193 protein-coding genes, 2 tRNA genes and 5 pseudogenes (2 of these 200 cut by a window edge) are annotated in these 230686 nt (G+C 70.8%); 90 read left to right on the forward strand and 110 right to left on the reverse strand.

All coding sequences use genetic code 11. The features are described from left to right. The 4 genes from proC to OG210_RS11850 form a co-directional block, all read right to left on the reverse strand. Positions 1–552 carry the 5' portion of a pyrroline-5-carboxylate reductase gene (proC, locus tag OG210_RS11835; RefSeq protein ID WP_328329792.1) on the reverse strand. 258 nt of this gene lie to the left of the window's left edge, so the window shows 552 of its 810 coding nt (coding positions 1–552); it begins with the start codon at positions 550–552; the stop codon falls past the left edge of the window. A 246-nt stretch (positions 553–798) separates the two neighbouring features. Next, positions 799–1536: an ABC transporter permease gene (locus OG210_RS11840; protein ID WP_328329790.1), complete on the reverse strand. Its 738-nt coding sequence runs from the start codon at positions 1534–1536 to the stop codon at positions 799–801. Then, positions 1533–2363: an ABC transporter ATP-binding protein gene (locus tag OG210_RS11845; RefSeq protein WP_328329788.1), complete on the reverse strand. Its 831-nt coding sequence runs from the start codon at positions 2361–2363 to the stop codon at positions 1533–1535. The genes OG210_RS11840 and OG210_RS11845 overlap by 4 nt, the downstream gene beginning before the upstream one ends. Before the next feature lie 67 nt (positions 2364–2430). Beyond that, entirely contained in the window at positions 2431–3183 is a 753-nt protein-coding gene (locus tag OG210_RS11850) for a class I SAM-dependent methyltransferase (protein WP_328329786.1), read from the reverse strand. A 103-nt stretch (positions 3184–3286) separates the two neighbouring features. On the opposite strand from OG210_RS11850, the gene OG210_RS11855 reads away from it, so the two are divergent. Continuing rightward, the gene (locus OG210_RS11855; protein WP_328329784.1) at positions 3287–3757 is read left to right on the forward strand and encodes a hypothetical protein; all 471 of its coding nucleotides are present in this window, start codon (positions 3287–3289) and stop codon (positions 3755–3757) included. Positions 3758–3842: 85 nt separating this feature from the next. On the opposite strand, the gene OG210_RS11860 is transcribed toward OG210_RS11855, so the two are convergent. From OG210_RS11860 to OG210_RS11890, 7 genes are all read right to left on the reverse strand, one after another. Further along, positions 3843–4616 (reverse strand): class I SAM-dependent methyltransferase, encoded by a 774-nt coding sequence (locus OG210_RS11860; protein ID WP_328329781.1) that lies wholly within the window; start codon positions 4614–4616, stop codon positions 3843–3845. A gap of 107 nt (positions 4617–4723) precedes the next feature. After that, the gene (locus OG210_RS11865) at positions 4724–5308 is read right to left on the reverse strand and encodes a hypothetical protein (RefSeq protein ID WP_371536240.1); all 585 of its coding nucleotides are present in this window, start codon (positions 5306–5308) and stop codon (positions 4724–4726) included. A 118-nt stretch (positions 5309–5426) separates the two neighbouring features. After that, the gene (locus OG210_RS11870; RefSeq protein ID WP_328329779.1) at positions 5427–5963 is read right to left on the reverse strand and encodes a hypothetical protein; all 537 of its coding nucleotides are present in this window, start codon (positions 5961–5963) and stop codon (positions 5427–5429) included. Between the two features lie 143 nt (positions 5964–6106). After that, positions 6107–7957 carry a dihydroxy-acid dehydratase gene (gene ilvD / locus OG210_RS11875; RefSeq protein ID WP_328329777.1) on the reverse strand — a complete coding sequence of 617 codons (1851 nt, stop codon included), beginning with the start codon at positions 7955–7957 and terminating at the stop codon, positions 6107–6109. Between the two features lie 209 nt (positions 7958–8166). Further along, positions 8167–8829, reverse strand: a complete 663-nt coding sequence (locus tag OG210_RS11880; protein ID WP_328335558.1) for a TetR family transcriptional regulator — start codon at positions 8827–8829, stop codon at positions 8167–8169. A 5-nt stretch (positions 8830–8834) separates the two neighbouring features. Continuing rightward, entirely contained in the window at positions 8835–9653 is an 819-nt protein-coding gene (locus tag OG210_RS11885) for a sugar phosphate isomerase/epimerase (protein WP_328329776.1), read from the reverse strand. A 67-nt stretch (positions 9654–9720) separates the two neighbouring features. Continuing rightward, positions 9721–10653 (reverse strand): Ppx/GppA family phosphatase, encoded by a 933-nt coding sequence (locus tag OG210_RS11890; protein ID WP_371536244.1) that lies wholly within the window; start codon positions 10651–10653, stop codon positions 9721–9723. Between the two features lie 77 nt (positions 10654–10730). Between OG210_RS11890 and OG210_RS11895 the strand changes: the two genes are divergently transcribed. Beyond that, on the forward strand, positions 10731–11561 hold the full coding sequence (locus OG210_RS11895; RefSeq protein WP_328329771.1) for a hypothetical protein: 831 nt from the start codon (positions 10731–10733) through the stop codon (positions 11559–11561). Between the two features lie 63 nt (positions 11562–11624). On the opposite strand, the gene OG210_RS11900 is transcribed toward OG210_RS11895, so the two are convergent. Beyond that, complete coding sequence (locus OG210_RS11900) at positions 11625–13331, reverse strand: hypothetical protein (RefSeq protein WP_328329769.1); 1707 nt, start codon at positions 13329–13331, stop codon at positions 11625–11627. 182 nt (positions 13332–13513) lie between these two features. On the opposite strand from OG210_RS11900, the gene radA reads away from it, so the two are divergent. Both radA and disA read left to right on the forward strand, forming a co-directional pair. Then, positions 13514–14911 (forward strand): DNA repair protein RadA, encoded by a 1398-nt coding sequence (gene radA, locus OG210_RS11905; RefSeq protein ID WP_328329767.1) that lies wholly within the window; start codon positions 13514–13516, stop codon positions 14909–14911. Between the two features lie 56 nt (positions 14912–14967). After that, complete coding sequence (gene disA / locus OG210_RS11910; RefSeq protein WP_328329764.1) at positions 14968–16092, forward strand: DNA integrity scanning diadenylate cyclase DisA; 1125 nt, start codon at positions 14968–14970, stop codon at positions 16090–16092. A 103-nt stretch (positions 16093–16195) separates the two neighbouring features. On the opposite strand, the gene OG210_RS11915 is transcribed toward disA, so the two are convergent. Beyond that, complete coding sequence (locus OG210_RS11915; protein WP_328335557.1) at positions 16196–17044, reverse strand: hypothetical protein; 849 nt, start codon at positions 17042–17044, stop codon at positions 16196–16198. A gap of 183 nt (positions 17045–17227) precedes the next feature. On the opposite strand from OG210_RS11915, the gene OG210_RS11920 reads away from it, so the two are divergent. From OG210_RS11920 to cseC, 6 genes are all read left to right on the forward strand, one after another. Beyond that, positions 17228–17836, forward strand: coding sequence for a phosphatase PAP2 family protein (locus OG210_RS11920; RefSeq protein WP_328329762.1), 609 nt, complete (start codon positions 17228–17230; stop codon positions 17834–17836). A 16-nt stretch (positions 17837–17852) separates the two neighbouring features. Beyond that, the gene (locus OG210_RS11925) at positions 17853–18908 is read left to right on the forward strand and encodes an A/G-specific adenine glycosylase (RefSeq protein ID WP_371536249.1); all 1056 of its coding nucleotides are present in this window, start codon (positions 17853–17855) and stop codon (positions 18906–18908) included. 175 nt (positions 18909–19083) lie between these two features. Further along, positions 19084–19635 (forward strand): SigE family RNA polymerase sigma factor, encoded by a 552-nt coding sequence (locus OG210_RS11930; RefSeq protein ID WP_266854649.1) that lies wholly within the window; start codon positions 19084–19086, stop codon positions 19633–19635. 116 nt (positions 19636–19751) lie between these two features. Continuing rightward, complete coding sequence (locus OG210_RS11935) at positions 19752–20375, forward strand: hypothetical protein (protein WP_328329757.1); 624 nt, start codon at positions 19752–19754, stop codon at positions 20373–20375. Between the two features lie 12 nt (positions 20376–20387). Further along, entirely contained in the window at positions 20388–21086 is a 699-nt protein-coding gene (gene cseB / locus OG210_RS11940) for a two-component system response regulator CseB (RefSeq protein WP_328329755.1), read from the forward strand. Next, positions 21083–22396 (forward strand): two-component system sensor histidine kinase CseC, encoded by a 1314-nt coding sequence (gene cseC / locus OG210_RS11945; RefSeq protein WP_328329753.1) that lies wholly within the window; start codon positions 21083–21085, stop codon positions 22394–22396. Before cseB ends, cseC begins: the two co-directional genes overlap by 4 nt. 96 nt (positions 22397–22492) lie before the next feature. Here cseC and OG210_RS11950 read toward each other — a convergent pair whose 3' ends face one another. Then, positions 22493–24043 (reverse strand): MDR family MFS transporter, encoded by a 1551-nt coding sequence (locus tag OG210_RS11950; protein WP_328329751.1) that lies wholly within the window; start codon positions 24041–24043, stop codon positions 22493–22495. A gap of 130 nt (positions 24044–24173) precedes the next feature. Here OG210_RS11950 and OG210_RS11955 point away from each other — a divergent pair, with 130 nt between their 5' ends. After that, positions 24174–24773 (forward strand): helix-turn-helix domain-containing protein, encoded by a 600-nt coding sequence (locus tag OG210_RS11955; protein WP_328329749.1) that lies wholly within the window; start codon positions 24174–24176, stop codon positions 24771–24773. Here the strand turns inward: OG210_RS11955 and OG210_RS11960 are convergent. Continuing rightward, entirely contained in the window at positions 24763–25455 is a 693-nt protein-coding gene (locus tag OG210_RS11960; RefSeq protein ID WP_328329747.1) for a M23 family metallopeptidase, read from the reverse strand. The genes OG210_RS11955 and OG210_RS11960 overlap by 11 nt on opposite strands. A gap of 494 nt (positions 25456–25949) precedes the next feature. On the opposite strand from OG210_RS11960, the gene OG210_RS11965 reads away from it, so the two are divergent. Beyond that, entirely contained in the window at positions 25950–26798 is an 849-nt protein-coding gene (locus OG210_RS11965; protein WP_328329745.1) for an alpha/beta hydrolase, read from the forward strand. 123 nt (positions 26799–26921) lie between these two features. Here OG210_RS11965 and OG210_RS11970 read toward each other — a convergent pair whose 3' ends face one another. After that, positions 26922–29447 (reverse strand): ATP-dependent Clp protease ATP-binding subunit, encoded by a 2526-nt coding sequence (locus OG210_RS11970; protein ID WP_328335556.1) that lies wholly within the window; start codon positions 29445–29447, stop codon positions 26922–26924. A 429-nt stretch (positions 29448–29876) separates the two neighbouring features. On the opposite strand from OG210_RS11970, the gene OG210_RS11975 reads away from it, so the two are divergent. Then, positions 29877–30545: an SCO3374 family protein gene (locus tag OG210_RS11975; RefSeq protein WP_328329743.1), complete on the forward strand. Its 669-nt coding sequence runs from the start codon at positions 29877–29879 to the stop codon at positions 30543–30545. Here OG210_RS11975 and OG210_RS11980 read toward each other — a convergent pair. From OG210_RS11980 to OG210_RS12025, 10 genes are all read right to left on the reverse strand, one after another. Next, positions 30524–30859: an Lsr2 family protein gene (locus OG210_RS11980; RefSeq protein ID WP_328329742.1), complete on the reverse strand. Its 336-nt coding sequence runs from the start codon at positions 30857–30859 to the stop codon at positions 30524–30526. The genes OG210_RS11975 and OG210_RS11980 overlap by 22 nt on opposite strands. Before the next feature lie 145 nt (positions 30860–31004). Further along, positions 31005–31526, reverse strand: a complete 522-nt coding sequence (locus OG210_RS11985; protein WP_327296071.1) for an amino-acid N-acetyltransferase — start codon at positions 31524–31526, stop codon at positions 31005–31007. Between the two features lie 10 nt (positions 31527–31536). Then, the gene (locus OG210_RS11990; RefSeq protein ID WP_266854666.1) at positions 31537–31935 is read right to left on the reverse strand and encodes a BlaI/MecI/CopY family transcriptional regulator; all 399 of its coding nucleotides are present in this window, start codon (positions 31933–31935) and stop codon (positions 31537–31539) included. 126 nt (positions 31936–32061) lie between these two features. After that, a complete protein-coding gene (locus OG210_RS11995; RefSeq protein ID WP_328329741.1) occupies positions 32062–32241 on the reverse strand; it encodes a hypothetical protein in 180 nt (59 codons plus the stop codon). A gap of 13 nt (positions 32242–32254) precedes the next feature. Further along, complete coding sequence (locus tag OG210_RS12000) at positions 32255–32821, reverse strand: hypothetical protein (RefSeq protein WP_328335555.1); 567 nt, start codon at positions 32819–32821, stop codon at positions 32255–32257. 204 nt (positions 32822–33025) lie between these two features. Next, positions 33026–33823 (reverse strand): type III pantothenate kinase, encoded by a 798-nt coding sequence (locus OG210_RS12005; RefSeq protein WP_328329739.1) that lies wholly within the window; start codon positions 33821–33823, stop codon positions 33026–33028. Between the two features lie 3 nt (positions 33824–33826). Further along, positions 33827–34837 (reverse strand): carboxylating nicotinate-nucleotide diphosphorylase, encoded by a 1011-nt coding sequence (nadC, locus tag OG210_RS12010; RefSeq protein ID WP_328329736.1) that lies wholly within the window; start codon positions 34835–34837, stop codon positions 33827–33829. Between the two features lie 2 nt (positions 34838–34839). Next, positions 34840–36630, reverse strand: a complete 1791-nt coding sequence (locus tag OG210_RS12015; protein WP_328329734.1) for an L-aspartate oxidase — start codon at positions 36628–36630, stop codon at positions 34840–34842. Then, a complete protein-coding gene (gene panC, locus OG210_RS12020; protein ID WP_328329732.1) occupies positions 36627–37502 on the reverse strand; it encodes a pantoate--beta-alanine ligase in 876 nt (291 codons plus the stop codon). Before panC ends, OG210_RS12015 begins: the two co-directional genes overlap by 4 nt. Further along, entirely contained in the window at positions 37499–38398 is a 900-nt protein-coding gene (locus OG210_RS12025) for a DUF2520 domain-containing protein (protein WP_328329730.1), read from the reverse strand. Before OG210_RS12025 ends, panC begins: the two co-directional genes overlap by 4 nt. 118 nt (positions 38399–38516) lie before the next feature. On the opposite strand from OG210_RS12025, the gene OG210_RS12030 reads away from it, so the two are divergent. Continuing rightward, positions 38517–39794, forward strand: coding sequence for a low specificity L-threonine aldolase (locus tag OG210_RS12030; protein ID WP_371536258.1), 1278 nt, complete (start codon positions 38517–38519; stop codon positions 39792–39794). Positions 39795–40099: 305 nt separating this feature from the next. Next, positions 40100–41212 carry a DUF5937 family protein gene (locus OG210_RS12035; protein ID WP_328335553.1) on the forward strand — a complete coding sequence of 371 codons (1113 nt, stop codon included), beginning with the start codon at positions 40100–40102 and terminating at the stop codon, positions 41210–41212. A gap of 130 nt (positions 41213–41342) precedes the next feature. On the opposite strand, the gene OG210_RS12040 is transcribed toward OG210_RS12035, so the two are convergent. Together OG210_RS12040 and OG210_RS12045 are read right to left on the reverse strand one after the other, a co-directional pair. Beyond that, positions 41343–42020, reverse strand: a complete 678-nt coding sequence (locus OG210_RS12040) for a response regulator transcription factor (RefSeq protein ID WP_328329728.1) — start codon at positions 42018–42020, stop codon at positions 41343–41345. Between the two features lie 87 nt (positions 42021–42107). After that, positions 42108–43307 carry a sensor histidine kinase gene (locus OG210_RS12045; RefSeq protein WP_328329726.1) on the reverse strand — a complete coding sequence of 400 codons (1200 nt, stop codon included), beginning with the start codon at positions 43305–43307 and terminating at the stop codon, positions 42108–42110. Between the two features lie 96 nt (positions 43308–43403). On the opposite strand from OG210_RS12045, the gene OG210_RS12050 reads away from it, so the two are divergent. After that, positions 43404–44363 carry an SAM-dependent methyltransferase gene (locus OG210_RS12050; RefSeq protein WP_328329724.1) on the forward strand — a complete coding sequence of 320 codons (960 nt, stop codon included), beginning with the start codon at positions 43404–43406 and terminating at the stop codon, positions 44361–44363. A gap of 69 nt (positions 44364–44432) precedes the next feature. After that, on the forward strand, positions 44433–45575 hold the full coding sequence (locus OG210_RS12055; RefSeq protein WP_328329722.1) for an NADH-quinone oxidoreductase subunit D: 1143 nt from the start codon (positions 44433–44435) through the stop codon (positions 45573–45575). A 146-nt stretch (positions 45576–45721) separates the two neighbouring features. Here the strand turns inward: OG210_RS12055 and OG210_RS12060 are convergent, their stop codons facing one another. The 4 genes from OG210_RS12060 to OG210_RS12075 form a co-directional block, all read right to left on the reverse strand. Next, on the reverse strand, positions 45722–46807 hold the full coding sequence (locus tag OG210_RS12060) for a hypothetical protein (RefSeq protein WP_328329720.1): 1086 nt from the start codon (positions 46805–46807) through the stop codon (positions 45722–45724). A 113-nt stretch (positions 46808–46920) separates the two neighbouring features. After that, positions 46921–47907 carry an ABC transporter substrate-binding protein gene (locus tag OG210_RS12065; protein WP_328329718.1) on the reverse strand — a complete coding sequence of 329 codons (987 nt, stop codon included), beginning with the start codon at positions 47905–47907 and terminating at the stop codon, positions 46921–46923. Positions 47908–48040: 133 nt separating this feature from the next. After that, complete coding sequence (locus tag OG210_RS12070; RefSeq protein WP_328329716.1) at positions 48041–48709, reverse strand: ABC transporter permease; 669 nt, start codon at positions 48707–48709, stop codon at positions 48041–48043. A 2-nt stretch (positions 48710–48711) separates the two neighbouring features. Beyond that, a complete protein-coding gene (locus OG210_RS12075; RefSeq protein ID WP_328329714.1) occupies positions 48712–49413 on the reverse strand; it encodes an ABC transporter permease in 702 nt (233 codons plus the stop codon). Positions 49414–49628: 215 nt separating this feature from the next. Here OG210_RS12075 and OG210_RS12080 point away from each other — a divergent pair, with 215 nt between their 5' ends. Next, a complete protein-coding gene (locus OG210_RS12080; protein WP_328329712.1) occupies positions 49629–50774 on the forward strand; it encodes an ATP-binding cassette domain-containing protein in 1146 nt (381 codons plus the stop codon). On the opposite strand, the gene OG210_RS12085 is transcribed toward OG210_RS12080, so the two are convergent. Continuing rightward, positions 50761–51873, reverse strand: a complete 1113-nt coding sequence (locus tag OG210_RS12085) for an alpha/beta hydrolase-fold protein (RefSeq protein ID WP_328329710.1) — start codon at positions 51871–51873, stop codon at positions 50761–50763. The genes OG210_RS12080 and OG210_RS12085 overlap by 14 nt on opposite strands. 150 nt (positions 51874–52023) lie before the next feature. On the opposite strand from OG210_RS12085, the gene OG210_RS12090 reads away from it, so the two are divergent. The 6 genes from OG210_RS12090 to OG210_RS12115 all read left to right on the forward strand — a co-directional run bounded on the left by OG210_RS12090 (position 52024) and on the right by OG210_RS12115 (position 57061). Further along, on the forward strand, positions 52024–53856 hold the full coding sequence (locus OG210_RS12090) for a phosphatidylglycerol lysyltransferase domain-containing protein (protein ID WP_328329708.1): 1833 nt from the start codon (positions 52024–52026) through the stop codon (positions 53854–53856). 137 nt (positions 53857–53993) lie between these two features. Then, complete coding sequence (gene folP / locus OG210_RS12095; RefSeq protein WP_328329706.1) at positions 53994–54854, forward strand: dihydropteroate synthase; 861 nt, start codon at positions 53994–53996, stop codon at positions 54852–54854. Beyond that, a complete protein-coding gene (locus OG210_RS12100) occupies positions 54851–55321 on the forward strand; it encodes a nuclear transport factor 2 family protein (protein ID WP_328329704.1) in 471 nt (156 codons plus the stop codon). The genes folP and OG210_RS12100 overlap by 4 nt, the downstream gene beginning before the upstream one ends. Before the next feature lie 189 nt (positions 55322–55510). After that, positions 55511–55870, forward strand: a complete 360-nt coding sequence (gene folB, locus OG210_RS12105; RefSeq protein ID WP_328318893.1) for a dihydroneopterin aldolase — start codon at positions 55511–55513, stop codon at positions 55868–55870. Beyond that, on the forward strand, positions 55867–56478 hold the full coding sequence (gene folK, locus OG210_RS12110; RefSeq protein WP_328329703.1) for a 2-amino-4-hydroxy-6-hydroxymethyldihydropteridine diphosphokinase: 612 nt from the start codon (positions 55867–55869) through the stop codon (positions 56476–56478). The genes folB and folK overlap by 4 nt, the downstream gene beginning before the upstream one ends. A gap of 100 nt (positions 56479–56578) precedes the next feature. Beyond that, complete coding sequence (locus OG210_RS12115; RefSeq protein ID WP_328329701.1) at positions 56579–57061, forward strand: DUF3180 domain-containing protein; 483 nt, start codon at positions 56579–56581, stop codon at positions 57059–57061. A gap of 39 nt (positions 57062–57100) precedes the next feature. Here OG210_RS12115 and folE read toward each other — a convergent pair whose 3' ends face one another. From folE to dacB, 6 genes are all read right to left on the reverse strand, one after another. Beyond that, positions 57101–57706, reverse strand: a complete 606-nt coding sequence (gene folE, locus OG210_RS12120) for a GTP cyclohydrolase I FolE (RefSeq protein WP_328329698.1) — start codon at positions 57704–57706, stop codon at positions 57101–57103. 98 nt (positions 57707–57804) lie between these two features. After that, positions 57805–59847, reverse strand: a complete 2043-nt coding sequence (gene ftsH, locus OG210_RS12125) for an ATP-dependent zinc metalloprotease FtsH (protein ID WP_328329696.1) — start codon at positions 59845–59847, stop codon at positions 57805–57807. Between the two features lie 218 nt (positions 59848–60065). After that, positions 60066–60605 carry a hypoxanthine phosphoribosyltransferase gene (gene hpt, locus OG210_RS12130; protein WP_250305594.1) on the reverse strand — a complete coding sequence of 180 codons (540 nt, stop codon included), beginning with the start codon at positions 60603–60605 and terminating at the stop codon, positions 60066–60068. 64 nt (positions 60606–60669) lie between these two features. Further along, positions 60670–61767 carry a tRNA lysidine(34) synthetase TilS gene (tilS, locus tag OG210_RS12135; RefSeq protein WP_328329694.1) on the reverse strand — a complete coding sequence of 366 codons (1098 nt, stop codon included), beginning with the start codon at positions 61765–61767 and terminating at the stop codon, positions 60670–60672. A 173-nt stretch (positions 61768–61940) separates the two neighbouring features. Continuing rightward, positions 61941–63077, reverse strand: a complete 1137-nt coding sequence (locus tag OG210_RS12140) for a zinc-dependent metalloprotease (protein ID WP_328329692.1) — start codon at positions 63075–63077, stop codon at positions 61941–61943. A 105-nt stretch (positions 63078–63182) separates the two neighbouring features. Continuing rightward, complete coding sequence (gene dacB, locus OG210_RS12145) at positions 63183–64670, reverse strand: D-alanyl-D-alanine carboxypeptidase/D-alanyl-D-alanine-endopeptidase (protein ID WP_328329690.1); 1488 nt, start codon at positions 64668–64670, stop codon at positions 63183–63185. Positions 64671–64778: 108 nt separating this feature from the next. Between dacB and OG210_RS12150 the strand changes: the two genes are divergently transcribed. Beyond that, the gene (locus OG210_RS12150; RefSeq protein WP_164264904.1) at positions 64779–65273 is read left to right on the forward strand and encodes an inorganic diphosphatase; all 495 of its coding nucleotides are present in this window, start codon (positions 64779–64781) and stop codon (positions 65271–65273) included. A gap of 142 nt (positions 65274–65415) precedes the next feature. Next, entirely contained in the window at positions 65416–67107 is a 1692-nt protein-coding gene (locus OG210_RS12155) for a threonine/serine exporter family protein (RefSeq protein WP_328335552.1), read from the forward strand. A gap of 93 nt (positions 67108–67200) precedes the next feature. Here OG210_RS12155 and OG210_RS12160 read toward each other — a convergent pair whose 3' ends face one another. After that, on the reverse strand, positions 67201–67899 hold the full coding sequence (locus OG210_RS12160; RefSeq protein ID WP_371536269.1) for a DedA family protein: 699 nt from the start codon (positions 67897–67899) through the stop codon (positions 67201–67203). Positions 67900–68057: 158 nt separating this feature from the next. On the opposite strand from OG210_RS12160, the gene OG210_RS12165 reads away from it, so the two are divergent. Together OG210_RS12165 and OG210_RS12170 are read left to right on the forward strand one after the other, a co-directional pair. After that, positions 68058–68423, forward strand: a complete 366-nt coding sequence (locus OG210_RS12165; RefSeq protein WP_328329685.1) for a YbjQ family protein — start codon at positions 68058–68060, stop codon at positions 68421–68423. A 186-nt stretch (positions 68424–68609) separates the two neighbouring features. Beyond that, a complete protein-coding gene (locus OG210_RS12170) occupies positions 68610–70031 on the forward strand; it encodes a glutamate decarboxylase (protein ID WP_328329683.1) in 1422 nt (473 codons plus the stop codon). Between the two features lie 33 nt (positions 70032–70064). On the opposite strand, the gene OG210_RS12175 is transcribed toward OG210_RS12170, so the two are convergent. From OG210_RS12175 to OG210_RS12185, 3 genes are all read right to left on the reverse strand, one after another. Next, entirely contained in the window at positions 70065–70706 is a 642-nt protein-coding gene (locus OG210_RS12175; RefSeq protein WP_371536271.1) for a PadR family transcriptional regulator, read from the reverse strand. Between the two features lie 52 nt (positions 70707–70758). Continuing rightward, positions 70759–72216 carry an aldehyde dehydrogenase family protein gene (locus OG210_RS12180; protein ID WP_328329679.1) on the reverse strand — a complete coding sequence of 486 codons (1458 nt, stop codon included), beginning with the start codon at positions 72214–72216 and terminating at the stop codon, positions 70759–70761. A 79-nt stretch (positions 72217–72295) separates the two neighbouring features. Next, positions 72296–73189: a helix-turn-helix domain-containing protein gene (locus OG210_RS12185; RefSeq protein ID WP_371536275.1), complete on the reverse strand. Its 894-nt coding sequence runs from the start codon at positions 73187–73189 to the stop codon at positions 72296–72298. A gap of 280 nt (positions 73190–73469) precedes the next feature. On the opposite strand from OG210_RS12185, the gene OG210_RS12190 reads away from it, so the two are divergent. Then, a complete protein-coding gene (locus tag OG210_RS12190) occupies positions 73470–73967 on the forward strand; it encodes an ATP-binding protein (RefSeq protein WP_328329675.1) in 498 nt (165 codons plus the stop codon). A gap of 32 nt (positions 73968–73999) precedes the next feature. Here the strand turns inward: OG210_RS12190 and OG210_RS12195 are convergent. After that, positions 74000–74162, reverse strand: a pseudogene (locus OG210_RS12195) (GNAT family N-acetyltransferase); the annotation flags it as partial. 26 nt (positions 74163–74188) lie between these two features. Next, a complete protein-coding gene (locus OG210_RS12200) occupies positions 74189–74434 on the reverse strand; it encodes a DUF397 domain-containing protein (protein WP_328329673.1) in 246 nt (81 codons plus the stop codon). Between the two features lie 248 nt (positions 74435–74682). Between OG210_RS12200 and OG210_RS12205 the strand changes: the two genes are divergently transcribed. Then, positions 74683–75165: a hypothetical protein gene (locus OG210_RS12205; RefSeq protein ID WP_328329671.1), complete on the forward strand. Its 483-nt coding sequence runs from the start codon at positions 74683–74685 to the stop codon at positions 75163–75165. A gap of 30 nt (positions 75166–75195) precedes the next feature. Here the strand turns inward: OG210_RS12205 and OG210_RS12210 are convergent, their stop codons facing one another. Then, entirely contained in the window at positions 75196–77319 is a 2124-nt protein-coding gene (locus OG210_RS12210) for an FUSC family protein (protein WP_328329669.1), read from the reverse strand. Between the two features lie 209 nt (positions 77320–77528). Continuing rightward, the gene (locus tag OG210_RS12215) at positions 77529–78695 is read right to left on the reverse strand and encodes a DUF2786 domain-containing protein (RefSeq protein ID WP_371536279.1); all 1167 of its coding nucleotides are present in this window, start codon (positions 78693–78695) and stop codon (positions 77529–77531) included. A gap of 402 nt (positions 78696–79097) precedes the next feature. Here OG210_RS12215 and OG210_RS12220 point away from each other — a divergent pair, with 402 nt between their 5' ends. Both OG210_RS12220 and OG210_RS12225 read left to right on the forward strand, forming a co-directional pair. Further along, the gene (locus OG210_RS12220) at positions 79098–80789 is read left to right on the forward strand and encodes a bifunctional 3'-5' exonuclease/DNA polymerase (protein ID WP_371536283.1); all 1692 of its coding nucleotides are present in this window, start codon (positions 79098–79100) and stop codon (positions 80787–80789) included. 94 nt (positions 80790–80883) lie between these two features. Then, positions 80884–81357 carry a DNA starvation/stationary phase protection protein gene (locus OG210_RS12225; RefSeq protein ID WP_328329663.1) on the forward strand — a complete coding sequence of 158 codons (474 nt, stop codon included), beginning with the start codon at positions 80884–80886 and terminating at the stop codon, positions 81355–81357. A gap of 59 nt (positions 81358–81416) precedes the next feature. Here the strand turns inward: OG210_RS12225 and OG210_RS12230 are convergent, their stop codons facing one another. Further along, entirely contained in the window at positions 81417–83135 is a 1719-nt protein-coding gene (locus OG210_RS12230; RefSeq protein WP_371536287.1) for a SpoIIE family protein phosphatase, read from the reverse strand. 145 nt (positions 83136–83280) lie between these two features. Here OG210_RS12230 and OG210_RS12235 point away from each other — a divergent pair. Next, a pseudogene (locus OG210_RS12235) lies at positions 83281–83451 on the forward strand (aldo/keto reductase); the annotation flags it as partial. 516 nt (positions 83452–83967) lie between these two features. Here OG210_RS12235 and OG210_RS12240 read toward each other — a convergent pair. Further along, on the reverse strand, positions 83968–87117 hold the full coding sequence (locus OG210_RS12240; protein ID WP_371536290.1) for a tetratricopeptide repeat protein: 3150 nt from the start codon (positions 87115–87117) through the stop codon (positions 83968–83970). 249 nt (positions 87118–87366) lie between these two features. Here OG210_RS12240 and OG210_RS12245 point away from each other — a divergent pair, with 249 nt between their 5' ends. Beyond that, positions 87367–89898, forward strand: a complete 2532-nt coding sequence (locus tag OG210_RS12245) for a tetratricopeptide repeat protein (protein ID WP_371536293.1) — start codon at positions 87367–87369, stop codon at positions 89896–89898. 82 nt (positions 89899–89980) lie between these two features. Here the strand turns inward: OG210_RS12245 and OG210_RS12250 are convergent, their stop codons facing one another. From OG210_RS12250 to OG210_RS12260, 3 genes are all read right to left on the reverse strand, one after another. Next, positions 89981–90565, reverse strand: coding sequence for a hypothetical protein (locus OG210_RS12250; RefSeq protein ID WP_371536296.1), 585 nt, complete (start codon positions 90563–90565; stop codon positions 89981–89983). Positions 90566–90624: 59 nt separating this feature from the next. Beyond that, on the reverse strand, positions 90625–91866 hold the full coding sequence (locus OG210_RS12255; RefSeq protein WP_371536299.1) for a hypothetical protein: 1242 nt from the start codon (positions 91864–91866) through the stop codon (positions 90625–90627). A gap of 107 nt (positions 91867–91973) precedes the next feature. Continuing rightward, entirely contained in the window at positions 91974–93908 is a 1935-nt protein-coding gene (locus OG210_RS12260; protein WP_371536301.1) for a glycoside hydrolase family 2 protein, read from the reverse strand. Positions 93909–93997: 89 nt separating this feature from the next. Between OG210_RS12260 and OG210_RS12265 the strand changes: the two genes are divergently transcribed. From OG210_RS12265 to OG210_RS12280, 4 genes are all read left to right on the forward strand, one after another. Further along, positions 93998–95122, forward strand: a complete 1125-nt coding sequence (locus OG210_RS12265; RefSeq protein WP_371536305.1) for a LacI family DNA-binding transcriptional regulator — start codon at positions 93998–94000, stop codon at positions 95120–95122. Between the two features lie 135 nt (positions 95123–95257). Then, positions 95258–96598, forward strand: coding sequence for an extracellular solute-binding protein (locus OG210_RS12270; RefSeq protein ID WP_371536307.1), 1341 nt, complete (start codon positions 95258–95260; stop codon positions 96596–96598). An 11-nt stretch (positions 96599–96609) separates the two neighbouring features. Next, complete coding sequence (locus tag OG210_RS12275; RefSeq protein WP_371536310.1) at positions 96610–97590, forward strand: carbohydrate ABC transporter permease; 981 nt, start codon at positions 96610–96612, stop codon at positions 97588–97590. Next, the gene (locus OG210_RS12280; protein ID WP_371536312.1) at positions 97587–98486 is read left to right on the forward strand and encodes a carbohydrate ABC transporter permease; all 900 of its coding nucleotides are present in this window, start codon (positions 97587–97589) and stop codon (positions 98484–98486) included. The genes OG210_RS12275 and OG210_RS12280 overlap by 4 nt, the downstream gene beginning before the upstream one ends. A gap of 60 nt (positions 98487–98546) precedes the next feature. Here the strand turns inward: OG210_RS12280 and OG210_RS12285 are convergent, their stop codons facing one another. From OG210_RS12285 to OG210_RS12310, 6 genes are all read right to left on the reverse strand, one after another. Further along, entirely contained in the window at positions 98547–102104 is a 3558-nt protein-coding gene (locus tag OG210_RS12285) for an SAV_2336 N-terminal domain-related protein (protein ID WP_371536314.1), read from the reverse strand. Then, positions 102101–103075: a MoxR family ATPase gene (locus tag OG210_RS12290; RefSeq protein ID WP_328329643.1), complete on the reverse strand. Its 975-nt coding sequence runs from the start codon at positions 103073–103075 to the stop codon at positions 102101–102103. Before OG210_RS12290 ends, OG210_RS12285 begins: the two co-directional genes overlap by 4 nt. Beyond that, positions 103072–105213: a trypsin-like peptidase domain-containing protein gene (locus OG210_RS12295; protein ID WP_371536318.1), complete on the reverse strand. Its 2142-nt coding sequence runs from the start codon at positions 105211–105213 to the stop codon at positions 103072–103074. Before OG210_RS12295 ends, OG210_RS12290 begins: the two co-directional genes overlap by 4 nt. Before the next feature lie 2 nt (positions 105214–105215). Further along, positions 105216–105707, reverse strand: coding sequence for a CU044_2847 family protein (locus OG210_RS12300; RefSeq protein WP_328329639.1), 492 nt, complete (start codon positions 105705–105707; stop codon positions 105216–105218). 102 nt (positions 105708–105809) lie between these two features. Continuing rightward, positions 105810–106559 (reverse strand): hypothetical protein, encoded by a 750-nt coding sequence (locus tag OG210_RS12305; protein ID WP_371536321.1) that lies wholly within the window; start codon positions 106557–106559, stop codon positions 105810–105812. Between the two features lie 229 nt (positions 106560–106788). Continuing rightward, on the reverse strand, positions 106789–107241 hold the full coding sequence (locus OG210_RS12310) for a helix-turn-helix transcriptional regulator (protein ID WP_328329635.1): 453 nt from the start codon (positions 107239–107241) through the stop codon (positions 106789–106791). Positions 107242–107583: 342 nt separating this feature from the next. On the opposite strand from OG210_RS12310, the gene OG210_RS12315 reads away from it, so the two are divergent. The 3 genes and pseudogenes from OG210_RS12315 to OG210_RS12325 form a co-directional block, all read left to right on the forward strand. Further along, positions 107584–107853: a WhiB family transcriptional regulator gene (locus tag OG210_RS12315; protein WP_328329633.1), complete on the forward strand. Its 270-nt coding sequence runs from the start codon at positions 107584–107586 to the stop codon at positions 107851–107853. Positions 107854–108193: 340 nt separating this feature from the next. Continuing rightward, positions 108194–108832, forward strand: coding sequence for a hypothetical protein (locus tag OG210_RS12320; protein ID WP_328329631.1), 639 nt, complete (start codon positions 108194–108196; stop codon positions 108830–108832). Next, a pseudogene (locus tag OG210_RS12325) lies at positions 108829–109032 on the forward strand (hypothetical protein); the annotation flags it as partial. The gene OG210_RS12320 and the pseudogene OG210_RS12325, both read left to right, overlap by 4 nt. A 179-nt stretch (positions 109033–109211) precedes the next feature. Here the strand turns inward: OG210_RS12325 and OG210_RS12330 are convergent. After that, a complete protein-coding gene (locus tag OG210_RS12330; protein ID WP_371536325.1) occupies positions 109212–109478 on the reverse strand; it encodes a hypothetical protein in 267 nt (88 codons plus the stop codon). Between the two features lie 359 nt (positions 109479–109837). Here OG210_RS12330 and OG210_RS12335 point away from each other — a divergent pair, with 359 nt between their 5' ends. The 4 genes from OG210_RS12335 to OG210_RS12350 all read left to right on the forward strand — a co-directional run bounded on the left by OG210_RS12335 (position 109838) and on the right by OG210_RS12350 (position 112064). Then, positions 109838–110248, forward strand: a complete 411-nt coding sequence (locus OG210_RS12335; RefSeq protein ID WP_328329627.1) for a hypothetical protein — start codon at positions 109838–109840, stop codon at positions 110246–110248. Between the two features lie 324 nt (positions 110249–110572). Further along, positions 110573–111175 (forward strand): phage tail protein, encoded by a 603-nt coding sequence (locus OG210_RS12340; RefSeq protein ID WP_328329625.1) that lies wholly within the window; start codon positions 110573–110575, stop codon positions 111173–111175. A gap of 182 nt (positions 111176–111357) precedes the next feature. Next, complete coding sequence (locus OG210_RS12345) at positions 111358–111648, forward strand: hypothetical protein (protein ID WP_328329623.1); 291 nt, start codon at positions 111358–111360, stop codon at positions 111646–111648. A 65-nt stretch (positions 111649–111713) separates the two neighbouring features. Then, a complete protein-coding gene (locus OG210_RS12350; RefSeq protein ID WP_328329621.1) occupies positions 111714–112064 on the forward strand; it encodes a hypothetical protein in 351 nt (116 codons plus the stop codon). A 358-nt stretch (positions 112065–112422) separates the two neighbouring features. On the opposite strand, the gene OG210_RS12355 is transcribed toward OG210_RS12350, so the two are convergent. Beyond that, entirely contained in the window at positions 112423–112812 is a 390-nt protein-coding gene (locus OG210_RS12355; protein ID WP_328329619.1) for a DUF3592 domain-containing protein, read from the reverse strand. Between the two features lie 138 nt (positions 112813–112950). Between OG210_RS12355 and OG210_RS12360 the strand changes: the two genes are divergently transcribed. From OG210_RS12360 to OG210_RS12415, 12 genes are all read left to right on the forward strand, one after another. After that, positions 112951–113457, forward strand: coding sequence for a hypothetical protein (locus tag OG210_RS12360; RefSeq protein WP_328329617.1), 507 nt, complete (start codon positions 112951–112953; stop codon positions 113455–113457). Positions 113458–113541: 84 nt separating this feature from the next. Beyond that, positions 113542–114735 (forward strand): phage tail protein, encoded by a 1194-nt coding sequence (locus OG210_RS12365; RefSeq protein ID WP_371536330.1) that lies wholly within the window; start codon positions 113542–113544, stop codon positions 114733–114735. Beyond that, a complete protein-coding gene (locus tag OG210_RS12370) occupies positions 114732–116015 on the forward strand; it encodes a hypothetical protein (protein ID WP_328329613.1) in 1284 nt (427 codons plus the stop codon). The genes OG210_RS12365 and OG210_RS12370 overlap by 4 nt, the downstream gene beginning before the upstream one ends. Positions 116016–116209: 194 nt before the next feature. Then, positions 116210–117163 (forward strand): phage tail protein, encoded by a 954-nt coding sequence (locus tag OG210_RS12375; protein ID WP_371536333.1) that lies wholly within the window; start codon positions 116210–116212, stop codon positions 117161–117163. Between the two features lie 75 nt (positions 117164–117238). Beyond that, complete coding sequence (locus OG210_RS12380; RefSeq protein WP_328329609.1) at positions 117239–118444, forward strand: hypothetical protein; 1206 nt, start codon at positions 117239–117241, stop codon at positions 118442–118444. A gap of 10 nt (positions 118445–118454) precedes the next feature. Then, positions 118455–119579, forward strand: a complete 1125-nt coding sequence (locus OG210_RS12385) for a hypothetical protein (RefSeq protein WP_328329607.1) — start codon at positions 118455–118457, stop codon at positions 119577–119579. A 3-nt stretch (positions 119580–119582) separates the two neighbouring features. Beyond that, positions 119583–120326, forward strand: a complete 744-nt coding sequence (locus OG210_RS12390; protein ID WP_328329605.1) for a hypothetical protein — start codon at positions 119583–119585, stop codon at positions 120324–120326. A 193-nt stretch (positions 120327–120519) separates the two neighbouring features. Continuing rightward, positions 120520–121968, forward strand: a complete 1449-nt coding sequence (locus OG210_RS12395; protein WP_371536337.1) for a phage tail protein — start codon at positions 120520–120522, stop codon at positions 121966–121968. Positions 121969–122032: 64 nt separating this feature from the next. Next, entirely contained in the window at positions 122033–122896 is an 864-nt protein-coding gene (locus OG210_RS12400; RefSeq protein ID WP_371536340.1) for a peptidoglycan-binding protein, read from the forward strand. A gap of 188 nt (positions 122897–123084) precedes the next feature. Continuing rightward, the gene (locus OG210_RS12405) at positions 123085–123420 is read left to right on the forward strand and encodes a hypothetical protein (RefSeq protein ID WP_371536342.1); all 336 of its coding nucleotides are present in this window, start codon (positions 123085–123087) and stop codon (positions 123418–123420) included. After that, entirely contained in the window at positions 123407–123670 is a 264-nt protein-coding gene (locus OG210_RS12410) for a hypothetical protein (protein WP_328329599.1), read from the forward strand. Before OG210_RS12405 ends, OG210_RS12410 begins: the two co-directional genes overlap by 14 nt. Before the next feature lie 97 nt (positions 123671–123767). Further along, positions 123768–124661 carry a peptidoglycan-binding protein gene (locus OG210_RS12415; RefSeq protein ID WP_328329597.1) on the forward strand — a complete coding sequence of 298 codons (894 nt, stop codon included), beginning with the start codon at positions 123768–123770 and terminating at the stop codon, positions 124659–124661. Between the two features lie 158 nt (positions 124662–124819). On the opposite strand, the gene OG210_RS12420 is transcribed toward OG210_RS12415, so the two are convergent. From OG210_RS12420 to OG210_RS12470, 11 genes are all read right to left on the reverse strand, one after another. After that, positions 124820–124893 (reverse strand) — tRNA-Thr (locus OG210_RS12420). Positions 124894–124990: 97 nt separating this feature from the next. Then, positions 124991–126559 carry an alpha/beta hydrolase gene (locus tag OG210_RS12425; RefSeq protein WP_328329595.1) on the reverse strand — a complete coding sequence of 523 codons (1569 nt, stop codon included), beginning with the start codon at positions 126557–126559 and terminating at the stop codon, positions 124991–124993. A gap of 89 nt (positions 126560–126648) precedes the next feature. Then, positions 126649–127860 (reverse strand): DNA polymerase III subunit delta', encoded by a 1212-nt coding sequence (locus OG210_RS12430; protein WP_371536345.1) that lies wholly within the window; start codon positions 127858–127860, stop codon positions 126649–126651. 255 nt (positions 127861–128115) lie between these two features. Further along, the gene (gene tmk / locus OG210_RS12435; RefSeq protein WP_328329591.1) at positions 128116–131442 is read right to left on the reverse strand and encodes a dTMP kinase; all 3327 of its coding nucleotides are present in this window, start codon (positions 131440–131442) and stop codon (positions 128116–128118) included. 206 nt (positions 131443–131648) lie between these two features. Next, the gene (topA, locus tag OG210_RS12440; protein ID WP_328329589.1) at positions 131649–134501 is read right to left on the reverse strand and encodes a type I DNA topoisomerase; all 2853 of its coding nucleotides are present in this window, start codon (positions 134499–134501) and stop codon (positions 131649–131651) included. 367 nt (positions 134502–134868) lie between these two features. Then, a complete protein-coding gene (locus OG210_RS12445) occupies positions 134869–135066 on the reverse strand; it encodes a hypothetical protein (protein WP_328329587.1) in 198 nt (65 codons plus the stop codon). A gap of 171 nt (positions 135067–135237) precedes the next feature. After that, positions 135238–136749: a methyltransferase gene (locus OG210_RS12450; protein WP_371536349.1), complete on the reverse strand. Its 1512-nt coding sequence runs from the start codon at positions 136747–136749 to the stop codon at positions 135238–135240. Between the two features lie 149 nt (positions 136750–136898). Next, complete coding sequence (locus OG210_RS12455; RefSeq protein WP_371536352.1) at positions 136899–137468, reverse strand: small secreted protein; 570 nt, start codon at positions 137466–137468, stop codon at positions 136899–136901. Positions 137469–137759: 291 nt separating this feature from the next. Then, positions 137760–140165, reverse strand: a complete 2406-nt coding sequence (locus OG210_RS12460) for a sodium-translocating pyrophosphatase (RefSeq protein WP_328329581.1) — start codon at positions 140163–140165, stop codon at positions 137760–137762. Positions 140166–140549: 384 nt separating this feature from the next. After that, positions 140550–141014 (reverse strand): ATP-binding protein, encoded by a 465-nt coding sequence (locus OG210_RS12465; protein WP_328329579.1) that lies wholly within the window; start codon positions 141012–141014, stop codon positions 140550–140552. Positions 141015–141098: 84 nt separating this feature from the next. Next, positions 141099–141452 carry an STAS domain-containing protein gene (locus tag OG210_RS12470; RefSeq protein ID WP_003967428.1) on the reverse strand — a complete coding sequence of 118 codons (354 nt, stop codon included), beginning with the start codon at positions 141450–141452 and terminating at the stop codon, positions 141099–141101. Positions 141453–141531: 79 nt separating this feature from the next. Between OG210_RS12470 and OG210_RS12475 the strand changes: the two genes are divergently transcribed. Further along, on the forward strand, positions 141532–144051 hold the full coding sequence (locus tag OG210_RS12475) for a DEAD/DEAH box helicase (RefSeq protein ID WP_328329577.1): 2520 nt from the start codon (positions 141532–141534) through the stop codon (positions 144049–144051). Here the strand turns inward: OG210_RS12475 and OG210_RS12480 are convergent. From OG210_RS12480 to ssd, 7 genes are all read right to left on the reverse strand, one after another. Next, the gene (locus OG210_RS12480; RefSeq protein WP_328329575.1) at positions 143951–144460 is read right to left on the reverse strand and encodes an Rv3654c family TadE-like protein; all 510 of its coding nucleotides are present in this window, start codon (positions 144458–144460) and stop codon (positions 143951–143953) included. The two genes, OG210_RS12475 and OG210_RS12480, sit on opposite strands and share 101 nt — an antisense overlap. Next, on the reverse strand, positions 144457–144942 hold the full coding sequence (locus OG210_RS12485) for a TadE family type IV pilus minor pilin (protein WP_371536364.1): 486 nt from the start codon (positions 144940–144942) through the stop codon (positions 144457–144459). The genes OG210_RS12480 and OG210_RS12485 overlap by 4 nt, the downstream gene beginning before the upstream one ends. Before the next feature lie 49 nt (positions 144943–144991). Further along, positions 144992–145180, reverse strand: a complete 189-nt coding sequence (locus OG210_RS12490) for a DUF4244 domain-containing protein (RefSeq protein ID WP_328329571.1) — start codon at positions 145178–145180, stop codon at positions 144992–144994. 311 nt (positions 145181–145491) lie between these two features. Next, complete coding sequence (locus OG210_RS12495) at positions 145492–146268, reverse strand: type II secretion system F family protein (RefSeq protein WP_371536367.1); 777 nt, start codon at positions 146266–146268, stop codon at positions 145492–145494. 23 nt (positions 146269–146291) lie between these two features. After that, positions 146292–147173 carry a type II secretion system F family protein gene (locus tag OG210_RS12500; protein ID WP_328329566.1) on the reverse strand — a complete coding sequence of 294 codons (882 nt, stop codon included), beginning with the start codon at positions 147171–147173 and terminating at the stop codon, positions 146292–146294. Beyond that, positions 147134–148279, reverse strand: coding sequence for a TadA family conjugal transfer-associated ATPase (locus OG210_RS12505; RefSeq protein WP_328335549.1), 1146 nt, complete (start codon positions 148277–148279; stop codon positions 147134–147136). Before OG210_RS12505 ends, OG210_RS12500 begins: the two co-directional genes overlap by 40 nt. A 41-nt stretch (positions 148280–148320) precedes the next feature. After that, the gene (ssd, locus tag OG210_RS12510) at positions 148321–149424 is read right to left on the reverse strand and encodes a septum site-determining protein Ssd (RefSeq protein WP_328329564.1); all 1104 of its coding nucleotides are present in this window, start codon (positions 149422–149424) and stop codon (positions 148321–148323) included. Positions 149425–149909: 485 nt separating this feature from the next. On the opposite strand from ssd, the gene OG210_RS12515 reads away from it, so the two are divergent. Further along, positions 149910–150767, forward strand: coding sequence for an HAD-IB family hydrolase (locus tag OG210_RS12515; RefSeq protein ID WP_328329561.1), 858 nt, complete (start codon positions 149910–149912; stop codon positions 150765–150767). A 430-nt stretch (positions 150768–151197) separates the two neighbouring features. On the opposite strand, the gene OG210_RS12520 is transcribed toward OG210_RS12515, so the two are convergent. Continuing rightward, a complete protein-coding gene (locus OG210_RS12520) occupies positions 151198–152058 on the reverse strand; it encodes an oxidoreductase (protein WP_328329559.1) in 861 nt (286 codons plus the stop codon). Positions 152059–152160: 102 nt separating this feature from the next. Between OG210_RS12520 and OG210_RS12525 the strand changes: the two genes are divergently transcribed. From OG210_RS12525 to OG210_RS12550, 6 genes are all read left to right on the forward strand, one after another. Further along, positions 152161–153150 carry an ATP-binding protein gene (locus tag OG210_RS12525; protein WP_328329557.1) on the forward strand — a complete coding sequence of 330 codons (990 nt, stop codon included), beginning with the start codon at positions 152161–152163 and terminating at the stop codon, positions 153148–153150. Between the two features lie 946 nt (positions 153151–154096). Continuing rightward, positions 154097–156061: an acetate--CoA ligase gene (acs, locus tag OG210_RS12530; RefSeq protein ID WP_328329552.1), complete on the forward strand. Its 1965-nt coding sequence runs from the start codon at positions 154097–154099 to the stop codon at positions 156059–156061. A 493-nt stretch (positions 156062–156554) separates the two neighbouring features. Continuing rightward, positions 156555–157919, forward strand: a complete 1365-nt coding sequence (nhaA, locus tag OG210_RS12535; RefSeq protein ID WP_328335548.1) for a Na+/H+ antiporter NhaA — start codon at positions 156555–156557, stop codon at positions 157917–157919. Positions 157920–158096: 177 nt separating this feature from the next. Then, on the forward strand, positions 158097–158615 hold the full coding sequence (locus OG210_RS12540) for a phage holin family protein (protein WP_328329550.1): 519 nt from the start codon (positions 158097–158099) through the stop codon (positions 158613–158615). Further along, positions 158612–159538, forward strand: coding sequence for an alpha/beta hydrolase (locus OG210_RS12545; RefSeq protein WP_328329548.1), 927 nt, complete (start codon positions 158612–158614; stop codon positions 159536–159538). The genes OG210_RS12540 and OG210_RS12545 overlap by 4 nt, the downstream gene beginning before the upstream one ends. 192 nt (positions 159539–159730) lie before the next feature. After that, positions 159731–159913: a hypothetical protein gene (locus OG210_RS12550; protein WP_328329546.1), complete on the forward strand. Its 183-nt coding sequence runs from the start codon at positions 159731–159733 to the stop codon at positions 159911–159913. 69 nt (positions 159914–159982) lie between these two features. Here OG210_RS12550 and OG210_RS12555 read toward each other — a convergent pair whose 3' ends face one another. The 4 genes from OG210_RS12555 to nth all read right to left on the reverse strand — a co-directional run bounded on the left by OG210_RS12555 (position 159983) and on the right by nth (position 164763). Further along, positions 159983–161455, reverse strand: coding sequence for a 6-phospho-beta-glucosidase (locus tag OG210_RS12555; protein WP_328329544.1), 1473 nt, complete (start codon positions 161453–161455; stop codon positions 159983–159985). Positions 161456–161620: 165 nt separating this feature from the next. Further along, complete coding sequence (locus OG210_RS12560) at positions 161621–162826, reverse strand: MarP family serine protease (protein ID WP_328329542.1); 1206 nt, start codon at positions 162824–162826, stop codon at positions 161621–161623. A gap of 117 nt (positions 162827–162943) precedes the next feature. Next, the gene (locus tag OG210_RS12565) at positions 162944–163654 is read right to left on the reverse strand and encodes a CoA pyrophosphatase (RefSeq protein ID WP_328335547.1); all 711 of its coding nucleotides are present in this window, start codon (positions 163652–163654) and stop codon (positions 162944–162946) included. Positions 163655–163812: 158 nt separating this feature from the next. Beyond that, positions 163813–164763 (reverse strand): endonuclease III, encoded by a 951-nt coding sequence (gene nth / locus OG210_RS12570; RefSeq protein ID WP_371540266.1) that lies wholly within the window; start codon positions 164761–164763, stop codon positions 163813–163815. A 591-nt stretch (positions 164764–165354) separates the two neighbouring features. On the opposite strand from nth, the gene OG210_RS12575 reads away from it, so the two are divergent. Continuing rightward, positions 165355–166029: a Crp/Fnr family transcriptional regulator gene (locus OG210_RS12575; RefSeq protein WP_164258843.1), complete on the forward strand. Its 675-nt coding sequence runs from the start codon at positions 165355–165357 to the stop codon at positions 166027–166029. 181 nt (positions 166030–166210) lie between these two features. Here OG210_RS12575 and OG210_RS12580 read toward each other — a convergent pair whose 3' ends face one another. The 4 genes from OG210_RS12580 to OG210_RS12595 all read right to left on the reverse strand — a co-directional run bounded on the left by OG210_RS12580 (position 166211) and on the right by OG210_RS12595 (position 168685). Continuing rightward, the gene (locus OG210_RS12580) at positions 166211–167041 is read right to left on the reverse strand and encodes an MBL fold metallo-hydrolase (RefSeq protein WP_328329540.1); all 831 of its coding nucleotides are present in this window, start codon (positions 167039–167041) and stop codon (positions 166211–166213) included. A gap of 82 nt (positions 167042–167123) precedes the next feature. Further along, complete coding sequence (locus tag OG210_RS12585) at positions 167124–167993, reverse strand: NUDIX hydrolase (RefSeq protein WP_371536376.1); 870 nt, start codon at positions 167991–167993, stop codon at positions 167124–167126. 66 nt (positions 167994–168059) lie between these two features. Beyond that, positions 168060–168527: a RidA family protein gene (locus OG210_RS12590; protein ID WP_328329536.1), complete on the reverse strand. Its 468-nt coding sequence runs from the start codon at positions 168525–168527 to the stop codon at positions 168060–168062. Further along, on the reverse strand, positions 168524–168685 hold the full coding sequence (locus tag OG210_RS12595; RefSeq protein WP_164258849.1) for a DUF4177 domain-containing protein: 162 nt from the start codon (positions 168683–168685) through the stop codon (positions 168524–168526). The genes OG210_RS12590 and OG210_RS12595 overlap by 4 nt, the downstream gene beginning before the upstream one ends. A gap of 71 nt (positions 168686–168756) precedes the next feature. On the opposite strand from OG210_RS12595, the gene OG210_RS12600 reads away from it, so the two are divergent. After that, positions 168757–169716, forward strand: a complete 960-nt coding sequence (locus tag OG210_RS12600; protein ID WP_328329534.1) for an ArsA-related P-loop ATPase — start codon at positions 168757–168759, stop codon at positions 169714–169716. Then, a complete protein-coding gene (locus OG210_RS12605) occupies positions 169713–171149 on the forward strand; it encodes an ArsA family ATPase (RefSeq protein WP_328329532.1) in 1437 nt (478 codons plus the stop codon). The genes OG210_RS12600 and OG210_RS12605 overlap by 4 nt, the downstream gene beginning before the upstream one ends. Positions 171150–171293: 144 nt before the next feature. On the opposite strand, the gene OG210_RS12610 is transcribed toward OG210_RS12605, so the two are convergent. Next, positions 171294–171641, reverse strand: a complete 348-nt coding sequence (locus OG210_RS12610; RefSeq protein ID WP_164258855.1) for a WhiB family transcriptional regulator — start codon at positions 171639–171641, stop codon at positions 171294–171296. A 412-nt stretch (positions 171642–172053) separates the two neighbouring features. Between OG210_RS12610 and OG210_RS12615 the strand changes: the two genes are divergently transcribed. Further along, the gene (locus OG210_RS12615; protein WP_371536381.1) at positions 172054–174330 is read left to right on the forward strand and encodes a transglycosylase domain-containing protein; all 2277 of its coding nucleotides are present in this window, start codon (positions 172054–172056) and stop codon (positions 174328–174330) included. Between the two features lie 243 nt (positions 174331–174573). Here OG210_RS12615 and OG210_RS12620 read toward each other — a convergent pair whose 3' ends face one another. Beyond that, on the reverse strand, positions 174574–175038 hold the full coding sequence (locus OG210_RS12620) for a GatB/YqeY domain-containing protein (RefSeq protein ID WP_328329528.1): 465 nt from the start codon (positions 175036–175038) through the stop codon (positions 174574–174576). Positions 175039–175115: 77 nt separating this feature from the next. Here OG210_RS12620 and OG210_RS12625 point away from each other — a divergent pair, with 77 nt between their 5' ends. The 3 genes from OG210_RS12625 to OG210_RS12635 all read left to right on the forward strand — a co-directional run bounded on the left by OG210_RS12625 (position 175116) and on the right by OG210_RS12635 (position 178107). Further along, positions 175116–176054 (forward strand): metallophosphoesterase, encoded by a 939-nt coding sequence (locus OG210_RS12625; RefSeq protein ID WP_328329526.1) that lies wholly within the window; start codon positions 175116–175118, stop codon positions 176052–176054. Between the two features lie 113 nt (positions 176055–176167). Continuing rightward, positions 176168–176241: transfer RNA gene (locus OG210_RS12630), tRNA-Pro, on the forward strand. Positions 176242–176466: 225 nt separating this feature from the next. Further along, positions 176467–178107 (forward strand): PE-PGRS family protein, encoded by a 1641-nt coding sequence (locus tag OG210_RS12635; RefSeq protein WP_371536385.1) that lies wholly within the window; start codon positions 176467–176469, stop codon positions 178105–178107. Here OG210_RS12635 and OG210_RS12640 read toward each other — a convergent pair. The 3 genes and pseudogenes from OG210_RS12640 to OG210_RS12650 form a co-directional block, all read right to left on the reverse strand. Next, positions 178037–178879: a PE-PGRS family protein gene (locus OG210_RS12640; protein WP_371536387.1), complete on the reverse strand. Its 843-nt coding sequence runs from the start codon at positions 178877–178879 to the stop codon at positions 178037–178039. The genes OG210_RS12635 and OG210_RS12640 overlap by 71 nt on opposite strands. Positions 178880–178978: 99 nt before the next feature. Continuing rightward, complete coding sequence (locus tag OG210_RS12645) at positions 178979–179197, reverse strand: hypothetical protein (protein WP_328329521.1); 219 nt, start codon at positions 179195–179197, stop codon at positions 178979–178981. A gap of 848 nt (positions 179198–180045) precedes the next feature. Next, positions 180046–180578, reverse strand: a pseudogene (locus OG210_RS12650) (hypothetical protein); the annotation flags it as partial. A 303-nt stretch (positions 180579–180881) separates the two neighbouring features. Between OG210_RS12650 and OG210_RS12655 the strand changes: the two are divergent. The 3 genes from OG210_RS12655 to OG210_RS12665 all read left to right on the forward strand — a co-directional run bounded on the left by OG210_RS12655 (position 180882) and on the right by OG210_RS12665 (position 186582). After that, positions 180882–181319 (forward strand): hypothetical protein, encoded by a 438-nt coding sequence (locus tag OG210_RS12655; protein WP_328329519.1) that lies wholly within the window; start codon positions 180882–180884, stop codon positions 181317–181319. Beyond that, positions 181316–185086 carry an AAA domain-containing protein gene (locus tag OG210_RS12660; protein ID WP_371536390.1) on the forward strand — a complete coding sequence of 1257 codons (3771 nt, stop codon included), beginning with the start codon at positions 181316–181318 and terminating at the stop codon, positions 185084–185086. Before OG210_RS12655 ends, OG210_RS12660 begins: the two co-directional genes overlap by 4 nt. A gap of 233 nt (positions 185087–185319) precedes the next feature. Beyond that, positions 185320–186582, forward strand: a complete 1263-nt coding sequence (locus OG210_RS12665) for a TIGR02679 family protein (protein WP_371536392.1) — start codon at positions 185320–185322, stop codon at positions 186580–186582. A gap of 51 nt (positions 186583–186633) precedes the next feature. Here OG210_RS12665 and OG210_RS12670 read toward each other — a convergent pair whose 3' ends face one another. Continuing rightward, entirely contained in the window at positions 186634–187569 is a 936-nt protein-coding gene (locus OG210_RS12670; RefSeq protein WP_371536395.1) for an NADP-dependent oxidoreductase, read from the reverse strand. 109 nt (positions 187570–187678) lie between these two features. On the opposite strand from OG210_RS12670, the gene OG210_RS12675 reads away from it, so the two are divergent. From OG210_RS12675 to OG210_RS12695, 5 genes are all read left to right on the forward strand, one after another. After that, on the forward strand, positions 187679–188314 hold the full coding sequence (locus tag OG210_RS12675; RefSeq protein WP_371536397.1) for a TetR/AcrR family transcriptional regulator: 636 nt from the start codon (positions 187679–187681) through the stop codon (positions 188312–188314). A gap of 584 nt (positions 188315–188898) precedes the next feature. Continuing rightward, positions 188899–193020, forward strand: a complete 4122-nt coding sequence (locus OG210_RS12680) for an AAA family ATPase (protein WP_371536400.1) — start codon at positions 188899–188901, stop codon at positions 193018–193020. Between the two features lie 521 nt (positions 193021–193541). Further along, positions 193542–194330, forward strand: a complete 789-nt coding sequence (locus OG210_RS12685; RefSeq protein WP_371536403.1) for a GntR family transcriptional regulator — start codon at positions 193542–193544, stop codon at positions 194328–194330. 3 nt (positions 194331–194333) lie between these two features. After that, entirely contained in the window at positions 194334–195101 is a 768-nt protein-coding gene (locus OG210_RS12690; protein WP_328329504.1) for a glycosyltransferase family 2 protein, read from the forward strand. A 177-nt stretch (positions 195102–195278) separates the two neighbouring features. Continuing rightward, positions 195279–196175, forward strand: coding sequence for an FkbM family methyltransferase (locus OG210_RS12695; RefSeq protein ID WP_371540268.1), 897 nt, complete (start codon positions 195279–195281; stop codon positions 196173–196175). A gap of 117 nt (positions 196176–196292) precedes the next feature. Here the strand turns inward: OG210_RS12695 and OG210_RS12700 are convergent, their stop codons facing one another. After that, complete coding sequence (locus tag OG210_RS12700) at positions 196293–197519, reverse strand: amidohydrolase family protein (protein ID WP_328329500.1); 1227 nt, start codon at positions 197517–197519, stop codon at positions 196293–196295. 209 nt (positions 197520–197728) lie between these two features. Here OG210_RS12700 and OG210_RS12705 point away from each other — a divergent pair, with 209 nt between their 5' ends. Then, positions 197729–198178: a DoxX family protein gene (locus OG210_RS12705; RefSeq protein WP_328329498.1), complete on the forward strand. Its 450-nt coding sequence runs from the start codon at positions 197729–197731 to the stop codon at positions 198176–198178. Positions 198179–198296: 118 nt separating this feature from the next. After that, the gene (locus OG210_RS12710) at positions 198297–198851 is read left to right on the forward strand and encodes a hypothetical protein (RefSeq protein WP_328329496.1); all 555 of its coding nucleotides are present in this window, start codon (positions 198297–198299) and stop codon (positions 198849–198851) included. Positions 198852–199013: 162 nt separating this feature from the next. On the opposite strand, the gene OG210_RS12715 is transcribed toward OG210_RS12710, so the two are convergent. Both OG210_RS12715 and OG210_RS12720 read right to left on the reverse strand, forming a co-directional pair. Continuing rightward, positions 199014–199967: a nucleoside hydrolase gene (locus OG210_RS12715; RefSeq protein ID WP_328329493.1), complete on the reverse strand. Its 954-nt coding sequence runs from the start codon at positions 199965–199967 to the stop codon at positions 199014–199016. 177 nt (positions 199968–200144) lie between these two features. Continuing rightward, on the reverse strand, positions 200145–201467 hold the full coding sequence (locus OG210_RS12720; protein ID WP_328329491.1) for an MFS transporter: 1323 nt from the start codon (positions 201465–201467) through the stop codon (positions 200145–200147). A 253-nt stretch (positions 201468–201720) separates the two neighbouring features. Between OG210_RS12720 and OG210_RS12725 the strand changes: the two genes are divergently transcribed. Together OG210_RS12725 and OG210_RS12730 are read left to right on the forward strand one after the other, a co-directional pair. Then, positions 201721–202548, forward strand: coding sequence for a GntR family transcriptional regulator (locus OG210_RS12725; RefSeq protein ID WP_371536409.1), 828 nt, complete (start codon positions 201721–201723; stop codon positions 202546–202548). Positions 202549–202598: 50 nt separating this feature from the next. After that, a pseudogene (locus OG210_RS12730) lies at positions 202599–202793 on the forward strand (2Fe-2S iron-sulfur cluster-binding protein); the annotation flags it as partial. A gap of 41 nt (positions 202794–202834) precedes the next feature. On the opposite strand, the gene OG210_RS12735 reads toward OG210_RS12730, so the two are convergent. Then, on the reverse strand, positions 202835–204346 hold the full coding sequence (locus OG210_RS12735; RefSeq protein WP_371536413.1) for an FAD-dependent monooxygenase: 1512 nt from the start codon (positions 204344–204346) through the stop codon (positions 202835–202837). Positions 204347–204411: 65 nt separating this feature from the next. On the opposite strand from OG210_RS12735, the gene OG210_RS12740 reads away from it, so the two are divergent. Further along, positions 204412–205038, forward strand: a complete 627-nt coding sequence (locus OG210_RS12740; RefSeq protein WP_371536417.1) for a TetR/AcrR family transcriptional regulator C-terminal domain-containing protein — start codon at positions 204412–204414, stop codon at positions 205036–205038. Positions 205039–205065: 27 nt separating this feature from the next. On the opposite strand, the gene OG210_RS12745 is transcribed toward OG210_RS12740, so the two are convergent. From OG210_RS12745 to OG210_RS12765, 5 genes are all read right to left on the reverse strand, one after another. After that, the gene (locus OG210_RS12745; protein WP_328329483.1) at positions 205066–207195 is read right to left on the reverse strand and encodes a glycoside hydrolase family 3 C-terminal domain-containing protein; all 2130 of its coding nucleotides are present in this window, start codon (positions 207193–207195) and stop codon (positions 205066–205068) included. A gap of 389 nt (positions 207196–207584) precedes the next feature. After that, the gene (locus OG210_RS12750; RefSeq protein WP_371536420.1) at positions 207585–207962 is read right to left on the reverse strand and encodes a chaplin; all 378 of its coding nucleotides are present in this window, start codon (positions 207960–207962) and stop codon (positions 207585–207587) included. A gap of 184 nt (positions 207963–208146) precedes the next feature. Continuing rightward, entirely contained in the window at positions 208147–213039 is a 4893-nt protein-coding gene (locus tag OG210_RS12755; RefSeq protein ID WP_371536423.1) for a DNA repair ATPase, read from the reverse strand. 170 nt (positions 213040–213209) lie between these two features. Continuing rightward, on the reverse strand, positions 213210–215279 hold the full coding sequence (locus OG210_RS12760; RefSeq protein ID WP_328329479.1) for a flotillin family protein: 2070 nt from the start codon (positions 215277–215279) through the stop codon (positions 213210–213212). A gap of 112 nt (positions 215280–215391) precedes the next feature. Continuing rightward, a complete protein-coding gene (locus tag OG210_RS12765) occupies positions 215392–216027 on the reverse strand; it encodes a hypothetical protein (protein WP_328329477.1) in 636 nt (211 codons plus the stop codon). A 387-nt stretch (positions 216028–216414) separates the two neighbouring features. Between OG210_RS12765 and OG210_RS12770 the strand changes: the two genes are divergently transcribed. The 4 genes from OG210_RS12770 to OG210_RS12785 all read left to right on the forward strand — a co-directional run bounded on the left by OG210_RS12770 (position 216415) and on the right by OG210_RS12785 (position 221842). After that, complete coding sequence (locus OG210_RS12770; RefSeq protein ID WP_328335545.1) at positions 216415–217446, forward strand: helix-turn-helix domain-containing protein; 1032 nt, start codon at positions 216415–216417, stop codon at positions 217444–217446. Positions 217447–217736: 290 nt separating this feature from the next. Beyond that, a complete protein-coding gene (locus OG210_RS12775; protein ID WP_328329474.1) occupies positions 217737–219035 on the forward strand; it encodes an ArsB/NhaD family transporter in 1299 nt (432 codons plus the stop codon). Between the two features lie 79 nt (positions 219036–219114). Further along, a complete protein-coding gene (locus OG210_RS12780) occupies positions 219115–220917 on the forward strand; it encodes a prolyl oligopeptidase family serine peptidase (RefSeq protein ID WP_371536428.1) in 1803 nt (600 codons plus the stop codon). Between the two features lie 82 nt (positions 220918–220999). Beyond that, entirely contained in the window at positions 221000–221842 is an 843-nt protein-coding gene (locus tag OG210_RS12785; protein WP_328329470.1) for an SURF1 family protein, read from the forward strand. Positions 221843–221924: 82 nt separating this feature from the next. Here OG210_RS12785 and OG210_RS12790 read toward each other — a convergent pair whose 3' ends face one another. The 6 genes from OG210_RS12790 to OG210_RS12815 all read right to left on the reverse strand — a co-directional run bounded on the left by OG210_RS12790 (position 221925) and on the right by OG210_RS12815 (position 228027). Beyond that, positions 221925–223196: a hypothetical protein gene (locus OG210_RS12790; protein ID WP_371536431.1), complete on the reverse strand. Its 1272-nt coding sequence runs from the start codon at positions 223194–223196 to the stop codon at positions 221925–221927. Next, a complete protein-coding gene (locus OG210_RS12795; protein ID WP_371536434.1) occupies positions 223193–223855 on the reverse strand; it encodes a SigE family RNA polymerase sigma factor in 663 nt (220 codons plus the stop codon). Before OG210_RS12795 ends, OG210_RS12790 begins: the two co-directional genes overlap by 4 nt. Before the next feature lie 345 nt (positions 223856–224200). Next, positions 224201–225289: an aspartate-semialdehyde dehydrogenase gene (locus OG210_RS12800; protein ID WP_328329466.1), complete on the reverse strand. Its 1089-nt coding sequence runs from the start codon at positions 225287–225289 to the stop codon at positions 224201–224203. Beyond that, entirely contained in the window at positions 225286–226569 is a 1284-nt protein-coding gene (locus OG210_RS12805; RefSeq protein ID WP_328329464.1) for an aspartate kinase, read from the reverse strand. The genes OG210_RS12800 and OG210_RS12805 overlap by 4 nt, the downstream gene beginning before the upstream one ends. Before the next feature lie 303 nt (positions 226570–226872). After that, positions 226873–227577 (reverse strand): class F sortase, encoded by a 705-nt coding sequence (locus OG210_RS12810; protein ID WP_371536437.1) that lies wholly within the window; start codon positions 227575–227577, stop codon positions 226873–226875. A gap of 168 nt (positions 227578–227745) precedes the next feature. Continuing rightward, a complete protein-coding gene (locus OG210_RS12815; RefSeq protein WP_371536439.1) occupies positions 227746–228027 on the reverse strand; it encodes a hypothetical protein in 282 nt (93 codons plus the stop codon). 21 nt (positions 228028–228048) lie between these two features. Here OG210_RS12815 and OG210_RS12820 point away from each other — a divergent pair, with 21 nt between their 5' ends. Further along, on the forward strand, positions 228049–228969 hold the full coding sequence (locus tag OG210_RS12820; RefSeq protein ID WP_371536441.1) for a hypothetical protein: 921 nt from the start codon (positions 228049–228051) through the stop codon (positions 228967–228969). An 886-nt stretch (positions 228970–229855) separates the two neighbouring features. On the opposite strand, the gene OG210_RS12825 is transcribed toward OG210_RS12820, so the two are convergent. Next, a complete protein-coding gene (locus OG210_RS12825; protein WP_328329456.1) occupies positions 229856–230512 on the reverse strand; it encodes a DUF5063 domain-containing protein in 657 nt (218 codons plus the stop codon). Further along, positions 230505–230686, reverse strand: partial view of a recombination mediator RecR gene (gene recR / locus OG210_RS12830; RefSeq protein ID WP_327296233.1) — the end only. The gene runs 418 nt beyond the window's last position; only the last 182 of its 600 coding nucleotides appear in the window; the start codon falls outside the window, past its right edge — the gene reads right to left on this strand; it ends in the stop codon at positions 230505–230507. The genes OG210_RS12825 and recR overlap by 8 nt, the downstream gene beginning before the upstream one ends.

The following is a 230686-nucleotide window of genomic DNA, read 5'->3' on the forward strand; positions in this document are numbered from 1 at the left end:
CATCGCCTCGACCAGGTAGTAGAAGTACGCCGGGCCGGAGCCGGAGAGCGCGGTGGCCGCGTCCTGCTGGGTCTCGGGGACGCGGAGGGTCTTGCCCACGCCGCCGAAGATCTCGTCGGCGTGGGCCAGGTGTGCCTCCGTCGCGTGGCTGCCGGGCGAGATGACGGACATCGCCTCGTCCACCAGGGCGGGGGTGTTCGTCATGACCCGGACGACCGGGGTGCCTGCGGCGAGGCGCTCCTCGAAGAAGGCGGTGGGGATGCCGGCGGCTCCGCTGATGACCAGGCGGTCCGCGGGGACGTGGGGGGCGAGTTCGTCGAGGAGCGTGCCCATGTCCTGCGGCTTCACCGTGAGGATGAGGATGTCGGCCCGCTCGGCCGCCTCCTGGTTGGTGACCGGTTCCACGGCGTAGCGGGTGCGGAGCTCTTCCGCCCGGGCGGGGCGGCGGGTGGTGACGAGGAGGTTGGCGGGGGGCCAGCCTGCGCGGAGCATTCCGCTCAGGAGGGCTTCGCCGATCTTGCCTGTGCCTAGGACTGCGACTGTCTGGGCCATGGCTCTGTTCACCTCGCCGGTTGGAGCTTGCTTCTGTCTGGCTGTGCGGCTGTGGGGCCGGCTGCCTGGTGCCTGGCCGGCCGGCTGCGTGCCTGTTCGGCACTCGGGCCATCCTTGCATCGGGGCGGGGGTGGGTGTGGGGGGTGTCCGACCGGTGGTACGTGGGGACCTGCGCGGTGGGGTGGGCACGGGAAGGGCTGATTTCGCGGGTCCCGGCAGTGGAGGGACCGGGCGCCGAATCCTCGGTTACGTCGTCCGGCGGCGCAGTGTTGCCGCGCCCAGGGCCAGGACCAGGAGCGCGCAGCCTCCTACGATCCCTACGTCGCGTACGAACGTCGTCGTCATGGCGCCGTGTTGCAGTACCTGGTTCATCGCGTCCACCGCGTACGACATCGGCAGCACATTGGAGAGGTCCTCCAGGAGCGGCTGCATCTGGCCTCGTGGGGTGAACAGGCCGCAGAGCAGCAGCTGGGGGAAGATCACCGCCGGCATGAACTGGACTGCCTGGAACTCCGAGGCCGCGAACGCCGAGACGAACAGGCCCAGCGCCGTTCCCAGCAGTGCGTCGAGGAGGGCCACCAGGAGCAGGAGCCAGGGGGAGCCCGTGACGTTCAGGTCCAGGAGCCAGACCGAGAGCGCCGTGGCCAGGGCGGACTGGACGATCGCCAGGAGGCCGAAGGCCAGTGCGTACCCGGCGATGATGTCGGCCTTGCCGATCGGGAGGGACAGCAGGCGCTCCAGGGTGCCCGACGTGCGTTCGCGCAGGGTCGCGATCGAGGTCACCAGGAACATCGTGATCAGCGGGAAGACACCCAGGAGCGATGCGCCGATCGCGTCGAACGTCTGCGGGGACGCGTCGAACACGTACCGCAGCAGCGTGATCATGGCTGCCGGGATCAGCAGCAGGAGGGCGATCGTGCGGGGGTCGTGGCGCAGTTGGCGCAGGACCCGGCTGGTGGTGGCGAGGGTGTGGGTGAGGTTCATCGGGGCGTCTCCCGTGCCGCGTCGACCAGGTGGAGGAAGGCCGCCTCGACGGTCGGGGCCTGGATGCGGGTGCGCAGTTCGTCCGGGGTGCCCTCGGCCAGGATCTCGCCCTCGCGCATGAGGAGCAGGCGGTGGCAGCGTTCCGCCTCGTCCATGACGTGGGAGGACACGAGCAGGGTGGTGCCGGCGTCGGCCAGGGTGTGGAAGAGGTTCCAGAGGTCTCTGCGCAGCACCGGGTCCAGTCCTACGGTCGGCTCGTCCAGGACCAGGAGTTCCGGGGTGCCGAGCAGGGCCGCGGCCAGCGAGACGCGGCTGCGCTGGCCGCCGGAGAGGTTGCCCGCCAGGGCTTTCGCGTGCGCGGTCAGGTCGACCTGTTCGATGACGTGCCGGACGTTGGCGCGGGCGCCCAGGATCGAGGCGAAGTAGTCCAGGTTCTGGTGGACCGTGAGGTCGTCGTAGATGGACGGGGCCTGGGTCACGTAGCCGATACGGCGGCGCAGCGGGGCGTCGCCCGCCGGGTGGTCCAGCACGGTGAGGGTGCCGGTGACCTTGGCCTGGGTGCCTACGACCGCCCGCATCAGGGTGGACTTCCCGCAGCCGGACGGGCCGAGCAGACCGGTGATCCGGCCGGCGGGGACGGTGAAGTCCAGGTCGCGCAGGACGGGTCGGGAGCCTCTGACCACGGACAGGCCCCGGGCCTCGATGGCTTGTGGGGCCTGGGTGGGTTGCGGCGCGCCTGTTCCTGGTGCGGTGCTGTCGGATCGGGGCGAGCGGTGTGGTGGCGGTGTCGCCGGGTGGTCCGGTGCACCGCTCGTAGAATTCATCATGCGATGAATAATTCTCCCGGCAGTCGGTTCCGTCAAGGGAGCCCGCCTGCCGGGTGCGCTGTCGCCGTCAGCGGATCGCCACGCAGAGGTCGACCGCGTACTCCTCACGGACCATGCCCTGTGGGAAGAGGTCCCGCAGGACGGTGCGCTCCTGGTCGGTGAAGTCTCTGGTCGCTTTCTCCCCCGCGACCAGGAACACGGAGTGGCTGGCCAGATTGGCGAGGTGGGCGTCGATGGAGACCTCGCGGGTCCAGAGGACTGTGCGGTCGGTGAAGTCCAGGCCGCCGGCCTGGAGCGTCCGCCCGGCCGTGCCGTGTGCGCCGAACACGATGTCGGAGCCGCCGAGGAAGCGCCCGATCCTGTTCTTCTGGTCGGCGATCCACTGCACCCCGTGGTCCGCGACGTTCCACCAGAGGGCGAGCGCACCGCCGGGCCGCAGGACCCGCATCGCCTCGGGTGCCGAGCGGTCCGGGTCCGTCCAGTGCCAGGCCTGGGCGTACGTGATGAAGTCCGCCGACGCGTCGGCGAGCGGGAGGTTGTTCCCGTCGCCGCGCACCACCGGGACGCCGGGCAGCGTGCGGCGGAACTGTTCCGCCATGCCGTCGCCCGGCTCGACCGCGACGACTTGGGCGCCGCGTTCGTGGAGGAGGGCGGTGGCTATGCCGGTGCCCGCGCCGACGTCGGCGACCCGGGCGCCGGCCAGCGGGCGCCCCGCGAGTTCTTCCACGGCGTCGAGGAGGGCGGGCGGATAGGACGGCCGGTTCGCCGCGTAGGCGGCTGCCGCCGCGTTGAAGGAGTGGGCGCGCGAGGTGGTTGTCATAGCGCCAACCCTGCCCGAGTCTCAGGGTTTTGGCCTTCACGTCGGGGGTGCGTCAGGGGCATCCCCGATAGCCTTCGGCAGGTCGGCGGCGGACTGTGGAGGCATGACGCAGAACCTTGGAAAGTCCGGGCAGGAGATGTCCAGATCCGAGCAGCGCAGCCTGGCCGTCGCCTCAGCGACGCTCGGGCCGTGGCGGTCCGCCGCGGCCGTCGGCGCGATGGGCGGCGCGGTCTCGTTCGGGATCTCGGCGCTCGCCGAGGGGGTGGGGGCGCACTCCGTGACCACCGCGATCTCGGTCGCGCTCTCCCTGTTCTTCATCGTGGGCGGCGCGGGGGCCGCGCTCGGCCGGCGGCAGGCGGCGCGGGTCGATCAGCGGATCAGGCGGTGGTCCGCCGAGCACCCCTGGCGGGTCGCGGCCGTGCCCGCGGTACTGATGGCTGTCAGTGACCTGGTGGTGCGCCAACTGCTCGGATCGGAAAGCTTTTTCAGCAGTTTGGGGGACGCGGTGTGGCGCGGGGTTGTCGTCGGTGGAGTCGTCGGGCTGGTGAGGAGGTTCGGGGGACGGCGGGGCTGACAGCGGGTCCGGGTCGGGGGTGACGGTGCCTCCGGTGCTGCCTGGTGCTGCCTCCGGTGTTCCCTGACGGTGCCTTCGGGGAAGGCTAGTTCGCCGGTTTCCGTACGGCCGTGAGGTTGATGACGTACTCCTCCCGCACCCTGCCGTCCGGGAAGATCCGCAGCAGTTCCGCCCGCTCGTCCGCCAGGGCCGGGGCCGCCTCCTTCTCCGGCGCGGCCGCCACGTACGAACGGCTGCTCAGCTGGGCGATGTGGGTGTCGATGTGCACCTCGCGCGACCACTGCAGGCGGCGGAAGGCCGGGGTCAGGCCGTCGTACAGCGTCTTGATGATCACGGGGGCCCTGGGCGCCGTGCCGTAGCGGTAGTACTCGGGGAGCCGCTTCTGCAGCCGCGCCTCCTGGTCCGCGGCCCAGCGGACGGACAGGTCCGGGACGTTCCACCAGAGGGCCAGCACCCCGCGCGGCTTCAGGACCCGCAGGGCTTCGGGGACCGAGCGGGTCGGTTCCGTCCAGTGCCAGGCCTGCGCGTACGTGACGAAGTCGGCGCAGCCCGATGCGAGTGGGAGAGCGTCGCCCACGCCCTGCACCAGCGGCACGCCGGGGAGGGCGGAGCGCAGCTGTGCGGCCATGCCAGGGCCCGGTTCGACCGCGACCACCTCGGCGCCGCGGTCCCGCAGCAGTCCGGTGGCTATGCCCGTGCCCGCGCCGACGTCGACCACGTACGCGCCCTTGAGCGGTCGGTGCGCCATCGCTTCCACGGCGTCGAAGAGCTCGGGCGGATATCCGGGGCGCGCTGCGGCGTACTGAGCCGCGACCCGGTCCGATGACAGTGCGAGTTCCGTCATGTCTGACATCTTCATGTCCGACATCTTCGTGGTGGACGAGCGCCGGGAACAGAGGCAGGGAAGGGTGGGCAGGGGGCTCCACGCCGGGGGTGCCGGGCTGCCCGGTGGTCTGCGTACGGCGCTCAGCCGCGCTTGGACTTCGGCTTCCTGCGGGCTGCCGGGTTCCCGGCGCGGGCTCCCCGGCGCTTCTCGTACGCCGCTGCGGCCGTCTCGTACTCGGTGCGGCGCAGTCGCTCGCCGGGGGCCTCGGTCAGGGAACGGATGAAGTACGCGAGGAGCGAGCCGATGAAGCCGATCGCCTTCAGGCTGCGCAGGGATTCCTCGCGGGCCGGATCGGCGGGGCGGCGGCGGAAGCCGTCCCAGGTGCGGGCGAAGGCGACAGCGCTGCAGACGGCGAATACGGCCACGAAGAGGACGGACGCGAAGCTGCCGATGTCGGCGGTCTCCACACCCTGGTAGGCGAGCCGCATCACGAAGCACGCGGCGACCGTCGTGACCAGTGCGCCGGCGGCGACCGCCGCGCGCCGCAGCCCGTATCCGCCGTCGTGGCCGACCCAGGTCGTACCGAAGAAGCGGATGGTCTCGGGCTGCGGCCCGCCGGGCGTACGGTCCTGGCCGGCCTGGCCGGTCCTGCCGGCCTTGCCGCCCGGAGTGGCGGTCTTCGCGGTGCCGTCGCCGTTGTCGCCGTTCTCGCCGTTGTCGCTCACGGGCCCGATTATCCCCCGCTGCCGGGCGGCGGACGGCCGCCGGGGGTCAGCGGGTGGACTTCAGGCCGGTGGACTTCAGGCCGGTGAGGGCCAGGCGGCGCGGTTCAGGCGGTGCGGTTCAGCCGCAGTGGGTCCATGGGCTCGTGTAGGTGTACGTGCCGACGCCGGCCTCGATCATGCCGCCCCACCGCACGCAGGAGTGGGCGGCCTTGAGCCGCACCGGGCCCGCGTACGAGGAGAACCTGCCCTGGTCCTTGGCCTGGCCGTCGCCCTGGACGTCGAGCCAGGCCCCCGTGGGCATGGTCATACCCGCGGTGGCGCGGCTGTGGTCGGTGACGACGCAGTTGTAGCCGGTCTTCGAGTTGTAGAGGAGATGGACGCGGGCGAATTCGACCCGCCCGTTGGTGAAGGTGTGGGAATCGATCTCCCGGTAGCCGGAGCCGCAGAGGCCCGCCGGCGTGGCCGCGGGTGCCGCGGCGGGAGCGGCCGCCGGTGCGGCGGCGGGAGCCGCGGTCGCCGGGACGATCCCGGTCAACGCGAAGCCTCCGACGGCTGCCGCGATGACGGTCGGCCTCTGGATGAACTGACGCATGAGCCGGCGGATCGACTGACGTGCGGGCCGGCGGATGGACTCACGGCGGATGGACTGAAGCATGGGCTGACGCGTGGGCTGACGCAAAGTGCCCCCAATGTTGATCATGCCAGGGAAGGGAAGGGGGTAGCGTAACGCACCGGCCCGGACACACACAGTGATGAAAGTGTGTGGATCCGGGCCGGTTGTGCAGGCGGGTGCGGTGGTCAGCCGAGCTTCGAGACGTCCCTGACGGCGCCGCGGTCGGCGCTGGTCGCCATGGCCGCGTATGCCTTCAGTGCCTGCGAGACCTTGCGTTCGCGGTTCTTCGGGGCGTACACGCCATTCAGCGCGGCGCGACGGGTCGCCAGTTCCTCGTCGGAGACCAGAAGCTCGATCGAGCGGTCCGGGATGGCGATGCGGATGCGGTCGCCGTCCTCGACGAGCGCGATGGTGCCGCCCGCCGCCGCCTCGGGCGACGCGTGCCCGATCGACAGGCCCGACGTACCGCCGGAGAAGCGGCCGTCGGTGACCAGGGCGCAGACCTTGCCGAGGCCGCGGCCCTTGAGGAAGGACGTCGGGTAGAGCATCTCCTGCATACCGGGGCCGCCCTTGGGGCCCTCGTAGCGGATGACGACGACGTCGCCCGCGGTGATCTCCTTGCGGAGGATCTTGTCGACGGCCTCCTCCTGGGACTCGCAGACCACGGCGGGACCCTCGAAGGTCCAGATCGACTCGTCGACGCCTGCCGTCTTCACGACGCAGCCGTCCACGGCGAGGTTGCCCTTGAGGACCGCGAGGCCGCCGTCCTTGGAGTACGCGTGCTCGGCGTCGCGGATGCAGCCGCCCGCCGCATCCGTGTCGAGGGTGTCCCAGCGCTCGGACTGCGAGAACGCCTCGGCGGAGCGGACACAGCCGGGGGCCGCGTGCCACAGCTCGACCGCCTCGGCCGACGGGGATCCGCCGCGCACGTCCCAGGTCTTCAGCCAGTCGGCCAGCGACGGCGAGTGGACCGAGTGCACGTCCTCGTTGAGCATGCCGCCCCGGTACAGCTCACCGAGGATGGCGGGGATACCGCCGGCCCGGTGCACGTCCTCCATGTAGTACGTGCCGCCGGGGGCGACGTTCGGCGCGACCTTGGACAGGCACGGGACGCGGCGCGAGACCTCGTCCATGTCGGCCAGACCGTACGGGAGTCCGGCCTCCTGCGCGGCTGCCAGCAGGTGCAGGATCGTGTTGGTCGAGCCGCCCATGGAGATGTCGAGCGCCATCGCGTTGTCGAAGGCGGCGCGGCTGGCGATGGCCCGCGGCAGAACGCTCTCGTCGTCCTGCTCGTAGTGGCGCTTGGTGATCTCCACGACCGTGCGGCCCGCGTTCTCGTACAGCGCCTTGCGGGCGGTGTGGGTGGCGAGCACCGAGCCGTTGCCGGGGAGCGCCAGGCCGAGGGCCTCGGTCAGGCAGTTCATCGAGTTGGCCGTGAACATGCCCGAGCAGCTGCCGCAGGTGGGGCAGGCGTTCTCCTCGATACGGAGGATGTCCTCGTCCGAGACGCTCTCGTCGACCGCGTCGCTGATGGCGTTGACCAGGTCGAGCTTGCGGACCGTGCCGTCGACCAGGGTCGCCTTGCCGGCCTCCATCGGGCCGCCGGAGACGAAGACCGTGGGGATGTTGAGGCGCAGCGCGGCCATCAGCATGCCCGGGGTGATCTTGTCGCAGTTGGAGATGCAGATCAGGGCGTCCGCGCAGTGCGCCTCGACCATGTACTCGACGCTGTCCGCGATCAGGTCGCGCGAGGGGAGGCTGTAGAGCATCCCGCCGTGGCCCATCGCGATGCCGTCGTCCACGGCGATGGTGTTGAACTCGCGGGGCACCGCGCCCGCCGCCTTGATCGCCTCGGAGACGATCCGGCCGACCGGCTGGAGGTGGGTGTGGCCCGGCACGAACTCGGTGAACGAGTTGGCGACCGCGATGATCGGCTTGCCGATGTCCTCGCTCGCTACGCCCGAGGCTCGCATGAGGGCACGGGCGCCCGCCATGTTGCGGCCGTGGGTGACTGTGCGGGACCTCAGCTCGGGCATCGTGGCTCGCTCCTTAGGCAGATGTGACTGCCGTCGAGCCTACGCCTGCCCTCCAAGATCCGGACGCCTCGTCCGGATTACGGGACGGATGCCGGGACGGATACCGGGATGGACCGGGGGAGGTTACGTGGCAGGTCGCGGGAGGCCGAGGGGCGGATCGCGGGGCGGTCACGGGTGCGGGAGCCCGCCCCGCCGGGCCGTCCGCGGCCTCACTCCGTCAGGTACCTCTGCAGCGTCGGGGCGACCATTTCCACGATGTCGTCCACCTCGGCCGACGCCATCGGCTCCATCTTGATCACGTACCGCATCATCGCGATACCGACCATGTGCGAGGCCGCCAGCTCGGCCCGGAACTGCGGGTCCGGTACGTCGAGATCCGCCGCCACCCGTTCGAGTACGCGCTGGAACACGAAGCCGCGCAGCACCTTCCCCGCCGCCTCGTGCGTCAGTGCCGAGCGGACGATCGCCAGCAGCGGGGTGCGGGTCGCCGGGTTCTCCCAGACGCCGAGGAAGTAGCGGGCCAGCCGCTCGCCGATGCGCTCGGGGCCCGCCGCGAGCAGCGAGGTGACGAGCTGCCCGGGCTCCATCGTGACCTCGATCGCCGCCTCGAAGACCTCGTCCTTCGTACCGAAGTAGTGGTGGACGAGCGCCGCGTCGACCCCGGCCGCCTTCGCGATGGCGCGTACGGAGGTCTTGTCGTACCCCCGCTCGGAGAACTCCCTGCGGGCCGACTCCAGGATCCGGCTCCGCGCACCGCCGCCCTCGGCCGCCCGGTCGCGCGGCGGGCGGCCCCTGCGGCGGGCGGGGGCGGGACCGGGGGCGGACCCGGCGCCGGTGGGGGCGCCGCTGTCGTCGCCGGCCGGGCCGGGCATGGGTGTCATGGGTGGTGCACCCGGGTCGCCAGGTGGAGGCGGGTGAAGGCGAGGGCCTCCGCCAGGTCCGCCTCACGTTCCGCGGTGGACATCGCGCGGCGGGTGTTGACCTCGATGACGACATGGCCGTCGAAGCCGCTGCCCGCGAGCCCTTCGAGCAGTTCCGCGCAGGGCTGGGTGCCGCGGCCGGGCACCAGGTGCTCGTCCTTGCCGGAACCGCGGCCGTCCGCGAGGTGCACATGGGCCAGCCGCGAGCCCATCCGGCCGATCATCGCCATCGCGTCGGTACGGGCGGTCGCCGTGTGCGAGAGGTCCGCCGTGAAGTGGCGGTAGTCGTCGCTGGTGACGTCCCAGTCGGGGGCGTACGCGAGCATCTCGCGGTCCCGGTAGCGCCACGGGTACATGTTCTCCACGGCGAACCGCACATCGGTCTCGTCCGCCATCCGCCAGATCCCGTCGACGAAGTCACGGGCGTACGAGCGCTGCCAGCGGAAGGGCGGGTGGACGACGACGGTGGAGGCGCCGAGCCGCTCGGCGGCCGACTTGGCGCGCTGGAGCTTGGTCCAGGGGTCGGTGGACCAGACCCGCTGGGTGATCAGCAGACACGGCGCGTGTACGGCGAGGACCGGAATCCGGTGGTGGTCGGAGAGTCTGCGCAGCGCCTCGATGTCCTGGCTGACGGGATCCGTCCACACCATGACCTCGACGCCGTCGTAGCCGAGGCGCGCGGCGATCTCGAAGGCCGTCGCCGTCGACTCCGGATACACGGACGCCGTGGACAGCGCGACCTTCGCATCCGGGATGCGCACCACTGGTTCTGCCACGGAGACAGCGTACGGGCCCGCGCCCGGGGTCTTCCGTCCGGATCGGGTCCGACCCGGACAGGAGGCCCTACCTGACGGGCAGGTGGTCGAGGCGGCGCAGGATGACGCCCTCGCGCAGCGCCCAGGGGCAGACCTCCAGCTCCTCGACCCCGAGCAGGTCCATCGCACCCTCCGCGACCAGCGCTCCCGCGAGGAGCTGGGAGGCGCGGTCGGCGGAGACTCCGGGCAGCCGGGCGCGCTCGGCCGAGGTCATCGCGGCGAGCCTGGGGACCCACTCCTCAAGTGACTTACGACTCAGTCCGCGTGGGACGTACGGGCCGTCGCCGGAGCGCGCGGCGCCCGCGATGCGCGACAGCTGCTTGAAGGTCTTGGAGGTCGCGACCACCCGGTCCGGTCTGCCGAAGCGGGTGAACTCCCCCACGGTCCTGGCGATCTCCGTGCGGACATGGCGGCGCAGCGCCCTGACGTCCTGCGGGTCGGGGGAATCGCCCGGCAGCCAGGCGTGGGTCAGCCGGCCGGCGCCGAGCGGCAGGGAGACGGCCGCGTCGGGGTCCTCGTCGATGCCGTACGCGATCTCCAGCGATCCGCCGCCGATGTCGAGCAGCAGCAGCCGGCCGGCGGACCAGCCGAACCAGCGGCGGGCCGCGAGGAAGGTGAGCCGGGCCTCGTCGGCGCCGGTGAGGACTTGGAGGTCGACGCCGGTCTCGTCGCGCACCCGGGTCAGGACGTGGTCGGCGTTGGTGGCCTCGCGCACGGCGGACGTCGCGAACGACAGGACGCTCTCCGCGCCCTTGTCCTCGGCGGCCTGGAGGGCGTCGTTGACGGTGGCGACCAGCCGGTCTATGCCCTCGGGGCCGATCGCGCCTTCGCTGTCGAGCAGTTCGGCCAGGCGCAGCCCCACCTTGTGCGAGTGCGCGGGCAGCGGGCGGGCGCCGGGGTGGGCGTCGACCACCAGCAGGTGGACCGTGTTCGAACCGACGTCGAGGACTCCGAGTCTCATGGACGGAACGCTACTGGGCGGTGGCAAGCGGGTGGCCGTCCGGGCTGAGAGGGGTGGTGTCCCCGTACGCTGGGTGCGTGCCAAAGACGAAAAAGGCGAAGCAGGACAAAGCCGCCAAGCAGCCGAAGACGAAGAGTGACCAGCGCGGTAGTGACGCGCGCGGTAGTGACGAGCAGGGTCTGGACTTCGCCCGCGCCTGGGTCGAGTTCCCGGACCCCGCCGACGACGAACAGGTCTTCCGCTGCGACCTGACCTGGCTCACCTCGCGGTGGACCTGCATCTTCGGCAGCGGCTGCCAGGGCATCGAGGCGGGCCGCGCCGACGACGGCTGCTGCACGCTGGGGGCGCACTTCTCGGACGAGGACGACGAGCAGCGGGTGGCCGGCCATGTGGAACGGCTCACGCCGGACCTCTGGCAGTTCCACGACGTCGGTACGGAGACGGGGTGGGTCCAGCTCGACGAGGACGGGGAGCGCCAGACGCGGCGCTGGGAGGGTTCCTGCATCTTCCAGAACCGGCCCGGGTTCGCGGGCGGCGCGGGGTGCTCGCTGCACATCCTGGCACTGCGGGAGGGCAAGGAGCCGCTGGAGACGAAGCCGGACGTCTGCTGGCAGCTGCCGGTCCGCCGGACGTACGACTGGATCGAGCGGCCGGACGATTCGCGGGTGCTGCAGATCTCCATCGGCGAGTACGACCGGCGCGGCTGGGGTCCCGGCGGCCACGACCTGCACTGGTGGTGCACGTCGGCGACGTCCGCGCACGGCGCCGGCGACCCGGTCTATGTGACGTACCGGCCGGAGCTGGTCGAGCTGATGGGCGCGCCGGCTTACGACCGGCTGGTGGAGCTGTGCGAGGAGCGGGTCGCCGCGCTGCTCCCGATGGCCCCGCACCCGGCCGACCCGCGGTAGGCAGGGCCGGGGCGGCTGCTGGCTGCCGACTACTGCCGCTGGTTTCTCGTTACGGCTTTCCCGTTACGACGGTGAGGGTGTGCCCGGGGTCGACGGCGGTGATGTCGTCGGGGAGTCCGAGACGGTCGGGGTGGGGCTGGGCGTCGGGGCCGACGAGGTCGGTGTCGGCGTGGGCGTCGGGCGGCCCGAAGGGGCCGGTCCCGTGGTCGGACCGTTCGACGGGGTCGGGTTGCCGTGGCCGTGGTGACCGTGTCCGTGTCCGCGGCGGTGGCTTCCATCGCCCCGGCCGTACCCGTGGATCGAGACGACGGCGCCCGACGGATCGATGGCGATCTGGGCCGACCAGGCGCCCGACGGTTCGCCGCGGTGGTCCACGTACACCTGGATCGTGATCGAGCCGCCCGGCGACAGGACGCCCGACGCGCTGCTGAGGTAGAGCCACGGCGCACTTCTGGTGGCCGACCAGGAGAGCGGGCGGTCTCCGCCGTTGGTCAGGGTGATCGAGGTACGGCCGCCGGACGCGCGGGCCGCGACGGTGAGGCCGGCGGCGGCCGGCGAGCCGTCGCCCGCCTTCTTGTTCCCCGCGTCCGGGCTGATGACCTCGACGGACACGTCCGGCGAACTGCCGTCGTCGGCGAACGGGGTGTGCTGGGTACGGGCGTTGCCCGCGTTCTCGTAGTGCTCGTACGGGCTCGCGCCGTTGCCGCCCGGCCCGTCGGCCTCGCTCGACGTCACCGAACCGCCGTGCCCCTCTCCGGTGGAGGGCGCGTGGCGGTACGCCACCCACAGGGCCAGCACCGGAGCGGCGACGACCGTCGCGACGACGGTGGTCGTCACGGCGCGCGAGCGCAGCCGGTCGCGGCGGGCGGCCCGGTCCTTCGGGTCCAGCGGGAAGCCCGTGCGGCCGAAGCGCGGGGCGTGGCCACGGGGTGCGTGCAGCATCGCCGTGTACGCGGCGGATCGTTCCGCCACGACGAGCGGCAGGGCCGCGGGGGTGGCCGGTGTGACGCTGGAGCCGGGCCAGGGGCCCGCGGCTCCGGCGCGCTCGGCGACCCGGCGGCAGCGCGGGCAGTCGTCCACGTGCCGGACGAGTTCGCGGCGGAGCGCCGTGGAGAGCAGGACCCGGTTGTCGCCGGTGAGCCGGGCGACGCTCGGGCAGTTGCCGGTCTCGACGACGGCGAGGGCCGCGCGGGTCCGCTCGACCTCGCAGGCTCCGGCGGCCAGCAGTTCGCGGGCGGCCGCGTGCTCCAGGCCGAGTACGGCGGCGACTTCGCGCGGGCCGAGGCCATGGCGCACCGCGAGCTCCAGCGCCTCGCGCTGCTCGGGGGTGGTGCCGGCGGCCTCGGGCCAGGCCAGGGTGGCGAGATCGCGGCGCTGCCGCTCGGCGGCCTCGGCAGCGCCTGGCTGCTCGGGCTCGGATGCAGGCGCGGGCTCCGGCGTGCGGCCGGTGTGCGCGCCGGGGCGCAGCCTCTTCTGCTCGGCGAGCTTGCGCAGACAGGCCCAGCGCGCGAGGGCGTACAGCCAGGCCCGGCGGCTCCGCTCGCCCGAGGGACAGCGGCTGAACTGGCGTTCCGAGACGGCGAGCACCTCGCCGAGTACGGCGGTGGCCTCCGTGTGGTCGCACAGAACGGAGAGGCAGTAGGTGAAAAGACCGTCCAGATATGCCTCGTAACGGACCGGCGGCCGCTGTTCCGTCGGGCGGGGGGCGCGCCGGTGCGCCCGGTGTGCGCCGGTGGTGTGTGTGGGGTTCTCCAGCCTGCTGCTCGTCACCCGGCGACGGTAGGCCGGTAATAGCCGCCTTCTAGCACCTCTTGAGGGCATTTAATCCTTACGGGTGAACGTATCCCTCAAAAGGGGACAGGAATCCCGAATTCCGGCCGCCGTCCGCCCCTTGCCCTGCTGCCCGCCCCGGCCGTGGCACCACTGTCGGTGCGGCCGGTTACGGTGGCGCCATGGCCACCCGTGCGAAGACCAGAGAACGGCCGTCCTACCGCTGCACCGAATGCGGGTACACGACGGCCAAGTGGCTGGGCCGCTGCCCCGAGTGCCAGACGTGGGGGACGGTCGAGGAGCAGGGCGGCGGGCCCGCCGTGCGGACGACCGCGGCCGGTCCGGTCAGCAGCGCCGCCGTCCCCATCGGCCAGGTCGACAGCCGGACGGCGACAGCGCGTTCGACTGGGGTCACCGAGCTGGACCGGGTGCTCGGCGGCGGTCTCGTGCCGGGCGCCGTGGTGCTGCTCGCCGGTGAGCCGGGCGTCGGCAAGTCCACGCTGCTGCTCGATGTCGCGGCGAAGGCGGCGGGCTCCGACCACCGCACGCTCTATGTGACGGCCGAGGAGTCCGCGAGCCAGGTCAGGCTGCGCGCCGACCGGATCCACGCGATCAACGACCACCTGTATCTGGCCGCCGAGACGGATCTCGCAGCGGTGCTCGGCCACCTCGACGCGGTGAAGCCGTCCCTGCTGGTCCTGGACTCCGTGCAGACGGTGGCCTCACCCGAACTGGACGGTGCGCCGGGCGGCATGGCGCAGGTGCGCGAGGTCGCGGGCGCGCTGATCCGCGCCTCCAAGGAGCGCGGGATGGCCACGCTGCTCGTCGGGCACGTCACGAAGGACGGCGCCATCGCCGGGCCCCGGCTTCTTGAGCACCTGGTGGACGTCGTGCTGTCCTTCGAGGGCGACCGGCACGCCCGGCTGCGGCTGGTCCGCGGCGTCAAGAACAGATACGGGGCGACCGACGAGGTCGGCTGCTTCGAGCTGCACGACGAGGGCATCACCGGGCTCGCCGACCCGAGCGGGCTGTTCCTGACGCGCCGTGACGAACCGGTGCCCGGGACGTGTCTGACGGTCACCCTGGAGGGCAAGCGCCCCCTGGTCGCCGAGGTCCAGGCGCTCACGGTCGACTCGCAGATCCCCTCACCCCGGCGCACCACCTCCGGCCTGGAGACCTCCCGGGTGTCGATGATGCTCGCCGTCCTCGAACAGCGCGGCAGGATCAGCGCGCTCGGCAAGCGCGACATCTACACGGCGACGGTCGGCGGCGTGAAGCTCACCGAACCGGCCGCCGACCTGGCCGTCGCGCTCGCCCTGGCCTCCGCCGCCAGCGACATCCCGCTCCCGAAGAACCTGGTGGCGATCGGCGAAGTGGGTCTCGCGGGCGAGGTCAGAAGAGTCACCGGCGTCCAGCGCAGGCTCGCCGAGGCACACCGTCTCGGCTTCACCCACGCCCTCGTACCGACCGACCCGGGGAAGGTCCCCGCAGGGATGAAGGTCATCGAAGTGGCGGACATGGGAGACGCGCTGCGGGCCCTTCCGCGCCGTTCAAGGGCCCGCGCGCCCCAGGACGAGTGAGTGCGCCGGTAGACTTTGCCCTGGTCTCGCCTGTCCGTACGAGCCGGAGGAGTGCAGTGGCAGCCAATGACCGAGCAGCACCCGGGAGATCCGGCGGGAGCTCGTCCGGCAATGAAGCGCTGATGCGTGCCACGCTGAGCGCTGTCGCGCCCGGTACCGCGCTGCGCGACGGCCTGGAGCGGATCCTCCGCGGGAACACCGGCGGCCTCATCGTCCTGGGCATGGACAAGAGCGTCGAAGCGATGTGCACCGGCGGTTTCGTCATGGACGTGGAGTTCGCCGCGACCCGCCTGCGGGAGCTGTGCAAGCTCGACGGCGCGCTGATCCTCGACAAGGATCTGACCAAGATTCTCCGGGCCGGCGTCCAGCTGGTCCCGGACGCGTCGATCCCCACCGAGGAGACCGGCACCCGCCACCGCACGGCGGACCGGGTCTCCAAGCAGTGCGGCTTCCCCGTCGTCTCCGTATCGCAGTCGATGCACCTGATCGCGCTGTACGTGGACGGGGAGCGCCGGGTCCTGGAGGAGTCGGCGGCGATCCTGTCCCGCGCCAACCAGGCGCTGGCCACGCTGGAGCGGTACAAGCTCCGGCTGGACGAGGTGGCGGGCACGCTGTCCGCGCTGGAGATCGAGGACCTGGTGACGGTCCGCGACGTGACGGCGGTCGCGCAGCGTCTTGAGATGGTCCGGCGGATCGCCACCGAGATCGCCGAGTACGTGGTGGAGCTGGGCACCGACGGCCGGCTGCTCTCCCTCCAGCTGGACGAGCTGATCGCCGGGGTCGAGCCCGAGCGGGAGCTGGTGGTCAGAGACTATGTGCCGGAGCCGACGGCGAAGCGTTCGCGCACGGTCACCGAGGCACTGGTCGACCTCAACACGCTCAGCCACACGGAGCTGCTCGAACTTCCCGTGGTGGCAAGGGCGTTGGGATACAGCGGCTCCCCGGAGACGCTCGACTCGGCGGTGTCGCCGCGCGGGTACCGGCTGCTGGCCAAGGTGCCGAGGCTGCCCGGGGCGATCATCGAGCGGCTGGTCGAGCACTTCGGCGGGCTGCAGAAGCTGCTCGCTGCGAGCGTGGACGATCTGCAGGCGGTGGACGGGGTCGGGGAGGCGCGGGCCCGCAGCGTCCGGGAGGGGCTTTCGCGGCTCGCGGAGTCGTCGATCCTGGAGCGGTACGTCTAGGCGGTGGCCTTCGGGTGTGGGGGCAGAGGTGTGGGGCTCGGGCCTTCCGGGGCTCCGCCCCGGACCCCGCTCCGCAGTCTCCCCCGCCGGCTTTCCCGGTCCGTCAGTCCTTCGTCAGGACCACCGAAGTCTGCTTCACCGGCATTCCCGGGGCCTTGGCCTCGACCAGGTAGGTGCCGGCCCCCGCCGTCTGCGGGCCCGGCTTCGTGCACTTCGGGGCCGACTTCTTGCGGTCCCATTCCACCGTGTGCTTGATGGTGCTGTTGGCCGGTACCTGGAGGAGCAGGGAACCGCCGTCCACCGGGCAGTCCTTGGACGACCAGACGGCATGGTCGTCCGTGGTCGACGTGATCGTGAGCACTGTGGCCTTCGGGCCGAAGTCGACCTTGCAGGCCGTCCCCGAGGTGTTCTTGGCGATCAGGTCGAACTTCAGCTTCTCGCCCGGGGGGTAGCTGTTCTTGGGGTTGTGCAGCGTCAACTGGACCGCGCCGGCAGTGCAGTCGGGGAGGCTGGAGCCCGCAGGGACCCGCCGGCCGTCGCCGACGCCCGCGGCGTCCGCCCCCGAACCACCGCTCCCGCCCGTGCCGTTGGCTCCGGACCCGCTGCCCGAGTCCGTACCGCCGGACCCACTGCCCGCGCCGTCGGAACCGCCCGATCCGGAACCCGAGCCGGAACCCGCGTCCGAACCGGAGGACGAGCCCGATCCGCCTGAACTGCCCGAACCGCCGGTCCCGCCCGGGGCTTGACTGATCGCGGGGCCCGATCCGGAAGGGCCGGGGGTGATCGACGGGGCGGGACCGGCCCCCTTCGCGCCCGAACTGCCGTGCTTTCCGCCGCCGCCCGATGTCACCATCCACACGACGAGAAGGGCGAGCAGCGCAACCAGAGTCGCCGCTACTGCCCTCCGTCGCCAGTAGATGGAGGAGGGAAGCGGCCCGACCGGATTGCGCATAGATCCCACGGCGCAAACTGTACGAGAGATCAGACCCAACTCAGGCCCCACCCGCCGCCGTCCGTGCAACTTTTACGGATCATCATTCCGCAGACCACGCCCGATGCCCCCCGCACGGGCCGCACAGGGCAGGCAAGATCGCTCGTGGTCACCGCTCCGGGATGATCCATACTGTCCGTCACCATGGACAGTTCTTCCGAGCTCTACCGAAACATCGTCGAATTCGCGCACTCCACGCCCTCCTGGGTGCAGCAGCTGATGGAGCTGTGGACCGAGGGCGGACTGCTGCTCTTCGCCGTGCTGTTCGTCTTCGTGTGGTGGCGGGCGCGTACGGCGTCCGCGCAGGCGATGGCTCTGGCGCTGATCGCCCCGCTGGGGACCGCCATCGCGTACGTCCTCAGTGAAGTGCTCAAGTCGGTGATCCACGAGGAGCGCCCGTGCCGGGCCGTGGCCGGGGCGATGAAACCGCTGATCGACTGCCCGGCGCCCGGCGACTGGTCCTTCCCCAGCAATCACTCGATCATCGCGGCCGCCGCGGCGGTCGGCCTCTCCATCGCCATGGTGCGGCTGGTCTGGCTGACCGTGCCGGTCGCGGTGCTGATGGCCTTCTCACGGGTCTTCGTCGGTGTGCACTATCCGCATGACGTGATCGTCGGGCTGCTGCTCGGCGCGCTGATCGGGCTGCTCGTCATCGAGGGGCTGACCCGGCCCGTACGGTCGCTGGTGGAGACGGTGCGGTCGAGCGACATCAGCGCGGCGGCATGGTTCGTGGGGCCGGGTGCCCCTAACTGAGAGGATCGGATGTGCCATGACTGCAACCACTGATACTTCGACGTCTCCGACGACTCCGACGACTCCGACGACTCCGACGCCTTCTACGGCTTCTACGGCTTCTACGGCTTCTACGCCTCCGGTATCCGCTCCCGCCGCCGCGTCCCCGGCCCCCGCCGCGTCCGCTGCGGACTCCGCCGGTCTGCCGGACCCGGGCGCCGCCGCCGGCCTGCACTCCTCCGTCATCACCTGGTTCGGCGCGAACGCCCGCGATCTGCCCTGGCGCCGCCCCGAGGCGGGCGCCTGGGGGGTCATGGTCAGCGAGTTCATGCTCCAGCAGACCCCTGTCGTACGGGTGCTGCCGGTGTACGAACAGTGGCTGGCCCGCTGGCCGCGCCCGGCCGATCTGGCGGCCGAGGCCCCCGGTGAGGCGGTCCGTGCCTGGGGCAGGCTCGGATATCCGCGCCGCGCCCTGCGTCTGCACGGAGCGGCCCAGGCCATCACGGAGCGGCACGGCGGCGAGGTGCCGTCCGAGCACGGGCAGCTGATCTCGCTGCCGGGTATCGGCGAGTACACGGCGGCGGCCGTCGCGTCCTTCGCGTACGGGCGGCGCCACGCGGTCCTGGACACCAATGTGCGGCGGGTCTTCGCCCGTGCGGTCAGCGGTGTCGAGTACCCGCCGAACGCCACCACGGCCGCCGAGCGCAAGCTCGCCCGCGCCCTGCTCCCCGACGACGAGACCACCGCGGCGCGCTGGGCCGCGGCCTCCATGGAGCTGGGCGCTCTGGTCTGCACGGCCAAGAGCCCCGAGTGCGGGCGCTGCCCCATCGCCGGGCAGTGCGCCTGGCGGCTGGCCGGCAAACCGGCGCACACGGGTGCGGCGCGGCGCGGCCAGACGTACGCCGGTACGGACCGCCAGGTGCGCGGCAAGCTGCTCGCGGTGCTGCGGGACACCTCGGCTCCCGTACCGCAGTCGCAGCTCGACGCGGTGTGGCACGAGCCCGTACAGCGGGCCAGGGCGCTGGACGGGCTGGTCGCCGACGGGCTGGTCGAGCCGCTGGCGGGCGGGGTCTACCGGCTCCCGCTGACCTGATCCGCTCACCCGGATCCGCCTGTTCCCGTTTTAAACCTCATCGCCGTTACACAATCGATGGGCAGCCGTGCGGATGCCGACGGCTGGTACGCACAGCTCCGTGACAACGCCTCCGTAGCTTCGTGGACAGACCACAGAGCAGCTTGAACACGGGGAACGACGGAGGCGGTTGGGTATGGCGCACGGTGAGGTGCTCGAATTCGAGGAGTACGTACGCACCAGGCAGGACGCCCTGCTGCGGAGCGCCCGCCGGCTGGTGCCCGACCCTGTCGACGCCCAGGACCTGCTGCAGACCGCCCTGGCGCGCACCTACCGCCGCTGGGAGGGCATCGCCGACAAGTCGCTGGCCGACGCCTACCTCCGCCGCGTCATGATCAACACCCGTACGGAGTGGTGGCGCGCCCGCAGGCTGGAGGAGGTCCCCACCGAGCAGCTGCCCGACGCGAGCGTCGAGGACGGCACGGAGCAGCACGCCGACCGGGCGCTGCTGATGGACATCCTGAAGGTGCTCGCTCCCAAGCAGCGCAGTGTGGTCGTCCTGCGACACTGGGAGCAGATGAGCACCGAGGAGACGGCTGCCGCACTCGGCATGTCGGCCGGTACGGTGAAGAGCACACTGCACCGGGCCCTTGCGCGGCTCCGGCAGGAACTGGAGAGCCGCGACATCGACGCGCGTGCGCTGATCCGTGGGGAACAAGAGATGGGGCGGGAGCGGTGCGCGGCCTGACAGAGGACCCGGAGGACGGTCCCGGAGGCCCCGGGTACGGGGACGGCCCGGGCCCGGTGGCCGGGTCAGGTTCGGCCCGAACCAGAAGGGGCACTCTGGCGGCGAGCGTCACGGCGGTGGCCGGGCTCGCCGTCGTCGGCCTGTTCGTGGCGGGCTGCGACTCGGGCGGTACGGGTACACGTGACGAAGGGGCGGCCCATTCGGTCCCCGCGGTCGAGCCCACGAAGGATCCCGGTTCGGCGGCCGCGACCAAGCCGGGCGAGCGGGTGGACCCGGTGGCGCTCCTGAAGCAGGACCCGAAGGTCAGCTCGGCGGTCAAGCGCGACCTGAAGCCGTGCTCGGGCAGCGACTACCCGGTCGACGTCTCGTACGCGCGGCTGACCAACGGTGACGTCGCCGATGTCGTGGTGAACGTGATGACGTGCCGCAGTGCGGTGGGGGTCGCCACGTACGTCTACCGCGCGAAGGGCGGCTCGTACAAGAACGTCTTCGCTTCGGAGGCCGCGCCCGTCTACTCCGAGGTCGACCGGGGCGATCTCGTCGTGACGAAGCAGCAGTACGCGAAGGGCGACTCGATGTCGTACGCGTCGAGCGAGGACGTCATCACCTACCACTGGACGAACGACAAGTTCGCGCAGACCGACGCCGTGCACACCGACTTCAGCCGGGCGGTCGGTGACGGGGACACTGACGGCGACACCGGCGGGGACCCCGCCACCACCAGCCCCACCGGCAACTGAGAGAGCAGCGGGATGGCCGAGACCCATGTCCTCTTCGTCGAGGACGACGACGTGATCCGCGAAGCGACGCAGCTCGCGCTGGAACGGGACGGTTTCCGTGTCACCGCGATGCCGGACGGGCTCTCCGGGCTCGAAGCGTTCCGGACCAACCAGCCCGACATCGCCCTGCTCGACGTCATGCTGCCGGGGCTCGACGGGGTCTCCCTGTGCCGCCGGATCCGTGACCAGTCGACCGTCCCGGTGATCATGCTGTCGGCCCGCGCCGACTCGATCGATGTGGTGCTGGGGCTGGAGGCGGGGGCCGACGACTACGTGACGAAGCCGTTCGACGGTGCGGTCCTGGTGGCCCGTATCCGGGCCGTTCTCCGCCGGTTCGGACATGCCAGCGGCGCCGGTACGGACAGCGGCGCCGAGCCGGACGAGCGCGGGGTGCTGGCCTTCGGTGACATCGAGGTCGACACGGAGGGCATGGAGGTGCGCAGGGACGGCACCCATGTGGCGCTGACCCCGACCGAGATGCGGCTGCTCCTGGAGTTCTCGTCGGCGCCGGGCACCGTGCTCTCCCGCGACAAGCTGCTGGAGCGGGTCTGGGACTACGGCTGGGGCGGTGACACCCGGGTCGTGGACGTCCATGTGCAGCGGCTGCGGACAAAGATCGGACAGGACCGGATCGAAACGGTCCGCGGCTTCGGATACAAGCTGAAGGCATGAAGCACCTAGCCCTGCGCACCGGCGTCCGGTGGAAGATCAGCATCGCCATCGCCGGGGTCGGCGCGCTCATCGCTGTCGCGCTCAGCCTCGTCGTCCACAACGCGGCCCGTGTCTCCATGCTCGACAACGCACGGGACACCCAGGTCGTCCGGCTCCAGTTCGCCCTGCGGCTCGTCGAGTCGAAGAAGCAACAGCAGCAGCAGCCGCAGCTCGGCTCCAAGATCAACGACCCGAGCCTGCCCAGGGAGCTGCTGCACCGGGCCGCCGAGAACCGGATCTCCACCCTGGTCGTCGAGCACGCCAACGGGATCCCCGACGTCTGGGCGGCCGCCCCGCTCGCCGACGGCGACGTGCTCTCACTGCACAGCCGTTACAGCAGCAGCGCCTCCGTACTGCAGGACCTCGACCGGGCGCTGATCATCGGCTCGGTCTCGGTGGTGCTCGGGGGCAGCGCGCTGGGTGTGCTGATCGGCGGCCAGCTCTCGCGGCGGCTGCGCAAGGCGGCCGCGGCCGCGACCAAGGTGGCGCAGGGTGGCACGGACGTCCGGGTGCGGGCCGCCATCGGCGGTTTCGTACGGGACGAGACGGACGAGCTGGCCCGCGCCGTGGACGCGATGACCGACACCCTGCAGGAGCGGGTGGAGGCCGAGCGCCGGGTCACCGCCGATATCGCGCACGAGCTGCGTACGCCGGTGACCGGGCTGCTGACGGCCGCGGAGCTGCTGCCGCCCGGCCGGCCGACCGAGCTGGTACGCAACCGGGCGCAGGCGCTGCGGACCCTGGTCGAGGACGTACTGGAGGTGGCCAGGCTGGACAGCGCGTCCGAGCGGGCCGAGCTCCAGGAGATCGCGCTGGGCGAGTTCGTCAGCCGCCGGGTGACGATCATGGCGCCGGACGCGCAGGTCCGGGTGGTGCACGAGTCGTGGGTCAACACCGATCCGCGGCGCCTGGAGCGGATCCTCGGCAATCTCCTCGGCAACGCGGCCAAGCACGGCGGTACGCCGGTGGAGGTCACGGTCGAGGGCCGGGTGGTGCGGGTGCGCGACCACGGGCCCGGGTTCCCGGACACACTGCTGCGGGACGGGCCGAGCCGCTTCCGTACGGGCAGCAGCGACCGGGCGGGCGTCGGGCACGGTCTGGGGCTGACGATCGCGGCCGGGCAGGCCAAGGTGCTCGGGGCGCGGCTGACGTTCCGCAACGCGGCACCGGAGGGGGCGAAGGAGACGGGCGGCGCCATCGCGGTGCTCTGGCTCCCGGAACACGCGCCGACCGTCACCGGAAGCTTCCGCGCCCTGACCCGGCCCTCGTAACCCCGTAGCGGCGGCTGCGGCCGTGCCTGTCCGCGTACGGAGTGGGCCCCGGACGCATCGCGCGTCCGGGGCCCACTCGTACACACCGCGCCCGTCCTACGGCTCCTGCACCGGGACGGCGTCGGCCGGGCCGCCGCGCAGGGCCACTTCCTTGACGAAGACCGCAGCGGCGATGACCGCGAGTCCGGCGACGGCGCCCAGCAGGAATCCGCCGTGGGTACCGGCGGCGACCGCGTACTGGTACGCGTCCCGGGCCTTCTCCGGCAGCTTCGCCAGGCTCGCCGCGTCCAGCTGCGCCGAGGGGAGCGAGGCGCCCTTGCCCATCCGCGCGGTCATCTCGTCCTGCACCTTGCTGGTGAACAGCGCGCCCATGATCGAGACGCCGAAGGAGGAGCCGAGCGTACGGAAGAGGGTGGTCGAGGACGAGGCGACGCCCATGTCCTTCATCTCCACGCTGTTCTGCGCGACCAGCATGGTGATCTGCATCAGGAAGCCCATGCCGGCGCCGACCACGGCCATGTAGATGCCGGTCGTCAGCCGGGTGGTGTGGACGTCCATCGTGGACAGCAGGTACAGCCCGACGACCATCAGGGCGCCGCCCGCGATCGGGAAGACCTTGTACTTGCCGGTGTTGGTGGTGACCCGGCCGGCGACGAGCGAGACGGCCATCATCGCCAGCAGCATGGGCATCAGCAGCAGACCGGAGTTGGTCGCGGACGCGCCCTGCACCGACTGCTGGAACAGCGGCAGGAAGAGCATCGCGCCGAACATCACGAAGCCGGTCAGGAAGCCGATGACGGACATCAGCGTGAAGTTGCGGCTGCGGAAGATGTGCAGCGGCACGATCGGTTCGGCGGCCTTGGTCTCCCAGAAGACGAAGCCGATCAGGGCGGCGATGCCGATGAAGATGAGCTCCATGACGACGGCCGAGCCCCAGGCGTACTGCGTACCGCCCCAGGTGGTGACCAGCACGATCGAGACGATGCCGATGGTGAGCAGCGCCGTACCGAGATAGTCGATCCGCCCCCGGGACCGCTTCTTGGGCAGGTGCAGCACGGTCGTGACCATGGCGAGCGCGACCGCGCCCAGCGGGAGGTTGATGTAGAAGGTCCAGCGCCAGCCGAGGTGGTCGGTGATGGCACCGCCGACGAGCGGACCGCCGATCATCGCGACGGCCATGACGCCGGCCATCATGCCCTGGTACTTGCCGCGCTCACGCGGCGGAATCAGGTCGCCGATGATCGCCATGACGCCGACCATCAGACCGCCGGCGCCGAGGCCCTGGATCGCCCGGAAACCGATGAGCTGGCTCATGTCCTGTGCCATACCGCTCAGCGCGGAGCCGATCAGGAAGATCACGATGGAGGCGAGGAAGGCGCCCTTGCGCCCGTACATGTCGCCGACCTTGCCCCAGATGGGCGTGGACGCCGCAGTCGCCAGCGTGTACGCCGTCACCACCCAGGACAGGTGTGCCAGTCCGCCCAGCTCGCCGACGATGGTCGGCATCGCGGTGTTCACGATCATGTTGTCGAGCATCGCGAGCAGCATCGCGATCATCAGCGCGAACAGCACCACCCGGACACTGCGCGGCTGGGGCTCGGTTCTGCCCCCCGATTCCGATCTCGTCAGTTCTGCGGTTTCCGACACGTACCCCACCACTCCCCTGAACCTGCCGGGCCCGGTCCGAAACTTACTTGCCGCCCGGCTAGTTTGATTACACCGGGAGAAGGTAGCCTTGTACTAGCCGGGCGTCAAGTAAGTATCGCGGGAGAGCACCATGGGCAGCAGAGGAAACACCCGCCAGCGGATCCAGGATGTCGCGCTGGAGCTCTTCGTCGAGCAGGGATACGAGAAGACCTCGCTCCGGGAGATCGCCGAGAAGCTCGATGTCACCAAGGCGGCGCTCTACTACCACTTCAAGACCAAGGAAGACATCCTCATCAGTCTCTTCCACGACCTCGCGACACCCATCGACGAGGTCATCGCGTGGGGCCAGAACCAGCCCCGCAGCCTGGAGACGAAGAAGGAGGTCCTGCGCCGCTACAGCGAAGCGCTCAGCGGCGCGGCCCCGCTCTTCCGCTTCATGCAGGAGAACCAGGGGACGGTACGGGAGCTGAGCGTCGGCGAGAACTTCAAGGACCGGATGCTGGTCCTGCTCGACCTGGTCAGAGCGCCCGACGCGTCACTGACCGACCAGGTCCGCTGCTTCAGCGCGCTGTTCACCATGCACGCGGGATCGTTCGCGCTGCGGGACGCCGAAGGCGACCCCGAGGAGAAGCGCAAGGCTGTCCTCGAGGTCGCCACCGAACTCATGACCCAGGCCCATCTGGATGGGGCCGTGGGGCGTCAGGCTCCGACCGGGCCGGTCAGAACTTGATGCCGTGGGCCTTCAGGAACGGCATCGGGTTGTAGCCCGAGCCGTAGTTCGGGCCCGTGCGGATCTCGAAGTGCAGGTGCGGCCCGGTCACGTTGCCGGTCGCACCGGACTTGGCGATGACCTCACCGGTCTTCACGGTCTGGCCTATCTGGACGTCGATCTGCGACAGGTGCGCGTACTGCGAGTACGTGTTGTCGCTGTGCTTGATCTCGATCGCGTTGCCGTAGGCCGGACCGTCGCCGCCGCCGTTGGGGCCGGCCTTCACGACGGTGCCGCCGTGCACGGCCATGACCGGCGTGCCGGTCGGGACGACGAAGTCCTGGCCCGAGTGCTTGTGGGACCACATGTGGCCGGCCTCGCCGAAGGGCTCACCGATCACGGGGTGCGCGACGGGCGAGACCCACGCGTTGGCGGCCTTCTTCGCCTGGGCGGCCTTGTCGGCCTTGGTCACCTTCGCCGTCTTGGCGGTGTGCTCCGCGGCCTTCGCCTGGGCACTTGCCTGGTGGGCGAGGGCGGTCGCGACGTTCGGGGTGCCTGCGGAGGCGGTGGCCGGGTGTGCGTCGGCAGCGACCGCGACCCCGGCTCCCAGCGCGACCGACACTCCGAGCCCGGCGGCTACGACCGCAGCGCGGGTGCGAAGCGGGGACCGGCGGGACACGTGGGACGTGGTGTGCTTCTGCATACGTGGGACTCCGTACGTAAGTGGACCCAACCGAACAGGTCGGGCGGACCACTCATTGGTAACCCATTCCGCGTAGCACCCAAAACGCCCATCTACGACATTGTGTCGTAGGGAAAGCGCGGGAAAAGTCCCTCCGGATCAGGCGGCCCGGCCCCCGCGCGTCCAGGCGTTTCGCTCCCTGTGGAGACGTTTGAGCCCAGTTCGGCGGGGCAGGGATCGGCCCCGCGCAGGCCGTGCGCACCGGGGGCCGAAAGTCCCGGACAGCCCGGTCCGGAAGACCCGGCGGCCGTCGGCGCCGCATCCCCTATGCCTGCTAGTAGGCCAGAACACCCCTGTGGCCCATGTCACCGGCGAGGTACCAACGCCTGTCCGTTTCGGGACCTTCGGCGGCGGTCCCGGCAGCCATTACCTCCGGCGTAATCGCCCCGGAGCGGCGCCTCCGGCAGGCTCATGGCGCAAGCACCGCAGCCCGGACCCACAGGGGGAGGCACCCGATGCCGTACTTCACCACCACCACCGATGGCACCCGGCTCCACTACACCGACTACGGGGACCGAGAGGCGCACCGGACCGTCGTCTTCATCAACAGCGCGTACTTCGGTACGGAGATGTGGGAACGCCAGATGCTCCCGCTGGCCGCCGACGGCTACCGCTGCGTCGGCCTCGACCGGCGCGGACACGGCCGGTCCGACGACGTGTGGGGCGGGTTCGATCTCGACACGCTCGCCGACGACGTCGGATCGCTCCTGGACCATCTCGGTCTGACGGACGTCACTCTCGTCGGGCACTCGCTCGGCGCGGCCGAGGCCATCCGGTATCTGACCCGGCACGGCAGCGGGCGGGTGGCACGGCTGGCGCTGGTGGCGGGACTGGCGCCGGGGCTCGTGCGTACCGCCAACCATCCCGACGGGGTGGACCCGGCGGCCGTGGAGAGAGGCAACGAGGCGATCCGCCGGGACCGGTACGCGTTCATCGCGGACGGGATGAACGCCTTCTTCGCTCTGCAGCTCTCCGAGAACCAGCGTCCGGAGAGCCGCCTCTCCGACGCGTACATGAACCATCTGGCAGCCCGCTGCGCCGGAGCGACCCTGCGCGCCACGGCTGCCATGTGCGACCTCGTCGTCACGCTGGACCTCGTCCCGGAGATGTCCGCGCTCGACGTCCCGGCGCTGGTGGTCCACGGGACGCACGACGCCTCGACGCCGATCGGCCTCACCGGGCACCGCTCGGCCGCACTGATCCCGGAGTGCGAACTGCGGATCTACGAGAACGGCGGGCACGGCCTGTACGCCACTCACGCGGACCGGCTCACCGCGGATCTGCGGGAGTTCATGAAGGCGTGAGCCGCGGGCGGCAACGGCCCGGGCACGTGCGGGGCCGACGGTGACGCGGAAAGGGCGGCCCCGGAACCGGTCATCGGTTCCGGGGCCGCCCTTTCGCTGCTCGGGCCGCTCAACGCATCAGCGTCAGACGTCCTTCGTCATGTTCGGGCCGGAGCCACCGGCCGCCTGCTCGATCGGCGGGGCGTCGGGCAGAGCCGACTTCTCCTCGCCGCGGAAGGTGAACTTCTTCTCCTCACCCTCGCCCTCGACACCGACGACCACGATGTGACCGGGGCGCAGCTCACCGAAGAGGATCTTCTCGGAGAGGATGTCCTCGATCTCGCGCTGGATCGTGCGCCGCAGCGGACGCGCGCCCATGACCGGGTCGTAGCCGTGCTTGGCGAGGAGCGCCTTGGCGTCCGGGCTGAGCTCCAGGCCCATGTCCCGGTCGCGCAGCCGCTCGTCGACCTTCTCGATCATGAGGTCGACGATCTGGATGATGTCTTCCTCGGTCAGCTGGTGGAAGACCACCGTGTCGTCGACACGGTTCAGGAACTCGGGGCGGAAGTGCTGCTTCAGCTCCTCGTTGACCTTGGCCTTCATCCGGTCGTATCCGGTCTTGACGTCGCCCTGGGCCGCGAAGCCCAGGTTGAAGCCCTTGGAGATGTCCCGGGTCCCGAGGTTGGTCGTCATGATGATGACCGTGTTCTTGAAGTCCACGACCCGGCCCTGGGAGTCGGTCAGCCGACCGTCTTCCAGAATCTGGAGCAGGGAATTGAAGATATCGGGGTGGGCCTTCTCGACCTCGTCGAAGAGAACGACCGAGAACGGCTTCCTGCGCACCTTCTCGGTGAGCTGGCCGCCCTCTTCGTAACCCACGTATCCGGGGGGAGAACCGAAGAGACGGGAAACCGTGTGCTTCTCGCTGAACTCCGACATGTCGAGGGAGATCAGTGCGTCCTCGTCGCCGAAGAGGAATTCGGCGAGCGTCTTGGAGAGCTCGGTCTTACCGACACCGGACGGGCCGGCGAAGATGAACGAGCCACCGGGGCGCTTCGGGTCCTTCAGGCCGGCACGCGTACGGCGGATCGCCTGCGACAGGGCCTTGATGGCGTCCTTCTGCCCGATGACGCGCTTGTGGAGCTCGTCCTCCATGCGCAGCAGCCGCGAGGACTCCTCCTCGGTGAGCTTGAAGACCGGGATGCCGGTGGCCGTGGCCAGGACCTCGGCGATCAGCTCGCCGTCGACCTCGGCGACGACATCCATGTCGCCGGCCTTCCACTCCTTCTCCCGCTTGGTCTTCGCGGCCAGCAGCTGCTTCTCCTTGTCGCGGAGCGAAGCTGCCTTCTCGAAGTCCTGGGAGTCGATGGCCGACTCCTTGTCGCGGCGGACGTTCGCGATCTTCTCGTCGAACTCGCGGAGGTCCGGCGGCGCGGTCATCCGGCGGATACGCATCCGGGAGCCGGCCTCGTCGATCAGGTCGATCGCCTTGTCCGGCAGGAAGCGGTCCGAGATGTACCGGTCGGCCAGGGTGGCGGCCTGGACCAGGGCCTCGTCCGTGATGGAGACACGGTGGTGGGCCTCGTAGCGGTCCCGGAGTCCCTTGAGGATCTCGATGGTGTGCGGGAGGGAGGGCTCCGCCACCTGGATCGGCTGGAAGCGGCGCTCGAGGGCCGCGTCCTTCTCCAGGTGCTTGCGGTACTCGTCGAGCGTGGTGGCACCGATGGTCTGGAGCTCTCCACGGGCGAGCATCGGCTTCAGGATCGAAGCCGCGTCGATCGCGCCCTCGGCGGCGCCCGCACCCACCAGGGTGTGGAGCTCGTCGATGAACAGGATGATGTCGCCGCGGGTGCGGATCTCCTTGAGGACCTTCTTCAGCCGCTCCTCGAAGTCACCGCGGTAGCGGGAACCGGCGACGAGCGCGCCGAGGTCGAGGGTGTAGAGGTGCTTGTCCTTGAGGGTCTCGGGCACCTCGCCCTTGACGATGGCCTGCGCCAGTCCTTCGACGACCGCCGTCTTTCCGACACCGGGCTCGCCGATGAGGACCGGGTTGTTCTTGGTGCGGCGGGACAGCACCTGCATGACCCGCTCGATCTCCTTCTCGCGCCCGATGACCGGGTCGAGCTTGGATTCGCGGGCGGCCTGGGTGAGGTTGCGGCCGAACTGGTCCAGGACGAGCGAGGTCGAGGGCGTGCCCTCGGCGGGACCGCCTGCGGCGGCGGTCTCCTTGCCCTGGTAGCCGGAGAGCAGCTGGATGACCTGCTGCCGTACCCGGTTCAGATCGGCGCCCAGCTTCACGAGGACCTGGGCTGCGACGCCCTCGCCCTCGCGGATCAGGCCGAGCAGGATGTGCTCCGTACCGATGTAGTTGTGGCCGAGCTGAAGAGCCTCCCGGAGCGACAGCTCCAGGACCTTCTTGGCACGAGGGGTGAAGGGGATGTGCCCGGACGGGGCCTGCTGCCCCTGGCCGATGATCTCCTCCACCTGCTGGCGGACCGCCTCGAGCGAAATCCCGAGGCTCTCCAGGGCCTTAGCGGCGACACCCTCACCCTCATGGATAAGGCCCAGGAGGATGTGCTCGGTGCCGATGTAGTTGTGGTTGAGCATCCGGGCTTCTTCCTGAGCCAGGACGACAACCCGCCGCGCGCGGTCGGTGAACCTCTCGAACATCGTTAATCGCTCCTCAGAGCGGTCGGGCAGCGAGGGGTCGGTCCCCTCCCAGTCCTTCCGCATGCTAGTCCCGCGGGGCGGGACAGCTCATTCCAACTGCCGACACCCGTCCATGGCCTCCGGCCCGAACAGCCGACAACTGCTCCAACCCGATGGTGCGAGACGATGTTCCCGCAGGCCAGGCAGATACCCCTGTCTCCAGTACGCCGATGGCGAACGTGAGACCGCCTGAACCGCGTGTCGCCCCTCCCCACTAGGTATGTCTTACCCGCAGACACTGACACTCCATGCGGCGCGCGACGGTTCCCCTCAGCTACGGGCGAACATCCGGGCGCCCCTGAACACGTCCGCACGCCCCTTGTCCATCAACAGAACGCAATCAAACAGCGGCGTTCCGTAACCCCGGCGTGCTCCGGGAGTTGCTCAGACATGGCCTGCACCGTTCCGTCCCCCCGCGCACCGGCCGACAGCACGCGCGCCGGCACCGGAAGCGCCATCACCGGAAGTCCCGGCACCGACAGCACCCTGCGCTGGTACGAGTCCCGGCTGGGCTGGGCCGCGCTGGCGGGGCCGCCGGTCCGGCTGCTGACCGGGCTGCGTTTCGACGTACTCGACCTGCCGTCCGACGCCGGGTTCGCGCTGCTGCGCAGGACGCCCGTCACGGGACCGGTGGCGCTGGACGGCTCCCGGGTGCGGCTGCTGGTGGCGGCGGGCAGCGCCGACGAGCTGCCGGGGCTGCTCGACTGGCTGGAGTGGGGCGGGATCGCACTGGATCTGACCGCCGTCGGCGCGGGCGGCCTGATCGGGGCTCCCGTGCCTCCAGGACTGCGCGGCGCGCAGGGGGCCGCTCGCTGGTTGCGACCCCCCGGGCCGGGGCGCGATGTGGAGCAGGCCCTGCCGGTGTTCAGCCGGTTCGGGAAGCGGGGCGGCGCTCCCGACCTGGTGCGGCTCGTGGACGCGGCGGCGACGGAATGTCACCGGGCCCGGATGGTGCGTATCGCTGCGGCTTTCCGGGGGGCGCCCCCCGGGGCCGGGACTGCGGTTGTCCGGGGTGCGAACCCCGGACCTCCCGGAAATCAGCCGTTGGCCTTCTCGTAGGCCTCACGGATGTCCGCGGGCACACGGCCGCGGTCATTCACGTTGTAACCGTTCTCCTTGGCCCACTTACGGATCTCGGCGGTGTCCTTGTTGCCGCCGACAGCGATACGGGCCTTGCCGCGGCCGCCCGCGCCACGGCCACCGGTGCGCCGGCCGCCCTTGGCGTACGGCTCCAGCAGCGTACGGAGCTTGTCCGCGTTGGCGGTGGTGAGGTCGATCTCGTAAGACTTGCCATCCAGAGCGAACGTCACGGTCTCGTCCGCCTCGCCGCCGTCGAGGTCATCGACAAGAAGGACCTGAACCTTCTGTGCCACTGGATTTCCTTTCATCGAAAAATTCAGTACGCGGAAAGGAAACCGCTTTTCCCTGGAAAACACAAACCCCCGGCAGAGGTTCAGGAGTGCAAGAACACGGGAAACATGCGCGATTCGGACATAGGGTTCCGATCAGAAGTGACCCTCACAGGTGCAGAAGCATCCGACTGTTGCCCAAGGTGTTCGGCTTCACCCGTTCGAGACCCAGGAACTCGGCGACTCCCTCGTCATAGGAACGCAGCAGCTCGCTGTAGACATCTCCGTCGACAGGAGTCTCACCGATCTCGGTGAAGCCGTGCTTCGCGAAGAAGTCGACTTCGAAGGTGAGGCAGAATACCCGGCGCACCCCGATCCACCGCGCCGTCTGCAACAGCTTGTCGAGGACCTGGTGGCCTACTCCGGCGCCCTTGAACTCGCGGTCCACCGCGAGAGTGCGCACTTCTGCGAGGTCTTCCCACATCACATGGAGTGCGCCGCAGCCGACGACCTTCGCGTCGTCGTCGCGTTCCGCGACCCAGAACTCCTGGATGGACTCGTAAAGCGTCACCGTCGCTTTGTCGAGCAGGATCCGCTCGCGCACGTACGCATCCAGGAGTCCGCGCACCGCCGGCACATCGCTGGTCCTGGCTCTGCGGACGGTGAGGGCTTTTGCTCGCGTACCTGGCATGTGCAAGACGTTATCGCCCTGCGTCTCCCTCACGGTCATCGCGGTCCGCATCCCCCTGAACGATGCGCAAAGCATCACGGAGTGCATCGCGCTGCTCGGAGGACATCATGCCGAAGAAGGCGACAAGGGCGGCCGCGGAGTTGTCACTCGTGGACCAGGCTTCGTTCATCAGTGCGGCCGAGTAGGCGGCGCGGGTGGAGACCGCCGTATATCGATAGGCGCGGCCGTCCACTTCCCGGCGCACCCAGCCCTTCTGATGGAGATTGTCCAATACGGTCATCACGGTGGTGTAGGCGATGGTCCGGTCGCGTTCGAGGTCTTCCAGGACTTCCCTGACAGTGACCGGGCGGTTCCACTCCCAGACCCGTGACATCACGGCGTCTTCCAGCTCTCCCAATTGACGGGGCACATCTGCACCATAGTGCGAGATGTCACGAATAGCTGGTTATTTGCACAGAAACCTCAGAAAACGCAGAAAAGGGTGTACGGCATGAAATGCCGTACACCCTCCGAGCACAGACGAGCACAGACACGGTCAGGCGGTGCTGCCGCCCGTCGGCTGGACCGCGGCCTCGGCGCGGGCGAGCGCCGCGTCCACGGCCGCGTCTTCCTTGGCCTTGTTCGGGCCGCCCTGGGTCTTCACGATCGTTCTCACGACGATCGTGAAGAACACGGCCATCACCACGGGGGGCACAAGCGCGGAAACGTAGTCCATACGGACAGAGTAGCTAGCCGGTCAGCGAGTGCTGAGACGGGGGCGCCGCGGGCTTCCGGCGTGGCGGGAAGACCTCGGACGGCTTGGGGGCCGGGCGGGGCCTGACCGGCTCCTTGACCGGGGCCGGGCGCTTCGGCTGGTCCGGGTCGTTCGACGTACGGCCGCCGGGCAGCGCGAGCAGCCGGGTGCGCGGGCCGGGGGTGACGGCGCGGCCCGCGAGCCGGGCGCGTACCGACTGCTCGGCCAGTGCCCGGCAGCGCCTCAGCAGGGCGTCGCCGGACGGTGCGCCGCGCAGGGCGCGCAGGGCGGCGAGGTCCTCGGGGCGGGGGTCGTAGCCGGCGGCCAGGGCGTCCTGGAGCAGCTCCGTGTAGCTGACGGCCGCACCGGGGAGTGCGTCGCGGTAGCGGGCGAGGTCGGCGAGGAGGAAGGCGCGCAGCCTGCCCGCCTCGGCGATGGTCTCGTCCACGGACTCGGCGAGACGCAGACAGTCCTGGACGTCCTCTTCTGCGACGGGGGTCGGGTTGAGGGCGATGGCAAGGGCGCGTCGGAGCACACGCAGCTCATCCGCGCTGAAGGCCATGCCGCCTCGGGATCCGTAGGGCGTGGGCATGGAACGACGATACGTACTAAAGGGACAATATCCGCTTAATGGACTGGTGGCGGCGCGGCGGGGTGCGGGTACGGCGGGGGTACGTCGCCCCCGCCGCGCCGCACGGTCGGCACGGTCACCCCGCCGTACCGCCCCCGCGCCATGGACCGGTGGCGGCTCCGTGCGGCTACCGGGTCACAGCCGGGCGACGTTCCGCTCGTACACCAGACGCAGCCCGACCAGCGTCAGCCACGGCTCGTGCTCGTCGATGACCGTGGCCTCGCTGAGCACCATCGGGGCGAGACCGCCGGTGGCGATGACCGTGACGTCCGCCGGGTCGTCGGCGAGTTCGCGGGCCATCCGGTTCACCACCCCGTCGACCTGGCCTGCGAAGCCGTAGATGATGCCGGACTGCATCGCCTCCACGGTGTTCTTGCCGATCACGCTGCGCGGGCGGGCCAGCTCGATCTTGCGGAGCTGGGCGCCCTTCACGCCGAGCGCCTCGACCGAGATCTCGATGCCGGGGGCGATGACACCGCCCGTGTACTCGCCGCGCGCCGACACCGCGTCGAAGGTCGTCGCCGTACCGAAGTCGACGACGACGGCGGGGCCGCCGTAGAGCTCGACGGCGGCGACCGCGTTGATGATGCGGTCCGCGCCGACCTCCTTCGGGTTGTCCACCAGGATCGGGACGCCCGTCCTGATGCCGGGCTCGACCAGGACGGCCGGGACGTCGCCGTAGTAGCGGCGGGTCACCTCGCGCAGTTCGTGCAGGACGGAGGGGACGGTCGAGCAGACCGCGATCCCCTCGATGCCGTCGCCGAGTCCGCGGCCCAGCAGCGGGTGCATCCCCATCAGGCCCTGGAGGAGTACGGCGAGTTCGTCGGCGGTGCGGCGGGCGTCGGTGGAGATGCGCCAGTGCTCCACGATCTCCTCGCCGTCGAACAGGCCGAGGACGGTGTGGGTGTTGCCGACGTCGATGGTGAGCAGCATGGGTTACTCCGCCTCGCGCAGGTCGAGACCGATGTCGAGGATCGGCGACGAGTGCGTGAGCCCGCCGACCGCGAGGTAGTCGACGCCCGTCTCCGCGTAGGCGCGGGCCGAATCCAGGGTGAGCCGGCCCGAGGACTCCAGGAGGGCACGGCCGCCGACGAGTGCGACGGCCTCCGCGGTCTGCTCCGGCGTGAAGTTGTCCAGCAGGATCAGGTCGGCGCCCGCGTCCAGGACCTCGGTGACCTGGGCGAGGGTGTCCACCTCGACCTCGATGGCGAGGTCGGGGAATTCGGCGCGTACGAGCTTGAACGCCTCGGCGACGCCGCCGGCCGCGACCACGTGGTTGTCCTTGACCAGGGCCGCGTCGGAGAGGGACATCCGGTGGTTGACCCCGTCGCCGCAGCGCACCGCGTACTTCTCCAGGGCGCGCAGCCCCGGTGTGGTCTTACGGGTGTCGCGGACCCTGGCGCCGGTGCCTTCGAGTACGTCGGCCCACGCGCGGGTGGCGGTCGCGATGCCGGAGAGGCGGCACAGCAGGTTCAGGGCGCTGCGCTCGGCGGTCAGCAGGTCGCGGGTGCGGGTGGTGACCGAGAGCAGCTTCTGGCCGGCGGCGACGCGCGCGCCGTCCTCGACGTGCCGCTCGACCTCGAAGGCCTCGGTGCAGACGATGGAGAGCACCGCTTCGGCGACCCGCAGGCCCGCGACCGTACCGGCCTCGCGCGCGGTGAAGTCACCGGTGGCGACGGCGCCGGCGGGGACGGTCGCGACGCTCGTCACGTCCACGCCCCCGTCGAGGTCCTCGTCGATGGCGAGGTGCGCGATGTCCTCGACCAGCACCGGGTCGAGCCCCGAAGCGGCCAGCAGCCCGGCGAGCGCGGGGTCGAGACCGCACTCCATCGGGTCGGAGTCGTCGTAGCCGTCGCCGCAGGCGCACGCGTCGCCGCAGCCGCCCGCCGGCTCGGCGCTCACGGCATCGTCGCCGATCTGGTGGAGGGGGAGGTCTGGGGTGGTCACGGTCACTGCTCCTGGGGACGCTGAGGGAGGGTCGGGGGGAAGTCGGCGCTGTCCGTGGTGTGCACGGCGAGCGAACGGTCGGGGCGCAGCCGTACGACGAGATGGCGGCGCCAGCCGGTGTCGTCGCGGTCCGCGTGGTCCTCGCGCCAGTGGCAGCCGCGGGTCTCCTCGCGGCGCTGCGCCGCTGCGGTGAGGACGCGGGCGACGCAGAGGAGGTTGGTCGCCTCCCATGCCTCGACGCCCGGTTCGGCGGGCTTCAGGGCGACGGCGGGCAGGGCTTCCGGGGCTCCCGCCGCTGCCGCGTCCATGGCGGCGCCTGCCGCCGCCACGGCCACGGCCTCGGCCGCCGCCTGTGCCTCCGCTTCGGCGCGGATCGCCTCAAGCTGACCGGCCGCGCCGGCGAGGCTCTCCGCGGAGCGGATGACCCCGGCGCCCGCCGTCATGATGCGCTGGATACGGAGCCGGGCCTCGGGCGGGAGCAGCGGGAGCGTGCCGGGCTCCTGCTCATTCCGGGGTACGGCCGCCGCGGCGCGCACGCCGGCGCCCGCTGTGACGATGTCGTCGGCGATGCGCTCGGCGAAGACCAGGCCCTCCAGGAGGGAGTTGGACGCGAGCCGGTTCGCGCCGTGCACGCCGGTGCAGGCGACCTCACCGCAGGCGTACAGGCCGGGGACGGTCGTACGGCCGTGCAGGTCGGTGCGGACACCGCCGGACGCGTAGTGCGCGGCCGGCGCGACCGGGACCGGCTCGGTCACCGGGTCGATGCCGTGGCTGCGGCAGGCGGCGAGGATCGTCGGGAAGCGCTGCTCCCACATCTCGGCGCCGAAGTGCCGGGCGTCCAGATACATGTGCTCGGTGCCGTGCTCCTGCATCCGGCGGGTGATGGCCTTCGCCACGATGTCGCGGGGGGCCAGCTCGGCCAGCTCGTGCTGGCCGGTCATGAAGCGGACCCCGTCGGCGTCGACGAGATGGGCGCCCTCGCCCCGTACCGCCTCGGAGACCAGCGGCTGCTGGCCCTCGGCGCCCGCGCCGAGGAAGAGCACCGTGGGGTGGAACTGGACGAACTCCAGGTCGGAGACCTCGGCGCCCGCCCGGAGTGCCAGGGCCACGCCGTCGCCGGTGGAGACGGCCGGGTTGGTGGTCGCCGAGAAGATCTGGCCCATGCCGCCGGTGGCGAGCACCACCGCGGGTGCGCGGACCGCGCCGACGCCGTCGTGCCGGCCCTCCCCCATGACGTGCAGGGTGACACCCGCCGTACGGCCTTCGGCGTCGGTGATCAGGTCGAGGACCAGGGCGTTCTCCACGGTGCGCAGCGCGGCCGCGCGGACCGCGTCGACCAGGGCGCGGGAGATCTCGGCGCCGGTGGCGTCGCCGCCCGCGTGCGCGATGCGGCGGCGGTGGTGGCCGCCCTCCCGGGTGAGCGCGATCCCGCCGGTCTCGTCGGTGTCGAACCGCGCGCCGGTCGCGATGAGCCTGCGTACGGCGTCGGGGCCCTCCGTCACCAGGGTGCGGACCGCCGCCTCGTCGCAGAGCCCGGCCCCCGCGACCAGCGTGTCGTCGAGGTGCTGCCCGGGGGTGTCGCCCTCGCCGAGCGCCGCCGCGATGCCGCCCTGGGCCCAGCGGGTCGAGCCGTCGTCGAGGCGGGCCTTGGTCACGACGACGGTGCGCAGCCCTGCCGTGGTGCAGCGCAGCGCGGTGGTCAGTCCGGCCACTCCGGATCCGACGATCACGACGTCCGCGTCGATCTCCCAGCCGGGGGCGGGGGCGTGCAGGCGTATTCCGGTTCCGGTCACTGTGGTTCCCCGAAGGTCAGCGGGATGTTGTCGATCAGACGCGTCGTACCCACCCGGGCGGCGACCGCGAGTACGGCTTCGCCCCGGTGGCCTTCGGTGGCCTCGGTGAAGTCGGACGGGTCGATCAGGGACAGGTAGTCCGGGGAGAGCGCCGCCCCGTCGAGGACGGCCCGCGCTGCGGCGCGCACGGCCGCGGGGGTGGCGGGGGCAGCGGGTCCTGCGCCGGTGAGGGCGTCACGGCCCGCGAACAGGGCGCGGGACAGGGCCAGCGCGGTGGCTCGGTCCGCGGTGGAGAGGAAGCGGTTGCGGCTGGACATCGCCAGCCCGTCCGGCTCCCGCACCGTAGGTACGCCGACGATCCCGACCGGGAAGTTGAGATCGCGCGCCATCCGCCGTACCAGGGCGAGCTGTTGGGCGTCCTTCTGCCCGAACAGCGCGACATCGGGGCGGGTCAGGTGCAGGAGTTTGGCGACGACGGTGAGCATCCCGTCGAAGTGGCCGGGGCGCGCCGCGCCTTCGAAGCGCTCCCCCATCGGGCCCGCCGCGATCCGGACCTGGGGCTCACCGCCCGGGTAGACCTCGTCGGCCGAGGGCGCGAAGACGGCGTCCGCGCCCGCCAGTTCGGCGATGGCGAGATCCGCTTCGAGGGTGCGCGGGTAGCGGTCGAGGTCTTCACCCGCGCCGAACTGCAGCGGGTTGACGAAGACCGTCACGACGACCTGCCCGGCCTCGCCCACCTGCTCCCTGGCTGCCCGGACGAGGGTGGCGTGGCCCTCGTGCAGGGCGCCCATGGTCATGACGACGGCGCGGGGTGCGTCACCGGGAGGGGCGTGCAGTCCGGCGGCCGTGTGCAGCAGCGCGGTCGTGGTCATCGCGTCTCTCCGTCCGCGAGGACTCCCAGCAGGTCCTCGGCCAGTTCCGGCTTGAGCAGTCCGTGCGCGAGAGCGCGGTCCGCCGTCGTACGAGCCATCGCGAGATAGCCGGCGACGGCCTGCGGTGCGTGCTTGCGCAACTCCTCGACGTGCGCCGCGACCGTACCCGCGTCGCCCCGGGCGACCGGCCCGGTCAGCGCGGCGTCGCCGGACCTGAGGGCGTTGTCGAGGGCGGCGCCGAGGAGCGGCCCGAGCATCCGGTCGGGGGCCGAGACCCCCGCCGTACGCAGCAGCTCCATCGACTGGGCGACCAGGGTGACCAGGTGGTTGGCACCGAGGGCAAGCGCCGCGTGGTAGAGCGGACGGGACTCCTCCGAGATCCACTCGGGCTCGCCGCCCATCTCGATGACCAGCGCTTCGGCGGCGAGCCGCAGCTCGTCGGGGGCGGTCACGCCGAAGGAGCAGCCGGCCAGCCGCTGGACGTCCACGGAGGTTCCGGTGAAGGTCATCGCCGGGTGCAGCGCGAGGGGCAGGGCTCCGGCGCGCAGGGCGGGATCGAGCACTCCGGTGCCGAACCGGCCCGACGTATGGACCAGGAGCTGTCCCGGCCGGACCGCGCCGGTCTCGGCCAGGCCCTCCACCAGCGCGGGCAACGCGTCGTCCGGCACGGTCAGCAGGACCAGCTCGGCGCGGGCCAGCACCTCGGCCGGGGTGACCAGGGGGACGTCGGGGAGCAGGACGGCGGCCCTGCGGACGGATGCGTCGGAGACACCGGACGCGGCGACCGGGCGGTGCCCGGCGAGCTGGAGCGCGGCGGCGAGCGCGGGGCCCACCCGGCCCGCTCCGACCACGCCGACGGTGAGCCGCGCGGGGCGGGATTCTGCTGATGCGTTCACGTGGGACGGCCTTCCGTTCCAGTCCGCGAGGGGTACCGGACGATTTCCCCGTCATGCTACGCCCAGGATTCGGGGTAACTCGTTGGACTGTCCACAGGCCGCGGACGAGGATCGGTCCATGACGAACGAGGCGGACACCACCGGGACCGACGGCTCCGGACAGCACGGCGGGACCGGGCACGACAGCGGAAAGGAGCAGGCCGGCAGGGGCGGGCAGGCCCAGCAGTCCGAACGGATCGAGCAGGCCGGGCAGGCCAAGCAGCCCCAGCAGGACGCGGCGCAGCGCAGGATCGCCGCGATGCGTGGCGCGAAGCGGGTGCTGTCGAGGCCGCACGCGGCCGTCACCCTGGGCGACCAGCTGACCGCACTGGCGGCGGACGCGGGCACGGTGTACGACCTGGACGAGCCGGTGGACATATACGGCGGCGGGGTCGTCGCCGAGCTGGAGCGCCGGGTGGCCGGGCTGCTCGGTTTCCCGGCCGCCGCCTTCTTCCCCACCGGCACGATGGCGCAGCAGGTCGCGCTGCGGTGCTGGGCGGGACGTACCGGTGATCCGGTGGTCGCGCTCCATCCGATGGCCCACCCCGAACTGCACGAGCGGGGCGCTTTCGGAGCCGTGAGCGGGCTGCGTACCGTCCACCCGACGTCCGCGCCCCGGCTCCCCACGGCCGCGGAGGTACGCGACTTCGAGGAGCCCTTCGGCACCCTGATGCTGGAACTCCCCCTGCGCGACGCCGGTTTCGTACTCCCGGCCTGGGACGAACTGGTGGCCGTCGTCGCGGCCGCCAGGGAACGTGATGCGGTGGTGCATATCGACGGCGCGCGGCTCTGGGAGTGCGCCCCGCACTTCGGCCGCGGCCTGGAGGAGATCGCGGGGCTCGCGGACAGTGTGTACGTCTCCCTCTACAAGTCCCTCGACGGCCTCTCGGGCGCCGTGCTCGCGGGACCGGCTTCACTGATCGACCAGGCCAGGACCTGGCGCCACCGGTACGGGGGCACGCTCTTCCAGCAGTACCCGGCCGCGCTGTCGGGCCTGCTGGGCCTGGAGCGGGAGCTGCCCCGGCTGGCCTCGTACGTCGCGCACGCGAAGGTCGTCGCCGCGGGGCTCACGGACGGGTTCCGGGCGGCGGGTGTGCCCTGGTTCCGGGTCAACCCCGAGGTGCCGCACACCCACCAGTTCCAGGTGTGGCTGCCGTACGAGGCGGATGTGCTGTCGGAGGCGGCGGTCGCGCAGGCGGAGGAGACGGGGGTGGCGCTGTTCCACCAGTTCTATCCGGCGCCGGGCGGGGTGCCGGGGGTGTCGCTGACCGAGGTGACGGTGGCGGCGCCGGGGCTGTCGTGGAGCGCGGCGGATGTGACGGGGGCGGTTGAGGAGTTCGTACGCCGGGTGAGGTGACGCAGGGGGGCGCGAAGGGCGGACCACCACTTCCGGGGCCGCTCCTTCCGTCTCCGTCCCGCGTCCGGCCGCCCCGTGCGCAGATGGTCACGGATCTCGCCGATGGCCTCCCAGTCGTGCCGGCCCGGCAAGGGTGGCGCCGTCTCTCCCCGCTGGGCCGCACGGTAGGCGTCGAGCATGTGCTGCTGGTTCGCGTTCATGGCCCCACCCTGGGCACCCGCAGGGGCCCCGGGCTCTCCGTTTGACGAGCGCAGTCAATCGACGGCCGGACGGTCAGTGGGGGCAGGCACCATGGGTCCATGAGCGTGGACATCGACATCACGGGGCTGCCGCCCGGGGGGATCACTTTCGAGCTGTCCCCCCTGGCGGAGCTCGGCAATGCCCTGCATGTGCTGTCAGAACCGGGACACCATCCGGGTCTGCACGGCTGGGCCACGGCGACGGCCGCCGCGCTGGAGCCGGACCTCGCCGACCGGCTGCACCAAGCGGACTTCCTGTGGCGCTCCACGTTCTCGGACATCTTCATGCCGTTCGCGGGCGCCCGGCACGGCGGCGGCAGGCCCGGGGCGACCCTCGCCGAGGACCTGGATCTGCTCGACCTGCTGTCCGACGACGAATTCGTCACGGTCGCGCTGGAGTTCACCTGCTCCGTCAGGTACGACCTCGGCGGCCCCTCGCCGCTCACGGACGCGGGGGTCCGCAACCGCGCACTGGATCTCGCGGCGGCCCGCGGGCCCCGGCAGCTCGACTTCACCGGGCACCTGCTGAACGACCCGGTCACCGTGCGGGCCTGGATCCGGCGGCTCTTCGAGGACTGCGAGCAGGCGTTCTTCGGCGACACCTGGCGCCGCATACGGATCCAGCTGGCCGCCGACGCCCGGCACAAGACCGAGATGCTGCGGCACAAGGGCCTGGCCGACGCGATGACCGCGGTCTCCGCCGCCCTGTCACTGGACAGCACGGGGACCAGGATCAGCGTCGACAAGCTCGCGGAGGGCCGTTCGGCCGCGGTGGGCGCACCCGCCGGGGACGGGCTCACCTTCATACCGACCAGTTTCGGCTGGCCCCATCTGCTGGTGCTGCACCGCCCGGACTGGCGTCCGGCGATCCAGTACCCGGTCGCCGCACCCGAGTTGCCGTCCCCCGCGTCGGTCGAGCTGCTGAAGCTGCGGCTGGAGGCGCTGGCCCACCCGATGCGGATGCGGATGTGCCGGGGGCTCGCCCGCTCCCCGCGCACCACGGGCGAACTGGCCGACACACACGGCATATCCGCGCCGGAGATCTCCCGCCATCTGGCGGTCCTGAAGCGGGCCGGCCTGATCACCACCAAGCGGCGCGGGCGGTACGTCCTGCACCAGCTGGACCTCACCGTGGTGGCCAGGCTCGGCAGCGACTTCCTGGAGGGGGTGCTGCGCTGACAACCGGCTTCCCGGCGGTGGACAGCTGAACCCGCCCGTGTCAGTGCTCCTCCGTGTCAGCGCGCGCGTCTCGGTGCTCCCGGTCTCAGCGCGCCCCGCCTCAGCGCTCCTCCGTCTCAGCGCGCCCGGCTCAGCGCGCCCCGGAGCCCCCGGCACGGACCAGACCCGTCTCGTACGCCATCACGACCACCTGTACCCGGTCCCGCAGTTCCAGCTTGGTGAGGATGCGGCCCACATGCGTCTTCACCGTGGCTTCCGACAGCACCAGCCGCGCCGCGATCTCGCCGTTCGACAGTCCCTGCGCGACCAGCAGCATCACCTCGCGCTCCCGGTCCGTGAGCCGCGCGATCTCCTTGTGCTGCGGATCCGCGACCGTGCTCGGCAGCATCGGTGAGAACCGGTCGAGCAGCCGCCGCGTGGTCGACGGCGCGACCACCGCGTCACCGCTGTGCACGGACCGGATCGCCGCGAGCAGCTCGGCCGGGGGCACGTCCTTGAGCATGAATCCGCTGGCGCCCGCCTTCAGCCCGGAGAAGGCGTACTCGTCCAGGTCGAAGGTGGTCAGGATCAGCACCTTCGGCGCATCCGGCTGCGCACAGATCTGCCGGGTCGCCTCGACACCGTCCAGCTTCGGCATCCGGACGTCCATCAGCACCACGTCGACCGCCGTCGACTTGAGAACGCTGATCGCCTCCGCGCCGTCGCCCGCTTCCGCGACGACCTCCATGTCCGGCTGGGCGGCAAGCACCATCCGGAAGCCGGTGCGCAGCAGCACCTGGTCGTCGACGAGCATCACGCGGATCGCCATCTCGCAGGAATCCCTTCAATACAGCTGGTGGGCGGGCAATACAGCTAGCAATAGCGCTGGCAATGCAGCTAGTGGCGGGCAATACAGCTAATGGCCGGGCTTGAGCGGCAGCAGCGCGCTGATCCGGAAGCCGCCGCCCGGCCGCGGGCCCGCGTCCAGCGTGCCCCCGACCATGCCGATGCGCTCCCGCATACCGATCAGACCGTGCCCCTGACCGTCCGCTCCACCGTCCACGTACATCTCGTGCGCCGCGCCCCGGCCGTCGTCCTCGACCAGCAGGCCGAGCCCGTCGTCGAAGTAGACGAGACGCACACTGGCGCCCACGTCCGGTCCGCCGTGCTTGCGGGTGTTGGTGAGCGCTTCCTGCACAATGCGGTAAGCGGTCAGCTCCACGCCACTGGGCAGCGGCCTCGGCGTCCCCTCGATACGGAAGTCCACCGTCAGCCCGGCGACCCTGACCTGCTCGACCAGGTCCTCGATCTGCTGCACATCCGGCTGCGGGACGTACTCACCGCTCTCCGGCGCGTCACCGGTCCGCAGCACCCCCAGCAGTCTGCGCATCTCGGCGAGCGCCTGGCGGCCGGTGGACGAGATCGTCTCCAGCGCCTGTTTGGCCTGGTCGGGCGAGGCGTCCAGGACATAGGCGGCGCCGTCGGCCTGGACCACCATCACCGAGACGTTGTGCGCGACGACATCGTGCAGCTCGCGGGCGATCCGGGCCCGCTCACCTGCGACCGCCACCTTCGACTGCGCCTCGCGCTCCCGCTCCAGACGGGCGGCCCGCTCCTCCAGCTGCGCGAAGTAGGCGCGCCGGGTCCGCACCGAGTCGCCCATCACCCAGGCCAGGACGAACGGAACCGTCGCCACGACCGTGAAGACCGCCTGCTGCACCCAGCTGGTGACCGCCGCCTCCTGCCAGCGCAGCTGCGCGAGCGTCCCCGCGCACAGGCCGCCGATCAGACCGAGCCGGGAGGCCCAGCGCTCCCCGTCGGCGGCGACGGTGTAGATCAGCACCAGCATGGCCAGGTCGGCGGGCCCCGTTCGGACGTCGAAGACCAGCTGCGCCACCCCCAGCACCGTCACGAGCAGCAGCATCTTCTCGGGCGCCCGGCGGCGCAGGGCGACGGCCGTGCAGAGGCCCAGGAAGACCGGGACGGCCTTGAAGCCCCACCCGTGCTGCGTCCGGGACATCTCCCACTGCATCGCGGAGAGCCCGAGGAGGAGGACGGCCCAGAAGCCGTCGACCAGAGTCGGGTGTCTGCGGATGAAGGCGTAGAGACGCTGCACGTAACCCAGCGTAGGTATGCCGGACAGGTGCAAGGGTCAACCGGAGGACCGATCCGGTCGCCCGGGGAGTACTCCCCAAGGTGGAGACTTGACGCCGTGACTGATGAGTGGCGCGGGTGGCGTGAGGCGGCGGAGGCCGCGCTGTACGGGGCGAACGGCTTCTATCTGCGGCCGGAGAGCGGCCCCGCGGCCCACTTCCGCACCTCGGTGCACGCCTCCCCCCTGTTCGCGTCGGCCGTCGCCCGGCTGCTGACGGGGCTGGGCATCGCGGAACCGGCCCTGGTCGACATGGGCGCGGGCCGCGGTGAGCTGGTGACGGGGGTCCTGGCCGCGCTGCCGGCCGGCTTCCCGGTACGGGCGTACGCCGTCGAGCGCGCGCCCCGTCCGGCCGGGCTCGACGAGCGCGTCGTCTGGTGCGCCGAGCCGCCGCCCGGGGTGCGCGGGCTGCTCTTCGCGAACGAGTGGCTGGACAATGTGCCGGTCGACGTCGCGGAGGTGGACCCGGCCGGGACACCGCGCTATGTGCAGGTCAGGACAGAGGACGGCGCCGAGCGGCTGGGCGAGCCGGTGACCGGGGCCGACGCGGAGTGGCTGGACCGCTGGTGGCCGCCGGACGGGCCGGGCGCGCGCGCCGAGATCGGCCGCCCGCGCGACGAGGCATGGGCGGCGGCGGCCGGAACGCTGGAGGCGGGTCTCGCGGTGGCCGTCGACTACGCACACACGCGCACGGCCCGCCCGCCCTTCGGCACGCTCACCGGCTACCGGGAGGGCCGCGAGGTGCGGCCGGTACCGGACGGGAGCTGCGACCTCACCGCCCATGTGGCGCTGGACGCGTGCGCGCTGCCGGGTGCGGAGCTGCGGACCCAGCGGGAGGCCCTGCGCGCCCTGGGGGTCAGCGGTGAACGCCCGCCCCTGGCGCTGGCGTCGACGGACCCCGCGGCGTACGTCAGACGCCTGGCGACGGCGGGCGAGGCCGCGGAACTGGTGGCGCTGGGCGGGCTGGGGGACTTCGGGTGGCTGACCCAGCGGGTGGGCGAGGGGGCCGGGGCCGGGTAGGGGCGCGGGCAGCCGGCTGCGTGCGGGCCCCGGTGAGGCCGCAGCCGCCTGCCGGGGATACTGGCCCGTATGACGGAGACGACGGTCGGCATCGGCGGCGCCGCGGAGAGCACCGACATGGTGCTCAACATCGGCCCCCAGCACCCTTCCACCCACGGAGTGCTCCGCCTCCGCCTGATCCTGGACGGCGAACGCATCCAGCAGGCCGAGCCGGTCATCGGCTATATGCACCGGGGCGCCGAGAAGCTCTTCGAGGCCCGCGACTACCGCCAGATCATCATGCTCGCCAACCGCCACGACTGGCTCTCCGCCTTCTCCAACGAGCTGGGCGTCGTGATGGCCGTCGAGCGGATGCTCGGCATGGAGGTCCCCGAGCGCGCGGTCTGGACCCGTACGCTCCTCGCCGAGCTGAACCGGGTGCTCAACCATCTGATGTTCCTCGGCTCGTACCCCCTCGAACTGGGCGGCATCACCCCGGTGTTCCACGCCTTCCGGGAGCGCGAGGTGATCCAGGCGGTCATGGAGGAGGTCTCCGGCGGCCGGATGCACTACATGTTCAACCGGGTCGGCGGCCTCAAGGAGGACCTTCCGGCGGGCTGGCTCGGCCGGGCGCGGGACGCCATCGCCGATGTGCGCTCACGCATGGACGTGTACGACGACCTCGTGCTCGGCAACGAGATCTTCCGGGGCCGCACCCGGGGCGTGGGGGTGCTCTCCGCCGCCGCCGTGCACGCGTACGGGGTGAGCGGCCCGATCGCCCGCGCCTCGGGTGTCGACTTCGACCTGCGCCGCGACGAGCCGTATCTCGCGTACGGCGGTCTCCAGGACACCCTGGAGGTCGTCACCCGCGAGGAGGGCGACTGCCTGGCGCGCTTCGAGGTGCTGCTGGGCCAGACGCACAACGCGCTGGACCTGGCCGACGCCTGTCTTGACCGGCTGGCCGCGCTGGCGCCCGGGCCGGTCAACCAGCGGCTCCCGAAGGTGCTGAAGGCCCCGGAGGGCGAGACGTACGCCTGGACCGAGAACCCGCTCGGCATCAACGGCTACTACCTGGTGTCCAAGGGCGAGAAGACCCCGTACCGGCTCAAGCTCCGCTCGGCGTCGTTCAACAACATCCAGGCGCTGACCGAGCTGCTGCCCGGCACCCTGGTCGCCGACATGGTGGCGATCCTGGGCTCGCTCTTCTTCGTGGTCGGCGACATCGACAAGTAGATCGACACGTAGCAAGCGACAAGTAGCAAGCGGGCGGTGCGCCGCCGGGCCCGGACGCGGAGCGGCCCGGACCCCCGCCAGGGGTCCGGGCCGCAGACGACCGGTCAGCCGCAGACGACCGGTCAGCCGCTACGACTGGCCGGCCGCTACGAGATCGCGGTGCGCAGCACACCCACGTCGATCTGCTCCGTCTCGTCGTGCTCGGTCAGGTCGATGACCTGGCCGACCCCGCGGTCGGTGCCCAGGCTGTCGTCCGTGCTGTCGTCCGCGCTGTCCTCCGGGCCCAAGCCGGCTGCGGAGACCGCCGCCTCGGCGCGGTGCGCCGCGATGGCCTCCGCACCCACCACGTCCGCCAGGTCCTCGTTCTGCACCGAGGCCAGCTGCGCGGGCTCCAGGGCCGCTGCGGACGTCTTCTCCTTCTGCGTGTTCTGCATTCCGAAGAAGTCGAAGCCGCCCACGGGCCGGGGCACGCGGCCCTGCTGGGTGTACGGGGCGATGGCGGTCGCCGGAACGCGACGCGGAGCAGGGAGAGCCGACGGCGGGCGCGTGTGCTCGGCGGCGGCCGCCGCAGACTTCCCCTCCGGCTCGGCCGCCTCCCGCTGTTCGCGCTGCTGCCGCTGCTCGCTGTGCTCGCGCTGCTGGTTGTGATCGCGCTGCTCGCGCTGTGCCGCCGCGTTACGGCTCAGCGCGCCGAGTGCCTGGGCGGCCTTCGCGTACGCGGCCGGAGTGGGAGTGGAGCGGGCGGCCGGCAGCGCGGCCCGGGCCGCGGGGGGCGCCGCGGCCTCGATCGCCAGGAGCCTGCGGCCCTCCAGCGCACCGGCCCGCGCGGTCTCGGCGGTCGCGTACCGGCGCAGCAGCGCGGCGTGCTCCCCGCGCAGCCCGGCCAGTTCGGCCCGCTTGGCCCGCAGCTTCGTCTCCAGCTTGACGCGCAGGGCGCGCGACTCCTCCAGATCGCCTTCCAGTTCGGCGGTGCGCTCCTCGGCCCGCCACTCCTCGGCGGCCCGTGACCGGGTCAGTTCGGCGACTCTGCGACCGGCCACCCGGTCCCAGCTGCGCATCAGGACCGCACCGGCCACCGCGGCGGCCGCCGCGGCCGCGGCCAGGCAGCGGAGCACCAGGGGATCCGCGAACAGCCAGGCACCGGCGGCGAAGAGGAGCGAAGCACCGGCGACGGCCGAAGGCTGGAGAAGCCGGTGCAGGGGTGGGGAATGGCGGTGGCGTCCACGTGGCATGGCTCGAAATTTACCGTGCGTGTGAGCCGAATGGATGACCGCACCGGGATTTGTTCCCCAGCGGTTACCTCGAACGGTTACCCCGGTGCGCCCCGCCATTCCCCGGGAACCGGCTAGTTGATCAAGCTCTTCGACTTCAGATAGTCCTTCGCGACATCGTCGGGCTTCGCACGCTCGGAGTCGACCTTGCGGTTCAGCTGGACCAGATCGGCGGTCGTCAGCGCCGAGGTGAGCTTGGCGAGAGCGGCCGCGATGTCCGGGCTGCCCGCGTCCTTGGCATTCACGACCGGCAGGACATTGTCCGCGTTCTGGAGCTTCTTGTCGTCCTGGAGCAGGACAAGCCCGTAGGTGTCCAGCGTCGCGTCCGTCGTGGTGGTCAGCACCAGTTGGTCGGTGCCGTCCTTGACCGCCTGCTTGGACTGCGGGGTGCCGACGCCCTTGGGGTCGATGCCGGTGACATCAATGCCGTACTTCGACTTCAGGCCCGGTGCGCAGAACGGCCGTACCGTGCATTCGTCACCCGCGGCGATCTTGACCTTCGCCTTCGACTTCCCCAGATCCGAAAGGGTCTTGAGCTTGTTCTTGGCGGCGAATTCCTTGGTCACGGCGAAGGCGTTCTGATCGACCGCCGCACCTGCCGGAAGCACCTTCAGCCCGCGCGGGCCCGCCAGCTTCTTCAGGGCTGCCACGGTCGACGCGACATCACCGGAGGCGACGGGCTTCTTCTCGGCCTGCTTGGCACCGTTCGCCTTGGCGTTGAGGAATTCGGCGAGGGTGGCCGCGTATTCCGGTACGACGTCGATCTGGCCCTTCTCCAGCGAGGGTTCGTACAGTTCGCGGTTGTTCACCGAGGTGACCGAGGTCTTGTATCCGGCGTTGGCCAGCACCTGGCTGTACAGCGCGGCAAGCACCTTCGACTCGGTGAAGCCGGCCGCGCCGATGACGAGCGAGCCCTTCTTGCCCGAACCGGCCGCGGCACCCGACCCGCCGCCGTCCTTGCTCTTCTCCAGGCTGTCGCCACCGCCGCCGCACGCCGCGAGGGAGCCCGTCAGAGCCACCACGCCGAGCACCGCGCCCGCTATTCGCGAGGTCTTGATCATGAGATCCACTCCAAGTGACAGGTGATTGAAGAACGTTCGAGAGATTCACAGAGAAAGCAGAAGCGGCAGAGAGGGGCAGCACGGTGCGCGGCCGTGTCTGCCGGTGCCCGGTGCGGCCGGTGGCCGGCCACCCTCAGGCCGCCCTGCGCCGCGGGTCGAGCAGCCGGTCCGCCACCACCAGCACGCCCTCGACGACGAGGGCCAGCGCGGCGACGAGCAGCGCGCCCGCCACCACCTGCGCGGTGTCGTACGTGTTGAACCCGGCGGTGATGATCCGGCCGAGACCCCCGCCGCCGGTCATCGCGGCCAGTGTCGCCGTGGCGATCACCTGGACCGCGGCCGACCTGAGCCCGGTCATGATCAGTGGATAGGCGAGCGGAAGCTCGACCCGCAGGAACAGCTGGCGCCCCGACATCCCCATCCCCCGGGCCGCCTCCACCACCGACCGGTCCACCTCGCGCATCCCGGTGTACGCGTTGGTCAGCAGCGGCGGCACCGCGAACAGCACCAGGGCAATCACGGTCGGCAGATCGCCGTGCGAGCGCAACGGGGTCAGCAGCAGCAGCGCGAGCACCGCGAACGTCGGTATCGCGCGCCCCGCGTTGGAGATGTTCACGGCCAGTGCGCCGCCCCGGCCGATGTGCCCCAGCCGGAGCGCGACCGGCAGCGCGATGAGGCACGCCAGCGCGAACGCGATCCCGCTGACCGTCAGATGCTCGGCGAGCCGGTGCTCCGCACCGCTCTCCCCCGACCAGTTGGACCCCGTCGTCAGCCAGGTCCAGGCATCGGTCAACTCGCCCATGATCAGCCCGCCTCAGCCGTACGGACCGCTCGCGGCGTCCGTATTCGGGTCCAGGGCGTGAGCAGCCGCTGCACGCCGAGCAGTATCAGATCGGCCAGGACGGCCAGCAGTACGCAGAGCGCGGACGCGGTCAGCACCTGCGCCTTGAACAGGGTCGGCAGCGCGTCCGAGATGAGATTGCCGAGCCCGCCCTTGCCGACGATCGAGCCGACCGTCGTCAGCGCGACCGTGGAGACCGTGGCGATCCGCACCCCGGCGAACAACGCGGGCAGCGCCAGCGGCAGTTCGACCTCCCAGAGCAGCCTGGCCGGTCCGTACCCCATCCCCCGCGCCGCCTCCCGGGCGTCCTCGGGGACCGCGGCGAGACCGGCCATGATGTTCCGTACGAGGATGGTCAGCGAGTAGAGCACCAGGCCGGTGACCACCAGGGCGGCCGACAGGCCGAACCACGGCAGCAGCAGCGAGAACATCGCGAGCGACGGCACCGTGTAGAGCACGGTCGTCAGCCCGAGCACCGGCCCCGCGAACACCCGTCCGCGGCGGGCGATGAGCGCCAGCGGCAAGGCCACCACCAGCCCGATGGCCACCGACACCGCGGTGATCCAGATGTGCTGGACGGTCGCGTCGGTCAGCTCCTGGCTGCGGGATGTGACGTAGTCCCAGCAGAGCCAGTCGTTCCTCGCCATGCAGTTCTGCCCGCTCATCGCGCCCCGCTTCCCGGCCCCCGCCGCGCTCCGGCCCCGAATGGCCCGTTGTCCGGTCCCGATGAACCGCTGTCCGGTCCCGGAGGACCCGTTGTCCGGTTCCCCATCGGTTTCCTCAACTCAGTGGCGACCCTATCCCCGGCCACTGACAATGCCGGGATCCGTCGTACTGCAGCAACATGGCCTTCACAACCGGCCCGTCACAATGGGGAATCATGATCCGATTCGAAAACGTCACCAAGCGGTACGCCGACGGCACGACCGCCGTCGACAACCTCTCCTTCGAGGTCGCCGAAGGTGAACTGGTCACGCTCGTCGGCCCGTCCGGCTGCGGGAAGACCACCACGATGAAGATGGTCAACCGGCTCATCGAGCCGACCGGCGGCCGCATATTCGTCGGCGGGGACGACATATCCGCCACCAACCCCGTCGAACTCCGCCGCCGCATCGGCTATGTGATCCAGCAGGTCGGCCTCTTCCCGCACAAGACGGTGCTGGACAACACCGCGACGGTCCCGCACCTGCTGGGCGTCAAGCGCTCCGCCGCCCGCGCCAGGGCCGCCGAACTCCTCGACCTGGTGGGTCTCGACCCGTCCGTCCACGGCGCCCGCTACCCCGAGCAGCTCTCCGGCGGCCAGCGCCAGCGGGTGGGCGTGGCACGGGCGTTGGCGGCCGACCCGCCCGTACTGCTGATGGACGAGCCGTTCGGCGCGGTCGACCCGGTCGTGCGCGAACACCTCCAGAACGAGTTCCTCGCGCTCCAGAAATCCGTCCGCAAGACGGTCCTCTTCGTCACCCACGACATCGAGGAGGCGGTACGGCTCGGCGACCGCATCGCGGTGTACGGGCAGGGCACGATCGAGCAGTTCGACGCCCCGGCCGCCGTGCTCGGCGCCCCCGCCACCCCCTACGTGGCGGACTTCGTCGGCGCCGACCGCGGCCTCAAGCGGCTCTCCGTCACCCCGGTCGAGCCCGGCGACCTGGAACAGCCCCCGGTGGTGCACCTCGACGACCCGCTGCCCGCCACGCTCCCGGGCTGGGCGGTCGTCCTGGACCGGGACGAGAATCTGCACGGCTGGATCTCCGCCGGGCAGGCCGCCGTGGCCAAGGGGACGGTGCGCGAACACGCCCGCCGCATGGAGGCCCGGCTGCCCGTCGGGGCCTCGCTCAAGCAGGCGTTCGCCACCATGCTCCAGCACGACGCCGGGTGGATCGCGGTGACCGACGAGGACGACGCCGGCCGCTTCCTGGGCGTGCTGACCCCGGCCCGGCTGCACGAGGCGCTGCGCCGCTCCACCGCGGCCGACGCCCGGGACATCCCGCGCGACGAAGTGGAGCTGGAGACCGTCAGCGGCCGGTGAGCCGCTGGCTCAGCCACACCATGCCTGCGGGGATCTCGCGGCGCCAGGTGTTGAAGTTGTGCCCACCGCTGGTCAGGGTGATCGACGACAGCCGGGTGGGCGGCTTCACCTTGCCCATGAACCGCATCGTGCTGCGGTAGTTCCCCTCACCCTTCTTGCTGGTGGTCACCAGGAGCGAGGTGGGCGGGGCGGGCCGGTGCTCCAGGCTCCACGTCAGATCCGCGCGGTGCCGCTCCAGACCGTTGCCCTGGAAGAGATCGCCCGTCGTCGGGTCCTCGGCCGCCCGGTAGTACGCGGAGAGGCCGGCCCCCGCCCCGTACACACCCGGGTGGTGGACCGCCAGTTTCAGCGCGCAGTATCCGCCCGTCGAGTCCCCGATGGAGCCCCAGTTCCGGGGACCGGGCCCGACGCGGTACGCGGTCCGGACGGCCCCGGGCAGGTCCTTCGCGAAGAAAGTCTCGCTCTGCGGTCCGCCCTTTATGTCCACGCACTCGGTGTCACGCGGCGGGGCGACCGTCGGCCGCAGCATCACCAGCACCATCGGCCGCATCTTCCCGGCCTTCAGCTGGTCGAACTCCGTCCTGGGGTAGTGCAGACCGCCGATCAGGTTCTCCGCGGTGCCCGGGTATCCGGTGAGCACAACAGCCGCCGGGAAAGTTCGCTTCATATACGCCGGCTGGAAATACTGCGGCGGCAGATAAACGTACGCGGGGCTGGCTATCTTCGACGTGCGGCCCTGGATCACGACCTTCTGTATCTGCCCGGCGAGCTCCGGTTTGGTGCCGCCGGGGACGTCCAGGCCCTTCCTCGACACGATCCGGACGTCATCACTGCCCGCGTTGTGATCGACGACCACCCCCGGCGTCTGCTCCTGGCCGAAGAGGTCGGCCCACGACCCGTAGAAGAGGAAGGAGTTGTTGGCCATGAGCCCGACCGTGACGAAGACCGCCACCTGGGTGGCGAGGAACAGGCCGATCCGTCCGGCCACCGCGCGGCCGCTGCGCCGCGCGAGCCGCGGCCAGAGCCAGATCGTCGCGGCGAACAGGGCGATGGCCAGCAGTGCGGCGAGCGCCAGAACCTTGTGGCTGGTGAGACCCATGGGAAGCCGAGCTTTCTGCGGAGAGATTTTCCGGGTGACGGATGAACCCGCGCCCCGTATTAGCCGTCCTAGAGGACACAAAATGTCCGGATGCTGCGCCGAATTCGGCGATCAGCGGACACAGAACCTCTTGTGGAGCCGTGGGAAGCGATGTCTGTGCCGGTAGATGGGGAAAAGTCGGTAATGGTTCCGAAGAATGTCCGACGGATCTTCCGGGGCCCCCGCCCCGAGACCGTCCCCTCCCTGGTCGGGACGGCCTGTGCGGTCGTCGGCCTGCTCGACATCGCCGGCGGGGCGTTCCCCCGGTTCCGGCACAGCCGGATGCATACGGTCGCCGAGGTGCTGCCCGGTGCGCTGGGGCCGTTCACCGCGGCTCTCGCGATCTGTGTGGGGGTGCTCCTGCTCCTGCTCGCCCATGGCCTCAAACGCCGTAAACGCAGGGCCTGGCGGGCCGCCGTGGTGCTGCTTCCCATCGGCGCCGTGGCGGAGTTCGGCTACCGGCACTCAATCGTCGGGGTGCTGATCTCGCTGGTGCTGCTGACCCTGGTCGTACGCCACCGCACCGAGTTCGAGGCGCTGCCCGACCCGCGCAGCCGGTGGAAGGCGCTCGCCAACTTCGTGCTGCTCGGCGCGGGATCCCTGGGCCTCGGCCTGGTCATCGTCAGCGTCCACCCCGGCCGGGTCGTCGGCAGCCCCAGCATCGCCGACCGCCTCCAGCACGTGCTGTTCGGTCTTTTCGGCTTCGAGGGCCCGGTCGAGTACCAGGGCAACACCTCCTGGACCGTCGCCTACTCGCTCGGCTCACTGGGGCTGCTCACCGCCGTCACCACCATCTATCTGGCCTTCCGGCCCGAACACCCGGCGGCGCGCCTCACCGACGAGGACGAGAAGCAGCTGCGGGCCCTGCTGGCGAAGCACGGCGGACGCGACTCGCTCGGCCACTTCGCGCTCCGCCGCGACAAGGGCGTCGTCTTCTCCCCCAGCGGCAAGGCGGCCGTCTGCTACCGGGTCGTCTCCGGGGTGATGCTCGCCAGTGGTGACCCCATCGGCGACGTAGAGGCATGGCCCGGCGCGATCGAACGCTTCATGGACGAGGCCAAGCTGCACTCCTGGACCCCTGCGGTGATGGGGTGCAGCGAGACCGGCGGCGAGGTCTGGACCCGTGAGACCGGCCTTGACGCGCTGGAACTCGGGGACGAGGCGGTGGTGGATGTCGTGGATTTCTCCCTCGCCGGACGGGCGATGCGCAACGTACGCCAGATGGTGAAGCGCATCGAGCGCGGTGGCTACGAGACGCGGGTCCGGCGCGTCCGTGACGTGGGCGAACCCGAGCTGGAGCGGATCAGGGCGGCCGCGGCGGCCTGGCGCGGTACGGACACCGAGCGCGGCTTCTCGATGGCGCTCGGCCGGATCGGCGACCCGGGTGACGGGGACTGCGTCATCGCCACCGCCCACAAGGCGGATGGGCCCGAGTCCCCGTTCGGCGACCTGAAGGCGATCATCCACTTCGTGCCGTGGGGCAAGGACGGCATGTCCCTCGAACTGATGCGCCGCGACCGCGCCGCCGACCCCGGCATGAACGAGCTGCTGATCGTCGCGGCCCTTGAGGCGTCCCCCGGGCTCGGCGTCGAGCGGGTCTCCCTCAACTTCGCGATGTTCCGCTCGGCGCTGGCCCGCGGCGAGAAGATCGGTGCGGGTCCGGTCCTGCGGGGCTGGCGGGGGCTGCTGGTCTTCCTCTCCCGCTGGTTCCAGATCGAGTCGCTGTACAAGTTCAACGCGAAGTTCCAGCCCCGCTGGGAGCCGCGCTTCGTGGTCTTCCGCAACACCGGCGACCTGCCGCGCATCGGCTTCGCGGCGATGCAGGCGGAGGGCTTCGTCAATCTGGGCCTGCCGTGGCCGTTCGCACGGCGCGAGCGGGTGGCGGACCGTCCGTGCACCCACCTCAAGGGCGCGAACGGCGAGAGCGGGGCACGGGCGGCGTAACGCGGCCGCGGCCACCCTTTGATCACCCACCCGGAGGCCTACGGCCCGGCCCCGGTCCCGCGGTCCGCGTCTCCGCCCGTACGGCATCCGGCGCCGAGGCCAGGCGTGAGCCGTAAAAAAGGCCCTAGGCTGGGGGTATGAGTACGTTGCACGGGCGGGGCCGGGTGGCAGGGCTGCCGGAGTGGGACCGCTGCGCGGTCATGGGGGTCGTCAATGTGACGCCCGACTCCTTCTCCGACGGTGGTCGCTGGTTCGACACCAACGCCGCCGTCAAGCACGGCCTCGACCTGGTGGCGCAGGGCGCCGACCTGGTCGACGTGGGCGGTGAGTCCACCCGCCCCGGCGCCAGCCGTGTCGACGCCGACGAAGAGCTGCGCCGGGTCGTCCCGGTCGTACGGGGGCTGGTCTCCGAGGGCGTCACCGTCTCCGTCGACACCATGCGCGCCGCCGTCGCCGAGCAGGCGGTCGAGGCCGGTGCGGTCCTGGTCAACGACGTCAGCGGCGGGCTCGCCGACCCCGCCATGGTCCCTGTGGTCGCCGCGGCCGGAGCCCCGTTCGTGGTCATGCACTGGCGCGGGTTCAGCGAGTCGATGGCCGGACGCGCGGTCTACACGGACGTGGTCGCCGAGGTCGTCGCCGAGGTGCGTGCCCGGGTGGAAGCAGCGGTCGCCGGAGGCATCGCGCCCGAGCGGATCGTCGTCGACCCCGGCCTCGGTTTCGCCAAGGACGCCGAGCACGACCTGACGCTCGTGGCCCACCTGGCGGAACTGCGCGCGCTCGGCCACCCGCTGCTGGTCGCCGCATCCCGCAAACGTTTCCTCGGCCGGGTGCTGGCCCGGGAGGGCTCCGCCCCGCCGCCCGCCCGCGAGCGGGACGCCGCCACCGCTGCGGTGTCCGCGCTCGCCGCCCACGCGGGTGCCTGGGCCGTCCGGGTCCACGAGGTACGGGCCACGGCCGACGCGGTCCGCGTGGCCCGCGCCGTCGAGGGTGCCGCATGACGGCCGCCACCGACGTGGAAGAGGTCGAGCTCGCCAACACGGCCTTCTACGAGACGATGGAGCGGGGCGACTTCGACGTCCTGTCCACGCTCTGGCTGGAGGACGAGATCTCCTGCGTGCACCCCGGCTGGCCGGTGCTCACGGGGCGCGGCGACGTACTCAGGTCGTACGCGCTGATCATGGCGAACACCGAGTACATCCAGTTCTTCCTGACCGATGTGGTGGTCAACGTCGCCGACGACACCGCCCTGGTCACCTGCACCGAGAACATCCTCAGCGGCGGTCCCGCCGAGGAGGCCGGTGAGCTGGGCCCGCTGGTCGGACAGCTCGTGGTCGCCACCAACACCTTCCGCAGGACGCCCGAGGGCTGGAAGCTCTGGTCCCACCACGGCTCGCCGGTGCTCGCCGAGACGGGCGAGGGCGAAGGCGGCGAGGGTGCGTCCGAGGGCGACGAGGCACCCGCCTGAGTGGGTTGTGCCCTCCGCAGGGTTCATCTCCCCGGTCCGGGGTAGGGGCGAATATCACCCACCCGGAACCATGGCCACAGCCCCCGTGACGGGGTGCTGTCGGTGGCCGCAGGTAGATTCGAATATGTGGGCAGCGCCGACCGCATTCGGCGCGGGCCCGCCTACCGACGAACAGCAGGAGTGATTCGCGTGGATCGTGTCGCGCTGCGCGGCCTCAAGGCCCGTGGGAACCATGGCGTCTTCCCGAAGGAACGCGCGGAGGGCCAGACCTTCATCGTGGATCTGGTGCTCGGCCTCGACACCCGCCCCGCGGCGGCCGACGACGACCTGACGAAGACCGTGCACTACGGCGTGGTCGCGGAGGAGGTCGTCGACGTGGTCCGGGGCGAACCGGTCGATCTGATCGAGACCCTGGCGGAGCGGATCGCCCAGCAGTGCCTCAAGCACGAAGGCGTCGAGGAGGTCGAGGTGGTCGTGCACAAGCCGGATGCCCCGATCACCGTCCCCTTCGACGACGTGACCATCACCATCATCCGGAGCCGAGTATGACCGTGTATCCCACCGACCCGCAGAGCGACCCGACCGTACAGCCGGTGCCGGCCTCCGTGGTCGCGCAGGTCGACGCGGCCGATGTGACGCTGTCCAATCCGAAACGGGCCGTGATCTCCCTCGGCGCCAACCTCGGCAACCGCCTGGAGACCCTGCAGGGCGCCATCGACGCCCTGGAGGACACCCCCGGTCTGCGGGTCAAGGCCGTCTCCCCGGTGTACGAGACGGAGCCCTGGGGCGTCGACCCCGGCTCGCAGCCCTCGTACTTCAACGCGGTGGTCGTCGTGAAGACGACGCTGCCCCCCGACTCGCTCCTGGAGCGCGGCCAGGCCATCGAGGAGGCCTTCGACCGGGTGCGCGACGAGCGCTGGGGCCCCCGCACCATCGACGTGGACATCCTGTCGTACGCGGATGTGGTCTCCGACGACCCGGTGCTGACGCTCCCGCACCCCCGCGCGCACCAGCGGGCCTTCGTCCTGGTGCCGTGGCACGACGTGGACCCGGCGGCCGAGGTGCCGGGCCGCGGTCCGGTCGCCGAGCTGCTGGCGGCGGTCGGCAGCGAAGGTGTGCTGCCCCGCGCCGATCTGGAACTCTGCCTGCCCGAGTAGCCGTTAGCCTCTGGGGGACCGCACCGGACGTCCGGTGCGGCAGAGGGACGGGCCCGCGGGCAGGGCAGACAAGGAACAGCAGAGTGAAGAGCAGAATCACGTGAAGCAACTACGGCTCGGGGTACTGGCCGGCCTGTTCGTCGTCGCCGGAGTGCTCTCCTGGGCGGGCGCCCGGCTCTGGAACGCGGTGGGCACCCTGCCGAGCGTGCCGCTCGCCGCGCCCATCGTGCTGGCCGCCATCGCGGTGATCCTGCTCGCCACGGCGCTCTCGCTCCGTGCCCGGCTGCGGGCCCAGCGGGAGCGCCGCCCCGGCGCGAAGGGCGTCGACCCGCTGATGGCCGCCCGCGCGGTGGTCTTCGCGCAGGCCAGTGCGCTGGTGGCATCGCTGGTCTGCGGGATGTACGGCGGCACGGGCGTCTATCTGCTCAGCCACCTCGACGACCCGGCCCGCCGGGATCAGGCGATCTACGCCGGGTTCTCGCTGGTGGCGGGGGCCGGGGTGGTCGCGGCTGCGTTCTTCCTGGAGCGGGTGTGCAAGCTCCCGGACGACGAGGACCACAACAGCCAGGGCTCAGCCGTCTGAGCCACGGCGCTGCCGCCCGTGCCAGGGCTCTGCTCCGGCTCAGCGGGCCATGATCAGGCTCATCGCCTCGGCCCGGGTCGCCGCGTCGCGCAGCTGGCCGCGGACTGCCGACGTGATCGTCTTCGCTCCCGGCTTCCGGACCCCGCGCATCGTCATGCACATGTGCTCGCACTCGATGACCACGATCACCCCGCGCGGCTCCAGTATCTCCATGAGCGACTCCGCCACCTGCGTGGTCAGCCGCTCCTGGACCTGGGGGCGCCGGGCGAAGACGTCGACGAGCCGGGCGAGCTTCGACAGACCCGTGATCTTCCCGTCGGATGACGGGATATAGCCGACGTGGGCGACCCCGGTGAACGGCACCAGGTGGTGCTCGCAGTGGCTCTGCACCTCGATGTCCTTGACCAGGACCATCTCGTCGTGGCCGAGATCGAACGTCGTCGTCAGTACGTCCTCCGGCCGCTGCCTCAGACCGGCGAAGATCTCCTTGTACGCGCGCGCCACCCGGGCCGGCGTCTCAAGCAGCCCCTCGCGGTCCGGGTCCTCCCCGACCGCGATGAGCAGTTCCCGAACGGCGTCCTCGGCCCGCTTCTCGTCGAACTCGCGGATCTGGCTCGCGCCGTCCAGCGTTATCGGGTCGGTCATCTGTTCCTCGTTCCTCAAAGAAAACGCCGCGCCCCCCAGGCTAGAACCTGGGGGACGCGGCATGCATTCCGGGGCTACCAGTACGGAAGGGCTCCGGGTCAGCTCTCCGGCCGGTCCTCGGGGACGGACTCGACGCCGCCGCCCTCCGAGGGGGTCGTGCCGTTGGCACCCGCGGTGACCGCACCGACGGCGCCGTTGGTGAGCGCCAGCTCCCTCGGGGAGAGCACCGGCGGGCGCGTCGAGGGCGTACGCCGGTTGGAGCCAGTCCACGCGGGGCGGGCCGGACGCTTCACAATGCCGGAGAAGACCTCAGCGATCTGCTCCTTGTTCAGCGTCTCCTTCTCAAGGAGCTGGAGGACCAGGTTGTCGAGAACGTCGCGGTTCTCGACCAGGATCTCCCAGGCCTCGTTGTGCGCGGTCTCGATGAGCTTCTTGACCTCTTCGTCGACCAGCGCCGCGACCTCTTCCGAGTAGTCGCGCTGATGCCCCATCTCCCGGCCGACGAACGGCTCGGTGTTGTCGCCACCGAACTTGATCGCGCCCAGGCGCTCGGTCATGCCGTACTGCGTGACCATCGCGCGAGCGGTGGCCGTGGCCTTCTCGATGTCGTTCGCCGCGCCCGTGGTCGGGTCGTGGAAAACGAGCTCCTCGGCCGCGCGCCCGCCCAGCATGTACGCCAGCTGGTCGAGCATCTCGTTGCGCGTGGTCGAGTACTTGTCCTCGTCGGGCAGGACCATCGTGTAGCCGAGAGCACGGCCCCTGGAGAGGATCGTGATCTTGTGGACCGGGTCCGAGTTGGGAGAAGCAGCCGCGACCAGGGCGTGTCCGCCCTCGTGGTACGCGGTGATCTTCTTCTCCTTGTCGGACATGATCCGGGTCCGCTTCTGCGGGCCCGCCACGACACGGTCGATCGCCTCGTCCAGCGCCTCGTTGTCCACGAGCTTCTGGTTGCCGCGCGCCGTGAGGAGCGCCGCTTCGTTCAGCACGTTGGCCAGGTCGGCACCGGTGAAGCCGGGCGTACGACGGGCGACGGCGCCCAGATCGACGTCCGGGGCGACCGGCTTGCCCTTCTGGTGAACCTTGAGGATCTCGAACCGGCCCTGCATGTCCGGACGGTCGACCGCGATCTGCCGGTCGAAACGGCCGGGACGCAGCAGCGCCGGGTCCAGGATGTCCGGCCGGTTGGTGGCGGCGATCAGGATGACCCCGCCCTTCACGTCGAAGCCGTCCATCTCGACGAGCAGCTGGTTCAGCGTCTGCTCGCGCTCGTCGTGGCCACCGCCGAGGCCCGCACCGCGGTGCCGGCCGACGGCGTCGATCTCGTCGACGAAGACGATCGCCGGGGCGTTCGCCTTGGCCTGCTCGAAGAGGTCACGCACTCGGGAGGCACCGACACCGACGAACATCTCGACGAAGTCGGAACCGGAGATCGAGTAGAACGGCACGCCCGCCTCGCCCGCGACGGCGCGCGCGAGCAGCGTCTTGCCCGTTCCGGGCGGCCCGTACAGCAGGACGCCCTTGGGGATCTTGGCGCCGACGGCCTGGAACTTCGCCGGCTCCTGCAGAAACTCCTTGATCTCATGGAGCTCTTCGACAGCCTCGTCGGACCCCGCCACATCGGAGAAGGTCGTCTTGGGGGTGTCCTTGGTGATCAGCTTGGCCTTTGACTTGCCGAACTGCATGACCTTGGAGCCGCCGCCCTGCATCTGATTCATCAGAAACAGGAAGACCACGACGATGAGTACGAAGGGCAGCAGCGAGAGCAGGATCCCGACGAAGGGGTTCTGCTTCGACGGCGAGACCGTGTAGCCCTTCGCGATGTCGCCGCTGTCGACCTTGCTCTGCAGCTTGGCGGCCAGGGCGGTGCCCTGTGCGTCGCCGATGTAGTTCGCCTGGAACTTGCCGCCCGACTCGCCGCTTAGCTTCTGGCCGTTCTTCAGCTCGATCTTGATGACGTTCTCGTCACCAGTCGTGACCTTGGCCTGCTCGACCTGGTTCTTGTCGATCGCCTGGACGACCTTCGAGGTGTCCACTGACTTGTAGCCGCCCGACGAGCCGACGACCTGCATCAACACGACCACGGCGAGGACGGCCAGCACGATCCACATGACCGGCCCACGGAAGTATCGCTTCACGTCCATCCATACGGGGCGGAACTACGCCCCGTCCCTCCTGCCCGTAGGTAAATGCTGCTGTGAGTAAAGAGTGTTCTTCGGACGGTACCCCAGCATTGCCGCCCGCGACCTCACGGGAGTGCCGACGAACCTGCCTTCCCCTGCTCCAACGCCGGGAAATAGGTGAGGGTTCCCGTTCGGCTCACGGCTGAATGCCGGGCCGCCCGGCAGAGCCGGACGGGGAGTCAGCCGCCGTACACGTGCGGAGCCAGTGTGCCGACAAAGGGGAGGTTGCGGTACTTCTCCGCGTAGTCGAGTCCGTATCCGACGACGAACTCATTCGGGATATCGAACCCGGCCCACTTCACATCGAGCGAGACCTTGGCCGCATCCGGCTTACGGAGCAGCGTGCAGACCTCCAGCGAGGCGGGCTCGCGGGATCCGAGGTTCGACAGCAGCCAGGAGAGAGTCAGACCCGAGTCGATGATGTCCTCGACGATCAGGACGTGCTTGCCCTTGATGTCGGTGTCCAGGTCCTTGAGGATCCGGACGACGCCCGACGACTGCGTGCCGGCGCCGTACGACGACACCGCCATCCAGTCCATCGTGACCGATGTGGACAGCGCACGGGCCAGGTCGGCCATCACCATCACAGCGCCCTTGAGGACACCGACGAGCAGCAGATCCTTGCCCGCGTACTCCGCGTCGATCTTCGCTGCCAGCTCCGCGAGCTTGGCGTCGATCTCTTCCTTGGTGATGAGCACCGACGCGAGGTCGGTGCCCATGTCTTTCTCGTTCACCCGGGCCACTTTCAGTTGCTTGTGCTTCGGCTTGCGGCGCAGCTCTGCGTCAGCCTTGCCGGATAACCAGTCTGCCACCCTGCCGCTGAGCCTCGACGCGGCCCGGGAGGTTGATGGCACCCTGCCCGCGCCAGCCGGTGATCAGCCGGTCGATCTCCTCGATGTGGCGGGCGAAGAGGGAGCCGGCGGGCGAGCCTGCGGCGATGGCGGAGCGGCGCAGCACCCGGCTGCGGACGGCGGGCGGCAGGGCGTAGAGCTTGGCGCACTCCAGCTGCCCGGCCTCGTCCCTGGACGCCTCCTCGGCGTTCGCGGCCCAGGCGTCCAGGGCGTCGGCGTCGTCGCGGGAGAGGCGTGCGGTGCGGGCCAGCGCCTCCACGACCCCTTTGCCGAGTGACTTCTCCAGGGCGGGCAGCCCTTCGTGGCGCAGCCGGGAGCGGGTGTACGAGGGGTCCGCGTTGTGCGGGTCGTCCCAGACCGGGAGGTGCTGGACGAGACAGGCCTTGCGGGCCGTCTGGCGGTCGAGCTGGAGGAAGGGCCTCCGGTACCGGCCGGCCGCCCCCGAGACGGCCGCCATACCGGACAGTGAGCGGATGCCGGAGCCCCGGGCGAGGCCGAGGAGGACGGTCTCCGCCTGGTCGTCCCTGGTGTGGCCGAGGAGGACGGCCGCGGCGCCGCGGCGCTCCGCCACGGCGTCGAGCGCGGCGTACCGGGCGTCCCTTGCCGCGGCCTCGGGCCCGCCGGCCCGGCCGACGGTCACGGCGACGGAGTCCACGGGGTCGAGCCCGAGAGCGGTGAGCCGGGAGACGACCTCGGCGGCTCGGGAGTCCGAGCCGTCCTGGAGGCCGTGGTCGATGGTGACGCCGCCTGCGCGGATGTCGAGTTTGCGGGCCTCGAAGGCCAGAGCCGATGCGAGCGCCATGGAGTCGGCGCCACCGGAGCAAGCGACCAGCACCAGCGGCCGGTGCTGCTCGGACGGGGTGCCTCCGGGGCGCGCGCCCGGGGAGTGCGGGGCCGCCGGGTGTCCGGCCGGGGTTCCGTCGGTGGCCGTCTGATCGTCGAGGTCGATGGCCGTCTGTTCGTTGAGTACGTCGTGGAGTACGCGGCGGACCGCCAGGCGTATCGCTGCGACCGCAGGATGGGGACCCATATCCGGTGCCCTTCGGTGGAGTTGAGGGGGGGGTGCCTCGGAGGACGGCTGCGTCACACAGAGTGCATAGATGGTGACAGAACCAGGCCGATACCCGAGCATCGCACGCCAACTCCTCGCCGACGGTCCCTCGGATGGGTGATTACCACGGCGTACTTCTGCCGTGGGCCGCGTCAGAGCGCCGTTTCGCCCTTACCGTGCACCCGCGCGATCCAGTCCGCCGGTTTGGCGATCTCCGCCTTGGTGGGCAGCGTGTTCGGCGAGGTCCAGACGCGGTTGAAGCCGTCCATGCCGACCGCCTCGACCACGGCCCGTACGAAGCGCTCGCCGTCGCGGTACTGGCGGAGCTTGGCGTCCAGGCCGAGCAGTTTGCGAAGGGCCTGGTCGAGGCGGCCCGCGCCCTGTGCCCTGCGCTTCTGGAACTTCGCGCGGATCTCGTCGACCGACGGCACGACCTGCGGGCCGACGCCGTCCATCACGAAGTCCGCGTGTCCTTCGAGGAGCGACATCACCGCGGTGAGCCGGCCCAGGATGTCCCGCTGGGCGGGCGTCTGGACCAGTTCGACCAGTGAGCTGCCGCCGTCGTCCTCACCGGCCGGGCGGCCGCCCGCCAGCGTCTGGGCGGCCTCGCGCAGCCGTTCGAGGACGGTCATCGGGTCGACCTCGGTCTCCGCGAGAAACGACTGGATTTCGCCCTCCAGATGGTCGCGCAGCCAGGGCACACCGGTGAACTGGGTGCGGTGGGTCTCCTCGTGCAGGCAGACCCAGAGCCGGAAGTCGTGCGGGTCGACCTCCAGCTCGCGCTCCACATGGACGATGTTCGGCGCGACCAGGAGGAGACGGCCGCCGCTGCTGCCGGCCGCCGCGGGCAGGTCACGTCCCGCGGGGGCGAACGTCTCGTACTGCCCGAGCACCCGCGAGGAGAGGAACGACAGCAGCATGCCCAGCTCGACGCCGGTGACCTTTCCGCCCACCGCGCCCAGCACCGCCCCGCCCGGCAGGCTGCCGCGCCGGTCCTGCATCTTCTCCAGCAGGGGCTTCAGGACCTCACGGAACCCGGCGACGTTGGCCTTGACCCACCCCGCGCGGTCCACCACGAGGACCGGGGTGTCCTCCAGGTCCGTGCCCTCGGGAATCATCCGGGTGAAGGCGCGGACGTGCTCCTCGGCGGACTTGGCGTGCCTGCGCAGCTCCGCCACCACCGCTCGGGCCTCGTCCCTGCTGACGTCAGGACCCTGCTTCGCGAAGCGGGTCGCAGTCGCCGTGGCGAGGTTCCAGTCGACCATCTCGGCACCACCGATGCGCGTCATGCGTCAACCGTACGTTCTCGGATCGGCGGACGGTGAGGTGTTGCACCGGCTGCTCACGGCTCCGGGAGCGGTCCGGGAACGCTCCGGGACGCCTCCGGAACGGCTTCAGCCCGTGCAGCCGCAGGCCGCCACGGCCGTGCCCAGGCGGTCGAGCGCCGACTGGGCCGCCGCCGGGGACGCGGTGTCCGACGCCATGAACGCGAAGGCCAGCAGCCTGCCCCGGGCGTCCACCACCGTCCCGGCCAGGGTGTTCACGCCGGTCAGGGTGCCGGTCTTGGCGTGGATGAGACCGCCCGCGCCGGACGGGTCCGTGTAGCGCTCGTCGAGTGTGCCGGTGAATCCGGCGATCGGCAGTCCGGTGAGGATCGGGCGCAGTTCGGGGTGGGCCGGATCGCCCGCCCGGGCGAGCAGGGTGGCGAGCAGCGTCGGGGTGACCTTGTCCTGCCTGTTCAGCCCGCTGCCGTCGGCGAAGTGGGCCCCGTCCAGCGGCAGGCCGAGCTTCTTCAGCCCGTCCCGGACCGCCCGGCCCGCCCCCGCGAAGCTCGCGGGTTCGTGTGCGGCGAGCGCGGTCTGCCGGGCGACGGCCTCGGCGATGTCGTTGTCGCTGTTGGTGAGGGCCCGCTCGACCAGTGCCGAGAGCGGCGCCGAGTACGTCGTGGCCACCGTCTTCGCGCCCTTGGGGGACTTGCCGGGCGACGGCGCGCCCTTGCTGTGTACGGACCGGTCGGCCAGCATCGCGGCGAACGTACGGGCGGTGCCGCCCGCCGGGTCGCCGGTACGCGGAGCCGGTCCGTGGTCCCCCTCCTCCGGGGAGCCGGCCGAGCCGCCGGAGCCGCTGGAGTCACCGGAGCCGCCGCCCAGCCGCCCCTCGTCCGTCATGAGGGCGCTGACCGGGGCGAGGTTGTCGTTGGGGCCGATGGGGTGCAGCAAGGGACCCGAGTACACCGAGGTGTCGTACGAGATACGGACGGAGCTGACGCCCCGGCCGCGCAGCGCCTTGGCCGCCGCGTCGGCGAGCGCCCGCAGGCCGTCCCGGTCCAGGGTCGGATCGCCGCCGCCCCGGAGGGTCAGCCGCTTCCCGTCGGGGGTCGCGGTGACGGTGGTGGCGATGCGGTGGCCGGGGCCGAGCGCGGAGAGCCCGGCGGCCATCGTCGCGAGCTTCACCGTGGAGGCGGGGGTCATGGGCCGGCCGGCGTGTGATCCGTACAGCGTCCGGCCGGTGGCGGCGTCGATCACCACGCCGCCCGCGGTGGGGCCGAGCGCCGGGTCGTCCATCAGGTGGCCGAGCGCCCTGCCCAGCCCCTTGCCGGTCGGTGCGGCGCTGCTGCCGAGTGCGGGCAGTACGCCGGGCGCGCTGGGCGCGGGCGCCGGGCCGGCCGCGTGCCCGGGGCTCCCGTGATGTGCGCCACCTGTCCGGTCCCGGGCAGCGGCCCAGTCCCGCTCGGCCTTACGCTGACCTGAGTCCCAGGGTCCGGACGCCGCGATCAGCCCGGCCGCGAGCGCGAGACCGATCACGGCGGAGCCCGCCGAGAGTTGCCACGTCGTCACCTTCGGCACCGGCACCTCGGAGCAGCCCCTTTCGCGATCACACATCGTCGTGGGGGACACTTAACCACTGCGTTTGCCGTACGCACGGCATCCGGCCGGTCCGGCAGGACGCAGCACCACCCGAAGTTCGTGTTGATCATGGAGGAGCCACCCGTGGAGTTCGACGTCACCATCGAGATTCCGAAGGGTTCGCGGAACAAGTACGAGGTGGACCACGAGACCGGCCGGATCCGTCTGGACCGTCGGCTCTTCACCTCGACCAGCTACCCCGCGGACTACGGATTCGTCGAGAACACCCTCGGCGAGGACGGCGACCCGCTGGACGCCCTTGTCCTGCTGGACGAGCCGACCTTCCCCGGCTGTGTCATCAAGTGCCGCGCGATCGGCATGTTCCGGATGACCGACGAGGCGGGCGGCGACGACAAGCTGCTCTGCGTCCCGGCCTCCGACCCCCGGGTGGAGCACCTGCGCGACATCCACCACGTGTCGGAGTTCGACCGCCTGGAGATCCAGCACTTCTTCGAGGTCTACAAGGACCTGGAGCCCGGCAAGTCCGTCGAGGGCGCCGACTGGGTCGGCCGTGCCGACGCCGAGGCCGAGGTCGAGAACTCGTACAAGCGCCTCCAGGCGCAGGGCGGGTCGCACTGATCCACAGCTGATGCGGTGCCGGTCGCGCTGACGCCGGCCGGCCCGCGCCGAGACTGCTCCTGCGGGCGGTGCGTCCCTCCGGGGTGCACCGCCCGCAGTGCGTCCGGAGGCGGTGCAGGCGGTATCCGTGCGCATACTGGGCATGCGCTGGTCAGGTACGGGAGAGGTGGGAGCGGAGCGAGTGGCTGAGACCGACGGTCCCGAGGACCGCAAGCCGCAGTCGGACGAGGTACGGAGCGCATTCGTACCGCCGACGGGTACGGGGACCCCTGCCCCCGAGGACTCCTCCACCACCTCGGAATTCGCCGTTCCGGCCGGGCTGGCCGCCGAGACGCCCTCCGAACCCGAAGGTTCCGCCTTCACTCCCCCGGAGACGTACAGCGCCCAGAACTCGCCGTCCGCCTTCACCCCGGCCCATGGCTTCCCCATGATCAAGCTGGCCAAGGAGGCGCCCTGGCAGGACCGGATGCGCACGATGCTGCGGATGCCGGTCCATGAACGGCCGACGGTGGAAGCGGCGCAGAAGCATGACGAGGAGTCGGGTCCCGCCGTACCGCGCGTGCTCGACCTGACGCTGCGTATCGGCGAGCTGCTGCTCGCGGGCGGCGAGGGCGCCGAGGACGTCGAGGCGGCGATGTTCGGCGTCACCCAGGCGTACGGGCTCGAACGCTGCGAGCCGACCGTCACGTTCACCCTGCTGTCGATCTCGCACCAGCCCTCGCTGGTGGACGACCCGGTGACCGCGAGCCGTACCGTACGCCGCCGCGGCACCGACTACACCCGTCTGGCGGCCGTCTACCACCTCATCGACGACATCACGTCCGAGGACGTCGACGTCTCGCTGGAGGAGGCGTACCGCGGCCTCGCCGGGATCCGCCGTAACCGCCACCCCTATCCGGGCTGGGCGCTGACGACCGCCAACGGGCTGCTGGCCGGCGCGGCCTCCGTGCTTGTCGGCGGTGGCGCGCTGGTCTTCGTCGCGGCGATGGTGGGCGCGATGCTCGGCGACCGGCTGGCCTGGTTCCTCGCCGGGCGCGGGCTGCCGGAGTTCTACCAGTTCTCGGTGGCCGCGATGCCGCCGGCCGCGGTGGGGGTGGCGCTCACCCTCGCGAACGTGCCCGACCTGCGCGCCTCAGCGGTGATCACCGGTGGGCTCTTCGCCCTGCTGCCGGGACGGGCGCTCGTCGCGGGCGTCCAGGACGGTCTGACCGGTTACTACATCACCGCGTCCGCGCGGCTCCTCGAAGTCGTCTACTTCTTCATCTCGATCGTCATCGGCGTGCTGATCGTGATCTCGCTGGGGCTCCAGCTCGGCGCCAACCAGCTCAACGCGGAGGCGGCGCTGCTGGGGGTCAACAGGCCCGTCGTCCAGACCCTCGCCGCGATGCTGCTGACCTTCTCCTTCGCGATCCTGCTCCAGCAGGACCGCTCGACGGTGCTGATGGTGACGCTGAACGGCGGGGTGGCCTGGATCGTCTACGGGGCGCTGCACTACCCGGGAGGCTTCTCGGCGGTACCGTCCACCGCCATCGCGGCCGGGCTCGTGGGTCTGTTCGGGCAGTTGTTCTCGCGCTACCGGTACGCGTCGGCGCTGCCGTACGTCACGGCGGCGATCGGGCCGCTGCTGCCCGGTTCCGCGACGTACTTCGGGATGCTGTTCATCGCACACAGCGACGTGAACAAGGGGCTGGCCTCACTGACCAAGGCCGCCGCCCTGGCACTGGCCATCGCGGTCGGGGTGAACCTCGGCGGTGAGATCTCCCGGCTCTTCATGCGGGCGCCCGGCGTGGTCGGCGGCCAGCGCCGGGCGGCGAAGCGGACGCGCGGGTTCTAAGCGGGTTCCAAGCGGGTGCCAGACGGGCGCCAGGCAGGTACCAGGCGGGGTTCTAAGCAGGTGCCAGGCGGTCCAGATCCAAACCGCGAGGGCCTACCGCTTGGCGTGCCGGCGGCGCTGGGTGCCGGGGCCCTGGTCATCCGGTGCGTCGCCGCCCGGCGCGCCCTCCCGGCCGGCCTTTCCGCGCGCGCGCAGGTACTCGATGGCGATCGGCACCACCGACACCAGCACGATCGCGACGAGGATCAGCTCGATGTGCTTGTTGACGAACGCGACCTTGCCGAGCCCCGCGCCGAGCAGGGTGACACCCACGCCCCAGAGCGTGCCGCCGATGACGTTGAAGGTCACGAACGAGCGGTAGTTCATCCGGCTCACGCCCGCGATGATCGGCGTGAACGTCCGCACGATGGGCACGAAGCGGGCCAGGACCAGGGACTTCGGGCCGTACTTCTCGAAGAAGTCGTGCGCCTTCTCGACGTTCTCCTGCTTGAAGAGCTTGGAGTCGGGGCGCCGGAAGAGCGAGGGTCCGACCTTGCGGCCGAACAGATAGCCCACCTGGTCGCCCACGATGGCGGCGAGCGCCACCAGCACGCAGAGCAGCCAGAGCGGAGTACCGAGCTTGCCGGTGGTGACGAGCAGACCGCTGGTGAACAGCAGGGAGTCGCCCGGCAGGAAGAACCCGATCAGCAGCCCGGACTCGGCGAAGACGACCACCAGCAGGCCGACCACCCCGAAGGTGCTGATCAGGTAGTCCGGGTCCATCCAGCTCGGTCCGAGCGCGAGAGTAGTCACGGGTTCCGGGCTCCTGGGGTCAGTCGGCATGGGTGCCATGCGGGTAATGGCTGGCCAAAGTTATCAACGCCCGCGTGGGGTTACTGGTTCCATCGCCTCGGCACGGGTGCGAGGTGCACGGGTTTTCGGGCAAGGTGATCACCAGGAGGTGGTGCCGGATGAGCATCGAGGATTACGGCGGCGGCCAGTCGCCCCAGGCCGACGTACTGGTCGTCACGACGAACGACGTCCCCGGATACGCGGTTCAGCAGGTGGTCGGCGAGGTGTTCGGGCTCACAGTCCGCTCCCGCCATCTGGGGAGCCAGATCGGTGCCGGTCTGAAGTCCATGATCGGCGGCGAGCTCAAGGGGCTGACGAAGACCCTGGTGGAGACCCGCAACCAGGCGATGGAGCGGCTGATCGAGCAGGCCCGCGCGCGGGGCGCCAACGGGGTGCTCGCGATGCGGTTCGATGTCACCGAGGCGGCCGACATCGGCACCGAGGTGTGCGCGTACGGCACGGCGGTCGTCATCGCCAAGCAGTGACGGCGGTGCGGTACGGGTACGGGCTGCTCAGCCCCGCATCCGTACCGCCTCCCCCACCTGCCCGCCTGCCCCACCTGCCCCACCTGCCCCACCTCGCACCCCGGCACTGTCCGGCGCACCACCCGCACCATTTGTCCGCATCGTCGCGACAGGAGAGCGCGGCTCAGAGGAAGGCGAACGCGAACCATGCCACTGCACCGAGGCGCGAACGGATCCGACGGCTCCGGGAAACCGCCCACCATCGCCGTCAACCCCTTCTTCGGCGAGGCGAATCCCGTCGGCGGCATGGACACGGCCCCGCCCAAGCACCGGCTCCCCGACAGCCCGCTGCCGCCGATGAGCGCGTACCAGCTGGTCCATGACGAGCTGATGCTGGACGGCAACTCCCGGCTCAATCTGGCCACGTTCGTCACGACGTGGATGGAGCCGCAGGCCGGGGTACTCCTGGCGGAGTGCCGTGACAAGAACATGATCGACAAGGACGAGTACCCGCGCACCGCCGAGCTGGAGCGGCGCTGTGTGGCGATGCTCGCCGATCTGTGGAACGCGCCGGATCCCACGACCGCCGTGGGCTGCTCGACGACCGGTTCCAGCGAGGCGTGCATGCTCGCGGGCATGGCGTTCAAGCGGCGCTGGACGAAGCGGAACGCGGACCGCTATCCGGCCACCGCGCGGCCGAACCTGGTCATGGGCGTCAATGTCCAGGTCTGCTGGGAGAAGTTCTGCAACTTCTGGGAGGTCGAGGCGCGGCTGGTCCCCATGGAGGGCGACCGCTACCACCTGGACCCGCAGGCCGCCGCCGACCTCTGCGACGAGAACACCATCGGGGTGGTGGGGGTGCTCGGCTCCACCTTCGACGGGTCGTACGAGCCGATCGCCGAGCTCTGCGCGGCCCTGGACGCCCTCCAGGAGCGCACCGGCCTGGACATCCCCGTCCATGTCGACGGGGCGTCGGGCGCGATGGTCGCCCCCTTCCTCGACGAGGAGCTGGTCTGGGACTTCCGGCTCCCCCGGGTCTCGTCCATCAACACCTCGGGCCACAAGTACGGCCTGGTCTACCCGGGTGTCGGCTGGGCGCTGTGGCGCTCCCCCGAGGAACTGCCCGAGGAGCTGGTCTTCCGGGTCAACTACCTGGGCGGCGACATGCCGACCTTCGCCCTCAACTTCTCCCGGCCGGGTGCGCAGGTGGTGGCGCAGTACTACACGTTCCTGCGGCTGGGCAAGGAGGGGTACCGCGCCGTCCAGCAGGCAACACGCGACGTGGCGCGGGGACTTGCCGGCCGGATCGAGGCGCTGGGCGACTTCCGGCTGCTGACCCGGGGCAATGAGCTGCCGGTCTTCGCCTTCACGACGACGGATGACACCACGAGCTTCGACGTGTTCGACGTGTCGCGGCGGCTGCGCGAGCGGGGGTGGCTGGTGCCCGCGTACACCTTCCCCGAGAACCGGCAGGACCTCTCGGTACTGCGGGTGGTCTGCCGCAACGGGTTCTCCGAGGACCTGTCCGGTCTGCTGATGGACGACCTGCAGTCACTGCTGCCCGAACTGCGGCGCCAGTCGGGGCCGTTGGAGGGGAGCAAGGCGCAGGCCACGGGGTTCCACCACTAGCCTCCTGCGTTCGGACCAGGCCGGCCGCACCCGTCAGGCGGTGTCCCCCGGGTGCGGCTCGCCGGTCGCGTACGGGTTCTCCTCGCCCTCGGTGAGGACGCCCGTGAACGGCTCGCCCTCACCGGCGAAGACATACGCGCCGCCCTCGATCCGCTCGATCAGGCCGCGTGTCCACTCGGCGCCGCCGTCCGCCGTGTGGACCCAGAGGTTCATGATCTCCCCGATGTGGCCGAGCTGCTGCGGGCCGTCCTCGGGGATGTAGTGCTCGGTGACCGCGGCCCGCCAGGTCTCCATCGCCCGGACGCGTTCCTTCAGGAGCGCGACGGCCTCGGCCCGCTCCAGGTCGACGATGCAGCCGAGCGCGGCCGACATGACGTCCATCTTCTGGTCGTAGGTGACGAGTGCCTCGCGGAGCAGCCTGAGGTACTCGTCCCGGCCCGCCGCCGTCATCTCGTACTCGGTACGCGGCGGGCCGCCCGCCGTGCTCGGAGCGGTCTCGTGCGCCAGCAGCTTGCCCTGCTTCGCCAGTTGCTTCAGGGCGTGGTAGATCGACCCCGGCTTGGCGTTGGACCACTCGTGGGCGCCCCAGTACTCCAGGTCGTTGCGCACCTGGTAGCCGTGTGCGCGCCCGTGCTGGCGGACCGCTCCGAGTACGAGCAGACGGATCGCTGACATGGGGCCAGCCTAGATCCTGCTCACGGAGCCGCACCGCCGCAGCCCCGCGGCCTCAGAACGGGAAGCGGCTGCGCCCGTGCTGGATCGAGATCCACTGCTGTGTGGTGAACGCGTCGACCATGGACTCGCCGTTCAGCCGCCCGAGCCCGGAGCGCTTCTCGCCGCCGAACGGGACGATCGGCTCGTCGTGCACGGTGCCGTCGTTGATGTGGATCATTCCGGTACGGACCCGCCGAGCGAGGCGGACACCGCGCTCCACGTCGCCGGTGTGCACCGCGCCGCTCAGCCCGTACGGGGTGTCGTTGGCGATACGGACCGCCTCGTCCTCCCCGTCGAACGGGACGAGCAGCGCCACCGGGCCGAAGATCTCCTGCTGGAGGGCCGGCGAGTCGGGGGCCAGACCGGTCAGGACCGAAGGCGAGACCAGGGTGCCCTCGGCGCGCCCGTGCACCAGCGCCGTCGCTCCGGCGGCCACCGCCTGCTCGACGACCGCTGTGACGGCCTCGGCCTGCCTGGCGTTGATGAGCGGGCCGATGTGGGTGGCCGGGTCGGCCGGGTCGCCGGTCCTGAGCGTCCGTACCTTGGCGACGAACTTCTCGGTGAACTCCTGCTCCACACCGCGGTCCACCAGGATGCGGTTGGCGGCCATGCAGACCTGGCCCTGGTGCACGTACCGGCTGAAGACCGCCGCGTCGACCGCGTAGTCGATGTCGGCGTCGTCCAGCACGATCAGCGCACTGTTGCCGCCGAGCTCCAGGACGGCGTGCTTGAAGTGCGCGGCGCAGACCGTGGCGACGTGCTGGCCGACCTTGTCGGAGCCGGTGAAGGAGATGACCTTGGGCACCGGGTGGGTGAGCAGCGCGTCGCCGATCTCGGCGATGTCGGTGACCACCACGTTCAGCAGGCCCGCGGGCAGTCCCGCCTCCTCGAACACCTTCGCCACCAGGGTGCCGCCGCAGACCGGGGTGTTCTGGTGCGGCTTGAGCACCACGGCGTTGCCGAGCGCCAGCGCCGGGGCGACCGACTTCATGGAGAGCAGGAAGGGGAAGTTGAACGGGCTGATGACGCCCACGACGCCGACCGGGACGCGGTAGACGCGGTTCTCCTTGCCGTCGGCCGGCGAGGCGATGATGCGGCCCTCGGGGCGCAGTGCCAGCTGTACGGCCTCGCGCAGGAACTCCTTGGTGAGGTGCAGCTCGAAGGCGGCCTTCAGCCGGGTGCCGCCCAGCTCGGTGACGATCGCCTCGGCTATCTCGTCCTCGCGCTCCTCGATGATGCGCAGGGTGCGTTCGAAGACGGCGCGGCGGGTGTAGGGGTTCGTCGTGGCCCAGGCCTCCTGGGCGCGTTCAGCGGCGCGGTACGCCTGGTCCACCTCGGCGGCCGTTGCCACCGTGACGGAGGCCAGCTTCGTCTCGTCGTACGGGTTGAAGTCGATGATGTCCCAGGAGCCGCTGCCCGGCTTCCACTCACCGTCGATGTACTGAAGAGCAAGCTCGCTGAAGAAGGACATGGAATCCCTAACTGCCGCTGCCGCGCGCGCAGATGCTCATGACGCCTGAGGCCTTATGGCATCTCATCGTACGTGCGATTCAGGCGGTGCGGAGGATGTCCCTGATGATGGACCGGGTGTCTTCCGGCGGCGGGCTGTCCTGCTGGAGCTGGCTCATCGCCCGGTCGTACTGGGCGACTTCCTCACTCTTGTCGAGGTAGAGGGAACCGGTCAGCTGCTCCAGATAGACGAGGTCCGACAGGTCGGACTCGGGGAAGCGCAGCATCGCGAACGATCCGCTCTCGCCTGCGTGGCCGCCGAAGCTGAACGGCATCACCTGGAGCGTGACGTTCGCCATCTCGGAGATCTCGATGAGGTGCTCCAACTGGGCCCGCATCACGTCCCGTTTACCGTACGGACGGCGCAGGGCGGACTCGTCGAGCACGGCGTGGAACTGCGGCGCGTGCTCGGCGACCAGGACCTTCTGGCGCTCCAGGCGCAGCGCGACCCGGCGGTCGATGTCGGCAGCCGACGCCTCGGAGTTGCCCCGGGTGACGACCGCGTGGGCGTACGCCTCGGTCTGCAACAGGCCGTGCACGAACTGCACTTCGTACGCGCGGATCAGTGAAGCGGCGCCTTCGAGACCGATGTACGTCTGGAACCAGCCCGGCAGCACATCGCCGTAACTGTGCCACCACCCGGCGAGGTTGGCCTCCTTGGCCAGACCCAGCAGGGCTTCGCGCTCGGTCGCGTCGAGGACTCCGTAGAGCGTGAGGAGGTCCTCGACGTCTCTGGACTTGAAGCTCACCCGTCCCAACTCCATGCGGCTGATCTTGGATTCCGAGGCGCGGATCGAGTATCCGGCGGCCTCCCGGGTGATCCCGAGTGAATCGCGCAGCCGTCTGAGCTGTGAGCCCAGGAGGATGCGCCGCACGACGGACCCACCTCCGGTGCTCAGCGTCTGGGAAGACCCCCAGGACTCGCCTGCTGACACTTTCCAACCCTCCCCGGTCGTGATGTGGGGGGCAGTCTGCCACTAAAACGCTCCGCCCTGTACTCGATCGATTACAGAAAGAGCAAAGCCCGGCAGGCGACCGGCAAGAAGAGTGCGAGAAGAAATGCGCAAGAACCGTCACGGGGCCGCTCAAGTCCGGCGCGTGCACGTGCATCTGCCCTTGCATCTGCTGTGCGCATTCGGAACCATGGGCCCCGCGCACCTGCGTTCTCGTACCACCGCACGCTGGCTACGGCCGCGAAACCGGGGAGTGCCTCGCATGGGGACGAATGGATCGACCATGCTCAAGCCGTTAAGGCAGGGGCTTCCTCCGATCGACCCCGCCACCGTGTCGAGCTCCGCCTCCTGCGCGCTGCCGCCGAAGTTCGAGGCGGTACGGGGAGCACGGCACTTCACCAAGTCGACGCTCACGTCGTGGGGCCTGTGCGAGCGGTTCGACGATGTGGCGCTGGTCGTGTCGGAACTCGTCACCAACGCCCTGCGCCACGCCCTGCCGTCCGACGCCCCGCGCGAAGAGGACGCCCCGGTGCGGCTGCACCTGATGCGGTGGACCTCCCGCCTGGTGTGCGCGGTACGCGACCCGAGCGACAGCGCCCCCGCGGCCCGCCCGACGGACGACTTCGCGGCGGAGTCGGGCCGGGGCCTCTTCCTGGTCGACTCCTTCGCCGACAGCTGGGGCTGGCACCCGCTGGCGGGAACAGCGCACGGGAAGGTCGTCTGGGCGCTGTTCCGGCTGCAGGGGGAGCAGGGGAGTTAGGGCCTTTCGTTCGGATCACGCCGTGCTCGGATCAGGAAGGCCCCGGCGGCCTTCTCCCTCCGCGGCCCAGTAGCCACGGGTACTACCGATGCACGGACAGTCGTGGAGGAGCCGCGGCAGGACCCGCGCCCGGATCGCCTCGCGGCTGGTCGGCCGGCCGCCGTTGATGAAACGCATGACGTCCGGGCCGTTTTCTTCGTGCCCCTCAAGTTCCCTGCCGGTCAGACCTGTTCGGCGACCAGGTGGTCGAACTCCCCCGCCTTCGCGCCGTGCAGCATCGCCGCTATCTCCGCCGGGGTGTAGACGAGAGCCGGGCCTTCGGGGTGGCGGGAGTTGCGTACCGCCACCTCTCCGCCGGGCAGCCTGGCGAACTCCACGCACGAGCCCTGCGAGTTGCTCAGCTCGCTCTTCTGCCAGATGACTCCGTGAAGCGCTGTTGACGCCATGCCGTTGTACGCGTGGTGCACAGGTCGCTCCCGGGTAGTGCAGAAGTACGGAGTACCGGAGTACGGACGTACGGAATTACAGGTCTCAACTCTCCAGGATCATAGCTGTGTTCACTTGCAGATGCATGAGCAGATGCACGTGCACACGGGGTGGTCGCTCCACTACAGCTTTGCCGGAGAAACGTTCCTCATGCACGGGGACGCCCGGTCCCCCGATCCGGCTCCCTGGTAGCTTGGCGCGTTCCGTCATCCACACCAGGGGGAAAGAAGTGAACAGGTTCGTACGTACCGCCGGCATCGCGGCCACCGGGCTTGCGGCGGCACTCGTGATCAGCGGGTGTTCGAGCAGTGACAGCAAGAGCTCCGACGCGTCGAAGGACCAGGGCAAGGGCTCGAACACCGCCGCCCCCGCATCCAGTGGCGGCAGCGGCTCCGATGGTGCGGGCGCGAAGGCCGCGGACATCGAGGGCAGCTGGCTCGCCATGACCGGCGGCAAGTCCACGGCGCTGGTGATCCAGGGCAAGCAGGCCGCCATCGCGGGGCAGCACGTCTGCACCGGCGTGGTCGCCGCCATGGGCAAGCAGATGCTGACCCTCAAGTGCCCCGACGGCAACAACGACCGCACCATGGGGACGATCGAGTCCGCCGACGGCAAGACCATGACGGTGTCGTGGGAGGCCGGGATCAAGGACACCTTCAAGAAGACCGACGGGGCGAAGCTCCCGGACGGACTGAAGATGCCCAAGTCCTAGGGTTTCAGGGCTTTTAGGGTTCCCGGGGTTCTAGGGGTCCCAGGGCTTCCCGGATGGGCCGGGCCGGGCCCGCGGGGCCTGGTCCGATCCGGTCCGGGGCCGGGTGGCCTCCTGGTCCAGGGCCGCGGTGAGTTCGTCGAGGGTGTCGAGGAGCAGCCCCGCCCCGCTGCGTACGACCTGGTCGGGTACGCCTTCGCCGTCCCACGCGGCGAGGTTCTCGCGCACCTCGTCCCAGTGCGGCACGCGTCGGTGCCGGATGTCCTTGGCGCCCCGCTCGACCGCGTGGAGCAGCGCCTCCGCGACGTCATGCGCCGCCGGTACGGGGGTGGTGGAGCGGCTGGGCAGATGGGCCTCCATCAGCATGGCCGCCCGGCCCAGCTGCGCCATCGCCTCCTCCGCGTCGGCGGCTGCCGACCTGGACAGGCCCCGGTGGCGCACCGGTTCGTGGGTGGCCCGCTCCAGGGCCTCCTGCCAGGTGATCCTGGCGGTGCGCGCGGCCAGCACCGCGTCCCGGACATCGGTCCTGCGGGCGCCGGCCGGATCGGCGTAGTGCGCGACGACCGCCGCCGCGTAACGGCCGTCGGCGAGCAGCCAGTCGGCGAGCCGGTTGCGCAGCCTGGGCGTCTCCCAGGCCGGATAGACGGCGTACGCGACCATGGCGAGCAGCCCGCCGATCAGGGTGAGCAGCACCCGGTCCCGGACGGTCTGGCCGACGTCGAGTCCGCTCATTTCGAGGAGGAAGACGACGTAGGCGGAGACGCAGGCCGAGCCGGCCGCGTACCCCGTGCGCATCAGGAGGAACATCAGCCCCGCGCAGACCACCGCGAGCGCTCCGGACGGGTACGGCCCGGGATGCGCCACCTGGACAACGGCGGTGGCGACCGACACCCCGACGAGCGTGCCGCCGAAGCGCGCGACGGCGCGGCCGTACGTCTGGGAGAAGGCCGGGCGCATCACCATCACGGAGGCCAGCGGCACCCAGTAGCCGTGCCCGAGCGGCAGGGTGAAGCCGATGAGATAGCCGACCGCGGCGACCACCGCGGTGCGGATCGCGTGGCGCAGGACGGGTGAGTCGTGGCTGTGCAGTTCCTTGCGCATGGTCCGCAGCACGACCGGGGCCATCCGCACCAGCGTGGGCCGCAGCAGCGGCTCGGTGTCGGGCGTGGTGCCCTCGCCCTGCGCCGTCTCGACGACGTCGCGGAGCAGGGTCGCCAGCCGGGCGGCGGCGCGGCGGGCGGGTCCGGTGAGCACGTCGGAGTTGTCGGGGGCCTCCAGTACGGCGAGGGCCGGGGCGGAGATGACCACGGGTTCGCCGTGCCGGACGGCGCGGGCCGCGGTGTCCAGTACGGAGCCGGCGGCGGACAGCAGTTCCCGTACCCGTGTGCGCTCAGGTCCCTCCGCCGCGGCGCCGACGGCCGGGTCGGCGAGGGAGGCGAGCACGGGCCTGATCCGCTCGGCGAGGCCGCGGGTGCCGTGCAGTTCGGCGGGGCGTCTGCGGGCCTGCCGCCGGGTGACGGCGGCGGCGCTGCGGGCCGTCACGAACGGCTCCGGGTCGAAGGAGGCCACCGGGTCGTGGCGCAGCCTGCGGGCGTAGTCGGCCTCGGCGGCCAGCGCATCGGCGAGGGCGTCGCGCTGGGCTCCCCACCGGCGGATGGGGAAGAGGACGATCAGGCCGGCCTGGACGACCGCGCCGCAGGCGATGATCGCGGCGTGGCCGGCGGCGGCCGGCACCGAGGTGGGGAGGGTGACGGTCACCAGCATCATCGCGACGTTGGACGCGGCGATGATGCCCGCGGTGGGCCCGACGGCCCAGGCCAGTCCCGCCACGAACGCCCAGATCGCGATCAGCGTCATGAACAGGGCGGTGTGCACGCCGAAGAGGTAGCCGAGGAAGGTCGACACGGCCAGCGTCCCGCCCGAGAACAGTGCCAGGACCGGCCGGGCGCGCCAGCTGCGCTGGAAACTGGCGATGGCGGCCTGGTAGGCGCCGAAGGCGGAACTCGCCGCGACAGCGGGGCCGAAGATGTCGAGGCTGAGCAGGACGACGAGGGCGAGGCCGGCGGCGCCGCGGAGGGCGATGAGCGGTTCCAGGCGCCGCCGTTCGATCGTCAGCCCGGAGCGGGCGGTCGCGTACAGGGCCCGGAGCCAGGTCATGGGTCTGAGAGTAGCGGGATAGTGGGATAGCGGGGCATATCGGGCGCATGGACGTCATGCTGAGGGCGCTGGGGGGCTGTTAGTGGTGGGGGCTGTGGGTGGTGGGGGGCTTGGGCGCTGGGGGCCGCCCAGTACCCAAGCCCAGGTCCTTGCCGTCAGGTCCCAGCCCAGGCCCCCGCTGTCAGACCCCAGCCGTCAGGCCCCCGCCGTCAGGCCCCCGGCCCCAACCGGGCCTTCGACCCCTTCGGCCCGTTCGGCCCGTTCGGCCCGTTCGGTCCCAGCCCCGCCGCGTCCGCCGCCGCCGTGCCGTCCAGCCAGCCCGCCTCGTCCGTGACGCCACGTACCCGGCTCACGGTTGTCTCGGGGAACATCCGGTCCGTTTCCGACACCACCGCCACGTCCCGCTCCGCGAGCACCGGCAGCAGCGAGCCCGCGGCCTCCGCCGTCACCTCGTCCGCGGTCCGGGCGAGCCGGTGGCCGAGCCTGCTGGCGTACGCCGTGAGGAACGACTGCCGGAACGTCTTTGTCCGCTTGCGCCCGCCCGCACGCTGCGCCGCCTCCGCGCGGGTCATCGCGGCCACCCCCTGGACCAGGAGTGAGGTGTGGAGCAGTTCGACGACCTCCAGGTCGGGTTCGAAGCCGACGACCGTGGAGAAGCCGAACGCGCTGTTCCAGACCGCACGGCAGCGGTTCGCGGTGGCGACCGCGTCGAGCAGGACCGCCTTGGCCGTCTCGTACGGGGCGTCGACGCCGATACGGCAGGCCGCCGGGGTGTCCGTACGGTGCCCCTCGGCCGCGAGCCGCGCCTCGTCGATGCTGTGCCGGGCCATCAGCTCCTGCGCCTTGCCGCTGAGCGCCTCGGCCTCCGCCGCGTAGTCCGTCGCCTCGGCCTTGGCGAGCAGCGCGCGGATCCGGCCGAGCGTCCGCGGCTCGGCGTGGTGGTGGGGCGGGAGCAGCACATCGGTGCCCGGCGCCGGGCCCACCGGTTCGATGGCCGGGAGACGCAGGAGCAGCCGGTACAGCTCCAGGAGTGCGGTCGCGTACGAGAAACGGTCGGCCTCCCAGGGCGGTGCGGCCAGTTCGTCCAGCTGGGTCTGCCAGCGCGGCGGCAGCCGCTTGCACGCCCGCACCTCCGCCGTGATCAGCGCCGAGAGGAGCCGGACGTGCCGGTCGGCCAGATCGCGCCGGACGAGCCGTACGACGTCGGCGGGCTGCCACCCGCGCCGCCAGGCCCGGCACAGGAACTCCTCGCCGCGCCGGCCCAGCTCCGCGTCGGCCGCCGGGTCGGCGGCGAGCAGGGAGGCTCCGGTGTCCAGGCCCGCGTCGCCCTCGCTGTAGAGGGCCGCGGCGAAGGCCCGGTCGGTCACCGATTCCATACGCCGCCCCTGCGCCCAGCCTTCATGCACCCAGCCCTCATGCGCCCAGTCTCCCTGGGCCCGGTCTCCATGCGCCCAGGGTAGATCCGGCCCGCACCGCCGTACGGGTCACCGCCCTCCACTGCACCCGCTCGCCGGATCCTCTGTCCACAGCCTGTGGACAGAGAGCCGCGAGCGGCCGCCGAGCCTCGGAACCAGTCGCGGGGCCATGCGCCATACCGTTCCCGGAGCCGCTCGCCCCTTCCGTACGGTTCCGCCCGCCCGAACGGACAGGGGCGGCACAAGTGCCGTCCGTACGCCGGAGGATGAGGATATGCAGCGCAGCCCCCTCCCGCCGTCCCCCATGCACCGCCCCTCGCGGCCTCCGGCCGATTGTCAGTGGTGGCTGCCACACTCGATCGCATGACCGAACGGTGGGCTCTGGCGACGGCGGAGGGCGGCGGGGCGCACCTCGCGCCACTCGGCGGCGACGGGCTGCCCGCCGAGGACGTGCTCTTCGAGCCGGATCTGGTCGAGGCGGTGCGGGCCCGGCCGGACGTCGGGCGGTGGGTGTGGCGCTCGACCGCCGAGATCTATCCACGGCTGCTCGCCGCCGGGGTGCGGGTCGAGCGGTGTTACGACATCGAGGACGCGGAGCTGCTGCTGCTCGGCCACGACGGGCGGTACGGCGAGCCGCGCTCGGCCGCGGCGGCCTGGGCCCGGCTGCACCGGGCACCCGTGCCGCCCGATCCGCGCCCCCGGTCCGCCGAGCCCGGCGCGCAGTCCTCCCTCTTCGAACCGGCCCCGGTCCCCATGGAGTTGGGCACGCTCCTCGAGGTGTACGCGGACCAGCTCGTGCGGTACGGGACCACCGTCCACCCGGACCGGATGCGGCTGCTGACCGCGTCGGAGTCGGCGGGGATGCTGGTGGCGGCCGAGATGCACCGGGACGGGCTGCCCTGGCGGGCCGATGTGCACCGGGCCGTCCTGGACGAGCTGCTCGGCGAGCGGTATGCGGGCGGCGGCGAGCCGCGCCGGATGGCGGAGCTGGCGGACGAGGTGTCGGCGGCCTTCGGACGCCGGGTCAGACCGGAGCTGCCCGCCGACGTCATCAAGGCGTTCGCCCAGGCCGGGATCCGGGTGAAGTCGACCCGGCGCTGGGAGATCGAGGGAATCGCGCATCCGGCGGTGCGGCCCCTGCTCCAGTACAAGAAGCTCTACCGGATCTGGACGGCCAACGGCTGGGGGTGGCTCCAGGACTGGGTGCGGGACGGGCGCTTCCGCCCGGAGTACCAGCCGGGCGGGACGGTCTCCGGGCGGTGGACCACCAATGGCGGCGGGGCACTTCAGATCCCGAAGGTGATCCGGCGGGCGGTCGTCGCGGACGAGGGCTGGCGTCTGGTGGTGGCCGACGCCGACCAGATGGAGCCCCGGGTGCTGGCGGCGGTCTCCCGCGACCGGGGGCTGATGGAGGTGGCGGGACACGACGGGGATCTGTACTCGGCCCTCTCCGACCGGGCGTTCAGCGGCGACCGCGACCACGCCAAGCTCGCACTGCTGGGCGCGATTTACGGCCAGACGTCGGGGGACGGCCTGAAGAACCTCGCGGCGCTGCGGCGCCGGTTCCCGGCAGCCGTGGCCTACGTCGACGACGCGGCGAAGGCGGGAGAGGAGGGTCGGCTCGTACGGACCTGGCTGGGGCGTACCAGCCCACCGGCGGCCGGGGCCGAGGAAGGCGACGAAGCGGGCATTCCGCAGGAGGATCCACTGGCCGGCCCGCCGGAGTCCGGCCCGCCGGGCGGACCCCGCTCGTCGGACGCCCGCGCCTGGGGCCGGTTCACCCGGAACTTCGTGGTCCAGGGCAGCGCGGCCGACTGGGCACTGCTGATGCTGGCCGCGCTGCGCCGCGCTCTGCACACCGCGGGGCTCCGCGCCGAGCTGGTCTTCTTCCAGCACGACGAGGTGATCGTGCACTGCCCGCGGGACGAGGCGCCACAGGTGGTCGAGGCGATCCGCGCGGCCGGTGAGCTGGCCGGGCGGATCGCCTTCGGGGAGACACCGGTGCGGTTCCCGTTCACGACGGCGGTGGTGGAGTGCTACGCCGACGCGAAATAACCGGTTCGCACGGCGAGGACTGCCGGCCGGACCCCCGGGTACGCGATTGGTCAGGCGCACAGCACAGCCAATCGACGTAAGGAGTGCACGCACTATGACTGCCACCGTGAAGAGCACCCTGACCGACGCAGCGCGCGAGACCACCGGGAAGGCCCTCCAGGGCGCCCTGGTCGACCTGCTCGGCCTCTCCCTCCTCGCGAAGCAGGTGCACTGGAACGTGGTGGGGCCGCGCTTCCGCTCCATCCACCTCCAGCTCGACGAGGTGGTCACCACGGCTCGCGACTACGCGGACACGGTCGCCGAGCGGTCCTCCGCCATCGGGGTGCCGCCCGACGGCCGTATCGCCGCGCTGGCCAAGACCAGTGAGCTGCCGGAGCCTGCCACCGGCTGGATCTCCGACGACGACGTCGTGGAGCTGCTGGTGAACGCGCTGGGTGGTGCGATCATCCGGCTGCGCAGCGCGATCGCGGCGACCGACGAGCCGGACCCGGTGTCCCAGGACCTTCTGATCGGGCTGACGGCCGAACTGGAGAAGCAGCGCTGGATGTTCCAGGCCGAGAACGTCTGACCCGGCGTGATCCGGGCGTGAGGTCCTACTCCCGCGTCCGCCCCGAGCGGACGTGAGGCCTACTCCAGCCTCCGCCCCGAGCGGATCCGGGACGCGAGGACCGCGATGTCGTCCGTGGCGTCCCGGCCGAACCGGTCGAGCACCTCGTCGAGCAGGCCCTCCAGGGTCCCGCCGACCGGGAGCCGCAGGCTTGCCAGCCGGCCGACGGACACATCGATGTCCTCGTCCCTGCGCTCCACCAGGCCGTCGGTGTACATGAACAGCACGGTTCCCGGACCGCAGGGCAGCGAGACGGTCTCGTAGCCGCCGAGTCCCGTGCCGAGCGGCGGTCCGACCGGCATCCCGGCGATCACGGTGCCCGCTCCGTGGTCGATGAACACCGGCGGCAGATGACCGGCGCTGGCCACCAGGCACTCCCCCCGGAAGCGGTCCACGACCGCCAGGAGACAGGTGGCGGCCCGGTCGATGCCCGCCTTCTCCACCATCAGGTCGAGCCGCTCCAGGATGATGTGCGGCGGCAGCTCGTCCTGGGCGAGGAGCCGCACCATGGAGCGGTAGTGGCTCATCGCCACGGCCGCGTCGACCCCGTGCCCCATCACATCGCCCATGACCTTCAGATGGCGGGCGTCCGAAAGGGGCACGACATCGAACCAGTCGCCGCCGACCTCCGCACCCTGGCCGACCGGCAGATAGCGGGTGGCGACCTCGATGTGCGGGTGGGGTTCTCGCGGTTCGGAGAGCAGGGCGCGCTGGAGTTCCAGGGCGATGCCGTGCTCACGCGTGTAGCGGCGGGCGTGGTCGAGGTCGACGGCGGCCCGGACCGCGAGCTCCTTGGCGACCACCACGTCCTGCTCGGTGAAGGCCGGCGAGTCCCCGGCCCGTACGAGCGCCAGGCAGCCCAGCGGACGCCCCCGGGAGGCAAGCGGCACGATGCATACGGAGTGGAAGCCGAGCGCGCGGTAGACGGCGACGCGCTCGGGGCTGGGGGCGGACGCGGCCAGCTGGGAGTCGGTGGTGAGGTTCTGCAGGACCGGCTGGTTCGTCTCCAGGCAGCGCGGGATGGCTCCGCCGTCCTGGTAGTCGGCGTACTGCCCCGGTTCCCCGAACTGCCGCACCGCCTCCGCGAGACCCGGTACGGCTGCCATGCCCGCTCTGCGCAGCCGGACCACCCCGGCGGGCGGCGGCCGCACCGACTGGCCGAGCTGCGGTACGAACACCTCGACGCTCGCCACGTCGGCGAGCTCGGGGACCACGAAGTCGGCCAGCTCACCGCAGGTGGTGTCCATGTCCAGGGTCGTACCGATCAGGTTCGCCGCCGTGTCGAGCATCGTCAGATGCCGGCCGACCCGTTCGTACTCCACATGCGGACGGCGCGGCGTCAGGACCTCCAGCATGATCAGGACGAGCCCGCGGACCTCCCCGTCCTGTTCGACGCGGTGGCACGCGCCCTGCCAGAACCGCAGCCCGGGATGGTCCGACGAGGACGTACGGCCATTGGACGTCACCTCACGGGGCCGGCCGTCGGCCAGCACCCCGCGCAGCAGGTCCGTGGACACATTCAGCTCCGGAAGGATGTCCTCCGCGGTGCGGCCGAGATGGCCGGCCGCCGGAATGCCGTTCATCTCTTCGAGTGCCGCGTTGACGTAGAGATAGCGCAGCTCCGTGTCGAGCACGCAGATACCCGCTGGGGTGCCCCCGAACAGCGACTTCAGGTACTCCACACCCGCCGGGGGCAGAACAGGCGGGACCTCCGGCGCATCCGGCGCATCGGCGCACACGGGACCTCCAGGGGCGGAACGGTGATCGCCCTGACCTCCATGGTCGGCCGCCCCGGCCCCGCGCGCATCCGCCGGGCACCGGCGGATGGGCCCCGCAGCTCCAGTACGGCTCCGGCCTGCACATGGCGGGTCGGGAAGGTAAGGGCTGGACGACGGCGCCCTGGCCCGCCTGGACGAGGCGAGCGCGGTCCCGCTCGGCTTCCCGCACGACTTCCTGCGGGAGCCGGGCATCACGCGGGCGGTGTACGGGGACCGCTGGGCGGAGATCGACGACCGCCGCTCGACCTGTCGGCGCACTACGGGCGGGTTTCTCTGAGAGGCGGCGGGCGCCGCCACTGACGCACGAGGGGCCCGGAGGGGGTGCGGCCCGCTCCAGGCCCCGGTCGGGACTCCCCGCCGGCTCGGTCAGTTGCGCCGAGCAGCGACGGAACCGCTTACGGTTTTCAGGAAACGACCGACGGGTGCATCTGCGATATATTCGCGAGGATATACGTCATGCAGACAAAGGTCGTACCGAAAAGCACCCCTTTTACGCGCCGGGACTTTGCACGGGAAGCGGCACGGGAGTCTTTTGGCCTGTTGAGCGCCACGGAGAATGCTCCTTGAATCATCGAATCCATCGAGATGTGCGTGAGGGCACGGCGAACTCCCGCAACAGAGGCCACTTCGCCCGCACCTGGAAATCGTAAGCCCTTCCGGTCACTCCGCATGACCCAGGCGAGCACAGCCGGATTACCTCAAACCGCGCCAACCTCCCAAAAAGGCGGCGAGTTCCGTCGGATTCACCGGATGAGGCGCCGGAAGACCCCCGGCCGCCCCCTTCCGGGCCGGTTCAGCCCCTGAGCCGGCCCAGCCGGCCGAGCGCCTTCACGGCCCGGGCCTCGTCGGAGCGGGCCCCGATCCGGCGGCTGATCGACAGGCTCTCCTCCAGATGCGCCGCCGCCTGGCCGAGCCGCCCGGTGTCCTGCTCGGCCTGGGCCAAGTCGTAGAGCACACCGGCCTCTTCGCCAGCGGCGCGAATACGCCGCATCACCGCGAGGGCCGCGATGTGCTGGGGCAGCGCCCGCTCGGCGAGACCGGCCGCACGGTAGGCCCTGCCGGTTCCGTTGAGTGCGACGCCCTCTCCGCGTGCATCACCCACGCCCCGCAGCGCCGGCAATACTTTTCCGTACAGAACAAGCGCTTCATCAGCCTTGCCGAGGGCGGTCAGAACACTCGCGAGATTCATCTGGAGTGTGGCACGGTCTCCCCGTCCCGCCATTACCCTGGAAAGCTCTATGGCTTCTCTGTACGATCGTTCCGCGGCTTCCATGTCGCCAATTTTCTGCCTCAGCTCGGCGACATTGTTCAGAGTCCGGTATCTCCCTCTGTCGTCATTTGCGGAAGTAAAGGAATCAAGAGCGCGCAGGAAGTAATCGAGAGCCGTCTCATCACGGTCCAGGTGGAGGTGGGTAATTCCGAGCAGGTTGAAGCTGCGTCCCACCTGCACCGCATCATTGGAATGCAGCCGCAGAGCCAGAGAACGTTCCTGAAGGGTCTGAGCCAGTACGTACTGCCCGGTGTGCCACAGCGGAATCGACAGCTGATGAATTGACTCGCTCTCCAGATCCGTATCCCCGAGGGTCCGCGCGATACCCAGAGCCTCGGAGGCCGTCGCATGCCCTTCGCCGTACTCGCCGCGGTGGACACAGACCCCGCTCAGGTCGAGCAGAGCCCGCGCCCGCGCCGCGTCGTCCCCCGTGGCCCGCCAGTGATCCACCGCGCGGCGCAGCAGCGGTTCGGCCGTGCCGAGGTGACCCTCCACATCCAGGAATCCGGCCAACACGTTTACGCCCAGGGCCAGTTGGTGTTCCGAGCCATGCCTCCGGATCCAGTCCAGCGCTGCCAGCACATTGGCGCCCTCGGCGATCAGCCACTGTTCGGCCGCATGCGCGTCGGGCATCTCGGGTCCGGACGTTCCGGAAAATCCGCCCGTGCCGCGGATACGTGAGCGGAATGGATAGGCGAGCCGGTCCGCCCGGTCCGCGAGGGCCAGGTAATGATCGACCAGCCGGTGAAGCGCCTGCCTGGAGTCTTTCTGACCGTCCACACGCGCCGGGCGAACACCTGAACCCGCGCCGGAATCAGAATCGGCGTGCAGTTCACCGTCGCCATCGGGCACGGTGCGGGAATCGGACCCGTTATCGATCAGCGTCCGGGCGTACGCGCGCAGAAGATCATGAATGGTGAACCGGTGCGGTGACGGTTCGGAAATGAGGCGGTGGGTGAGGAGTTCTTCCAACGCGCGCGCGACCGTATCGACAGGGAGTCCGGTCAGTGCCGCCACCGCGTACGCATCGAATTCCAGCCCGAAGTGCAGGCCCGCGCCGCGGAAGACAAACTGCTGGACCGGTGTCAACGCGCAGTAGGACAACGCGAACACGCGGGACATCGTTCGCTCGCCGTCGCGCATTTCCGAGAGTTCCCCGCTTCCGCAGGTCAGCTGCTCAAGAAGGTCAGCCGTGGTCCACGACGGCCGGGCCAGCAGCCGGCTCGCGACCAGTTCGATGGCGAGCGGCAAATGACCGCAGATCCGGACGATCTGCTCGATTTCCGCTCCCCGGGTGGCGCCGCAGCGTCCGCCGAGCCGCTGCTCGAAGAGCGCGATCGCGTCGGTACGCGGCAGCACGTCGAGCGAGACGGGCCGGACCCCGGGCAGGCCGGAGAGCCGCTGCCTGCTGGTCACGATGACCGCTGTCGGAGAGGCGCCGGGGAGCAGCGGCCGGACCTGGCCGGGTCCTGCGGCATCGTCCAGGATCACCACCATACGGCGGTCCCGCACGGTGGTGCGCCAGAGTGAGATCAATTCCGCTTCCCCGTGCGGGAGTTCCACAGCGGGTACGCCGAGCAGCCGGAGCAGTTCGGTGAGCGCGTGTGCCGCCGTCAGCGGTGCCCGGCCGGAGACATGTCCTCGCAAGTGGACGTACAGCCGGCCATCCGGAAACCGTTCCCGCAGGTGATGTCCGATGTGGACCGCCAAGGAGGTCTTTCCGACGCCGCCCATTCCGTCGATCGCCTCGATCCGCACGACGGGGGCCGAGGTGCCGGTGTTCTCACAGAGCGCGGCGGTGAGCTGCCTCAACTCGTCCCGGCGCCCCACCCAGGGGATGTCCCGCGGCAGGTTGTCCGGAACTCTGCGCGCGGGCCGGGCGGACACCTGCGGTCCCGCGCCTGACCGCACGAGCAGCGCAGGCGCCGGTGTGCCCGAGAGGATGCCCTGATGGACCCGGCGCAGCCGATGGCCCGCATCCAGTCCGATGTCACGGACGACGCGCTGCCGCGTCCGCTGCAACAGCCTGGTCGCCTCGGCCGCACGGCTGCTGCCGTAGAGGGCGAGGGCGAGCTGCTCGACCAGCGCCTCGTCGACCGGATGCTCCTCCGCCGGCGGCAGCAGGACGGGTACGGCTTCGGCGAACTTCCCTGCCTCCATGAGGATTTCGGCACGCAGCCGGGCGCCCGCGAGACCGCTCTCACCGACCGCGGCGCGCAGCCGGGCCGCCCAGTCCGCGGTCATTCCGGCCAGCGGCTCACCGCGCCAGAGGCTCGCCGCCACATCCAGCAGCCGGATCGCCTCGCCCCCGTCTCCGCTGTCCTTCAAGGAGCGCGCCTGCTCGACGCAGCTCGTATAGCGGCGCAGGTCGACCCGGTCCGGGTCGAGGTTCAGGACGTAGGCGTTCGTACGGCTGAGAACCTGGGGTGCCGCGCTACCGGCGGCCTTGAGGGACCTCCGGATGCGCGAGATATGAACATGCAGCGCTTCTCTGGCTTTGGCGGGCGGATTGTCGTCCCAGATCCGGTGGACCAGCGTATCCACGCTCACCGTACGGCTCGCGTCCCAGGCCAGAGCGGCGAGTGCCAGCCGCGTCTTGGTGGAACCGAGATCATTGCGCAGGCCGGCGGCGTGTACCTCCACCGATCCGGAAAGTCGAATCTCAAACTCCACCAGCGTCCTTCCGCCGGTCCGGCTTGTTATGGGCCGGGCATTCGAGGGTGACACGCAGCGGCGCCCATGGCTATATGAGCCCGGCATACGTCCCGTTGAAGTCCGAAACTGACTTCTGACTGAGCGATTCTGTTCATCCGTACCGCAGAGCGGGAATGCCTCTCCTGGCCGACGGCTGACGTTGCCTCATTCTGCATATGCTGATGGCAACTTCACAGGTGGGTTCCGTGTTCAGGGAGGCTTGGAGACGTGCCCATTCCGGAATCGGGCAGAGCGGCGGCGCTGCTGTCGGCCATGGTCGTGTGCGGGTCCGAACGGACGTCCCCCGCCTGGCGGGAACTGGCCGAGGTCGCACGGACGGCATCGGGACAGGACCCCTCAGTGGCGCGACTGCGGTCCCCGGTGGACGCACCGGAGAACGCCACGGCGGCGGACACACTCCAGGACATGGCCCGGCTGGCCACCGCCCTCGCAGCGTCGGCCCGGGCCGACGCGCACACCGCGAGCAGAGTGGACGACTGGTTACGGCGGCACGCGCCGGGCCCGGCCCGGCCGGAACACACGAACACGGTCGGCGGCACAGCGGTCCTGCACGGCCCGAGTGTGCAGGCCCGCGACATCCGGGGCGGTGTCCACTTCCACCAGCAGGCAGGACCGGAAAGCCCCCGGCCCCCCGTACCCCGGCAACTCCCGCCCATAAGGCGTCCGTTGGTCGCCCGGGACGGCGATGCGCGCGCCCTGGACCGGCTCCGGGCAGGGTATCCCGCCCAGTCGCCCCAGCTGCTGGTGGTCAGCGGTTTCGCGGGTGTCGGGAAGACCACGCTCGTCTCCCACTGGATGCACGGACTCGCGGACAGCTTCCCGGACGGACAGCTGTACGCCGATCTGGGCGGCCGGGCCTCCGCCACGGAGGACGGCGGCGGACCGATCAGGACCTCAGCCGTACTCGAAGGGTTCCTGTATGCGCTCGGCGCTTCCTCCGTACCGGTGGACACCGCACAACGCATGGCGCTCTGGCGGTCATTGACCTCGGAGCTGCGGCTCGCGGTTCTCCTCGACGACGCGTACACATCCGCTCAGGTACGCCCCCTGCTCCTGGGTTCGCCGACCGGACTCACCGTGGTGACCAGCCGGAACCACCTCACGGGACTGCTGGTCGACGGCGCCGCCACGCACCGGCTCGGAGCCCTCGCACCGGAGTCTGCCGTCGAGCTCCTCGCCGCGGGCGGTGGCGGGCAGCGGGTCACCCAGGATCCGGAGACCGCGCGCGAAGTGGTCACTCTCTGCGGCTGTCTGCCCCTGGCCGTCTGCCTGGCGTCCGCCCAGCTCGCCGCGCGCCCGCACCACACCCTGTCGGCCCTGGCCCGCAGTCTCTCCCGGGGGCAGGGGCCACTCGACACGCTCCGCGTGGACGGAGAGGCCGTCGTGCGTACGGCGCTGGACCTGTCCTACCGTCTGCTGCCGGCCGTCAGCGCCGCGCTCTACCGGCGGATGGGGCTACTGCCCGCGGACCGCTTCGACCTCTCCCTGCTGACTGCGATCAGCGGCGACGCCGCTCACGGCCGGTACGGGCAGTCCGATGAGGGTGCGGGTAGGGAGGCCGGGGAGGCGGACGTGCTCGAGGAGGCCGGGTGGTCAGCCGCACCGGACGGTTCAGCCGAAGCGGACCTGGCTGTCGGCGCCCTGCTGGAGGCGAACCTCCTGGAGGAGACAGGCCCGGGGACCTACCGCTTCCACGACCTCGTACGCCCCCACGCGCGCCGGCTCGGTGAGACGCGGGAGAGCACCGCGGAGCGCGAACGGACCCTCCGCCGCTTCGTGGACTGGTGCCTGGCCTCCGCGACCGCCGCGGAGAGCATCCTCACCCCCGGCCACCGGACGGCCGGTCGCGGCAGCACGGTGCCGGGCACCGTGCCCGCCGCCCTCGAAACCCCGGCCGAGGCACTGGCCTGGCTGGACACGCACCGCAACAGCCTGCTGGGAGCAGTACGGCACAGCGCCCGCGCCGGATGGCACACCGCCTGCTGGCAACTGACCGACGCCGCATGGCCGCTCTTCGTCCGGCTGCGGCCCCGGGAGATGTGGATCGAGATGCACCGCACCGGCCTCGCCGCCGCACGGTCCGGCGGTTCGCGGGAGGGCGAGGGCCGCATGCTGACGTCCGGCGCCATCGGGCTGCGTGACGCGGGCCGGTACCCGGAGGCAGCCGACTGGTATGCCCAGGCGCTGGAACACGCCACGGCCGACGGCGACGTACGGCAACAGGCGCAGGCCATCAACGGACTCGGCCACATCAGCCTGCTGGCCTGCCGATACGACGAGGCCCGTGCGCACTTCGAACGGGCCCTGCGGTTAAGGGAGTCGGTCGGATACGCACGGGGCGCCGCGCTCTCCCGGCGGCGGTTGGGCGAGACCGCCCTGGCGGCCGGCGACCACCGGACCGCCGCCCGGTATCTGGCCGGCTCCTTCACGGAGCTGGAGTCGCAGGGAGAGGGGTACGAGGCGGCCCGCGCCCTGGCCCTGCTCGGCCGTGCGCTGGCCCGCGACGGAGACCACGAGGGCGGCACCCGGCGGCTGCGCGAGGCACTGGGAACGTTCCGGTCGTCCGACGTCCGGTCCGGGCACTGGGAGGGGTACTCCCTGGAGTGGCTCGGAGAAGCAGCCGCACAACAGGGCGACACGGCGGAGTCGGTGCGCTGCTACGAGGCCGCGCGGGATCTCTTCCTCCGGCTGAGCCCCGCCGACGCACAGCGCCTGGACGAACGGCTGCGCCACCTGTGAGAGGTGGCGCAGCCGACGCGGTGGCCGCAGGGCCGTCAGCGCCGTACGGGTGCTCCCCGGCCAGGACCGGCCACCGTCCTGGTCAGCGGCTACCGACCGGCGCCGCAGGGCGGACCGACCGCAGGGCTGCCGGCGTGCCCCCGGCCACCAGCCAGGCGTGCAGCACCGACGCGATGACGTGCGGCGCCACGCGGCGGCCGGGCGCCGCCCCGGCCGGCCAGGCCGACAGCACACCGCCCCCGGACCCGCGCACACCGAGCACGAGGGTGTTCCCCGCGTCGGGCACAGCCGCCACGAGGCAGCCCGGATACCGCGCCATCAGCATGTCCGCACGACGGCGGGCGAGGGCCGAAGGCAACGGCGTCCGGGTCACGAGCACATCGGCGTACTCGGCACGCCCCGCCTGACGCGGCGCATCCGGATTCATCCGCAGGTGGGTGTCGGTCAAACGCGTACCGAAGAGCCGCGGCCTGCTGCCGGAGATCCCTGCCGCGGTGAAGAGCAGGACGGAGGCCGAGCCGTACCCGGCCGCGGACCGCCAGCCGACGGCGACGGGCACCACGATCCGGTCTCCCGGCAGTCCGGGCCGGGCCTCCGCTCCGGCGACGCGTGGAGCGCCGAACCGGACATCGCACCAGGAGATGTCCGGCAGGGGCACCGCTGACATCGGCGACACTCCTGGCATCGGCGGCCCCCCGGCCCGAGCGGTCGTCCCGGACCGGGCCGTCACAGCGCGATCCCCAGGTCGGCGCTCTCCCACCGGACCAGCGGCGGCGGCATCGGCGGCGGCGCGACGGACGGTGCGCAGGCCGGTTCGCCCAGCCGCAGCAGCCGGTAGACGAGCGCCCTCATCCGCCGGTGGAACTGGCCCGGCGCCGACGACAGCAACCCGGCCACCTGCTCGTACTGGCCCGGGAAGTGCTGCTCCGCGGCGTACCGCAGCTGCGCGGCGAGTGGATGTGCCGGAGAGACGACGGGGGCGAGAGCGGCCAGCAGCGCAGCCGGTGACGAGGCGGAGATCTCCCGCCTCGGGCCGGGAGTGAGAAGCACGGCAGCCTCGGTGAGAGTCCCGTACGCCGTAAGGGAGCCATGGTCACCGACAATCCAGTCGGCCGCGATCAACGGCGCCTGCCAGTCCGCCTCCGGCGGCACCACCGCGATGCCCCGGCTGCGGCAGCCCGCCAGCCAGCTCTGCACCTGCCAGGCGCCGTGCCCGGCGAAGACATTCGGGTGCAGCAGCAGCGCCACCCGGTAGCGGCGGCCGGGGAGTTGGCTGAGCAACTGCGGCAGCAGCGTGTCGAACCGTCCGAAGGTGGAGGTGGGGCCCCAGGTCGAGGTGACGATCACGAGCCGCTGCCCCGCTTCGATGCCGAGCGCCCTGCGGTACTGGCGACGCCGGGGCATCCCGGCCCTGATCCGGTCCACACAGGGGTCACCCACCACATGAGCCACCGGCAACGCCTCGGGGCAGGAATCCGCCAGCTCCGCCAGGTCCCGCTCGTGCGCGTAGACGATCGCGGCGGGGCCCACCCGGCCCTTGTGCAGCAGATGCTGACGGCTCAGCATCCCCGGCGCCCGCTTCTCCCCCGGCGCCAGCGCCGAGGTGTCAGTGAGCAGTTTGATGTGGCCGGCCCCGTGCGAGATCCGCACGACCGGCGCCCGTAACGCGTGCACACCGCGCGACCCGGCCGCCAGCGCCAGGTCGAACTCGGTGCGCAGCGCCTCTTCCCAGGGCACGGTGTTGATGCCCAGGCTCTGCAGGTACTGCGCGACGCCGCCGCCGAAGGCGTGCGGCGCCGCGGTGAATACCACCTGGATACGGAAGTCGGCCTCCAGCAGGCTGAAGACCTCCTGCAGTCGCTGGGCGAAAGTCACGGTGTGCACGACGACCAGCACCCGTTTGCAGTCCTGTACGGTCAGCCACTGCCCTTGCTCGATCAGCGCCGTTTTCGTGGTGTTGACAGACACAATCGGTCCCCCATGTTCGTCGGCTGCGTGCAGCAGTCGACAGAGGGGTTCCCGCCCCGCACGGCACTTTCCTTGCAGCGGGCTTGCAGCAACCTTGCCCGCCCGGGTCAGGCCCCCGCCGCCCCCTCGCCCGTCGGCTTCTCCCCGTCCACGACCCCCGTGACGATCCCGCGGATCGTCTCCAGCGGCAGTTTGGGGGTGCCGTCCGGGAAGAGCAGGCCGTTCGTCTCCTGGGCGGTGTCCATGAACTGCGTGTAGCAGAAGCCCGCGACCAGCGGGCTCTTCCGCAGTTCGCCGAAGAGTGCGCCGAGCAGTTCCGCGTACTGGGTGTCGGAGCTGGTCTGCGTATAGAAGAAGTCGTCGTCCCCGCCCGCCAGCGAGAGGCCGCCGAACTCCGTGATCATGAGCGGCGCTTCACCCGCCGCGAAGCGCTCGGTCTGCCGCTCCGTGAGGGAGACCACCCGGCCCTGCGGGCCGCCGCCCGCCAGTACCGCCGCGAAGCCCGCCGCGTCTCCGTAGCGCTCCTTCAGCAGGCCCGCGTCGCTGGTGTAGTCGTGGACACCCAGGATGTCGCTGTCGGTGTGCTCCCAGCCCTCGTTGGACAGCACCGGGCGCGTCGGGTCCAGGGCCCGGGTCAGCGCGGCCAGGGCCATCGAGTACTGCTGCTGCGCCGGGTCGTGCGCCATGTCGGAGAGGCCCCAGCTCTCGTTGACGGGCACCCAGGTGACGATCGACGGGTGGCTGCGGTCGCGTCGTACCAGGTCCAGCCACTCACGCGTGAGCAGTTCGACGGCGTCCGTGCCGAACTCGTACGCCGCGCCGGTCTCGCCCCAGACGAGCAGGCCGAGCCGGTCGGCCCAGTACAGGAACCTCGGGTCCTCCGCCTTCTGGTGCACGCGGACCGCGTTGAAGCCCATCGCCTTGATCAGCTCGACCTCGCGGCGCAGCTCGCCGGTACCGCTGCTGGCGAGCAGGGTGCGCGGCCGGTAGCCCTGGTTCAGTACGGAACGCACGTAGCAGGGACGGTCGTTGAGCAGGAAGGCGCCGCCTCCGACGCCCGCGCTGCGCAGGCCCAGATAGCTGTCCACTGTGTCTGCGGTGTAGGCGGTGCCTGCGGTGTTGGCAGCGTTCACGGCGTCGGCGGTGTTCGCGGTGTCTGCTGTGTCTGCTGTGGCTGCGGACGCGGGCGTTCCCGGGTCGCGCACCGTGACCCGGGCGTCCACCAGGGTGGGCGAGTCGGGGGTCCACCACAGGGCCTCCCGGTCGATGCCGTTGCGCAGGGCGGCGATCGCGATGTCGATCCGGGTACGGCGGCCGGTGGTCACGGTCGACGTCTCGGCCAGTACGCGGTCGCCGACGCGGAGCACGATGTCGACCGTGAGCGGCCGGGGCAGCGGCCGGGCGAGAACGACCTCGGCCACGACTCCGCGCTGCGGGTCGGGGATCCAGGCGAGGTCGGTGATGTGCTGGTCGGGGACCGTCTCGGTCCAGACGCTCTGCCAGATCCCGGTGGTCCGCTCGTACCAGACGGCGTGCGGCCGCTCCTGCCAGTCCTGCTTGCCGCGCGGGACGGAGAGGTCGGCCGGGTCGTCCTCGGCGCGTACGACGAGTACGTGCTCGGCGGCGCCCGGCCGCATCGCGTCGGTCACGTCGGCGGTGAACGGCGTCTGCCCTCCGACGTGTTCGGCCACCAGCCGGCCGTCGAGCCAGACCCGGGCGCGGTGGTCGACCGCACCGAAGTGGATCAGCGTCCGGCCGCCCCGGGAAGCGTCCGGGACCAGCGCCCCGTGGGCGATGCGGCGGCGGTACCAGACGATCGGGTGCGGCGCGGTCTCGCCTATGCCGGAAGCGGGTGCCTCGGGCGGGAAGGGAACGGTGATCTCCCGGTCGAATCCACCGGCGGCGTCACCGGAGAACCACGCCTCGCGCTCGCCCGCGTCGGCGTCGTCGTATCCGAAGTCCCAGGTGCCGTCCAGTCTGTTCCACTGCTCACGGCACATGAGCGGCCTCGGATACGTGCCCTCCTGCTCACTCGCCCTCACGGCTCCTCCTTCTGCCTCACCGGCCATCGGGTTTCGTACAATCGAATTCCGCTCATCATGAGTGTTCCTTTGCATCGATGCAAGGATCAGTGGAAAGCACGAGCAAGACACAGCAACGCACGAACGCCGGCCGCCGTCGGCGGGCACCGACCGAGGGGGACGCGCAGGTGGGCAGGGTACGGATGCGGGACGTGGCCGAGCACGCCGGTGTATCGGTGCGGACCGTCTCCAACGTGGTCAGCGGCTACACGCACGTCAGCCCGGAGATGCGCGCCCGTGTGCAGCACTCGCTGGACGCGCTGGGCTACAAGATGGACTACCTGGCCCGCGGCCTGCGTTCGGGCCGCACCGGGTTCGTCGCGCTGGCGGTGCCCTTCCTCGCCGAGCCCTACTTCGCCGAGCTGGCCCAGGCCGTCATCCGCGCCGCGGCCCGGCGGGGCATCACGGTGCTGGTCGAGTCGACGGAGGGCGACAGCGAGACGGAACGGCGCATCCTCGCGGGCGGCCTGACCAATGTGGCCGACGGCGTCCTGTTCAGCGCCCTGACCGTGCCGGCCGCCGACGTCGCGGCCACCGCTCCGGACTTTCCGCTGGTCATGCTCGGTGAGCACGATGTCGGCGCACGCTTCCCGCGCGTCGGGATCGACAACGTGGCCGCCGCCCGCACCGCCGTGGAACATCTCGTGGAGCAGGGCTGCCGCCGTATCGTCGCGCTCGGCCGGAACGGCAGCGAGAACGGCCGCCAGCGCGTCGAGGGCTACCGGCAGGCCCTGTCGGCAGCCGGGGTCCGGCGGGTGAACTGGCTGGTCGAGCCGGTGAAGGACTGGAACAGGGCCCAGGGTTTCGAGGCGGTGCGCCAGCTCCTCGAAGGCAGCGGCCCGCTCCCGGACGCGATCTTCGCCTTCAACGACGCACTGGCCGTCGGCGCCCTGCACGCACTGAACGCCTCCGGTGTCCGGGTGCCCGACGACGTCGCCCTGGCGAGCATCGACAACGTCCCGGAGTCGGCGTACACCCACCCGCCGCTCACCTCGGTCGCGCCCGACCTGGACGTGATCGCGGAGCGCGCCCTCACCCTGCTCGACGAGCAGATCAACCGGCAGCCGGGCGGGGAGGACAGCGGTCCCGGTTCGGGTGATGCGCCGGCCCGGCGGGAGTCGACGCCCTTCCGGCTGGTCGTCCGCGAGTCCTCGCAGCGCAGGCCCGCTGTCTGACCCCGGCCACCGGCCGGCCGACCAGAAGAACAGCCACCGTCCGTCCTCCAGCGCACCGGTCTATTGCAACGTTGCAAATCGTGTGCCAAGGTCTCGCCATCGAGTTCACATCGAACTGACGAGGTGAATACCCCTATGAGCGGAGCGATGGCGCGTCGGCGCTTCCTGGCTCTCGGCGGCGGCCTGGCCCTGGCCGGCGGGCTATCCGCGTGCTCATCCCCGCTGGCCTCCGGTCTGACGGGTTCTCAGCCCGACCCCGCCGACGTCATCTTCTGGAACCTGTTCACCGGCGGTGACGGCGCCAACATGACGCTGATGGAGAACGCCTTCCGCACGGCGCACCCCGGAACGACGGTCGAAGCGACCATCCTGGGCTGGGGAAACCCGTACTACACCAAGCTGGCCCTGGCGACGGCGAGCGGCACCCCGCCCGATGTCGGCATCTCCCATCTGTCCCGGCTGCCGCTGCTCGCGGCATCGGGCCTGCTGGAGCCGGTGGCCGAAACGGGCGTCACCGAACTGGGCGTCACCCCGGACCGGTTCACCCCGGCGGCCTGGAAGAAGGCCACCGTGAACGGCACGGTGTACGCGGTGCCGCTGGACACCCACCCGTTCGTGCTCTTCTACAACGTCGATCTGGCGAAGAAGGCCGGCCTGCTCAACGCCGCCGGTGACGGGCTGAAGCCGATGAAGGGCAGGGCCGCCTTCACCGACGCGGTGAAGGCGATGAAGGAGGCGGGCGCGCAGTACGGCGCCGCGATGTCCATCACCGCCGACCCGTCCACCGCCTGGCGCTGGTTCAGCATGATCTACTCCGGGCTCGCGGGTCCCGTCGTGACCGGCTCCGGCACCACGATCGACATCGACGCCGAGGCGATGCAGGAGACGTTCGACTTCATGCAGAGCCTGACCGGGCCGGGCCTGATGCCGAAAAGCCTCAACGGGTCGGGTGCGAACGCCCTGTTCAGCACCGGCAAGGCGGGGTTCCTCTTCGACGGGGAGTGGCAGATCCCCTCGTACCGGCTCGTCAAGGGCCTGCGCTTCAACGTGGTGCCGTTCCCCGCGCTGCTCGGACCGGAGCCGGTGGCGTACGCGGACTCGCACGCGCTCGTCGTCCCGCGCAACCCGAAGCGCTCCCCCGCACGGACCGCGCACGCGGCGCAGTTCATCAAGAGCCTGCTCGACAACAGCGCCACCTGGGCGCACGGCGGCCATGTGCCTGCCTGGCTCCCCAGTCAGCGCAGCAAGGCGTTCCTTGGGCAGTCCCCGCAACGCAACTACGTACAGGCGGCGTTCAACGCCCAGTACGACCCTGTCGCCTGGTACACCGGCGCCGGTTCGGACTTCCAGAACACCGTGGGCGCGACCGTCATCGAGGTCCTCGCGGGGCGGCTCGGGCCGAAGAAGGCGGTCGGCGCGATGCGGGCTGATCTGAAGCGGTACACCACGGCCCGACCACCGGTCACGATGAAGTAGGAGGCAGTTCCATGACGACCGTCGCCTCGACGCGGCCGGCCCGGCGCCCAGCACCCGTACGGACGGCGCGCGGCCGGCCGCCCCGCTCCGACCGGCGGGCGGGCCTGCTGCTCAGTACCCCGTTCCTCGTCGTCTACCTGCTGTTCCTGGCCGGCCCGCTGCTGATGGGCATCGTGCTGAGCTTCTTCAACACGACCACCGTGAAGGACGGCCTCGGCGACTGGGTGGGGGTGTCCAACTACACCCAGGTGCTGCGGGACTCCCTCTTCTGGGACGCCATGTGGCACTCGGTGCTGTTCACCCTGATCACCACCCCGCTGATGGTGGTCCTGGCGCTGCTGTTCGCCATCCTCGCGTCCCGGATCCGGCGGGGCAGGGTCTTCTACCGGCTGGCGTTCTTCGCGCCGTACGTGGTGCCGTCGTCCGTGGTCGCCCTGATCTTCCTGTGGATGTACACGCCCCAGGTCGGTCTGCTCCCCAAGCTGTTCGGCGCGGTCGGCCTGCCGGTGCCCGACTTCATCGGCAGCACGTCGGGCGGCTGGACCGCGGTGATCCTGATGACGCTGTGGTGGACGTTCGGCTTCAACTTCGTCCTCTACACGGCCGCGATCCAGGATGTCCCGCCGGATGTGTACGAGGCCGCCGCGATCGACGGGGCGAGCCCCTGGCAGCAGATCCGGCTGATCACCGTGCCGCTGCTGCGCCCGACCACCGGGCTGGTGCTGATCCTCCAGATCCTGGCCTCGCTGAAGGTGTTCGACCAGATCTATCTGCTTCTCGGCGGCGGCCCGGACCAGTCGACGCGGCCGGTCATCGAGTACATCTACGACACCGGATTCACCTCCTACCGGGGTGGCTACGGTGCCGCCGCCACCATGGTCTATTTCGTCATCATCGTCGCGATCTCGGCAGCCTGGTACGCGCTGCGCCGCCGCTCCACGACCCCGGCCGCGCCCCGCACCGCACCGCTGCCCGAGCGGAGGACACCTTGAGCAGCCTCACCCAGCCGCGGCCCGCCGGTACGGGGGAACCGACCGCGTCGCGCACGGCCTCCGCAGCGCCCACCGTCAACGGCGCGAAGCTCTTCAACCGGCTCTGCGCCGTCTGTCTCACCCTGTTCGCGCTGATCTGGCTCGTGCCGTTCGCGTGGGCGCTCATCACCTCGCTCCGCCCGGACGGCTCGATCACCGCGAAGCCGACGTCGCCGTTCGCCGGCGGCTGGTCCCTGCACGCGTACGCGTACGCCTGGGACACCTATCCGATCGGCTCCTGGTACCTCAACAGCCTGGTCATCGGGGTCCTCGCGGTGGTCTTCACCGTGGCCTTCTGCTCGATGGCGGGCTTCGCCCTGGCCTTCCTCCGCTTTCCCGGCCGGAACGTCGTCCTGGCGCTGGTCACAGCGGGTCTGATGCTGCCGACCGAGGCGCTGATCCTGCCGCAGTTCATCGAGTACCGGTCGCTGCATCTGCTCGGCACCTACTGGGCACTGGTCCTGCCGTCGGTGGCCGCTCCGGTGTCGGTCTTCATCTTCCAGGCGTTCTTCAAGGGCATCCCGGTCCCGCTGATCGAGGCCGCGCGCATCGACGGGGCGAGCTGGTGGCGGGTCTACTGGACGATCTGTATGCCGATCTGCCGCCCGGCGGTCTCGACGGTGTCGATCCTGACGTTCATCAACTCGTGGAACGCGTTCCTGTGGCCACTGCTGGTGCTGAACCAGACCAAGTCGCAGACGATCCCGGTGGGTCTGGCGTCCCTGGTGAACAACAGCAACATCCAGTACGCGGAGGTCATGGCGTCATCGGTGCTCGGATTCCTGCCGCTGATCGCGGTGTTCCTGGTCTTCCAGCGGCGCATCGTGCAGGGCGTGGCGACCACCGGGATCAAGTGACGGGCGGGATCAGGTGACGGGCGGGATCAGGTGACGGGCGGGATCAGGTGACAGGCGGGATCAGGTGACGGGCGGGGAGCCCGGTTCCGGGACCGGGGCCGGGACCGCGACCCCCGTGCCGTCGTCGCCCAGGACCAGCTCCGCGAGCCGGATGTACGCGTTCACGGTGGCCGTCCGCAGCCAGTCCAGCTCCCAGCCGGGCGACTGCAGCGCCGCGTCGAAGGGGACGTGCACCACCTGGCCGGGGTCCACTCCGAGCCGCCCGGCGAAGGAGGCGGGCAGCCGCCGGCCGGACGACCCGCCGACCTCCGCGGCCACCACGACCGCCTCGCGCGCCAGCCGCTCGTGCCCGGCCTCCCGTACGTCTTCGAGGGTCCGCACCGCCGCGTCGAGGAACCAGTCCGCGGTGCCGCAGCAGAGGACCAGCCGGTCCGTGTGGTCCAGGACGACCCGGGCCGAACGGTCCAGGCGCAGCCGGGACCAGTCGGTCAGCACACAGGAGTAGTGGGGCGCGGTCTGCGCCAGCACCCGGGCGTACTCCTGTGCGTGCGCGGGGTTCTGGCTGAAGTGGCCGCCGCGGTGGGCCATCACTTCGAGGCCCGAAGGCAGCCGGGTGGTGAGGGCGCGGATCTCGGCGTACGAGAGGTCGGGTTCCAGCGCCGCCAGATCGCGTACGACGGCCTCGTTGCGCCCGGTGAGGAAGGCGTCGAGCGACCCCTCGGACGCCGCGCCGTCCAGGGCCAGGACCGGTTCGGCGCGTACGGAGGCGAGCAGCGAGCCGAGCACCACCGTCGCCGTGGCCCGTCCGCTGTAGTGGTAGGCACCGGCCAGGGTCAGCCGCCTGCTGTACGTCAGTGGCCTGCGCAGCCGCTCCAGCCGCGCCAGCGTCTCGCGGCGGGCGGAGCCGAAGCGCGGCAGCCGCAGCCCGCCGCCGGCCGGCCGGGGCCCGCCCTCGTCCCGGGGCAGGTCGAGCGGCGGTCGCGTCGGCGGCCGGTGGCCGGTGGGGAGCGGGACCGGCGGCTCGCCGCCCCGCTGGAGCCGCACCCTGGCGACGTACCGGGCCAGCAGCTCGGCGAGCTCGCTCGCCGCGGGACGCTTGGCCGGATCCTCGTCGAGGCAGCGCAGCACCAGGCCGCGCAGCTGGTCCCAGGCGCCGCCCTGCCACAGGTGCATACCGTCCGGCAGGCCCGCCAGCTCCAGGCCCGCCTTGCTGCTGATGAGCTGGAGCAGCTCGCCGAGTGAGCGCATGTTGTCCTCGCGGGTCGGCACCGGGCCCGTGCCCAGGTACGTCCCGTCGACCGCACAGTCCGAGAGGTCTCCGAGCACGACGGTGCGCCGCAGGACGAACACGCTGTCGGCGTTGAGGTCGGCGAGCACGATGCCGTTGACGTGACACACGCTGAGGGCGTTCGCGAGGTAGCAGGCGACGAGCAGCCCGCGCAGGATGTCGAAGGGGGCGGTACCGCCCAGCACGGCCTGCGCGTAGATGTCCCCGAGGCGCGGTGGCTGCGCGTCCGGCGTGCCCGCTTCGGCGATCGGCGTCATCGCGAGCCAGCGCGGCGAGTCGCGGAGCCCACTGGCGAGCAGGACGGGGGCGCACTCCCCCTGGAGCCGGCGGAGCACCTCGGCCTCCACTTCGATCAACCGGCTGTTGGACGCGGGGAGATCGGGGCGCGCGATCCGCAGCACGGCCTCGTCCCCTGCCGGATTGGCTCCCCGGTAGAGCATCGTGCGGCGCCCGCGGCGACGGCCGCGCAGCTCGAACTCGCCGAGCTGCCGCGGGTCCTCGTCGGTGAGCGGCTCCCAGTGGTCGGCGTCGGGACCGGCCGGCTCGGGCTCCGGTCCCGGGGTGGACGCCGGGTCGCCGAACGAGATGCCGAACCGGCTGAGCAGCCGTCGCTCGACACTGGTGAACGGCTGGTGCGAGCCGGGCAGTTGGGCGGAGCCGTCCGGATGGGACAGCCAGGCGGGGAAGTCGGGCGAGTTGCCCGCGAGTTCCCCGAGACGGCGTCCGATCCGGCGGCTGGTGTGCAGGAGTTCGGCCTGCGGGACCGCGTCGAGCAGCACCGCCTTGGCCTCGTCCGAGAAGTCGAAGATCCGGTGCTTGGCGGGCAGCGGCCCCGGCACGGGCGCCGGATGCGGGCGTACCAGACCGCCGAGGAACACCTCCGCGAGGTCGGACGTACCGGCCTTCCACGGCACCGCGGTCTGCACCAGCCGCATCACCGGCACGGACAGCGGCGAGACCGCGGCGAGATGGGCCGCGAGGCGGTACGCCTCCGGGGTGGCCGCGTCCCGGAAGTGCTGGACGCTGCTGAGGTCCCGGGAGGGGGCCACGGCCCCGAACCGGTTGGGGCCGGCGAGCAGCGGCAGCTCCACGGTGGTGCCGGGCGACGCGAGCAGCCGCGCCCAGTCGCGCAGCGAGCCCGCCGCCGGCTCCAGGACGGGCACCGGCACCCCGTCGAAGTCGGCGAGCCCCCGGGGCAGTACCGGATCGGCGATCTCCCAGGCGGTGTTTGCGCCGCCTGTGCGCCGGGTGGTGACCCGCCAGCTCTCGGCGGCTATGCCGGACGCCTCCCACATGTCGGGCGGCAGGGTGTGCAGCACCGCGACCGGACCGCGGGCCGCCCGCGCGGCCAGCAGCTCGTGCATCGCGCCGGCCCGCCAGGCGGCGCCCATGCCGTCGCTGACGACCAGCAGGAGAGTGCGGCCGGACGGGTCGTTGACGATGCTCAGCGGCAACTCGGCGCTGTCCGTGTGGAACGGCCTCGCGTGCAGCCGTGGCTGGTGCGGCATGCGGGTGTCGAGGCCGAGTACGCGGATGGCGGCGAAGGCGCCGAGCCGCTCCAGCAGGGCGCGCAGTTCCGTACCGAGGCGGTGCCACAGCAGCATGGACAGACCGTCGTCGACGAGCAGGACGAGGTTCAGCCAGCGCTCCCGCACCGGCCGCTGCACCACGTCGGCCAGCCGGGTCTCGGCGAGTCCGGCCGCTGTGCGCTCCTCGTCGATCTCGGTGCGGTGCCTGCTGTCCCGTCTGCGGCGCAACGGCCGCAGTGAGCGGCCGAGTTCGAGCTCGTCGGCGAGCGCCTTGTCCTCGGGGATCCGCAGCGGCATCGCCCGGCGCGGCTGCGGGCCCGGCTGCGGTGGCCGCGCCCCGGGGGCGGCCGGGCCCTGGCGGGCCGCCGCGTACAGGGCGGGGGTGGTGAGGTCGGGCAGATCCGGGTCGTCGGCCTCCGGTACGGGCTGCCGCGGGCCGCCCGCGTCCGGTTCGGGGTCCGGCGGTTCGGGGGGCGGCGGGGCGGCGGGCTCGTCCCGGTGGAGCGGCGCGTGCTCGCCCGCGGGCAGTCTGCGGGCCAGCCAGAGGACGTCGAGGACCTGGTCGGCGTCCAGGTCGTGGCCGCAGGCGGACAGGACCCGCAGCGCATCGGCGAGCGGCCCGCCGCCTGCTGCTGCCGGATCGGCCGCTACTGCCGGATCGGCCGCTGCTCCGAGGGATGCCGCTGCTCCCGGAACGCCGGCCGCTGCCGGATCGCCCGCCGCTGCCGGATCGCCCGCCGCCACCGGATCGCCCGCCGGTTCCTGGCCCCCGGCCGGTTCCTGGTCCCCCGCCGTGGTCACATCGCCCCGGTGAGCTGATGCAGTACGGCGTCCAGCAGCCCTTCCGCGTCCAGGTCGATACCTCCGGCGCGCAGGAACACGGCGTTGAGCAGCTGGTCGGTGGCGAGCTCGCCCGGGGCCCGGCGGCGCAGGAAGACCTCGATCAGATCCTCGGCCTCCCGCAGCGCCTCCTCGCCGAGGTGCGCGGCGACGATGGCGCGCAGCCGCTCCTCGTCGGGCACCGGCAGGTCGAGCCGGACACAGCGGCGCAGGAACGCGGGCGGGAAGTCACGCTCGCCGTTGCTGGTGATCACGACGACCGGGAACTCGGCGCACTGGACGAGCCCCTGGTGCACCCGGACGGTGCCCCGGTGGTCCAGGTTCTGCACCTCCACGTCGGCCATGTCCTCCGGGAGCCGGGTCAGCTCCGCGATGTCGAAGACCCCCTCCTCGAAGACGGTGAGCAGGTCGTTGGGCAGGTCGACGTCGCCCTTGTCCATCTCGTCGATGAGCAGGGCGCGCGGGGTGGCCGACGGCACCAGGGCGGTGCCGAGCGGGCCGAGCCGGATGAACGTGCCGATGGACGGCTCGCGTTCGCCGCGGTCCCGGCTCAGCGTCGTCTCGCGGAGCCGGCCGATCGCGTCGTACTGGTAGAGCGCGTCCTTGACGGTGGAGCGGCTGTTGACGGGCCAGCGCAGCAGCTCGCCGAGGCGCAGTTCGTGCGCGATGGCGCGGGCGAGCGACGACTTCCCGGTGCCGGCCGGGCCGGTCACAAGGAGCGGACGGCGCAGGTGCAGCGCCGCGTTGACGACGTCGGCGTGCCGGGGCTCGATCAGATACGGCAGTTCGGGGCGCATCGACCGTACGGGCGTGAAACGCCGCCAGGGCGGGGCCGACGGGAGCGCGATGGCCCGGGGCACGCCGTCGCCGCGGAAGAGCCGCCAGTCGGCGCCGGCGTCGGCATCGGGAGCGGCATCAGGGCCGGATGTCATGTGCTCTCCTGTGGTTCGGTCAGATGCAGTCGGGGCACGGTGCGGTCGGCGTCGGCCCAGGCGAGGACCGGGCGGCCGGGGAACTCGGGCGGGCTGGCCATGGCGTTCGCGCGGTAGCCGCGCACCCCGTCGGGCAGCTCCCGGGTGGCGACGTCCGCCATGTGCTCGACAACATGTGACGCTCCGTCCCGGCCGCGGTCCCACACCACCACAGGTATGCCCAGCGCGAGGCAGATCTGCACGATGCCGTCACGCGGGCCGGGTGGTACATCCACGGAGACGCGCACCGTGTCGAGTTGGTTGACCAGAGTGGAGTAGACGGCGTCGCGGTCCATGGACTCCGAGACGACGACGGTCCGCCCCGAGTCGAGCCGGTCCCATCTGATGCGCCAGTGGGAGATGAAGCGGCCGTGTCTGCGCAGGAGTTCGGGGCAGTGCACGACCAGCGGGTACTCCACGCCGAGCACCCCCGGCACGATCTCGTCCGGGTCCCGCGCCTCCCACTCGTCCACGGGCAGGTTCAGGCTGCCGCGGTCCACCAGCACCTCGACCAGCGGCGGCCGCTCGTCCCCGGCCGGGGGCGTGAGCGAGTCCAGCACGCGCAGCACCTCGCGCGCCGCCTCCGACGCCGAGTACGACACGGCGCTGTCCCTCGACACCTGCCGGGGCCCGGCCCCCTCGTCGCACCAGCTCCGCAGGTGGTGGCGGCCCGGCTCCGCCCGCGTCACCTGCACCAGGACGCGCACCCGCGCGGAGCGGCTCCGCACGGAGCGCGCCCACTCCTGGGCGTCGGCCCGGCGCTCGCCGAGCGCCATCCGCGGGATGCCGAGGCGCTGGGCCACCCCGTCCGCCCACATCCGCAGCTCCGCCCCCCGGTGCCTGGTGCCCAGCGCACCGACGTACTCCATGACGCGCAGCAGCGCCGGGACCCTGCGTTCCCGGCTCGCGGAGTGGCCGTCACCCGGCAGCACCTCCAGGTGGTCGAGGAGCTCGTCCAGGGAGTCCCCGCCGGGCCGGGCGGCCAGATGCGGCAGCGCGGCGCGCACCGCCTCCGGGAACCGGCTGAGCACCGCCCGGTCCAGGTTCCGCAGGTGCTTGTGCAGTGCGGCGTACTCCTGCGGGGACAGCAGCCTGGGCGTGCGCGAGAGGCCGCCCGCCGCCAGCAGCCGGTCGGCGGCGTCCGGGCTTTCGCGGCGCAGGATCCCGGAGAGTGCCGCCAGGGCGCGCGGGTGGGTGAGCAGGAACTCCGCGAACTCCTCGGGCGTGGGGGGCGTGACGCCACTGCCCTTCGCGATGCCGCACGCGGTGGCCAGCCGCTGGGCGCGGTCGATGCGCTCGCTCATCACCGGCAGGAGCTCGCCGACCGCCTCCGCCAGCAGCAGGAAGGCGGGGTCCTCCGGGCCGGGTGGCGCGGGGAGTACCGCGTCGAGGACGCCCAGGGGGCGCAGTTCGGCCTCGACGCGCTGCCAGGGGACGGCCCAGCTGCGCCGGACCAGCTGCTGGGGGCTGTACGGGAGCGGGGCCCCGGTGCGGGGGTCCCGGGGCGGCATGAAGTGCGCGACGACGAGCCCGACGACAGCCCCCTCGTGCCGGCACCAGAGCGGTCCTCCGCTGTAGCCGGCGCCGACCGACATGCCGGTGGCCGCGCCGTCCAGGTAACCCAGCGAGCGGTGGAGCGAGGTGACGGTGAGGCGGGCGAGGGTGGCGGCCTCACCGCCGCCGTGCCAGGCCCCGACCTCCTGGCCGACCGCCATGGCGGCCCGGCCGGCGGCGGGCAGGCCCGCGGCGGGCGCGTCGACGCGCAGCACCGCGAGGTCGCCGAGCCACTCGCCGTCTCCCTCGCGGACCGCGCCGCCGTCCCGGCCGCGTGGCGGGATCCAGTGCACCACGCGCGCCGGGTAGCGGCGCGAACGCACCGCCTCGTGCAGCTCCACCGGGATCTCGGCGTGCCCTGGCGACCGCGACTCGAACATGTCACGGCCGAGGGCGTCGTTGACGACGTGGGCGCAGGTCAGCACGGTGTCGGCGCCGAGTACGAAGCCCGCTCCCGCGGCCTTGTCGCCCTCGGCCCGCAGTACGGAGACGACCAGGAGGGACGGGTCGTCGTCCACGTCCCCCGCGGTACGGAACCACCCCACGCTCACTCCCCGCCGGGCGTCGGGGCGGGGGCGGCACCGGGGTCAGGTGTGGAGTTGGCGTCGGGTGTGGAGTTGGGGGCCGGGGCGGCGGGGGCCTGCGGGGTTGTCTGGGCCGGCGGGGTTGGCTGGGCCGGCTTCCAGCTGGCGGTCACGGTGAGGTGGGCCTGCCCGTTGGAGCCCACGATCCCGAACTTGAGATCCTGGCCGACCTGCACGCCGAAGGCCACGCTCAGCTCGGTGGGCGGATCGGGCACGGAGGAGACGGAGTGGTGCACCTCCTGGAGCAGCGGGCCCAGCGGCTTGAACACCCCGCGCAGCGCCCCGGCCGCGAAACTGGCGACGGCCCGGCCGCCCGCGGCCACCGGCACCGCCTGCCCCATGCCTTCCGGGAGGTCACGGTCGGCCGCGGGTGCGGGGGCCGCGCCGTCGACGGGGGTGAGCAGGAAACGGACCGGCGTACCGTCGTCGAGTTCGAGGTCAGGCGTAGTAGACACCCGCACATTGTCGCCAGTTGAACTCATCCGGGGTGTGAAGGCGAGCAACTCGGTTACCGGATCGGTGCATTGGACGGCCACGCATGTCCCCGTTCCCGTCGGTCACCCGTCCCCGTCGGGGCGGTCCCGGTCGCGCGGGCCGGACAGCCGCGGGATGGTCGGAACCTTGGAACGGCGGTTCTTGGGCGCGAAAGCAGGCCCGGGCGACGGGTCGGCGGCGGCGTCCGGGGCCGACGGCCGGAGCCGGGAGCCGCGGGGAGGCCGGGGACCGGGCGGAGCTGTCCGCGCCGTCCCCCGTGGGGCTGCCGGGTCCGGTTCCGGCGGGTCGGCGGGGAGCGGCGGCACACGGTGGGCGCCCGTCCGGTGAAGCGGATCGCCGTACTGGTCCCGATGCGGGTCGGCGTACGAGTCCCGATGCGGGTCGCGATACGGGTCGGCCTGTTCCGGGCCCCCTGCGCGCGGCCGGAGTTGGGGAAACTCCGGACGGTCGTACCGCTCCCTGCGGCGGAACGGGATGACCGCTGCCTGCCCGGGGACCCGGCCGCCGGTCTCCCCCGTCCGGACGCGGCCGACCATCTCGACCAGCTGGTGGTACTGGGCCGCCGCGTCACGCCAGCCCCGCCCGTACGCGGCGAACTCGCGCCGCTCCAGTTCCTCACGCAACATGACCACCAGGTCGTCCGCCGCGTGACCCTCCAGCAGCGCACCGACAGCGGCGAGGAGTTGCGTGAGATCGCCAGGAGGAGACTGCCCCGCGTCCTCCCCGGCTTCCGGTGCCGCCGACCGCCGCTGACGCGGCATACTCCCGGATGAGCCGTTCACCTGCCGGGAGCCCTTCTCGCCCTCGACCATGCGTGGCTCTTCCTGACGTCCCCTTTGCCGCCGCCCCCCATGACCGGCGCCCCGAGGCCCCGCCCCTCTTCCGGCGATCGTCACGCTCACCACCGGTACTTACTTCCAGTGATAACCGGCAACTCCCCAAGGAACGGACCGCACACAGTTTAGCCCGCCACGCCTGCACCCCCCTCGCCCGGAGGCGCAGGGGAACACGGCAGACGGCAGCCGCGGGCCGGGCGGGGTCTCAGCCTCTCCGGGCCCGCCGTGCGGGGATGTCCCGCTCCACCGGATCGCCGGGCAGGAACTGCCCCGCCACCCGCAGGAACATCTCGCGCTGCTCGGGCGGAACCCCGAGAGCGGCCGCGGCTTCCTCCAGGCTGATCCGCCTGTCGCCGGTGGCCCGGCGCTCCGGATCATCACCGACCGGGGGCAGCGGCAGTTCGTCCTCGGTGAGCCGCCCGGAGCGGATCAGCATCTCCCGCACCGGGATGTCCAGAGCGTGCGCGAGCCGGCGCATCGTCTCCAGGTCCGGCATGCTCTGTCGCTGCAACAGCCGTGTGATGGCGGCCCGGTGCACGCCCGCCTCGTCGGCGAGGCGTGATTTGCCGCCGCCCCGCGGACTGTCGATGTCGTATCCACGCTGCCGGATCACATCCTCGATCCAGGCCGTGAACTGGTCCAGTTCGTTGGCGGTCACGTGCCGTCGCCTCCCTCCGAAGCGATCCCCAGGTTACCGCGCTTGCGCGCACGGAATTATGAGCTTTTGCGTGCGCAATGTGGAGGTCCTGTCGAGATGAGGCCACCCGCACACGCGCAGCGATCTTGAGACCACCCTCCGCGCCCACTCGGAAGGGGTTCTTCCCGTTTTTTGTTGCGCGCTCGCACGCAATCTGCCACTCTGCGGCGACGCCGGTTCCCCTGCGCCCGTCCACCACCCTCTGCCCCACCCCACCTGTCCCGCCCCACCTGCCTCACCTGCCTCGCTCCAACAGCTCCGTCCCATCAGCCCCGTCCCGCCGCTCGCGCACGAGGAGCACTCATGGATCAGTCCCTGCTCGCCCTCCCCTCCGACACCTGGACCAGCTCGGCCGCCTGCCTGGGGCTGCCGCCGGAGGCCGTCTTCGCCCGGCGCCCGGCCGAGGCGGCGCGCGCCCTCACGGCCTGCGCCCGCTGCCCGGTCGCCCAGCAGTGCGAGGAGACGGTGGCGCCCGAGTCCAGCTGGTTCGACGGGGTGTGCGCGGGGCGCCTCTGGCGCAACGGCAGGTCCGTCGCCCTGGTCAGCCGCCCGCGGCGGCGCGCCGCCGCCTGAGACCGCGCCCCGGCGCACACCGGCCCGCACCACTCGCAGAACACAGAGACAGAACACGGAGCAGAAAGGCCCCGCGATGAGTGAGACGAAGGCTTCCGGAGCCACCGCCACGCACGGCGACCCCCTCCGCGCCCCAGTCGGGCGGCCCCAGGGCGGATCCCAGGACGGATCCGAGGACGGACCTCAAGACAGCCGGCCTCAAGACAGGCGGCCCCAAAACAGCCGGCCTCAAGACAGGCGGCAAGACGGGCAACCCCACGGCGACGGCGCGGGCGATGCCCGGGACGCCGCGCTCTGGGCCGCCCTGCTGATCCGCCAGTTCCCCGACCTGCTGGAGGAGTTGGCGCCATCGGCCGGCAGCCGCCCGGCCTCGGTACGGCACGTCTCCGGGCCCGCCGAACGCGCGGCGCGCGCCGCAGCAGCCGCCGCCGAACACGCCGAGGCCCTGCGGAACGAGCAGCAGCACGGACTCGCCGTACCCGGCCACACCGCCGCCCCCGTACGGCTGCACATCTCGGACGCCCTGCGGGACATCACCGACGGTGTGATCGAGCTGGAGGAGGCCCTGTTCGACCGGCTGCGCCTGGGCCGCCCGCGCCGCGCCCCCGTACCCGAACGGCTCGCCCGGGTCGCCGCGCTCACCGGCCGCACCGCCGCCGACCCCACCCTCGCCCGGCACACCCGCAACGAGCTGCGCCGGATGGCGCGGCGCTGCTCCCGGGCGCTGGGCGAGACCGAGGCGATGGTCCGGCTGTCCGGGCACTGCCCGTGGTGCGACTCCGTCTCGCTGCGCGCCTTTCCCGACCGGGACGCCGTGCTCTGCGTGAACCCGGGCTGCCGCTGCGCCGACGAGACGTGCGACTGCGCCACCGACCCGGCCTTCCGCCACCTGTGGGAGCGGGACGCCTGGGCGGCCGTCGAGGCGTCCCGTACCGGTACGGCGGACTCCGCAGCCCGGGCGGGAGGCGGTCCCCGATGAGCCCTCGACCGGGCCCGTACGCCCGTCCCGCCGACATCACGCTGGTGACCGGCGCCCTGGCAGCCCAGGAGGCCGGGGTGGTGCCGGCGACCATCAGGAAGTGGGTGCAGCTCGGCCATCTACGGCCGTCGGGCCGGCAGGGCAGGCGCCATCTCTACCGCCTTGAGCACGTGTTCGCCGCCGAACGTGCCGCCCGGCGCACTGGCGGGCACCGCACGACGGCTGCCGCCCCTGCCCCGCGGCCCGGCCCCACCACAGAGCGCACCCCCGCACAGCACCGCCCCGCACAGCACCGCTGACAGCGGAGCCACCCCGCAGCACCCGTCCGCACACAGCAACGCCCCCGGCCCCGCACAAGGGAACCGGGGGCGTTCGCCTGTCAGACGGACGCCTCGACGGGTCGGTGAGGTCGAGGTCGGGGCCGAGGTCGTACGAGGGCGGGTCTCGCCGCCATCGCCTCCTGCCAGCCGCTGGAGAAGCCGCGGAGTTCGGCGTCCCCGGCGATCCGGGCCCCCACCTCACCCACGACCGCGGCCAGCGTGCGGCCCACCTCTCCGGTGTAGCGGCCGGCCTGCGCCGATTCCACGGCGACCGCGACGGCGGCAGCCGTCACATCGGCCAGCCGTTCCTTCGGCCCTCCGGTCACCACGACTGCTCACCGTTGTATGTCGTCACGGCCCCACCGTCCTTACCCAGCAGCGATCCACGCCACGTCGGTCTCATTCGAATCCTTGTTCGAGATGGCGCCCAGAGTAGCGCAGCACCCCCACGAACGTCCGGCATATGACGGACCGACATCTCGCCGACACCCGCATCCACACCACACTCGCGGCCACGCGACACGAAGTTGGTTGCGCGCGCGCAATCTATCGATCACTATGGCTGCAGCGGCGGAGCTGTGCCCCTTCCCTCCAGGTGGCACGGCCCCGCCGTTCTCATGTCCGGCGTGCGTACGGGCCGTACGTACGGACGTCCACCGCCGGCCCGCACAAAGGAGTGACCACCATGCCCTCATCCGCGCCGGGCACGTTCCCGGACGTACAGGCCATCGTCCGCGACCTGCTCAAGACCCGGCCTGAACTGGCCGGCGCGTACGTCGACGACGCACCGCCGGCCGGCTTCGACGGGACGCAGCAGGCCGTGCTGATCTCGCGGATGGGCGGGGCCTGGATCGACGACCTGCACGTGGACCAGCCGCTGATCCAGCTGGAGGTCTACGGACCGCAGAAGTCCGTGGCGCACACACTGGCCAACGCGGCCCGCGCCGCCCTGCTGGCCGCGACCGGCACCGTCTTCGGCACCTCGTTCATCAGCGACGTGACCGAGGCGGACGGACCGCGCTGGCTGCCCGACTACGTCTACGCGGGCGCCAACCGTTACGTCTGCATCCTCCGCTTCACCGTCCGTACGGACTGACACCGCGCCGCACCGCACCACACCTGACCGCGCCGCACCTCACCGTCCGCACGGCGCCGCAGGCCACACCGGCCACACCGGCTGAACCCGCTGATCCGGTCGCACCGATCGACCGGATCGCGCACCGCCGACCGAGCAGGCCGAGCAGGCCGAGCAGGCCGCACCGCCGTACGGACCAACTCCGGCGTACGCCAGGCCCACCCGGGCCGCGTCACGCCCCCCCTGAACCGGGCCCCGCCGAACCGAACGGCGGGGCCTTCGCCGTACCCACCCCGGATACGGCGGCCCCACCCGGGGCAACTCCCTGGAAAGGAAGCCACCTTCATGGCTGGTAACAACTCGTCCGAGATCCGCATCGCCGGAACGGGCCGCATCCTCGTGGCCCCGGCCGGCACCCCCGCGCCGACCCAGTTCTCCTCCGACCCTGCGGTCGACTGGGACAAGACGGTGTGGCGGGACCTCGGATACACCTCCACCGACGGCGTGACCTTCTCCAAGAAGGACAAGCTCGACCCGGTGGAGACGTGGCAGGCGGTCAGCCCGGCCCGCTTCATCTACGCGGACCGCGATCTGACACTGAAGTTCGCCATGCTCCAGTTCAACGAGGACACCCTGCCGTTCTTCATGGGCGGTGACGCGGTGACCGCCGTGAACGCGACCACCAACCCGGGTGTCTACTCCTACAACGTGCCGGACGGCCCGCAGTTCGACGAGCGGGCCCTCGGTCTGGAGTTCCACGACGGTGCGGACGTCACGTACCGGTTCGTCATCCCGCGCGGCCAGGTCACCGCGTCGGACGACATCAAGCTGGCCCGCAAGGCCGCGGCCTCTCTCGGCGTCACCTTCACGGCGCTGTCCTCGGGCGAGACCCAGCCGCTGGCGACCTTCGTGATGAAGGACCCGTCGTACCTCACAGCCGGCGCCTGACCCCCTGCCCCCGCACCCCGGGGCGCCCCGGGGTGCCGGGCCACCGGCGACGTCCGGCCCCGGCACCCCTCTCCGTACGTGACCGGACCACCCGATCCGTACGGCCGGCCCCACCCGGCCACGACACCGCACCGCACGACACCGCACCGCACCGCTCAGCACCCTTCCGAAACGGAGACCTCATGGCCACCTTCGACGTGAACACCGCCCGTGCCCAGCGCATGGAGGCGCTCGGCCGCACCTGGTCGTTCGAACTCGACGGCGACACCTACGAGCTGCCGACCGAGCTCACCCGCGCCACCGCCGGGGCGCTGCGCGGCCTGGACGACAACGACGTCGACGGCCTGCTCGAACTCCTGCTGGGCAAGGAGCAGTTCGCCCGCTTCGCCGCACTCGACGTCACCATGCAGGACATCGCCGCCATCCTGGAGGCGTACGGCAAGGAGACCGGGCTCGGCCTGGGGGAAGACTGAGCCTCGTCGCGTTCGCAGAAGAACACGCCGAGGCCCTGGAAGCCGATCTGCTCCGTCACTACGGGGTGGACCTGCTCGACTGGCACCGCGGCCGGCTCTCGTCCCGCCGGCTGGCGATCCTGATCAAGCACCTCCCACGGGACAGCGCCACCATCCGCGACACGGACGGCGAGACGGCCGACTGGGGAGTCACCGACTATCTGCTGGCGGCAGTCGTGGACCATCTCGCCGCCGCCAACTGGATGTTCTCGGTCGTCAACGGCGACGGCGAGTCGGACCCGCCCGAGCAGCCGGTCCCGGTACCGCGCCCGGGTGACCGGGCGGAGCGGGACGGAACAGTGGCCGACGACACCACACCGGCCGCCGCAACTCAGCCCGCCCCGAGTCCGTCGGAACTGGCCCGCTTCTTCAGCTGACGTCACCGCCGGCCGCCCCCGCCAGGGACGGCCGGCAGGCGCCCCGCACCGGTCGGCAGATCAGTGCAGAACGAGCGCGACGATGGGACGCCGAGAATAAGCAGCACCAAGAGGGAAACCGCGAAGAGAAATAAACAAACGCCTGCCACGGAACATACTCCACCCATGATTGTTTTCATGGATGACATCGGTGACGCCTGTCGTGCACAAAAGGCTCAGCGGCCGGCACACCGGCCAGGAAAATTTTGACCGAGGGCTGAAAATGCCGCGCAGGCCAAGAGATTACGCCACGGAATCCACCCGCCCACTATCGCCATCCCCAGGCATGCCGGCAGCACCATCAATCCGGTTGGACGGGTCACATCACCAAGCCAATACAGAGCAGCGCGAGCGCGACAACCATCACCGATGCCAGAACCACCAGAAAAGTAAGCTTCTTTCTAGGGTTTCGAGACATAAAGATCACAAATTCGGCCCGCTTGGGATTCTGCGGATCGTAAATGACTCGCTCACCCCCCTGCGGGTACTGGGAGCAGCCGCGCTGCCAAATGGTGTGCCGCTCCCGCTCGTTGGTGATGTACAGGTATTCCACGTCGATCTTTCCGTCTCGTGGAACGGAGCGGCGCGCCACCGTCGCATCGACAACCACTCCTCTTTTACGCAGAGGGGCCTGCGAAAGAAAAGGAACTCCAGAACCCAGCAGCACCACAACGGAAATGAAGAATATTACGCCGGTAATGACAAACACGGGGCCTCCATTTTCGCCTCGCGGGTGAGGCGCGCACAAAACACCAACTCTAGCAACACACCGCCTCCAGTGACAGCACAGTAAGTACACATTTCAAAGGGGGCAAAGGCCTCATACTATGTGAAAGGAAGTCTCATCATGGGCGCAGACACCTCATCCGGTGGAGGAGCCGAAGGATCCTCTTCATCACGCGGAGGCGCCGAGGACCTGACAGAGACCCTTAAGTCCCTGTTGACGCAATTCACGAGCAAGGACTTCACGGACGCTCTCAAAGAAATGAAGCCCTCTGCCATCTCCATCAAGGGGACGACCGGATTGCTCATTGCCGCCGCAGGGCTACTGGGGCTGCAAATCTTCGACTTCAAGGCATTCGTCACGGGATTGCTGGAGAAGGCGAACCTCGAAGTCAAGAAAACTAAAATGGGATTTTCCAAGATCGTCAAAAAACGGGAACCGGACCCCCCGTTCGTGCCCCTGTCGCAGCTCAACAACAATCCAGCGGCTCGCGCCACATTGACCGAACAGATCAACGCCGACGCAGCTCGTTCGTCGATCTCCAAAATCGAAGCGGCGACCAGGAGGCTCGACACCGCGATCGGCAGCCTGCACACCAAAGTCGACGGGCTGCTCGCCGAGTTCGCCTGACCGCTCATCAGCGGCGTACGCCCTCACCCACCCTCCGGCCGCCAGCCGGTCGGCTGAACAGGCCGATGAACGATCGGACATGGAATGGCGTTCACAGCCACACTCAAGAAGGCCTCCGACAGTCTCCGCGGCTTCAAGACCAACCTCGACCAGGCCAGCCGGTCGGCGACCGGCCTGAAGCAGAGCGCGCAGAGCAGTAACGGCGGCATCAACAGCATCAAGTCCTCGTCCCAGCAGTCCGCCAAGGAACTGAAGTCCCTCCAACTGGCGGCCGACAAGGCGGAGAAGTCCGTCACCAAGGCCGGCAAGTCCGGGCAGACCGGCGGAACCGGTATAGGCAAGTTCCAGACCGGTGCGGCGAAGGCCGACAAGGGAATGCAAGGGCTCAACAAGTCGATGAAGGGAAACCTCATCGGCGTCCTCATGGCGCTGCTGGCCCCGCTGATCGCCAAGATCGTGGACATGGCGATGCAGTCCAAGACCATGCAGAAGATCCTCAACACCGCCTTCAGCGTCATCAAGAGTGTCATCACCAGCGTGATGAAGGCCGTCGGCCCGGTCATGAAAGCCGCCGGCGCTCTGATGGCAAAGGTGTGGGACGGGATCAAGACGGCGGTCTCGGTCGTCGTCAAGGCGGTCGCGACCGTCATCAAGACGTACTTCAATCTCTGGAAGTCCATCATCACCACGGCCATGAACGCCGTGAAGAAGGTCGTCACCACGGTCTGGAACGGCATCAAGTCCGTCATCTCGCCGGTGGTCAACTGGATCAAGGGCGTCGTACCGGCGGCCTTCACCGCCGTCAGGAGCAAGCTGTCCAGCGCCTGGAACGGTCTGAAGTCCATCGCGAGCAGTGCGTTCGGCGCCATCAAGGGAGCCGTCACCGGCCCGATCAACGCCGTCATCGGCCTGATCAACTCGGCGATCGGCAAGCTCAACGGCATCCGGGTCTCCGTACCGGGCTGGGTGCCGGTCGTCGGCGGGAAGTCCTTCGGCATCCACCTGCCGACCATCCCCCGCCTCGCCCAGGGCGGCATCGTCCAGCCGCAGAACGGCGGCGTGCACACCATCGTCGCCGAGGCCGGGGAGGCCGAAGCCGTCCTGCCGCTCTCCAAGCTGAGCCGGCTGCTCGGCCACACCACCCGCGCGGGCCAGTTCGGCACCGGCGCCGCCGCCACCGACGGCGGCTTCTACATCGAGCAGTACTACGAAGCGACCAGCAGCAACTTGCAAGACACCGCATCGGCCCTGCTGTTCCTCTCGAAGGCACGGGGATGACCAGAGCCCGGCGGGATCCCACGTCCGGCGGGGCCCGCCCCGCCGCCGCCCTGAACACCTTCCGGACGGTGGCCCTCCAGACGGGCACAGCCGTCCGGACCATGCGGCGCGGACTCGTCGGAGTTCAGGCCCCCGTCCGCACGATCACCACGCGGGCGGCCGCCACCGCCCCCGCGCTGCGCCGGCTGCGTACGGCAACGACGCAGGCCGGCACCGCGGTGCGCAGGACCGGGCGCTCCGCCACCACCGCCGCCGCCCGCATCCGCGCCGGCGCCGGCCGCATCCGGGGCCCGCTCGGAGTGCTCGGGGCCCTCGCCGCCGGGGCCGGGGCCTTCGGGTCCGTGACGGATCTGCTCGGCAACTACACCCCGAAGGTCACCAAGTTCATGACCCTCTTCGGGACCGCCATGACGCTCGGCTCGATCGCCATGACGGCCATCAACACGGCCATGAAGGCGAACCCGCTCGGTTTCGTCCTCGCGATCGTCACCCCACTGGTCGCCTTTCTCGTCGACTACGCGGTGAACTCGGCCACCGGCCAGAAGATCATCCAGCAGGTCTTCCAGGCCGCGCTGGACGGCTTCAAGGCCGCCTGGGCGTTCATGTCACCGGTCATCCAGGGCTGGGCGAAGACCGTGTCCGAGGTGTTCGCCGGCGTACAGAAGACCGTCGGATCCGTTCTCAAGGCCCTTGGCTCCGCGATCAGTTCGGGGTTCCAGGGCGCCGGAGCCGCGATCTCCACCGCCACTCACGCCGTCACCTCGATCGTCAAGGGCGCCTGGAACGGCTTCAAGGGAGCCATCCAGCCCACCATGAACTGGCTGACCAAGACGCTCCCTTCGGCCTTCACCCGGGTACGCGACGCCATGTCGAAGTCGCTGCACGGGATGGGCAACTTCCTCTCCACCGGCATCCAGACCGTCGCCGGGGTGATCACCGGCCCCGTGAAGGGGCTGATCGCCTTCGCCAACTGGATCATCGACGGGCTCAACCACCTGAGCTTCAGCTTCTTCGGCAAGAAGTTCGGTGTGCATCTGTCGAAGATCCCGCAGCTCGCCGAGGGCGGCGTCGTCCTCCCGGCCGCCGTGCCGGGCGCCTCCGCCGTGCAACCGCTCTCCTCGCTCGGCCGCTTCCTCCCCGCGCCGTCCGGCGCCTCGGCCACCACCGGGCCCGCCTTCTTCGCAGGCCGCCCCGGGGTCCGCGTCTACGCGGAGCGCGCGGGCAGCAGCCCGCTGACCATCGCGGACGACCTGCTCTTCCTGCACCGCACCGCGGCCTGACATCTGGCATCCGGGCCGCCGCCCGTACGCCACAGGGCCGGTACCACCGCGCGCCGTCACGGCCATGCGCCGTACCCCTGCACCCCCGTACCCCACCATCACCGCGCCCCGCACCACCACACCCCGTGCGCACCCGTCCCTCCCCGCCGCGCCCCCGCCCGTACCCCCAGCCCGAAGTGAGGTGACGGCCCGACATGGCCGATACCGTCTCCACCCTCCCGCCCACCACCACCCTCTCCGACGACACCGATCCCGGCTCCCTGATCACCCTCGACGGGCAGATCCAGTGGGGCGGCCTCCTCATGGGCACCGGCACGCCCTATCCGGTGGACCGCACCGGCATCACCGGCTGGGACGACCTGCCCGAGCTGGACCTCGGTGACGTGCTCCGGCCCGACCAGCACGGCGCCTGGCCCGGCGACCGCTGGGCGCAGCCCCGGCTGATCGGCGCGACCGTCTGGCTGGCACCTCCGGCCGGCACCGACCCGCTCGCCACCGCGACGGCGTTCCGCTCCGCGACCGGCCCCGACGGCCGGGAACGCTGGCTCGCCGTACGGCTGCTGGGCGAAACCCTGGCAGTCCGTGCCCGGGTCAGCCGCCGTGTCGTCCCGCAGGACCGCTCGTACGCCCTGCAGGGGTTCGCCAAGGTCAGCCTCCAGTGGACGGCCACCGACCCGCGCCGCTACGGCACTGTGCTGCACGACTCCGTCACCGGACTGCCCGTCGGCGAGTCCGGCCTGGTATGGGACGACACCGCCGGCTCCGGTCTGCGGTGGCCCCTGGACTGGGGCGCGGCCGGCGCCGCCGGATCGCTTACCACGGTCAACGCGGGCGGCGCCTCCGTACGGCCCGTCGTGGAGTTCCGCGGCCCCGTCCAACGACCGTCGCTGACCCGGCTCTCCGACGGCCGTCAGCTCCAGTACGACCTGGCGCTCGGCGCCGGGGACGTCCTCACGGTGGACACCGAGTCGGGCACGGTGCTGCTCAACGACACCGCGTCCCGCATCTACACCGCCACCCCGGACTCCTCACCGGAGCAGCTGTTCCAGCTGGAGCCGGGCACGAACGACCTGGCATTCCGCTCGGACGACACGACCCCGTCCCCGGCCGCGTCGGTCACCGTCCGCTGGCGCGACGGGCACTGGTGACCGTCACCCCGCCCTCCCCTTTCCTCTCCCTGCCCTCTTCCGTCGCATCCCGCAACACCCGTCCAGGAGGACCTCATGCCCGTGCGCAGCGCATGGCTCGTCAACCGCACCGACGCGGAGTCCGGCCAGTCCCGTTCCGACACCCGGCTCGCCCCGACCGGCACCATGACCCCGACGAGCGGGCTCACCAGCCGCAGCGGCGTCATCCCGGGCTCGCCCGACGGCAAGTCCCTGATGTCCGCGTTCTACGTCTTCAGCTCCACCGCCGGCATGACCGCGACCGTCGCCCCGGGCCGGGCCGTCGTCCAGGGCACCGCGGCGGCCGGTGCCTACCCGGTCGTCCTCACCGACTACACCACCGTGGTGTTCGCCGACGGTGACGCCAACAACCCGCGCGTCGACCTGGTGGTCCTGCGGATCTACGACGCCCAGTACGACAACAGCGGCCGCACCGAGGCCGTCCTGGAGATCGTCCAGGGCGCCCCGGCCGGCACCCCGCAGGCCCCGGCGGCACCCGACGCCGCGCTGCCGCTGGCCACCGTGCAGATCCCGGCCGGCGCCTCGGTCGGCACCGGCGGCATCACCTGGGCCAGTGCCGTGGCCAACCTCCGTACCAGCACCGTCGCCGCCGGCGGCATCCTGCCGCTGTACGGCAACACCACCGAGGCGGGCAGCTACCCGGGCCAGTACCGCGACATCAGCAGCCAGCTCCAGCGCTGGGACGGCTCGCAGTGGGTGGGCTACCCGAGCCAGACCGGCGGGATCGCCCCGACCGGGCAGCTCGCCACCGGCGGTTACGTCGGCCAGTACCGGGACAACAACGGCCGGCTGGAGCGCTGGGACGGCACCACGTGGATGCTCGCCATGCCCAGCCCGGCGTTCGCGTTCAACAGCGACGGCGGTTACTGCAAGACCACCACCTGGTCCGAGACGGTGGCCGACACCACCGGCCCGACGGTGACCGCCACCTTCACCGCGCCCGTGTCAGGGAAGGTCCTGGTCACAGTGGGCTTCCAGGGCACACCGTCCATCGACGGCGGGTGGGGCCGGATGTCCGCGAACATCCGCAAGAACGGCGTCCTGGTCACCGGTCTGGGCGCCGACGAAACCCGTTCCGCCATCGACACCGGCCGGGGCAGCCAGTCGGTGAGCACCGTCTTCCCGGTCACCGGCCTGGTCGCGGGCGCCCAGTACACCGCTGTCTCGGCGTACTCCTCCAGCGCCACGACCAACAACCACTGGTTCGACAACCGGTTCGTCCGCGTCGACCCGATGCTCTGAGGAGGGCGGCGTGACAAGTTCGCCCCGTACGGCGTACACCCCCCTCACCCCCGTCTACCGGGCGGTCTTCTGCGATCTGCGCACCGACCGGGTGGTGGACGTACTGCCGCTGACGGAGACCAAGTTCGACGACTACATCGGCAAGTCGGGATCGCTGTCGGCGACGGTCCCGCTGCCGGACGCCGCGCTGGCGAGCCGGGCCCGCGCCGCGCTGGTGCCCGGCCGCACCGCGGTGTGGCTGGAGCGCGACGGTGACATCTGGTGGGGCGGGGTGCTGTGGACCTGCACCCCGTCCAGCGACGAACGCGGGCGCATCCAGGCGGAGTTCCAGGCAGGCACCTTCGACTCGTACCTCGACCACCGCATCCTCGCGCAGGACGTCTCCTACACGGCGCTGGACCAGTTCGAGATCGCCCGGCTGCTGGTGGCGCACGCCCAGGAGCAGCCGGGCGGTGACATCGGGATCCAGCTCGGGCACGAGATGTCCGGAGTGGCACGGGACTGCGCCCTCGCCTACTCCTCGCTCACCCGGATCCGGGAGCTGCTGGACCAACAAGCCCAGCTCGCCGACGGTTTCGAGTGGCGGGTGCACTGCTACCGGGACGCCGAGGGGCGTCGCGCCAAGCGGCTCCAACTCGGGCACCCGACCATCACCACCAGCTCCTTCGACATCGTCCTGGACCACCCGGGCCAGGTCATCACCTACAGCCTGCCGGCCGACTCGACCGTGCAGGCCGATGTGTGGGTGGCGCGCGGGGACTCGCCCAACACGGACCAGTCGGAGGAGTCCCGGCCGCTCACCGTCTCCGTGGAGTCACCCGGAGACCTGGCGGACGGCTGGCCGCGTCTGGAGTCCACGTCCGACCACAGCGGGGTCACCGACGAGGCCACGCTGCGCTCCCTGGCCGGGGCGGAACTGGCCCGTCAGCGGATGCCGGAGGTGATCCCGCAGATCACCGTGCGTCTCGACGGCCGGATCAGCCCGGCGCTGCTGGGCGCGGGCATCCGGCTGCGGCTCCGCGACCTATGGCACCAGGAGCCGCAGGACGAGCGGTACCGGATCGTCGGCATCGCGGTGGAGCCGCCGCAGCGCAGCAAGGCCGAGACGGCGACCCTCTATCTGGAAGGGGTATGAGACATGGCCACCATCCCCACCGATCTCCTGGACCGCATCCGGGACATCGAGCGCCGTATCCGCGGGCTGATGGCGAGCGCCAACAGCAGTCCGGCGATGAACCAGGTCGGCAACGGCGACATCGTGGTCGGCGACCAGGGCCGGGTCCGTGTCCGGACCTCGCTGGGTGAGGACCTGCTGCTGGCCGGCCGGGTGCAGCCGGACCGGGACAGCGAGACCCAGCAGTACCAGCAGGGGCTCGAACTGCGGCGCGACGACGGCTCGCTGGCCCTGTCCCTGCTCACGGCCGACCCGGCGAACTCCCCGGTGCAGGCCCTGCGGATCCTCGACCACAAGGGCGACACGGTCCTGGCCACCGACTCGGCCGGGGGCGGCCTGGCCCGCCCCTACCTGCCGTTCCCCACCCCGGTGCCGGTGGGCACGGCGGGCTGGGAGACCACCGGCGCCACCGACTGGACCACGCTCTACGCGGGCCCCGGCTTCGCCCAGCACCCCAAGGTGTACTGCGCGATCGCCGTCTCCGGGACCGTGGGATCGGCTGTCCGGCTGCTGGTCAACGGTGCGGTGGCCGGGGCGGAACAGACCCTCGCCGGGACCGCCGGGCAGACGGTGGCGCTGACCGTGACCCTGGTGGAGGACCTCCCCGCCTCCTTCGGCGACGAGCTGACCTTCGAGATCCAGGCGAAGGCGCCGGCCGCGGGCACTGTCGCCTGCCTGCCGCGCGGGCTGTACGGAGTGCAGTCCTAGGCCGAGTTGCTCCGCTGTCCCTGCATCCCGCGTAGCTCCATCCCGCTGTGCGCCATCCCGCCGTCCCACATCTCCGGGCCGGCCGCCCCCGCTCCGGCGGAGACGGCCGGCCCGGCTCTTTCCCGTACGCCCCAACTCCTCGAACCGCCTACACCCCCACCCTCCCCGTACACCCCGACCCACCGGAGTCTCCGTGCTGCCCGAATCCATTCCGACCGTCCGGCTCACCGCCCAGTACCTCTCCCTCGACGGCCACCCGCTGAGCGGCAGCGTCGAGTTCCAGCCGCCAGCGCTGCTCACCCACTCCGAGGCCGACCTGTTCGTCGGCGGTCCGGCCACCGCCAACCTCGACGCCGAGGGCCGTATCGATGTGGTGCTCCCGGCCACCGACGCCGAGGGCTGGAACCCGTTCGGCTGGACGTACACCGTCACTGAGCGGCTCAACGGGGTCGGCAGGACCCGTACGTACCACATCGCCCTGTCGGTCACCGTTCCGGAAGTCGACCTCGCCGACATCGCCCCCGCCGACCCGGCCGGGGCCCAGTACGTCACCGTGCCTGGCCCCACCGGGCCGCAGGGCGAGCCGGGTCCCGTGGGACCGGCCGGCCCGGTCCGTTCGGTCAACGGCCACACCGAGGCGGACATCATCCTGACCGCCGCCGAGGTCGGCGCCCTGGCCACGTCGGCAGCCGGACAGGCCGGCGGCGTCGCCCAACTCGACGCCGACGGCAAGGTCCCGCCGGCCCAGCTGCCGGACGGCACCGGCGAGGGCGTCGCATCCGTCAACGGGCAGACCGGTTCCGTCACCCTGACCGCCGCCGACCTGGGCGCGCTGACCCAGGCCACCGGCGACACCCGCTACCTGGCGATCGGCGCCGCACCCGTCCTCTCCGTCAACGGGCAGACCGGCACCATCAGGCTGACGGCCGCCGATCTGTCCGCCGTCTCCGCCGACCAGGCCGTCCTGCTCACCGGCAGCCAGACCATCGACGGCGCCAAGACGTTCTCCACGGTCCCCACGGTCACCGCCGACCCGGCCGGCGCCGACCAGCTGGTGCGCCGCTCCTACGTGGACCGCGTGGCCTCGTCCGGGATCTGGACGCCCGCCGCACTGGGCTTCAAGTCCTGGGCGTACGACCCGGCGGTGTCCTCCGTGACCAGCCCCCAGTACTGCATCAACGGCACTGTCTACCTGGTCGGCGTACCGCTGACGACCGGCGCGACCATCACCAACGTCGCCTTCTACGTGCCCGGTTACGTGGGCGGCACCCTCGCGGCCACCTCGTACGCCGGTCTGTACAACAGCTCCGGCGCCCGGGTCGGCGTCACCGGCACCCTCGACAAACTGATCCCCGCGACCGGGGGCACCACCGTTGTCCTGAAACTGACCACGGCCTACGTCGCCGCCGCGGGTAACTACTGGGTGGCGCTGCTGGTCAACGGGCCCGACCCGAAGACCAACGGCCCCGCCTTCATGGTGGGCGCCAGCGTCGGCAACTACCCGGGCGGCAGCGCGCGGATGCCCGGGGCGTTCGTCCGGCACGCGCGGCTCGCCGCCACCGGACAGACCTCACTGCCCGCCTCGTTCACCCCGTCCACCGTCGTCGCGGACGCCAACGCCATCTGGGCCGCCGTCTCCTGACGCAGTCTCCTGACCCGGCCCCCTGCTTCCCCCGCCCCGATTCCCACCCCGAGGAGCCACCGTCATGGCCACCCCGCTCACCGCCGACAGCCTGGTCGGCGCCCTGACCGCCGAAGGCGTCCGGATCGTCGAATACGGCGACTGGCGCAACCACAACCGCAACACGAAGGGCCCCTGGGGCCCCGTCAACGGCGTCGTCATCCACCACACCGTCACCTCCGGCACCGACGGCTCCGTAGCCCTCTGCTACAACGGCGACTCCGAACTGCCCGGCCCGCTCTGCCACGGCGTCATCGACAAGGACGGCACCGTCCACCTGGTCGGCAACGGCCGCGCCAACCACGCCGGTTCGGGCGATGACGACGTACTGACCGCCGTGATCAACGAGACCGCGCTGCCGGCGCCGGACGAGGACAACACCGACGGCAACGCCCGGTTCTACGGCTTCGAGTGCATCAACCTCGGGGACGGCTCCGACCCGTGGCCGGAAGCGCAGCTGGAGGCCATCGCCCGGGTGTCCGCCGCGATCTGCCGTGCGCACGGCTGGCACGCCGCATCGGTCATCGGCCATCTGGAGTGGACCAACAAGAAGATCGACCCGAAGGGCTTCAGCATGGCGTCGATGCGCAACCGAGTGGCCGCCGTGCTGGCCGGCACACCGGGCGCGGGCGCCACGCGCTACCAGCCGTTCCCGGGCGACGCCTGGTTCGCCGCTGCGCCCCACTCCACGATCGTGGCCGCGATGGGCGGCCGGCTGGTCGCCGAGGGCTGCTCCGCCTACACGACCGGCCCGGGACCGCAGTGGGGCGAGGCCGACCGCGCCTCCTACGCCAAGTGGCAGCAGAAGCTCGGCTACACCGGCACCGACGCCGACGGCCTGCCGGGCGCCACCTCGTGGAACGCCCTGCGGGTCCCGTACACGGCCTGACGGTCGAAGTCCGTTACACCGACGGGCCCTTGGGGTCCGGTGGTACACCGCCGGGCCTCTGGGGTCCGGTACACCGCCGGGCCCTTGGCGTCCCGGGGTCCCGTACGCCATCTGCTCCCTGCCGGGCGGGGCGCTTCCCCGTACCACCGGGCCCCGCCCGGCCGCACCAACGCGCGAAAGGCGCTCGCATGACCCAGACCACCATCCGCGCCCTGCGCACGGTCGTCCAGACCGCCGTGGGGATCGCCATCGCACTCCCCGCCCTCGTCGACAGCGGGACCCTGCCCCGCTCGCTGCCCTGGGTGGGAGCGGCCCTCACCGTCGCGGGCCTGCTGTCCCGCACGATGGCCGTTCCCGCCGTACAGTCCCTGCTCCCGGCATGGCTGACCACGTCCGACACGCCGGGCCCGGACGCGCCGGGGCCGAACGCGCCGCAACCGGACACGCCCGAACCGGTCGCGTTGGACGCCGCCAACACCCTCACCGCACCGGCGCCCGCTCCGGCCGCTCATGTCGTCGACTGACGCAAACGACCCGGTCGCCATCGCCCGCGAGCTGGAGCGGCTCAGGGGAACCATGGAGGCGGGTTTCGCCCGCGCCGACGGTTCCCTGGCACTGCTGGTGCAGCGCAGCGACCAGACCGACCGGCAACTCGCCGACCACGAAAGCCGTCTCGACGCCCTGGAACGCGCCCGCTGGCCACTGGCCAGCGTCGGCGCCTTCACCGGTGTCGCGGTCGCCACCCTCACTCTGTGGGAAGTCCTGGCGCACTGACCGGCCGCCGCGGGCCGCCGCCGTCCTCCCGGACGGCGGCGGTCCCCCGCGCGCCCCCTCTTCCCGCGAACTTCCCCGCCCCTCCGGAGGATTCCTGATGGCCACCCCGCTCTCCGCCGACGCTCTCGTCGCGGCTCTGAAGAAGGAAGGCGTCACCGTCGTCGAACACGCCGGCTGGCGCACCCACAACCGCAACGCGAAGGGCCCCTGGGGCCCGGTGAACGGCGTGATGATCCACCACACCGTCACCTCGGGCACCACCGCCACCGTGGCCCTCTGCTACAACGGCCGTTCCGACCTGCCGGGACCGCTCTGCCACGGCGTCATCGCCAAGGACGGCACCGTCCACCTGGTCGGCAACGGCCGCGCCAACCACGCGGGCGCGGGTGACCCGGACGTGCTGGCGGCCACCATCGCCGAGAAGCACACTCTGCCGGCCCCGAACCAGCAGAGCACCGACGGCAACACACACTTCTACGGCTTCGAGTGCGAGAACCTCGGCAACGGCAAGGACCCCTGGCCGGAGGCCCAGCTCACTGCCATCACGAAGGCGTCCGCCGCGATCTGCCGGGCCCACGGCTGGAGCGCCGCCTCGGTGATCGGACACAAGGAGTGGACCAACACCAAGATCGACCCGGTCGGCTTCACAATGGCCTCCCTGCGCACCCGGATCGGCACCCGCCTGGCGTCCGGCGCTTCCCCGGGATCCCCCTCATCGGGCTCCTCCGGCCAAGGCACCGCCCACCAGCCGTTCCCGGGCGCCGACTGGTTCAAGAAGGGCCCGAAGTCAGCCATCGTCACCGCGATGGGCAGACGTCTGACCGCCGAGGGCTGCTCCGCCTACCGCTCGGGCCCGGGCCCCCAGTGGACCGACGCGGACCGGGCCTCGTACGCCAAGTGGCAGCGCAAGCTCGGCTACACCGGCACCGACGCGGACGGCTGGCCGGGCGCCGCCTCCTGGAAGGCCCTGCGGGTCCCGGCATCCTCGTGAGCGGACAGCCGGTGAGCCGGTGATGAGACTGCCGTGAGAGCCCGGGGGGGGTGGGGGAGCTTCCGCAGGGCCGCCCCCTTGCCGACGTACTGCTCGGCGAGTTGGCCGGGACATAGAGAAACCCCAGGTCACGGCGAGTGAGTCCTGGGGTTAATCCGGGCCGCCTTCGGGATTCGAACCCGAGACCTACGCATTACGAGTGCGTTGCTCTGGCCAACTGAGCTAAGGCGGCACGCCGTCCTGACCATGGTGCGGTCAGCAGCGACGCCAAGTCTACACAGTTTCCGGGGGTGCTCCTGACAGCCCCCGGAAGGGCCACTCCGTGCAGGTCAGGAGCACTCCTTGCCGTTCTTCGGCGGGGTGCCGTCCAGGAGGTACGTGTTGATCGCCGTGTCGATGCAGCTGCTGCCGCGGCCGTACGCGGTGTGGCCGTCGCCGTTGAAGGTGAGCAGCGTGCCGGAGTCGAGCTGGGCCGCCAGGGACTTCGCCCACTTGTACGGGGTCGCCGGGTCGCGGATCGTGCCGACCACCACGATCGGGGCCGCGCCCTTCGCCGTGATGCGGTGGGCAGTGCCGGTGGCGTGGAGCGGCCAGTACGAGCAGTTCAGGGCCGCCCAGGCGAAGCCCCTGCCGAAGACCGGGGACGCCTTCTCGAAGGACGGCAGGGCCTTGGTGACGGCTGCGGGGTTTTTGAAGGCGGGGGGCAGGTCCAGGCAGTTCACGGCGGCGTTGGCGAACATCAGGTTCGCGTACTTGCCCTTGCTGTCGCGCTCGTAGTACGAGTCGGACAGCGCGAGCAGGCCCGCGCCGTCGCCCGCCATCGCGTGGGTGAGCGCCGTGCGCAGCTGGGGCCAGGATGTCTGGTCGTACATGGCCGAGATCACGCCGGTCGTGGCGAGCGACTCCCCCAGTTTGCGGCTCTGGCCGGTGGGAACCGGCTTGGCGTCCAGGCGGGAGAAGAAGGCTTCCAGCCGGTGTGAGGCGTCGGCGATGGACGTGGTGCCGAGCGGGCAGTCCTTGTGCTTGATGCAGTCGGCTGCGAAGGACTTGAAGGCGGTCTGGAAGCCCGCGGTCTGGTCGCGGTTCATCTGCAGTGACGTCAGCGACGGGTCCATCGCACCGTCCAGGACCAGCCGGCCCACCCGCTTCGGGAAGAGTCCCGCGTACGTCGCGCCGAGGAAGGTGCCGTACGAGGCGCCCACGTAGTTCAGCTTCTTGTCCCCCAGGATTCCGCGCAGGATGTCCATGTCACGGGCGGCGTCGACCGTGGACACATGCGGAAGGATCTTGGCGGAGTGCTTCTCGCAGCCCTGCGCGAAGTCCTTGAGCGATGTGGTGAGCTTCTTGGTCTCCCCGGAGTTGTCCGGGGTCTGGTCGACCTCCGTGTAGGTGTCCATCTGCTTGCCCGTAAGACATTCGACGGGCTGGCTGCGGGCCACCCCGCGCGGGTCCATGGCCACCATGTCGTAGCGGGCACGGACCGCCGCCGGGTAGCCGATTCCCGCGTACCCCTGGAGGTAGTCGATCGCTGAGCCTCCCGGCCCGCCCGGGTTGACCAGCAGGGAGCCGATCCGCTTTCCGGGGCCTGTGGCCTTCTTGCGGGAGACGGCAAGCTTGATGTCGCCGTCCGACGGCTTGGTGTAGTCGAGCGGCACCTTCATCGTGGAGCACTGGAATCCGGGGGCACCGCAGGAGCGCCACGTCAGTTTCTGGCTGTAGTACTTGCCGAGATCCACCGACGGTGCGGACGTCGTAGCCCCGGCCTGACCGGCGCCGGACGCCGAAGCGCCGGCCTGCGACGCGCTGGAGGCCGAGCCCCCCGACGAGCAGCCCGAAACAAGCAGACCGGCCATGGCCAGCGCGGTGACCGGAGTGGAGAGCAGACGCCTGAAGTCCATTCCCGGAGCGTAGTCCGGCCCCGGCGGAAGCCCCTCTTTTCCGGCCCGTACGAGTGAGCCGTCAATCCACGCAGACCGTTCCCGCCGGGTCAGCCCGCGCGCAGTGACACCGCCATCGCCTCGACCGCCAGCAGCGGTGCCACGTTCCGGTCGAGTGCCTGACGGCAGGCGGTGATCGCCTCGATACGGCGCAGGGTGCTCTCCGGGCTGGAGCTCAGCGCGATCCGGTCCAGCGAGTCCCTGACGTCCTCATTGGCGATGGCCACCTTGGAGCGCAGCTGGAGCGCCAGCACGTCCCGGTAGAAGCCGGTCAGATCGGTCAGCGCGAGGTCGAGGGTGTCGCGCTGGGTACGGGTCGAGCGGCGCTTCTGCCGGTCGGCCAGCTCCTTCATCGCCCCTGCCGTGCCCCGGGGCATCCGCCCGCCGGCCGACGCACCGAGCGCCGCCTTCAGGTCCTCGGTCTCCTTGGTGTCCGTCCCCTCCGCGACCTCCTTGGCGTCCTCGGTCGCGGCGTCGATCAGCTCCTGCGCCGACTTCAGGCAGCCGCCGATCTCCTCGACGCGCAGCGGCATCCTGAGCACGGCGGCGCGCCGGGCCCGGGCGCGCTCGTCGGTGGCGAGACGGCGGGCCCTGCCGATGTGGCCCTGCGTCGCACGGGCCGCGTCCATGGCCGCCTGTGGCTCGATGCCGTCCCGTCTGACCAGGATGTCGGCCACCGCCTCCACGGGCGGTGTGCGGAGGGTGAGATTGCGGCAGCGCGAGCGGATGGTCGGCAGCACGTCCTCCAGGGACGGCGCGCAGAGCAACCACACGGTACGGGGAGCGGGCTCCTCGACGGCCTTCAGCAGTACGTTCCCCGCGCCCTCGGTAAGGCGGTCCGCGTCCTCCATGACGATGACCTGCCAGCGGCCGACCGCCGGCGAGAGCTGAGCTCGGCGGACGAGCTCGCGGGTCTCCTTCACGCCGATCGAGAGCTGGTCCGTACGGACGACCTCGACATCCGCATGCGTACCGACGAGGGCGGTGTGGCAGCCCTCACAGAAACCGCAGCCAGGGACTCCACCGAGCGCGCGGTCCGGGCTGACGCACTGGAGGGCCGCCGCGAAGGCACGGGCCGCGGTGGACCGGCCGGATCCGGGCGGGCCCGTGAACAGCCAGGCGTGCGTCATGGCCGACTTCGGCATGCCGTCGGTGGAGGTGCGCTCAGTGTGGGCGGTGACGAGCGCGTCGGCGTCACGGGCGGCGGCGGCGAGCTGCGTCTGGACGCGGTCCTGGCCGACGAGGTCGTCCCATACGGGCATGCGGTCGCCCCCCTCTTTTCTTGCTCTTCTTGCTCTTCTTGTCTTGCTCTTCTTGCTCTTCTTACCGGTCCTTCTGGGCCGGCTTCCGCGCCGTGGCGCTGCGCGATTCCTGCCGTGCTGCGGTGCGGTTTCCATTGTGGCGCAGGGGTCTGACAGCACGGTCCTGTCCCGTGGGCCTCCGGCCTCCCGGCGGCGGCCGACAACAGCACCGCGGGCCCGGAGGACAGTGGTGTCCTCCGGGCCCGCGGGGGTGAGTCAGCTGCGGCCCTTGCCCCGGCCTCTGCCCCTGTTGTCGTAGTCCTCGTTCTCATGGTCCGAGCCCAGCAGCTCGTCCGCCAGCGAGGGCAGGTCGTCCAGCGGAGTCTCCTCCGCCCAGTCCGAGCGGCGGCGCGGGCGGTCCGGATCGATCTGCGGCAGCTCGCGGGTGCGCTCGTTCGCGTTCTCGGGCGGTGTCCGGTGCGACTGCGTGGGGTGCTCGTCCCGGAAGTACCCGGGCGGCACCCGGTCCGCGGGGGTGGCGCCGTGCAGGTCCGCCTGCGGCAGAACCGTCGTCTCCTCCGAGTCCCCGGTGGAACCCGCGGCCCCGGAACCGGAACCCGTACCGGCCCCGTCCGACGGCCTCGCGGCCCACGAAGGACCGGCGGACCGAGCGGACCGCCCGGAGCCATCCGACTGCCCGGAGCCATCCGACCGCCCGGAACCCTCCGACTGCGAAGGCCGAGAGGACTGCTCAGCGCGCGAAGAGCCCGAGCTGCCGGAAGAACCAGATGTACCGGACGTACCGGACGTACGGGATGAACCAGACGTGCCAGAGGCGCCAGACGTCCCGGACTCCCCCGGCGTCTCCGCGATCTTCGGCATGACCGTCGTCTCGTCCGATTCGGACGACGGCGGCTGCGTGGGCCGCACCTCGACCGGCTGGGTCACCTCGTTGGCGCCCACCACCCGTGTCTCGACGGTCGTCTCGTTGTCGGCCGAAGCCGCCGCCGCCTTTGCCGCCTCGGCGGCCTCCGCCTCGGCCTGCCTGCGGGCCTCCTCGGCCCGGAGCAGCGCCTGCTCGGCCTTGCGCTGCTTCTCCTTGCGGCGCTCCTCGGCCTCCGCGCGGAGCCGCGCCTCTTCTTCCTTCTGCTTGCGGAGCCGCTCCTGCTCCTGCTCCCGCGCCTGCTCCTCGGCCTCGCGGCGAGCCCGCTCCTCCTCGGCGAGCCGCCTGGCCTCCTCGGCCTGACGGCGCGCTTCCTCGGCCTGGCGCTCCTCCTCGCGCCGCCGCGCCTCTTCGAGTTCGCGGCGCTTGCGCTCCTCCTCCTCGGCCCGGAGCTTCGCGAGCTGCGCCTGGCGCTCGCGCTCCAGCCGCTCCTCCTCCGCCTTGCGGGCCGCTTCCTCCTCGGCCTTCCTGCGGGCCTCTTCCTCAGCAGCCTTCCGCGCCTCCGCCTGGGCCTTGATCTCGGCCTCGGAGAGCGGGAGCAACTGGTCGAGACGGTGGCGTACGACCGTGGTGATCGCTTCCGGTTCCTGCGCCCCGTCCACCACCAGATAGCGGCCGGGGTCCGCGGCGGCGAGCGTCAGGAACCCGGCCCGTACCCGCTGGTGGAACTCCGCGGGCTCCGACTCCAGCCGGTCGGGCGCCTCCGTGAAGCGCTCACGCGCGGCCTCCGGCGAGACGTCGAGCAGCACCGTCAGATGCGGTACGAGGCCGCCGGTCGCCCAGCGGTTGATACGGCCGATCTCGGTCGGCGCCAGTTCACGGCCCGCGCCCTGATAGGCCACCGACGAGTCGATGTAGCGGTCGGAGATGACGATCGCTCCGCGCTCCAGGGCGGGCAGGACGACCGAGTCGACGTGCTCGGCGCGGTCGGCCGCGTACAGCAGCGCCTCCGCGCGGTTGGAGAGACCGGCCGACGCGACGTCCAGCAGGATGGAACGCAGCCGCTTGCCGACCGGCGTCGCACCCGGTTCGCGGGTGACGACGACCTCGTGGCCCTTGGCGCGGATCCACTCGGCGAGCGCCTCGACCTGGGTGGACTTGCCGGCCCCGTCGCCGCCTTCCAGGGCGAGGAAGAAGCCGGTCGCCGCGGGGGCCTGGACCGGGTCGGCGCCGCCGCGCAGCGCGTCGCGCAGATCGTGGCGCAGCGGTACGCCCGTACGGTCGTCCGCCTTGACCAGGACGAGCGCGGCCACCGGCAGCAGCAGCGCACCGACCAGCATCAGGGTGAAGGCGGCACCGCCGTGGGCGAAGACGAAACTGCCGTTGCCGAGGTGGTGCGGACCGATCAGGGCCGCGACCAGCGGGGCGACGATCGCGCCCAGCGCGACAGCGACCCGTACGACCGCCTGGAGGTGCTCGGTGGTCCGGGTCCGCCTGCTGTCCTCGGTCTCCTGGTCGATCAGCGTGTGCGCGGTGTTCGCCGCGACACCGGCCGACCAGCCGGCGAGTGCGGCGATCAGGACGACGGTCGCGGTGTCCGGGACCAGGCCCATCACCAGCAGCGCCGCACCGGTCAGCATGATCGCCAGGGCGAGCAGCCTGCGGCGGGAGAGACCCGGGAGGGTCTTGGGGGCCGTACGGATACCGGCGGCCGTGCCCCCGGTCAGGACCAGGACGAGCAGCGCGAAGGCGAGCGGGCCGCCGTCCAGGTCGGTCGCGTCCAGTACGGCGACGGCAACGGCGGAAGCGATGGCTCCGGCGACCGCGGCGGCCGCCAGGACGAGCAGCGGGACAGTGCCCGTGCGGCCCTTGTCGGGGCCGTTGGCACCCGCCGGACGGCGCAGCCCCTCCAGCGGGGAACGGGCGCGCGGCGTCTGGCCGTCGGGCAGTTCGAGGAAGTACAGCGTCGAAACGGACGCGGCGAAGAGGCCGGCCGCGGCATAGGAGCCGAGCGCTGCCTGGTGCAGTGAGAACCAGTCGATGCCCGAGCCCAGCAGCTTGCTGATCAGCGTGACGACCAGCAGTGCGGCGGCGGCCACCGGAATGGCGAGGAAGGCTGTGCGCAGCGAGAGCCTGCGCAGCGCTTCGAGGTGGTCGGGCAGGCCCCGCACCGCGACGCTCTCGGGCGGCGGCTTCGGCAGCAGCGCGGGCGCGGTGCTCTCCTTGGCGACCGACCAGAAACGTTCGGCGACGCCCGCCACGAAGACCGTGGCCAGGAGCGCCGCAGGCGCGTTGGCCGGGGTCCAGTTGACCCACAGCGGGGCGATGATCAGCAGCGCGACCCGCAGGCCGTCCGCGCCGATCATGGTCCAGCGCCGGTCGAGTGGCCCGTTCGGCGCGGTCAGCGCGGCCACCGGGCCGAGCAGTACGGCGCCGAAGAGCAAGGTGGCAAGGGCCCGCGCGCCGAATACGGCGGCTACGGCGAAGGCGGCACCGCGGTACCCGCCCCCGAAGGATTCTTGCGAGACCGCCGCCTGCAACGAAAGAAGCAGCAGCACGAGAAGGGCGAGGGCATCGCCGATATTGCCGACGAGCTGGGCGCTCCACAACCGCCGGAGCGGGGGGATGCGCAACAGGGCTCGGACGGCGCGCTCGCGTGAGTCTGCGGCTAGTTCGTCGGAGGTAGGGCTCACGACCGTTGGCTGCTCGGCTCGCGTCATCCGACCAGCCTATCCGGAAGGGTCAAATCGCTGCCGGGCCCCCCGAACATTTGGACGGCCGGTACGCCGCGCCCATCCCGCACGCGCCGTACCGGCCATTCGATTCACCGGGCTCCCGCCCACCCGGACCGCGACGATCCCGGACTCCGGTGCACAGCACACCGGTTCACCGCATCACGTGGTTCACCAGCTCCGGCTATTCGTTCCTACTCGTCGCCGGAGGCCGTGGCGCCCGACTTCCGCGTGGCCTTCTTGGCAGGCGCCTTCTTGGCCGGAGCCTTCTTCGCCGCCGTAGTGGTCTTCTTCGCGGCGGTCTTCTTCGCGGCCGTGGTGGTCTTCTTGGCCGCCGTCTTCTTCGCCGCCGTCTTCTTCGCCGGAGCCTTCTTGGCCGTCTTCTTCTTCGCCGGGCCCTTGGCACGCTTCTCGGCGAGCAGTTCGTAACCGCGCTCGGGAGTGATGTCCTCGACGCTGTCGTCGGTCCGCAGCGTCGCGTTCGTCTCGCCGTCCGTGACGTACGCGCCGAACCGGCCGTCCTTCACGACGACAGGACGCTCGCTGACCGGGTCCGTGCCCAGCTCCTTGAGCGGCGGCTTGGCCGCGGCGCGCCCGCGCTGCTTGGGCTGGGCGTAGATCGCCAGCGCCTCGTCGAGCGTGATGTTGAAGAGCTGGTCCTCGGTCTCCAGGGAGCGCGAGTCGGTGCCCTTCTTGAGGTACGGGCCGTACCGTCCGTTCTGCGCGGTGATCTCGACGCCCTCGGCGTCCGTGCCGACCACCCGGGGCAGCGACATCAGCTTGAGCGCTTCGGCCAGCGTGACCGTGTCGAGGGACATCGACTTGAAGAGCGAGGCGGTCCGCGGCTTCACCGCGTTCTTGCCGGTCTTCGGGGTGCCCTCGGGGAGGATCTCCGTGACATACGGGCCGTACCGGCCGTCCTTCGCCACGATCTGGTGGCCCGACTCGGGGTCGGCCCCCAGCTCGAAGTCGCCGCTCGGCTTGGCGAGCAGCTCCTCGGCGTACTCGACGGTCAGCTCGTCGGGCGCCATGTCGTCGGGGACGTCGGCGCGCTGGTGGTTCTCGGAGTCCTTCTCACCGCGCTCGATGTACGGGCCGTACCGGCCGACCCGCAGCACGATGCCCTCGCCCACCGGGAAGGACGAGATCTCCCGGGCGTCGATGGCCCCCAGGTCGGTGACGAGCTCCTTCAGACCGCCGAGGTGGTCGCCGTCGCCGTTCCCGGCGGAGGCCGCCGGGCCGGTGCCCGCGTCGCCCTCACCGAAGTAGAACCGCTTCAACCACGGCACGGACTTGGACTCACCCCGCGCGATGCCGTCGAGGTCGTCCTCCATCCGTGCGGTGAAGTCGTAGTCGACGAGCCGCCCGAAGTGCTTCTCCAGCAGGTTGACCACGGCAAAGGAGAGGAAGGAGGGCACCAGCGCGGTGCCCTTCTTGAAGACGTAGCCGCGGTCGAGGATCGTGCCGATGATCGACGCGTAGGTCGAGGGACGGCCGATCTCGCGCTCTTCCAGCTCCTTGACCAGCGACGCCTCGGTGTAGCGGGCCGGCGGCTTGGTGGAGTGGCCGTCGACGGTCATCTCCTGGGCGGAGAGCGCGTCGCCCTCGGCGACCTGCGGCAGCCTGCGCTCGCGGTCGTCCAGCTCGGCGTTCGGGTCGTCGGCGCCTTCGACGTACGCCTTCATGAAGCCGTGGAAGGTGATCGTCTTGCCGGAGGCGGAGAACTCGGCGACCCGGCCGTCGGACGAGGTGCCCGCGATCTTCACGGTGACGGAGTTGCCGACCGCGTCCTTCATCTGAGAGGCGACGGTCCGCTTCCAGATCAGCTCGTACAGCCGGAACTGGTCACCGGAGAGACCGGTCTCGGCAGGTGTACGGAACCGGTCGCCCGAGGGACGGATCGCCTCGTGCGCCTCCTGCGCGTTCTTGACCTTCCCGGCGTACGTGCGCGGCTTGTCCGGCAGATAGTCGCTGCCGTACAACTGCGTGACCTGGGCACGGGCCGCGCCGATCGCGGTGTCCGAGAGAGTCGTGGAGTCCGTACGCATATAGGTGATGAAGCCGTTCTCATACAGCTTCTGGGCCACCTGCATGGTCGACTTCGCACCGAAGCCCAGCTTGCGGCTGGCCTCCTGCTGCAGGGTCGTCGTACGGAACGGGGCGTACGGCGAGCGACGGTACGGCTTGGACTCGACCGAGCGCACGGCGAAGGCCGAGTCGGCCAGCGCGGCGGCGAGCGCGCGGGCATTGGCCTCGTCGAGGTGCAGGACGTCGCTCTTGAGCTGTCCCGTGGAGTTGAAGTCACGGCCCTGGGCGACCCGGCGGCCGTCCACCGAGTTCAGCCGGGCGACGAGGGTCGACGGGTCGGAGGCGTCGCCCTGGCGGCCGGTGGAGAACGTACCGGTGAGGTCCCAGTACTCAGCAGAACGAAAAGCGATGCGCTCGCGTTCCCGCTCGACCACGAGCCGGGTGGCGACGGACTGCACACGGCCGGCCGAGAGGCGCGGCATGACCTTCTTCCACAGGACCGGGGAGACCTCGTAGCCGTACAGACGGTCGAGGATCCGGCGGGTTTCCTGGGCGTCGACCATGCGCTTGTTGAGCTCGCGCGGGTTGGCGACGGCGGCCCTGATCGCTTCCTTGGTGATCTCGTGGAAGACCATCCGGTGGACCGGGACCTTGGGCTTCAGGACCTCCTGGAGGTGCCACGCGATGGCTTCGCCCTCGCGGTCCTCATCGGTGGCGAGGAAGAGTTCGTCGGACTCCGCGAGGAGATCCTTGAGCTTCCTGACCTGCGCCTTCTTGTCGGCGTTGACGACATAGATGGGCTGGAAGTCGTTGTCGACGTCCACCCCGAGGCGGCGCACCTCGCCGGTGTACTTGTCGGGTACCTCAGCGGCACCGTTCGGCAGGTCGCGGATGTGCCCGACGCTCGCCTCGACGACATAACCCGGGCCGAGGTAGCCCTTGATCGTCTTCGCCTTGGCGGGCGACTCGACAATGACGAGTCGGCGGCCGCCGTGTGCGGTCTCGCTGGTCGGGGACAACGTGGCTCTTCTCTCCGGTCGGCACTCGGTGGTCATGCTCGCTGCGGAGTGTGACGGTACATCCCGTCCCCGTGTTAAACGGCAAAAGCCCGCAACGGCCACTGGAACGGTAACCCGACTACCGCCATTTCTGCCGCCCGGATCGGCCCACTGCCCCACCCGGGACTTCGCTCACACCCCTCCGGGACGCCCATGCGCAGCTCCCGCCGACGCCTCGGCGGGTGGGCTGATGAGTGCGTCCATGCGCCGGTACGACCGATTCCGGAACCTGTACCGGATCCCGTGTCGGAGGCGGTACCCGACCCCGTACCGGAGGTGCTGCGGGGAGCTGCGGGAAGGCCGTTTAGGCCGCAGCCTCCGAGGCGCGTCAGAGGCGGGTGAAGCACCACACGCCCAGGGCGACGGAAGCCACACCGAACGCCACCGCCAGGGTGAGGGCCCGCGTGGGATTCACCCCCGCTGCCACCGGCGCACCACGGCGGGTCCGCGCCCCGGTCCACAGCAGCAGCGCGCCCCCGAACAGTGCGAATGCCGTTCCGGCGAAGACCGCGGGCGCGCTCTCCATGTCCGTACCATCCCGTCCCCCGAGTTCCAGGACGGTGAGGCTGGCACCCCGGGACGACACCGGCGCGAACGACGGGTGAACGGTGGGCGCGAACGCGTGGGCGCGAACGCGTGGGAGAGGTGAGCCCGGACGGGTGGGGATCAGTGGGACCCGGCGGGGATCGGGCGCACGTCAGACCGACGCGGGCGGGCCCACCGGATCGAGGAAGCCCTCCTCGACCAGCGTCCTGATGGACTGCGGGGTGCGGTCCCTGAGCACCACCGGGTCCTCGCCGAGCAACTGGGCGATGGCATCCAGGATCTGCCCGGCGGAGAGCGTCCCGTCACACACACCCGCGAAGCCCGCGCCCACCGTGTCGACCTTGGTTGCCCTGCGCATACCGCGGTTCTGCCGGAGAATCACATGCTCGGGATCCTCCGCGCCCGGCATGCCCACCTGCTCCTGCACGACCTCGGGCGCGAGTCTGAAGTGGCCGGCCAGCAGGGCGGCGTCGTCGTGGTCGCGCAGATAGTCCCGGCGCTCGAAGTGCGCCCGTACGGTCTCGCCGAGCGGCTGCTCGACCGGGTGCGGCCACTCCTCCACGAGGATCGACGGACGGTCGGATCCCGACTTGTACAGCGTGATCCAGCCGAAGCCGACGGCCTTGGTCCGGCGGGCGTCGAACTCGTCGAGCCACGCCTCGTACCGCTCGGCGTAGGCGTCCGGGTCCATACGGTGGTCGCCGCTGTCCCGCAGCCACAGCTCCGCGTACTGCGTGATGTCCTGCACCTCGCGCTGCACGATCCACGCGTCGCAGCCGCGCGGCACCCAGGAGCGCAGCCGGTCCTGCCACTCCTCGCCCTCCACGTGCTGCCAGTTGGCCAGGAACTGCGCGTATCCCCCGGCGTTCAGACGGGCACCCGCCTCCGAGACGAGCGAGCGGCAGAGGTCGTCCCCGCCCATCCCACCGTCCCGGTAGGTCAGCCTGGCTCCGGGCGAGATGACGAAGGGCGGGTTGGAGACGATCAGGTCGTACGTCTCGTCCGCCACCGGCTCGAAGAGCGAGCCCTCACGGAGATCCGCCGCGGGTGCCCCGGAGAGCGCGAGGGTGAGACGGGTGAAGGCGAGGGCCCGCGGGTTGAGGTCGGTTGCCGTCACACCCGTGGCGTGCTGCGCGGCGTGCAGCGCCTGGATACCGGATCCGGTACCGAGGTCGAGCGCTCGCCCGACTGGCGTACGAACGGTGATCCCGGCGAGCGTGGTGGACGCCCCGCCGACCCCCAGCACGACGCCTTCGTCATGGCTGCCGATGCCACCTGCGCCGCCGACCCCGCACCCCGGATCCGAGACGATGAACCAGTCCTGCCCCTCCGGGCCTCCGTACGGCCTGACGTCCACCGTCGCCCGCACTCCGCCGTCCGTACGCGCCACCCAGCCGCCGGCAACGCACTCCTCCAACGGCAGCGCGGCCGCCGCCTCCCCGGCGGGGACGGGCTGCTGGAGCAGGAAGAGCCGCACCAGCGTCTCCAGCGGGGTCCCGCCGCGCGTGGCACGCAGGGCGGGCACGGTCTCACTGCGGGCCAGCGCGGCGTACGCGGGTGCGCCGAGCAGGTCGAGCAGGCCGTCCGCGGTGAAGGCGGCGGCGAGCAGAGCCTCGCGGATCAGGGGCGAGTGGTCGGGCGTGGGAAGACTGGTCGTACTCACCCGCCCATTGTGGCTGCTCCCACTGACAACGCCCGCACCGAGCGCCCGCGGACACGCGAACAGCGGAAAACCGCCGATGGCAGGCGCCCGACAGCAGTCGGAGTTCCCGTCATCGGCGGTTGCCGGCCGATCCGTCAGTCCCCGCTGGGTTACGCCTTGGAGGGCGCGACGGTGGGGGACGGCGAGGACGTCGCGACCTTGCACGCGTCCTGGCTGAGCAGCGCCTTGCCCGTCTCGCCGGAGAAGAGCTTCTTGTACGCGGTCTCGTTGATCTTCTTCATGTTCTCGCCGACGCTCTTGAGGCCGTCGGAGAACTTCTGCTGGTCCTTGACGTTCAACGCGTCGACCTGCTTCTTCAGGTCGGCGTAAGCCTTCGAGTTGGCGTTCAGCTCGGTGATGGCGTTCTGCTGGATCTGCTTCCCGTTGTCGACGGGCGGCGGGCCGGCCTTCTTGAGGTCGGCGGCGATGGCCGCGTCGGCCGAGGACAGATCCTGGAACGCGGCCGAGTCGGCCTTCTGGATGTCCGCGGGCTTGCCGTCCGCCGCCACGGCGGTGATCTGCTGGTTGGCTTTGTTGATCTTCGTCAGCTGAGGCCCGATGTCGCCGCAGAGCGACTTGGCCCAGTCGTTCGTCTTGTTGCTGCTGCTGTCGCTGCAGCCCGACAACGCCAGTACCAGTACCGCACCGCCGGACAGTGCGGCAGCAAGCTTCTTGTTCACCGGATTGGTCCCTTCCAAGGCTCTCGGCCCCGGAACTTACACGCCAAGTGGGCGACATTCGCGTATCGTAAGACCGTTTTTTACCGCATTGAGGCCATTTGCACCAAGACGAATGGGAGAGACAAGGCTCACGGGGCGGAGCCGTGCGATGGCCATTGCGACGGTCCTACAACGGGAGGCGGACACGCCGTCAGCGCGACCTGTCCACCTCCCGTCTGATGGGGCATTACCGAACTGACCGACCTATGGCCTGTTCTTGGTGACCTGCCTACGACCTGCCCCGCGGCCTGCCTACGGACCGTCCTGGGCGACCACCGCCGGGCCCGCCATTTCGCCGGCCTCTTCCGCTCCGCCCCCGCCGTCCACGGAGATGCCTCGCCGCTTCGACACGTACACCGCGCCGACGATGACCAGGATGGCGACCGTCGCCACCACGGCACGCACCGGAGCGCTGGCGTGGTCGCCGTAGCTGAACTTCACCACCGCGGGCGCGATCAGCAGCGCCACCAGGTTCATCACCTTGAGCAGCGGGTTGATCGCCGGGCCCGCCGTGTCCTTGAACGGGTCGCCGACCGTGTCGCCGATGACGGTCGCCGCGTGGGCGTCACTGCCCTTGCCGCCGTGGTGGCCGTCCTCGACGAGCTTCTTCGCGTTGTCCCACGCGCCACCGGAGTTGGCGAGGAACACGGCCATCAGGGTGCCGGCCCCGATCGCACCCGCCAGGAACGAGCCGAGTGCCCCCACCCCGAGGGTGAAACCGACCGCGATGGGTGCCATCACCGCGAGCAGACCCGGCGTGGTCAGCTCGCGCAGGGCGTCCTTGGTACAGATGTCGACCACCCGGCCGTACTCGGGCTTCTCGGTGTAGCCCATGATCCCGGGATGCTCGCGGAACTGCCGCCTGACCTCGTAGACCACGGATCCGGCCGACCGCGAGACCGCGTTGACGGCCAGCCCGGAGAAGAGGAAGACGACCGCGGCGCCGAACATCAGGCCCACCAGATTGTTGGGCTGGGAGATGTCCATGCTCAGGCCGAGTTCGCCCGCCTTGGCGTGTACGTCGTCGACCGCGGTGGCAAGGGCGTCACGGTACGAACCGAAGAGCGCCGAGGCCGCGAGCACCGCCGTCGCGATGGCGATGCCCTTCGTGATGGCCTTGGTGGTGTTGCCTACCGCGTCCAGGTCGGTGAGCACCTGGGCGCCCGCGCCCTCGACATCGCCGGACATCTCCGCGATGCCCTGCGCGTTGTCGGAGACCGGGCCGAAGGTGTCCATGGCGACGATGACACCGACGGTGGTGAGCAGCCCGGTGCCGGCCAGGGCCACCGCGAAGAGGGCGAGCATGATCGACGTACCGCCGAGCAGGAACGCGCCGTACACACCGAGCCCGATGAGCAGCGCGGTGTAGACGGCGGATTCGAGCCCGATGGCGACACCGGCGAGCACCACCGTCGCGGCGCCGGTGAGCGAGGACTTGCCGATGTCCCGGACCGGACGGCGGCTGGTCTCGGTGAAGTACCCGGTCAGCTGCTGGATGAGGGCGGCCAGGACGATACCGATGGCGACAGCCACCAGGGCGAGCATCCTCGGGTCACCGCTGTGCGCCCGGATCGTCGCGTCGGTGACACCGTCCAGGTCACCGTACGAACCGGGCAGATAGCTGTAGACCGCCACGGCCACCAGGACCAGGGAGATCACCGCGGAGATGAAGAATCCGCGGTTGATGGCGGACATCCCGCTGCGGTCGGAGCGCCGCGGGGCGACCGCGAAGATGCCGATCATCGCCGTGACCACGCCGATCGCCGGAACGATCAGGGGGAAGGCGAGCCCGAAGTTCCCGAAGGCGGCCTTGCCGAGGATGAGGGCCGCGACGAGCGTGACGGCGTAGGACTCGAAGAGGTCGGCGGCCATGCCCGCGCAGTCGCCGACGTTGTCACCCACATTGTCCGCGATGGTCGCGGCGTTCCGCGGGTCGTCCTCCGGGATGCCCTGCTCCACCTTGCCGACCAGGTCGGCGCCGACATCGGCGGCCTTGGTGAAGATGCCGCCGCCGACCCTCATGAACATGGCGATCAGCGCGGCACCCAGTCCGAAGCCCTCAAGCACCTTGGGCGCGTTGGCCGCGTAGACGAGGACGACACAGGAAGCACCGAGCAGACCGAGGCCCACCGTGAACATGCCGACCACGCCGCCCGTACGGAAAGCGATCTTCATTGCTTTGTGCGAGACAGCGGTGAGATCCTTTTCCGGCTCACCTTCCCCAGGAGTTGCTTCACGGGCTGCTGCCGCCACGCGCACATTCGCTCTTACGGCGAGCCGCATACCGATGTATCCGGTGACTGCCGAGAAAAGAGCGCCGACCAGGAAGAAGGCTGAACGCCCCGCGCGCTGGGACCAGTCGTCGGCCGGCAGCAGGAAGAGCAGGAAGAACACGACGACGGCGAAGATGCCGAGTGTGCGCAACTGCCTGCCCAGATAGGCATTCGCGCCTTCCTGCACGGCTGCCGCGATCTGTTTCATGGATTCGGTGCCCTCGCCGGCGGCCAGCACCTGACGTACCAGCAGCTGGGCGACGAGCAGGGCCGCCAGCGCCACCACGGCGATGACGATCACGATGATCCGGTTGCCGTCGGTGAGTGCCGCGGCTGCGAGGGATATGGAGTGTTCGGACTGCTGTGGGTTGAGGAGCCCCGCCATTCGTCCTCCTTGACGCTCAGAGCTCAAGATGTGGACGGATTGTAGGGAGCGGATCCTGATCAAAACAGTGCGTGGTAAACGGAATTGAACCTTGCCTGAATAAACCTGCCCGGGGACGCAAAGGGAAAGTAATGGGGCAGAGGCATTCAATGGGACGCATGCTACGGCCCGCAATACGACTCAAGGATCAAGAAAAGCAAAAAGGCCCTGCTCAGCAGGGCCGATAAAAAGGATCAGAGATCCGAACGGAGAAGTCAGCAGCCAGGATCCCGGTCAGGGTTCAGGGCGAGTTCCTGACCGGAGCAGAATCCCGGTCAGTTCAGGGCAGGACCCCGATCGGGGCAAGACCCCCAGGGCAGGAGGCCGGTCAGGGCAGGATCCGGGTCAGGGCTGCGCCGTTGCCGATGTCGTCGGCCACGTCATGCGGATGACTCCCCCGTACTCGCCGGAGGTGACCTCCACATCGTCGACGAGACCGCTGATGACCGCGAGGCCCATCTCGTCCTCGCCGTCCGCGGACGCGTCAACGGACGGCTCGGCGCCCCCCACGGCCGGAGCGTCGTGCGCCCCGGAACCCGCGGAGGCCGCGCCGCCCGTAGTGGGCACCTCGTCCCCGACCTCGATGGAGAAGGACTTCTCCTCCTCGATCAGTACGACACGGACGGGGGCCGCGATGCCGTTGCCGCGGTGGAGACCTACCGCACGGGAACACGCCTCGCCGACCGCGAGTCTCACTTCGTCCAGCACAGCCTCATCGACCCCGGCCCGGCGTGCTACGGCGGCCGCCACCAGGCGAGCCGTCCTCACATGTTCGGGCTGGGCGCTGAAACGGAGTTCAACGGTGGCCATGCGATCCCCCTCAGACGTACGGGCGTGCTTCTCGGGGGGACCGGGCTGGGAGCCCGGTACCCCTGCGTTCTTCCTCCGGAGCCGTCAGTCGGTTGCCGCGACAGCTTCATCGACCGTGGTGTGGATCGGGAACACCTTGGTCAGACCGGTGATACGGAAGATCTTGAGAATGCGCTCCTGGTTGCAGACCAGGCGCAGCGAGCCCTCATGGGCACGCACGCGCTTCAGGCCGCCTACGAGCACGCCGAGTCCGGTGGAGTCGAGGAAGTCCACGCCCTCCATGTCGACGACCAGGTGGTAACTGCCGTCGTTCACCAACTCGACCAACTGCTCGCGCAGCTTGGGCGCGGTATATACATCAATCTCGCCACCGACCTCGACGACCGTACGGTCGCCACCAGGCCCGGACACATTGCGAGTCGACAGGGACAGGTCCACGGATCCTCCAGCACCTTGCTATCGAGCGGCCGCCCACGTGGTCTCCCCGGCGGAGCCAGGGAACGGATCGCCAGCCGCGATGGCATTCAATCACTTACCAGCAGGCGTGCACGACGCCTTGAGCCCATTGTCCGTCATGCCAGTGACACACTCGGTACCGATGGCCAAGAATCACCGCACCGGGCGACCCCCCGGGGACACGGGTGCACGACCCGGTCCACGGCAGATACTCGAACGTCTCTCCGCAGGGCAGAGTCGGGCTTCGCGCATCACTCATACGGAGCACCTGCCCCCGCGTGCGGGGCGCCATGCCGTCTGGCCCGATCGCATCCGACCTGAAGTGATTGCCGCCATTCGGGCACGCGGCATCGAACATCCATGGGCCCATCAGGCCACAGCTGCCGAGCACGCGCTCGACGGCGAGTCTGTGATCATCGCCACGGGCACCGCTTCGGGCAAGTCGCTCGCCTACCTCGCGCCGGTGCTCTCGGCTCTCCTCGACGGGTCGGAGGCGCCCAACGGACGGGGAGCCACTGCCCTCTACCTCGCTCCGACCAAGGCCCTGGCCGCCGACCAGCGACGCTCCTTCAGGGAGCTCGCCGAACCGCTCGGCCACGGCATCAGACCGGCCGTGTACGACGGGGACACACCCGTCGAAGAACGCGAATGGGTACGTCAGTTCGCCAACTACGTCCTCACCAACCCCGACATGCTGCACCGCGGGATCCTGCCCTCCCACCCGCGCTGGGCCTCCTTCCTGCGCGCTCTGCGGTACGTGGTCATCGACGAGTGCCACACCTATCGGGGCGTCTTCGGCTCTCATGTGGCCCAGGTGGTGCGCAGACTGCGCCGCCTCTGCGCCCGTTACGGCTCCGACCCGGTCTTCCTCCTCGCGTCCGCCACCGCGGCCGAGCCCGCCGTGACCGCGGGCCGCCTCACCGGCCTTCCCGTGCAGGAGGTGGCCGACGACGCCTCTCCCCGTGGCGAACTGGTCTTCGCCCTCTGGGAGCCACCGCTCACCGAACTCCACGGCGAGCAGGGCGCTCCCGTACGCCGTACCGCCACTGCCGAGACCGCCGACCTCCTCACCGATCTGACCGTGCAGGGTGTCCGCTCGGTCGCCTTCGTACGGTCCCGGCGCGGCGCGGAGCTCATCTCCGTCATCGCCCAGGAACGTCTCGCCGAGGTCGACCGCTCGCTGGTCTCCCGCGTCGCCGCCTACCGGGGCGGCTACCTCCCCGAGGAGCGGCGCGCCATCGAAGCCGCCCTGCACTCCGGCGAACTGCTCGGCCTCGCCGCCACCACCGCCCTGGAACTCGGCATCGACGTCTCGGGGCTGGACGCCGTCGTCATCGCCGGCTACCCCGGCACCCGGGCGTCCCTGTGGCAGCAGGCGGGCCGTGCCGGCCGCTCCGGTGGTGGCGCCCTCGCCGTACTGGTGGCCCGTGACGATCCGCTGGACACCTACCTGGTCCATCACCCCGAGGCCCTCTTCCAGCAGCCAGTGGAGTCCACCGTCCTGGACCCGGACAACCCGTACGTTCTCGCCCCCCATCTGTGCGCGGCCGCAGCGGAACTACCGCTGACCGCATCCGATCTGGAACTCTTCGGCCCGGCGGCCGCCGGGCTGATGCCACAGCTGGAGACCGCGAAACTGCTGCGCCGGCGGGGAAAGTCCTGGTACTGGACCCGGCGGGAGCGGGCAGCCGACCTCACCGACATCCGGGGCGAGGGCGGACGGCCCGTCCAGATCGTCGAGGCGGGCACAGGACGGCTGCTCGGCACGGTCGACGAGGCGTCCTCGCACACCACCGTCCACGACGGCGCCGTCCACCTCCACCAGGGACGCACCTATGTGGTGAAGCACCTGGATCTGGAGGATTCCGCCGCCCTGGTCGAGGAGGCCGGCCCGCCGTACTCGACCACTGCACGGGACACCACCGCCATCGCCGTCCTGGAGACCGACACCGAAATCCCCTGGGGCACCGGGCGGCTCTGCTACGGATCCGTCGAGGTCACCAATCAAGTCGTCTCCTTCCTGCGACGCAGGCTCATCACCGGGGAGGTGCTCGGCGAGACCAAGCTCGACCTGCCGCCCCGCACCCTGCGCACGCGAGCCGTGTGGTGGACGGTCACCGAGGACCAGCTCGATGCCGCCCGGATCAATCCGGAACAGCTGGCGGGCGCCCTGCACGCCGCCGAACATGCCTCCATCGGCATGCTGCCGCTCTTCGCAACCTGCGACCGCTGGGACATCGGAGGCGTCTCCATCCCGTTGCACCCGGACACCCTGCTGCCGACGGTCTTCGTGTACGACGGCCACCCCGGCGGGGCCGGCTTCGCCGAACGGGCCTTCCACACAGCCCGCGCGTGGCTCACCGCGACCCGGGAAGCCATCTCCTCCTGCGAGTGCGAAGCGGGCTGCCCCTCCTGCATCCAGTCCCCGAAATGCGGCAACGGCAACGACCCGCTCCACAAACGAGGCGCCGTACGCCTCCTCACGGAACTTCTCCGGGAAGCTCCTGCCAGCGATTCGCCCGACCGAGGGAGCCGTCCGGAGGCGGCGGAGGCAGGGGACCGCCCGGCGGCGGAGTCATAGGCGACGGAGGCGGCGGCCTGGGCGGCAGCGCCGGGCCGGGAAGGGCGGCGACCTGGCCCGCTCCGTCCGGTGGACCGGCCCGCGCTCTGACCCTCGGCGCATACGGCCCGAACCGCGCCTCGGCCGTCACATCGGCGATCTCACCCCTCACCGTGCACCGCACCACCCTGGCCCCCTGCGCCCCGGCCACCCTCACCGCCGCAGCGCACGCCGTGCCCTGCCCCTGCAGCGCCCGGTCCGCGGCTGCCAGGGCTGCCAGATCGGCGGCACCACCAGCACGGTGACGGGACGCCACGCTCTGGCCCATAGCGAGCAGGGCCGCGAAGACCACGCAGAGGGAGGTCATCGCCATGGCCACCCACACCGTCGCCGAGCCGCGGTCGTTCAGACGTCCCCTGAACCTCCTCATGTCCGCACCGCCGAGCCGTCGGGCCACGCCCGCGTTCGGCGGTTCGCCGTCCCGGCATGGCCGGGGTCCATCGGGCGGTTGGCGCTGCTGGGGCCGCCAAGGCCGTTGGCGTCGCTGGGGCCGCTCACCTCTCCCTCGTCGAGCGCCGCCGCTTCCGCGTTGAGTGTCAGCGCGAGGGAGCCGGGTCCCGGCGTCGGCGCCTCCACCCGGACCCGCCACAGCTCCCCCGCTCGGTCCACCGTGACGTGCGCGCCGCGCGGGGCAGCCGAACGTGCGGCGGCGAGCGCAGCCGCCCTTGGCTCCGACCTGGCAGCCGCCCGCGCACCGATCCGCGCCGCATCGACGCACTGGATCTGGGCGGCTGCTGCGGTCAGAGCCCAGACCAACGCCATCGTGAACAGCACCAGCGCCGGAATCACCATGGCAGCCTCGGCCGAAACGGACCCCCGGTCGGCCGGACCCTTCCCGGCCGGCCCGCTCACGACCGAGCCCCTACTGACCGGGTCCCTACTGACCGGCCTCTCACCCGTGTCAGAACTTCGCATGGAGCGCCTTCTCGACCACGGATTGCAGCGCCGCAGCAACAGGCCCACTGGTAACCACCTTGTAGAGCACCGCCGCGAAGGCGCACGCCGCGATGGTGCCCATCGCGTACTCGGACGTGGACATCCCCGCATCCCTGCCGGTCCCGAACCTCAGCAGTTGCCACCGGGCCCGCATCCACCTCCACGCTCCTGAACCACCCGGCTCACCGGACTCCCCCGGCCCGCCCGACCCGTTCAGCCCGCCCGACCCGTTCGCCAGATTCCGTTCGTTCACCATGCCAACCCCCGTGCCTTCCCATGCTGTTCACGCGGCCGGGACGGTCACTCACCCGGCTCGCACTCCGCTGTCACGTTTGCGCTACTCGGGCGATTCAGCCCATTGATCTGATTCAGCCGATTCGCTTCATTCCCGTCATTCCGTCTTGATCGAGTTGATTGAGTTGATCGAGTTGATCCAGCGTTTTCCCCCGCTCTCGGCTGAGTTCGTCAGCTCGCCTTCAGGAGGTGGCCCGCCAGGCTGATCACCACAGGCACCACCCCGACCGCCAGGAACGCGGGCAGGAAGCAGAGGCCAACCGGCCCGGTCATCAGAACGCCCGCCCGGCCTGCCCTGTCCTTGGCGGCTCTGGCCTGGCCGGCTCTGAGACCTGCCGCGAGCCGGGCCACCGAATCGGCGGCCGGGGCCCCGGTCGACGCGGCCCGCTCCAGGCAGCGGGCCAGGGCCGTAGCCCCCGGTAACGAACCGAACCGCCCCCAGGCCTCGGCGGGTTCACTGCCGAGTCGCAGTTCCGCCGCCACCCGGGCCAGGGCGTCACCGACCGGTCCGCCCAGCGACTCTCCGACCGCCTCGGCCGCCTCACGGGGTCCTGCGCCGGCCGCGATGCATGCCGCCAGGAGCTCGGCGGCGAGCGGCAGTTCATGCGCGGCGGACTTCGCCAGGGCCTCGCCGGCTCCGGATGACGAGCGGCTGCGCTGCCGGCGCCGCACCCCGTACCCGGCCACAAGGCCGAGCGCGCATCCGGCCCATCCACCCACCAGGACACAACCGGTGGCCACGGCGGCCAGCGGAGCGACCCACCGCACGGCCCACGCCCGGTACTCGGGGCGCCACGCCGCCCTCCCCGGTGCCAGGGCCAGCAGAGCGGCGGCCCGCTTGCGCGACAGCCGGTCGTGCCGCCGACCGGCCCAGGCAAGGCCCAGTCGGGCTGCTGCCGCCACGACGCACAGCACCGCCCCCAGCCTGTGGACAACCTCACCCGTCATGACGCCACCCCCTGCGGACCCGGTCATACGTCCTCCCCGGCCCGTACGATCCGCCCTGCCCAGAAGAACCCCGCGCCCTCCAGCACCCCGCCCGCGAGCAGGCAGCACAGCCCTGCCGGAGTGTGCAGCAAGGTCCACAGCGGATCGGCCCCGAGGGCAGTGCCCAGCAGCAGCCCACCTGCCGGAAGCAACGCGAGGACCAGCACCGTCGACCGCGCACCGGCCAGTTCCGCCCGGAGACCGGCTCGTTGGTCGCGCTCGGCGCGCAGGGCGCCCTCCAGCCCTTCGAGGCCGGCCGCGAGTCCGGCACCCCCGTCCACCGACACCCGCCAACAAGCGGCCGCACCACGCAGGCCACCCGCACCTGGCTCCTGCCCCGCGCGCCGCAGCGCCTCGGGCACGTCCCCGCCGAACCGCGCTGCCGCCAGTACCGCGGCCTCGGCCGCACCCAGGGCCCCGGAACCCCGTCCAGCAGCCAGCAACGCCTCTCCTGGCTGCTTACCGGCCCGCAGTTCGGCAGCCACCGCCCCGCACAGTGCGATCACCGCGTCGGTCCGCGCCAGCCGGTCCCGTGCCGCGGCCACGGCCCGCAGCCGTCGGCCGAGGAACGGCACCGCCAGCACCCCTGCCAGGAGCGGCAGCACCGATCCACCCAGTACGGCCACAGCTCCGGCCACCACCGGACAGAGCCACTCCGGGCGCAGACGCTCACGCACCCGGCTGCGGAGCGAATCGCCCCACGGCGTCACGCTCTTCACCCCACCGCCGGCGAACAGCAGCCGCCCCCTGCGCAGTCCCCGCTCCCGCGCGCCCAGCATCCACAGGGCCCCGCCCGCACAGAGCACGGCCAGAAAGACCAGAGCTGTCACGGTGCGCCCCCGATCATGGTCCGCAGCCTGGGCCATCCGCGTCCCTCGGTGAAGCCCTCCGCGCCCCAGCGCAGCGCGGGCACCGTCATCACCAGCCCCGTCGCGTCCCGCTCCAGCACATGCACCTCGGCGACCCTTCGCCGTCCGCTCCGATCCCGTACGAGATGCACCACCACCGCGAGCGCCGCCGCCAACTGACTGTGCAGGGCGGCCCGGTCGAGCCCGGCAGCCGTCCCGAGTGCCTCAAGACGGGCCGGAACGTCGGATGCGGCATTCGCGTGCACAGTCCCGCAGCCTCCTTCGTGTCCGGTGTTCAGCGCGGCCAGCAGCTCGGTGACCTCGGCCCCGCGCACCTCACCCACCACCAGCCGGTCGGGCCTCATGCGCAGGGCCTGGCGCACCAGATCCCGCAAGGTCACCCGGCCCGCGCCCTCCTGGTTCGGCGGTCGCGACTCCAGCCGGACCACGTGCGGGTGCTCGGGGCGCAGTTCCGAGGAGTCCTCTGCCAGCACAATCCGCTCGGCGGGCCCCACCAGGCCCAGCAGGGACGACAGGAGTGTGGTCTTGCCCGAGCCGGTGCCACCGCTGACCAGGAAGGACAGCCGGGCGTCGATCAACGCCCGCAGCACCTGGCCGCCGCCCGGCGGGACCGTGCCCGCCGCCACCAGCTCCTCCAGTGAGAAGGCCTTCGGCCGCACCACCCGCAGCGAGAGGCACGTCGACCCGACGGCCACTGGTTCGAGCACCGCATGCATCCGTGTCCCGTCCGGCAGGCGTGCGTCCACCCAGGGCCTGGCATCGTCGAGCCGGCGCCCGGCCACGGCGGCGAGCCGCTGGGCCAGGCGGCGCACCGCTGCCGCGTCCGGGAAGGCCACATCGGTCAGTTCGAGTCCAGCACCACGGTCCACCCAGACCCGGTCGGGCGCGGCGACCAGCACATCGGTCACCGCGGGATCGGCGAGCAGGGCCTCCAGCCTTCCCGAGCCCACGAGTTCGGACCGCAGTTCCTCGGCGTGCCCCAGTACTTCGGCGTCCCCCAGCAGCCGTCCCTGGGCGCGCAGCGCAGCTGCCACCCGTGCCGGTGTGGGCTCGGCCCCGCTCTCCGCGAGCCGCTGGCGTACGGCGTCGAGCAGCGGCGGCATACCGGCGGGAGACGGTGGCCCGACGGACGCAGGTGTCGTGATCACGAGACACCCCGACCCGACAGTGCCTGCGCCCAGAACGCCGTACAGAACCTGGCCAGTGGCCCCCGGGCCCGACCGCCCGGCGGAGCACCGCCGCTCTCCGCTGCGAGCAGCCCTTCCTCGGAGGGCAGTTCACCCGCGAGGGGCAGCTCCAGCGCCCGGGCCACCCACTCCTCGTCCAGCCCCGGCGCGTAGGGCCCGCGAACCACTGCCCGCAGGTCCTGGAGGACCATGCCTGCCATGGAAGCCACCCTGGCTGCGGCAGCGACCGCCCGGAGTTCCCCCGGCACCACCAGGAGTCCGAGGTCGAGCTGGGCGAGCGCCTCCGCGACGCCCTCGTCGACCCGCCGGGGCAGATCCACGACGACGACTCCGCCGCCCCTGCGTGCGGCTGCCAGAACGGCGCGCATCGCCTCCGGGGCGATCACCACGGAGTCCGTCCGGTCCCAGCTGAGGACACGGAGCCCGTGCAGCTCCGGCAGGGATTCCTCCAGCGCCCTGCCGGCCACCCGTCCCTTGGAACGGGCGAAATCCGGCCACCGTCTGCCCTGCGCGTGCTCGCCTCCGAGCAGCACATCGAGCCCCCCGCCCAGTGGGTCCCCGTCGATGAGCACGGTGCGCTGTCCGCTCCGGGCCGCGGTGACCGCCAGCGCGCACGCCAGCGTGGATGCCCCGGCTCCGCCCCGGCCGCCGATCACCCCGACGGTGAGCGCCTGGTCCCCCGCCCCTTCGGCCACGTCCGCGATCCGCTCGACGAGCCAGCTCTCGGCGTCCGGCAGCCGCAGCACGTACTCCGCTCCGATCTCGACGGCCCGCTGCCAGACATCGGGGTCGTCCTGGTCCCTTCCCACGAGGTACACCCCTGGTCTGCGGGTGCCCCCGCGCACCCGGGCCGCCGCGTCGTCCCCGACGAGGATCAGCGGCGCGCCCTCCCAGCCACCCTTGTGCTCGGGCACCCCGTGATGGACCTCCGGCTCGGCGCCGGCCGCGGCGCACAGCCGCAGCAGGTCGTCGAGGAGCGCGGCGTCCTCGGTGACGATGAGCGGTCCGCCCCGCCGTTTCCCGGCCGTCGGCAGCCGATCGGATGTGATGGATCCAGCCACGATCCCGCCTCCCTCTGACAGTGATTCCTTCGTGCCTCGAAGTCGCAGCGAACGGCCGCCGACTTCGCGATGGGAATCACCGTGCGGGGATCCGGGAAATTAAGTGGATCTTCCTCGAAAACTGTGGACAACTCACCGGTTGTGAATATCTCCCCCACTCTTTTCAGTGACTTCCGGAGAGGAGTGCAACGACTACTGAGCGTCACGCGTATTCAGTGTTGAGGACCACCACAGCCGACCGGAGGAGAGTGCCGCAGATGACTACGGAGCAGCTGCTGACGCGGAGGGGGCACCCGAAAACGTGTCCGGACATGCGACGACCCCAGCCGGGGGGGAGAGCTGGGGTCGTCCCCACGTCCGACTCGGGGGGGGAGGAGCCGGACGGGGATAACACGGTCGCGAACGATCCGTGACTTCCATGGTGTACCCGAGAGCCTTCTCAGGCAAACCCACGCGCCGCCGCGTAAGCCGAATGGCGGGCACCTATGCTCAGAGTTGTGGAAAACCACTCGTCGCCTCGTACCGCCGCCTTCTTTGACCTCGACAAGACGGTCATCGCCAAGTCGTCGACACTGACCTTCAGCAAGTCCTTCTATCAAGGCGGCCTGATCAACCGCAGGGCTGTACTGCGTACAGCGTACGCTCAGTTCGTATTCCTGGCAGGTGGTGCGGACCACGACCAGATGGAGCGGATGCGCGAGTATCTCTCCGCCCTCTGCAAGGGCTGGAACGTCCGGCAGGTCAAGCAGATCGTCGCCGAGACCCTGCACGATCTGATCGACCCGATCATTTACGACGAGGCCGCTTCCCTCATCGAGGAGCACCACACCGCCGGGCGCGATGTGGTGATCGTCTCCACCTCGGGCGCCGAGGTGGTCGAGCCGATCGGTGAGCTTCTCGGCGCCGACCGGGTCGTCGCCACCCGCATGGTGGTGGGCGCCGACGGGTGCTTCACCGGCGAGGTGGAGTACTACGCCTACGGCCCCACCAAGGCCGAAGCCGTGAAGGAGCTCGCCGCCTCCGAGGGATACGACCTGGCACGCTGTTACGCCTACAGCGACTCGGCGACCGACATCCCCATGCTGGAGTCGGTCGGCCACCCCCACGCTGTCAACCCGGACCGGGCACTGCGCCGCGAAGCAGGCGCCCGCGAGTGGCCGATTCTCGTCTTCAACCGGCCGGTGCGGCTGAAGCAGCGGCTGCCCGCCCTGCGGATGCCACCGCGGCCCGCACTGGTCGCCGCGGCAGCGGTCGGCGCCGCGGCAGCCACGGCCGGTCTCGTCTGGTACGCGAACAGGGGCGGTCGGAGCAGTGCCCGGCGCGGACTTTTTGCCCGAGTTTGAGACCAAAAGTAAAGAAGTGGAGCAGAGGGTTCCCCTCGCCCCGCGAAGAGGAGTACAAAGGAGTCAACGGCCCGCGAGACCAAGGACATCCGAGAGGAAGACCTGAAACCGCAGAAGGCCCCACGGACCGAGCACGAAAACTGAGTACCCACGCGACGTCGACCCGTCGATTACGGGCCAGCTGCACCAGGCAACGGGCGAAGCTCCCGGCCTGATGGGCAAATATTCGAGGACGCTTGGTAACCCGGTGGACGTGCCAGCGGCGGCACCTTTCGGTGCCGCCGCATTTTCGTGGAACGAGCCCGGACTGCCAGCAGCAGCCACCCCGGGCACCCCGACCCGGCCCCGGCCGACCCGGACCCCGCCCGGACCCCGCCCGGACCCCGCCCGGACCCCGCCAGGGCATGATCCAAACAAACAATTGGCCCTGCTAGGCCGCCCCGCGCTGAAGCGCCTCGCATACGGCTGTCGACTCCCGGACGCCCAGCTCGACCGCGCGACCGCAGTGCACGATCCACGCCGCCATACCCTCCGGGGTTCCCGACGCGTAACCGTCCAGCGCCGCCACGTACGCCGCGCGCCCCAGCTCCGCGTGACCGACCTCCGCGGGGCAGATGGACTTGGGGTCGAGACCGCTGTTGATCAGTACGACCCGCTCGGCGGCCCGCGCGACCAGGCCGTTGTACGAAGTGAAGGGACGCAGCGCGAGCAGCTCACCGTGCACCACGGCCGCCGTCACCAGCGCCGGAGCCGCGCTCCCCGCGATGACCAGCTGCGAAAGGCCCTCGAGCCGGGCGGACACCTCGTCGGCCCCCGGCAGCGGGAGCTCGATCAGCGGCTCGTCGGCCTTCTCTCCCGCCAGTCGCGGACGGCCGACCGCGTCACCGGAGTCCGCAGCTGCCACCAGATGCAGCCGGGCCAGCACACGCAGCGGTGACTGCCGCCAGATGGACAGCAGTTGACCCGCCTCGGCGGACAGCCGCAGCGCGGCGCCGACGGTGAGGGCCTCCGGGTCGCCACCGAAGTCGGTCCGCCGGCGCACCTCCTCCAGCGCCCAGTCCGCACCCGACAGTGCAGCCGATCCGCGCGAGGCACGCAGCGCGGCCTCGCCCGTGACCTCGGTGCTGCGACGTCTCATGACACGGTGCCCGTAGACCCGGTCGACGGCTTTGCGTACGGAGTCGACAGCGGCGCCGACACCCGGCAGCTGGCCCAGTGCGGCGAGAGGATCTGAGTGATCTGGAGGAGTCACCGGGGCTCCGGCGGCCGCCTTCCGGGAGAACGCAGTCATAGGAAGCGAGGCTACGCGTCCAGAGCAGCCACCCCACCTTGGAGTGGTCTTCTTCACTCACCGTACCCACGCACCGCATTCATCCCGCTACCCTTTGTGAACATGAAGATCGCTTTCGTAGGGAAGGGCGGCAGCGGCAAGACCACGCTGTCCTCTCTCTTCATCCGCCACCTGACCGCCAACGAGGCACCCGTCCTCGCTGTGGACGCCGACATCAACCAGCACCTCGGTGCCGCGCTCGGTCTCGACGACACGGAGTCCGCCGCGCTGCCCGCGATGGGCGCACACCTTCCGCTGATCAAGGAGTATCTGCGCGGCTCCAACCCGCGGATCGCCTCCGCCGAGACGATGATCAAAACGACTCCGCCGGGCGCCGGTTCCAGGCTGCTCCGGATCCGCGAGGACAATCCGGTGTACGACGCGTGCGCCCGTCCCGTCGCACTGGACGATGGCGACATCAGGCTGATGGCGACGGGACCGTTCACCGAGTCGGATCTCGGTGTCGCCTGCTACCACTCCAAGGTCGGCGCGGTCGAGCTCTGCCTGAACCATCTGGCCGACGGGCCCGAGGAGTTCGTCGTCGTCGACATGACGGCCGGCTCGGACTCCTTCGCCTCCGGCATGTTCACCCGCTTCGACATGACGTTCCTGGTGGCCGAGCCGACCCGTAAGGGAATCTCCGTCTACCGCCAGTACAAGGACTACGCACGGGACTTCGGGGTCGCGCTGAAGGTCGTCGGCAACAAGGTGCGTGACGCGGACGATCTGGAGTTCCTGCGCGCCGAGGCCGGTGACGATCTGCTCGTCACCGTCGGCCACTCCGACTGGGTCCGCGCGATGGAGAAGGGCCGCCCGCCGCGCTTCGACATGCTGGAAGCGGAAAACCGGCTGGCCCTCCAGTCCCTTCAGAACGCCGCGGAGGACAGCTACGCGCACCGCGACTGGGAGCGCTACACGCGTCAGATGGTGCACTTCCATCTGAAGAACGCGGAGAGCTGGGGGAACGAGAGGACGGGCACCGATCTGGCTTCCCAGGTCGACCCCGCCTTCGTCCTCAGCGAGCAGTACGCCGAGGTCGGCGCCGCTTCCTGAAGCTCTCTCCGGGAATGAGCCGGAGACGATCGGACGGACCGGGGAGGGGTCGGGGAGGGGTCGGGAAAGGCGAACAGCTCGGCCCGACCCCTCACTTACCCGTACCCGGCGCCCGCTCGGCGCCTCGTGAATTCGGGCTTGTTCGCCCTGACGCATCGACGGTTGATGTCCCTGGGGCTCGCCGTCGCCATCGGCGCCCCTCCTCGGAGCCGGACTGCTCGGACTACGGCTGGCGCACGACCTGCGCCATCACCGTCGGCGCGGGCCTGCTCCAGCGGACCGGCGGACCACGCCGGCACGCATCACCCCGCCCCGCACCACCAACCGGCGACGACGTCACCGGGGAAATCCGCATTCCTCTGGACATCTACAACGTCGACCGCCCGTCTGCGATCGGATGAGCGCCATGGAGCCCCCCGCAGTGGATCGATACCGGATCCGGGCCAGGCCGCATGCAGCCGGTGATCGAGTCAGCGGCGTCCCGCGCGGACACCGCGTACCGGGCCGTCCTCGATCACGTCCAGAGCTGCGCCGGCTCATGCCGCCGCGGCGTGAACTGCGGGAAGGCCATGGGGTTTACAGCACGCATGGCGCGACGCGAAGAACGCGGCGCCGGCGTGATCTGCGCGCGCTGCGATTGCCCGATCCTGCCCGGCCAAGCATGGCAGGAGTACGTGATCACCAGCGGCATCGTGCGGCACCGGCGGTCAGCATCCACCCCGTATGCCCGGTCCGAAAACTGCCGGTGCGCCGGCGCTGACACCTGGCTCCCGCTCGCTGCGGAGTGCGCCGACCGGCAGCGAGCGGGCACCGGGTTGAGCCAAGGGGCGGCGCGTGTTGTCGTAGTTGGCTGTGGGCTGCATAGGATCGATGGGGGTTGACCCGTTCCAGGGGGCGCCGGGACAATCGAATCTGCGAATTGGTCTACACCACGGATGGGTGTCTCATGGCGGATAACGAACGCTCCTCGCTCTCCAACCTGCTCAAGGAGGAGCGACGCTTCGCGCCGCCCACCGAGCTGGCCGCGAACGCCAACGTCACAGCGGCGGCGTACGAGCAGGCGGCAGCGGACCGGCTGGGCTTCTGGGCCGAGCAGGCCCGGCGGCTGACCTGGGCCACCGAGCCCACCGAGACGCTCGACTGGTCGAACCCGCCGTTCGCGAAGTGGTTCGCCGACGGTGAGCTCAACGTCGCGTACAACTGCGTCGACCGGCACGTCGAGGCCGGCAACGGCGACCGCGTCGCCATCCACTTCGAGGGTGAGCCCGGCGACAGCCGGTCGATCACCTACGCGCAGCTCAAGGACGAGGTGTCGCAGGCCGCGAACGCCCTCGCCGAGCTGGGCGTCGTGAAGGGCGACCGGGTCGCCGTCTACCTGCCGATGGTCGCCGAAGCGGTAGTGGCGATGCTCGCCTGCGCCCGGGTCGGTGCCGCGCACTCGGTGGTGTTCGGCGGCTTCTCCGCGGACGCCGTCGCCTCCCGTATCCAGGACGCCGACGCCAAGCTCGTCATCACCGCCGACGGCGGATACCGGCGCGGCAAGCCGTCCGCGCTCAAGCCCGCGATCGACGAGGCCGTGGCGAAGTGCCCGCAGGTCGAGCACGTGCTCGTCGTGCGGCGTACCGGCCAGGACACAGCGTGGACCGAGGGCCGGGACCTCTGGTGGGACGAGTTCGTGGGACGCCAGTCCACCGAGCACACCCCCGAGGCGTTCGACGCCGAGCACCCGCTGTTCATCCTCTACACCTCGGGCACGACGGGTAAGCCGAAGGGCATCCTGCACACGTCCGGCGGCTATCTCACCCAGGCGGCGTACACCCACCACGCGGTCTTCGACCTGAAGCCGGAGACGGACGTCTACTGGTGCACGGCCGACATCGGCTGGGTGACCGGCCACTCGTACATCGTGTACGGGCCGCTGGCCAACGGCGCGACCCAGGTGATCTACGAGGGCACCCCGGACACCCCGCACCAGGGCCGGTTCTGGGAGATCGTCCAGAAGTACGGCGTCTCGATCCTCTACACGGCGCCGACCGCGATCCGTACGTTCATGAAGTGGGGGGACGACATCCCCGCCAAGTTCGACCTGTCGTCGCTGCGGGTCCTCGGGTCGGTCGGTGAGCCGATCAACCCGGAGGCCTGGATGTGGTACCGGAAGAACATCGGCGCCGACAAGTGCCCGATCGTGGACACCTGGTGGCAGACCGAGACCGGCGCGATGATGATCTCGCCGCTGCCCGGAGTGACGGAGACCAAGCCGGGATCCGCGCAGCGCGCGCTGCCGGGCATCTCCGCGACGGTCGTCGACGACGAGGCGCGCGAGGTGCCGGACGGAGGCGGCGGCTATCTGGTCATCACCGAGCCGTGGCCCTCGATGCTCCGTACCGTCTGGGGCGACGACCAGCGCTTCATCGACACCTACTGGTCGCGGTTCGAGGGCAAGTACTTCGCGGGAGACGGTGCGAAGAAGGACGCGGACGGCGACCTCTGGCTGCTCGGCCGGGTCGACGACGTGATGCTGGTGTCGGGGCACAACATCTCGACCACCGAGGTCGAGTCGGCGCTCGTCTCGCACCCGGCCGTCGCCGAGGCGGCGGTCGTGGGCGCTGCCGACGAGACGACGGGGCAGGCGATCGTCGCCTTCGTGATCCTGCGGGGCGCGGTGGAGGAGTCGGCGGACCTCTCGGCGGAGCTGCGCAACCACGTGGGCGCGGTGCTCGGGCCGATCGCCAAGCCGAAGCGGGTCCTGCCGGTGGCCGAGCTGCCCAAGACCCGGTCCGGGAAGATCATGCGGCGTCTGCTGCGTGACATCGCGGAGGACCGCGAGCTGGGCGACGTCTCCACGCTCACCGACGCCTCGGTGATGGGCCTGATCCAGACGAAGCTGCCGAGCGCCTCCAGCGAGGACTGAGCCGGGCCGGGCCGGAGTTCAACTCGGCAGACAGGGTCCGAACTCAGCAGACAGGGCCCGGGAGCAGGTCAGCAGCACAGCAGGACAGCAGGTCAGCAGCAGGACCCGCAGTAGTGCGGGGCAGCGGAACGCCGGACGGGCTTGATATGCCCGTCCGGCGTTCTGTCCGTAAGGTGACGGAGAGACGATCACCGGTGCTCCCTGCCACCCCGCTGAGCCGCCCGCAGCTGGAAACAGCCCCGCCTCCGGACGCGCCCCGCCCCGCCTCGGATAACGTAGGGGCATACGAACTAGGTAAAGAAGTAGGTAGACGGGTGCGCCGGGAAGTCTGGTCGGCATGTGTTCTGTGCTGTCCATCTGACCGGAGGTCCCCCGCGTGGCCGCGCCCGCCCCGAAGCCCGAGCCCCAGCCCGAGTCACAGCCCCAGCCCGAGTCGCAGCAGCCCGAGTCACAGCACCGGACCGAGCCGCAGCGCTGGTGGCCCAAGTCGTTCCTGGGCCGGCTTCCGCTCCCCGAACGGACCTATCTCGCTGACGCGCTGCGCGCCGAGACGGTCGGGGGCCTGCTCCTCCTCGTCGCCGCCATCGCCGCCCTCGTCTGGGCGAACACCCCACTGAGCAGCAGTTACGACACTGTCAGCCACTTCCATCTGGGACCGAGCACCGTCGGTCTGCATCTCTCGGTCCAGCACTGGGCGGCCGACGGGCTGATCGCGGTCTTCTTCTTCGTCGCCGGGATCGAGCTGAAGCGCGAGCTGGTCGCGGGCGAGCTGCGCGATCCGAAGGCCGCCGCACTGCCGGTCATCGCGGCGTTGTGCGGGATGGCGGTACCGGCCCTGGTGTACACGCTGGTCAACGTCGTCGGCGGCGGTTCGCTGGGCGGCTGGGCGGTACCGACCGCCACCGACATCGCCTTCGCACTCGCCGTCCTCGCGGTCATCGGGACCTCGCTCCCCTCCGCCCTGCGCGCCTTCCTGCTCACGCTGGCCGTCGTCGACGACCTCTTCGCGATCCTGATCATCGCTGTGTTCTTCACCAGCGACATCAACTTCGCGGCGCTCGGCGGTGCGGTGGCCGGCCTGGCCGTGTTCTGGCTGCTGCTGCGCTTCGACGTACACGGCTGGTACATCTACGTCCCGCTCGGGCTGGTCATCTGGGGGCTGATGTACAACAGCGGCGTGCACGCCACCATCGCCGGTGTCGCCATGGGCCTGATGCTCCGCTGCACCCGCCGCGAAGGGGAGCGGCACTCCCCCGGAGAGCACATCGAGCACCTGGTACGGCCGTTCTCGGCGGGCCTCGCCGTACCGCTGTTCGCGCTGTTCTCCGCCGGGGTCTCGGTGTCCGGCCGGGCGCTCGCCGACGTGTTCAGCAGGCCGGAGACGCTGGGTGTCGTCCTGGGGCTGGTCGTCGGCAAGGCGGTCGGCATCTTCGGCGGTACGTGGCTGACCGCCCGCTTCACCAAGGCCGAGCTGAACAAGGACCTGGCCTGGGCCGATGTGTTCGCGGTGGCCTCCCTCGCCGGAATCGGCTTCACCGTCTCGCTCCTCATCGGGGAGCTGGCCTTCGACGGGGACCCCACGACGACCGCCGAGATCAAGGCATCGGTGCTGCTGGGCTCGCTGATCGCCGCCGCGCTCTCGTCCGTACTGCTCAGAATGCGCGACCGCCGGTACCGGGCCCTGTGCGAGGAGGAGGAGCGCGACGAGGACCACGACGGGATCCCCGACATCTACGAGGAGGACGAACCCGCGCACCATCTGCGCATGGCTGAGATTCTTGAAGGGAAGGCGGCCGAGCACCGCCGTCTCGCCGAACGGGCGGGGGCAGCAAGCAAGGACGAGGACCGTCCGGCATGATCTGAAGTCAGATCACTCCGGACAGACCGTTCGTGACGACGCCCTCGGCGACGCCCAGGACAATGCCCACCACAACGCCCACGACAATGCGCACGACGTTGACATGACGATGACGATGCCCGCGCGGATGACCGCTCGCACAGACGAACGCTCGCGCAAGAGGAGAGGGATTCAGCGATGAGCCACCCCAGCAGCCCGGTCGGCACCGCCGACCGCAGTCTCGGTCAGCTGGTTGCCTCGGCGACCGCCGAGATGTCCGCCCTGGTGCACGACGAAATCGCCCTGGCCAAGGCCGAGCTCCGCCAGGACGTCAAGCGGGGCGCCGTCGGCAGCGCCGCGTTCTCGGCGGCCGGGATCGTGCTCCTCTTCTCCCTGCCGATGCTGAGCTTCGCCCTCGCCTACGGCATCCGGACCTGGAGCCACTGGAACCTGGCGATCTGCTTCGTCCTGTCCTTCGCCGCGAACGTGCTGGTGGCCGGCGTCCTCGCGCTGATCGGCACCGTCTTCTTCAAGAAGGCCAAGAAGGGCAAGGGCCCGCAGAAGGTCGTCGCGTCCGCCAAGGAAACGGCGGCTGTCATCCAGGGCGTCAGGCCGCACCCCCGCCCGTCCCTCGACAAGGCGGCCGTGCTGGTGCCCGCGGATGCTCCCCTCGCGGTCAACGGCGAGTCGTCAGCTGTGGCACGCTCGTCGGCATGACCGCTTCTGCCGAAATGGGCTCCGTTGTACGGATCGACGGGCCCTGGACCCACCGCGATGTCGCCGCCAACGGCGCCCGCTTCCACATCGCGGAGGCCGGTGACGGGCCACTGGTGCTGCTGCTGCACGGCTTTCCGCAGTTCTGGTGGACCTGGCGCCATCAGCTGACCGCGCTCGCCGACGCCGGGTTCCGGGCCGTCGCGATGGATCTGCGGGGCGTGGGCGGCAGCGACCGCACGCCCAGGGGGTACGACCCCGCCAACCTGGCCCTCGACGTCACGGGCGTGATCCGCTCCCTCGGCGAGCCGGACGCCGCGCTCGTCGGGCACGACCTGGGCGGATATCTGGCGTGGACGGCGGCCGTGATGCGGCCCAAGCTGGTGCGCAGGCTCGCCGTGTCCTCGATGCCGCATCCGCGCCGCTGGCGCTCGGCGATGCTCTCCGACTTCTCGCAGTCCCGGGCCGGTTCGTACGTCTGGGGCTTCCAGCGGCCGTGGCTGCCGGAGCGGCAGCTCGTCGCCGACGACGCGGCGCTGGTCGGTGAGCTGGTACGCGAATGGTCCGGGCCCGTCCGGCCGGATGAGGACGCCGTGGAGATGTACCGGCGTGCGATGTCGATCCCGTCCACGGCGCACTGCTCCGTCGAGCCGTACCGCTGGATGGTGCGGTCGCTGGCGCGGCCCGACGGCATTCAGTTCAACCGCCGGATGAAGCGTCCGGTGCGGGTGCCGACACTGCATCTGCACGGATCGCTCGACCCGGTGATGCGTACCCGCAGCGCGGCGGGATCGGGGCAGTACGTCGAAGCGCCGTACCGCTGGCGGCTGTTCGACGGCCTGGGCCACTTTCCCCAGGAGGAGGACCCCGAGGCGTTCTCGGCGGAACTCATCAACTGGCTGAAGGACCCCGAGCCCGACCGCTGACCTCGGGGCGGCCGAAGGTCTGTCGGGGGCGCGCCAGGAGGCGTGTCAGCGCGCGGTTCACCGGGCCGTCCGCGCATGTCCGGCGACCGGACGGGAACGCTTGTCCTACGAACAGCCAAATGCCTGACGCATAGGCCAATTGGCCCCGTGGGGCGCGATTACCGACCATGAGGCACGGGCAAACACGGTGGTATGGGCTGGACGCACGACTACGGTGACGCAGCACGCAACCGCCGCTCGGCCACGGGCCTGAGCACGTACGAGAGGGGCGGATCACACGACGGGGAGGCCGACGATCCACGTCTCGGCATTCCGCGCATCATCCGCCGCCGGGCCCGCTGGGTGTCGGCGCGGTTACGCCACTCCAGGCCGTGAGAAGCCCCGGCGAGGGCACTCGCAGCGAATCGGGCGCTCAGAGACCCGGGCAGTCGGCGGCACTGGCGCTCAGCTCTTCGTGAGGTAGCCGAGGCCCGGATGCACGTCCCGGTAGCCGTCGAGCAGCCTTCCCGCCACATTCACGGAGTCGACCAGCGGATGCAGGGCGAATGCCCGCACCGCGGCCCGCGCCGATCCGCTCTCCGCCGCCTCCAGTACGGAGCGCTCCACCGCCTTCACCGCTGACACCAGGGCCGCCTCATGGCCCGTCAGCTGCGAAACCGGCAGCGGGCGCGGGCCGTTGGCGTCGACCCGGCACGGGACTTCGATGACGGCGGCCTCATCCAGCACGGCGAGCGTGCGACCGCCGGCGGAAGCGTGCCCGTCTGGGGCGTGCCCATCGAGGGCGTCGCCATCGGGTGCGTAGCCATCGGGGGTGTTACCGCCAAGTGCGCTGCCGCCGAGTGCGACGCTGCCGCCAACCGCGTTGCCGTTGGGGACGTTGAGGATCAGCGTGGCGCTCTCGTCCCGCGCGATGGCCCGCATGAGGGCCAGTGCGACGTTCTCGTACCCGCCCGACTCCAGGTCGTCCGCTTCCCGTTCGCCCGCCCCCGCGGCCTCGCGGTTCTCCGCCATGTACGTCGCCTCCCGCTCGGCACGGGTGCGGTCCCACGCTGCGAGCGCGGGCGTCGACGGGTGCGCCATCTCGTCGTAGAACCGGGCCTGCTGGTCGTGCAGGAAGGCACCGCGGGTCTGCTCCGCCTGCTGGTAGGCGGCGACCGTCTCGCGGTTGAAGTAGTAGTAGTGCAGATACTCGTTGGGGACCGAGCGGATCGAACGCAGCCACTCCGCCCCGAAGAGCCTGCCCTCCTCGAAGGAGGTCAGCAGCCGCTCGTCGTCGAACAGCCGGGGCAGCACGTCCTGCTCGCCGACGTACAGACCGCGCAGCCAGCCCAGATGGTTCAGCCCCACGTAGTCGAGCCGCGCCGACCCGGGGTCGGCGCCGAGGACCCGGGCGACCCGGCGGCCGAGACCGACCGGCGAGTCGCAGATCCCGACGACCCGGCGGCCGAGGTGGGCGGCCATCGCCTCGGTGACAAGACCCGCCGGGTTGGTGAAGTTGATGACCCAGGCGTCCGGGGCGAGCCGGGCGACCCTGCGGGCGATGTCGACAGCGACCGGGACCGTACGGAGTCCGTACGCGATTCCGCCCGCGCCCACGGTCTCCTGGCCGAGGACACCCTCGGCCAGCGCCACCCGCTCGTCGGCCGCACGGCCCGCGAGCCCGCCGACCCGGATCGCGGAGAAGACGAAGTCGGCGCCGCGGATGGCGTCGTCCAGGTCGGTGGTGGTACGGACCTCGGGCGCATCCGGTACGTCCGCCGCCTGGTCGGCGAGGACGCGTGCCACGGCCGCCAGCCTGGCGGGGTCGATGTCGTGGAGCGTGAGGTGGGTGACCCGGCCCGCCGCGTGGTCGCGCAGCAGCGCCCCGTACACCAGCGGCACCCGGAATCCACCGCCGCCGAGAATCGTGAGCCTCACCGTGCGCCTCCCGCTGTCCTCACCGTGTACGCCTTTCCCGCTGTGTACGTCGCTGTGTGCGGTGCCGTGCACGTCGCTGTGTGCGGTGCCGTGCCCAGCCACCTGCCCGGCGCGCGCGTGTCCAGCCCCGTGTCCGGCCCTATGTCCAGCCCCCACCGGCCGTCGTCACAACGCGCACCCCTGAGTGTCCACCTGCTGGCTCGCGGTGCGGCCCTGGGCGATGTCCTGGCGGATCTCGTCGGCCGAGAGCGCGTACCCGGTCTTGCTGTCGTCGAGCGATTTGGCGAAGACCACCCCGTAGACCTTGCCGTCGGGGGTCAGCAGAGGGCCGCCGGAGTTGCCCTGCCGGACGGTCGTGTAGAGCGAGTAGACGTCGCGGGTGACCGTCCCCCGGTGGTAGATGTCCGGGCCGCTGGCGTTGATGCGGGCGCGGACGCGGGCGGAGCGGACGTCGTACCCGCCGTTCTCGGGGAAGCCCGCGACGATCGCGCTGTCATTGCTGTGGGCGTCGTGGTGGGTGTCGGTGAACTTCAGCGCGGGCGCGTGCAGGTCCGGCACGTCCAGGACGGCGATGTCGCGTGACCAGTCGTAGAGCACGACCTTCGCGTCGTACAGCTTGCCCTCGCCGCCGATCTGCACGGTCGGTTCGCTGACGCCGCCGACGACGTGGGCGTTGGTCATCACCCTGTGGTCGCCGAAGACGAAGCCGGAGCCCTCCAGGACCTTGCTGCACCCGGTCGCCGTGCCGACGACCTTGACGATGGACTTCCTGGCGGTCGTCACGACCGGACTGCTGGCCAGCGCCGGGTCGGGCGCCTTGACGTTGGTGATCGGTTCATTGGCGAACGGGCTGAAGACCTGGGGGAAGCCGTTCTGCGCGAGGACGGATGTGAAGTCCGTGAACCAGGTGCTGGCCTGGGACGGCACCACTCGGGAGACCCCGATGAGCACCTTGGAGGTGCGGACCTCCTTGCCCAGGGTGGGCAGCGTCGTACCGGCCAGGGCCGATCCGATCAGCCAGGCGACCAGCAGCATGGCCACCACGTTCACCAGGGCGCCGCCGGTGGCATCGAGGGCGCGCGCGGGCGACCAGGTGATGAAGCGGCGCAGTTTGTTGCCCAGGTGGGTGGTGAGGGCCTGGCCCACCGAGGCGCACACGATCACGATGATGACCGCGACGACCGTGGCCGTCGTGGAGACCTCGGACTTCTCCGTGAGCTCGTCCCAGATGATGGGCAGCACGTAGACGGCGACGATGCCGCCCCCGAGGAAGCCGATCACCGACAGGATGCCGACGACGAAACCCTGGCGGTAACCGATGACCGCGAACCACACAGCGGCCAGCAGCAGCAGGATGTCCAGCACGTTCACCGTCGGGAGCCTCGCTTTTCGTCGCCGGGCACGGTCCGCCGGCCGATGGTGCGGCCCGTCGGGGAGCCGCAGTGGTTCGCGGCGTCGCCCGAGTGGCCCAGTACGTCGGCCAGCCTGTCATGCGCGCCAGTCGAGCGGGACCTGTCTGGAGCGGTCCCATGGGCGTTCCCAGCCCGCGAAGTGCAGAATTCGGTCGATCACTCCGGCCGTGAAGCCCCAGACCAGGGCGGATTCGACCAGAAAAGCGGGACCTTGGTGACCGCGCGGGTGGACAGTCGTCACCCGGTTGGCGGGGTCCGTGAGATCCGCCACGGGAACCGTGAAGACCCGGGCCGTCTCACCGCTGTCCACGGCCCGTACGGGAGTGGGCTCGCGCCACCAGCCGAGCACCGGCGTCACGACGAAGCCGCTCACCGGGATGTAGAGCCGGGGCAGTACACCGAAGAGCTGCACGCCCGCCGGTTCGAGGCCGGTCTCCTCCTGGGCCTCACGCAGCGCCGCCCGCAGCGGGCCGGTGGTCTGCGGATCTCCGTCGCCGGGGTCGAGGGAGCCGCCGGGGAAGGAGGGCTGTCCCGCGTGGGAGCGCAGGCTGGAGGCCCGCTCCATCAGCAGCAGCTCGGGGCCGGCCGGGCCTTCGCCGAAGAGGATCAGCACCGCGGACTGCCGCCCGCTGCCGCTCTCGGGCGGCAGGAACCGGCTGAGCTGCTCGGGGCGCACCGTATCGGCCGCACGCGCCACGGGCGCCAGCCATCCGGGCAGCCCGGACTGCGTCACGGCGACCGGACTCTCCTGAGTCCGGTCCGTGTGTCTCTCTCCAGCGCGCGTCATCGGCACCCCCGCCCCTTCCAACGCCTGCGGCGGGCCTGATCGTTCCGCACCAACGGGTGGTTCTGCACTACGGGTGTTGTCCCGCTCATGGACGGCGGGGTGGTCCTGGCCCTGCGGGCCGGTGCGTGCCTGGCCCTGCGGGCCGGTGCGGGCCGCCGTCACCCGGCCGCCATCGGTGGGGCCGGCTGCCCGGGATAGTCCGCCGGGGGCTTCAGCCGCTGGCCGGGCTGGCCGCCCTTCTCGTACTTCAGCAGCTTGCGCGCCTTCTCCGGGTCCGTCTCCCCTTCGCCGTACGAAGGACAGAGCGGAGCGATCGGGCAGGCGCCGCAGGCCGGTTTACGGGCGTGGCAGATCCGGCGGCCGTGGAAGACGACCCGGTGCGAGAGCATCGTCCAGTCGCTCTTGGGGAAGAGCGCGCAGATCTCTGCCTCGACCTTCTCCGGGTCCTGCTGCTCGGTCCACTTCCAGCGGCGCACCAGCCGCCCGAAATGGGTGTCCACAGTAATTCCAGGGACTCCGAAAGCATTACCAAGTACGACATTTGCCGTTTTCCGCCCGACCCCGGGCAGCGACACCAGGTCGTCGAGCCGGCCCGGCACCTCGCCGCCGAAGTTGTCCCTGATGGCGGTGGACAGCCCCAGGACCGATCTCGCCTTCGCCCGGAAGAACCCGGTCGGCCGCAGGATCTGCTCCAGCTCCTCGGGATCCGCCGCCGCCATGTCCTCCGGCGTCGGGAACTTCGCGAAGAGCGCGGGCGTCGTCTGGTTGACCCGGAGGTCGGTGGTCTGGGCGGAGAGGACCGTCGCGACCAGCAGCTCGAAGGGGTTCTCGAAGTCGAGCTCGGGATGGGCGTACGGGTAGACCTCGGCCAGCTCACTGTTGATCCGGCGCGCCCGGCGGACCAGGGCGGCGTGCGACTCGGACTTGGGAATCCTGACAGCCTCCGGCGCGGGCCCGGCCTTCTTGGCCGGGGCTTTCTTGGCGGGCGCAGCTTTCTTGGCAGGCGCAGTCTTTTTCGCGGGCAAGGTCTTCTTGGCGGGCGCAGCCTTCTTGGCGGGCAGTGCCTTCTTGGCGGGCGCAGTCCTTTTCGCGGGTGCAGCCTTCTTCATCGCGACAGTTCTCTTCGCGGGGACAGTTTTGTTGGCCGCCGCAGCCTTCTTCGTGGGGACAGTCTTGCTTGCCGCCGCGGCCTTCTTCGCCGGGACAGCTCCCTCCCCGGGCGCGGCCTTCTGTCCGGCTGCGGCCTTCCCGGCCGCCACAGCCTTCTCCCCAGCCGCCACGGCCCTCTTCCCAGCCGTCACAGCCCTCTTCGCAGCCGTTTTCGCAACCTGCTTCGCGGCTTCCTCCGCCGGTCCAGCCGCCTCTGCCATCTCGGTCCCCTTCACCGGTTCACCGGTTTCGTCACGTTTGCGGCCTTTTTCGCCCGGGTGGGCGACTGTTCGCCCACAGCAGAATTACGGCTCGGCGACACCCGTTCAGCCCCCTGCCCCTCTGCTCTCACCGGCGTTTTGGACACTCGGCCAGCCTAGAGCCAGGCACCGACATCCGCCCCGGTCACAGCTGATTCCCAACCCAATCGGCCCCCTCCCGCACAAGCCGCAGCGCCAGTGCGTCAAACTTGTGACTGATCACACTGATTGACCCGTCCGGCATGATGGGAACCAGCCGGTTCCCTGAGCAGGTCGACAAGGAGAGAACTCGTGGACGACGTTCTGCGGCGCGCCCCGCTCTTCGCGGCGCTCGATGACGAGCAGGCCGCTGAGCTGCGCGCCTCGATGAGTGAGGTGACGCTCGCCCGCGGCGACGCCCTCTTCCACGAGGGCGACCCCGGCGACCGCCTCTATGTGGTCACCGAGGGCAAGGTAAAGCTGCACCGCACTTCCCCCGACGGCCGCGAGAACATGCTGGCGGTCCTCGGCCCCGGCGAGCTGATCGGCGAGCTGTCCCTCTTCGACCCGGGCCCGCGTACCGCCACGGCGTCGGCGCTGACCGAGGTCAAGCTGCTCGGCCTGGGCCACGGCGACCTCCAGCCCTGGCTGAATGTCCGCCCCGAGGTGGCCACTGCGCTGCTGCGCGCGGTCGCCCGCCGCCTGCGCAAGACCAACGACCAGATGTCCGACCTGGTCTTCTCGGACGTCCCCGGCCGGGTCGCCCGGGCGCTCCTCGACCTCTCGCGCCGCTTCGGTGTGCAGTCGGAGGAGGGCATCCACGTGGTGCACGACCTCACCCAGGAAGAGCTGGCCCAGCTGGTCGGCGCCTCCCGCGAGACGGTCAACAAGGCCCTCGCGGACTTCGCGGGCCGAGGCTGGCTGCGGCTGGAGGCCCGTGCGGTGATCCTGCTGGACGTGGAGCGCCTCGCGAAGCGGTCCCGCTAGCCGGTCGGCCCGTTCCTGCCTGCCTGTACGTGTGTAGGGGCGCCCCATTGCGAGTGGGGCGCCCCTACACGTACGTACAGCCGACCGCGGATCAGCGACCACGGACCAGCGGCCACGGATCAGCGCGTGTTCCCGCCGCGCGGCTCGGCCCATCATCGCTCCCGCCGCTCGGGCCACCCGCTCAGATCAGCCCGTGCTCCCGCAGATACTCCAGTTGCGCCCGCACCGACAGTTCGGCCGCGGGCCAGAGCGACCGGTCGACATCCGCGTACACCTGCGCGACGACCTCCGAAGCCGTCGTGAAGCCGTTCTCGACGGCCGTCTCCACCTGGGCGAGCCGGTGGGCACGGTGCGCGAGGTAGAAGTCGACGGCCCCCTGCGCGTCCTCCAGTACCGGCCCGTGCCCCGGAAGCACCGTCTGCACCCCGTCGTCCACCGTCAGCGAGCGCAGCCGCCGCAGCGAGTCCAGGTAGTCGCCGAGCCGGCCGTCCGGATGCGCCACCACTGTCGTGCCGCGGCCCAGGACCGTGTCGCCCGTCAGCACCGCCCGGTCGGCCGGGAGATGGAAGCAGAGCGAGTCCGCGGTGTGGCCGGGCGCCGGTACGACCCGCAGCTCCAGGCCGCCGGTGGTGATGACGTCCCCCGCGCCGAGCCCCTCGTCGCCGAGGCGCAGCGCGGGGTCCAGTGCCCGTACGGACGTACGCGTCAGTTCGGCGAACCGCGCCGCGCCCTCCGCGTGGTCCGGGTGGCCGTGCGTCAGGAGCGTCAGCGCGACCCGTTTGCCCGCGCCCGCCGCCGTCGCGACGACGGCCTTCAGATGGGTGTCGTCGAGCGGTCCCGGGTCGATGACGACGGCCAGGTCGGAGTCCGGCTCGGCGATGATCCAGGTGTTGGTGCCGTCGAGCGTCATGGCGGAGGCGTTCGGCGCCAGGACATTGACCGCCCGTGCGGTGGCGGGCCCGGACAGGACCCCGCCCCTCGGCTGGCCGGGGAGGGCTGCGGCATCACTCACGCGGGGTCTCCTGTCGTCCGGGGCGTCACTCGGGCCGTCACTCCGGCCGTACCCCGGGCCGTCGCTTCGGGGGCCGGGCCGGTCATTCCGGCGTCCCGGGCGCCGGAAGCCGCCGGGTGAACTCATCATGACCCGGCCAGCTCAGCACCAGCTCACCGGCCTCCAGCCGGGCCCGTGCCAGCACCGGGGTGAGCTCCCGCGCCGCCGCGCCCGCCAGGGTGTCGGCCACCGTCGCGTACGGCTGGAGCGAACGGAGCGTCGAGATCGTCGGGGGCATCATCAGCAGCTCCCCCTTGTCGTACCCCGTGGCCGCCTCCACCGGCCGTACCCAGACCGTGTGGTCCGCCTCCGTCGAGGCGTTGCGGGTCCGCTGCCCGTCGGGCAGCGCGGTCACGAAGAACCAGGTGTCGTACCGCTTCGGCTCGAACTCCGGGGTGATCCAGCGGGCCCACGCCCCCAGCAGGTCCGAGCGGAGAACGAGCCCCCGCCGGTCCAGGAAGTCGGCGAAGGAGAGTTCGCGGTCGACGAGCGCGGCGCGGTCCGCCTCCCAGTCGTCACCGGAAAGGTCACTGACGACGGTGGACGCGGTCTCGCCCGCGAGCAGCACGCCGGCCTCCTCGTACGTCTCCCGGACGGCGGCGCAGACGATGGCCTGGGCGGATGCCGCGTCGACCCCGAGCCGCGCGGCCCATTCATCGCGCGGCGGCCCGGCCCAGCGGACCGGGCGGTCGTCGTCACGGGGGTCGACACCGCCGCCCGGATACGCGTACGCGCCTCCGGCGAAGGCCATGGAGGCGCGTCTGCGCAGCATGTGGACGGCGGGACCGGCCGCGGTGTCGCGCAGCAGCATGACGGTCGCGGCCCTGCGCGGCGCGACGGCGGTGAGCTCGCCGGCCGCCAGGGCGCGGATACGGTCGGGCCATTCCGGCGGGTACCACTGACCTTGGGACATGGCCGGAGGCTAACCGCTCTCGCGCCGATGTTCGAGGGGGTGGGCGGGGCGGGCGCCCCGCGGCCCTCAAGCCTTCAGCTCGACCTGGATCTCCACCTCGACCGGTGCGTCCAGCGGCAGCACCGCGACGCCCACCGCGCTGCGCGCGTGCACACCGCGGTCGCCCAGCGCCGCGCCCAGCAGCTCGCTCGCGCCGTTGAGCACGCCCGGCTGACCGGTGAAGTCCGGGGCGGACGCCACGAATCCTACGACCTTCACGACCCGCTCGATGCGGTCCAGGTCACCGGCGACCGACTTCACGGCCGCCAGCGCGTTCAGCGCGCACGTACGCGCCAGGTCCTTCGCGTCCTCGGCGGTGACTTCCGCGCCGACCTTCCCGACCAGCGGAAGCTTGCCCTCCACCATCGGCAGCTGGCCTGCCGTGTACACGTACACACCGGACTGCACGGCCGGCTGGTACGCGGCCAGCGGCGGTACGACGTCCGGAAGCGTCAGCCCCAGTTCGGTCAGGCGCGCTTCGACGGCCCCGCTCATGCGGACTTCTCCCGCTTGAGGTACGCCACGAGCTGCTCGGGGTTGTTCGGTCCGGGCACGACCTGGACGAGCTCCCAGCCGTCCTCGCCCCAGGTGTCCAGAATCTGCTTCGTCGCGTGCACCAGCAGCGGCACAGTCGCGTATTCCCATTTGGCCATACGGCGACTGTAGCCGCTGTCACCGACCGCCTCGGGCGTACCACCGTGCCCGACTGGTTAGGCTCGAATACGTGAGCAGGCTTCAGGTCGTGAGTGGCAAGGGCGGGACCGGAAAGACCACGGTCGCCGCCGCGCTGGCGCTTGCCCTCGCGACAGAGGGCAAGCGCACTCTCCTCGTCGAGGTGGAGGGCCGGCAGGGCATCGCCCAGCTCTTCGAGACGGAGGCGTTCCCGTACGAGGAGCGGAAGATCGCCGTGGCGCCCGGCGGCGGGGAGGTGTACGCCCTCGCGATCGACGCCGAACGCGCCCTGCTCGACTACCTCCAGATGTTCTACAAGCTGGGCAGCGCGGGCCGGGCCCTGAAGAAGCTCGGCGCGATCGACTTCGCCACGACCATCGCGCCCGGCGTCCGGGACGTGCTCCTCACCGGCAAGGCGTGCGAGGCGGTACGCCGCAAGAACAAGCAGGGTCGTTTCGCCTACGACCACATCGTCATGGACGCACCGCCGACGGGCCGCATCACCCGCTTCCTCAACGTCAACGACGAGGTGGCCGGTCTCGCGAAGATCGGGCCCATACACAACCAGGCCCAGGCCGTGATGCGTGTCCTCAAGTCCCCGGAAACAGCGGTGCACTTGGTGACGCTGCTCGAAGAGATGCCGGTGCAGGAGACCGCGGACGGCATCGCCGAACTGCGCGCGGCCGACCTCCCCGTGGGCAACGTCATCGTGAACATGGTCCGCCCCACGCTCCTGGACGAGCAGACCGTAAGGACCGTGTCGGGCGACCGCCGCAAGGAGGTGGCCAAGGCGCTGACCCGGGCGGGCGTCAGCGGCGCGGCGAAGCTGGTGACCCCGCTGCTCGCCGAGGCCGTCGACCACGCGGAGCGGGTGGAGCTGGAGCGCGAACAGCGCGCCGTACTGGCCGGACTGGAGCTGCCCACCTACGAACTCCCGCTGCTCGGCGACGGAATGGACCTGGCCGGGCTCTATCAGCTGGCGACGGAACTGCGGAGGCACACCACGTCATGACCCTGGACAGCGTGCCCCTCCTCGACATCGACCCGCTGCTGGACGACCCGGCCACCCGCATCATCGTGTGCTGCGGCTCCGGCGGTGTGGGCAAGACCACGACCGCGGCCGCGCTGGGCGTGCGGGCGGCCGAGCGAGGCCGCCGGGCCGTCGTGCTGACCATCGATCCGGCGCGCAGGCTCGCCCAGTCCATGGGCATCGACTCGCTCGACAACATCCCGCGCCGGGTGGCGGGCATCAAGGCCACCGGCGACGGTGAACTGCACGCCATGATGCTGGACATGAAGCGGACCTTCGACGAGATCGTCGAGGCGCACGCGGACGGCGAGCGGGCCGCCGCCATCCTCAACAACCCGTTCTACCAGTCGCTCTCCGCGGGCTTCGCCGGTACGCAGGAGTACATGGCGATGGAGAAGCTGGGGCAGCTGCGGGCCCGCGACGAGTGGGACCTGATCGTCGTGGACACCCCGCCGTCGCGGTCGGCGCTCGACTTCCTGGACGCGCCGAAGCGGCTCGGGTCGTTCCTCGACGGCAAGTTCATCCGGCTGCTGATGGCCCCGGCGAAGGTCGGCGGCCGGGCCGGGATGAAGTTCCTCAACGTCGGTATGTCGATGATGACCGGCACGCTCGGCAAGCTGCTCGGCGGTCAGTTCCTGCGCGACGTGCAGACCTTCGTCACCGCGATGGACACCATGTTCGGCGGCTTCCGCACCCGCGCCGACGCCACGTACCGGCTGCTCCAGGCGCCCGGCACCGCCTTCCTCGTGGTCGCGGCGCCGGAGCGGGACGCGCTGCGGGAGGCCGCGTACTTCGTGGAACGGCTGGCCGCCGACGGGATGCCGCTGGCCGGTCTCGTACTCAACAGGGTGCACGGCAGCGGGGCCGCGCGGCTCACGGCGGAGCGGGCGCTGGCCGCCGCGGAAAATCTTGATGACAGCGGCATTGTGGATCAGGAGGCCGGGAATGAAGCAGTTCGTGACTCCACGGAGCCCTCCCCCGAGCCCGGAACCACGGAGCACGCAGAGCTTCCCGAGACCCCTGAGACATGTGCAGCGACATTTACGGCGGCGTCCACAGCGCCATCCGCAGTGACATCCCGGGACCCATCCCCGGAACCGTCCCCGGACCCATCGACTGAGATGCCCCACGAGCCTGCTGAGACACCCGCGGAGGCCGACACACCAGAAGCCACGCCCGACCCGGCGGAAGCCATGCCGGAGCCGACGGTCGATGCACTGACCGCCGGTCTGCTCCGACTGCACGCCGAACGCATGCAGGTGCTCGCCCGTGAGCGGCGCACCCGCGACCGCTTCACGGCGCTCCACCCCGAGGTGGCCGTGGCCGAGGTGGCCGCGCTGCCCGGCGATGTCCATGACCTGGCAGGACTCCGGGCCATCGGTGACCGCCTCGCGACCGGTCGTTCTCCGGCCTGAGCCCGCCCCGGGAGTCCGCCCTGCACACCGCGGGGCGCCCGGCGTCCCGCGACGCGCTCCACCCCACACGCTCCACCCCACGGGCATCAGCCCACGAAGCTCCCGCCCACGGGCATCAGCCCAGCGGGGTCCGCCCACGGGGTCCTATCCCACGGCGGCGTACGTCTCCTCGAATGCTTCGTCGTCCGCGACGATCGCGGGCAGGATGCCCGTGCTGCGCTCGTACTCGGTGCGCGCGGTCTCCAGCAATCGACGCCACGAGGTGACGGTGGGGCGCCGGCGCAACAGTGCGCGCCGCTCCCGCTCGGTCATGCCACCCCACACGCCGAATTCGACGCGGTTGTCGAGCGCGTCGGCCAGGCACTCCGTACGCACCGGACATCCGGTGCACACCGCCTTGGCCCTGTTCTGCGCTGCCCCTTGTACGAACAGTTCGTCCGGATCCGTAGTGCGGCAGGCCGCCTGCGCACTCCAGTCAGTTACCCAGCCCATCCCGGCGCCGTCCTCTCCCGAATTCGAGGCTCCCCCACGGCGGCAGCGGCATATTCACCGCTGCCAGTTGAGGACGTTACGGAAGGTGGGCACAGCGCAACACCCCCTTCGGGCCCAATCTTGAATGGTCCGAACGGACTATGCGTACGCGGCAGATCACCCAACGGAGTGAGCGGGGGACATTCCGAACAACCCCGGCAAACCAGGGCAGTTCATCTACGCCACATCGGACACTGGGTTACACATGGGGCATATCCGGACGCGCATTCGCCCTATTCGGGAAGGGGAACACCGCGACGGGGGGCTTGATACGGGAGGGCACTGCTGTGACAGTTAGGTGCAGCTTAGGCCAAGGCATATCCGCGTGTCCGGCGAATGAGGCTGCTCCTTCTCCACAACGTAGGCTGCCCTCATGCCAAAGAAGCGCTCCGGCGGGGGTCTCACCAAGACTCAGCAGGCCGCCAAATTCCTCGGTGTCGCCGCGCTCTCCGGAGCTGTACTGGCGGGCATCGCGCTGCCGGCAGCCGGAGCGCTGGGGCTCGCGGCCAAGGGCACCGTCAACGGATTCGACGACATCCCCGCCAGCCTCAAGACACCGCCCCTCAGCCAGCGGACCACGATTCTGGACGCCGACAACAACCAGATCGCGTCGGTCTACGAGCGGGACCGCACGGTGGTCAAGCTCCAGGACATCTCCCCGTACATGCAGAAGGCGCTCGTCGCGATCGAGGACGCGCGCTTCTACCAGCACGGCGCGATCGACGTCAAAGGCGTGGCGCGCGCGCTCAACCGCAACGCCCAGGAGGGCGGCGCGGCCCAGGGTGCGTCGACCCTCACCCAGCAGTACGTCAAGAACGTCTTCGTCGAGGAGGCGGGCGACGACCCGACCAAGGTCGCCGAGGCGCAGCAGAAGAGCCTCGGCCGCAAGGTCCGCGAGCTCAAGTACGCGATCCAGGTCGAGAAGTCACTCGGCAAGAAGAAGATCCTGGAGAACTACCTCAACATCACCTTCTTCGGTGAGCAGGCGTACGGCGTCGAGGCGGCGTCCCAGCGGTACTTCTCCAAGTCCGCGAAGGACCTGACGATCGGTGAGTCCGCGCTGCTGGCCGGTCTTGTGCAGTCGCCGACCCGCTACGACCCGATCAACGACATGGAGGAGGCCACCAAGCGGCGCAACACCGTGCTGCAGCGGATGGCCGACGTCCATGCCATCTCGCAGCCCCAGGCCGACAAGGCGATGGCTGAGCCGATCAAGCTGAAGGTGACCAAGCCCAAGAGCGGGTGCATCACCGCGGTCAAGGGCGCGGGCTTCTTCTGCGACTACGTCCGCAAGGTGTTCCTGACGGACCCGGCCTTCGGCAAGACCAAGGAGGAGCGCCAGAAGCTCTGGTCGGTCGGCGGTCTGACCGTCAAGACCACCCTGGACCCCAAGGCCCAGGCGTCCTCCAATGTCGCGGCCACCTCCCGGGTCAACAAGGACGACAAGATCGCGGACGCGGTGGTGCAGGTCCAGCCCGGCACCGGGAAGATCCTGGCGATGGCCCAGTCCCGTCCGTACGGCCTGGACCCGTCGAAGCACGAGACGGTGCTGAACCTCTCCGTCGACAACAAGATGGGCGGTACGTACGCGGGCTTCCAGGTGGGCTCGACGTTCAAGCCCATCACCGCGGCCGCCGCGCTGGAGAAGGGCATCAGCCCGGCGCAGAGTTTCACGACGGGCTCGCACATCGCCCTGCCCGGTTCGAGCTTCCGCAACTGCCAGAACCAGCCGGCCGACAGCAGCACCTGGTCCGTGGGGAACGAGCTCACCTCGGAGAAGGGCACCTTCGACATGACCAGCGCGCTGGGCAAGTCGATCAACACGTACTTCGCGAAGCTGGAACAGAAGACCGGCCTCTGCGAGACGATCAGCATGGCCAACAAGGTCGGTTACATCCGCGGCAACAACAAGCCGCTCCAGGCGGTGCCCTCCACCACCCTCGGTGGCCAGGAGTCGACCCCGCTGGCGATGGCCTCGGTGTACGCCACCTTCGCCAACCGCGGGACGTACTGCTCCCCGATCGCCGTCGAGTCGGTGACCGCGCCGGGCGGCAAGCAGCTCGCGGTGCCGAAGTCGACCTGCGCATCGGCGATGAGCGAGCACACGGCCGACACCATAAACCAGATGCTGAAGGGCGTGGTCGCGGACGGCACCGGTAAGCAGGCCGGGCTGAGCGACCGCGACAACGCGGGCAAGACGGGTACCACCGACGAGCGCAAGAACGCGTGGTTCGTCGGCTACACGCCCAACCTGGCCACGGCGGTCTGGGTCGGCAGCGACGGCGCGCGGCAGATCCCGATGTCCAACATCAACATCGGCGGCCACTACTACGACGAGGTCTGCGGTGGCTGTCTCCCCGGCCCCATCTGGAAAACGGCGATGACCGGCGCGCTCTCCCCCTCCGAGACGCCCGCCTTCAACACGGTCGACGTCCCGCGCGGACAGGGGGGCGGCGGCAAGAGCCACGACCACCACAAGGGCGGCGGCGACCAGGGCAACGGCGGTACGGACAACGGCGGAACCGACGGCAGCACGAACGGCGGCGACCAGGGCAACGGCGGCCAGCCCGGAGGAGGCGGCCAGCCCGGGGGCGGCATCTCGTTCCCGCCGGGCTTCATCGGCGGCAACAACGGCCACCACCACAGATAGCGGAACGGCGGCGGACGCGGTACGCGGCCAAGGCACGACAAAGGGAGGGGCGCCCGGTGGATTTCCACCGGGCGCCCCTCCCTTTTCCGACAGACGGACAGGCAGACAGACAGACAGACAGACAGGCTGAGACCGCTCGACAGGCCGCCAGTGGCCAACAGGCGAGCAAGCTCAACCCCCAGGCCACAGGCTCAGCCCGCCGGCCATTCATGCAAGCTCAACCCACCGGCCATTCAGACAGGCTCAGCCCGCGAGGCGCTTCTTCACCTCGGCGGCCACCCGGCCGCCGTCGGCGAGCCCGGCCACCTTCGGGTTCACGATCTTCATGACGGCGCCCATGGCACGCGGCCCCTCGGCGCCCGCGGCCTTCACCTCGTCGACGGCCTGCGTGACGATCGCGCCCAGCTCGTCGTCGCTCAGCTGCTTCGGCAGATACGTGGCGAGCAGCTCGCCCTCCGCCTTCTCCCGCGCGGCGCTCTCGGTACGGCCGCCCTGCTCGAAGGCCTCGGCCGCCTCGCGGCGCTTCTTCGCCTCCTTGGCGATCACCTTCAGCACCTCGTCGTCGGTCAGCTCGCGAGCCGACGTACCCGAGACCTCTTCCTTCGTGATCGCGGAGAGGGTCAGCCGGAGCGTCGAGGAGCGCAGCTCGTCACGCGCCCTGATGGCCTCGGTGAGTTCTGCGTGCAGCTTGGACTTGAGCGTGGTCATACACCCAAGTGTCGCAGGTACGGTCCCCCCGCCGCCCGCAGATTTCGCGGTGCCCCGCTGTCTGCGACGATGGAGCTATGCGCGCACGCTATGGGATCCCCCTCAAAGTCACCGCAGGAATCACGGCCGTTGGCGCGGCAGGCATCGCCTATGCCGCCGGATTCGAGGCGCGCTCGTTCCGCCTCCGGCGGGTGACCGTGCCGGTTCTGCCGCCGGGTGCCCGGCCCGTACGCGTACTCCAGGTCTCGGACATCCACATGGTCGGCGGCCAGCGCAAGAAACAGCGCTGGCTCCAGTCCCTGGCCGGGCTGCGGCCGGACTTCGTGGTCAACACCGGGGACAACCTCTCGGACCCGGAGGGCGTTCCGGAGGTCCTGGACGCGCTGGGGCCGCTGATGGAGTTCCCGGGGGTGTACGTGTTCGGGTCGAACGACTACTACGGCCCGAAGTTCCGCAACCCGGCCCGCTACCTCTTCGAGAAGGCGCAGGGCAAGCACGGCCTCAACGGCAAGGCGCCGGCGGTGGGCGTGGTGCACAACCCGTGGGAGGGCCTGCGGGACGGCTTCGACGCGGCGGGCTGGGTGAACCTCACCAATACCCGCGGCCGGCTGAAGGTGGACGGCATGGAGATCGCCTTCACCGGTCTGGACGACCCGCACATCAAGCGGGACAGGTACGCGGAGGTGGCGGGGGGCCCGGAAGCGGACGCCGACCTCTCGGTCGCGGTGGTGCACGCGCCGTACCTGCGCACCCTGGACGCGTTCACTACGGACGGCTACCCCCTGATCCTCGCGGGTCACACCCACGGCGGCCAGCTGTGCATCCCGTTCTACGGAGCACTGGTCACCAACTGCGACCTGGACACCGACCGGGTCAAGGGCCTCTCCGCCCACGAGTCCGGCGGCAACCGCTCCTACCTGCACGTTTCAGCGGGCTGCGGCACGAACCGCTACACCCCGGTGCGCTTCGCGTGCGCCCCGGAGGCCACGCTGCTGACGCTCACGGCGAGGCGGTAGGACCGACACCCGGGTCGGAATCCGGCCCCGGCCGCCCGCCAGGGAAAACCGGATTTCGTCTCAGGCCACGGGTCCGCTAAAGTAAACGTTGTCGCCGCCACGCGAGCGACAATCGGGGTGTAGCGCAGCTTGGCAGCGCGCTTCGTTCGGGACGAAGAGGTCGTGGGTTCAAATCCCGCCACCCCGACAGAGAAACACCAGGTCAGGCCCGGTGCTGGGAGATCAGCACCGGGCCTGATTTGCTTTGCGGTCCCGTTTTGGGAGCCATTTAGGAGCCGACCTCGGGGAGCGGCTCCCCGACGGCTCCCAGCGAGTGGCGTTCCGCCTTCGAGCGCGCCGTGCGCCGCGTGCACACCGCAGGATTCACCCCACGGCTTGTGCCGAGGAGACAACAGACGGTACGACGATCGGCATGCACCGATGGTCGCCGTTGAATGACCGGCAGCTCGCACTCCTCACCCACATTAGGGACGGAACCGACCCCGTCACGTCGGACAGCCCCGAGCTCGCGCTCACCGCCCGCGCGCTCAAGGAGCGGCGCCTGATCACGATGCCCAAGCAGGATGGGAAGTGGCAGGCGGAGATCACCGACGCGGGACGCTTCTATCTCGAACACGGGCATCATCCCGACCGACCCGAGCCGGCCCCGCGCAAACCTCGCTCAGCGGCGCATGGAGCCAAGGCGCCGGTTGCCTCTCGTCCGCAGCAGGACGCCGCTCCCCCGTCTGAGACGAAGCCGACCTCACAGCGGGTCCTGAAACCCCCACGCCCGTCGCCGGCGGCGATCGGACCGGCCTTGATCAAGCAAGTGCAGGAAGCTGGACGATTCCTTCGGATCCCGGGCCCCAGCGACGCGGAGCGAGCCCGGTATCGCCGGGCCTTCGACGCGGCCCGGCAGTGCGCTCCTGACGGGTACCACCTCAAGTACAGCGGGCGGGCAAAAGGCGACTTCTTCCTCGGTCTGCTGCGGGTGACCGGCGAGGACGACACCGAGTGGAACCGGATCCGCCTGGCACGCAGCCGCGTGATCACCGACGTCGAGGACGTACTCGCCGCGGTCACCAAGGACCACAGCGCCTTCGAGATCTCCGAGGAGGTCCTGCCGAGGGTGCTCGCACTGATCCGGCTCCTCGCCGATCAGGCACTTGGGCGGCACGGCGAGATCGCAGTGTCCAAGAAGCGCAGGCAGCCGAGGCCGCTGCTCACTGTCCACGGCAGGACGTACGAAGTCGGCTTCCGTGAGCGGCAGAAGCAGGTCCGATACGTCCCCAAGCAGCCAGGCCGACGCACGTACGACTGGCAGCGGGTCACGCCGGCCCACAAGTCCGAGCCGTCCGGCGAACTGGAGCTGCTGGTCAGCGAGAACTCGGGTTACAGCTACAACTACGGCTGGAAGAAGGACTGGGCCGACACGGCCAAGAAGCCGTTGGAGGAGCAGATCGCCTCAATCTTCCGGGCGTTGAAGGCACGCGCGGAGGAGCAGGAGCGGACCCGGCTGGAACGAGAGGCGGAGCAACGGCGTCTGCGAGAGGAGCGGGAGCGTCAGGAGGCCGAGCGCCGGCGACTGGCGGCGGAGCGGGAGGAGCGCGAGCGGCGGGAGTGGGAGGCCGCGGTAAGTACGGCTTCGGTCAAGGCAGTTCACGCGGTACGGGCCGAGCACTTTGGCACGGCCCTGGAGCAGTGGCGTGCCGCGGGTGAGATCCGGGCGTTCTGCTCCGCGCTGGATGAAGTCGCCGCTGCGTCGGAAGATGCCCCCGAAGCTGAGAGGCTGCGTGAGTGGTCGGCTTGGGGAAACGCGGAGGCTGATCAGCTCGACCCCACCACGAACGGCCAGGGCCTGGCCGCCCGCGACTTCCACGCGGAGCCGACGAAGAAGCAACTGCGGCCGTTCCTCGACGGGTGGCACCCGGACCGGCCGGAGAAGGAGAAGCCTCCGGCGCAGCCGGCGCCTCCCAAGCCGGAGCAGGACCCATGGCGCGGCGTCATCGACGCACATCAGGATCAAGGGTGGCGATATGGACGCCCAGGTCGCGCTCAATGGTGGAGGCGATGACGCCGTGACCTCGGTCGCGTAGGGCCTTGGCCGCCTTCTCGACGAGTTCTCCGAGCCGGATGACTTCGGCGCGCAGTGCGACCAACTCGTCGTAGCGGTCGGCCTTGTCTTCGCCGCACCAGGCACGGACGGTCCGCAGGACAGCTGCCTCCGCGTCCAGCTTCCGGTCGTCCCGCCGACTGTAGGAGTACCAGGACGGCTGGGCACGCTCCTGCTCGATGCCCTGCTGCTTGCGGTCCACCTCCGGAAGGATCTCGTCGGCGAGGCGGTCGGCCACATGGCGCGCGACGCGCTCGGTGACCGGCCACCCTGCCAGGCACATGCCGTGGCGGTTCTCGTAGACCATGGCGTCGCTGCGGAGTTCGGCTGCGTCCATGCCGATGAGCGGTGCCGTCTCGTCGAGGCTGCTCAGCTCCAGAACCCCGGCATCGGCCACTGTTCGGCGCAAGCGCAGCCTGTTCTTCGGACGGACGAAGCCGAGGATCAGGCGGGCGGCCTCGAAATCCGTGCTGCCCCGGACGTGGCGAGAGGACTCCACCAGCGTCAGCTCCGCCGCGTCGTCCACGCGGAACGTATCGACATCCGCCCACGGTGCTACGAGACAGCCGGAACTGACCCACTCCTGCAGGCCGGCGGCATCGCCTTCGAGGAACCGCACGTGGATCCAGCCAGACCTGCCGGGGCCTCCCACTCGAACGACCTCCACCTGGCGAACCGCGCCACCCAGATCCTTCGGCCTCGCGCGGCATGCCCAGTGTTCGCCAATCTCCATGTACCTATTGAGCCAGGTCTGTTGAACCCGTCACCGGGCTTTCTCCATAACTGCCTGAGCGAGCTGACCGCACTGGGTTGACGCTGCGCCGGCGAGGCATCAGTGCTCTACAAGGACACGTGACTCCCTGCGTGCGCACGGGAGTTCGCCGAGTACGCGCACTCGTGAAATCGGGCTCATCACCGGGCGATCGTCAAGCGCCGTCTCCCATTGCTCGGTCAGGCCGAGCATGAGGAGCTTGCATATGCCGGAAGTGACGTGGGCGCGGCGTGCCGCGATGCCGGCACGGCAGTTGGCGTCGATGCTGATCCCTTCCATCAGGGCGATTCTCTTGGCCGAGTCCGGGCCGGGAACGCCCCTCATCGGCTGGGTGACCTTGGCCTTGGCGGTGACCGAGGAAGCCGAACTGGCTGGTCACGCCGGTTGCGCGGCTTACCCCCGGACCTGTACGGCGCGAACGACGAAGACGACACAGGGTGCGGCGGTACACGGCCGAAGGCCGTAGCAGCGCGGTCGGGCTGATTCAAGCGGTCGCGAAAGTCCGGATTGGTAGCGGCATTCCGCGACTGATTCAAGAGCCCGCGCTCGCAAAGTTGCAGGTCGGAAGCCGTGAATGAAGACGGCGAACAGGTCACGCTGAAGGGGCACCACAGCGGCTGTCGGCAAATTCGCGAGAACTCGAATCGGCTCCCCACGCGGTGCAGTCTCCTCCGTGTCCGGGGGCGCCACCGGACACGACCAGCGGACTTGCGCGGCTAACTCGCCGCCGGTCCATGGTCCCTTCACCCATTCATCACGTGCTGCCGCACGCCCGAGAAACGAAGGTTTGCCATGCCCACGACAAACGACCGCCCCGATGACCCGCAGCCGCACGGAACGCCGCCGACCGAGCCGCACACGCCGGACGAGACCCCCGCGGAGCACCCGCGCTCACAGAACGCCCTCGCCTGGGCCACGGTCGGACTGTCCGCAGCCTGCTGCACCGCCGGTGTGGTCCTCTCCCTGACCGGCCACGAGGAGGTAGGTATCGCCCTCATCGCCGCCGGATCCTTGGAACGAGGCGTCAGCACCCGGAAGTAAGGCAGCGTCGTGGTGCGGGCCTCTGCTGCCGGACTCACCCTCGTCCAGCAACAGAGGCCCAGCCGCGTCCAGGCAACGCCGTGGAGAGCGAGCCTGCGCGATTGCAGAAGCTCGTTGAGCACGCGCACCAGTGACGTGGGGTACATCGCCCGACGGGGGTCGAGCGCCGTCTCCCATTGCTCGGTCAGACCGAGCGTGAGGCGCTTGCGCATGTCAGGGGTGACGTGGGCGTAGCGCGCCGAGACGGAGCCGTCGATGTGGCCCATGCGTTCGTCCATGAGGACCTTCTCGGTGCCGAGGTCCTCCATCACGGTCCGGCGGGTGTGGCGAAGGCCATGGGGTGTGAGGCCCTTGGCGACAGGAAACCAGCAGGCGTCGGCCCGGTCACTGACGCCAGCCACTCCACCCCCACCGAGGCAAGGCAGGGGCGGACGAACTTGTGCTACAAGCCGACGACTTCGCCCCATCGCATACCGGTGTAGCCCTTGAGGACCACAGCCACGAATGCGTCGTCACGGCTGGACGGCAGCGAGGTCCGCTCAGCTGTCAGCAGGATGCCGAGAGCGTCGGTCACCACCTTCTCGGGGCCACGGTTCCGGGAGCGGCCAGCGCACTTGCCCCCCTCCGCGCAGTGCGGTACAGCTCGCGCCGGCAATCGAAGGCCCGGTCGAAGTTGCGCGGGGCCTTGCCCGCCGCGTCCTCGATCCACCTCTCGTCCCGGCGCCCAGGCGTGGTGGTGTCGTGGACGTCCGGTCTGACGGAGCCGGCGCTCATCTGCCTCCGTACGTTCTCCGTGACCCGGTCGGCTGAGGCGCTACGCCCCCGCATGCGGGGGTGGCCGGATGCCGCCCCTCCCCATGACCCCGGGCTGTCACCGGCGGATGCCCTCGTGCCAAAGTCGCCGAACGGACCGGACCAGCACATGAGCGAACGCAAGGAGCAGCACATGCCCGATGGGGGATCGCCGTGGACACTCGCCGTGCCCACAGGCGGTGACACACTCCGGCAGGAGCGTCTCACACGGGATCTGCACGACACCCTGCACAGGGCGGACGATCTCGTCGTCGGCTTCCATGACGCCGATGGGCCCACCGAACCGGGCCATAAGGGTGCCGGCGTGGGTGAGGTGGCTCTCTGGGCCACCACCGCCGCCGTCGCCCGCCCGGCATCCCAGGTCCTGATCACCCTGATCAAGGAGTGGTGCGCCAAGGAGCGGCACCGCAAGGTGGTGGTCACCGTTGGAGAGAACTCCGTCGAGATCACCGGGCGTCCGGACGCCGCGCAGGAGCGTGTGGTCCGCGAGTTCCAGGACCGGGTCGTCGGCGACGACAGTCCCGAACCGGATGACGGCGCGGCGTGACCCGCCTCCACAAGCGCCGGGCTCTCCTGATCGGCAACGAGCACTACGACGACGGCCACTTCTCGCCGCTGGCTTCCGTGCGGGCCGACGTATGGGGACTCGCCCAGGTTCTGAAGCACCGCAACATTGGCAACTTCGTCTCAGTCCAGACCGAATCCGATCTCACCGCCGCCGACATGCGGGCGGTCATCGGGGAGTTCCTTCAGGAGCGCGACGAGGACGAACTCGCACTCGTGTACGTCTCCGGGCACGGTGTGCGCACCGTACGCGACGGCGCGGAATTCCACTTCGTCGCGAAGGACACCGACTACGACCGGGTGGCCTCGACCGGTGTCAGCGCCGGGTTCCTCAACGACGCGCTGGAGGAGTGCGTCGCGCCGCAGAAGATCGTGATGATCGACTGCTGCCGCAGCGGCGGGTTCGCCATGGGCCTGCGCACGTCGGACCGGCGGCCCGAGAACTCTGTGTCCAAGTCCGGCGAGCAGCCCCCGCTGACCAGCAGGGGCGTGTACGTCCTGTCGTCCTCGCGGGCCGGGGAGGACTCGTACGCAGACGCGGGCGGCAGCGAGGACGTGAAGCCGTCAGCTTTCACCGGCGAGGTCATCGAGGCGCTGCGCACGGGGAAGGTCAGCAAGGACAGCGGCAGCGCTGTGACGGTCAGCGACCTGTTCCACTACGTCAACCGGCGCATGCGTGCCCAGGACGGCGGGCGTCAGGTGCCGGTGCATTCCGCGCTCAGCGTCGATGACCGCCTCATCATCGCGGACAGCCCCTTCGGCCGGGCCCCCATCCTCGATCCTCTGAGTTCTCGGCCCCGGTCCGCCGCCGGAGAAGAAGCGGCACAACCGCATGCCGCGAAATCTGCTTATGCGCAGCCCGCCTGGGCCAACCTGCTGGACTACTACCGCGAATGCGTCCTGGCCGAGAGTGCCGAGACACCTCTGATGGACGTGAGCCGCCAGGACACGTCGTATGTGTGCCTGGACGGCGCGGAGAGGTTCATCTCCGGCGAGGTCGATGACGACGGCTGCGTCGCACTCCCCGAGGAAGCGGCCCCGCTGGTGGACTCAGCGGCCGAGGAGGACGCCGAGCTCTGGGCGGGATACCCGGCCGTGGTCCTCACCGGGCCCCGCACCGGCCGCCCCTGGCGACAGCCGAAGTTCGCGCCCCTGCTGGTACGCCGGGTCGAGATCGTTCAGGACGAGGGCGAAGTGCGGCTGAAGCCGTACGGCCCGGTCCAGCCGCATCCTCAGCTGGCGCACGACTGGCTGGGCGAGGACGAGGCCAACCAGCTCATCGACACCTTTCAGCCGTCCTGGCATCAAGGACAGCACGACCGTATGGCGGTGGAGGTACGCAACCTCCTCACGCAGGAGTTCGAGCTGCCGTGCGTACAGGAGCTCCGTCCCGACCAGCTCGCCGACCGCATCGACGTCCGTACGCCCGGCCACGGGGCCCGCAACACCGCTGTCCTGTTCGCGGCTCGCCCCCAGACAGGCTTCACGAAGGGGCTTCTCAACGACTTCGCCGGAATCGCCAAACAGACGGACCAGATCGGGAAGACCGCCCTCGGGGCCCTCGCACCCGACACCTCGCAGCGGGCCCGATCCCTCGCCCACACGGACCCCGAACCGGCTCGCCTCGTGACGCCGCTGCCCTGCAACGAGGCGCAGACCGCGGTTCTCCGGTCCGCCATGACCCGCCGCCTCACCGTGGCCACGGGCCCGCCCGGCACCGGCAAGAGCCAGTTGGTCGCCAATCTCGTGGCCACGGCGATCGCGGCAGGTCAGACCGTACTGGTCGCGTCCACCAACAACGATGCCGTGGACGAGGTCTGGCGCCGCTGCGACGAGTTGGTGCCCGGCAGCGTCGTGCGCACCGGTTCGGCGCGGAAGAACGGCAAGAGCAACGCGGAGCACGAGGCCGCCGCGCTGCACGCGCTGCGCACCGGCCCGGAGCCATCCACTACCGTGCCCACGGCGTGCATGGCCACCACGCTGGCTACCGACCGTCTGGCAGAGGTACGGCAGGGTCTGGCCCACATCGCGGAGACCGAACTGCGGCTTCGCCGGGCAGGCGAAACCCGCGCCCACCACGCGGAACAGTTCGGGATCACCGTCGCCGAACTCCAGAACCTGCTCGGTGGCCCGCCCCGGCCCAGGGAGCTGGAGGACAAAGCGCACCGCCTCTCCCGCGCGCGCTTCCTCGGATCGTGGCGCCGATCCCGTTTCCTGCGGAAGGCCGGTCTGGAGGGGTACACCGGTGATCCCGCCGCGGGCTGCCTCGCGCTCGCCGGCTTCGCCACGGCCGAGGCCGAGTGGCGTGACGGGCGCGGGCACGCTGCGTCGGTGGAGGACACAGCGCTCACGCGCGCCCTGCGCGATGCGGAGAGCACCATGCAGGACGCTTCACGCACGCTCCTCGCCACCACGGTCCAAGCCGCCGCCTGGGCCGGACGCCGCCGCATTCTGGACCTGTTGGCGGCTCGGGACGGCAAACGCAGCGACTGGCCGCAGATGCGGAGGGTTCTGGGTCGCTCGGACGGCTCCACGGATGCGCCTGCGGTAGCCGGATGGGCTGTCACCAGTCTTTCCGCCCGGCGGTTCCCGCTGGGCCCGGCCCTGTTCGATCTCGTCGTCGTCGACGAGGCCAGCCAGTGCGCCATCCCCCACGTCCTGCCACTGCTGTTCCGCGCGCGGCGCGCCCTGGTCATCGGCGATCCCATGCAGCTCACGCACATCACGCAGACCAGCCCGCACCGCGAGGCTCTCATCCGGCGCGGGAACGGGCTGCGGTCCGACTGGCTGGAGAAGCACCACCTCGCCTACCGGCGCCACTCCGCCTTCCACGCGGCCGAGCAGTCCGCGGGCGGCACGCTGCTTCTCGACGAGCATTTCCGCTGTCATCCGCACATCGCCGGGATCTCCAACGAGTTCTTCTACGATGGTGGGCTGACCGTTCTCACCGACACCCGTGGCCGTCCCGCTCTGGCCCGCCGCCCCGCGGTCATCTGGACGGATGTGACCGGGCGGGCCGCCCGCCCTCCGTTCGGTGGCTCCTGGGTCAACGAGGACGAGATCCGCAAAGTGCTCGCCAGTGTCACGTACCTGCTGGATCAGTTGCCGCCCGAGTCCACCGTCGGCGTCGTGACTCCCTTCACGGCGCAGGCCGAAGCGCTGCGTAAGCGGCTGCGGCCGTATGACGAGGAGCGCCTGCGCATCGGTACGGTGCACACCTTCCAGGGCGGCGAACGCGATGTCATGGTGTTCTCCCTCGTCGCCGGCGAAGGCATGCATCCGGGTGCCGTCGAGTGGGTCGGTGGACAGCTGAACCTGTGGAACGTCGCCATCACCCGGGCACGCAGTCACCTCATCGTGGTGGGGGACATGGAGCTCTGGCGAAAGCGAGGAGGCGTGGGCGCCGCGCTGCTGGGGGCTGCGGAGCGGGACGGCGTGCCCCCTGGTGGCAGAGACGAGGACGTGCTGCTCAAACGCCTGTACCAGACCCTCTCCCTCACGGAGAAAGCCACCGTCACGCTGGGCGAGACCGTTCACGGGCATGCTGTGGACGCCTTGGTACGAGGCATCGGTACGGCCGTCCCCCGGGCCGTGCTGCTCGATCGAGGGGTGGAAGAGGGCGGCGACCCGGCACGCCACCTCCGACTCATGCTGCACCGCAGGAACTTGCTGGGCAGGGGTGACGGCGAAGTCGAAGCGGCGCGTTGGCCGGCCTGGCGGCTGTACGACACCGGCGAGCAGCAGGGGTGACCCTTCAGCCCCATGCCCTCGCCCGGCCGGGGCACACGCTCTCCGTGCGCCTGTCCCCAGCGCGTCCGGACTTGTCCATCGGCGGCCCCAGGACCAGTTCCGGCCCCCCCCCAATGCAATTGGCCCGAAGTCCCGTCCCTGCATATCTACGAGTGCCTGCGCGACCCCCATGTGCGCGGGGTGGCCACGTTGCACTACACCTGGAACGGTCGGCACCGGCGTCTGGCGTCGGTATGAACGGACTTCCGCCCGCCACACGCGACTGGCTGGCAGGCCCCGGTCTCACCCGGCTCTGGGGCGCGGTACGCAAACGTCTGGAAGGCAACGGCGTGCAGTCCACCGGCTCCCTCCGGCTGACCGCGGTGAGCGCCCAGGAACGGAACGACCTGTCACTCCTGCTGGGCAAACCGCTCACGGGCACGGCCGTGCCCGTGCGGCTCGACGCGCTCGACGCCCGCCTGCGCACCTCGGCCGCGGGGCTCGGGCTCAGGGAGGTCTTGGAGGAACTCGGTCCTCCGCTCACCGACCGCCGCGCGGCCCGCGAGGACAGTGCGGCACAGCGCCGGCACGTGTGGTCGTCGCTCACCTCGTCTCTCGACGCCTCTCCGCTCGCCGGGCAGGAGTGGACCCGGCAGTGGTCCGACGTGCTGCGCCGCACCGGCGTTCCGAGAGGAGTGACGCCCGAAGCGACAGTGCGGACGCTTCAGCAGGCGGTCCAGGTACTCACCGTGCTGCTCGATCCGGAACGCACCGGTACACGGGGCCGAGGCGAACTCGCCGCGACGGCGACCGGTTCGGCGCACGGCCTGGACGACGGCACCTGGCTCGCCCGCCTCGTCCAACGCGGCATCGCCCTGGCCCATGACACAGAACTCCCCGGCAACGCGGCCGCCCGACGCGCATTGTGGCGGCTGGTCTCCGTCACACCGGACGAGGTCTCCAGCACGGTGCTGGCCTACGGCCTGTGCCCCCTCGGCGAGGGCTGGCGTGCGAGGGCACTGCGAGAGCGTGCCGCCCATCACGCCGAGACTCACCTGACACCGCGCGATCTGCTCGGCATGCGGCTCCAGCTGCTCGCCGGAACCGTCGTCCACATTTGCGAGAATCCGCGAGTGGTGGAAGCCGCAGCCGACGCGGCCTGCGCCAAGCCCCTGGTCTGCACCTCCGGCAGCTCCGCCACGGTGGTCATCACACTCCTCGACGCCCTCGCCGCGTCCGGCTGCCGCTTCGCCTACCACGGCGACTTCGACTGGCCGGGCATCACGCTGGCCAACCGGATCATCCGCCGCTACGAAGCCCTGCCGTGGCGGATGGGCGCTGAGGACTACGAACGCCTCGCCGCTGCCAGCCAGGCTGAGGGTGTCCCTCAACTACCTCTCGGCGGACGCCCGGTAGACGCGGACTGGGACCCGGGCCTCGCCCCTGCCATGTCCGCCCTCGGCGTCGCGCTCCATGAGGAAGTCACGCTCGGCATGTTGGTGGAGTACCTGGCCTAGCGGCGGCCTGGAGGACTTCGTGCCGGAGATCCACACGATGCGCGTACCGGCTCAGTCGAAGAGGAGGACCAGCTTGCCGCCGGCCCTGCCCGACAGGCTCCGCCCGACCGCGGTGCGCCAGTCCTCCACAGGGAAGGTGGCGGCGACCGGTACGGAGAAGGTGCCGTCGGCCGCCAGTTGCCCGTAGATGCTCTGTACGGGGGTGTGGTCCTCGACCTGGGCGTCCTCGCCGAACTGGAGACGTACGCCGAGTTCCGTGGCCGCGGCGAAGTCGCTGACGGTCAGTACGTCGCCGGGCTTCCTGACGGTTCGGATGACCTCCGGCAGAGCGTTGCTGACCGGCGCCGTGTCCAGGGCGAGGTCGACAGGGCCGCCGGCCAGCTCACGCACACGCGCGGCCATGCCTTCGCCGTACGAGGTGACTTCGGCGCCCAGGGCGCGCAGCGCGTCGGCGTAGGTCCTGCCCGCGGTGGCGATGACACGGGCCCCGTGCCGCAATGCGATCTGTACGGCGGCGTAGCCGACGGTGGTGCCGGCGCCGTGCACGAGGACGGTGAGTCCCTGCGTACCCTCGCGGACGCCCAGTACGCGCAGTGCGTGGTTGGCGGTTTCGACGGCCATCGGCAGGGCCGCGGCGGCGACGGGGCCGAGGCCCGCGGGGCGCGGGGACCGGACGTCGAGGAGGGCGTAGTCGGACGCGCCGGCTGTCGCTCCGGTGAACGGGGCGGGGCCGAAGACCTCGTCGCCGGCCTTGACGTCGGTGACGTCGGCGCCGATGGCGTCGACGGTGCCTGAGACTTCGAGTCCGATGCCGCGCGGCAGGTCGCCGGGGAACAGGCCGCCGCACAGGGCCCAGTCGGCGGGGTTCAGGCCGCACGCCCTGACGGCGATCCGGATCTGGTTCGGCCCGGGGGTGGGGACCTCGGCGTCTTCGAGGTGCAGGACGTCGAGTGCGGGCCCGCACTCGTGAAAGCGAAGCGTGCGCATGATGCCTCCAGAAAGGGGATGGCAAGCGGAGAGGAAGTGACAGCAGATGCTGTCATCACTCGGACCGTAGCAGAGCGATGACAGCATCTGCTGTCGGTATGCTGGTGCCATGGCACGCTGGGAAGGCAACACGCGCAGCCGTCTGGAACGGGCGGCGCTCGATCTGTTCACCGAACAGGGCTACGACCGCACCACGGTCGCGCAGATCGCCCAGCGGGCGAACCTCACCGAGCGGTCCTTCTACCGCTGGTTCACCGACAAGCGCGAAGCGCTGTTCGGCGGGGCGGAGGAACTGGAGACGCACCTCGTCTCGGCGATCGGCACGGTCCCCGTCGGCACCGGCGCGCTGCAGACACTGCTGGCCGCGTTCGCCACCGCGCCGCAGGTGTTCCGGCCGCGCGAGTTCCTCCAGGAGCGTGCGGCGCTCATCGAGGCCAACCCGCCGCTGCAGGAACGCGAACAGATCAAACTGGTGTCGCTGTCCAAGGCCCTGGCCGTCGCCCTGGAGAACCGCGGCTTCGACCGGCAGACCGCCCAGCTGGCCACCGATGTCGGCCTGATGGTCGTCCGGCTGGCCTCCGAGAGGTGGGCGACCGACGAGCGGACCGACTTCGCCCAGGCCCTTGAGGCCAGCACGGCGGACCTCCTCACGATCACCGCCGGTGTCAGCCGCAGCCGCCCGGCAGAGCCGCCGGCCCGGGACCAGCCCCAGGACCAGCCCCGGGACCAGGACGCCGGCGCCTGAAGGATCCGGCGGTGGCGCCGGTGGGGCCGCCCCCGCCCCCGCCCCCGTGAACGCCGAAGAGGCTGCCCTCTCGTGAGAGGACGGCCTCTTTACCTGTATTCGCCGCACCTGTATTCGCCGCACCTTTTTCGCCGCGTCGTCCGGCACCGGTCCCTCCCCTCGTGGGGACCGGTGCTGAACGACGCGGGCGGCGTCGATCCGCGCCGTGTCGTCGTACCGGCGTGGATCGAGGTCTGGTCCGACCCGTGGTCGACGTGATCGACGTGGTCGACGTGGTCGATGCGACAGCCGTCCGGACGGGACCGGCTTCACGGGTCTCTCGGGCTCAGGCGGCGGGGCCGCCGCCGCTCTCTCGTAACTCCGGTGGAATTTGACCGAGAACATGCGGCGTCATGATGTGCCTCTCCGAGCGCTGAGCTGGTCGGCCGGCCGGGCGACGCCCGGTGGTTGCGCTGCTGCGACGTGATCCTGCCATCTACGGCCCCCGCCGAGGATGTTCCGGTGCCTGGCCCACGACTAACCCCAGGTCAGCCCTATAAGGTGAGTTTTCCGGTCCGGATGCCAGGCGTGGGGGGAAGTAAGGAGTGGAGACCTTGAGTTCCGACTCAGGGGCACGCACAGCCTTGGCGGAGCGTCTCGCGCTGCTGTACCGCGAGGCCGGCAACCCTCCCCTCAAGAGCGTGTCCGACGCGGTCGTCCGGCTTCAGCGGGCCGACGAACAAGGGCGGCCCGTGCGGGTGTCCGCGCAGCGGATCAGCGACTGGCGACGGGCCAGGAACGTGCCGGCCCAGTTCATCGCCCTCGCAGCCGTGCTGCACGTCCTGATACCTCAGGCACGGCGGGCGCAGCCCGTGCCGGTGTCCACCGGCCTGTACGACCTGGCCCAGTGGCAGCGCCTGTGGGAGCGGGCTGTGGCCGACCCGGTCGGCGAGCAACCCCCGGCATCCGCGGAGGAGAAGGGACGCGCGCCGGGCGAAGAGGCCCCGGCCGTCCCCGGTGGGGTGTGCCCGTACCGGGGGCTGGCTCCGTACCGCCAGCAGGACGCACGGTGGTTCTTCGGCCGGGACCGGAGCACGGACGCCCTCGTTACTCAGCTCCGGGCAGCGGAGAGTACCGGCGGCCTGATCATGCTCGTGGGCGCATCGGGGTCGGGAAAGTCCTCCCTGCTGAACGCCGGCCTGGTGCCCGTTCTGCGGAACGGCGTGCTGCGCGACGGCAGCGTCCGGGCGGGAGACGTACTCCAGCTGGTGCCGGGAAACGATCCTCTCGCGGAGCTGACTCGTCGGATCCCCGAGCTCGCGCCCCTCGTTTCAGCGGCGGAAGGGCGAGCCGCGCAGGAGCGGGCCGTCGGGGAACCCGCAGCGAAGGAACCGGCGGCGCAGGACCGGGCGGACGGGATACGGGCGGACGGGATACGGGCGGACGCGATACGGGCGGCAGGGGAGCCCGGTACGCACCGGTTCGCACGCGCGGCGCGGGAAGCCGTCACCGCGTGGGCGCACCGCGAGACATCGTCCCCCGCCCGTCCGGTCGTCATCGTGGACCAGTTCGAGGAGGTCTTCACCCTCGGCTCCGACACCGCGCACAAGCGCACTTTCATCCAGCTCCTGCACGCCGCGTGCACGCCCACGGAGACGGGCGGCCCCGCTCCCGTGCTCGTGGTCCTCGGCATACGCGCCGACTTCTACGAGCAGTGCCTCGGGTACCCCGAACTGGCCGACGCGCTGCAACACCGTCACATGGTGCTCGCGCCACTGACCACATCGGAGTTGCGCGAAGCGGTGACGAGTCCGGCCAGGGCCGTCGGCCTGGAGCTCGAACCGGGGCTGGCGGAGCTGATCGTCCGGGAAGTGAGCGACGACGGCCCCCGCGGGACGCACGCGGGCGTGCTGCCGCTCCTCTCCCACGCCCTGCTCGCCACCTGGCAGCGGCGTAAGGCGGGAAGGCTGACGCTGGCCGGCTACAGCGCGGCGGGCGGAATCCGGGGTGCGGTGGCGGCGTCCGCCGAGCGGGCCTGGTCCAGTCTCGACCCGGCGGCGCGCACGGCCACGAGGCTGCTCCTCCTCAGGCTGGTCCGGGTGGGCGAGGACACCCAGGCGACCCGCAGGCGGGAGACCCGGCGCCAGCTCGCGGAAGAGTCGACAGACCGTGACAAGGCGGAGGAATCACTCGAAGCGCTGGTGAACGCGCGGTTGGTGACACTCGACGCGGAGACCGTGGAGATCACCCATGAAGCGCTGCTCCACGCCTGGCCGCGCCTGCGGGACTGGATCGGCGAGGACCGGAACGGCAACCTGCTCCGCCAGCAGCTGGAGGAGGACGGCAGGGCCTGGGAGGGCACGAACCGCGACAGTTCGCTCCTCTACCGGGGCTCGCGTCTGGAGCAGGCCCGCAGCTGGGCGAAATCCTCCGGCGACACCTTCCTGACCCGGAGCGCGGTGGAATTCCTGGCCGCTTCGGTCAGGCTGCGCAAGCGCACCGTCTGGATCAGCCGTGGTGCGGTGTCGGCCCTGGTCGTCCTGGCGATGGTGGCTGTCGGTTCGGCGGTGGTCGCGTGGCAGCAGCGTGACGACGCGGTCTTCGAGCAGGTGGTGGCCGAAGCCGATCGCGTCCAGTTCACGGATCCGTCGCTGTCGGCCCAGCTCGACCTGGTGGCGCACCGGCTGCGCCCGCTCGACGAGGCCACCAACAACCGGCTGGTCTCGATCGTGAACGCGCCGCTGGCCACGCCGCTGCTCGGCCACACCGGCGCCGTGTACCTCACCACCTTCAGCCCGAACGGACGGGTCCTGGCCACCGCCAGCTACGACCGGACCATCCGGCTGTGGGACGTGGCGGACCCGACTCACCCCAGGCAGCTGGGCCAACCCCTCACCGGTCACACGAGCTGGGTGAGCAGCGCGGTCTTCAGCCCGGACGGCCACACCCTCGCCAGCACTTCGGACGACGGCACGATCCGGCTGTGGAACGTACGGGATCCCGGCCACCCGAAGCCGGTGGGCGCTCCGCTGACCGGCCATGGCGGCACGTCGTACCTCCTTGCCTTCAGCCCCGACGGACGCACTCTGGCCTCCGCCGACGAAGACCACACCGTGCGGCTGTGGGACATGGACGACCCGGGCCGGCCGAAGCCGATCGGCACGCTGACCGGCCACACCGCCGCCGTGCGCTCCGTGGCGTTCAGCCCTGACGGACGGACGCTGGCGGCTGGCAGCGACGACAGCACGATCAGGCTGTGGAACATGGCCGACCGGCATCACCCGGAACCGATCAGCAGGGTGCTGACCGGCCACACGAGCACGGTGCACTCCGTGGCCTTCAGCCCCGACGGCCGTACGCTCGCCAGCGGCAGCGCGGACAACACCATCCGGCTCTGGGACGTGGCCGATCCACGTCACGCCTCCCAGCTCGGCGCACCCCTCACCGGCCACACCGGCCCCATCTGGTCAGTGGCCTTCAGCCCCGACGGAACCAAGCTCGCCGCCGGCAGCGCGGACAGCACGGCGAGCCTGTGGAACGTCCGTAATCCGGCATTCCCCTCCCAGGTCGGCGAGCCCCTCTCGGGCAGCAGCGGCGAGATGTACGCGGTGGGCTTCAGCCCCGACGGGCGGACCCTCGCGACCGGGAGCGGCGACAACAAGGTCCGCCTGTGGTCGATACCGACGTCGGACATGATCGGCCGGATCGGAGCGTTCCGCCCGGACGGGCGGGTGCTCGCCACGGCCGCGCGCGACGGGAAGATCCGGCTGTGGGACGTGCGGACGCCCAACACGCCTGTGCAGCAGGGCAAACCGTTCATGCCCGGGGAGGGGGACGTGCGCTCGCTGGTGTTCTCCCCCGACGGCCGCACACTCGCGGTACTGACCGGCAGCCGCGCGGTGCAGTTGTGGAACGTCACCGACCCGGCCCGGCCGGTCCCCTACGGTCCGCCCGTCCCGCTGCGGACACGTTTCGCGGGCCCTGACGTACTGGCGTTCAGCCCGGACGGGCGCACGCTGGCGACCGCGCTCGACGACCGCACCATACGGTTGTGGAACGTCAGCGACCCGTCCCGCCTCCGTCCGCTCGGCGCTCCGCTCGGCGGCCAGACCGGCTGGGTCAACGCCTTCGTCTTCAGCCCCGACGGCCGCACTCTCGCCAGCGGCAGCGCCGACGGCGTCATCCGGCTCTGGAACGTGGCCGACCCACGTCACGCCGCCCGGCTCGGCACGTCGCTGAAGGGGCACCTCGGGCCCGTCAACGCGATCGCCTACAGTCCGGACGGCCGCACACTGGCCAGCGGCAGTGACGACGGCACGGTCAGACTCTGGAACGTCACCGACCCCCGCAGGGCGACCCGGCTGGGGCCGCCCCTCACCGGGCACACCGAGGCGGTGGTGTCCCTGACGTTCAATCAGAACGGGCACACCCTGGCGAGCGGCGGCAACGACGACTCCGTCCGACTCTGGAAGGTCACCGACCCGGCCAGGGCCACCCCCATCGGCCAATCGCTGAGCCCGAATGCCAAGACGGGCAATTTCCTGTCATTCAGCCCCAACAGCCACCTGCTCGGAGTGTCCAGCGGCGCCGATAGCGTCCGGCTGTGGAACCTGGATCCCGACAAGGCGATCAGTCGCATTTGCTCGTTCACGCGGGGCGTCCTGACACCGGAGAAATGGCACGAGTATCTGCCCCGCCTCCCGTACGCCCCTCCGTGCAATCAGTGACCGAGCCGGGGCTCCACGTAACCGAATAAGGGAACCCCTAGTGGTGATCTAGGTCACAACTCCGCATTGCGGCGCGGCAGTTCTCCCACTCCACAAGCAAGCCTTGTTACTGTTGGATACAGCCCGATCGCTGACGCATCCCCCGTCGCCAGCGATCGGGCGCTTCCATGTGCGCGAACACCCGGCCTCGCGCGAACACTTCGCCTCTCACCGCGCGGGCCCGTTTCGATTTCAACCGGGCGACCGGTCCACATCGGCCACTGGTGCACATCGACGGCCGATTCACACCGGCAGCTGATCCACCTTGAAGAAGATTCAAGAAAACTGAGGAAAATTCAAGAAAGAGGCATCGCGCACCCTCCCGCAATAAGCGGTCGCGATTAATCCTCGATTCTCCAGAATTGCCGTAGCGGCCGCCCTCCGCAAGGACGGCCTCCTCCACTCGTCAAGACCTCTTGATGAGTCGTAGGGTGAGGGCGTCGGACCGGGGAAGCGGTGGACCAGAGGAGCGGTGGACACCAGTGGCGAAGGCGTACGAGCGGATCGCGGACGAGCTCCGGCAGTCCATCCGTACGGGCCGTCTCAAGCCCGGCGACCAACTGCCCGCGGAGACACGGCTCGCGGAGCAGTCCGGGCGGAGCGTGCCGACCGTCCGGGACGCCCTGCGTCTCCTCCAGGCCGAGGGGCTGATCGAGAAGGTGCACGGCCGCGGCAACTTTGTCCGCCGCGCCCGCACGGCGGTGCAGCGGACGAACGCCCGGCACCAGTGGGAGAAGGACCGGGCACGCCAGCCGCACGAGAAGCGCGCACAGACCGGGGCGACGGAGCACGACACCGGACTCGATGTCGGCGACCTGGTCTTCCGCGCCGCCTATCGCGAGATCGCGGCGGACGAGGACATCGCGGCGGCCATGGGAGTCGCCGTGGGGACGGTGCTCGTCGAGCGCACCTACCGGACGCGCTACAGCGCCGAGCGCGCCCCCCTCACCCTGGTCACGTCCTACCTGGTCCGCGAGCGGATCGAGAGCAACCCCGACCTCCTGGACGAGACCAACGAACCCTGGCCCGGCGGCACGTGGAACCAGCTCCACACCATCGGCGTCGAGATCGACAGCGTCGAGGAACGCGTGCGCGCCCGTCCGCCGACAGCCGAGGAGGCGGAGGAGCTGGACCTGCCGCCCGGGACAGCGGTCCTGGTGCTCCGCAAGACGCTGGTCGACACCGAAGGCCTCGTCGCCGAGATGTCGGACGTCACGCTCCCCGGTGACCGTACGGAAACGCTCTTCACGACTCACTTGGAAAGGTGGTGAGCCGTGACCCGGCGCATCATCATCGTCACTGCCGTACACGCCCCTTCTGCCCGGTTCCTGGCGGACGCGTACGCCTCTCTCTGCGCTCAGGAGCTTCCCGGGGGCTGGGAGTGGCACTGGCTGATCCAGGAGGACGGCACGAGTGACGAGGTCGCTCCGCACGTCCCCGACGACAAGCGGATCTCGTTCGGCCAGGGCCGCCGCGGTGGTCCCGGGGTCGCGCGCACCATCGCCCTGGCGCGCGCCGACGGCGAGTACGTGAAAGTCCTCGATGCCGACGATCAGCTTCCCCCGGGCGCGCTGGCCCGCGACCTCGCGGCGCTGGAGGCCGACCCGGCCATCGGCTGGGCGACCTCGCGCGTACTCGATCTGCTCCCCGACGGTTCGACCGCCGGCTTCCCCGGCGACCCGGACCACGGGCCGGTCGACCGCGAGGCCGTACTCGACTACTGGGCGGCGCACGACTTCCGTGCGCAGGTCCACCCGGCGACGCTCTTCGTCCGCCGCGATCTCCTGGTTGCACTCGGAGGCTGGATGGCGCTTCCGGCCTCCGAGGACACCGGCCTGCTGCTCGCCCTGAACTCGGTGGCGCGCGGCTGGTTCTCGTCCGAAGTGGGGCTCCTCTACCGCAAGTGGGAGGGCCAGGCCACCGGGCAGGCGGCGCACACCGACACCGGCGAGCGGGACGCCCGCATGGCGATCGTCGAGGCGCGGGCGCGGGCGCTGGGCTCCTTCCGGTGGCGCTACCCGGCCGACCCGGACTCGGAGTGACCGAGTCCGTCCGGGGCTTCCGGGGCTTCCGGGGCTTCCGGGGCTGAGCGTCGGCGCTCGACAGGAACGATGGGAACGACGGGAACGACGGGACGCCCAGGGGATCTTGCTGGGGACCGGTCCGCCTCATACCGTCACGACATGCCTCCTTCCGCCCGCCTTCGCGCATCGGACCTCATGGCCACGTTGGGCCGTGGATACGTGAGAAACGCCCCTGGCTCCTTCCTCAAGGGGCGTCTCATGGCCGACTACCTGAATCCGTACCTCCGCGACCACCCGCGCCGCCGCGTGGTCACGACCCGCTTCGGCGCGCTCATGGCCTGCGATTCGCGTGATCTCATTCAGCGGTTCGTCCAGCTGTCCGGCGTGTGGGAACCACATATGACCCGGTGGCTGGAGGGGCGTCTGACCGGCGGAGATGTCTTGATAGACGTCGGTGCGAATGTCGGCTACTTCGCGTTGCTGGGATCGCGGCTGGTGGGCCCGGAGGGCCGGGTGGTCACCGTCGAGGCGTCACCGGCGTTCCACCAGCGGGTGCTGCAGCACGCGGCACTCAACCACTGCGGCAACATACGCGCGGTGAACGCCGCGGTGTCGGACAGGCAGGAGACGCTGACGTTCGTGCTCGCCAGCTCGGCCAACATGGGGGCCAACTCGATCGTGCCGTACGACGGTCCGGCCGAGTCGACCTTCGAAGCGAAGGCGTACCCGCTGGCGGAGCTCCTGAAGGCGGACGAGATCGCCCGGGCCCGTGTCGTCAAGATCGACGTCGAGGGCGCCGAGGGCGGTGTGGTCCGCGGGCTGGCCCCGTTGCTCGACCGGATGCGTCCGGACGTGGAGATCGCAGTGGAGGTCACACCGGACCGTATGGCCCAACTCGGCTTCACCATTGATGAGTTGATGGAGACCATGCGAAGCCGCGGCTTCCACGCGTACCGCCTGCCGACCGACTACCGGCCCGAGAGCTACCCGCGAGCCCTGAGCCACCCGGAGCCGCCGCGCCGGTGGAATCGGCCGGTCACCGGGGAGACGGAGCTGGTCTTCTCCCGTATCGACGCCGACGTACTGGACTGACGCCGGCACGGTCTTCCCTCGGCCTTCCCTCGGCGGGGGAGGGCGGGCCGTACCGGCGGTGGGATGGCGGCGTGCGCCGCGCCGTCCAGCCCGGGTGCTTGATGGTGCGGCCGACGCCTACGCGATCCCCCCTCCCGGCTTACGGTCACGGTCGAAGGGAAGATCCAGCATCCGGATGGCGTTGCCCCGCAGCAGCTTGTACGCCACCTCGTCGGACAGCCCGGCCATGTGGTCCGCCGCCACCTGCTTCGTGTTCGGCCAGGTCGAGTCGACGTGCGGGTAGTCCGTCTCGAAGGTCGCGTTGTTGACGCCGACCGTCTCGATCGCCTCGACCCCGTGCTTGTCCCGGAAGAAGCAGCAGAAGATCTGCCGGTAGTAGTACGACGAGGGCGGCTCCGGGATCAGGTCCTTGACCCCGCCCCAGGCCCGGTGCTCCTCCCATACGTCGTCGGCGCGCTCCAGGGCGTACGGGATCCACCCCATCTGGCCTTCGCTGTAGGCGAGTTTGAGGCGCGGGAACTTCACCAGGACGCCCGAGAACAGGAAGTCCATCATCGACGCCATGGCGTTGTTGAAGCTCAGCGACGCCTGCACGGCGGGAGGAGCGTCGGGCGACGCCGCAGGCATCTGCGACGACGACCCGATGTGCATGTTGACGACGGTTCCGGTCTCCTCGCAGGCCGCGAAGAACGGGTCCCAGTAGCCGGAGTGGATGGACGGGAGCCCGAGGTACGTCGGGATCTCGGAGAAGGTGACCGCGCGCACGCCACGTGCGGCGTTGCGCCGGATCTCCGCGACGGCGAGGTCGATGTCCCACAGCGGGATGAGGCACAGCGGGATCAGCCGGCCGCCGCTGTCACCGCACCACTCCTCAACCATCCAGTCGTTGTAGGCGCGGACACAGGCGAGGCCCACCTCCTTGTCCTTGGCCTCCGCGAAGGTCTGCCCGCAGAAGCGCGGGAAGGTCGGGAAGCACAGCGAGGCCTCGACATGGTTCAGCTCCATGTCCTCCAGGCGGGCCTTCGGGTCCCAGCAGCCACGGCGCATCTGTTCGCGCGTGATGCCGTCGAGCGTCATCTCGTCCCGGGAGAAGCCGACTGCGGCAATGATCCGCTTGTACGGGAAGATGCTGCCCTCGTACTCCCACCAGTCGGTGATCTGCCCGGCCGGATCGGTGGTGAACTTGTACTTCCCGCCGACGTACTCCAGCTCTCCGATGCCGGCCGTGAACGGCTTCGGTCCCCGGTCCCGGTACTTGCTCGGTAGCCACGTGTCGAAGAGGTGCGCGGGCTCGATCACGTGGTCGTCCACGCTGATGACCCGGGGAAGCTCACTGCTGTCCATTTGCTTGCTGGTCTCGCTGACCACTCCACTTACCCCCAACTGCCTGCCGGTTTAACCGACTCGAATCTGACGATCCATCAGATCGAGGGTATGGCGTACACCGATGGACGACAAGGACCCGACCGGAACGGACCCCTCGCGCGCCCTTGCGCGATCCGGGAGCATCCGTTGAACTGACGCTCCATCAGTTAAGCGAGGGAGTGCGGCCGATGCAGACGATGTGGATCAGCGGAGCCGAGTGGTTCGCCGTGCTCCGGATCGGGCTGGGCCTCTGGTGGCTGGAGAGCTGGCGCCACAAGGACAAGAAGACGTGGTTCGGCGGCGGCGGAATCCAGTGGGCGGCCGGCATCGCGGACAAGCACCGCTGGGCCTTCGTCCGGTCGGGCTTCGACGTGGTCGTGAAGCCGCGACCGCGCACGATGGCATACGTCGTCGCCTACGCGGAACTGGCCCTCGGCCTCGGACTGATCGCCGGCCTCCTCACGCCGGTCGCCCTCGTGGCCGGCCTGGTTCTGAGCCTGATCTACCTCGTACTGATGATCCACGACGTGTCGGAGCAGGGACAGAACCTGATGATGGCGCTGGTCTCGGCCGTCGGGCTGCTCGGCATGTGCTGGCAGGCCTGGTCACTCGATGCAGCGATCGGGCTGTTCACCTGAGAGGCGGAACGCGTGGCGGAGGGTGCCGGGCCGGAGTGGCCATGCCCCTATCCCACTCCTGCCCGCACTCATAAGATCGTCCAGGCTGCTTCAGGAGCGGACCGTCTGGGGGTAATTCGTGGGTGCCGGCGCGCAGTTCATCACCATCGCCGCTGTGCTGTTAGGTGCGCTGACCACACACGTCACCAACTCCCTCATGGAGCGGAGCCGCACGAAGTACCAGCTCATGACGCGGTGGGACGACAAGAAGCTCGATGCGTACGACGGGTACGTGGACCGGGTCCGTGCCTGCATCTTCCTCGCGGTCCAGCTCTACGAGACGAAGGAGGGCCTCCGCGAGCGCGAGCAGCCCGATGCCGAGATCCTGGCCGAGATGAAGGAGGCCGTCCACCTGCGCGGGCGGGCCTTCGAGCGGATCATGCTGCTCGGCGGCGATGAGGTGATCGAAGCAGCACATGACCTCAACTCGGCCTCGCTGAAGATCGACTGGCAGGCCAACGGGAAGGTCACGGGGACGCTGGAGGAGTGGCGTGACCACCATCGGGCCGTGTTCCGCTCGATCAACTCGTTCCATGAGGCGGCGCGCGCGGACCTCGGCGTCAGCGGAAGCGTGACCGGCGAACAGCACCCGCACCGCGACCTCCTCCTGCCGCCTCCTCGAACCGACACCTGAGGACATCCGGTTCCCCGCACTCGCCCTCTCCCCCGCCGCCCGGTCGGCCTTCGCCGCCGGAGCGGGCGCCGAACAGGGCCGGCGGCGGGGGGGCAGGGCAATCAGAGCGCTGAGAGCCGTCAGAACCGTCGGACGGGTCTCGGACGGGTCTCGGACGGCGGGTCAGAGTGTCAGGAGCCGCTCGATGAGGTGCGCGGCCGAGTCCGGGCCTGCCGCCAGTACCACGCGGCAGTGCGCGCCCTCCTGCGGCGGGTAGTCGAGGAACTGGCCGCGCAGGTCGCAGACGGTCTGGCCGCGGCCGGGGCCCTGGGTCGCGTCGACCACCACGTTGACGTTGGGCGCGAGCGTCGGCACCACACCTCCGACGGCGATGGCCGCCGCCAGCGGGTCGTGCACCGCGCAGCAGCGGCGGCCGAACGTCTCCAGGTAGAAGTCGTAGTAGAGGTCCATCATCTCGCCCAGGGCGACGGGCAGCGGGCGGCCCGAGTCCAGCAGGCGCCGGCGGTCCTTCTCCTCGAGGGTGTGGGCGAGGGTGACGTCGAGCGGTACGAGCGTGATGTCCCACGGCGCGGCGAGGACTTCGGCGGCGGCCTCGGGGTCGTTGTGGATGTTCGCCTCGGCGACCGGCGTGACGTTTCCGCTCTGGTGGGCGGCGCCGCCCATGATGGTGATGTCCTGTACCAGCGAGGGCAGTTCGGGCTCCCGGCGGAGGGCCTCGGCCACGTTGGTGAGCGGGCCGGTGGTGAGCAGCCGCAGCGTTCCCCGGTGGGCGCGGGCGAGCTCGATGATCATGTCGGCGGCGTCCTGCGCGACGGCCGACTGGACCGAGTCGGGCACGGTGATGTCACCGATGCCGTTGTGGCCGTGGATGTGGGGCACCGAGCCCGCGTACGTACCGGCCTGGGGGTCGGCCGCGCCGACGGCGACGGGGATGGTGGCGCGCCCGGCGAGCTGGGTGAGCGCCAGGGTGTTGCGGGCCGCCTGCGTGGAGTTGACGTTGCCACTGACGGTGCCGATGCCGACTATCTCTATCTCGGGCGAGGCCAGCAGGTAGGCGAGCGCCATCGAGTCGTCGATGCCGGTGTCGCAGTCGAAGTAGAGCGGCTGGGCTGTCATGGGGAGGTCCTTCGCGGTCGGGGCAGTGACTGCCGGGGAGGGTATCGGGGCGGGTGCGGGGCCGGGTGCGGGTGCGGGTGGCGGTGGCGGCTTTCAGGCCACTCCGCCCACCGGGTTCGGTACGGGCGGCCGTGGCCGTCAGTCCGCCGGCCGCGTTCGGCACGGTGGCGCCGGCCGTCAGTCGGCCGGCCGGGTGATGAACAGGCTGGCCACCAGGGCGAGAACCGTGATTCCCACCGAGATCCACAGGGCGGTGCTGTAGCCGGCGTGCGTGGCGCGGGCCGCGTACGGGGCGACGATGCCGATGCCGGTGCTCGCGCCGATCCCGAAGGCGGCGCTGTTGAGGCCCGGCAGCGCGGCGGGCGCGTCCTTGGGCGAGTTCAGGACGCCCAGGCCGTTCACCGTGGTCAGGACGAGGCCGTTGTACGTGATGCCGAGGAAGGCGACCGCCGCGAAGACGGTCCACTTCTCCAGCGGGTACGAGGCGATGACGCACAGGGCCACGATGCTCAGGACGAGACCGGCGCGGAGGGTGATCAGCCAGCCCCGCCGGTCGGCCAGCCGCCCGGCCATCGGAGCGGCGGCAAGTCCGATCAGCGCCGCGGGTGTGAGGAAGAGCAGCGACGACTCGGTGGCGGTCATACCGAAGCCGGTCTTCGGGTTCTGGCTGATGACCACAACGGTGAAGTTGATGACCGCGAAGATCCCGGACAGCGAGATCACGGTCGTCGCGATGACCGGCCACACCTGGCGGGACTTGAGGTGCTTGAGTGCGATCAGCGGGGTGGCCCTGCGGCGTTCGACCATTCCGAAGGCGACGGCCGAGACGACGGTGCCTGCCAGATAGGCAAGGGTGCTCGTGCTGTGCCATCCGTCGGCGAAGCCGTGCGAGACGAGGTAGGTGACGCAGTACAGCGCGATCGACAAGGTGGCCGCGCCCCACCAGTCCATCCGGCCCTTGACCGGCTGCCCGTCCTTGGGCAGCACGAACGCCACACAGACCGAAGCGGCGACGCCGATGACCAGGATGACGGCGAAGATCGACCGGTAGCCGAGGGCGTCGGAGAGCCGGCCGCCGAGGAGCCCGTCCACACCGCCGACACCGCCGTTGATCGCGGTGATCACTCCGAGGGCGGTGGCGAAGACCTTCTTGCTGAGCCGCTCGTTGAGGACGACGTACGCGATCTGGAAGGCGGCACTCGACGCGCCCTGCAGTACCCGGCCGGTCAGCAGGACCGGCAGGTTCGGGGCGACGATGCAGAGCACCGTGCCCACGGCGGTCACGATCAGGACCGCGATGAGAATCCGGCGGCGTCCCCAGAAGTCGCTGAGGCGGCTCAGGACGACGCCCGTGATCGCTCCGGCCAGGAAGAACAGCGAGGAGACCTGGGCTATCCCGTCCACGCTTCCGTGGAGCTGACGCGCCATTTCCGGCAGCGCCGGGGTGATCATGCTGGCGTTCAACTGGTAGGCGATGACGCTCAGCAACAGCGTCGCCACCAGGGCGGCTGCCTTCCTCCCTTGGAGGAGTGGCGTTCCACCCAGTGTTTCGCCCTGTTCCAGCGGGTTTCTGTCTCTGATTCCTGAGCTGCCGCCCGGACTGCCTGTGTTCACAAGGAACCTCATCGTTACATTGAGTCACACTCTTGGCTGATGTGAGATGTTATACCTCTCCGTCCGACATGCGTCTAGTGTCGATGGCCTTCTGGTTAGATGGTCCGGATCACCGGCCCGTAGCGAAGCGAGGTACGCCGTGACTGTCACCGGCCCCACCGGCCCCACAGTCGATGGGTTCCTGGCCGAACCCATGACCGTCTCCGTGGGCCAGCCGCTGCGGGTGGCCGTCTACTCACGTCTCGCGCAGGGCATCCGGGACCAGGTCTTCCCGCTGGGCTCGGCCCTGCCCAAGGAGGCCGACCTCGGCACCCGGCTGGGAGTGAGCCGCACGGTGGTGCGCGAGGCCCTCATGCTGCTGGAGGAGGACGGGCTCATCCGCACCCGTCGCGGAGTGGGGCGGTTCGTCAGCCAGACCCTCCCGCGCCAGGGCCTGGAGCAGTTGCAGCCCTTCGAGGAGACGCTCACCACGCCCGAACAGCCCGTGCGCGCCGAGCGCCTGGAGATGAACCTCCAGCGCACCACGGACTTCGTCCTGCAGGGCCTCGGGCTCGAAGAGGGCAGCAACGCCTGGTTCTGCGAGACCCGGCTGACCCGTGGTGCGGAGCAACTGGCCCTGGTCCAGGAACACATCGCCTGCGGTTCGGACCTCCGCGCGCTCTCCCCCGTGGTGGCCGACCGGGTGCAGGAGCTGCACGACAGCCCGCGCACCCTGCTCGGCGCCATGATCGGCATGCTCGGCCCGGTCTTCGGCCCCGGTGAATGCACGATCACCGCCGGCATCGCCGGAGCCACCCGCGGCAGGCTCCTGGGGCTGCGCCCCACCGATCCGCTGCTCATCATCACGCAGACCGCACAGTTGGGCGGCAGGCCCGCCTACCTGGCCAAGTACCTCGTCGCCCCCACCAGCGCCCCGCTCTCCATCCTCCAGCCGCCCCAGCCGGGCGCGGCGCCCGTACGCCCCTGACACGTACGCCGCGTACGACTCGCGGAGCCGCGTGGGCCGTCCCGCGCGACACGGCGTTCGAGGCGGTCTGCGCCCGCTCCGGGGGCACCGTGGCCGTACCGGCCGACGAGTCGCTCCTCGACGCCCTCGCCCACGCCGGGCGCCCCCTCCCCTCCGGTTGCCGCGAAGGCGTCTGCGGCAGTTGTGAAGTCACCGTCCTGGACGGCACACCCGAGCACCGGGACGACAACCGCTCGTCGCGGTAGTGGTTCATCGATCCTGCCGGGTTGGTCTTTCCGCTCCCGGGTCACCTCCGGTGGGTGGTGGCGAGGACGGCGGCGAGGTCATTGACGAGCGTGGTGTCGTGGTGCTCCGCGCTTGCCCAGGCGACGTGGCCGTCGGGGCGAATGAGGGCGGCGCGTACGCCGGACCAGCCGGCCGGGAGCAGGTGCGGGGTGCCGGTGTGCACGCGCAGGCCGGGCCGGGCGAGGTGGTGGAGAGGTCGGTCCGCGCTGCTGGTGAGGTCGAGCAGCAGGTAGCCGTCGGCGCGCAGCAGGGCGAACAGGCTGGTGTCGCCGACGGCGAGGTCGTCGGCGCGGGTGCCGGTCAGCTGCTCGGCGCCGGTCAGTTGCTGGACGCCGGTCACTTGCCGGGCGCCGGGCGCGGCCGGCGGGTAGGTGACGGAGAGGGAACTGACCTGTGCGGCGAGCCGGTCGTTGAGCTCGGGCAGGGTGGTGATCAGTTGGCTGAGCAGGCTGCGCAGGGCGAGTCCTTCTGGGGTGAAGGCGGTCATGAGGGCGACTTGGGCGCGGCTGGTCTCGGTGAGGTCGACACCGACCGGGTGGCGTTCGGCGTGGTAGGTGTCCAGGAGGGTGTCGGGGGCCCAGTCGTTGAGGGTGGCTGCGAGCTTCCAGGCGAGGTTGGCGGCGTCCTGGATACCGACGTTCATGCCGACTCCGCCGGCGGGGAAGTGCTGGTGTGCGGCGTCACCGGCGAGGAAGACGCGGCCGTGCCGGTACTGGGCGGCCAGGCGGGTGGCGTTGCCGAAACGGGAGAGCCAGACAGGATCGCGCATGCCGAAGTCGGTCCCGGCCACGGTGATGGCGTTCTCGCGCAGTTCCTCCAGGGTCAGGTCGCCGGGCCAGGCGGTGGTGATGTCGCGGGGGGCGAGGCCGACGAGGCGGTGGAGGCCGCCGGGCATCGGGGCAGCCATCAGGGTGCCGGCCGGGCCGAAGCAGCTGTGGCCGGGGGCCGGGGGCTCGTCGAGGACGACGTCGCCGAGCCAGCCGAGCACGGTGGACGGAGTGCCGGGGAAGTCGATACCGGCCGCGTGGCGCACGGTGCTGCGTACGCCGTCGCAGCCCACCAGGTAGGCCGCCTCCGTGGTGGAGGGACCGTTGGGGGTCTGGATCTGCACGCGGACGCTGTCGGGCCCCTCGCTCAGGCCGGTGACCTCGTGACCGCGCAGGATGGTCGCCCCCAGTTCAAGAGCCTGCCGCTCCAGCAGGGCCTCGGTGCGCTCCTGCGGCAGGGCGAGCGTGCAGGGGAAGGGGCTGGGCAGGCGGCGGAAGTCCAGCCGGGAATCCAGTACGCCGAAGTGCCCGCCGGGCAGCGGCATGCCCTCAGTGATGAAGGGGTGGTGCACTCCGCGGGAGGCGAACGTCTCGATGGTGCGGGGGTGCACGGTCAGGGCGCGGGAGCGGGTGTCGCGCTCGGTGCGCGGTTCGATGACCGCGACGGTGATTCCGCAGCGGCGCAGTTCGGCGGCCAGCCACAGGCCCACAGGCCCGGCTCCGGCGACGACTACCTGGTAGTTCATGGTTCTTCTCCTTCACCCATCACCTTGGTCAGTGACCAAGAAGTATTTCGCAGTAAACTAGGTCAGTGACCAAGAATGAAGGCGGAGAAGACGCCGCAGGCCGGCTCACGCGCGCGGCCGTGATCGATGCCGCGCTGCGGGTGCTGGAGGACCGGGGGCTGGAGGGCTTGTCGACCCGGGCGGTGGCCGACAGCCTGGGTGTGCGCATGAACACCGTCCTGTGGCACGTGAAGACCAAGGCGCGAATGCTGGAGCTCATGGCCGACGCAATCGTCGGCGAAATCGGCTATGCGGGCCTGCCCTCCCCGCCCCGTCAACGGGCGCGGGAACTGGCTCGCCGGTACCGGCGAGCGCTGCTCGCGCACCGCGACGGCGCAGCCCTGGTGACCGGGACCTACCCGGCCGAGCCGCACACCCTGCGTTTCGCCGACCGCCTCGTCGACGCCCTGCTGGAAGCGGGAGCGGGCGAGGAGCAGGCGGCCTGGACGGTGTGGACGGTCATCTACTTCCTCCTGGGGCTGGTCCAGGAGGAACAGGCCGCGCCCGGCCAGTCCGACGACCGGCTGGCTCAGGCCGTGGACGCCGGCACGTACCCAGCACTGCACCGGGTCGCCGCGCACATGCGGCAGGACGCCTTCGAGGACCGCTTCGCCTTCGGCCTGGAGGCGGTCCTTGCCCGCCTGCCCGAGTAGAACCGGCGAACGCTGTCGGCTGCCGCCTCAGCCGATCCGCACCTTCGTCTCCAGCGGCAGGTCGGCCGACGACCGGCCGACCGCGACGGTGTAGGTCCCCGGCACCACCGTCCAGCCGGTGTCGGCCGTCAGCCACACCGCGAACGCCTCACGGGGCAGGGCGAGTCGCACCGTCCGGCTCTCGCCCGGTTTCAGGGTGACCTTCGCGAACGCCTTCAGCTGTCCGGACGGTTCTCCGGCCGCCGCGGGCGCCGTCAGATACAGCTGGACGACCTCGCTGCCGGTGCGGTGGCCGGTGTTGCGGATGCCGACGCTGGCGCGGTAGCCGTCCCCGTACCGGTCGAGCCGCAGGTCCGACAGCCGGAACGTGGTGTACGAGAGGCCGTGCCCGAAGGGGAACAGCGGCTTCTCGCCGGAGCTCCGATACCAGCGGTAGCCGACCGCGAGTTCCTCGTCGTAGTAGACCTGCACCCCGTCGCCCGGGTACTGGACGGTCGTCTTCGCCGGGCCCTGCTGCTCGGAGGCCGGGAAGGTCTCCGGCAGGCGGCCGCCCGGCTCGGCGTCGCCGAACAGCATCGCGGCCAGGGCGCTGCCCTGCTCCTGTCCGCCGTACCAGTTGGCGATGACGGCCCCGGCGCCGTCGAGCCACGGCATGAGGACCGCGCCCGATGTGTTCAGGACGACGACCGTGCGGGGGTTCGCCGCGACCACCGCCGCGATCAGCTCGTCCTGGCCGTCCGGCAGGGCGAGCGTGGTGCGGTCCGCGCCTTCGCTGGTGTAGTCGCCCGCCACGACGACGGCCACGTCCGCCGCCCGCGCCGCGTCGGCGGCCCCCGCGAGGTCCTTGGTGTACGTCACCGGGATGTCCCCGGCCCTCGCCCTGATCCCGGCGAGCGGGGTGACGACGGTGCCGTTGGCCTTGACGTTGCCCGAACCGCCGCCGTGCGTACGGGCTCCGGCGCCGGCCGCGTCACCGATGACCGCGACGGAGGCCGGGCGGGCGAACGGCAGCACCCGTGTGTTCTTGAGCAGCACGCTGCCCTGAACGCTGATGCTGCGGGCGAGCGCGAGATGCGCGTCGGTGCTGACCACCTTGGAGAGCACGGCCGCCGGGTCCGGCAGCCGGTGGTCGAAGAGGCCGGTCCGGTACATCGCGGTGAGTACGTGGACCGCCATCGTGTCCACGGTGGCGGCGCTCACCGTGCCCGCGGTGACGGCGTCCTTCAGCTTGCCGCCGAGGTAGGTGGAGCCCGGCATCTCCATGTCGGAGCCCGCCCGCGCGGTGAGCACGGTGCTGTGGGTGCCGCCCCAGTCGGACATCACCAGGCCGTCGAAGCCCCACGCGTCGCGCAGGGTGTCCTGCACGGCGGTGCGGTTCTCGTGCGACCAGTGGCCGTTGACCTTGTTGTACGAGGTCATCACGGCACCGGCGCCGCCCCGCTGGACGGCGGCGCGGAACCCCGGGTAGTAGATCTCGTGCAGGGCCCGCTGGGAGACCACCACGTCGATCGAGCCGCGCAGGATCTCCTGGTTGTTGGCGGCGAAGTGTTTGACGGTGGCCATCACCGGGTTGGTCTGGATGCCCTCGACGACCCGGGCGGCCAGCTCCGCGTTGAGAAAGGGGTCCTCGGTGAAGGTCTCGAAGGACCGCCCCCAGTACGGGACCCGCAGGATGTTGATGCAGGGCGCCAGGGCGATGTTGTGTCCCTTGGCCGCCTGTTCGGCGCCGTAGGCGGCACCGTAGGTCCGCACCGTGTCCGGGTCCCAGGTCGCCGCCAGGGTCTTGCAGTCGGGCCACTGGGTCACGCCGGTCGAGCCGTTGCCCACGCCGTTCGGTCCGTCGCCGAGGTACAGGGCCGGAATGTCCAGCCGGGTGTTGGCGAGAACCCGGCCCGCGTACCCCACGGCCCCGGTGGACCAGCCCTCGCCGTGCAGCAGGGCGATCTTCTCGTCCAGGCTCATCCTCGCGAGGAGTCCGGCAGCCCTGGTGGCGGCCTCGGACGAGCCGGGTCGCGCGGCCGGGACCGTACGCACCGCCCCGGGGGCGACGCTCCGTACGGCCGCGGAGGCACCGGTGGCCGAGGCCACCGTGGTGACGCCTGCGGCCACCGCGCCCGCTCCGGCCAGCTTCAGTACCGATCTCCGGTTGACGTTCATGTGCCCTCCCGAGTCGCTGTCATGGATGCGCGTATGGCATGTCATGGGTGAACGAGTGCACGGACGCGGACGCACGGGTGCACGCGCGCACGGGTGACATGAGAAAGACGTCGCCATGCAGAACATGTCATGTACATGGGCACAGAGATCGCCTGAATCGTCAATGGTTCACACGCGCTTCGCCCCCCAACAGCCTGGTTCTCGGCCGAGGTGAGCCAGTCGTGAGCCGGTAGCGGGAGCGGACCGCAGCCAGGGGACAGCAGCGTGCCCCGGAGGGACCGAAAGGACGGCCGTCCGGGGCACGGAGCTCACTGATTCACTGCTGATTCACTGCTGAACCACTGCTGGTGAACTACTGGCTCACCACTGGCTCACTGACGGTGCTTCGGTCAGTTCCAGTCGTGGTCGCGACCCTGGCCCCAGTTCCAGCCGCCGTGGTCACGGCCGTGGTCGTGGTCACGGCCGTGGTCGTGGTCACGGCCATGGTCCCGGCCGTGGTCGTGGTCGCGGCCGTGGTCGTGGTCGCGCCCGTGGTCGTGGTCGCGGCCGCCGTTCACGCAGGTGTTGCCGAACGCCGGGTTGAGCAGGCCGATGACGTTGACGCTGTTGCCGCAGACGTTGGCCGATACGTTGACCGGCACCTGGACGACGTTGCCGGAGAGCACACCGGGCGAGCCGATGGCGACGCCCTCCGCCCCGCTGTCCGCGGAGGCGACCGACGCACCCCCGAGCACAGTGGCGGCGACGATGGCAGACAGCGCGGTCATCCGCACGATTCGAGACATGTGGACACAAACCCTTCCGTAGGAGCACTCCGGGGCCGGATACACGCGGGCCCTGTTGTGTGGACCTCGGCTATGCCTGCCCGCTGGGACGGTTCCCGCATCGTCACTTCACCCGAAGAGACGCGGAGTTGGGCAGGCACACACCCGGTGGGCTGCGGAAACGCGGCTACCGGGGGTCCGCCGCCCGGCTGATCGCCGTCTCGACCGCCTTGATCCGGTCCGCGAGCAGCCCCAGCGCCGCCACCGCGCGCGGCAGCGGATCGTCGTCCGGGCCGCCCCCCAGCGTCCGGGTGCGGACGTCGGCCGCCTTGACCTCGGCCCAGCGCGCCGACTGCGCCTGTGTGAGGGTGCCGCGCAGTTCGGCCAGTTTCAGCAGGTTCGACTCGGCGCCGCCGGCCAGGGTCTGGGCCTCGCCCGTGTAGTGGTCGTCGATCACCGCGGCAAGCTCCGCGCCGTTCATCACCGGGTCGATCCGCGCCGCGATCTTGTTCATGTTGCGGTACGAGCCCTGGAGCTGGAACGGCGGCTCGGTGCGGGCCGCTTCGGACTGGGCGGCCGACGCGATGTACGCGGCGTTGACCGCGAGCACCGTGGTCCGGGCCACCAGCAGATGGCGCAGGACCGCGACGATCCGGTCCAGCTCTCCGGGTGAGTACGGGTGCTGGAGCCGGTCGCGCCGTGCGGTGGGATCGTCCGCCGCCAGCCGTACGAGCAGCGCCAGGTCGTCGCGGCCCCGGCCCGCGAGCGGGGCGAGCACCGGGTTCGCCGTGAGGGCGTTCTCCACGAAACTCAGCGCGAAGACGTCCTCCTTGCCGGTGAGCACATCGCCGAGGTTCCAGACATCGGCGCGGTTGGCCAGCATGTCGGGGATCCGGAAGCGCTGCCCCGACTCGGTGTACGGGTTGCCCGCCATGCAGACCGCGAACCGTTTGCCCCGCAGGTCGTAGCTGCGCGCGGCGCCGTCCCTGACGCCCTCGATCCTGCGCTGGGCGTCGCAGAGCGGGATGAACTTCTGGAGCAGTTCGGGCGAGGTGTGCTGGATGTCGTCCAGATACAGCAGGGTGTTGTTGCCCGCGGCCAGCGCGAAGTTGATCTTCTCGACCTCCTGGCGCGCGGTGGCGTCCGGCGCCTGCGCCGGGTCGAGCGAGGTCACCTGGTGGCCGAGTGCCGGGCCGTCGACCTTGACCAGGACCAGGCCGAGCCGGTCGGCCACGTACTCCATGAGCGTGGTCTTGCCGTAGCCGGGCGGCGAGATCAGCAGCAGCAGGCCGTTGCTGTCGGTGCGCTTCGAGTCGCCCGCGGTGCCGAGCTGCTTGGCCAGGTTGTCGCCGATGAGCGGGAGGTAGACCTCGTCGATGAGCCGGTTGCGTACGAACGACGACATGACCCGCGGGCGGTAGTCGTCCAGCCGCAGCCGGGCGCGCTCGGCGGCGACCAGGGCGGTCCGCTGCCGCTGGTAGTCACGGAAGCCGGGCACCTCGGTCCGGTGGAACTCGGCTGCCGCCGGGAGGAGTTCGTCGATACGGACGGTCAGGCGGCGGCGCTCGATGCGCGGGTGTATGCCGAGCAGTCCCTCCACCGTCTCCGTCAGCGGCGCGGCCGACTCGTAGCGCGGCAGCTCAGGGCAGAGTTCGACGGCGACCGCCTCGGCGAGGTCGCCGGGGCGGGTGTCGCCCTGGCCGCCGGACCGGGTGTACGCGCCCAGCCAGTTCTCCACCAGCTGACGGCGGGCCGCCGGATCGTCGTCGCCGATCCCCGCGAGGTCGTCGTCGTAGGCCGAAGTACCCACAGCACGGCGGAACTTGTCGAGCAGAGTGCGGGCCGCCGCATGGGTGACGAAGCCGTCGGGGCCGCCGGTCAGCTCCTCGAAGAGGTACCCCGCGGCGTCCGGCGCCTCCGGTCCCCCGATCACGCCCGCCAGCTCGTCCTGCCACTCCGCGATGGCCGGGGCAAGACCGAAGGTCTCGCGGGCGCGGGCCATCGACACGGCCCGGCGGGTCCAGGCCCGCCGTGCGGTGTCCGTCGTGGCGTGCGCCCAGAACAGCTGGGCTGCGGCGCGGGCCTGCGGCGGGAAGCGCAGCAGCCCGGCTTCGGAGTGCATCCGCAGCAGCGCGCCGAGGATGAGCACGGCGTCGTGGTCGTGGACCCCGCGTTCGTACCCCTCGTCGTACGCGGCCTCGGCCGACTGCCGTACCAGCGACGGGAGATCGGCGGCGGCGAGTGCGTCGGCGCCGTGCTCGGCGAGCAGCCGGGCCGCCAGGTACTCGGCCCGGTAGAGCCCGGGTGACTCGGAGGGCAGGGTGCGGCCCCAGTACGGGCGGCAGGCGGCGAATGCGGGATCGGTGACCGGGGAGCGGTAGTCGGTGCCGGTGAGCGCGAAGGCCAGGCCCGTGCTGTCGTCGCTGCCGCCCTTGCCGTGGGCGCCGCCGTACGGGACCAGGGTCAGGTCGAGCGGCTGGGAGTTGACCGCGAAGCGGTGGCGGCCGAGCCGGATGACGGCGCCGCCGTCCGCGTACAGATCGGTGCGGTCGCGCAGCGCGCGGACGGCCTCCTGGCGGGCGGCCGCGATCCGGCCCGCCAGCTCTTCGGCCCGCACCCGGTCGCCCAGTTCGCGCAGCTCGGCGGCGGTGCGGGTGACCTTGGCGACCAGCGGGTCGGATGCGAAGAACGTGCTGATCGCGTCCGCCGAACCGAGCGAGGCCACCCGGCGGGCGATGGTCTCCAGGACGCGCGAGGCCGAGGCGCCGAGCCGCTCCGCGCGGCGGGCGCGGTCGTCCTGGAGGGTCTGCTTACGGGCCGAGAACGCCTCGTACACCTCGGTCCGCTGTGCGCCCAGCTCGGCCAGGAAGTCGTCGGACCCGGCGAACCGCGACTCCAGGTCCTCCACCCGGAGCAGCAGACCCGCGAGCTGGTCGTCACAGGCCTCCGGGGTGGCGGCGGCAGCCAGCGCGCCCGTGACCGACTGCCCCAACAGGGCGCGCTCCGCGGCGAATTCGGCGCGCCCCTCGTGGTCGAGCAGCTCGCGGCGCCGGGCTTCGAGGGTGGCGCGGGCGCGGTTGACCGCGCCGACGACCCCGGCGATCCGCTCAAGGACCGAGGTGCGGACGGTGGCGTCGCCGATGTCGAGCCCGGTGACGACCTCGGTGACGGTACGCAGCCCCTCCGCCAGTTCGTCGAGGCGTTCGGTGACCGGCGCGGCCCCGGCGACCGTCCCGATCGCCTCCGCGTCGGCGGTGAGCCGCTCGGTCTCCGCGTGGTACCCGGTGAAGGCGTCGTCGCGGCCCAGCTGACCGACGGCGCGCTGCGCGAAAGCGGCTGTGTCCGCCTCCACTTCGCCCGCGAGCGTGTCGATGCGCGCGGTGTCCGCGTACCGCTGCTCCTTGAGCGTCAGCAACTGCCCGTGGGCACGGCGCAGTTCGGTCAGCCGGGTGACCCACTCGGCGGCCGAACCGGGCGCCTCACCGCGGATGCGGCGCACCAGCCCGGCGATCCGCGCCTCGGCGGTGTCCAGGGCGTCGGCGGCCTGCCGGGTCAGCGTCCGGACGGTCTCGAACTCGGCGAGCACCTGCCCGGCCGTGGTCCGCAGCCCTTCGAGCGGTTCCAGCAGGCCGCCCGTTCCCTCGTCGCCCAGCCAGTGGTGGGTGTCGGCGGCCCGTACGCAGGACGCCAGCAGCGTCTCGTACACGCCGGTGGTGGGCGCGGTGTTCTCGGTGACCGCGCGGGCCAGCGACAGGCAGTCGGAGATCCCGCGCACCAGGTCCGCGTTGCCGATGCGGGCGAGAGGCCCTTCGCCTGCCGGGGCCGAGTCGGCGTAGGTGTCCGATACGTACGGTGAGCGCCAGCGCTGGAGCGGGTGGACGCGGGCGGGCTCGTCGGACTCGCCGCGCAGGACGATGAGGGTGCCGTCGTCGAAGAGCGCGTACCCCCGGCAGACGATCGGGGTCCCGGTCTCCTTGCGGATCAGGTTGTACGGCAGGAGCAGGGTGCGGCCGTCGGCGCGGGCATGGAAGACGTACAGCACGTCCTCGCCGTTCGGGGAGCGCAGCAGCCGGTCGAACTCCAGCCCTGTCGTGTCGAGTTCGAAGGTCTTGTACGCGCCGGTGGCCAGGCAGTACCCACCGGGGAAGACGATGCCCTGGTCCTCGGGGAGGCTGCGGCAGGCCTGCCCGATGCCGTCGAGGCGGACGACCGTGCGGGTGACCGTGTTGAAGACCAGGTGGCGGCGGGCCTCCTCCTTGTACGGGCGTACGCGCAGCAGCAGGAGGGCGCCGACGCGGGCGTACTCCACCTCGGCGTCGGCGAGCGACTGGAGCGGTTCGCCGACCGGCTCGGACCAGATCCCCCCGGCCGTCTCGGTGTTGTCCTCGTCCTTGACGGTGAGGGAGCCGCCGACCGTCGTCACGTACACCTCGCCGGGCAGGGCGATGTGCGGGTGGCGGCCGAGTACGTGGTCCTGGCGTGTGGTGGCGGTCCACTCGAAGTCGTGCGACGGCGGGAGTACGTGGTCGCGGTCGCCGCGCGCGTCCAGATACCCGGCGCTGCCGTCGGCGGCGAGCGTCCAGCGCAGTACGCGGATGTCGTCGGCGGTCTCGCCGGTACGGAAAACGGCGAGCAGCTTGCCGTCGATGTGGCGGAGCTGGAGGAGGCGGGCGTCGCGGTAGTAGCGGTGAAGCTCGGCGAACTCCCTGGTGAAGGCGGGGTCGTCGAGCAGGCCCGGCACGGCGGTGTCGGGGAGCCGGCTGAGGTCGGTGTCGTACAGGGCGAAGACGCCGGCCGTGCCGTCGGCCGCGTTGTCCGCCGCGTCGGAGGTCTGCTTCTGCCCCGGCGGGGTGTTGCAGCCGATCAGCAGGTGGCCGCCGATGGCGACCGTGTCGCGGGGGACGCAGGTGGTGTCGGTACGGAGGTGTTCCGTGCGGGTGAGGGCCAGCTCCGTCGAGCCGAAGGTCTCGGTCCGGCGGGTGTTGAGGGCGGTGGCCCTGCGGGCCAGCTCGGCGGCCTGCACGGTCAGCCGGTCCCGGAGCACCTCGTAGGTGCCGGCGTCTACGGAGGTGGTGGTCATCGGCTGCTTTCTGCGGTGTGGGCGGGTGGTTGGGGGCGGTGCGGGTGGAGGGGCTGGAAAGGGTGGAGTCGGACACCACCCATCGGTGTCCGGCACAATCCGGCCCGGCCTGCGCTTGAGGACCAGGGGCCGGCCCGGGGGACGGCGCCCCCGGGCCGGCCCTCAGCCCCTCACCGCCCGTTCAGCGCAGCGACCGGCACATCGGAGAGCCCCAACCGGTCGGCCTGGTCCAGGAGTTGCTGGACCGGACCCGCCTCCGCACCCCCCGACTTCAGCAGCTGCATCAGCACCGCGGACACCGTCAGATTCCGCACGCCACCACTCGTCACCGAGCCGAGCATCTTCGTCAGGTCCTCCGGGAAGCTGGCCGAACCGTCCAGCCACGGCTTGGCGAGCGCCTGGGCCGTCCCGGAGTTCTCCATGAAGCCGTCGAGGCCCTTGCCCAGCGAGATCGACGACACCAGGCGGTCGAAGAAGACCGACTCGCCGCCGACGATGCTGATGTCGGCGTTCTCCAGACCGGTGGCGAGCACCGTGGCCTGCGCCTCCGCGACCTGGCGCTGGACGTCGATCCCGGCCAGCCTGATCTCCTTCTCGGCCGCGACGCGCAGCCGGTACTCCTCGTGCCCGCGCGACGCGTCGTCCAGTGCGGCCATCGCCGCCGCCTTCTCCGTGAGGCCCGCGGCCTCCGCCTTCAGCTTCTCGCCGATCATCGCGGCGTCCGCGGTGGCCTGGGCGCTGGTGCCCTCCGCCGCGGCCAGTGCCTTCAGACGGGCGCCCGACGCCTCGGCCCTGAGCCGGGCCTCGGTGGCCTCCGCCTCGGCGCGGCCCGCCTTCTCGATGACGTCGGCCTCCTTGTCCCGGACCTGGACATCGGCGAGTCCGGGTGCGGCGGCCTCCGCCTGGATCGCCTCGGCGAGACGCAGCTTGGCCCGGGCGTCGAGGTCGGCGGACTTCAGCCGGGCCTCGGCCAGGGTGAGTTGCTCGGCCGCGTGGTGCGTGGCCGCCACCTCCGCGGCCTCGGCCGCCTTGATGTCCTTGACCAGCCGCTCCTGCGCCTCCGCCTCGGCCGCGATGATCACGGCCTGCCGGGTGCGCTCGGCCTCCTCGACCATCCGCAGCTTCTTGATCGACTCCTCCTGCTCGGCGACCGTACGGTCCACCGCGATCCGCTCGCGGATCACGTCGGCCACCTCGCGGCGCTCCGCCTCGACCTCCTTGTCCCTGGAGATCATCGACAGCTGCGTCTCACGCTCCCGGCCGATGACTTCGAGCAGCCGGTCCTTCTCGATCCGCTCGTTCTCGACGGCGATGACCCGCTCGCGGTTCTTCTGCGCCACGGCGATCTCGCGCGCCTGGTTCTCGCGCTGCACCCCGAGCTGCTCCTCGGTGCGCAGGAACGCGGTCTGCGCGCCCAGTCGTTCCTCCTCCTGCACCTTGGCCGTCACCGCCTCCTCGCGGGCCCGCAGGGTGTCGACCTCACGCTGCTGCTTGATCTCCGCCTCGGCCTGCCGGCGCTCCAGCTCCAGGATGGTCTCCCGGGCGTCGACGTTCTGCCGGGTGATCTCCTTCTGCTCGGTGCGCTGGAACTCGTTGGTGCGGACGTGCTCGACGGCCGTCAGTTCGGTGATCTTGCGGATGCCCTGGGCGTCCAGGATGTTGGCGCCGTCGAGCTGCGCCATCGGCGTCTGCTCCAGGAAGTCGATGGCCGCGTCGTCCAGGTGGTAGCCGTTGAGGTCGGTGCCGATGACCCGGATGATCCGGTCCCGGAACTCCTCGCGCTTCGTGTACAGATCCACGAAGTCCAGCTGCTTGCCCACGGTCTTCAGCGCCTCGGAGAACTTGGCGGCGAAGAACTCCTGGATGGCCGCCTTGTCACTGGCCCGCTGGGTGCCGATCGCCTGGGCGACCTTGGCGACGTCCTCGACGGTCTTGTTGACCCGTACGAAGAACGAGATGTGGATGTCGGCCCGGATGTTGTCCTGGCAGATCAGGCCCTCGCGCCCGGTCCGCCTGATCTCGATGATCTTCACCGAGATGTCCATGTACTCGGCCTTGTGCAGCACGGGCAGCACCACGGCACCGGTGAAGGTGACGTCGACCTTCTTCGTCTTGGAGATGATCAGTGCCCGGCCCTGCTCCACCTTGCGGAACAGCCTGCTGAGCACCAGGACGAGTGCGACGGCTATGAGCAGGACAACGGCGACGAGCACGCCGATGCCCAGGGAGATGGCATCCATGAACATTCCTCGAAGGGTGTCTTGAACGGTGGCTTGTGGTGCGGCTGCCGTGGAGCGGGTGGGGGTCCCCCCGGCCGAAGGCCGGGGAAGGGCGGACCGCCGGGGCTCGGGCTCAGCCGGTGCCGCGTGGATCGAGCGCCGCGTCGAAGGGCGCGATCCAGAAGAACTCGCCCGGTTCGTCGTAGGCGTACAGCAGCGCGGTGTCCCCCGACCGGAGCCCGGGCAGGATGTCGTCGCCCTGGACCCTGACCTGGACCACGGCGGTCGAGCCGTCGTCGGACGCGACCTCGGCCTGCCCGAAGTCGGCGGTCACCGAACCGGTGCGGACGGTGCAGACGAGCCCGACGAAGTCCAGCCGGGACGGCGGCGGCTGCGCCGGGAGGAGGGCGCGCATCCGGCGGACGGCGAACCGCGTCACGATCCAGGCGGCCAGCAGCGCGGCGACGAGCACGGCGGCGCCGAGCACGGTCCTGACCCCGCCCGGCGGCTCGGCCCTGCGCACCAGCACCGAGCCCGCGAGACTCGTGAACCAGGCGAAGAGGGTGAAGAGCGATACCGGCACGGTGACGGGCACGCCGCTGCCCCCCGCAGCGGCCGTGCCCGTGTCCCCCGTACCGAGGTGCAGATGGAAGGCGTCGTGCTCGGCGGCCCCCACCAGTACGAGCAGCCAGAAGGCGATGACCACCAACAGCGCCGCACCGAAGAGAACCGCCGGAAAGCCCAGCGCGGCGCCCATGAATTCATCCATCGAGCAGGCCCCATTCCCCCGTTTTTCCCCCGTGCGGCCCCCCGTGCAGAGCGCCCCGGTGCCGGGCGTACGTTTCCGTAACCCGGCACCGGGCCGCTCTCCCCCGTTTCCGCAATGCCCATTCTGGAGGGACTCCGCCAGTCATCGCATTGCCGTAACCCGGCAATCTTCGCTGTCGCCGGATGCCGGGGCCGCACCCCTGGCCCGGCCGTCGGTCGCGGTCTGTCACCCTTGCGGCTGTGCGGCGGGCCGGACACCGCCGGAACGTCGCCGGGACCGGCCGGGGCCGGACCGTCGCCGGGACGACAGGGAGAAGCAGGAGAGCGAGTGACAGGGCCCGACATATCCGAGAAGCACCCCGGGACGTACCTGGAGGGGTACGCCCCCATGCTGGCCGATGTCCTGGTGACCGGCCGGCGCCCGACCAGGCCCGAACTCGACGCGCGCCGCGCCTTCGGCGAGCAGGCGGCGGAGGACGGCCACTCGCTGCGCACCCTGGTCGCCGCGCATCTCGCGGCCGCCCGTACGGCCTGGCCCACCGGGACCGCCTCGGTGAGCGGGAGCACGGCGGGCAGTGTGCTCGCCGCCGTCGAGCTGGCCGTCGACGCGTTCGCCGAGGGGTACGAGCGGGCCCAGCGCATGGCCGTACGCCAGGAGGAGGCCGTGCGCCGGGAGTTCATCGACGACCTGCTGTACGGCGGCAGCGACCTGGGGCGGCTGGCCGAGCGCGCCGAGCGGTTCGGGCTGCGGCTGTCCCGTACCCACGCGGTCGCGGTCGCGCAGTGCGCCGGCGCGTACGACGAGGGCGCCGCCGCCACCCGCACCGTGGAGCTGGCCCTCTTCAGCCGCTTCGGCAACCGCAGCATCCTGCTGACCACGAAGGACGGCCGGCTGATCTGCATCGCCCCCGGCGACCAGGACGACGTCCTGACGTACTTCGCCAAGCAGGCGTACGCGGCCACACCCGACGACGGCGTACAGGTCGCGATAGGCCGCCCGCACCCGGGTTCCGGCGGCATCGTGCACAGCTACGAGGAGGCGCTCAACGCCCTGGAACTCGCGGCCCGGATGGACCTGGAGGGCCCGCTGCTGCGCTCCGCCGACCTGCTCGTCTACCCGGTGCTCACCCGCGACCGGGAGGCCCTGGTCGATCTGGTGCACAGCGCACTCGGACCGCTCCAGCAGGCCCGGGGCGGCGCGCAGCCGCTCGTCTCGACGCTCAGCCACTACTTCGACGCGGGCTGCGTGGCGGCCGAGGCGGCCCGCCGGATGTCACTGAGCGTGCGGGCGCTCACCTACCGGCTGGAGCGGATCCACCAGCTGACCGGCGCCAACCCGGCCGACCCCGGGCACCGTTACACGCTCCAGACCGCGGTCATCGGCGCCCGGCTGCTCAACTGGCCGGCGCAGGACATCTGACCGCGGGCACCCACCCGGAGACGCCGCCGGCCGCCTCCCCGGTTACGCACCTATGCGTCATATATCCCGTCCCTCAATGCCGGATCCCGGCAGAGTTCGGGTGGTTCGTTCTGCGGGGCGGCAGCCTGACGGACCGCCCCCGCTCCCCCGTACCTTTCACCGGGCACCGCCGGTACGGACCGGCGCCCGCGTCCGTACCGGATGTGGTCCTGCCGCCCGTGCACGTCCCGTGGGAGATCCCGTCACCTCGAAACCGCACCCGATACGGCTGCCCGGCCCCGGAGGCCCCGGTGAGTGACTGGCACGCCTGGGCGGCCGTCGCCGTCTTCGCCGGCACCTATGCCCTGATCATCAGCGAGAAGGTCCACCGGGTCGCCGCCGCGCTCGGCGGAGCCGGGCTCATGCTGGCGCTCGGGGCGACCGACGACGGGGCGGCCTTCTTCTCGCAGGACACCGGCATCGACTGGAACGTCATCTTCCTGCTGCTCGGCATGATGGTGATCGTCGGTGTGCTGAAGAGGACCGGCGTCTTCGAATACCTGGCGATCTGGTCGGTGAAACGCGCGCGGGGCAGACCGTTCCGGGTGCTGGCCATGCTGGTGGTGATCACCGCGCTGGCCTCGGCGCTGCTGGACAACGTCACCACCGTCCTGCTGATCGCCCCGGTCACCCTGCTGGTCTGCGAACGCCTCGCGCTGGCCGTCGCGCCCTTCCTGATCACCGAGGTCTTCGCGTCCAACATCGGCGGCATCGCCACCCTCGTCGGCGACCCGCCCAACATCATCATCGCCGGGCGGGCCGGGCTGACCTTCAACGACTTCCTGGTCCATCTCGCGCCGCTGGCCGTGCTGTTGACGGCCGTACTGATCGGGCTCTGCCGGTTCCTGTTCCGCGGGGCGTTCACGTACGACGCGGAGCGCGCCGCCCGGGTGATGGAGCTGAACGAGCGGGACACGATCCGCGACCCGCGCCTGCTCGGCCAGGGTCTCGCCGTACTCGCCCTGGTCATAGCGGGGTTCGTACTGCATCCGGTGCTGCACTACGCGCCGAGCGTCGTCGCGCTCCTCGGGGCCGGGCTGCTCGTCGCCGTCTCGACGGTCCGCACGGGCGAGGTGCTCGCCGAGGTCGAGTGGCCGACGCTGGCCTTCTTCGCCGGCCTCTTCGTGATGATCGGCGCGCTCATCGGCACCGGCGTCGTCGGCGAGGTCTCCACGGCGCTCTCGCACGCGGTCGGCGGCCGGGAACTCGGCGGCTCGATGCTGCTGCTCGGCGCGTCCGGGGTGCTGTCAGGGGTGGTCGACAACATCCCGTACGTCGCGACGATGGCCCCCATCACCGCGGGTCTCGTGCACAGCGTGGGCGGCGGCAGCGACCACGTGATGTGGTGGGCGCTGACACTCGGCGCGGACCTCGGCGGCAACGCCACGGCGATCGGCGCCAGTGCGAACGTCGTGGTCCTCGGCATCGCGGAGCGCAACGGCACCCCCATCTCCTTCTGGCAGTTCACCCGCTACGGCCTGGTGGTCACGGCGGCAACGCTGGCGCTGTCGGCGGGGTACATCTGGCTGCGGTACTTCGTACTGGCGTGAGGGACCGGCGTGAGTGGCCGGCATGAGTGGCCGGTGTGCCCCCGCCGTCCTGTCCGGCCCGCCGTGCCGGGCAGCCACAATGGGGCGCATGAGTGACGACGAGAAGTCCATGCCCGACTGGGAGAAGCGCTTCCGGGCCCCGCGTGTAGGGCTGCCCGACTGGGCCGAGGACGCCCCGGACCGCTCGCTCTTCGTCTCCAACGCGACCGGCACGTACGAGCTGTACACCTGGGACCGTACGAGCGGCGAGCAGCGCCGGGCCACCGACCGGCCGAACCAAGGGACGACCGACGGGACCCTCTCGCCCGACGGCGAGTGGCTGTGGTGGTTCAGCGACACCGCCGGGGACGAGTTCGGTGTCTGGATGCGCCAGCCCTTCCGCGGCGGACCCGACGAACCCGCCACCCCGGGTCTTGAGCCCTCCTACCCGGGCGGTCTGGGGATCGGCCGGGACGGCACCGTCGTGGTCGGCCGGTCGACGGACGAGGACGGCTCGACGGTCCACGTCGTACGGCCGGGCGCCGGTCCGGTCGAGATCTACCGACACCGGGAGTCCGCCGGGGTCGGCGACCTCTCGTACGACGGGACGCTCATCGCGCTGGAGCACACCGAGCACGGCGACGCGATGCACTCCGCGCTGCGGGTGGTCCGCACCGACGGGTCCACGGTCGCCGAGCTGGACGACACCAAGGGCGGCACCGAGGAGCTGGGGCTCCAGGTGCTCGGGTTCGCGCCGGTCGCCGGGGACACCCGGCTGCTCATCGGGCACCAGCGGCGGGGCCGCTGGGAGCCGATGGTGTGGGACGTGGCGGAGGGCACCGAGACCTCCCCGGCGATCGAACTGCCCGGCGACGTCAGCGCCGAGTGGTATCCGGACGGGTCCGCGCTCCTCATCGTGCACAGCTTCGAGGCGCGCAGCGAGATGTGGCGGTACGAGCTGGCCACCGGGCAGCTCGTACGCGTCGAGACCCCGGCCGGTTCGGTGTCCGGCGCGACCGCCAGGCCCGACGGCACGGTCGAGTACCTGTGGTCGTCGGCCGCGCTGCCGCCGGTCGTGCGCTCCACATCGGGTGCGGTCGTGCTCGAACCGCCGGGTATGAAGGCGCCGGAGTCCGTGCCGGTGCGGGACGTCTGGGTGGAGGGTCCGGGCGGCCGGATCCACGCGCTGGTGCAGCAGCCCGCGGGGGACGGCCCGTTCCCCACGGTCTTCGAGATCCACGGCGGCCCGACCTGGCACGACAGCGACGCGTTCGCCTCGGGCCCGGCCGCCTGGGTCGACCACGGCTACGCGGTCGTACGGGTCAACTACCGGGGCTCGACCGGCTACGGCCGGGCCTGGACCGACGCGCTCAAGCACCGGGTCGGGCTGATCGAGCTGGAGGACATCGGCGCCGTCCGCGCCTGGGCGGTCTCGTCGGGCCTCGCCGATCCCGCCCGGCTGGTCCTGGCGGGCGGTTCCTGGGGCGGCTATCTGACGCTGCTCGGGCTCGGCACCCAGCCGGACGCGTGGGCGGTGGGGCTGGCCGCGGTGCCGGTCGCGGACTACGTCACGGCGTACCACGACGAGATGGAGGGGCTGAAGGCGATGGACCGGACGCTGCTCGGCGGCACTCCGGAGACCGTGCCCGAGCGGTTCGCCGCCTCGTCGCCGCTGACCTATGTGGACGCGGTACGGGCGCCGGTCCACATCTCGGCGGGCGTCAACGACCCGCGCTGCCCGATCCGGCAGGTCGAGAACTACGTGGAGCGGCTCGCCGGCCGCGGGGCGGTCCACGAGGTGTACCGGTACGACGCGGGCCACGGTTCGCTGGTGGTGGAGGAGCGGATCAAGCAGGTCCGCCTGGAGCTCGACTTCGCCCGGCGGCACCTGAACGCGGGGTAGGGGGCTGCGGTACGGGGCAGGTCGGGGCGCTGCCCGGGGTCCGGGGCACCGGCCCCGGACCGCGCCCCGTACCGTAAGAGATGTGTACCGGTTCCTGCTGACACCCCGCTGGCTGGGGATCACCGTCTTCGCCCTGCTCGCCATCCCCTTCTGCATCTTCATGGGGTCCTGGCAGCTGAGCAGGTTCGAGGCCCGGGTGGCCACCCACCGGACAGACGAGCACAAGCCCGACCCGACCCGTCAGGCATCGGCGCCGCTCGACTCCCTGCTGCCCGTGAACCTCGACACGTCCGGGCGGCAGGCCAGCGCGACCGGCAAGTACGGCGAGCAGTTCCTGGTGCCGGACCGGGTCGTGGACGGCAAGGAGGGGTCGTACGTCCTGACCCTGCTCCGCACCGACGGCGGCAAGGCACTGCCCGTGGTGCGCGGCTGGCTGCCGCACGGCGCGAAGGCGCCCGCGGCGCCGAAGGGCGCTGTCGAGGTCACCGGTTCGCTCCAGCCCTCCGAGAACAGCGGGACCGACGGCGCGTACACCGGGGCCGGGCTGCCGGCCGGTCAGATCGGGGTCATCAGCGCGGCCTCCCTGGTGAACGTCGTGCCGTACCCGGTGTACGACGCGTGGATCACCCTGCCGCGCGCCTCCGCGGGCCTGAAGCCCGTCCCGGCGGCGGCGCCGCAGAACAGCGGGCTCGACCTGCAGTCCTTCCAGAACCTCGGCTACACCGGCGAGTGGTTCGTCTTCGCGGGCTTCGTGGTCTTCATGTGGTTCCGGCTGGCCAGGCGCGAGGCGGAGGCCCTCAGGGACCTGGAGCTGGGGATCGTGCCGGCGGACACGGAGCCGGCCACTGTGGCACCGGCCGCCGGGGCGGCTGCTTCTGACACGTCTGACGGGGCGGCGGCTCCGGAGGTGTCCGGGCGCCGCTAGGCGTACGGCCCGCCGGGTCGGGGCCGCGGCCAGGCGGCCTGGCCAGGCGGCCCTTTTGCCCCGTCCGTACCCGGTACGGCCGCTACGGCGCGGTCAGCAGTCCGGTGCGGTAGATCGTCCCCTCGCACGCGTTGGGGATGGTCGCCTCCGCGGCCGGTACGCCCGGTTCCGCCTCGTGCACCACGGCCACGCTGCCGTCCGACGTACCCTCGCCGCTGCCGAGCTGGGGGGTGGTGCCGGTGCCGCCGTTGACCGGCGGGGCGCCGTCTCCGGTTCCCGCCGAGCCCGCCGGTCCTCCGGTGCCGCCGGAGCCCGCCGACGAGGTCGGGTCGGGGGTGGCGCCGCCTCCGGTGGGACACGTCGCGGCCGGCACCCAGGCGAACTTCACCTCGTACGCCTGGGCCGGGCCGAGCACCAGACCGGTCGCGTCCTGCGACGGATCGGGCAGTCCGTCCGCCGCGTCGCCCGCCGTGTGGTCGACCACGGTGATGCGGGCGGCGTCGGCCGCGCCCATCGCCTGGAAGTTGACGGTGCCCGCGTCGCTGACCGCGCACTGACGGTGCGAGACGTTGGAGACCCGGAAGGTTCCGTAGACGGTGCCGTCGGCGTTCGGTGTGCCGGTGGCCGCGTTTGTGACCCCGAGCTGCTGGGCCGCGCAGGCCGGCAGCTCGTCGAGCGCCTTGCCGGACGGGCCGGTGGCCCCGCCGACCGCACCGCCGTGGGTGCCGCTCCCGGCCCCCTTCGACGCGCCCTTCTTCCCGTCTCGGCCGTCGGTGCCGCTGTCGCCGGACGGCTTGCCCTTGTCCTTCTTGCCGCCGTCGGGGGCCGCGGCGCCCGTGCCGCCGGGAGTGCGGTGGCCGCTGCCCGCCATCGCGGGGCTGTTCCTGACGCCGTCGCCCGCACCGGCGACATGGATGAACGCCGGGATCGCGGTCCCGACGAGCAGCGCCGCCGCGGCCGTGCCGACGACGATCTGCCGCCGCCGGGCCCGGCGCGCGGGTACGGCCCTGCGCAGCTGGTCGAGCGCGTCGTCGGACGGGGTGAGCCCCCGCACGGCGCCGTGCATCATCCTGCGCAGTTCGAGTTCGTCCTCGTCGAGGCCGTCAAGGGCGTCGTCGGAACCGTCGTTCTGCATTCCGTTCCCCGCCTGGTTGTCCACGGACCGGGTGGGCCCGCCGTACTGCTTGCGCCACTCGGCGGGCATGTCCCACTCGTCGGGCGTGCGAGGGCCCCGGCGCCTGTCGGAGCCGTCCTGCCCGTTGGCTGCGTCGCTTGCGTCGTTTGATTCGTTTCCGTCGCGGTCCCGGCCGCCGTGGTCCCGGCCGTACCGCCCGAAACGGTTCTTCCCGCTCATGCCGGTGCCTCCATGGCCACCCGCAGCGCGGCGATGCCGCGCGAACCGTACGCCTTCACCGAACCCAGCGATATCCCCAGCGCGTCGGCCACCTGCGCCTCCGTCATGTCACCGAAGTAACGGAGCACCAGGACCTCGCGCTGGCGGCGCTGGAGGTTGCGCATGGCCTTCTTGAGCGCGTCGCGCTCCAGGAGGTCGTACGCCCCCTCCTCGGCGCTCGCCATGTCCGGCATCGGCTTGGAGAGGAGCTTCAGTCCGAGGATGCGCCTGCGCAGCGCGGACCGGGACAGGTTGACCACGGTCTGGCGCAGATACGCGAGCGTCTTCTCGGGGTCCCTGACCCGTTTGCGCGCCGAGTGGACGCGGATGAACGCCTCCTGGACGACGTCCTCGCACGAGGCCGTGTCGTCGAGGAGGAGCGCCGCGAGCCCCAGCAGCGACCGGTAGTGGGCGCGGTAGGTCTCGGTGAGGTGATCGACGGTGGTGCCGGCGGCCATCGAGTCGTCAGCGCCCTCGCCGCTCTGGGGCGCGACAGCACTGGACCGGGTGGTCGGCACGGGGGCGATCACCGGCATACCGCCGGACACGCGCGGTCGTCGGAGCGGGAGGACCACTCCGCCCCGTCCGGACACCGCTGCAATATCGAGAACCTCTGCCACGCCAGTTGGACACGCTTCCCCCCGCCAGGGTTGTACGCGTATGGCATCGCCTTTGACGATGCGGCCAATGCCCTCATGCGTACCCGATCTCCCCCAATGCCCCTTTTTCCACGGCATCTTGCGCAGGAAGGAGCCATCCCCAAAGACGCACCCGTCCCGGCTGCGGTTGCAGACGCTCGGGAGACTGAATCGTGTAACAGGCGCGAGCCTCAGTTCAAGTGGTTCAGACTCGCGTCTTGCTCACAGGTCGCACACATAATCTACAAAGGTTCAGGTACAGGACACCGGCTTCGGGCTTAGGGCTCCGAGCTCCGAACCAGGGATCAGTCCCGGATCAGTTCCGGATCAGGCTTCCGGTACCCACAGCTCGGCTGCGACGGCCTCCGCGATCTGTGCCGCATTGAGCGCGGCACCCTTACGGAGGTTGTCGGCGCAGACGAACAGGTCGAGCGCCTGCGGATCGTCCAGCGACCGCCGTACGCGCCCCACCCAGGCCGGATCCGTGCCCACCGCGTCGGCCGGGGTCGGGAAGTCCCCCGCGTCCGGGTCGTCGAAGAGCACCACACCGGGCGCGGTCGCCAGGATCTCGTGCGCCCGCCCCAGCGTCAGCTCGTTCTCGAAGCGCGCGTGCACGGAGAGGGAGTGCGTGGTGACGACCGGGACCCGTACACACGTCGCCACCACCGGAAGCGCGGGCCGGTCCAGGATCTTGCGGGTCTCCGCGCGGAGCATCAGCTCCTCGGACGACCAGCCGTCGGCGGCCGGCGAGCCGGACCAGGGCACCACGTTGAGCGCGATGGGGGCCGCGAAGGGCCCGGTGTCGTCGCCCACGGCCCTGCGTACGTCGCCGGGGTGCGTCCCCAGCTCCGTACCGGCGACGAGCGCGGTCTGGCTGCGCAGCGCCTCGACACCGGGTTTCCCCTCGCCGCTCACCGCCTGGTACGTCGAGACGACCAGCTCACGCAGCCCGAACTCGGCGTGCAGGGCGCCGACCGCGACGATCATCGCGAGCGTGGTGCAGTGCGGGGACGCGATGATGCCGCGCGGCCTGAGCCGTACGGCGTGCGGATTGACCTCGGGCACCACGAGCGGCACGTCCGGGTCCATCCGGAAGGCGCCGGAACTGTCCACGACCACCACGCCCTTGGACGCGGCGACGGGCGCCCACTCGCTCGCGACGTCGTCGGGGACGACGAAGAGCGCGACCTGGACGCCCTCGAAGGCTTCCTCCGTGAGGGGGAGCACTTCGGACTCCTCCCCGCGCACGACCAGCTTGCGGCCGGCCTTGCGCGGGGAGGCGATGAGTCTGATGTCGCCCCAGATGTCGGCGTGCTGCGACAGCATCTGGAGCAGCACGGTGCCCACGGCCCCGGTGGCTCCCACGACCGCGAGCGCCGGCTTACGGCCTCCTGCCCGGAGGCCGGTGCCGGTCATCGCCCGGTGCCCCCATAGACGACTGCCTCGTCGGAGTCGCTGTCGAGACCGAAGGCGGTGTGCACGGCGCGCACGGCCTCGTTGACCTCGTCGGCACGGGTGACCACCGAGATGCGGATCTCGGACGTCGAGATCAGCTCGATGTTCACGCCGGCGTCCGAGAGCGCCTCGAAGAAGGCCGCCGTGACGCCGGGGTTGGTCTTCATGCCCGCGCCGACCAGGGAGATCTTGGCGATCTGGTCGTCGTAGCGCAGCGAGTCGAAGCCGACTACCGGCTTCGACTTCTCCAGCGCGTCGACAGCCTTGCGGCCCTCGTCCTTGGGGAGCGTGAAGGAGATGTCGGTCAGACCGGTCGACGCGGCGGAGACGTTCTGAACGACCATGTCGATGTTGACCTGGCTGTTCGCGATGGCGCGGAAGATCGCGGCGGCCTCACCCGGCTTGTCGGGCACACCGACGACCGTGATCTTCGCCTCGGAGGTGTCATGCGCGACACCGGAGATGATGGCCTGCTCCACTGTCGGTTCCCCTTGTGCTTCGACTCGTGCTTCGTTGCTGACCCATGTGCCCTGGAGCCCCGAGAACGAGGACCTGACATGGATCGGAATGTCATAGCGGCGTGCGTACTCCACGCAGCGGTGCAGCAGCACCTTGGAACCGGAGCTGGCGAGCTCCAGCATGTCCTCGAAGGAGATCCGGTCGATCTTCCGGGCCTTCTTGACGACCCGGGGGTCGGCGGTGAAGACACCGTCCACGTCCGTGTAGATCTCGCAGACCTCGGCGTCGAGGGCCGCCGCGAGTGCGACGGCAGTCGTGTCCGAACCGCCGCGGCCGAGGGTGGTGATGTCCTTCTTGTCCTGCGACACACCCTGGAAACCGGCGACGATGGCCACGTTGCCCTCGTCGAGAGCGGTACGGATCCGCCCCGGCGTGACATCGATGATCCGCGCTTTGTTGTGGACCGAGTCGGTGATGACACCGGCCTGGCTGCCCGTGAACGACTGGGCGTCGTGGCCCAGGTTTTTGATCGCCATGGCCAGCAGGGCCATGGAGATCCGTTCTCCGGCGGTCAGCAGCATGTCGAACTCCCGCCCGGCAGGAATCGGCGACACCTGCCCGGCAAGATCGATCAACTCGTCCGTCGTGTCGCCCATCGCTGACACCACGACAACCACCTGGTTGCCGCTCTTCTTGGCGTCGACGATTCGCTTGGCAACCCGCTTGATGCCTTCGGCATCGGCTACGGAGGAGCCTCCGTACTTCTGCACGACAAGGCCCACGTGCGCTCCTCGATCCAGTCATTTCTGCGGTCGGCTCAGTTTAACGAGCGGCCGCACGACACCTCGTATGTATCAGATCGTGAGATGTCCCGCTCACTCAATGATCATCGTCCGGTGGCACGGCCGCTCGGTGAGAATGCCTGCCCGCGATCAACCGGGCCACTCGGAACGTGGGGCGGGTCACACCCGTGCGGGTCACGCAAGTGCGGGGGGCGGCCCGCCGACCGGCCCATCGGCCGGGCCATCCGTCAGGGCCCGGCGGGAAGGGCGGTTACGGGGCAGGTACCGTCACCGGGCCGCGTCTCAGGCCCCCTTGGACGAGGCGAGGTGGGCAAAGACGACCACGTTGTCCACGTAGTCCTGGGCCGCCCTGTCGTACTCGCCGCCGCAGGTGATCAGGCGGAGCTGGGCGTCGGGGGTGTCACCGTAGACGCGTTTGTCGGGGAAGTCGGCCTTGCTGAACGTCTCCACGGAGTCGACCTTGAAGGTGGCGACCGTGCCGTCCTTCCTGGTGATGTTCACCTCGTTTCCCCGCTTGAGAGTCCGCAGCAACAGGAACACCGCCGGGCCGGTCTTCGTGTCGACGTGGCCCGCTACGATCGCCGCGCCGCGCTCTCCGGGGGTGGCGCCGCCCCGGTACCAGCCGACCATGTTGGTGTTGTCCGCAGGCGGCGGGTTGAGCCGGCCCGCTGTGCCGAGGTCCAGTGGCGTGAACGGTGCGTTGACCGCGATCGACGGAATCGTCAGCCTCGTCGGCTCGGAACGGGGCAGCGGGTCGACGACTGCGGGCAGGGGCGCCCGGGGGGCCGCGGTTGCGGCCGCGGGACCGGACTGCACCTTGGCGTCACCCGTCGGGTTTCCGAACCCGATTCCGAAGGAGTTGCAGAGCAGGAGAGCGCCGACGCCCGCTGCCGCGACGGGCCACAGCAGTACTCGGTGGAGGGGTCGCACAACGTTCTTCGGGGACGGGACGGAAGGCTTCGGCTGGGGAAGCTTCTCAGCGGCCATCGGGTGTTGCCTTTCGGGCGTGGGGCGGTGGAAAAGGTGGGGAGGGGTGTGGTGGTGCGGGTGTGGTGGTGCGGGGTGTTGCGGTGCGGGTGTGGCCCGCAAGCGTTACGGCCACCGCCCCTCGGGGCGGTGGCCTCGTCAACGCCGGTTCTGTGACCGGTATGGCGGTCAGGCCATCGACATACCCGAGGCATTGCGACGACGGCGGATCATGTAGACGCCTGCGCCGACGCCTCCGAGGAGCAGCAGCGAACCGGCGGCCAGGCCGCTGTTGGTCGCGAGGCCGCCGCCACCGGTGTGCATGCCACCGTGCGGCCGGTGGTCACGGCCACCGTCGTCGTTGCTCCAGCCGTCCTGGTCGTTCCAGGAGCCGTCCTTCCAGGAGTCGCTGCCCTCGTCCATGCCGGAGGATGAGCCGTCGTCGTCACCCATGGTCAGCGCCGTGTTCATGGCGAGGGCACCACCGCCGGTGTGCATCCCGCCGTGCGGACGGCCGTGGTCGTGGTCGCCGTGGTCGTGGTCCCCGTGGTCACCGTGGTCGTGATCGCCGTGGTCACCGTGGTCGTGATCGCCGTGGTCGCCGTGGTCGTGGTCACCGTGGTCCCCGTGGCCGTCGTCACCGTGGCCGTCGTCCCCGTACGCGTCACTGCCGTCGTCGCCCGTCGTCACCGCCGGAGTCATCGCAAGCGCGCCACCACCCGTACGCATCCCACCGTGCGGACGGCCGTGGTCGTGGTCCCCGTGGTCGTGGTCACCGTGGTCGTGGTCCCCGTGGTCACCGTGGTCGTGGTCACCGTGATCCCCGTGGTCGTGGTCACCGTGGTCCCCGTGGCCGTCGTCACCGTGGCCGTCGTCCCCGTACGCGTCACTGCCGTCGTCGCCCGTCGTCACCGCCGGAGTCATCGCAAGCGCACCACCACCCGTACGCATCCCACCGTGCGGACGGCCGTGGTCGTGGTCCCCGTGGTCGTGATCGCCGTGGTCACCGTGGTCGTGGTCACCGTGGTCCCCGTGGCCGTCGTCACCGTGGCCGTCGTCCCCGTACGCGTCACTGCCGTCGTCGCCCGTCGTCACCGCCGGAGTCATCGCAAGCGCACCACCACCCGTACGCATCCCACCGTGCGGACGGCCGTGGTCGTGGTCCCCGTGGTCGTGGTCACCGTGGTCGTGGTCACCGTGGTCGTGGTCACGGCCGTGGTCGTGGTCGCCGTGGTCGTGGTCGCCCTGCCCGTGGTCATGGCCATGGTCGCCACGGCCGCCGCCGTCGCTGTTGCCGGGGGTGTCATGGCCGCTACTAGCGGCGGCGCCGCTGTCCGAGGCCGGCGCGACGGCCGTCGTCAGGGCGTACGCGGCGGGAGCGGTAAAGGCAAGGGCGGCAGTCACAGCAGCTGACGCGAGCAAGGTACGGGCAGTGCGCATTGAGACGATTCCTTTCGCCACGACTGCGACGGCTGACACTCCGTCGGCTCTTCGATTCGCAGAAGCGACGTCCTCACCATCAGCAGGAATATGACGCCCCGCCACCGGAGACCGGGGCATCCGAGTGAAGGCATGGGCTCAATGAGTTCAGGACCGGCCGATATTCACCCGATGGACGGCACGTCGTACCGCCGCAGCGCCTCCGCGATGAGGTACGGACGCGAGTGAGCGTGGCAGAGAGCGCTCCGGCCCCTCCCACTACGTGGTGCCGCCCCTGAGCAGAGAGCCCGGGGAGCCCGCCGCCTGCCCGCCCTGGAAGGCCGCCGGTTCGTCGGGTCGCCGGCCGGCTGCGGCAGAGCGGCGCCGACGGGGCCGCTGATCGTGTCCACTCATGTCATGCCGACGACCCGCTGCCCGGCCGTGATCGCGGCGGCCGGGCTGCCCGCTGTCCGGTGTGCGTGGCCGGCAGCCGCCGCGCACCCGCTCGCCCGTGGCTGACGCCGTCCCGTGACCCCCGCCGGGCCCGAGGACGTCACCGCGGGCGAGCAGCGGCCGACTGGATTCCACGAGGTGATGGCACAGCTGCGGCATGAACACCCCGACCTGGAAACGGCGTTCGCGCAGCAGCAGCCAATGGAGCAGGTGGAGTCGATGGAGCGGACGGAGCGGGTGGAGCCGATGGCGGCCGAGAGGGCGCGGCCGCTCCAGCAGCGCATCGCGCATCCGGACCGGTCCGGATGCGCGATCGGCGTCTTCGAACTGAAGTCGGCTGCACGGGAGTTGGCTCAGCGGCGCAGCGCCCGCACCCCTAACACCTCAGCCGGACAACGGCACTTGCCGGCCGTCAACACACCGCCGCTCAGACCGAGGGAAGCCCCAGCGGAGCCCCGATCTCCTCGGCCATGACGCGGCCCGCCTCCTCGGCCAGCACCTCTTCGCCCAGGTCCTGGTCCGTGTCCAGGCCGTCGAGCGCCGGGAGCGGCTGGTCGAGACGGACGTGCGCGACCAGGGACTGGAGTGCGCGCAGCGCGGCCGCCGCGGTGGAGCCCCAGTTGGAGAAGTACGAGAACTGCCACCACCACATCGCCTCGGTGGTCCGGCCCGCGCGGTAGTGGGCCATGCCGTGGCGGAGGTCGGTGAGGATGTCCGCGAGGTCGTCGCTGATGCGGCAGGCGACGGGGGCCTTGCGCGGTTCGTACGGGTCGAACACCTCGGAATACACGTCGACCGGCTCCAGGAGCCGCGCGAAGCGCTCCCGCAGGTCGTCGGCGTCGGGCTCCGGGCCGAGGTCGGGCTCGTACCGGTCGGCCGGGAGGATGTCCTCGTGCGCGCCGAGGCGGCCGCCGGCCAGGAGGAGCTGGGAGATCTCCAGCAGCAGGAAGGGCACCGCGCGGTCCGGCTCGTCGCCCTTGGCCACCTCGGTGACGGCGACGATGAAGGACTCCACCTGGTCGGCGATCTGGACGTCGAAGTCGTTCGGGTCTTCCGTGACCTTGTTCAGCGTTGCGTCAGACATCGAGTAGTCGTCTCCCCTCAAAGGCACGACCGAGCGTGACCTCGTCCGCGTATTCCAGGTCTCCACCAACAGGAAGACCACTCGCCAGGCGTGTGACCTTCAGCCCCATGGGTTTGATCATTCGCGCGAGGTACGTCGCCGTGGCCTCGCCCTCCAGGTTCGGGTCGGTCGCCA

Origin of the sequence: Streptomyces sp. NBC_00466 (assembly GCF_041433995.1) — a bacterium.
In the GTDB taxonomy this organism is placed as follows: domain Bacteria; phylum Actinomycetota; class Actinomycetes; order Streptomycetales; family Streptomycetaceae; genus Streptomyces.

Excerpts from the sequence above, each read along its gene's own strand:
- OG210_RS11840 (WP_328329790.1), bottom strand. The coding sequence starts at position 1,536 with ATGAACCTCACCCACACCCTCGCCACCACCAGCCGGGTCCTGCGCCAA.
- OG210_RS11845 (WP_328329788.1), bottom strand. The coding sequence starts at position 2,363 with ATGATGAATTCTACGAGCGGTGCACCGGACCACCCGGCGACACCGCCA.
- OG210_RS11850 (WP_328329786.1), bottom strand. The coding sequence starts at position 3,183 with ATGACAACCACCTCGCGCGCCCACTCCTTCAACGCGGCGGCAGCCGCC.
- OG210_RS11855 (WP_328329784.1), top strand. The coding sequence starts at position 3,287 with ATGACGCAGAACCTTGGAAAGTCCGGGCAGGAGATGTCCAGATCCGAG.
- OG210_RS11860 (WP_328329781.1), bottom strand. The coding sequence starts at position 4,616 with ATGAAGATGTCAGACATGACGGAACTCGCACTGTCATCGGACCGGGTC.
- OG210_RS11870 (WP_328329779.1), bottom strand. The coding sequence starts at position 5,963 with ATGCTTCAGTCCATCCGCCGTGAGTCCATCCGCCGGCCCGCACGTCAG.
- ilvD (WP_328329777.1), bottom strand. The coding sequence starts at position 7,957 with ATGCCCGAGCTGAGGTCCCGCACAGTCACCCACGGCCGCAACATGGCG.
- OG210_RS11880 (WP_328335558.1), bottom strand. The coding sequence starts at position 8,829 with ATGCCCGGCCCGGCCGGCGACGACAGCGGCGCCCCCACCGGCGCCGGG.
- OG210_RS11890 (WP_371536244.1), bottom strand. The coding sequence starts at position 10,653 with ATGAGACTCGGAGTCCTCGACGTCGGTTCGAACACGGTCCACCTGCTG.
- radA (WP_328329767.1), top strand. The coding sequence starts at position 13,514 with ATGGCCACCCGTGCGAAGACCAGAGAACGGCCGTCCTACCGCTGCACC.
- OG210_RS11915 (WP_328335557.1), bottom strand. The coding sequence starts at position 17,044 with ATGCGCAATCCGGTCGGGCCGCTTCCCTCCTCCATCTACTGGCGACGG.
- OG210_RS11920 (WP_328329762.1), top strand. The coding sequence starts at position 17,228 with ATGGACAGTTCTTCCGAGCTCTACCGAAACATCGTCGAATTCGCGCAC.
- OG210_RS11925 (WP_371536249.1), top strand. The coding sequence starts at position 17,853 with ATGACTGCAACCACTGATACTTCGACGTCTCCGACGACTCCGACGACT.
- OG210_RS11930 (WP_266854649.1), top strand. The coding sequence starts at position 19,084 with ATGGCGCACGGTGAGGTGCTCGAATTCGAGGAGTACGTACGCACCAGG.
- cseB (WP_328329755.1), top strand. The coding sequence starts at position 20,388 with ATGGCCGAGACCCATGTCCTCTTCGTCGAGGACGACGACGTGATCCGC.
- cseC (WP_328329753.1), top strand. The coding sequence starts at position 21,083 with ATGAAGCACCTAGCCCTGCGCACCGGCGTCCGGTGGAAGATCAGCATC.
- OG210_RS11955 (WP_328329749.1), top strand. The coding sequence starts at position 24,174 with ATGGGCAGCAGAGGAAACACCCGCCAGCGGATCCAGGATGTCGCGCTG.
- OG210_RS11960 (WP_328329747.1), bottom strand. The coding sequence starts at position 25,455 with ATGCAGAAGCACACCACGTCCCACGTGTCCCGCCGGTCCCCGCTTCGC.
- OG210_RS11965 (WP_328329745.1), top strand. The coding sequence starts at position 25,950 with ATGCCGTACTTCACCACCACCACCGATGGCACCCGGCTCCACTACACC.
- OG210_RS11970 (WP_328335556.1), bottom strand. The coding sequence starts at position 29,447 with ATGTTCGAGAGGTTCACCGACCGCGCGCGGCGGGTTGTCGTCCTGGCT.
- OG210_RS11975 (WP_328329743.1), top strand. The coding sequence starts at position 29,877 with ATGGCCTGCACCGTTCCGTCCCCCCGCGCACCGGCCGACAGCACGCGC.
- OG210_RS11985 (WP_327296071.1), bottom strand. The coding sequence starts at position 31,526 with ATGCCAGGTACGCGAGCAAAAGCCCTCACCGTCCGCAGAGCCAGGACC.
- OG210_RS11995 (WP_328329741.1), bottom strand. The coding sequence starts at position 32,241 with ATGGACTACGTTTCCGCGCTTGTGCCCCCCGTGGTGATGGCCGTGTTC.
- OG210_RS12000 (WP_328335555.1), bottom strand. The coding sequence starts at position 32,821 with ATGGCCTTCAGCGCGGATGAGCTGCGTGTGCTCCGACGCGCCCTTGCC.
- OG210_RS12005 (WP_328329739.1), bottom strand. The coding sequence starts at position 33,823 with ATGCTGCTCACCATCGACGTCGGCAACACCCACACCGTCCTCGGCCTG.
- panC (WP_328329732.1), bottom strand. The coding sequence starts at position 37,502 with ATGACCACGACCGCGCTGCTGCACACGGCCGCCGGACTGCACGCCCCT.
- OG210_RS12030 (WP_371536258.1), top strand. The coding sequence starts at position 38,517 with ATGACGAACGAGGCGGACACCACCGGGACCGACGGCTCCGGACAGCAC.
- OG210_RS12040 (WP_328329728.1), bottom strand. The coding sequence starts at position 42,020 with ATGGCGATCCGCGTGATGCTCGTCGACGACCAGGTGCTGCTGCGCACC.
- OG210_RS12055 (WP_328329722.1), top strand. The coding sequence starts at position 44,433 with ATGACGGAGACGACGGTCGGCATCGGCGGCGCCGCGGAGAGCACCGAC.
- OG210_RS12060 (WP_328329720.1), bottom strand. The coding sequence starts at position 46,807 with ATGCCACGTGGACGCCACCGCCATTCCCCACCCCTGCACCGGCTTCTC.
- OG210_RS12065 (WP_328329718.1), bottom strand. The coding sequence starts at position 47,907 with ATGATCAAGACCTCGCGAATAGCGGGCGCGGTGCTCGGCGTGGTGGCT.
- OG210_RS12070 (WP_328329716.1), bottom strand. The coding sequence starts at position 48,709 with ATGGGCGAGTTGACCGATGCCTGGACCTGGCTGACGACGGGGTCCAAC.
- OG210_RS12075 (WP_328329714.1), bottom strand. The coding sequence starts at position 49,413 with ATGAGCGGGCAGAACTGCATGGCGAGGAACGACTGGCTCTGCTGGGAC.
- OG210_RS12080 (WP_328329712.1), top strand. The coding sequence starts at position 49,629 with ATGATCCGATTCGAAAACGTCACCAAGCGGTACGCCGACGGCACGACC.
- OG210_RS12085 (WP_328329710.1), bottom strand. The coding sequence starts at position 51,873 with ATGGGTCTCACCAGCCACAAGGTTCTGGCGCTCGCCGCACTGCTGGCC.
- OG210_RS12090 (WP_328329708.1), top strand. The coding sequence starts at position 52,024 with ATGTCTGTGCCGGTAGATGGGGAAAAGTCGGTAATGGTTCCGAAGAAT.
- folP (WP_328329706.1), top strand. The coding sequence starts at position 53,994 with ATGAGTACGTTGCACGGGCGGGGCCGGGTGGCAGGGCTGCCGGAGTGG.
- OG210_RS12100 (WP_328329704.1), top strand. The coding sequence starts at position 54,851 with ATGACGGCCGCCACCGACGTGGAAGAGGTCGAGCTCGCCAACACGGCC.
- folK (WP_328329703.1), top strand. The coding sequence starts at position 55,867 with ATGACCGTGTATCCCACCGACCCGCAGAGCGACCCGACCGTACAGCCG.
- folE (WP_328329698.1), bottom strand. The coding sequence starts at position 57,706 with ATGACCGACCCGATAACGCTGGACGGCGCGAGCCAGATCCGCGAGTTC.
- ftsH (WP_328329696.1), bottom strand. The coding sequence starts at position 59,847 with ATGGACGTGAAGCGATACTTCCGTGGGCCGGTCATGTGGATCGTGCTG.
- hpt (WP_250305594.1), bottom strand. The coding sequence starts at position 60,605 with ATGGGCACCGACCTCGCGTCGGTGCTCATCACCAAGGAAGAGATCGAC.
- tilS (WP_328329694.1), bottom strand. The coding sequence starts at position 61,767 with ATGGGTCCCCATCCTGCGGTCGCAGCGATACGCCTGGCGGTCCGCCGC.
- OG210_RS12140 (WP_328329692.1), bottom strand. The coding sequence starts at position 63,077 with ATGACGCGCATCGGTGGTGCCGAGATGGTCGACTGGAACCTCGCCACG.
- dacB (WP_328329690.1), bottom strand. The coding sequence starts at position 64,670 with ATGTGTGATCGCGAAAGGGGCTGCTCCGAGGTGCCGGTGCCGAAGGTG.
- OG210_RS12155 (WP_328335552.1), top strand. The coding sequence starts at position 65,416 with ATGCGCTGGTCAGGTACGGGAGAGGTGGGAGCGGAGCGAGTGGCTGAG.
- OG210_RS12165 (WP_328329685.1), top strand. The coding sequence starts at position 68,058 with ATGAGCATCGAGGATTACGGCGGCGGCCAGTCGCCCCAGGCCGACGTA.
- OG210_RS12170 (WP_328329683.1), top strand. The coding sequence starts at position 68,610 with ATGCCACTGCACCGAGGCGCGAACGGATCCGACGGCTCCGGGAAACCG.
- OG210_RS12175 (WP_371536271.1), bottom strand. The coding sequence starts at position 70,706 with ATGTCAGCGATCCGTCTGCTCGTACTCGGAGCGGTCCGCCAGCACGGG.
- OG210_RS12180 (WP_328329679.1), bottom strand. The coding sequence starts at position 72,216 with ATGTCCTTCTTCAGCGAGCTTGCTCTTCAGTACATCGACGGTGAGTGG.
- OG210_RS12190 (WP_328329675.1), top strand. The coding sequence starts at position 73,470 with ATGGGGACGAATGGATCGACCATGCTCAAGCCGTTAAGGCAGGGGCTT.
- OG210_RS12210 (WP_328329669.1), bottom strand. The coding sequence starts at position 77,319 with ATGACCTGGCTCCGGGCCCTGTACGCGACCGCCCGCTCCGGGCTGACG.
- OG210_RS12215 (WP_371536279.1), bottom strand. The coding sequence starts at position 78,695 with ATGGAATCGGTGACCGACCGGGCCTTCGCCGCGGCCCTCTACAGCGAG.
- OG210_RS12220 (WP_371536283.1), top strand. The coding sequence starts at position 79,098 with ATGACCGAACGGTGGGCTCTGGCGACGGCGGAGGGCGGCGGGGCGCAC.
- OG210_RS12225 (WP_328329663.1), top strand. The coding sequence starts at position 80,884 with ATGACTGCCACCGTGAAGAGCACCCTGACCGACGCAGCGCGCGAGACC.
- OG210_RS12250 (WP_371536296.1), bottom strand. The coding sequence starts at position 90,565 with ATGTCAGCGGTGCCCCTGCCGGACATCTCCTGGTGCGATGTCCGGTTC.
- OG210_RS12270 (WP_371536307.1), top strand. The coding sequence starts at position 95,258 with ATGAGCGGAGCGATGGCGCGTCGGCGCTTCCTGGCTCTCGGCGGCGGC.
- OG210_RS12275 (WP_371536310.1), top strand. The coding sequence starts at position 96,610 with ATGACGACCGTCGCCTCGACGCGGCCGGCCCGGCGCCCAGCACCCGTA.
- OG210_RS12290 (WP_328329643.1), bottom strand. The coding sequence starts at position 103,075 with ATGACATCCGGCCCTGATGCCGCTCCCGATGCCGACGCCGGCGCCGAC.
- OG210_RS12305 (WP_371536321.1), bottom strand. The coding sequence starts at position 106,559 with ATGGTCGAGGGCGAGAAGGGCTCCCGGCAGGTGAACGGCTCATCCGGG.
- OG210_RS12315 (WP_328329633.1), top strand. The coding sequence starts at position 107,584 with ATGGATCAGTCCCTGCTCGCCCTCCCCTCCGACACCTGGACCAGCTCG.
- OG210_RS12335 (WP_328329627.1), top strand. The coding sequence starts at position 109,838 with ATGCCCTCATCCGCGCCGGGCACGTTCCCGGACGTACAGGCCATCGTC.
- OG210_RS12340 (WP_328329625.1), top strand. The coding sequence starts at position 110,573 with ATGGCTGGTAACAACTCGTCCGAGATCCGCATCGCCGGAACGGGCCGC.
- OG210_RS12345 (WP_328329623.1), top strand. The coding sequence starts at position 111,358 with ATGGCCACCTTCGACGTGAACACCGCCCGTGCCCAGCGCATGGAGGCG.
- OG210_RS12360 (WP_328329617.1), top strand. The coding sequence starts at position 112,951 with ATGGGCGCAGACACCTCATCCGGTGGAGGAGCCGAAGGATCCTCTTCA.
- OG210_RS12365 (WP_371536330.1), top strand. The coding sequence starts at position 113,542 with ATGGCGTTCACAGCCACACTCAAGAAGGCCTCCGACAGTCTCCGCGGC.
- OG210_RS12370 (WP_328329613.1), top strand. The coding sequence starts at position 114,732 with ATGACCAGAGCCCGGCGGGATCCCACGTCCGGCGGGGCCCGCCCCGCC.
- OG210_RS12375 (WP_371536333.1), top strand. The coding sequence starts at position 116,210 with ATGGCCGATACCGTCTCCACCCTCCCGCCCACCACCACCCTCTCCGAC.
- OG210_RS12380 (WP_328329609.1), top strand. The coding sequence starts at position 117,239 with ATGCCCGTGCGCAGCGCATGGCTCGTCAACCGCACCGACGCGGAGTCC.
- OG210_RS12390 (WP_328329605.1), top strand. The coding sequence starts at position 119,583 with ATGGCCACCATCCCCACCGATCTCCTGGACCGCATCCGGGACATCGAG.
- OG210_RS12400 (WP_371536340.1), top strand. The coding sequence starts at position 122,033 with ATGGCCACCCCGCTCACCGCCGACAGCCTGGTCGGCGCCCTGACCGCC.
- OG210_RS12405 (WP_371536342.1), top strand. The coding sequence starts at position 123,085 with ATGACCCAGACCACCATCCGCGCCCTGCGCACGGTCGTCCAGACCGCC.
- OG210_RS12410 (WP_328329599.1), top strand. The coding sequence starts at position 123,407 with ATGTCGTCGACTGACGCAAACGACCCGGTCGCCATCGCCCGCGAGCTG.
- OG210_RS12415 (WP_328329597.1), top strand. The coding sequence starts at position 123,768 with ATGGCCACCCCGCTCTCCGCCGACGCTCTCGTCGCGGCTCTGAAGAAG.
- OG210_RS12425 (WP_328329595.1), bottom strand. The coding sequence starts at position 126,559 with ATGGACTTCAGGCGTCTGCTCTCCACTCCGGTCACCGCGCTGGCCATG.
- OG210_RS12430 (WP_371536345.1), bottom strand. The coding sequence starts at position 127,860 with ATGCCCGTATGGGACGACCTCGTCGGCCAGGACCGCGTCCAGACGCAG.
- tmk (WP_328329591.1), bottom strand. The coding sequence starts at position 131,442 with ATGACGCGAGCCGAGCAGCCAACGGTCGTGAGCCCTACCTCCGACGAA.
- OG210_RS12445 (WP_328329587.1), bottom strand. The coding sequence starts at position 135,066 with ATGGAGAGCGCGCCCGCGGTCTTCGCCGGAACGGCATTCGCACTGTTC.
- OG210_RS12460 (WP_328329581.1), bottom strand. The coding sequence starts at position 140,165 with ATGGCGGGGCTCCTCAACCCACAGCAGTCCGAACACTCCATATCCCTC.
- OG210_RS12465 (WP_328329579.1), bottom strand. The coding sequence starts at position 141,014 with ATGGCCACCGTTGAACTCCGTTTCAGCGCCCAGCCCGAACATGTGAGG.
- OG210_RS12475 (WP_328329577.1), top strand. The coding sequence starts at position 141,532 with ATGGCATTCAATCACTTACCAGCAGGCGTGCACGACGCCTTGAGCCCA.
- OG210_RS12480 (WP_328329575.1), bottom strand. The coding sequence starts at position 144,460 with ATGAGGAGGTTCAGGGGACGTCTGAACGACCGCGGCTCGGCGACGGTG.
- OG210_RS12490 (WP_328329571.1), bottom strand. The coding sequence starts at position 145,180 with ATGCGGGCCCGGTGGCAACTGCTGAGGTTCGGGACCGGCAGGGATGCG.
- OG210_RS12495 (WP_371536367.1), bottom strand. The coding sequence starts at position 146,268 with ATGACGGGTGAGGTTGTCCACAGGCTGGGGGCGGTGCTGTGCGTCGTG.
- OG210_RS12500 (WP_328329566.1), bottom strand. The coding sequence starts at position 147,173 with ATGGCCCAGGCTGCGGACCATGATCGGGGGCGCACCGTGACAGCTCTG.
- OG210_RS12505 (WP_328335549.1), bottom strand. The coding sequence starts at position 148,279 with ATGCCGCCGCTGCTCGACGCCGTACGCCAGCGGCTCGCGGAGAGCGGG.
- OG210_RS12515 (WP_328329561.1), top strand. The coding sequence starts at position 149,910 with ATGCTCAGAGTTGTGGAAAACCACTCGTCGCCTCGTACCGCCGCCTTC.
- OG210_RS12520 (WP_328329559.1), bottom strand. The coding sequence starts at position 152,058 with ATGACTGCGTTCTCCCGGAAGGCGGCCGCCGGAGCCCCGGTGACTCCT.
- OG210_RS12525 (WP_328329557.1), top strand. The coding sequence starts at position 152,161 with ATGAAGATCGCTTTCGTAGGGAAGGGCGGCAGCGGCAAGACCACGCTG.
- acs (WP_328329552.1), top strand. The coding sequence starts at position 154,097 with ATGGCGGATAACGAACGCTCCTCGCTCTCCAACCTGCTCAAGGAGGAG.
- OG210_RS12540 (WP_328329550.1), top strand. The coding sequence starts at position 158,097 with ATGAGCCACCCCAGCAGCCCGGTCGGCACCGCCGACCGCAGTCTCGGT.
- OG210_RS12545 (WP_328329548.1), top strand. The coding sequence starts at position 158,612 with ATGACCGCTTCTGCCGAAATGGGCTCCGTTGTACGGATCGACGGGCCC.
- OG210_RS12550 (WP_328329546.1), top strand. The coding sequence starts at position 159,731 with ATGGGCTGGACGCACGACTACGGTGACGCAGCACGCAACCGCCGCTCG.
- OG210_RS12565 (WP_328335547.1), bottom strand. The coding sequence starts at position 163,654 with ATGACGCGCGCTGGAGAGAGACACACGGACCGGACTCAGGAGAGTCCG.
- nth (WP_371540266.1), bottom strand. The coding sequence starts at position 164,763 with ATGAAGAAGGCTGCACCCGCGAAAAGGACTGCGCCCGCCAAGAAGGCA.
- OG210_RS12585 (WP_371536376.1), bottom strand. The coding sequence starts at position 167,993 with ATGTCCCAAGGTCAGTGGTACCCGCCGGAATGGCCCGACCGTATCCGC.
- OG210_RS12590 (WP_328329536.1), bottom strand. The coding sequence starts at position 168,527 with ATGAGCGGGGCCGTCGAAGCGCGCCTGACCGAACTGGGGCTGACGCTT.
- OG210_RS12595 (WP_164258849.1), bottom strand. The coding sequence starts at position 168,685 with ATGGCCAAATGGGAATACGCGACTGTGCCGCTGCTGGTGCACGCGACG.
- OG210_RS12605 (WP_328329532.1), top strand. The coding sequence starts at position 169,713 with ATGACCCTGGACAGCGTGCCCCTCCTCGACATCGACCCGCTGCTGGAC.
- OG210_RS12610 (WP_164258855.1), bottom strand. The coding sequence starts at position 171,641 with ATGGGCTGGGTAACTGACTGGAGTGCGCAGGCGGCCTGCCGCACTACG.
- OG210_RS12615 (WP_371536381.1), top strand. The coding sequence starts at position 172,054 with ATGCCAAAGAAGCGCTCCGGCGGGGGTCTCACCAAGACTCAGCAGGCC.
- OG210_RS12620 (WP_328329528.1), bottom strand. The coding sequence starts at position 175,038 with ATGACCACGCTCAAGTCCAAGCTGCACGCAGAACTCACCGAGGCCATC.
- OG210_RS12625 (WP_328329526.1), top strand. The coding sequence starts at position 175,116 with ATGCGCGCACGCTATGGGATCCCCCTCAAAGTCACCGCAGGAATCACG.
- OG210_RS12635 (WP_371536385.1), top strand. The coding sequence starts at position 176,467 with ATGCACCGATGGTCGCCGTTGAATGACCGGCAGCTCGCACTCCTCACC.
- OG210_RS12640 (WP_371536387.1), bottom strand. The coding sequence starts at position 178,879 with ATGGAGATTGGCGAACACTGGGCATGCCGCGCGAGGCCGAAGGATCTG.
- OG210_RS12645 (WP_328329521.1), bottom strand. The coding sequence starts at position 179,197 with ATGGAAGGGATCAGCATCGACGCCAACTGCCGTGCCGGCATCGCGGCA.
- OG210_RS12655 (WP_328329519.1), top strand. The coding sequence starts at position 180,882 with ATGAGCGAACGCAAGGAGCAGCACATGCCCGATGGGGGATCGCCGTGG.
- OG210_RS12665 (WP_371536392.1), top strand. The coding sequence starts at position 185,320 with ATGAACGGACTTCCGCCCGCCACACGCGACTGGCTGGCAGGCCCCGGT.
- OG210_RS12670 (WP_371536395.1), bottom strand. The coding sequence starts at position 187,569 with ATGCGCACGCTTCGCTTTCACGAGTGCGGGCCCGCACTCGACGTCCTG.
- OG210_RS12675 (WP_371536397.1), top strand. The coding sequence starts at position 187,679 with ATGGCACGCTGGGAAGGCAACACGCGCAGCCGTCTGGAACGGGCGGCG.
- OG210_RS12695 (WP_371540268.1), top strand. The coding sequence starts at position 195,279 with ATGGCCACGTTGGGCCGTGGATACGTGAGAAACGCCCCTGGCTCCTTC.
- OG210_RS12700 (WP_328329500.1), bottom strand. The coding sequence starts at position 197,519 with ATGGACAGCAGTGAGCTTCCCCGGGTCATCAGCGTGGACGACCACGTG.
- OG210_RS12705 (WP_328329498.1), top strand. The coding sequence starts at position 197,729 with ATGCAGACGATGTGGATCAGCGGAGCCGAGTGGTTCGCCGTGCTCCGG.
- OG210_RS12715 (WP_328329493.1), bottom strand. The coding sequence starts at position 199,967 with ATGACAGCCCAGCCGCTCTACTTCGACTGCGACACCGGCATCGACGAC.
- OG210_RS12735 (WP_371536413.1), bottom strand. The coding sequence starts at position 204,346 with ATGAACTACCAGGTAGTCGTCGCCGGAGCCGGGCCTGTGGGCCTGTGG.
- OG210_RS12745 (WP_328329483.1), bottom strand. The coding sequence starts at position 207,195 with ATGAACGTCAACCGGAGATCGGTACTGAAGCTGGCCGGAGCGGGCGCG.
- OG210_RS12750 (WP_371536420.1), bottom strand. The coding sequence starts at position 207,962 with ATGACCGCGCTGTCTGCCATCGTCGCCGCCACTGTGCTCGGGGGTGCG.
- OG210_RS12755 (WP_371536423.1), bottom strand. The coding sequence starts at position 213,039 with ATGACCACCACCTCCGTAGACGCCGGCACCTACGAGGTGCTCCGGGAC.
- OG210_RS12760 (WP_328329479.1), bottom strand. The coding sequence starts at position 215,279 with ATGGATGCCATCTCCCTGGGCATCGGCGTGCTCGTCGCCGTTGTCCTG.
- OG210_RS12765 (WP_328329477.1), bottom strand. The coding sequence starts at position 216,027 with ATGGATGAATTCATGGGCGCCGCGCTGGGCTTTCCGGCGGTTCTCTTC.
- OG210_RS12770 (WP_328335545.1), top strand. The coding sequence starts at position 216,415 with ATGCTGGCCGATGTCCTGGTGACCGGCCGGCGCCCGACCAGGCCCGAA.
- OG210_RS12780 (WP_371536428.1), top strand. The coding sequence starts at position 219,115 with ATGGGGCGCATGAGTGACGACGAGAAGTCCATGCCCGACTGGGAGAAG.
- OG210_RS12790 (WP_371536431.1), bottom strand. The coding sequence starts at position 223,196 with ATGAGCGGGAAGAACCGTTTCGGGCGGTACGGCCGGGACCACGGCGGC.
- OG210_RS12800 (WP_328329466.1), bottom strand. The coding sequence starts at position 225,289 with ATGACCGGCACCGGCCTCCGGGCAGGAGGCCGTAAGCCGGCGCTCGCG.
- OG210_RS12810 (WP_371536437.1), bottom strand. The coding sequence starts at position 227,577 with ATGGCCGCTGAGAAGCTTCCCCAGCCGAAGCCTTCCGTCCCGTCCCCG.
- OG210_RS12815 (WP_371536439.1), bottom strand. The coding sequence starts at position 228,027 with ATGAACACGGCGCTGACCATGGGTGACGACGACGGCTCATCCTCCGGC.
- OG210_RS12825 (WP_328329456.1), bottom strand. The coding sequence starts at position 230,512 with ATGTCTGACGCAACGCTGAACAAGGTCACGGAAGACCCGAACGACTTC.